The organism is Ruegeria sp. HKCCD7303, from assembly GCF_013111185.1.
Lineage (GTDB): Bacteria > Pseudomonadota > Alphaproteobacteria > Rhodobacterales > Rhodobacteraceae > Ruegeria.
The window spans coordinates 115,344-294,683 of the sequence record NZ_WVRE01000006.1 but is presented as its reverse complement, the minus strand read 5'-3'; the positions used below and the strand labels follow the sequence as shown (position 1 = coordinate 294,683).

General features: G+C 57.1%; 183 protein-coding genes, 1 tRNA gene and 1 pseudogene (1 of these 185 cut by a window edge). 104 read left to right on the top strand and 81 right to left on the bottom strand.

Going from position 1 to position 179,340, the window contains the following annotated elements; genetic code table 11:
* Window positions 1-598 precede the first annotated feature (598 nt).
* Window positions 599-3,343 (top strand): AsmA family protein, encoded by a 2,745-nt coding sequence (locus GS630_RS16725; RefSeq protein ID WP_171620999.1) that lies wholly within the window; start codon window positions 599-601, stop codon window positions 3,341-3,343.
* Window positions 3,344-3,354: 11 nt separating this feature from the next.
* Here GS630_RS16725 and GS630_RS16720 read toward each other — a convergent pair whose 3' ends face one another.
* Window positions 3,355-3,855 (bottom strand): hypothetical protein, encoded by a 501-nt coding sequence (locus tag GS630_RS16720; protein ID WP_171235035.1) that lies wholly within the window; start codon window positions 3,853-3,855, stop codon window positions 3,355-3,357.
* A gap of 183 nt (window positions 3,856-4,038) precedes the next feature.
* Between GS630_RS16720 and GS630_RS16715 the strand changes: the two genes are divergently transcribed.
* The 5 genes from GS630_RS16715 (at window position 4,039) to GS630_RS16695 (ending at window position 11,592) form a co-directional block, all read left to right on the top strand.
* Entirely contained in the window at window positions 4,039-4,326 is a 288-nt protein-coding gene (locus tag GS630_RS16715) for a hypothetical protein (protein ID WP_216599819.1), read from the top strand.
* Window positions 4,311-7,892, top strand: a complete 3,582-nt coding sequence (locus GS630_RS16710; RefSeq protein WP_171620998.1) for an adenylate/guanylate cyclase domain-containing protein — start codon at window positions 4,311-4,313, stop codon at window positions 7,890-7,892. The genes GS630_RS16715 and GS630_RS16710 overlap by 16 nt, the downstream gene beginning before the upstream one ends.
* Window positions 7,893-7,919: 27 nt before the next feature.
* On the top strand, window positions 7,920-8,177 hold the full coding sequence (locus GS630_RS16705; RefSeq protein WP_171092613.1) for a DUF4242 domain-containing protein: 258 nt from the start codon (window positions 7,920-7,922) through the stop codon (window positions 8,175-8,177).
* Between the two features lie 115 nt (window positions 8,178-8,292).
* Window positions 8,293-9,708 (top strand): FAD-binding oxidoreductase, encoded by a 1,416-nt coding sequence (locus GS630_RS16700; RefSeq protein ID WP_171238520.1) that lies wholly within the window; start codon window positions 8,293-8,295, stop codon window positions 9,706-9,708.
* 447 nt (window positions 9,709-10,155) lie between these two features.
* Window positions 10,156-11,592 carry an arylsulfatase gene (locus GS630_RS16695; RefSeq protein WP_171620997.1) on the top strand — a complete coding sequence of 479 codons (1,437 nt, stop codon included), beginning with the start codon at window positions 10,156-10,158 and terminating at the stop codon, window positions 11,590-11,592.
* 235 nt (window positions 11,593-11,827) lie between these two features.
* Here the strand turns inward: GS630_RS16695 and GS630_RS16690 are convergent, their stop codons facing one another.
* On the bottom strand, window positions 11,828-12,397 hold the full coding sequence (locus tag GS630_RS16690) for a TetR/AcrR family transcriptional regulator (protein WP_171178925.1): 570 nt from the start codon (window positions 12,395-12,397) through the stop codon (window positions 11,828-11,830).
* Between the two features lie 124 nt (window positions 12,398-12,521).
* Between GS630_RS16690 and gntH the strand changes: the two genes are divergently transcribed.
* The 3 genes from gntH to GS630_RS16675 all read left to right on the top strand — a co-directional run bounded on the left by gntH (window position 12,522) and on the right by GS630_RS16675 (window position 17,028).
* Window positions 12,522-13,715, top strand: a complete 1,194-nt coding sequence (gntH, locus tag GS630_RS16685; RefSeq protein WP_171620996.1) for a guanitoxin biosynthesis MBL fold metallo-hydrolase GntH — start codon at window positions 12,522-12,524, stop codon at window positions 13,713-13,715.
* Window positions 13,716-14,042: 327 nt separating this feature from the next.
* On the top strand, window positions 14,043-15,761 hold the full coding sequence (locus tag GS630_RS16680) for a hypothetical protein (protein ID WP_171712125.1): 1,719 nt from the start codon (window positions 14,043-14,045) through the stop codon (window positions 15,759-15,761).
* 46 nt (window positions 15,762-15,807) lie between these two features.
* Window positions 15,808-17,028 (top strand): HupE/UreJ family protein, encoded by a 1,221-nt coding sequence (locus GS630_RS16675; RefSeq protein WP_171238515.1) that lies wholly within the window; start codon window positions 15,808-15,810, stop codon window positions 17,026-17,028.
* Window positions 17,029-17,132: 104 nt separating this feature from the next.
* On the opposite strand, the gene GS630_RS16670 is transcribed toward GS630_RS16675, so the two are convergent.
* Window positions 17,133-17,222, bottom strand: a tRNA-Ser gene (locus GS630_RS16670).
* 264 nt (window positions 17,223-17,486) lie between these two features.
* Window positions 17,487-18,374: a MurR/RpiR family transcriptional regulator gene (locus GS630_RS16665; protein ID WP_171178948.1), complete on the bottom strand. Its 888-nt coding sequence runs from the start codon at window positions 18,372-18,374 to the stop codon at window positions 17,487-17,489.
* Window positions 18,375-18,666: 292 nt separating this feature from the next.
* Here GS630_RS16665 and GS630_RS16660 point away from each other — a divergent pair, with 292 nt between their 5' ends.
* Genes GS630_RS16660 through GS630_RS16640 form a run of 5 tightly spaced genes read left to right on the top strand, consistent with a single transcriptional unit; the run spans window position 18,667 to window position 23,836 of the window.
* Window positions 18,667-19,749, top strand: coding sequence for an alcohol dehydrogenase family protein (locus GS630_RS16660; RefSeq protein ID WP_245223239.1), 1,083 nt, complete (start codon window positions 18,667-18,669; stop codon window positions 19,747-19,749).
* The gene (locus GS630_RS16655) at window positions 19,746-20,324 is read left to right on the top strand and encodes a dimethylsulfonioproprionate lyase family protein (protein WP_171178950.1); all 579 of its coding nucleotides are present in this window, start codon (window positions 19,746-19,748) and stop codon (window positions 20,322-20,324) included. The genes GS630_RS16660 and GS630_RS16655 overlap by 4 nt, the downstream gene beginning before the upstream one ends.
* Window positions 20,321-21,427 carry a mandelate racemase/muconate lactonizing enzyme family protein gene (locus GS630_RS16650; protein WP_171178952.1) on the top strand — a complete coding sequence of 369 codons (1,107 nt, stop codon included), beginning with the start codon at window positions 20,321-20,323 and terminating at the stop codon, window positions 21,425-21,427. Before GS630_RS16655 ends, GS630_RS16650 begins: the two co-directional genes overlap by 4 nt.
* The gene (locus tag GS630_RS16645; RefSeq protein WP_171620994.1) at window positions 21,424-22,530 is read left to right on the top strand and encodes a mandelate racemase/muconate lactonizing enzyme family protein; all 1,107 of its coding nucleotides are present in this window, start codon (window positions 21,424-21,426) and stop codon (window positions 22,528-22,530) included. Before GS630_RS16650 ends, GS630_RS16645 begins: the two co-directional genes overlap by 4 nt.
* 34 nt (window positions 22,531-22,564) lie before the next feature.
* On the top strand, window positions 22,565-23,836 hold the full coding sequence (locus GS630_RS16640; protein ID WP_171178956.1) for an aspartate aminotransferase family protein: 1,272 nt from the start codon (window positions 22,565-22,567) through the stop codon (window positions 23,834-23,836).
* A 213-nt stretch (window positions 23,837-24,049) separates the two neighbouring features.
* On the opposite strand, the gene hemC is transcribed toward GS630_RS16640, so the two are convergent.
* A complete protein-coding gene (gene hemC / locus GS630_RS16635; RefSeq protein ID WP_171620993.1) occupies window positions 24,050-25,015 on the bottom strand; it encodes a hydroxymethylbilane synthase in 966 nt (321 codons plus the stop codon).
* 106 nt (window positions 25,016-25,121) lie between these two features.
* On the opposite strand from hemC, the gene hemE reads away from it, so the two are divergent.
* A complete protein-coding gene (hemE, locus tag GS630_RS16630) occupies window positions 25,122-26,156 on the top strand; it encodes a uroporphyrinogen decarboxylase (RefSeq protein WP_171178961.1) in 1,035 nt (344 codons plus the stop codon).
* An 81-nt stretch (window positions 26,157-26,237) separates the two neighbouring features.
* Here hemE and GS630_RS16625 read toward each other — a convergent pair whose 3' ends face one another.
* On the bottom strand, window positions 26,238-27,326 hold the full coding sequence (locus GS630_RS16625) for a CaiB/BaiF CoA-transferase family protein (RefSeq protein WP_171178963.1): 1,089 nt from the start codon (window positions 27,324-27,326) through the stop codon (window positions 26,238-26,240).
* 168 nt (window positions 27,327-27,494) lie between these two features.
* Here GS630_RS16625 and GS630_RS16620 point away from each other — a divergent pair, with 168 nt between their 5' ends.
* From GS630_RS16620 to uvrC, 7 genes are all read left to right on the top strand, one after another.
* Window positions 27,495-28,424, top strand: coding sequence for an ABC transporter ATP-binding protein (locus tag GS630_RS16620; protein ID WP_171620992.1), 930 nt, complete (start codon window positions 27,495-27,497; stop codon window positions 28,422-28,424).
* Complete coding sequence (locus GS630_RS16615) at window positions 28,421-29,182, top strand: ABC transporter permease (RefSeq protein WP_171183797.1); 762 nt, start codon at window positions 28,421-28,423, stop codon at window positions 29,180-29,182. Before GS630_RS16620 ends, GS630_RS16615 begins: the two co-directional genes overlap by 4 nt.
* Window positions 29,183-29,295: 113 nt before the next feature.
* Window positions 29,296-30,093, top strand: coding sequence for a S49 family peptidase (locus tag GS630_RS16610; RefSeq protein ID WP_171178969.1), 798 nt, complete (start codon window positions 29,296-29,298; stop codon window positions 30,091-30,093).
* Window position 30,094: 1 nt separating this feature from the next.
* Window positions 30,095-30,265, top strand: a complete 171-nt coding sequence (locus GS630_RS16605; protein ID WP_171178971.1) for a hypothetical protein — start codon at window positions 30,095-30,097, stop codon at window positions 30,263-30,265.
* Window positions 30,265-31,224, top strand: coding sequence for a calcium/sodium antiporter (locus GS630_RS16600; protein ID WP_171179426.1), 960 nt, complete (start codon window positions 30,265-30,267; stop codon window positions 31,222-31,224). Before GS630_RS16605 ends, GS630_RS16600 begins: the two co-directional genes overlap by 1 nt.
* 21 nt (window positions 31,225-31,245) lie before the next feature.
* Entirely contained in the window at window positions 31,246-32,025 is a 780-nt protein-coding gene (locus GS630_RS16595; protein WP_171178973.1) for an SDR family oxidoreductase, read from the top strand.
* 290 nt (window positions 32,026-32,315) lie between these two features.
* Window positions 32,316-34,178 carry an excinuclease ABC subunit UvrC gene (uvrC, locus tag GS630_RS16590; RefSeq protein WP_171712123.1) on the top strand — a complete coding sequence of 621 codons (1,863 nt, stop codon included), beginning with the start codon at window positions 32,316-32,318 and terminating at the stop codon, window positions 34,176-34,178.
* Here the strand turns inward: uvrC and GS630_RS16585 are convergent.
* Window positions 34,175-35,059, bottom strand: a complete 885-nt coding sequence (locus tag GS630_RS16585; RefSeq protein WP_171178977.1) for a DMT family transporter — start codon at window positions 35,057-35,059, stop codon at window positions 34,175-34,177. The genes uvrC and GS630_RS16585 overlap by 4 nt on opposite strands.
* Before the next feature lie 167 nt (window positions 35,060-35,226).
* On the opposite strand from GS630_RS16585, the gene pgsA reads away from it, so the two are divergent.
* Genes pgsA through GS630_RS16570 form a run of 3 tightly spaced genes read left to right on the top strand, consistent with a single transcriptional unit; the run spans window position 35,227 to window position 36,591 of the window.
* Window positions 35,227-35,895, top strand: coding sequence for a CDP-diacylglycerol--glycerol-3-phosphate 3-phosphatidyltransferase (pgsA, locus tag GS630_RS16580; RefSeq protein WP_171093855.1), 669 nt, complete (start codon window positions 35,227-35,229; stop codon window positions 35,893-35,895).
* A gap of 3 nt (window positions 35,896-35,898) precedes the next feature.
* Window positions 35,899-36,144 carry a molybdopterin converting factor subunit 1 gene (gene moaD / locus GS630_RS16575; protein ID WP_171178980.1) on the top strand — a complete coding sequence of 82 codons (246 nt, stop codon included), beginning with the start codon at window positions 35,899-35,901 and terminating at the stop codon, window positions 36,142-36,144.
* Between the two features lie 3 nt (window positions 36,145-36,147).
* Window positions 36,148-36,591, top strand: coding sequence for a molybdenum cofactor biosynthesis protein MoaE (locus GS630_RS16570; RefSeq protein WP_171620990.1), 444 nt, complete (start codon window positions 36,148-36,150; stop codon window positions 36,589-36,591).
* A 46-nt stretch (window positions 36,592-36,637) separates the two neighbouring features.
* On the opposite strand, the gene GS630_RS16565 is transcribed toward GS630_RS16570, so the two are convergent.
* Entirely contained in the window at window positions 36,638-37,168 is a 531-nt protein-coding gene (locus tag GS630_RS16565) for a hypothetical protein (RefSeq protein WP_171620989.1), read from the bottom strand.
* Between the two features lie 362 nt (window positions 37,169-37,530).
* On the opposite strand from GS630_RS16565, the gene GS630_RS16560 reads away from it, so the two are divergent.
* Window positions 37,531-38,739: a PLP-dependent aspartate aminotransferase family protein gene (locus GS630_RS16560; RefSeq protein ID WP_171178986.1), complete on the top strand. Its 1,209-nt coding sequence runs from the start codon at window positions 37,531-37,533 to the stop codon at window positions 38,737-38,739.
* 21 nt (window positions 38,740-38,760) lie between these two features.
* On the opposite strand, the gene GS630_RS16555 is transcribed toward GS630_RS16560, so the two are convergent.
* From GS630_RS16555 to ubiA, 3 genes are all read right to left on the bottom strand, one after another.
* On the bottom strand, window positions 38,761-39,081 hold the full coding sequence (locus tag GS630_RS16555; protein WP_050603973.1) for a hypothetical protein: 321 nt from the start codon (window positions 39,079-39,081) through the stop codon (window positions 38,761-38,763).
* 1 nt (window position 39,082) lies between these two features.
* Complete coding sequence (locus tag GS630_RS16550; RefSeq protein WP_171620988.1) at window positions 39,083-41,008, bottom strand: OmpA family protein; 1,926 nt, start codon at window positions 41,006-41,008, stop codon at window positions 39,083-39,085.
* 64 nt (window positions 41,009-41,072) lie between these two features.
* The gene (gene ubiA / locus GS630_RS16545; RefSeq protein WP_171620987.1) at window positions 41,073-42,035 is read right to left on the bottom strand and encodes a 4-hydroxybenzoate octaprenyltransferase; all 963 of its coding nucleotides are present in this window, start codon (window positions 42,033-42,035) and stop codon (window positions 41,073-41,075) included.
* Between the two features lie 12 nt (window positions 42,036-42,047).
* Between ubiA and GS630_RS16540 the strand changes: the two genes are divergently transcribed.
* The 9 genes from GS630_RS16540 (at window position 42,048) to GS630_RS16500 (ending at window position 51,185) form a co-directional block, all read left to right on the top strand.
* A complete protein-coding gene (locus tag GS630_RS16540; protein WP_171178992.1) occupies window positions 42,048-42,773 on the top strand; it encodes a 16S rRNA (uracil(1498)-N(3))-methyltransferase in 726 nt (241 codons plus the stop codon).
* A complete protein-coding gene (locus GS630_RS16535; RefSeq protein ID WP_171178994.1) occupies window positions 42,770-43,579 on the top strand; it encodes a hypothetical protein in 810 nt (269 codons plus the stop codon). Before GS630_RS16540 ends, GS630_RS16535 begins: the two co-directional genes overlap by 4 nt.
* Window positions 43,576-44,103, top strand: a complete 528-nt coding sequence (locus tag GS630_RS16530) for a hypothetical protein (protein WP_171178996.1) — start codon at window positions 43,576-43,578, stop codon at window positions 44,101-44,103. Before GS630_RS16535 ends, GS630_RS16530 begins: the two co-directional genes overlap by 4 nt.
* Window positions 44,104-44,168: 65 nt before the next feature.
* Entirely contained in the window at window positions 44,169-45,539 is a 1,371-nt protein-coding gene (locus tag GS630_RS16525; protein ID WP_171178998.1) for a glutamate--cysteine ligase, read from the top strand.
* Between the two features lie 71 nt (window positions 45,540-45,610).
* Entirely contained in the window at window positions 45,611-46,684 is a 1,074-nt protein-coding gene (gene pheS, locus GS630_RS16520; RefSeq protein WP_171179000.1) for a phenylalanine--tRNA ligase subunit alpha, read from the top strand.
* Window positions 46,681-47,088: a hypothetical protein gene (locus GS630_RS16515; protein ID WP_171179002.1), complete on the top strand. Its 408-nt coding sequence runs from the start codon at window positions 46,681-46,683 to the stop codon at window positions 47,086-47,088. The genes pheS and GS630_RS16515 overlap by 4 nt, the downstream gene beginning before the upstream one ends.
* Before the next feature lie 286 nt (window positions 47,089-47,374).
* Window positions 47,375-48,181 carry a PHB depolymerase family esterase gene (locus GS630_RS16510; protein ID WP_171238509.1) on the top strand — a complete coding sequence of 269 codons (807 nt, stop codon included), beginning with the start codon at window positions 47,375-47,377 and terminating at the stop codon, window positions 48,179-48,181.
* A gap of 78 nt (window positions 48,182-48,259) precedes the next feature.
* A complete protein-coding gene (gene pheT / locus GS630_RS16505; RefSeq protein ID WP_171179005.1) occupies window positions 48,260-50,656 on the top strand; it encodes a phenylalanine--tRNA ligase subunit beta in 2,397 nt (798 codons plus the stop codon).
* Between the two features lie 82 nt (window positions 50,657-50,738).
* Complete coding sequence (locus tag GS630_RS16500; RefSeq protein ID WP_171235001.1) at window positions 50,739-51,185, top strand: YtoQ family protein; 447 nt, start codon at window positions 50,739-50,741, stop codon at window positions 51,183-51,185.
* A 50-nt stretch (window positions 51,186-51,235) separates the two neighbouring features.
* On the opposite strand, the gene GS630_RS16495 is transcribed toward GS630_RS16500, so the two are convergent.
* Entirely contained in the window at window positions 51,236-51,934 is a 699-nt protein-coding gene (locus GS630_RS16495) for a glutathione S-transferase family protein (RefSeq protein WP_171620986.1), read from the bottom strand.
* A 216-nt stretch (window positions 51,935-52,150) separates the two neighbouring features.
* Between GS630_RS16495 and GS630_RS16490 the strand changes: the two genes are divergently transcribed.
* On the top strand, window positions 52,151-52,957 hold the full coding sequence (locus GS630_RS16490; RefSeq protein ID WP_171179011.1) for a mechanosensitive ion channel domain-containing protein: 807 nt from the start codon (window positions 52,151-52,153) through the stop codon (window positions 52,955-52,957).
* Between the two features lie 186 nt (window positions 52,958-53,143).
* On the opposite strand, the gene ald is transcribed toward GS630_RS16490, so the two are convergent.
* Entirely contained in the window at window positions 53,144-54,259 is a 1,116-nt protein-coding gene (gene ald / locus GS630_RS16485) for an alanine dehydrogenase (protein WP_171179013.1), read from the bottom strand.
* Window positions 54,260-54,394: 135 nt separating this feature from the next.
* Here ald and GS630_RS16480 point away from each other — a divergent pair, with 135 nt between their 5' ends.
* A complete protein-coding gene (locus GS630_RS16480) occupies window positions 54,395-54,853 on the top strand; it encodes an Lrp/AsnC family transcriptional regulator (RefSeq protein ID WP_171179015.1) in 459 nt (152 codons plus the stop codon).
* 3 nt (window positions 54,854-54,856) lie between these two features.
* On the opposite strand, the gene GS630_RS22650 is transcribed toward GS630_RS16480, so the two are convergent.
* Entirely contained in the window at window positions 54,857-55,696 is an 840-nt protein-coding gene (locus tag GS630_RS22650) for a CPBP family intramembrane glutamic endopeptidase (protein WP_171238507.1), read from the bottom strand.
* A gap of 290 nt (window positions 55,697-55,986) precedes the next feature.
* On the opposite strand from GS630_RS22650, the gene ppk2 reads away from it, so the two are divergent.
* Window positions 55,987-56,904, top strand: coding sequence for a polyphosphate kinase 2 (gene ppk2 / locus GS630_RS16470; RefSeq protein ID WP_171620985.1), 918 nt, complete (start codon window positions 55,987-55,989; stop codon window positions 56,902-56,904).
* A 46-nt stretch (window positions 56,905-56,950) separates the two neighbouring features.
* Here the strand turns inward: ppk2 and GS630_RS16465 are convergent, their stop codons facing one another.
* Together GS630_RS16465 and rpsU are read right to left on the bottom strand one after the other, a co-directional pair.
* Window positions 56,951-57,907: a CAP domain-containing protein gene (locus tag GS630_RS16465; RefSeq protein ID WP_171620984.1), complete on the bottom strand. Its 957-nt coding sequence runs from the start codon at window positions 57,905-57,907 to the stop codon at window positions 56,951-56,953.
* Window positions 57,908-58,200: 293 nt separating this feature from the next.
* Window positions 58,201-58,407 (bottom strand): 30S ribosomal protein S21, encoded by a 207-nt coding sequence (gene rpsU / locus GS630_RS16460; protein WP_005614280.1) that lies wholly within the window; start codon window positions 58,405-58,407, stop codon window positions 58,201-58,203.
* Between the two features lie 111 nt (window positions 58,408-58,518).
* Here rpsU and GS630_RS16455 point away from each other — a divergent pair, with 111 nt between their 5' ends.
* On the top strand, window positions 58,519-59,211 hold the full coding sequence (locus GS630_RS16455) for a COQ9 family protein (protein WP_171179028.1): 693 nt from the start codon (window positions 58,519-58,521) through the stop codon (window positions 59,209-59,211).
* A gap of 61 nt (window positions 59,212-59,272) precedes the next feature.
* Window positions 59,273-60,259, top strand: a complete 987-nt coding sequence (locus GS630_RS16450; protein WP_171179030.1) for an NAD(P)H-quinone oxidoreductase — start codon at window positions 59,273-59,275, stop codon at window positions 60,257-60,259.
* 30 nt (window positions 60,260-60,289) lie between these two features.
* On the opposite strand, the gene GS630_RS16445 is transcribed toward GS630_RS16450, so the two are convergent.
* Window positions 60,290-61,147: a DUF2189 domain-containing protein gene (locus GS630_RS16445; protein ID WP_171620983.1), complete on the bottom strand. Its 858-nt coding sequence runs from the start codon at window positions 61,145-61,147 to the stop codon at window positions 60,290-60,292.
* A 193-nt stretch (window positions 61,148-61,340) separates the two neighbouring features.
* Here GS630_RS16445 and GS630_RS16440 point away from each other — a divergent pair, with 193 nt between their 5' ends.
* Window positions 61,341-62,324 (top strand): quinone oxidoreductase, encoded by a 984-nt coding sequence (locus tag GS630_RS16440; RefSeq protein WP_171179034.1) that lies wholly within the window; start codon window positions 61,341-61,343, stop codon window positions 62,322-62,324.
* A 51-nt stretch (window positions 62,325-62,375) separates the two neighbouring features.
* Here GS630_RS16440 and GS630_RS16435 read toward each other — a convergent pair whose 3' ends face one another.
* The 8 genes from GS630_RS16435 to GS630_RS16400 form a co-directional block, all read right to left on the bottom strand.
* Entirely contained in the window at window positions 62,376-62,915 is a 540-nt protein-coding gene (locus tag GS630_RS16435; protein WP_171179036.1) for an outer membrane protein, read from the bottom strand.
* A 274-nt stretch (window positions 62,916-63,189) separates the two neighbouring features.
* The gene (locus GS630_RS16430) at window positions 63,190-63,666 is read right to left on the bottom strand and encodes a YHS domain-containing (seleno)protein (RefSeq protein WP_171179037.1); all 477 of its coding nucleotides are present in this window, start codon (window positions 63,664-63,666) and stop codon (window positions 63,190-63,192) included.
* 175 nt (window positions 63,667-63,841) lie between these two features.
* On the bottom strand, window positions 63,842-64,117 hold the full coding sequence (locus GS630_RS16425) for a hypothetical protein (protein ID WP_171620982.1): 276 nt from the start codon (window positions 64,115-64,117) through the stop codon (window positions 63,842-63,844).
* The gene (plsY, locus tag GS630_RS16420; protein WP_171179041.1) at window positions 64,114-64,719 is read right to left on the bottom strand and encodes a glycerol-3-phosphate 1-O-acyltransferase PlsY; all 606 of its coding nucleotides are present in this window, start codon (window positions 64,717-64,719) and stop codon (window positions 64,114-64,116) included. Before plsY ends, GS630_RS16425 begins: the two co-directional genes overlap by 4 nt.
* Complete coding sequence (gene pyrC, locus GS630_RS16415; protein ID WP_171234994.1) at window positions 64,719-65,999, bottom strand: dihydroorotase; 1,281 nt, start codon at window positions 65,997-65,999, stop codon at window positions 64,719-64,721. Before pyrC ends, plsY begins: the two co-directional genes overlap by 1 nt.
* Window positions 65,996-66,382, bottom strand: a complete 387-nt coding sequence (locus tag GS630_RS16410; RefSeq protein ID WP_171234993.1) for a hypothetical protein — start codon at window positions 66,380-66,382, stop codon at window positions 65,996-65,998. The genes pyrC and GS630_RS16410 overlap by 4 nt, the downstream gene beginning before the upstream one ends.
* Window positions 66,367-66,885 carry a hypothetical protein gene (locus GS630_RS16405; protein WP_171234992.1) on the bottom strand — a complete coding sequence of 173 codons (519 nt, stop codon included), beginning with the start codon at window positions 66,883-66,885 and terminating at the stop codon, window positions 66,367-66,369. The genes GS630_RS16410 and GS630_RS16405 overlap by 16 nt, the downstream gene beginning before the upstream one ends.
* Entirely contained in the window at window positions 66,882-67,817 is a 936-nt protein-coding gene (locus GS630_RS16400; RefSeq protein WP_171179051.1) for an aspartate carbamoyltransferase catalytic subunit, read from the bottom strand. The genes GS630_RS16405 and GS630_RS16400 overlap by 4 nt, the downstream gene beginning before the upstream one ends.
* A 176-nt stretch (window positions 67,818-67,993) precedes the next feature.
* Between GS630_RS16400 and GS630_RS16395 the strand changes: the two genes are divergently transcribed.
* From GS630_RS16395 to GS630_RS16365, 7 genes are all read left to right on the top strand, one after another.
* Window positions 67,994-68,557 (top strand): hypothetical protein, encoded by a 564-nt coding sequence (locus GS630_RS16395; protein WP_171620981.1) that lies wholly within the window; start codon window positions 67,994-67,996, stop codon window positions 68,555-68,557.
* Window positions 68,558-68,574: 17 nt separating this feature from the next.
* A complete protein-coding gene (locus GS630_RS16390) occupies window positions 68,575-69,342 on the top strand; it encodes a uracil-DNA glycosylase family protein (RefSeq protein ID WP_171179054.1) in 768 nt (255 codons plus the stop codon).
* The gene (locus GS630_RS16385; RefSeq protein ID WP_171179055.1) at window positions 69,339-69,938 is read left to right on the top strand and encodes a metallophosphoesterase; all 600 of its coding nucleotides are present in this window, start codon (window positions 69,339-69,341) and stop codon (window positions 69,936-69,938) included. The genes GS630_RS16390 and GS630_RS16385 overlap by 4 nt, the downstream gene beginning before the upstream one ends.
* On the top strand, window positions 69,935-70,555 hold the full coding sequence (locus GS630_RS16380; RefSeq protein WP_171620980.1) for a LysE family transporter: 621 nt from the start codon (window positions 69,935-69,937) through the stop codon (window positions 70,553-70,555). Before GS630_RS16385 ends, GS630_RS16380 begins: the two co-directional genes overlap by 4 nt.
* Window positions 70,556-70,561: 6 nt before the next feature.
* Window positions 70,562-71,104 carry a molybdenum cofactor biosynthesis protein B gene (moaB, locus tag GS630_RS16375; RefSeq protein WP_171620979.1) on the top strand — a complete coding sequence of 181 codons (543 nt, stop codon included), beginning with the start codon at window positions 70,562-70,564 and terminating at the stop codon, window positions 71,102-71,104.
* A 106-nt stretch (window positions 71,105-71,210) separates the two neighbouring features.
* Entirely contained in the window at window positions 71,211-72,659 is a 1,449-nt protein-coding gene (locus GS630_RS16370) for an efflux RND transporter periplasmic adaptor subunit (protein WP_171179428.1), read from the top strand.
* Between the two features lie 5 nt (window positions 72,660-72,664).
* Window positions 72,665-76,066: an efflux RND transporter permease subunit gene (locus GS630_RS16365; protein WP_171620978.1), complete on the top strand. Its 3,402-nt coding sequence runs from the start codon at window positions 72,665-72,667 to the stop codon at window positions 76,064-76,066.
* On the opposite strand, the gene GS630_RS16360 is transcribed toward GS630_RS16365, so the two are convergent.
* Both GS630_RS16360 and GS630_RS16355 read right to left on the bottom strand, forming a co-directional pair.
* Entirely contained in the window at window positions 76,063-76,482 is a 420-nt protein-coding gene (locus GS630_RS16360; RefSeq protein WP_171234983.1) for an NUDIX hydrolase, read from the bottom strand. The genes GS630_RS16365 and GS630_RS16360 overlap by 4 nt on opposite strands.
* Before the next feature lie 4 nt (window positions 76,483-76,486).
* Complete coding sequence (locus tag GS630_RS16355) at window positions 76,487-77,299, bottom strand: protein-disulfide reductase DsbD domain-containing protein (RefSeq protein WP_171179060.1); 813 nt, start codon at window positions 77,297-77,299, stop codon at window positions 76,487-76,489.
* A gap of 144 nt (window positions 77,300-77,443) precedes the next feature.
* Here GS630_RS16355 and GS630_RS16350 point away from each other — a divergent pair, with 144 nt between their 5' ends.
* The gene (locus tag GS630_RS16350) at window positions 77,444-77,998 is read left to right on the top strand and encodes a YqgE/AlgH family protein (protein WP_171179061.1); all 555 of its coding nucleotides are present in this window, start codon (window positions 77,444-77,446) and stop codon (window positions 77,996-77,998) included.
* Here GS630_RS16350 and GS630_RS16345 read toward each other — a convergent pair whose 3' ends face one another.
* The gene (locus GS630_RS16345; RefSeq protein ID WP_171179430.1) at window positions 77,999-78,949 is read right to left on the bottom strand and encodes an L-threonylcarbamoyladenylate synthase; all 951 of its coding nucleotides are present in this window, start codon (window positions 78,947-78,949) and stop codon (window positions 77,999-78,001) included.
* A 139-nt stretch (window positions 78,950-79,088) separates the two neighbouring features.
* Between GS630_RS16345 and GS630_RS16340 the strand changes: the two genes are divergently transcribed.
* The 7 genes from GS630_RS16340 to GS630_RS16310 all read left to right on the top strand — a co-directional run bounded on the left by GS630_RS16340 (window position 79,089) and on the right by GS630_RS16310 (window position 85,595).
* Window positions 79,089-80,792, top strand: coding sequence for an acyl-CoA dehydrogenase (locus tag GS630_RS16340; RefSeq protein WP_171179062.1), 1,704 nt, complete (start codon window positions 79,089-79,091; stop codon window positions 80,790-80,792).
* Window positions 80,792-81,838 carry an MBL fold metallo-hydrolase gene (locus GS630_RS16335; protein ID WP_171179063.1) on the top strand — a complete coding sequence of 349 codons (1,047 nt, stop codon included), beginning with the start codon at window positions 80,792-80,794 and terminating at the stop codon, window positions 81,836-81,838. Before GS630_RS16340 ends, GS630_RS16335 begins: the two co-directional genes overlap by 1 nt.
* Window positions 81,839-81,844: 6 nt before the next feature.
* Window positions 81,845-82,297 (top strand): DUF6173 family protein, encoded by a 453-nt coding sequence (locus GS630_RS16330; protein ID WP_171179064.1) that lies wholly within the window; start codon window positions 81,845-81,847, stop codon window positions 82,295-82,297.
* A gap of 56 nt (window positions 82,298-82,353) precedes the next feature.
* A complete protein-coding gene (locus GS630_RS16325) occupies window positions 82,354-84,195 on the top strand; it encodes a glycerophosphodiester phosphodiesterase family protein (RefSeq protein ID WP_371809112.1) in 1,842 nt (613 codons plus the stop codon).
* Window positions 84,182-84,721, top strand: coding sequence for a hypothetical protein (locus tag GS630_RS16320; protein ID WP_171179066.1), 540 nt, complete (start codon window positions 84,182-84,184; stop codon window positions 84,719-84,721). The genes GS630_RS16325 and GS630_RS16320 overlap by 14 nt, the downstream gene beginning before the upstream one ends.
* Before the next feature lie 89 nt (window positions 84,722-84,810).
* Window positions 84,811-84,945 carry an aa3-type cytochrome c oxidase subunit IV gene (locus tag GS630_RS16315; protein WP_050604020.1) on the top strand — a complete coding sequence of 45 codons (135 nt, stop codon included), beginning with the start codon at window positions 84,811-84,813 and terminating at the stop codon, window positions 84,943-84,945.
* Between the two features lie 17 nt (window positions 84,946-84,962).
* Entirely contained in the window at window positions 84,963-85,595 is a 633-nt protein-coding gene (locus tag GS630_RS16310; protein ID WP_171179067.1) for a hypothetical protein, read from the top strand.
* Here GS630_RS16310 and GS630_RS16305 read toward each other — a convergent pair.
* Both GS630_RS16305 and GS630_RS16300 read right to left on the bottom strand, forming a co-directional pair.
* Window positions 85,584-85,916, bottom strand: coding sequence for an AzlD domain-containing protein (locus GS630_RS16305; RefSeq protein ID WP_171620976.1), 333 nt, complete (start codon window positions 85,914-85,916; stop codon window positions 85,584-85,586). The two genes, GS630_RS16310 and GS630_RS16305, sit on opposite strands and share 12 nt — an antisense overlap.
* Window positions 85,913-86,626, bottom strand: a complete 714-nt coding sequence (locus GS630_RS16300) for an AzlC family ABC transporter permease (RefSeq protein ID WP_171620975.1) — start codon at window positions 86,624-86,626, stop codon at window positions 85,913-85,915. Before GS630_RS16300 ends, GS630_RS16305 begins: the two co-directional genes overlap by 4 nt.
* On the opposite strand from GS630_RS16300, the gene GS630_RS16295 reads away from it, so the two are divergent.
* Genes GS630_RS16295 through GS630_RS16275 form a run of 5 tightly spaced genes read left to right on the top strand, consistent with a single transcriptional unit; the run spans window position 86,625 to window position 91,359 of the window.
* Window positions 86,625-87,566, top strand: coding sequence for a formate dehydrogenase accessory sulfurtransferase FdhD (locus GS630_RS16295; RefSeq protein WP_253285922.1), 942 nt, complete (start codon window positions 86,625-86,627; stop codon window positions 87,564-87,566). The genes GS630_RS16300 and GS630_RS16295 overlap by 2 nt on opposite strands.
* A complete protein-coding gene (mobA, locus tag GS630_RS16290) occupies window positions 87,559-88,215 on the top strand; it encodes a molybdenum cofactor guanylyltransferase MobA (protein WP_171179070.1) in 657 nt (218 codons plus the stop codon). The genes GS630_RS16295 and mobA overlap by 8 nt, the downstream gene beginning before the upstream one ends.
* A complete protein-coding gene (mobB, locus tag GS630_RS16285) occupies window positions 88,212-88,703 on the top strand; it encodes a molybdopterin-guanine dinucleotide biosynthesis protein B (protein WP_171179071.1) in 492 nt (163 codons plus the stop codon). Before mobA ends, mobB begins: the two co-directional genes overlap by 4 nt.
* 20 nt (window positions 88,704-88,723) lie before the next feature.
* Complete coding sequence (gene glp / locus GS630_RS16280) at window positions 88,724-90,769, top strand: gephyrin-like molybdotransferase Glp (protein ID WP_171621003.1); 2,046 nt, start codon at window positions 88,724-88,726, stop codon at window positions 90,767-90,769.
* Window positions 90,766-91,359 (top strand): GNAT family N-acetyltransferase, encoded by a 594-nt coding sequence (locus tag GS630_RS16275; RefSeq protein WP_253285921.1) that lies wholly within the window; start codon window positions 90,766-90,768, stop codon window positions 91,357-91,359. Before glp ends, GS630_RS16275 begins: the two co-directional genes overlap by 4 nt.
* On the opposite strand, the gene GS630_RS16270 is transcribed toward GS630_RS16275, so the two are convergent.
* From GS630_RS16270 to GS630_RS16260, 3 genes are all read right to left on the bottom strand, one after another.
* Window positions 91,356-92,351 carry a hypothetical protein gene (locus GS630_RS16270; protein ID WP_171620974.1) on the bottom strand — a complete coding sequence of 332 codons (996 nt, stop codon included), beginning with the start codon at window positions 92,349-92,351 and terminating at the stop codon, window positions 91,356-91,358. The two genes, GS630_RS16275 and GS630_RS16270, sit on opposite strands and share 4 nt — an antisense overlap.
* Before the next feature lie 14 nt (window positions 92,352-92,365).
* Window positions 92,366-92,836, bottom strand: a complete 471-nt coding sequence (gene greA / locus GS630_RS16265; RefSeq protein WP_171179075.1) for a transcription elongation factor GreA — start codon at window positions 92,834-92,836, stop codon at window positions 92,366-92,368.
* Between the two features lie 234 nt (window positions 92,837-93,070).
* Window positions 93,071-93,451, bottom strand: coding sequence for a VOC family protein (locus tag GS630_RS16260; RefSeq protein WP_171620973.1), 381 nt, complete (start codon window positions 93,449-93,451; stop codon window positions 93,071-93,073).
* An 82-nt stretch (window positions 93,452-93,533) separates the two neighbouring features.
* Between GS630_RS16260 and soxR the strand changes: the two genes are divergently transcribed.
* The 4 genes from soxR (at window position 93,534) to GS630_RS16240 (ending at window position 98,403) form a co-directional block, all read left to right on the top strand.
* Window positions 93,534-93,989, top strand: coding sequence for a redox-sensitive transcriptional activator SoxR (soxR, locus tag GS630_RS16255; RefSeq protein ID WP_171179080.1), 456 nt, complete (start codon window positions 93,534-93,536; stop codon window positions 93,987-93,989).
* Window positions 93,990-94,125: 136 nt separating this feature from the next.
* On the top strand, window positions 94,126-95,775 hold the full coding sequence (locus GS630_RS16250) for an electron transfer flavoprotein-ubiquinone oxidoreductase (protein ID WP_171234973.1): 1,650 nt from the start codon (window positions 94,126-94,128) through the stop codon (window positions 95,773-95,775).
* A gap of 104 nt (window positions 95,776-95,879) precedes the next feature.
* Window positions 95,880-97,592, top strand: a complete 1,713-nt coding sequence (locus tag GS630_RS16245) for a tetratricopeptide repeat protein (protein ID WP_371809111.1) — start codon at window positions 95,880-95,882, stop codon at window positions 97,590-97,592.
* Entirely contained in the window at window positions 97,582-98,403 is an 822-nt protein-coding gene (locus tag GS630_RS16240) for a 4-(cytidine 5'-diphospho)-2-C-methyl-D-erythritol kinase (protein ID WP_171179083.1), read from the top strand. Before GS630_RS16245 ends, GS630_RS16240 begins: the two co-directional genes overlap by 11 nt.
* On the opposite strand, the gene GS630_RS16235 is transcribed toward GS630_RS16240, so the two are convergent.
* Window positions 98,396-99,394, bottom strand: a complete 999-nt coding sequence (locus GS630_RS16235; RefSeq protein ID WP_171234971.1) for a polyprenyl synthetase family protein — start codon at window positions 99,392-99,394, stop codon at window positions 98,396-98,398. The genes GS630_RS16240 and GS630_RS16235 overlap by 8 nt on opposite strands.
* 56 nt (window positions 99,395-99,450) lie before the next feature.
* Between GS630_RS16235 and GS630_RS16230 the strand changes: the two genes are divergently transcribed.
* The 3 genes from GS630_RS16230 (at window position 99,451) to GS630_RS16220 (ending at window position 100,724) form a co-directional block, all read left to right on the top strand.
* Entirely contained in the window at window positions 99,451-99,666 is a 216-nt protein-coding gene (locus GS630_RS16230; protein ID WP_050604033.1) for a DUF2007 domain-containing protein, read from the top strand.
* Window positions 99,663-100,427 carry a tRNA1(Val) (adenine(37)-N6)-methyltransferase gene (locus tag GS630_RS16225; RefSeq protein ID WP_171620972.1) on the top strand — a complete coding sequence of 255 codons (765 nt, stop codon included), beginning with the start codon at window positions 99,663-99,665 and terminating at the stop codon, window positions 100,425-100,427. Before GS630_RS16230 ends, GS630_RS16225 begins: the two co-directional genes overlap by 4 nt.
* A 132-nt stretch (window positions 100,428-100,559) precedes the next feature.
* On the top strand, window positions 100,560-100,724 hold the full coding sequence (locus GS630_RS16220; RefSeq protein ID WP_083445267.1) for a YdcH family protein: 165 nt from the start codon (window positions 100,560-100,562) through the stop codon (window positions 100,722-100,724).
* Here the strand turns inward: GS630_RS16220 and GS630_RS22425 are convergent.
* From GS630_RS22425 to GS630_RS16175, 10 genes and pseudogenes are all read right to left on the bottom strand, one after another.
* Window positions 100,721-100,933, bottom strand: a pseudogene (locus GS630_RS22425) (EamA family transporter); the annotation flags it as partial. The gene GS630_RS16220 and the pseudogene GS630_RS22425 sit on opposite strands and share 4 nt — an antisense overlap.
* A 140-nt stretch (window positions 100,934-101,073) precedes the next feature.
* A complete protein-coding gene (locus tag GS630_RS16215) occupies window positions 101,074-102,021 on the bottom strand; it encodes a transcriptional regulator GcvA (RefSeq protein WP_171179089.1) in 948 nt (315 codons plus the stop codon).
* 298 nt (window positions 102,022-102,319) lie between these two features.
* Complete coding sequence (phbB, locus tag GS630_RS16210; protein WP_171093728.1) at window positions 102,320-103,042, bottom strand: acetoacetyl-CoA reductase; 723 nt, start codon at window positions 103,040-103,042, stop codon at window positions 102,320-102,322.
* A gap of 187 nt (window positions 103,043-103,229) precedes the next feature.
* On the bottom strand, window positions 103,230-104,405 hold the full coding sequence (locus tag GS630_RS16205; RefSeq protein WP_171093726.1) for an acetyl-CoA C-acetyltransferase: 1,176 nt from the start codon (window positions 104,403-104,405) through the stop codon (window positions 103,230-103,232).
* 190 nt (window positions 104,406-104,595) lie between these two features.
* Window positions 104,596-105,429, bottom strand: coding sequence for an EAL domain-containing protein (locus tag GS630_RS16200; protein WP_171179090.1), 834 nt, complete (start codon window positions 105,427-105,429; stop codon window positions 104,596-104,598).
* A 111-nt stretch (window positions 105,430-105,540) separates the two neighbouring features.
* Window positions 105,541-105,729, bottom strand: a complete 189-nt coding sequence (locus tag GS630_RS16195; RefSeq protein WP_171179092.1) for a hypothetical protein — start codon at window positions 105,727-105,729, stop codon at window positions 105,541-105,543.
* Window positions 105,730-105,820: 91 nt separating this feature from the next.
* A complete protein-coding gene (locus GS630_RS16190) occupies window positions 105,821-106,792 on the bottom strand; it encodes a sterol desaturase family protein (RefSeq protein WP_171620971.1) in 972 nt (323 codons plus the stop codon).
* On the bottom strand, window positions 106,789-107,175 hold the full coding sequence (locus GS630_RS16185; RefSeq protein ID WP_171179095.1) for a hypothetical protein: 387 nt from the start codon (window positions 107,173-107,175) through the stop codon (window positions 106,789-106,791). The genes GS630_RS16190 and GS630_RS16185 overlap by 4 nt, the downstream gene beginning before the upstream one ends.
* A gap of 59 nt (window positions 107,176-107,234) precedes the next feature.
* Window positions 107,235-107,564, bottom strand: a complete 330-nt coding sequence (locus tag GS630_RS16180; protein WP_171234964.1) for a hypothetical protein — start codon at window positions 107,562-107,564, stop codon at window positions 107,235-107,237.
* Between the two features lie 91 nt (window positions 107,565-107,655).
* Window positions 107,656-108,222 (bottom strand): TlpA disulfide reductase family protein, encoded by a 567-nt coding sequence (locus tag GS630_RS16175; RefSeq protein ID WP_171179099.1) that lies wholly within the window; start codon window positions 108,220-108,222, stop codon window positions 107,656-107,658.
* A 21-nt stretch (window positions 108,223-108,243) separates the two neighbouring features.
* Between GS630_RS16175 and argH the strand changes: the two genes are divergently transcribed.
* From argH to GS630_RS16155, 4 genes are all read left to right on the top strand, one after another.
* On the top strand, window positions 108,244-109,632 hold the full coding sequence (argH, locus tag GS630_RS16170; RefSeq protein ID WP_171620970.1) for an argininosuccinate lyase: 1,389 nt from the start codon (window positions 108,244-108,246) through the stop codon (window positions 109,630-109,632).
* On the top strand, window positions 109,632-109,829 hold the full coding sequence (locus GS630_RS16165; RefSeq protein ID WP_171093711.1) for an argininosuccinate lyase: 198 nt from the start codon (window positions 109,632-109,634) through the stop codon (window positions 109,827-109,829). The genes argH and GS630_RS16165 overlap by 1 nt, the downstream gene beginning before the upstream one ends.
* 304 nt (window positions 109,830-110,133) lie before the next feature.
* The gene (lysA, locus tag GS630_RS16160; protein WP_171238495.1) at window positions 110,134-111,399 is read left to right on the top strand and encodes a diaminopimelate decarboxylase; all 1,266 of its coding nucleotides are present in this window, start codon (window positions 110,134-110,136) and stop codon (window positions 111,397-111,399) included.
* A gap of 90 nt (window positions 111,400-111,489) precedes the next feature.
* On the top strand, window positions 111,490-113,982 hold the full coding sequence (locus GS630_RS16155) for a TIGR02302 family protein (RefSeq protein WP_171712134.1): 2,493 nt from the start codon (window positions 111,490-111,492) through the stop codon (window positions 113,980-113,982).
* Between the two features lie 3 nt (window positions 113,983-113,985).
* Here the strand turns inward: GS630_RS16155 and GS630_RS16150 are convergent, their stop codons facing one another.
* On the bottom strand, window positions 113,986-114,699 hold the full coding sequence (locus GS630_RS16150) for a zinc-ribbon domain-containing protein (RefSeq protein ID WP_171179106.1): 714 nt from the start codon (window positions 114,697-114,699) through the stop codon (window positions 113,986-113,988).
* Between the two features lie 181 nt (window positions 114,700-114,880).
* Between GS630_RS16150 and GS630_RS16145 the strand changes: the two genes are divergently transcribed.
* Genes GS630_RS16145 through GS630_RS16130 form a run of 4 tightly spaced genes read left to right on the top strand, consistent with a single transcriptional unit; the run spans window position 114,881 to window position 117,786 of the window.
* A complete protein-coding gene (locus tag GS630_RS16145) occupies window positions 114,881-115,558 on the top strand; it encodes an ATP-binding cassette domain-containing protein (RefSeq protein WP_171179442.1) in 678 nt (225 codons plus the stop codon).
* A complete protein-coding gene (locus GS630_RS16140) occupies window positions 115,555-116,454 on the top strand; it encodes an ABC transporter permease (protein WP_171620969.1) in 900 nt (299 codons plus the stop codon). The genes GS630_RS16145 and GS630_RS16140 overlap by 4 nt, the downstream gene beginning before the upstream one ends.
* The gene (locus tag GS630_RS16135; RefSeq protein WP_171620968.1) at window positions 116,454-117,194 is read left to right on the top strand and encodes a 1-acyl-sn-glycerol-3-phosphate acyltransferase; all 741 of its coding nucleotides are present in this window, start codon (window positions 116,454-116,456) and stop codon (window positions 117,192-117,194) included. The genes GS630_RS16140 and GS630_RS16135 overlap by 1 nt, the downstream gene beginning before the upstream one ends.
* Window positions 117,181-117,786: a pyridoxamine 5'-phosphate oxidase family protein gene (locus GS630_RS16130; RefSeq protein WP_171620967.1), complete on the top strand. Its 606-nt coding sequence runs from the start codon at window positions 117,181-117,183 to the stop codon at window positions 117,784-117,786. The genes GS630_RS16135 and GS630_RS16130 overlap by 14 nt, the downstream gene beginning before the upstream one ends.
* Window positions 117,787-117,807: 21 nt before the next feature.
* Here the strand turns inward: GS630_RS16130 and GS630_RS16125 are convergent, their stop codons facing one another.
* Entirely contained in the window at window positions 117,808-118,401 is a 594-nt protein-coding gene (locus GS630_RS16125; protein WP_171179115.1) for an NAD(P)H-dependent oxidoreductase, read from the bottom strand.
* Between the two features lie 101 nt (window positions 118,402-118,502).
* On the opposite strand from GS630_RS16125, the gene GS630_RS16120 reads away from it, so the two are divergent.
* Window positions 118,503-119,081, top strand: coding sequence for a TetR/AcrR family transcriptional regulator (locus GS630_RS16120; RefSeq protein WP_171179117.1), 579 nt, complete (start codon window positions 118,503-118,505; stop codon window positions 119,079-119,081).
* 21 nt (window positions 119,082-119,102) lie between these two features.
* On the opposite strand, the gene lpdA is transcribed toward GS630_RS16120, so the two are convergent.
* The 11 genes from lpdA to mdh form a co-directional block, all read right to left on the bottom strand.
* Complete coding sequence (gene lpdA, locus GS630_RS16115; protein WP_171179119.1) at window positions 119,103-120,491, bottom strand: dihydrolipoyl dehydrogenase; 1,389 nt, start codon at window positions 120,489-120,491, stop codon at window positions 119,103-119,105.
* A gap of 69 nt (window positions 120,492-120,560) precedes the next feature.
* Window positions 120,561-120,971: an MAPEG family protein gene (locus GS630_RS16110; RefSeq protein WP_171179444.1), complete on the bottom strand. Its 411-nt coding sequence runs from the start codon at window positions 120,969-120,971 to the stop codon at window positions 120,561-120,563.
* Between the two features lie 84 nt (window positions 120,972-121,055).
* Window positions 121,056-121,325 carry a hypothetical protein gene (locus tag GS630_RS16105; RefSeq protein ID WP_171179122.1) on the bottom strand — a complete coding sequence of 90 codons (270 nt, stop codon included), beginning with the start codon at window positions 121,323-121,325 and terminating at the stop codon, window positions 121,056-121,058.
* Window positions 121,326-121,327: 2 nt separating this feature from the next.
* Window positions 121,328-122,833, bottom strand: coding sequence for a 2-oxoglutarate dehydrogenase complex dihydrolipoyllysine-residue succinyltransferase (gene odhB / locus GS630_RS16100; protein WP_171620966.1), 1,506 nt, complete (start codon window positions 122,831-122,833; stop codon window positions 121,328-121,330).
* Between the two features lie 3 nt (window positions 122,834-122,836).
* Window positions 122,837-125,794: a 2-oxoglutarate dehydrogenase E1 component gene (locus GS630_RS16095; protein ID WP_171620965.1), complete on the bottom strand. Its 2,958-nt coding sequence runs from the start codon at window positions 125,792-125,794 to the stop codon at window positions 122,837-122,839.
* Window positions 125,791-126,330: a DUF805 domain-containing protein gene (locus GS630_RS16090; RefSeq protein ID WP_171179128.1), complete on the bottom strand. Its 540-nt coding sequence runs from the start codon at window positions 126,328-126,330 to the stop codon at window positions 125,791-125,793. Before GS630_RS16090 ends, GS630_RS16095 begins: the two co-directional genes overlap by 4 nt.
* Before the next feature lie 41 nt (window positions 126,331-126,371).
* Entirely contained in the window at window positions 126,372-127,253 is an 882-nt protein-coding gene (sucD, locus tag GS630_RS16085; protein ID WP_171093685.1) for a succinate--CoA ligase subunit alpha, read from the bottom strand.
* 13 nt (window positions 127,254-127,266) lie between these two features.
* Window positions 127,267-128,094, bottom strand: a complete 828-nt coding sequence (locus GS630_RS16080; protein ID WP_171179130.1) for a glycosyltransferase family 25 protein — start codon at window positions 128,092-128,094, stop codon at window positions 127,267-127,269.
* Window positions 128,095-128,246: 152 nt separating this feature from the next.
* Window positions 128,247-128,957, bottom strand: coding sequence for a sulfotransferase family 2 domain-containing protein (locus GS630_RS16075; RefSeq protein ID WP_171712121.1), 711 nt, complete (start codon window positions 128,955-128,957; stop codon window positions 128,247-128,249).
* A 10-nt stretch (window positions 128,958-128,967) separates the two neighbouring features.
* Window positions 128,968-130,161, bottom strand: a complete 1,194-nt coding sequence (sucC, locus tag GS630_RS16070) for an ADP-forming succinate--CoA ligase subunit beta (RefSeq protein WP_171179135.1) — start codon at window positions 130,159-130,161, stop codon at window positions 128,968-128,970.
* 308 nt (window positions 130,162-130,469) lie between these two features.
* Window positions 130,470-131,432: a malate dehydrogenase gene (gene mdh / locus GS630_RS16065; RefSeq protein ID WP_171093679.1), complete on the bottom strand. Its 963-nt coding sequence runs from the start codon at window positions 131,430-131,432 to the stop codon at window positions 130,470-130,472.
* 161 nt (window positions 131,433-131,593) lie between these two features.
* On the opposite strand from mdh, the gene GS630_RS16060 reads away from it, so the two are divergent.
* Window positions 131,594-132,349 (top strand): sulfite exporter TauE/SafE family protein, encoded by a 756-nt coding sequence (locus tag GS630_RS16060; RefSeq protein ID WP_171179137.1) that lies wholly within the window; start codon window positions 131,594-131,596, stop codon window positions 132,347-132,349.
* Here GS630_RS16060 and GS630_RS16055 read toward each other — a convergent pair whose 3' ends face one another.
* Window positions 132,350-132,655 (bottom strand): hypothetical protein, encoded by a 306-nt coding sequence (locus tag GS630_RS16055; RefSeq protein WP_171179140.1) that lies wholly within the window; start codon window positions 132,653-132,655, stop codon window positions 132,350-132,352. It abuts the gene before it with no gap.
* A 170-nt stretch (window positions 132,656-132,825) separates the two neighbouring features.
* Here GS630_RS16055 and GS630_RS16050 point away from each other — a divergent pair, with 170 nt between their 5' ends.
* The 12 genes from GS630_RS16050 (at window position 132,826) to GS630_RS15995 (ending at window position 141,966) form a co-directional block, all read left to right on the top strand.
* Complete coding sequence (locus GS630_RS16050; RefSeq protein ID WP_171179142.1) at window positions 132,826-133,683, top strand: CoA ester lyase; 858 nt, start codon at window positions 132,826-132,828, stop codon at window positions 133,681-133,683.
* Between the two features lie 6 nt (window positions 133,684-133,689).
* Window positions 133,690-134,244 (top strand): NnrU family protein, encoded by a 555-nt coding sequence (locus GS630_RS16045; RefSeq protein ID WP_171620962.1) that lies wholly within the window; start codon window positions 133,690-133,692, stop codon window positions 134,242-134,244.
* A 12-nt stretch (window positions 134,245-134,256) separates the two neighbouring features.
* The gene (locus GS630_RS16040) at window positions 134,257-134,463 is read left to right on the top strand and encodes a DUF1737 domain-containing protein (RefSeq protein WP_171620961.1); all 207 of its coding nucleotides are present in this window, start codon (window positions 134,257-134,259) and stop codon (window positions 134,461-134,463) included.
* Window positions 134,463-135,491 (top strand): MaoC family dehydratase, encoded by a 1,029-nt coding sequence (locus GS630_RS16035; protein WP_171620960.1) that lies wholly within the window; start codon window positions 134,463-134,465, stop codon window positions 135,489-135,491. The genes GS630_RS16040 and GS630_RS16035 overlap by 1 nt, the downstream gene beginning before the upstream one ends.
* Before the next feature lie 54 nt (window positions 135,492-135,545).
* Window positions 135,546-136,208 carry a DUF1194 domain-containing protein gene (locus GS630_RS16030; RefSeq protein ID WP_171620959.1) on the top strand — a complete coding sequence of 221 codons (663 nt, stop codon included), beginning with the start codon at window positions 135,546-135,548 and terminating at the stop codon, window positions 136,206-136,208.
* A 215-nt stretch (window positions 136,209-136,423) separates the two neighbouring features.
* Window positions 136,424-136,810, top strand: coding sequence for a succinate dehydrogenase, cytochrome b556 subunit (sdhC, locus tag GS630_RS16025; protein WP_170346368.1), 387 nt, complete (start codon window positions 136,424-136,426; stop codon window positions 136,808-136,810).
* Window positions 136,811-136,823: 13 nt separating this feature from the next.
* Entirely contained in the window at window positions 136,824-137,195 is a 372-nt protein-coding gene (sdhD, locus tag GS630_RS16020) for a succinate dehydrogenase, hydrophobic membrane anchor protein (protein WP_050604070.1), read from the top strand.
* An 18-nt stretch (window positions 137,196-137,213) separates the two neighbouring features.
* The gene (gene sdhA / locus GS630_RS16015) at window positions 137,214-139,019 is read left to right on the top strand and encodes a succinate dehydrogenase flavoprotein subunit (RefSeq protein ID WP_171620958.1); all 1,806 of its coding nucleotides are present in this window, start codon (window positions 137,214-137,216) and stop codon (window positions 139,017-139,019) included.
* A 95-nt stretch (window positions 139,020-139,114) separates the two neighbouring features.
* Window positions 139,115-139,741 carry a sulfotransferase gene (locus GS630_RS16010; RefSeq protein WP_171179154.1) on the top strand — a complete coding sequence of 209 codons (627 nt, stop codon included), beginning with the start codon at window positions 139,115-139,117 and terminating at the stop codon, window positions 139,739-139,741.
* Window positions 139,742-139,772: 31 nt separating this feature from the next.
* Window positions 139,773-140,552 carry a succinate dehydrogenase iron-sulfur subunit gene (locus GS630_RS16005; protein ID WP_171620957.1) on the top strand — a complete coding sequence of 260 codons (780 nt, stop codon included), beginning with the start codon at window positions 139,773-139,775 and terminating at the stop codon, window positions 140,550-140,552.
* A 121-nt stretch (window positions 140,553-140,673) separates the two neighbouring features.
* Entirely contained in the window at window positions 140,674-140,814 is a 141-nt protein-coding gene (locus GS630_RS16000) for a hypothetical protein (RefSeq protein WP_171179156.1), read from the top strand.
* Between the two features lie 288 nt (window positions 140,815-141,102).
* A complete protein-coding gene (locus GS630_RS15995; RefSeq protein WP_171234938.1) occupies window positions 141,103-141,966 on the top strand; it encodes a DUF1989 domain-containing protein in 864 nt (287 codons plus the stop codon).
* Window positions 141,967-141,999: 33 nt separating this feature from the next.
* Here GS630_RS15995 and deoD read toward each other — a convergent pair whose 3' ends face one another.
* From deoD to GS630_RS15980, 3 genes are all read right to left on the bottom strand, one after another.
* A complete protein-coding gene (gene deoD, locus GS630_RS15990) occupies window positions 142,000-142,710 on the bottom strand; it encodes a purine-nucleoside phosphorylase (protein WP_171620956.1) in 711 nt (236 codons plus the stop codon).
* An 18-nt stretch (window positions 142,711-142,728) separates the two neighbouring features.
* Complete coding sequence (locus GS630_RS15985; protein WP_171179162.1) at window positions 142,729-143,046, bottom strand: H-NS family nucleoid-associated regulatory protein; 318 nt, start codon at window positions 143,044-143,046, stop codon at window positions 142,729-142,731.
* A 124-nt stretch (window positions 143,047-143,170) separates the two neighbouring features.
* On the bottom strand, window positions 143,171-145,138 hold the full coding sequence (locus GS630_RS15980; RefSeq protein ID WP_171620955.1) for a protein meaA: 1,968 nt from the start codon (window positions 145,136-145,138) through the stop codon (window positions 143,171-143,173).
* A 143-nt stretch (window positions 145,139-145,281) separates the two neighbouring features.
* Here GS630_RS15980 and GS630_RS15975 point away from each other — a divergent pair, with 143 nt between their 5' ends.
* The 6 genes from GS630_RS15975 to GS630_RS15950 all read left to right on the top strand — a co-directional run bounded on the left by GS630_RS15975 (window position 145,282) and on the right by GS630_RS15950 (window position 152,195).
* The gene (locus GS630_RS15975; RefSeq protein WP_171179167.1) at window positions 145,282-146,646 is read left to right on the top strand and encodes a 1-acyl-sn-glycerol-3-phosphate acyltransferase; all 1,365 of its coding nucleotides are present in this window, start codon (window positions 145,282-145,284) and stop codon (window positions 146,644-146,646) included.
* Window positions 146,647-146,783: 137 nt separating this feature from the next.
* The gene (ccrA, locus tag GS630_RS15970) at window positions 146,784-148,067 is read left to right on the top strand and encodes a crotonyl-CoA carboxylase/reductase (RefSeq protein ID WP_171179175.1); all 1,284 of its coding nucleotides are present in this window, start codon (window positions 146,784-146,786) and stop codon (window positions 148,065-148,067) included.
* Window positions 148,068-148,435: 368 nt separating this feature from the next.
* Window positions 148,436-149,155, top strand: coding sequence for a LuxR family transcriptional regulator (locus GS630_RS15965; protein ID WP_171234934.1), 720 nt, complete (start codon window positions 148,436-148,438; stop codon window positions 149,153-149,155).
* 83 nt (window positions 149,156-149,238) lie between these two features.
* A complete protein-coding gene (locus tag GS630_RS15960) occupies window positions 149,239-149,877 on the top strand; it encodes an acyl-homoserine-lactone synthase (protein ID WP_171179179.1) in 639 nt (212 codons plus the stop codon).
* Window positions 149,878-149,937: 60 nt separating this feature from the next.
* Window positions 149,938-151,470: an ATP-dependent RecD-like DNA helicase gene (locus GS630_RS15955; RefSeq protein ID WP_171620954.1), complete on the top strand. Its 1,533-nt coding sequence runs from the start codon at window positions 149,938-149,940 to the stop codon at window positions 151,468-151,470.
* Window positions 151,467-152,195 (top strand): SDR family oxidoreductase, encoded by a 729-nt coding sequence (locus tag GS630_RS15950; protein ID WP_171620953.1) that lies wholly within the window; start codon window positions 151,467-151,469, stop codon window positions 152,193-152,195. Before GS630_RS15955 ends, GS630_RS15950 begins: the two co-directional genes overlap by 4 nt.
* Before the next feature lie 3 nt (window positions 152,196-152,198).
* Here GS630_RS15950 and GS630_RS15945 read toward each other — a convergent pair whose 3' ends face one another.
* The 13 genes from GS630_RS15945 to trpS form a co-directional block, all read right to left on the bottom strand.
* Entirely contained in the window at window positions 152,199-152,966 is a 768-nt protein-coding gene (locus GS630_RS15945) for a TIGR02186 family protein (protein ID WP_171234930.1), read from the bottom strand.
* A 2-nt stretch (window positions 152,967-152,968) separates the two neighbouring features.
* On the bottom strand, window positions 152,969-153,889 hold the full coding sequence (locus tag GS630_RS15940) for a sulfite exporter TauE/SafE family protein (RefSeq protein WP_171179188.1): 921 nt from the start codon (window positions 153,887-153,889) through the stop codon (window positions 152,969-152,971).
* A gap of 315 nt (window positions 153,890-154,204) precedes the next feature.
* Window positions 154,205-155,173: an ABC transporter permease gene (locus GS630_RS15935; protein WP_171179190.1), complete on the bottom strand. Its 969-nt coding sequence runs from the start codon at window positions 155,171-155,173 to the stop codon at window positions 154,205-154,207.
* Window positions 155,173-156,267, bottom strand: coding sequence for an ABC transporter permease (locus GS630_RS15930; protein ID WP_171179192.1), 1,095 nt, complete (start codon window positions 156,265-156,267; stop codon window positions 155,173-155,175). The genes GS630_RS15935 and GS630_RS15930 overlap by 1 nt, the downstream gene beginning before the upstream one ends.
* A gap of 1 nt (window position 156,268) precedes the next feature.
* Window positions 156,269-157,798 (bottom strand): ABC transporter ATP-binding protein, encoded by a 1,530-nt coding sequence (locus GS630_RS15925; protein WP_171179194.1) that lies wholly within the window; start codon window positions 157,796-157,798, stop codon window positions 156,269-156,271.
* Window positions 157,799-157,885: 87 nt separating this feature from the next.
* Window positions 157,886-158,884: a BMP family protein gene (locus GS630_RS15920; RefSeq protein ID WP_171234928.1), complete on the bottom strand. Its 999-nt coding sequence runs from the start codon at window positions 158,882-158,884 to the stop codon at window positions 157,886-157,888.
* A gap of 158 nt (window positions 158,885-159,042) precedes the next feature.
* Window positions 159,043-159,441 (bottom strand): GNAT family N-acetyltransferase, encoded by a 399-nt coding sequence (locus GS630_RS15915; RefSeq protein WP_253740687.1) that lies wholly within the window; start codon window positions 159,439-159,441, stop codon window positions 159,043-159,045.
* A gap of 11 nt (window positions 159,442-159,452) precedes the next feature.
* Window positions 159,453-160,043 carry a tRNA (adenosine(37)-N6)-threonylcarbamoyltransferase complex dimerization subunit type 1 TsaB gene (tsaB, locus tag GS630_RS15910; RefSeq protein ID WP_171179200.1) on the bottom strand — a complete coding sequence of 197 codons (591 nt, stop codon included), beginning with the start codon at window positions 160,041-160,043 and terminating at the stop codon, window positions 159,453-159,455.
* A complete protein-coding gene (locus GS630_RS15905; RefSeq protein WP_171179202.1) occupies window positions 160,033-160,596 on the bottom strand; it encodes a NifU family protein in 564 nt (187 codons plus the stop codon). The genes tsaB and GS630_RS15905 overlap by 11 nt, the downstream gene beginning before the upstream one ends.
* Window positions 160,597-160,665: 69 nt before the next feature.
* Window positions 160,666-161,259, bottom strand: coding sequence for a 2-hydroxychromene-2-carboxylate isomerase (locus GS630_RS15900; protein ID WP_171620952.1), 594 nt, complete (start codon window positions 161,257-161,259; stop codon window positions 160,666-160,668).
* Between the two features lie 9 nt (window positions 161,260-161,268).
* Window positions 161,269-161,724, bottom strand: a complete 456-nt coding sequence (locus tag GS630_RS15895) for a universal stress protein (RefSeq protein WP_171179206.1) — start codon at window positions 161,722-161,724, stop codon at window positions 161,269-161,271.
* Between the two features lie 77 nt (window positions 161,725-161,801).
* Entirely contained in the window at window positions 161,802-162,665 is an 864-nt protein-coding gene (locus tag GS630_RS15890; protein ID WP_171620951.1) for a branched-chain amino acid aminotransferase, read from the bottom strand.
* 59 nt (window positions 162,666-162,724) lie between these two features.
* A complete protein-coding gene (trpS, locus tag GS630_RS15885; protein WP_171179210.1) occupies window positions 162,725-163,753 on the bottom strand; it encodes a tryptophan--tRNA ligase in 1,029 nt (342 codons plus the stop codon).
* A gap of 86 nt (window positions 163,754-163,839) precedes the next feature.
* On the opposite strand from trpS, the gene GS630_RS15880 reads away from it, so the two are divergent.
* Window positions 163,840-164,526, top strand: a complete 687-nt coding sequence (locus tag GS630_RS15880) for a rhomboid family intramembrane serine protease (protein ID WP_171620950.1) — start codon at window positions 163,840-163,842, stop codon at window positions 164,524-164,526.
* On the opposite strand, the gene murJ is transcribed toward GS630_RS15880, so the two are convergent.
* The 3 genes from murJ to GS630_RS15865 are packed head-to-tail and all read right to left on the bottom strand — an operon-like array spanning window position 164,527 to window position 170,016.
* The gene (gene murJ, locus GS630_RS15875; protein ID WP_171238486.1) at window positions 164,527-166,068 is read right to left on the bottom strand and encodes a murein biosynthesis integral membrane protein MurJ; all 1,542 of its coding nucleotides are present in this window, start codon (window positions 166,066-166,068) and stop codon (window positions 164,527-164,529) included.
* Window positions 166,065-168,884 (bottom strand): [protein-PII] uridylyltransferase, encoded by a 2,820-nt coding sequence (locus tag GS630_RS15870; RefSeq protein WP_171179214.1) that lies wholly within the window; start codon window positions 168,882-168,884, stop codon window positions 166,065-166,067. The genes murJ and GS630_RS15870 overlap by 4 nt, the downstream gene beginning before the upstream one ends.
* Window positions 168,844-170,016 (bottom strand): penicillin-binding protein activator, encoded by a 1,173-nt coding sequence (locus tag GS630_RS15865; protein ID WP_171179216.1) that lies wholly within the window; start codon window positions 170,014-170,016, stop codon window positions 168,844-168,846. Before GS630_RS15865 ends, GS630_RS15870 begins: the two co-directional genes overlap by 41 nt.
* A gap of 88 nt (window positions 170,017-170,104) precedes the next feature.
* Here GS630_RS15865 and rsmI point away from each other — a divergent pair, with 88 nt between their 5' ends.
* The 3 genes from rsmI to gshB all read left to right on the top strand — a co-directional run bounded on the left by rsmI (window position 170,105) and on the right by gshB (window position 172,329).
* Window positions 170,105-170,959 carry a 16S rRNA (cytidine(1402)-2'-O)-methyltransferase gene (gene rsmI / locus GS630_RS15860; protein WP_171179218.1) on the top strand — a complete coding sequence of 285 codons (855 nt, stop codon included), beginning with the start codon at window positions 170,105-170,107 and terminating at the stop codon, window positions 170,957-170,959.
* Window positions 170,960-170,963: 4 nt separating this feature from the next.
* Window positions 170,964-171,335 carry a YraN family protein gene (locus GS630_RS15855; protein ID WP_171179221.1) on the top strand — a complete coding sequence of 124 codons (372 nt, stop codon included), beginning with the start codon at window positions 170,964-170,966 and terminating at the stop codon, window positions 171,333-171,335.
* A gap of 61 nt (window positions 171,336-171,396) precedes the next feature.
* The gene (gene gshB / locus GS630_RS15850; RefSeq protein WP_171179223.1) at window positions 171,397-172,329 is read left to right on the top strand and encodes a glutathione synthase; all 933 of its coding nucleotides are present in this window, start codon (window positions 171,397-171,399) and stop codon (window positions 172,327-172,329) included.
* Here gshB and GS630_RS15845 read toward each other — a convergent pair.
* The 4 genes from GS630_RS15845 to cobU are packed head-to-tail and all read right to left on the bottom strand — an operon-like array spanning window position 172,326 to window position 175,927.
* The gene (locus GS630_RS15845; RefSeq protein WP_171620949.1) at window positions 172,326-173,840 is read right to left on the bottom strand and encodes a YifB family Mg chelatase-like AAA ATPase; all 1,515 of its coding nucleotides are present in this window, start codon (window positions 173,838-173,840) and stop codon (window positions 172,326-172,328) included. The two genes, gshB and GS630_RS15845, sit on opposite strands and share 4 nt — an antisense overlap.
* Before the next feature lie 47 nt (window positions 173,841-173,887).
* Window positions 173,888-174,772 carry a glutathione S-transferase gene (locus GS630_RS15840; RefSeq protein WP_171620948.1) on the bottom strand — a complete coding sequence of 295 codons (885 nt, stop codon included), beginning with the start codon at window positions 174,770-174,772 and terminating at the stop codon, window positions 173,888-173,890.
* 58 nt (window positions 174,773-174,830) lie between these two features.
* The gene (locus GS630_RS15835) at window positions 174,831-175,409 is read right to left on the bottom strand and encodes a histidine phosphatase family protein (RefSeq protein ID WP_171179229.1); all 579 of its coding nucleotides are present in this window, start codon (window positions 175,407-175,409) and stop codon (window positions 174,831-174,833) included.
* Window positions 175,406-175,927 carry a bifunctional adenosylcobinamide kinase/adenosylcobinamide-phosphate guanylyltransferase gene (gene cobU / locus GS630_RS15830; RefSeq protein ID WP_171179231.1) on the bottom strand — a complete coding sequence of 174 codons (522 nt, stop codon included), beginning with the start codon at window positions 175,925-175,927 and terminating at the stop codon, window positions 175,406-175,408. The genes GS630_RS15835 and cobU overlap by 4 nt, the downstream gene beginning before the upstream one ends.
* 100 nt (window positions 175,928-176,027) lie before the next feature.
* Between cobU and GS630_RS15825 the strand changes: the two genes are divergently transcribed.
* The 4 genes from GS630_RS15825 to dut form a co-directional block, all read left to right on the top strand.
* Window positions 176,028-176,906 (top strand): RNA polymerase factor sigma-32, encoded by an 879-nt coding sequence (locus GS630_RS15825; protein ID WP_171179233.1) that lies wholly within the window; start codon window positions 176,028-176,030, stop codon window positions 176,904-176,906.
* On the top strand, window positions 176,903-177,727 hold the full coding sequence (locus GS630_RS15820) for a ChaN family lipoprotein (RefSeq protein ID WP_171620947.1): 825 nt from the start codon (window positions 176,903-176,905) through the stop codon (window positions 177,725-177,727). Before GS630_RS15825 ends, GS630_RS15820 begins: the two co-directional genes overlap by 4 nt.
* 63 nt (window positions 177,728-177,790) lie before the next feature.
* On the top strand, window positions 177,791-178,987 hold the full coding sequence (gene coaBC / locus GS630_RS15815) for a bifunctional phosphopantothenoylcysteine decarboxylase/phosphopantothenate--cysteine ligase CoaBC (RefSeq protein WP_171179237.1): 1,197 nt from the start codon (window positions 177,791-177,793) through the stop codon (window positions 178,985-178,987).
* A gap of 15 nt (window positions 178,988-179,002) precedes the next feature.
* A protein-coding gene (gene dut / locus GS630_RS15810) for a dUTP diphosphatase (RefSeq protein WP_171179239.1) crosses the window boundary here: on the top strand, window positions 179,003-179,340 show its 5' portion. The gene runs 118 nt beyond the window's last position; 338 of the gene's 456 nt are visible here — the first part of the coding sequence; it begins with the start codon at window positions 179,003-179,005; its stop codon lies beyond the right edge, outside the window.

Sequence of the window (179,340 nt, the reverse complement as noted above, 5' to 3'; positions counted from 1 at the left end):
GCTCGTCAGGCTCATAACCTGAAGGTCAGAGGTTCAAATCCTCTCCCCGCAACCAAAATCCAAACAGCCCGGTCGATCTACAAAAAATCCACCGGATCAATTGCTTAACGTCTTAACACCGTCAGCCTCGTAACCCGAAGCTCAGAGGTGCAAACCCTAATCACGTAAACAAATCTAGCGAATTGTCGTCGTTAAGAATGCCCGTCTCATCGACGGGCTTTGCTTTTTTTTAACCATGGCGATCAAATTGCCCCGTATTTCCGGGACATAAACGCAGATAACTTCTCTGCAACAGAAGAAATGTAACGTTCAGCAGCAATCTGGGGTTCCTGCCAAATCGCTGACTTGATCGATCTGTGAGTGACTACCCGAGCCAACACTGGTCCTTTTGACCTATTGGACAGCGTGGGTCGAAGACGGGGTGTTTCATTTCCGTGAGGACCCAAACGAACGGGATGCTCGAATCCTTACAGCTTTGGATCTCTGGGCATGAAATGCCTAGAGCGTTACCTTCATATTTGTGAACCAACCTGCCAGCAGGCTTGGCGATCTCAAAATTGCAGATAGACTGAACAATGTAACGACGACAGGGAAGCGAATGAGGACCTGGTTATTTAGAATAATAGGCACAGTCGCATTTCTGGCATTCGCAGCAGTCGCTTTTGTTTGGCTGTTGCTTGCGGCTCCAATGTTCTCGGATATGCGGCGTGAACTTGTAGAACAGGTTCTTTCGGAACAAATCAACCGACCACTATTGGTCAACGACGATGTGCGCATCGCGGCGGGCCGCATTACCCACATTTATGTCGGCGGCGTGGTGATCCCAAGCCTTTCAATGGAAGATACCTCACTTGCAGAGTTAAATCGGCTGGAATTGGAGTTGGATATTGCCGCTTTGGCCAATGGGCGCCTTCACTTTGACAATCTGGTTGTAGATGGCCTGCAAGCAAATTTTCTAACTGCGGCTGATGGCACGACAAGCTGGCTCAAGGGCCATTCAGCACCAAATTCTGAACCCGAAAGCATCGCGGCAGAAGAAACTCTGGAAACGTCGATAGAGGTTCGCGAGTCCGATGACGAAGGCGCGGAAAACAAAGGCATCCTTACGTTTTTGAGCGACAAGAACGTGAGCTTTACGTCCATCGGATTGAACATAGATGACCAGGCTTCGGGGTTTGCCTTTGTTTTCGACCTCCAATCTCTTGCCCTGGAACAATTGTATGGCGGGCAGAACACAAGGGTTTCGGGGACGGGCTCTGTCAACGGTCAGGGTTTCGAAATCGAAGGCGACTACCCTCGCGGCGCGCCGTTTACGACGCACGCCAGTTTTGGGGAAATGACGGTAAGCTACGATGGTCAGCCATTGGCGGAAGACGAAGGTGGCGGTTATCGCGCGGTCTTGGAGATGGACACCGGTGAATTTGGCGATTTTCTCGAAGTCGTTGGGTTAGATCGTGTTCTGGAAGGCAACGGCCAGTTTCAGGCAGAGCTTGTGTCCCAGGATGCGCTCAAGATCGAAAGCTTTGCGACCACCATAAATCTTGAGGATGGACAGAAACTCGAAGCTGAGGGTTCGATAGATGACCTTTACACCGCTCAGGGCGTCGATCTGATCTTTGATGCCCGCCTTCACCCTGAGGGACAGCCGCCGAGCGCGGCAAAGAGCTTCCAGGACCTGAAGTTCTCGGGGTTTGAGATGCACATGGTGGGATCTCTGGCGTCTTTCGAGTTCGAGAAACTACTGTTTAAAACCAACGCATTCGACCAGGGGCTGGACGTGATTGGGCCAGCATCCATCGAAAGCATACGTCGCATGCCCGACGGTCGCCTGGCCATGCTGGGCATTGCGCTACAAGCCGGACCGATCGAGGAGCCGGTCCTGAAAGCCGAAGGTGAAATCCTCGATCTGCTCCAACTTCAGGACGTAACTTTTGATGGTATGCTCGACGGGCCCGCTAAACTGATATTACCGAACCTAGATGAAGGCTTTGTCGACCAGTTCGGCGGCATCAAGGCCGATTTCAACATATCCAATGCGGGCGGGCCGGTTTCACTCAATAGGTTTAATGCTACCAACTATGGCACCGATCTCTGGGCGCTTGATCTCGCACTATCCGTCAACGAGCTAAAAGGGCTGGCCGGTCTCGATTTCGACGTGAAACTGGACGTCGACGACAGCGCCCAGTTTCTCACCGCACTCAACCTGCAACCCATCGAGATTGGCGCAATGGCTATCGATGCTGAAACCTCCAGGCAGGGTGAGGACTTTGATGCCGCAATCAAGTTCGAAGCCGGGTCTTCCGATCTTCTTGCGGCTTTGGATGCGCGGTTTCCCGAAGGTGCATCCGTCGTCCGTGGCAACATTACGAGCGAGAGGCTCGATCTCAACGACCTGAAGAACCTGACCGCCGTGCTGGACCAACTGAAAGGCCTGGTAGGCGAGGCCTCACAAGAACCTGAACCCGAAGTTCAGCCTCTGGTTTTGCCCAAGGAGACAGACGTTCAGCCCTTGGTGTTGCCAAAGGAGAAAGGGAAACCTGCCGATCTTTTGGATGTACAACGTGTACTGAAAGAGGCTGATGTTGAGGTGCAGATCGATTTCAAAGAGATTGTAGGCCAGCAAGGCGTAACATCTGTTTCAAGCCAATTGTCTGCCAAAGACGGAACCGTGGATTTCGGACCTCTTCAGATGGCTTATGGTGGCGGAAACTTCAGCCTGCGGGCGGTGATGGATCTGATTGACTCACCTGATTGGCTTTCGTTGTCAGGATCAACCTCGGGATGGGAATTCGGTGAAATCCTTGATGAACTGGGGATTGGTATTGATGCCTACGGGCGTTTGAGTGGTGAGTTCAACGTTTCTGGCAGCCCCGCCTCGGGCAAGGCCTTCGTCAACTCGATGCGCGGCAATGCGTCTTTGTCGATGTCGCAAGGTTACATTAGTACCAGTCTACTGGAGTTAGCCGGGCTGGGCATATTCCCGTGGCTGTTTTCAGAGGAGTTCAGACAAGGCTACACCGACATCACTTGTGTGGTAGCCCCGGTTGATATTCAGGCCGGGCGGGTCAGTTCAAACTCCATCGTCATTGAAACGGGATCGGTTCAATTGGTGGCCAGGGGACAAGTGGACTGGCTGAACGATAGCATAGCGATCAGAGCAGAGCCCCGTCGCGTTGGCAAACCGCTATCCCGAAGCGCGTGGCCCTTTGATGTGACTGGCCAGCTTTCGTCGCCAAAGTTCAAACTGGACGTGGGTGGGTCAAGGAACAAGGCCCCGGAAGGCGCTGATGCTATGCCTGTCGACAGGCAACCCTGTGTGCCGGACATCAATCAATTGCAATAGCAGGACGCGACCTAGTTCTTTAATGGTTCAGGCTGCTCGGCCTGACATGTCAGAACCGCCTCGATGGCTTTTGCAGACCCGCTGAGATCAAGCTCTATCTCGGTCCCGCTTTCGCCAATAATCGTGACGCTTTGACGCTTTCCGAATTCAGTTACAAACGCCGGGTTGTCGAAAAAGGCGTAGCCACCGGGCACACCATTCTTGAAGACACCCACCGCTTCGCCTTCGAATCTCGCATCACCAAAATCGAACTGTACGATCCCGGTCGCCCCGTCCTCGATTTGAACCCAGGCGGGATTGTAGGCCGCAAAGAACCCGCCAGCCTGATTGGGCGCTGCGCCAATTTCAACGGTCATGTCACCTTCAAACGGTTTCCACGCAAGGCAGCCGTTGCCCTTTTCGGGATCAATCAGGATTGTCCAATCGCCGGATTCACCCCAGCGTTCCATACCAGCAGCTTGAAGTAAGCTTGCATAACACAAAGCCAATGTTGTCAACACATACCTGTACATTCTGAACCCCAAACAGTTTTGAAGGTTAATCCATCCTACCGATACGGGAAGATCAATCAAACGATATGGAAGAGGCTTCAGAAGACAAGCCAACGAACCGAAACCGTTGTGTTGTAAACACGCTCGCCCCCAATTGCTAGGATGACCTTCAATGTTGGCTCCGTGAACGTACAAGGTCAGGAAATGTTGACTGACCACAATAGCGTCGCCATGCGGCTAGAACGGGACAGCGAAGCCAAGGTCACAGTCTTTCAATGCGCCAATCCGGAACCTTTCGTCTGCACCTACGACACCGAGCTTCTCAAAGACATATCGACCGAGGTAGTATCACGCGAAGACGCTCAGCTATTGGACCTTAAATTGGTTTGCGAGCGGATCAACAAGGTGCCGATGGCCGCCATCGCAAAACAGGAAGAGTTCTTGATTAGCGCAGCGTATCTCAGCATGATCCTAAGATGTCGGCTGAAATAGACCAGTGGTTAAATGATCTCGACCTGAGTCAGTACGCAGATGTTTTTGCGGAAAACGATATTGATGCGCGTGTTTTACCACTACTGTCTGGCGACGATTTAAAAGAGCTCGGGGTGAGCCTTGGTCATCGCAAGATCATCCTCGCTGCAATCCACGAACGCGCCGATCAACAGCACGTAACCTCGTCATCACAAGCAGCTCGTGAACAAGCGCCCACCTCAGATAATGCGCAAAGTGATGATCTGCTTAAACGGAAGCATAGTGAACCGGTCACTGCAGAGAGGCGTCACGTAACGGTTTTGTTTGCCGATCTGGTCGGTTCGACGGAACTCACCAATCGGCTTGATCCCGAAGACATGCGGGGCTTGCTGCAGAACTACCAAGACGCCGTTGCCGGAGCCGTCAGTCGGTATGGCGGCTACGTTGCAAAATATCTGGGAGACGGTCTTCTTGTGTTTTTTGGCTGGCCGAGGGCTTACGAAGATCACGCAATTCGGGCGATAAAAGCCGGTCTTGAATCTGTTCGACGCGTCGGGGAACTCAATACACCGGACGGAGAGCGCTTGTCGGTGAGGCTAGGTGTTGCAAGCGGCGATGTCGTGGTCGGCGATACCATCGGCGAAAACACATATGAAGAAGGGGCTATGACTGGCCCGGTCGTCAATCTTGCGGCGCGGATTCAGGAACATGCAGAACCAAACTCGGTCGTATTGTCCGTGGAGGAAACCGAGACAGCCTTGCATCGGATATTTGAATTTCAACCCCTTGGGAAGACAGAGCTAAAGGGTTTTGCTGAACCACGTACTCTGTTGAAAGTGGTGTCTGAGCGCAGTGCGGAAAGCCGGTTTCGAGCTTCACATCGCGATGATGCCGCCAGCGCGATGATTGGCCGCGACTACGAAAAAGGGATACTACTGCAATCATGGCAACGTGCTCAGAATGGTCACGGAGAGGTTGTTCTGCTGTCTGGTGAACCCGGGATTGGAAAATCGCGACTTACAGAAGAATTTCTTGCTGACATCGCCGCAAGCGACCAAGCCGATGTCATAAGACTGAACTGTTCCCCTTATCTCAGCAGTAGCCCCTTTCATCCGGTTGCCCAACGAATTTCTCAGGACGCTGGGGTCGAACCGGGGTTCGACGACAATCTGATCCTTGAACATGTTCGGAATATGCTTGAAGGGCGGCGCGGGCTGGACTGGGAACAAGTTCTGCCTGTCTTTGCAGCGTTGGTCGCACCTCGTAGTGCGCTCGCCCAAAAGGTGCTCGAGATGTCACCGCAGGAGCAGCGCGACATAACAATCCAAACTTTGATCCACACCGTGCAAGTGCGATCAAGCGTGCGCCCGGTTATTCTGTGCGTCGAAGATGCTCATTGGATCGATCCTTCCACCCAAGCCTTGTTGGAGCGGTTTAAATCGATCTGCACCGATCTTCCTCTGATGATCCTGATAACCCACAGACCCGGGTGGGAACTGGCTCGAGACGACGGGGACACGCACGTTCAGTCTCTGGTATTGCGCCGGTTCGATTCTGCGCATGTCTCAAACCTTGTCGAAAACATTACAGGCAAGAAACCGGATGATGCCCTGATTGCTACGATCATTGAAAAGACCGATGGTGTACCTTTGTTCGTGGAAGAGCTGACCCGAGCGATTGTCGAGGCGGGAGAGCACGGGCAAATCCATATACCGTCGTCTTTGAAAGGCGCGTTGATGGCGCGTCTCGACGCGGTTTCGCCCGAGGCAAAACAAGTCGCACTTACAGGTTCTGTAATGGGCCGAGAATTTGAGCCGAGCATATTGAATGCGGCGATGCGCATTGCGGATTCTGATATCAACAAATGCCTCGAAGAGCTTTCTCGAACCGGCATAATCTTCGAAAGCGGTCACAATCGTGGGCATTTTGTATTCCGTCATGCCCTTATTCGCGATACCGCCTATCAGTCCATGCTGAGCTCGACCCGAAAACAGCAACATGCAGACGTGGCGCGTGCGTTGATACGAACACGGTCCGCTGAGATCGAGCGACGTCCCGAACTGGTCGCCCGCCACCTTTCAGAAGCTGAGGATTGGGGGGCTGCGTTCGAAAAATGGCAGATTGCGACAGAAATGGCGTTGGCGCGATCTGCCAGCCAGGAAGCGATGACCAACGCTAAGGAAACTCTACGAGCTGCTGAAAACCTAGACTCAGACTCTGATTCAGAATTGATCAAAAGCAAGATCCTGGTTGGTCGCAGCCATGACAGCCTGGGCCAATTGCCCGAAGGTATAGCGGTTCTGAAGGACGCTTCCAACGCAGCCCGTGCCTTGCATAACGTAGAGCTGGCCGCTGACGCGGCCAACCACTTCGCTGACTCATGTATGATGTCCAGCGAAAGGCACGGTGAGGCAATTGATCTCTGCGATAGTGCACTGAGGGATTTGCCCGAGAATGACAAAGTCCGTCGGTGTAGATTGATGAGCCAGCTTGCACGCGCCCACATGTTCGTCGGTCAATTTTCCGAAGGGGCGCGCTACGGCCAGCAATCCATGGAACTGGCTGCAAAACTGGGTGATTATAAATCTCAGTTCTCGGTAATGATGATGCATTTCGGGGCCCCATTTGTTGCGCGGAAGGGAAGAGACGCCCACCATTGGCGCGAAAACCTGGAGGCTATGCATGGTGTGGCCGAGCATCTTGGCAGCATCGATCAAGGGCGAGATCGCACTCTCAGCCTGTTTGTGGGTGCCGAGATGGCAGACCGCGCGTTGATGGACCATTCACTGGAATTGCTCACTGAGATTTCGGAAAAGGACAATCATCTGCAACTCTATTGGGTTCAGAAACACGCACGCGCCATGGTTGCAATAATGGACGGCGATTTTGAGCAAGCTGAGAAACATGCCACCGAGGCGGTCAAGATCGGTCGGAAGACCCATGGGGAACATGTAGAGGGCGTCTTCGGGGTTCAGATGTTCACCATTCGCCGCGAGCAAAACCGACTGCACGAGGTTGCGCCTGTGATTAAGCAACTGATGACAGACAGCCCCGAAGACATTTCATGGAAGCCCGGTTTTGGTCTTATCGCTGCTGAGCTTGGATACAAAGAACCGGCCGAACGAATACTGAATGAAATGGCTGCCAATGGCTTCGATCTTCCACCAGACGCCATGTATTCAACGACTTTGTCCTATCTGGCCGACATATGTGTCGCCATTCAGCATCAAGAACACGCCAAGACGCTCTATAAAATGCTTGCTCCTTACGAAGAACTGACGATCACCGCTGGGGCCACGACAGTATGCACTGGCGCAGCTGCGCGACGCCTCGGAAGTCTGGGTACGGTTCTGAAGGACTGGGATGTGGCTGAGACGATGTTCCAGAAGGCAATAGAAATTGACACGCGCATGAAATGCCCTCCTTGGGTCGCGCACAGCAAGACGGCATATGCTACTGCACTAAGACAACGCGGCCGCCCGGCTGATGTGGAACAGGCGTTTCAACTGGAAGGGGAAGCGTTGGCAATTTCACAGAAATTGAGTATGGTTTCCCTAAGGTCAAAGCTCGAAGGAGTAGCGAGTTAAGGTAAAAAATCTGGTCTGGGGGACTTCATGCCAAGGTACATAATTGAAAGAAATTTTGCCGAGCAACTAAACGTTACAGACGATGACAAAATTCACATCAAAGAGATCAATGACGAAGTCGGCGTCGAGTGGATTTTTTCGTTTCTCAGTGCAGATAAGCGCAAAACCTACTGCTTGTATGAAGCCCCGGATGAGGAAAGCCTGAGAAAGGCGGCCGAACGCCTGAACATTCCCGCCGACGTGATAACACCTGTGGATCGCATCGACCCGGGAATTTTTGCCTGACCTGCAACATTATTTTCCCAATTCAGTGAAACGCCTTCGCGGGACCACGCGACGGAAAAAAATCGACTGAGGCAGCGCTGCAAGAAGCCCGACCTGACAATAGGGAGGCTTACGCATGTTTGATCTGAAAACACTCGACGGTGGTACGGCAACAGTGGAGCAAGACGCGTTGGGCGCTCTTGATGCAGCGCTTCGTGGCGGGGTTTATCAGAAGGGCTCCCCTGAATATGAGGATGCAAGAACAACGTGGAACAGCATGTTCGAACGTTACCCAGGCTTCGTAATCCGCGCGCTGGGGGCCAGTGACGTGCAGAAGGCCGTGAACTTTGTTCGGGACGCCGGCCTCGTTATGTCTGTTCGCTCTGGTGGACATCAGATTGCTGGTCACGCTGTTGCAGATGAAACTGTAATGCTCGATCTGTCCCAGATGCGGTCCGTGCACGTCGACCCCGTCACCAAGACTGCTCGGGTTGCGCCTGGAGCGCTGCTAGGAGACGTAGATCGCGAAACTCAGGCACATGCACTTGCCGTTCCCGTTGGCATCAATTCGACTACGGGTATCGCAGGCCTCACGCTTGGCGGCGGCTTTGGATGGACCACTCGGAAATTTGGCATGACGATCGATAACCTGCTCTCAGCGGAGGTCGTGACTGCGGACGGTGCCATTGTAACCGCCTCGCCCGCAAGCCACCCTGAACTTTTCTGGGCCATCCGCGGCGGGGGTGGGAACTTCGGTGTTGTGACCTCATTCGAGTTCCAGCTGCATGAACTCGGACCCGATGTTTTGTCTGGCCTCATTGTTCATCCGATAGAAAATGCGTCAGAGCTCCTCGCAGAATTTGCTAAGATTGCTGACACTTCCCCGGATGAGCTGACCGTCTGGAGCGTGATGCGAAAAGCGCCCCCTCTACCGTTCTTGCCAGCTGAGTGGCATGGGCGAGAGGTGCTGATCTTTGCAGCCTGCTACAGCGGACCGATGGACGAAGGTGAAAAAGCCATGACGGCATTGCGCGCGCTTGGTGAACCTATTGTCGATGTGATCTCGCCCCATAAGTTCGTAGATTGGCAGGCCGCCTTCGACCCGTTGTTGACACCAGGTGCCAGGAATTACTGGAAAAGCCACGATTTCGATGCACTTTCTTCGGACGCAATCTCAGGACTTCTGAAAGCGATTTCCAGTCTTCCAGACCCGGCGTGTGAAGTCTTTATTGCCCATGTGGGTGGCGCAATGGCACGTGTTCAGGCCGGTTCGACCGCCTATCCCCAAAGATCCGCCCATTTCATCATGAATGTTCACACGCGTTGGGAAGACCCCGGCAAGGATGCCGAATGTATTGATTGGGCGCGAGAGCTTTACGACCAGATGCAACCGCACGCGAGCGGAAGTGCATATGTCAACTTCATGCCCGAAGACGAAGCGGACCACATGGCCGGAGCATATGGTGAAAACGGTGAGAAGCTTTCCAAGATCAAGGGTAACTATGACCCCGACAACTTGTTCAGGGTCAACCACAATATCTTGCCTACGTGATGGAATTCAGAACTACTTAAACTGATCCAGATTGATGTTGGGCATCTTGCCTTACTGCCTGCGGCTTTTCTTGTTGCTTAATTGTCAATCCAAGTGGGTTCTCCAGCCGGTGATCGCACCGGTGGTGATGCACATGCATCGTCGCAGTTTCAGTAAGCAAAGCTAAGAAACTCAACATGTGGATGTGTCAGACTTGGTACGGAGCGGTCGGTCAGTCCGATTTGTGTGAACGACTACTGTGGGGCAAGAATGTCGACACATTGGGTCAAGGTGTTGAACAGCCGGGAGCATCGCAAATCTGGCGATGGCTGCTATCGGGAGCAGAACCAAATTTGGTCAGCTTCATCGCCGCAAGGCCGTTGCGAGCCCACAAGGGGCGCCAGTCTTGACCCTTGGTCCATTTTTTCGCCAATGTCGACGAAGTTGTATTTTTGGGGGAGCTTCTGCATGACTCTGTTTTATCCAATAATCCTGCTGTTGCTGTCTTTTCTGGTCGGCACTACCGCCTCAGCTCAGGACAAGCCGAATATCGTTTTCATATTTCTTGATAACTTCGGTTGGGGTGAACCGGGATTTAACGGTGGCGGCATAATCCGTGGAACGGCCACTCCTGAAATGGACGCGCTGGCCGCTGAGGGATTGAGGCTTACAAACTTCAATGTTGAAAGTCAGTGCACTCCCTCTCGCGCAGCAACCATGACGGGGCGCTATGGCATCAGAAGCGGTAACCATACAGTCCCTCTGGGCGGCGGTGTCTACGGTCTGACTCAATGGGAGATCACTATGGCCGAGATGCTCAAGGACGCAGGATATAACACGGCCATGTATGGAAAATGGCACCTCGGCTGGACTGAAGGGCGCTATCCCACGAACCAGGGTTTCGATGTGTTTTACGGTGTTGAGACTACTGATGTAACCGTTTGGCGCTCGCTCCCGGGCTTTGCCGACGCAAACATGGAAGAACCTGTTGTCATGCAGGGTGTTGCGGGCAAACCTGCGACTGTGGCGCGGGACTACGACCTGGACTATCGCGGCGAGATAGACGGTGACCTGACAAAGAAGGCTATCCGTTTCATCGAAGACAAGAGCAAGGAAGAGGCGCCGTTTTTCGTTTATCTTGCCTACACTCAAACACACTATCCAAATATCGTGTCCAAAGAGTTTGACGGAGCCACTGGGAAAGGCGTTTGGGCGGACATATTGCGGCAGACAGACACCTACATCGGTCGGATAGTCGATGCGCTTGAAAGTGCGGGCATTTCGGACAACACGGTGGTGATCTTTACTGCTGACAACGGCCCTGAAGCTCTGCCGGTTGGAAACGCCAACGTGTCACCGGTCCCGGCGGTGCATGGTACGGCCGGGCCATGGCGGGGCACTCTCTTCACCAGCCTTGAAGGCAGCATGCGCGTGCCATTCGCGATTAAGTGGCCGGGAAAGATTCCCGCAGGTTCAGAAAGCAACGATATCGTCCACTCGATGGACCTCTACCCAACACTTGCAGCGTTTGCAGGTGGCAAGGTGCCTGAAGACAGAGCCTTTGATGGCATCGATCAATCCGGGTTCTTTCTGGGTGCCCAGCCAAACTCGAACCGAGAAGGCGTGATCGTTTACATGGGGGAACAGATTTTTGGCGTCAAATGGAAGGATTGGAAGGTTCTTTTCAAAGAGAATACGACGGCCTTCGGAGCGACAGAGTCCTTCGACACGCCAAGGGTCTACAATCTTTTGAACGATCCACATGAGCGTGAAAGCGTACTTTTTCCGCACACATGGGCGGCCGAAAAGGCGCTGCCTCAATTGCAGGAACACATCGCTACGTTCGAAAAATACCCACCAATCCCTCCAGGGGCGCCAGACCCTTATGAACCGCATGAAAACTGAACGGTAGCTTTGCTCGGTGGGCTCAATGGATCCACGCAACACCTCAACTTGTGACCAAGAATGGAGTGTTTGGAAGGGTTTTAGCACTCGCAGTGCTCGTCGTTTACAGGCTATGAGTCCCGAACCTAAATCAGACCACCAATAGCCCCAAAATAACATGGCGACGGACACTAACTGCACTGATTGCCAGACTTGAAATTGGCCAGTATTTCGCCGTTCTGGAAATTTTGATCGTCTATTTCCCGATCAGGATAGCGTGTTCCCGTTCTATTACCTCTTCCCAATTGCCTTGTTCTTTCAGGCCAGTCGAAGAGTCACCCATTAGTGATGTAACCATAAGCCGTCCGCGTGATTTCGCGTCTTCAACTGAAAACCCGGCTTGTTCAAACATCCATGCGGCGAATCGGAAGCGTTTGCCGATGGTTCTTTGATACGTTGCTTTCACTTTTTGATCAGTGTTCGCCCAGACTGAAACGGCGTGATCAGGCACGGCTGCATTTTCTTCAATGACCTTCTTCATGAGTAGGAGAATGCGGTCTTCAGGTGAGCCTTCAAACGCTTTTGCTTTTTCGATCACATTGTCCGTCAACTCTTGCTCCCAATATCTGAGCACTTCGTCCAGAAGCTCCCGGACATTTTTGAAATGCCAGTAGAAGCTGCCGCTGGTCAGGTTAAGTCGCTTTGCCATAGGCACGATCTTTATGGCGGAGACTCCGCCCTCGTTGAGCAACTTGTATGCCAGCAAAATCCAATCTTCTTTGGTTGCAGCGTTTCTAGGTGACGCTCGGGTAACAGTTTCGGACATTCAGATTTTAGCATTCTTTGTTTGACATAGAGCAGTCTATGGGAGTACCGTAGATAAGTCTATGGTGAACCAGGAGTTCACGACATCGTGTTCTCCGAAGCGCCTAGCAAAGTAGGGGGGATCAATGAATAGCATCACAAAATCCGCAACCTATACGTTTCTCGCGTTAAGTCTCATTTTGGCTGGCTCCGCTTTGGCGCAAAACGCATTGCCGACCGGTCGAAGCGCCTCTGAAATCGAAAACGGTGTCTATCCCGCATCGTACTTCCCAAACACCGAAGTCCTTGCTGAGGATGAGATGCGTATCACGGCATTGGGGACCGGGATGCCAAACCAAACCAAGGCGGCCGTTTCGATTTCGTTTTATGTCGAACTTGGGAACGGCGAAGTTTTTCTGTTTGATGTTGGAACTGGTGCCACCGGAAACTTATTCTCGCTGCGACCGGATTTTGCCAAGATCGATAAGGTTTTCTTCAGCCATTTGCATGTCGACCATGTTGGAGACTTCATGGGTTTGCATGTTGGGGGGTGGCTGTCGGGAAGATACACTCCGCTCCGCATCTTCGGCCCGTCCGGATCAGAAGATGAACTGGGCACCAAAGCCTATGTTGAGGGCATGTCAAAAGCCTATGCTTGGGATCTGGCCACACGTACGGGAGCGCTGCCGGATGATGGCGCCAAGCTTGAAGTCACTGAATTCGATTACATGCAGGAAAACGAGATCGTTTATCAGGAGAACGACGTCACGATCCGTTCCTGGCCTGCGATCCACAGCTTAGATGGCTCGGTGAGTTATTCTTTGGAATGGAATGGACTGAAATACGTCTTCGGCGGAGATACTTACCCGAACAAATGGTATGTCGAATATGCCAAAGGAGCGGACATCGCTTCTCATGAGGCGTTTCTTCCACCTGATGCACTGGCCCCGTACTTTGGCTGGGATATGAAACAGGCGACCTATGTTGCCACCCGCGTTCATACCGAACCCGCGGCCTTTGGCAAAGTGATGTCCGCGGTCGAACCGCGTATGGCGCTGGGCTATCACTCTGTTCTTTCGCCCGAAAACTACCAGGCGATTTTGGAAGGCGTCCGATCGACGTACGATGGACCACTCACGCTCGCACGGGATCTTCAGGTGATCAACGTGACCAAAGACCAGATCGTTGTTCGGGAAGCGAGTGTTGACGACTATGTGCTACCACCATCTGTGAGCGACGAGTACATCAATGCCCCGCGTTCAAAAGAAAAAGAACCGTCAGACAAAGTCAAAGCGGGCAAATGGGAGGGTTACACGCCACCGCCAATGCCGGATCAATAACAAGGTAGGCGATGCGGTCTTGCCCGGCTGTATGTGAAACTGGGAAATCTTATAAAGCCACGGGTTGCGTCCGGTTCAAGTTGCGCGGGTGCTATTGTCGCCAAGGCTTGTGAAACCAGCCCAGAGACTGCGGAGCCTATGTCCATTTTCAGTCATTGCGGTATGTCGTCGGCCCAAATCGGTTTGCTCGGAAGGGCACTAAGGTAGGATCGCGCGTAGAACTGTGGGCATTGTTGAATTTCGAGGGTGAATAACATTCAAGTTTGGCGGTATCTGAATCGACAACTGCTGGTGCTCGGTTTTTTTGCCGCTAGCACGCAGACTGTTTTGGCAGATGTAGTTCTATTCAACGGGTCCGAGGTCGCACCCAACATCGCCATCTTTCATGTCAAAGAGGATGGCGTTTATTTGGATCTTGAAATCTACGTCGACGATGTCTCGCTTTTTGCAGGTTTGTTACCCCAGCGATGGGTGCCAGATCATGGGGGAAATGGGCGTCGTCTGAAGCAAAGTCCTGAACACGATGAAAGCCTGGGTCTGTCAGTTATTATAGGTGATGGGCCGGCGCTTTCGCCTGAGATCAGAAAAGTGGAATACAGAAAGCGTATAGACCGTGCGTCGCCGCTTGCGGGTCAGCGTGATCCGTTCTCTGGCCAAATTGTTCCCAGTCCGCCAACCGATCCACGCGTCTTGTTCGTCAACGTGTTCTACCCGTTTCTGTCCCCAAACCCCAAAACGCTGACTATTCTGCCACCGTCGCGGGAAGGTGAACCGCTTGCGACCATCGGTATGCAGGTCTTTGATCGGGACGTTCCGGTCACGGATTTCAAGTTCCTTTCAAAACCGGCAGAATTGAAAATTCACTGGGCTGATCCTTGGTATTCCCGGTTCTCCGCTAAAAACCTGAATCGAAAAAACCAGGATGGGACATCGACCTTTCTATATATTGAGCCGCGGGAAGTTCGGCATGAAACCCTGATCCGATTGCACGAATTGGCACCTTGGATTGATGAAACAGTCGGGGTGGGCGATAAGCTTTCGCCACAACACGGCGCAAAGATTACAAAAAGGGCCGCAAAACTTTTGTCGTCGCGTAATGCGGTGTCCATCGATGGAAAACCCGCTCAGCCGGCAATAGCAACGGCAGAGCTTTTGACGCTAACGTCAAAGGGTTTTCAGGTTGTCGAACCCGGAAAGGAAGTGTCCTCGAACAATGCATTTGTTGGAGCGATCCTATCTTTTCCTTTGGCGGACCTTCCTGAACACGTGACGGTCACATGGGACATGTTTGATGAAAAGATTTCCCGTGTTGCAACGATTTCCAACGACGTTGCCGGACCATTTTTCGGGGCGGTGACCCCTGTGGACCCGAAATTCCACTGGCAAAACCACCTACTGAAATATGAAAGAAAATCGGTCTCGCAAATACCCGTAGTACGGCCAGAAGAGTCAAGGCCCGGGCTAGCTTGGGCTACAGGGATCATTAGCGCCGTATCGCTGCTTTTGGTGCTGGCAGGCACAGGAAAAGTCCTAAAACGCGTCAGTCTTGCAGTCTTGATTTTCGCTGTCCCGGCAACCGTCTATTTCTCTGGATCTTTTACGGCATTGGCCTGGCGGAACGCGTCGCCTCCCGATCCGCAGACTGCGGCAGGCATTTTGCGTTCGATGATCGAGAATTTGAACACAGTGAATTTGGAAACGACGCCGACCGCGAGAAAGGCAGAACTGACGCCAATTGTAACTGCGGCGTCTTTGGACGACATCGCAGCAGAGATTGAACGGGGCCTCACGATCCGCACGCCGGGGGGCAGCCTCGCCGCAGCAACTGATATTGGCAGTCCAGAATTGGAGCGTCTCGATCCGATCTCTGAACCGGGCGGCTTTCAGACGTTGGTTAAATGGTCGGTGCAGGCAGAAGGGGGCCATTGGGGGCACGCCCACATACGTGCTGTAACGTTTCGGGCGCTGATCGAGATCGTGCCGGAAGCCGGTCAATGGAAACTGAATGGACTAACTGTAATCGAGGCTCGCGATCCAAATGCGTAAGTGTCTAAGACAAAAACACTGTGCTTTAGGCATCTTGGTTGTCACCTTGCTTTTGTCTCTGGCTCTATCTGCCTCGGCGCATTTTCTACTGAACCTCAACGTTCGAATTTCGCATATCGAGCATACCGAGGACGGCTTGCGAATCTACATGCGTACGCCCATGCCCTATTTGGTTGCGGATAAGCTTGGCAACACCGACGGCGATGCCCTGCCGGAAGCTGCACCATTTACGACAAATGCCATGCGTGATGGTCTATTGGTCCACTTTGTCGACTTGCAGGCTTTTATGAACGATCCCAAAGGATTGGGGCAATTGGCCGAGGACGGCTTGCATCTGTCGATCGATCATCAGCGTCTCAGGGGAATGGTTGAGGCAATTCGCTTGCATCGGGTAGGAAATGAGCCCGGATTTGCGACTTTGGACGAAGCTCAAAGAGCCGTTGAATTTGAAACAGACCTTGCGCCACCGCTCTACGTCGGTGACACGATTGTCGATCTTGTCCTGAACTACAAGAGTGACCGCCCAGTCCAATCATACAGCATTGCCAATGTGCTGGACCCCGGCCTGCCGGGTCAGGATCAAACGGCCAACCTCATTCTCGACTACGCATCTGAAACACCACAGATTTTCCGCTCTCGGGGCCTGATGATCGAGCCTTTGGAGATCAAGCAAGCAGGGTACGGAGGTTTTCTGAGTTTTGTCTGGGAAGGTATCCGTCATATCCTGGAAGGGTTGGATCATGTTCTGTTTGTTGTGTGTCTGGTCATCGGCGCTCAGACACTCAGAGCGTTATTGTTGCGCGCAACCGGATTTACTGTCGGGCATAGCATCACGTTGTCTCTTGGCTTTTTCGGGTTTGTACCATCAGGCGCGTGGTTTGTTCCCGCCGTCGAAACCGGAATCGCGATTTCAATCGTTATTGCGGCCGCCGCTGCGTTCATGAGCAACGCGAAGTCTGAGGCCAAAATGGTCCTGCTGACCTCGCTTATTGGTCTGTTGCACGGGCTGGGTTTCAGCTTTGTGCTGCACAAGATTTTGCAAGTTACATCACCAGACATCTGGCAGAGCCTGCTTGCTTTCAATCTTGGCGTTGAGATTGGCCAGGTCGCCATCATTCTAGCGTTATGGCCCGCGCTAGTAATTTGCCACCGCATGAATGCCAGTTTGTGGATGTCGACACGTGTGGGCTTGGCAGTGGGATGCGCAGCCATCGCCTGCTATTGGACCGTCCAGCGAATTGCCGAGGTATATTCTGCGATAACCTGAATTCTATGCGATGATCCGTGCAGTGCTGATTGGCTGACGCAAAAAAGCGAGCGTTTAGCTGCGCCCCTGCACAGACCGAAATGGCGGGATACATTTGTGGTGGATGGCGGAGACGAAGGGATTCGAACCCTCGAGACGGTTTCCCGCCTACTCCCTTAGCAGGGGAGCGCCTTCGACCACTCGGCCACGTCTCCGCCGACGGGTATATCCTTGCAAACGCTGGAAATACAAGGCCATTTGTCGACGGTTTGACAGTTTTCTTCAAATTCCCGGAAATCCTTGAAATAGAACAGGTTCAAGGCGGTACGCGTTGAAATTGGACACGTATCACTCCCAGAATTTCAACATCTGAGAAGCACAGGCATGTCAGGATTCGCGTTTAAGGCACCGGAAGTGAGGTTTGGGCCAGGCGAAACCTGCGGGTCAAAGGTTTTGCCGAAAACGCCAGTTAGAGGGGATCAATCCGGTTCAAAGGCGTAAAGGCCAAGTTGATGCCGCCGGCGATGGAAACGTTCGACCCGTTCAACAATCTCGTCGCTGGAAACGGCGATCACAAATGACAGCAGAGTTTCAAGCAATGCTATGGTCGAAACGGAGGAAGGGAAGAATTGGGGCGTGTCTGCGGACACAACAAAACCGTGATGCGCGTTCAGTATCACAGGGCTTGCCGGGCTGTCCGAGATCCCCACAACGGTCAGTCCCTGTTGCCGCGCCAGTTTGATCGCCTCAATCACTTCCGTGCGGTAAGGATGGCAGGTGATGGCGATCAATACGTCCTGTTCATCAGCCCAAGCCAAATCGTCAACCGGTGTTGATCCCGGGCGTGGAATAGCGTGGAATTGCTTCATCCCTGTGGACGCCAGGTAGGTGAAATTGCGTGCGTTCGAATTGTTGACGCCCACCCCCAAAGTGAAAATCTGCCGGCAGTTCCAAATGTCTTCTGCCGCTTTCTTCAGGCGGTCGGCATCAATTCCGGCAAAGGTTTCTTCAATGTTGCGGATCGCTGCGCCAACCATGTCAGCATAAAGCGTGCCCAGTTCCCCAGATTTGCCGATGTCCTGCAACCAGCGGGCACGGTCAGGAAAAGAGGCTTGCCCCTTGCGAATAGCGTCGCGAAAGGGTTCCCGGAAATCGTCATACCCGTCAAAGCCGACCTGCCGCGCCATCCGCACAAATGTGTTGGGTTTAACTTTGGCGGCCTCTGCTATTTCACGGACGGTCGAAACCCCCACATCTGTTGGGTTTTCCAACACATAACGCGCGGCTTTTTGCGCCTCTGGCGTTAGGGCGTTCCATTCTTCAGTCAGGCGGTTCAGAACGGTTTGTGATATGTTTGTGTCATTCATGATTGACGATGGTACAAATGTGAAATTAGCGTGTCGAGCAGAAACGCGACTCGGAATGAGGAACGACCATGCCCGCGCACAAAACGCCACCTCCAGTGTCTGCGATGGCTGCAGCTTGTCGGTGCTTTGATCAGAACATGACGTGGGTTGAAGGCGGATACAATGGTGCTTGCGCGTTGCTCCTAGGGGAGGGCCAAGCGCGTTGTGAGGCGCGCGTTGACCGGACATTTCTGAAAGCGGGCAAGACACTGACAGTGTTGTCCTGTCCTAACGCATTGGTGGAGAACGCTAAATGAGCTTGCCTGAAACAATGAAGGCTATGGTTACGATGGGCCATGGCGGGCTGGAACAGATGGTCCTGCACGAAAATTGGCCGCGTCCTGAACCGGCGACTGGAGAAGTGTTGATCAAGGTTGGGGCCTGCGGCTTGAACAACACCGACGTTAACACGCGATCTGGCTGGTACTCCAAGACTGTGACCGATGCCACAACCGGCGGCGCCTTTGAAGAGGTTGGCGAAGAAGACCCTACTTGGGGTGGCAACCCAATAACTTTCCCACGAATTCAGGGGGCTGACATTTGCGGGCACATTGTAGCTGTTGGCGAAGGGGTCGACCCCCGGCGCGTGGGTGAGCGTGTGATTACCGACGGTTGGCTGCGTGATTCCGCTGATCCCGGCAACATGGACAAGGCCGGTTATTTTGGTTCGGAACGCGATGGTGGGTTCGCTGAATACGCGACGACCCTTGCGGTCAATGCTGTGCCGATTTCCTCGGATCTGTCGGATGCAGAGCTGGCAACGTTCTCTTGTTCCTACTCTACCGCCGAAGGAATGTTGACCCGAGCCAATGTGAACGACAAAGACACCGTGCTGGTGCCCGGAGCATCGGGCGGTGTGGGCGGCGCGTTGGTGCAATTGGCCAAGCGGCGCGGTGCGCGGGTCATCGCGATGGCATCTGAAGCGAAGCATCCCGCTGTGGCGGCGCTTGGTCCCGATAAGGTTCTACCTCGGGCGCCTGAAAACCTGCGCACGGCGTTGGGTGACGAAAAGATCACCGTGGTCGCCGATGTGGTCGGTGGTCCCTATTGGGCGCACTTGATCGATATTTTAGAACGCGGCGGACGTTACACCTGCTCAGGTGCAATTGCTGGACCGATGGTCGAGTTTGACCTGCGCACCTTTTATCTGCGCGACCTGACTTTTACGGGTTCGACCGTGATTGACCCGCAGGTGATGACGAACCTTGTGAGTTACATTGAGGCCGGTGAAATCAAACCGGCTTTGGCAGCGACATATCCGTTGGAGGAGTTGCGTGAGGCACAAGCTGCCTTCATCGCCAAAGAGCACACCGGAAACATAGTGGTGATTCCATGACACTGGACAGCGTTTTGGAGGCCGCGCGGCATGTACATCAGGCACATCCTGACCTGTCGGCCTTTGGCGCATGGCCTTCTGATCTGTCTGTTGCGATGTCAGAGCCAAGTCATGTTCCTGCGGCGGATCTGGTGCGGGACTGCGACTTTCGGGGGAGCGATCTGACTCAGCCGTTGATCGACGCAGTCAAGGCAACCACTCATCTGGCCCATTGGAAACAGACATACACAGAGGAAGAGGTCGGCGCGGATTTTCTCAGCCGGTATGGCTATTACGAGCTGTTTGGCCCAACCGGCCATTTTCATTCAACTCAGCTGCGTGGCTATATCGGGTATTGGGGGGCTGGGCTGATCTATGACTGGCACAGCCATCAAGCCGAAGAAATCTATCTGACGCTGGCTGGTGGCGCGGTGTTCAAGGTTGAGAGTGATGCGGCTTTTGTTGGTCCCAACCAGACACGTCTGCATTCCAGTTGGCAAAGCCATGCCATGGTCACAACGGATCAACCGATCCTGACCTTTGTGCTGTGGCGCGGTGAGGGCATGGGAGATCTACCCAGAATGGATGCGCAATGAAGATCACACGAATTCGGGTTTATCAGACAGGGCTGCCCTATGTCGGTGGTGCTTATGTCTGGGGCGCCGGAAACGCTATCAAAACGGCCATCGCCTCGGTCGTGGTTATGGATACTGACGCGGGTTTTCAGGGCTGTGGCGAGTTCACGCCGTGTGGCGAAAACTATATGGTCGCGCATTCCGAGGGCGTAACAGCCCTGGCGCGGCTTGTTGCCCCGAAACTGTTGGGTGAAGACCCGCGTCAGGTCGGACGGATCGAACAGTTGATGGATCAACTGGTTCAGGGCCATGGGTATGCCAAGTCTCCTTTCGATGCAGCCTGCTGGGACATTTTGGGTAAGGCGTGTGATCAGCCGCTTTGGATGTTGCTGGGCGGCAAGCTGACCGACGGTGCGCCGATGTACCGGGTGGCCCCGCAGAAAGCGGTGGATGAAACGGTAGCCGAGATGAATGTCTATCGCGATCAGGGCTACCGCCAGTTTCAGGTCAAGGTCGGGGGTGACTGGGCCACGGACATCGATCGGATACGGACGACTGTTCCGCTGTTGGAGCCGGACGAAAAAGCGATGGCCGATGCCAATCAGGGGTGGCGTGTTGACAATGCAATTCGGGTGGCGCGCGCGACGCGCGACCTGGATTTCATCCTCGAACAACCCTGTCGTACCTACGAGGAATGCCAACAGGTGCGCCGTGTGGCCGAGCAACCAATGAAACTGGATGAATGTGTAACAGGCATCCAAATGGCGCAGCGGATTGTTGCGGATCGTGGGGCCGAGATCTGTTGTCTGAAGATCTCGAATCTTGGCGGCATCAGCAAAGCGCGGCGTGTGCGGGATTATCTGATAGACAACCGCATCCCCGTTGTCAGCGAAGACACGTGGGGGGGCGAAATCACGACGTCTGTGGTGGCACATTTTGCTGCCTCAACCCCGCCCGAATATCTGCAGAACACAACTGATCTGATGAACTACAACACTCGATCAACCGGCATCGGTGGACCGACGGCCCGAGACGGGAAGCTTTATGCAACCGACACGCCGGGTTTGGGCGTGGCACCTGACTTTGAAAGCCTCGGTGCGCCGGTGGCGGAGTACACACTATGAAGATCAAGTCCATTACCGTCTATCAGGTGGACCTGCCGTTGGAGCACCCCTATTGGCTGTCTGGCGGGCGGCTGAAGTTCGAAACGCTCGATGCGACGATTGTGAAGATCGAAACCGCCTCCGGTCTGGTCGGCTGGGGCGAAGGCACCCCTTGGGGGCACACCTATGTTCCTGCCCACGGGCCAGGCATTCGCGCTGGTATCGAAACGATGGCACCTTTCATTCTGGGTCTCGATCCGCGCAAGGTGCTGGACGTGGAACGGGCGATGGATCTGGCATTGCCCGGGCATCTTTACGCCAAAAGCCCGATCGATATGGCTTGTTGGGATATTGCAGGTCAGGCCGCAGGTCTGCCCATTGCCGATCTTATGGGCGGTGGGTCGCGCACACCGCGCCCGATTGCCTCGTCGGTAGGAGCGAAGACTGTCGAAGAAACCCGCGAAGTGATGGAACGCTATCGCAGCCGGGGTTACATTGCGCATTCGGTCAAAATTGGTGGTAACGTGGAACGCGATATCGCTCGGGTCCGCGATGTGGAAAGCATCCGGCGACCGGGCGAGATTGTCCTCTATGACGTCAATCGGGGTTGGTCTCGTCAGCAAGCCCTGCGGGTGATGAGCGCTTGCGAAGATCTGAACGTGATGTTCGAACAGCCCGGCGAGACGCTGGACGATATTGCGGCAATCTCGGGGCTGCATGCCTCGCCTGTGTCCGTGGATGAAACTCTGGTGACTTTGCAGGATGCAGCCCGGATCGCCCGCGATGGTATTGCCGAAATTTTCGGGATCAAGCTGAACCGCGTTGGTGGACTGACCAAGGCGGCTCGGATGCGGGATATCGCGCTGGCCCATGGTATCGATATGTTTGTGATGGCCACCGGCGGCACGGTTCTGGCCGATACCGAGGCGCTGCATCTGGCGGCCACCATCCCGGATGACAATTTCCACGCAGTCTGGGCGTGTCAGGATATGATTACGGTCGATATTGCGGGCGGTCGTGGCCCGCGCAATATTGATGGTCACCTGCACCTGCCCGAAACCCCGGGACTGGGTGTGCATCCGGACGAAAATGCGCTTGGCACCCCGGTCGCAGTTTATCGATAAACACTCAACACATTGAAGTTGGAGATCGGGTCACATGTTGAAGATCAAAACTCAATCCGAATGGATCGCCCGCGCAAAGTCTGTGTTACCCGCAGGCGGGTTTGGCAATTTTGATCCGGGTATCATAATCGCCCGTGGCGAAGGCAGCCGTGTCTGGGACGAGGACGGGAACGAATATGTCGATTATCTGATCGGCTCAGGCCCGATGCTGCTCGGTCATGGTCACCCCGAGGTGATGGAGGCTGTTCTGGAACAGTTGCCGCAAGGCATGACCTTCTTTGCCAATAACAGAAAGGGTATCGAACTGGCCGAAGCCATCATCGAGGCCGTTCCCTGCTGTGATCAGGTGCGGTTTGTTGCGTCAGGTGGCGAAGCTGACATGTATGCCATTCGGCTGGCACGGGCCTATACGGGTCGCAACAAGATCCTCAAGTTCGAAGGTGGCTATCACGGGATGAGCGCCGAAGCGCAGATGAGTCTGGCGCCCAGTCGTCGGGTCAATTTCCCTCAGGCCGTGCCCGACAGTGCCGGAATTCCCGAAAGCGTGGCCGAACAGATGCTGATCGCGCCGTTCAATGATCTTGAGGCTGTCGCGGCCCTGCTGGACGAGCATGACGATGTGGCGGCGATCATGGTCGAACCGTTGCAGCGGATCATTCCGCCCTTGCCCGGGTACCTGCAAGGGCTGAGGGATTTGTGCGACAAACACGATGTGCTGCTGATCTTCGATGAGATCGTCACCGGGTTCCGTCTGGCGTATGGCGGGGCGCAGGAACGTTATGGCGTGACCCCGGATATCTGCACCTTGGGCAAAATCACCGGCGGCGGGTTTCCTTTGGCGGCTTTAGGCGCCAGCGCCGAGATCATGAAGCATTTCGACAAATCGAAAGTCGGTGAAGACGGCTGGCTGATGCAATTGGGCACTTTGTCGGGCAATCCGGTGGCTTCGGTTGCGGGATTGAAAACAATGGAAATCCTGCGGCGTGATGGGGCCTATGAACACTTGCGCGGTATCGGGCGGCAGTTGCAAGACATGCAGAAGGACGCGCTGAACGAAGCCGGCATTCCGCATCGGATTTGCGGAGACGAGACTTTGTTCGATATCTATTTTACCAAAGCCGAATGCAGGGACTACCGCAGCGCCAGTCACGACGACCCTGCACGCAACGCAACGTATAATGGCGCTTTGCGGTCGCATGGGATTTTCAAAGCTCCGGGCAAGCTGTACCCGTCATTAGCGGTGACCGAGGCCGATCTGGATCAGACCAGAGAAGCCGTACGCCACGCCGTGGCTGCAATTTCCTGATCATTGTAAAAAAACGGGTCGCTGTTGATAACAACTGCGACCCGTCACCTCTGGAAGTCAGGGGCCAGCCTCGCCCCCTCGAATACTGATTAAATCACCGCAATCTGAAAACTTTTCGATACTTTCGAGACTGACCTGACTTCCTGGTTGGTATGTCACTTTAATGCCTGAAGAAATCGCCTTTTACAGTGACCCAGTTCACACTCGAAGAATTTATTTTGAATTTTTCCAATCAAATAAATCCGGTCCAGCCTGCGCAAGCAATTCGGCAGCCATCACGCGGGCCATTTCCGGCCCGTCTGTGATTGCGCCCGTCATATCCCGACTGGCGGTTTCCGTTCCATCTGGTCGCAGAACTTCGCCACGCAACCTGAGGGCGCCATTGTTGATTTCGGCCAGACCCGCGATCGGCGTTTCACACGACCCGTCCAGAGCATCCAGCAACGTACGTTCGGCCGCCAGCCGTTGGCCTGTTTCCGCGTGGTGAATCGCCTCAAGCATTTCTGCCGCACGCATATCGTCGCTGCGCCGTTCAATGCCGATGGTGCCTTGCGCGATGGCGGGCAGCATATCGTCAGGGGAAATGGCGCTTGCCGGGACATCATCCATACCCAGACGTCGAATTCCCGCCATCGCCAGGAAGGTGCAATCTGCCACGCCATCTTCCAGCTTTTTCAGTCGCGTCTGAACGTTTCCACGAAATTCGACCACCTTCAGATCAGGACGCCGGTTCAGCAATTGAGCACGGCGACGCAGCGAGGAGGTGCCAACAACGGCACCCTCGGGCAGTTCGTGGATGGAACCCAAGCGCGGGGAGATAAACGCATCTCGCACGTCCTCACGCGGCAGGAAAGTATCCAGCACAAGGCCGTCGGGCTGTGCGACCGGCATGTCTTTGGTCGAATGCACGGCGATGTCGATTTCAGCGCGCAGCATCGCTTCTTCGATTTCTTTGGTGAACAGACCCTTGTTGCCGATCTCTTTCAGCGGTCGATCAGCATCGATCATGGCGCGATTGTCGCCCGTTGTTTTGATTACCACGATATCGAATGCATCTTCGGGCAGGTCGAAGGCATCACTCAGGCGTTGGCGTGTTTCATGGGCCTGCGCCAAAGCAAGCGGCGAGCCACGGGTGCCGATTCTGAGGGGCGATGCGGGTGTGGGCAAATTCACAGTCATGCTCACAGCTTTAGTCGCGTCACATTGCCCTGACAATGGGGGCTGCGCTTGACAAATTGCCGCCGAAGGACGACCCGTTGCGAAAACCGGATGACTGGGGGCGAATATGGCCGAGACAAAGAAACTGCTGCGGGCGCTGGCGGGTGAGGTGCAGGATGTGCCGCCGATCTGGATGATGCGTCAGGCGGGCCGGTATTTGCCCGAGTATCGCGCCACCCGCGCACAGGCCGGCGATTTCCTGTCCTTGTGCTATAACCCTGAGCTTGCGGCCGAAGTCACATTGCAACCGATCCGTCGTTACGGGTTTGATGCCGCGATCCTGTTTGCCGATATCCTGTTGGTGCCGCAGGCGCTGGGCGCTGATCTGTGGTTTGTGACCGGTGAAGGCCCGCGCCTGTCGACGATCACGCAGCAATCCGAGTTTGACGCGCTAAAACCGGTTGACGCGATTCATGAAACACTGTCGCCCGTTTATGAAACGGTACGAATTCTGTCGCGCGAATTGCCGTCGGAAACCACTCTGATCGGTTTTGCCGGCGCGCCGTGGACGGTCGCAACTTACATGATCGCAGGGCGCGGCACGCCTGATCAGGGCCCCGCGCACGCGTTGCGGGAAGGGAACACCGCGCTGTTTGAGGCCTTGTTGGAACGTATCACTGCCGCAACGATCGAATACCTGTCCGCGCAAATCGAAGCCGGGGCCGAGGTGGTCAAGATCTTTGACAGTTGGGCGGGGTCCTTGAAAGGTGAGGCGTTCCATAAATACGCGGTCGAACCGTGCCGGGTGATTACTCAGGCCATCAAGGAACGCCATCCAGGCATACCGGTCATCGGATTCCCGCGTGAGGCGGGCGAAGGGTATATCGGGTTTGCCAAAACAACAGGTGTAGATTGCGTCGCGCTGGACAACTCGGTGTCGCCGGAATGGGCGGCCGAGCATGTACAGGTTGATGGCTGTGTGCAGGGCAATCTGGCCTCGTCCCATATGGTGACGGGCGGGCAGGCGTTGGTGGATGAAACGCGGCGCATTGTTGAGGCGTTCTCGAAGGGGCCACATATCTTCAACCTGGGCCACGGGATCACGCCAGATGCGGATCCTGAGAATGTGCAGTTGATGATCGACACGGTGCGCGCACGGTAAGCTGGTGAAAGGGGGCCAGCCCCCTTCTTGGTCTGCGACCAATTCATCCCCCGAGGTATTTAGGGCCAGATGAAGCGCGGATCAGCGTGGGTCGTTGAGCTGCGCGAGGATGTCCTTTGTGTGCTCTCCGCGTGTTGGGCTGGGTCTGTGGTTCCATTGATGATTTGAAAACCGAGGCGCGGCGGCGGCTTGGAGAGTGCCGTCGATGTCTTGCCAAGTGTTGCGATGAGTGTTCATCGGGTGGTCCTGCGCCTCTTGCGGGTTGAGCACCGGGGCGACACAGGCATCTGTGCCGCGAAACACGGCGTCCCAGTGATCGCGCGGTTGGCTGGCGAAGATTTCGGCAAGGCGTTGGGTCAGATCAGGCCAGAGTGTGCGATCATATTGGTTCTGGAATTCGGCGTCACGGGCCAGGCCGAGGGTCTGCAAAAACTGAGCATAAAATTTGGGCTCGAGGCATTGGACTGTAATGAAGCCACCATCGGCGCAGGTATATGTGCGGCTCCAGTGTGGGCCGTCCAAAAGGCTTTCACCGCGCGTATCGGATAGATTGCCCGTTTGGCGCATGGTCATCAGAAGGTTCATCATATGGGCTGAACCGTCATATATTGCAGCATCGACAACTGTGCCTTCACCAGTGCGTTGCGCGTTAATAAGACCGGCCAGCAGACCCGCGACGAGATACATGGCTCCGCCGCCAATATCGCCCACCAGAGTTGCGGGTGTCTGCGGGGGCTGGTTGGGATGAGAGGCATACCAGAGCGCTCCGGATAGGGCGATATAGTTGAGATCATGCCCGGCTGTGTCAGCCAGCGGACTATCCTGGCCCCAGCCCGTCATGCGTCCATAGACAAGCTTCGGGTTACGGGCCAGGCAGGGTTTGGGGCCAAGGCCCAGCTTTTCCATCACACCGGGGCGGAAGCCTTCGATCAAGGCATCTGCGGTGCCGATCAGACACAGGGCGGTTTCCAGGTCATCAGGGTCTTTCAGGTCAAGCGCGATGGACCGCTTTCCGCGATCCAGAAGTGAGCGTTCTGGCATTCCGGGTGTGACAGCACCGCTTTTGCGATGAATGGTTATCACATCAGCGCCCAAATCGGCCAGTTGCATGGCGGCAAACGGGCCGGGGCCCAAACCTTCGATTTCGACGACACGAATTCCCTTTAGCATCTGCACCCTCCGTTTCGGGCAGAGTTTGCGAGCAGGCTGCGGATTGCAAGGCGGATGTTAGTGGCGCAGATCGTCGCCTGTAAGGCAGATGTGTGTCAAACGATGTTGAATTGACCTGTTATACCCAGGTTTGGCGCGATAGGGTCCACGCCATAACGGGGAACGGATATGACGACAATTTTGTCCATCAGAGATCTGCGCAAGTCTTACGCCGATGGGTTTGAGGCGCTGAAAGGTGTGTCCTTGGACATTGAAGAGGGTGAGATTCTTGCCCTGTTGGGGCCAAACGGTGCCGGAAAGACAACCTTGATCTCGACCATCTGCGGGATCACCACCCCAAGTTCCGGTGAGGTCACGGTGGGAGGGCATGATATTCAGGCCGATTACCGCGCTGCGCGTAGGATGATCGGGCTTGTGCCGCAGGAAATTGCGCTGGAACCGTTTGAGAAGGTTTGGAACACCGTACGCCTGTCGCGGGGGCTGTTCGGGCTTGGCAAAAACAATGCGCGGATCGAAGAGATTCTGCGGAAACTGTCCCTTTGGGGCAAGCGCAACAATGCGATCAAGGAATTGTCTGGCGGTATGAAACGTCGGGTGCTTATCGCCAAAGCACTGGCTCATGAGCCCCGCGTTCTGTTTCTGGATGAACCCACTGCCGGTGTGGATGTCGAGCTGCGTAAAGACATGTGGGAAATCGTGGCCGAGCTTAAAAGGGACGGGGTCACAATCATTCTGACCACCCATTATATCGAAGAGGCCGAAGCCATTGCAGATCGTGTCGGGGTCATCGACAAGGGTGAGCTGCTTTTGGTGCAGGACAAGGACTCACTGATGGCACAGATGGGTAAAAAGCAGATTGAGGTCATGCTGACAGAGCCCATCGCGCAGATTCCAGACAGTCTTGCGCTGCACAACCTGACACTGAATGGTGCGGGGGATGTCTTGATTTACACCTATGACACCCACGCGGACCGCACGGGTATCACGACACTGCTGAATGACGTCTCACAAGCCGGGTTGATCCTGCGGGACGTACAGACACGGCAATCGAGTCTGGAAGAGATATTCGTCAATCTTGTATCCGGAGAAATGGCATGAACTGGACTGCAATTGCCGCCATCTACCGGTTCGAAATGACCCGGTTCTTCCGCACTCTCGCGCAAAGCTTTTTCTCACCGGTTCTGTCCACGTCGTTGTACTTCGTGGTATTTGGCACGGCTATCGGCAGCCGCATTCAGGAAGTCGAAGGCGTCTCATATGGTGCGTTCATCGTGCCGGGGTTGATCATGTTGTCGGTGGTGATGCTGTCGATTTCGAACGCGTCTTTCGGGATATATTTCCCGAAGTTTCTTGGCACTATCTATGAACTGCTGTCCGCGCCGGTCAATTTCATCGAGATCGTGATCGGATATGTTGGTGCCGCAGCCACCAAGGCGTTGTTTGTCGGTTTGGTGATATTGGCAACCGCTACTTTTTTTGTGGATATTCGGATTGAACATCCCTTTGCCATGGCTGCGTTTCTGATCCTTTCCTGCCTCAGCTTTTCGTTGCTGGGTTTTATCATTGGAATCTGGGCCAGCAATTTCGAACAGATGTCACTGGTGCCGCAACTTGTGGTGACGCCGCTGATCTTTCTGGGCGGCACATTTTATTCGATCTCGATGCTGCCACCGTTGTGGCAGACGATCACGTTGTTCAATCCGGTAGTTTATCTGATTTCGGGCTTTCGCTGGTCTTTTTATGGGCTAGCGGACGTACCAATTGTCTTTAGTCTTCTGGCCATTCTCGCTTTTACTGGGGTCTGTTTGGCGGTCATCGGCTGGATTTTCAAAACGGGTTGGCGGATACGCAGCTGACTTTCGTCAGGCGTTGCATTTTTGCCCGTTGAGTGTGGGAATTTGGTTCACGTCGCGTTTAAGGCCGAATGAGTCCCTTGTTTACGGGTTGGCGGCACTCTACATCGGCACCCATGAAACTCAGCCTGCCGTTTGTCAAAAAACACCCCTGCGTGGCCGTTGTCCGCCTGTCCGGCGCCATTGGAATGGCGGGCCGTGGTGCGTTGAATGACACGACCTTGGCTCCTTTTCTGGAAAAAGCGTTTCGCAAGGGAAAACCCGCTGCCGTGGCGCTTGAGCTTAATTCCCCAGGCGGGTCCCCTGTGCAAAGTTCGCTGATCGGTGCCCGTATCCGACGTTTGTCGGAAGAGCTGGACGTGCCTGTGATTGCCTTTGTCGAGGATGTTGCTGCCTCGGGCGGGTACTGGCTGGCCGCCGCCGCGGACGAGATCTGGGCAGATGACAGTTCGGTTCTGGGCTCGATCGGAGTGATTTCGGCCGGGTTTGGCGCGCATGTCTTTCTGGCGCGTCAGGGGCTTGAGCGGCGCGTGCACACGGCTGGAGAATCGAAGTCGATGCTGGATCCGTTTGCTCCGGAAAAGAAAGAGGACGTGGCCCGTCTGCAGGGGTTGTTGGGGGACATCCACGAAAACTTCATTGATCATGTCAAAGCGCGACGTGGGGACAAGTTGGATCAAAGTGCCGATCTTTTCACGGGTGAAGTCTGGCTGGCGCGGCGTGCGCAAGAGTTGGGCCTGATTGATGGCATTGCCCACCTCAAACCCAAGATGCAGGAACGCTTCGGCGAAAAGGTCAAATTCCGCCGTTACGGCGTGCGCAAACCGATCTGGACACGCTTTGGGGCCAGCCTGGCACAGGATGCCATCGCCGGATTAGAGGAGCGTGCTGCCTTCGCGCGTTTCGGTTTGTAGCGTGATCATCAAGGCCGTCACCCTTTTCCTGATTGCCATGGGCGTATTGGCGATGTTCGGCAAGCTGCGCTTTCCCGGGCAAAAGAAATTGAGCTCTGCGAAATGCCGGCGCTGCGGGCGGTATCGTATCGGCAAAGGCCCCTGCGCCTGTGAAAAAGGAGGCCGGACTTGATTACCACTTGGCTGCTGTCCGGTCTTGGCCTGTTGATTCTATTGCTGGCGGGCGACGCCCTTGTGCGTGGTGCCGTGAACCTGAGCTTGCGCCTAGGTGTTCCGGCGTTGATCGTCAGCCTGACGATCGTGGCATTTGGCACATCCGCGCCAGAGCTTTTGATTGCGATCAGCGCTTTGCAAGAGAATGCCCCGGGCATTGCGCTGGGCAATGTTGTCGGATCCAACACGGCGAATATTTTGTTGGTTCTGGGCCTTCCCGCGCTGCTTGCGACCTTGCACACCAGCGAATGTAACAGCCGCCGGAACTATGTCTTCATGCTGGTGGCCACAGTTCTGTTCATCGGTTTGGCCTTCTGCGGAACTTTTACCTTTTTCAGCGGCCTGATCCTGCTGGCGGCTTTGGGCCTGGTCTTGTTGAACGCCTTTCGCGAGGCAAAGGCCCATCGCAAAGCTTGCGGTGAAGCCTGCGTAGATGAAGAGCTTGAGGGACTGGAAGAAGCTGATCCCGACATGCCCTATTGGAAGGTGTCGATTTACTTGATACTGGGGCTGGTTGGCTTGCCAATGGGGGCGCACCTGCTGGTGGACAACGCGACCATTATCGCACGGACTTATGGGGTCAGTGAAACGGTCATTGGTTTGACTCTGATCGCGGTCGGAACGTCTTTACCCGAGCTGGCGACGACAGTTATGGCTGCATTGCGCAGACAGGCTGATGTGGCGTTGGGTAACGTGATCGGTTCGAACATGTTCAACCTTTTGGCCATCATCGGGATTGCAACGTGGTTCGGCCGCATACCGGTTGATCCCGAGTTCCTGCGGTTCGACTTGTGGGTTATGTTGGGCGCATCGCTGCTGCTGATCCCGTTTGTGTTCCTCAAACAGGATATCTCGCGCGTATGGGGGTTGGTGTTGACTTTCCTTTATGTGCTTTATGTCACCGTATTGCTGGTGTGATCTGACAAAATGAGGTGAAGCATGACCCGAGCTTTAGTGACCGGTGCCGGTATCCGTCTGGGCCGGGCTATGGCGCTGTATCTGGCGGGTCGTGGTTACGATGTAGCGGTTCACTACGCTACATCCGAACAGCCCGCGCAGGAAACGGTCGTCAAGATACAGGCCCTTGGGCGTCATGCAGTGGCATTGCAGGCCGATCTGCTGGACGAAGCTCAGGTTCAGGCGTTGTTGCCGAACGCGGCTGAGGCGCTGGGCGGCCCGATCACATGTCTGGTGAACAACGCCTCGATCTTTGAATATGACAATATCCATACCGCAACGCGCCAAAGCTGGGACCGCCATCTCGACAGCAATCTGCGTGCGCCATTCGTACTGACACAGGCTATGGCGGAACAGGGACTGGCCGCTGGCATGGACGAAAACGAAGAGCCTTTGGCCGCGGGCTTGATCGTCAACATGGTGGACATGAGGGTGCGAAAACTGACGCCAGAGTTCATGTCTTACACCATCGCGAAAATGGGGCTGTGGGCCCTGACCCGAACGGCCGCTCAGGCCCTGTCACCTGACATTCGGGTCAACGCGATTGGTCCGGGTCCGACGGTTCAGGGGCATCGCCAAAGCGAACAGCATTTTCAGGCGCAACGATCCAACACGGTTCTGGAACGCGGATCGAACCCCTCGGATATCACCGCTGCGCTGGGGTATTTTCTGGACGCGCACGCGGTCACTGGGCAACTTCTATGCGTTGATGGGGGGCAGCATCTGGGTTGGAAAACACCCGACGTGCTCGGCGTAGAATAAGCAATTTCGCTGCAAGTTTTGCACTGCTCTCATTCGTGTTACCTGCGCGTTACAAAAATGTCTTTTTTTTCATACACTTGCTAAGTGATTGAAAAAATATCATTTAGAATCAATGCGTTAATTTATTGCCCATTTTTTGTGCAAATCAAGGAAGAGGCAATGAAACAAGGGGATTTCCGATCCAGCAGAAACTTATCTTCACACTTATCCACAGAAGTCGTGGATTTGTTTCCTCTTGATTTGAGAGGCCTGAGATTGCAGCCAGTCCAAGAGAATCATATCAAAAGCCTATGACCACCCACAGCGACTCTTCTCCGACCGGTTATGCCTGCATTCAGCGCTATGCAAAAACGCTGGACAGTTCGCCCGGTGTGTATCGGATGCTGGATGCGGATAGTCGGGTACTGTATGTGGGTAAGGCACGCAACCTGAAGGCGCGGGTGTTGAATTACACACGCCCGGGGCATTCTGGCCGGATCGAGAAGATGATCGCTTCGACCGCCTCGATGATGTTCCTGACAACCCGGACCGAGACCGAGGCGTTGCTGCTGGAGCAGAACTTGATCAAGCAGCTCAAGCCCAAGTACAACGTGCTGCTGCGCGACGATAAGAGCTTTCCTAACATTCTGGTCGCCAAGAACCACGCCTTTCCCCAGATCAAAAAGCATCGCGGGGCGAAGAAGGAAAAGGGTGCTTACTTTGGGCCCTTCGCCAGTGCAGGGGCGGTGAACCGCACGTTGAACCAGTTGCAAAAGGCGTTCCTGCTGCGCAACTGCTCGGATTCCATGTTTGACAGTCGAACGCGGCCTTGTCTGCTCTATCAGATCAAACGCTGTTCAGGGCCGTGCGTCGGGTTGATCTCGGAAGAGGCATACCGCGAAAGCGTCAAGGACGCCGAGCGTTTCCTGTCAGGCCGATCCACCAAGGTGCAGGAGGATCTGGCCGAGCAGATGATGGCCGCGTCCGAGGCAATGGAGTTTGAACGCGCCGCCGGTCTGCGTGATCGTATCCGGGCACTTACGCAAGTTCAGACGTCCCAGGGTATCAACCCGCGCGGCGTGGCCGAGGCGGATGTGATCGGCCTGTATATGGATAGCGGCCAGGCTTGTGTGCAGGTGTTCTTCATCCGCGCCAATCAAAACTGGGGCAACAAGGATTTCTATCCGCGTGTCGGCCCCGATGTTTCGCCCGCTGAGGTGATGGAGGCGTTCCTTGGTCAGTTCTACGACAACAAGGAACTGCCCCGGCAGCTGATCCTATCGGACGGGATCGAAAACGCCGATCTGATGCAGGAGGCCCTGACCGAGAAGGCAGGCCGCAAGGTGGAGATCCTTGTTCCGCAGCGCGGTGAGAAACAGGAACTGGTGGCGGGCGCCTTGCGAAATGCGCGCGAGTCATTGGCTCGCCGCATGTCCGAAAGCGCAACGCAGGCCAAACTGTTGCGCGGGGTGGCCGAAGCGTTTGATCTGGACGCGCCACCGGAACGGATCGAGGTTTACGACAACTCGCACATTCAGGGCACCAACGCGGTCGGTGGAATGATTGTTGCGGGGCCCGAGGGCTTCATGAAGAACGCCTATCGCAAATTCAACATTCGTGGTGACGATCTGACGCCGGGCGATGATTTCGGCATGATGAAAGAGGTTCTGAACCGCCGCTTTACCCGTTTGCAAAAAGAAGACCCGGATCGGGAAAAAGGGCTCTGGCCCGATCTTTTGCTGATTGACGGCGGTGCAGGGCAGGTGAGTGCGGTGCATGAGATCATGCAGGCCCATGGGGTCGCAGACATTCCAATGGTCGGGGTTGCGAAAGGGGTCGATCGCGATCACGGCAAGGAAGAGTTTCATCGGACCGGTCAGCGCCCCTTTGCCCTGAAGCGCAACGACCCTGTGCTGTATTTTATTCAACGTTTGAGGGACGAAGCACATAGGTTTGCCATCGGTACTCACCGCGCAAAGCGTGCAAAGGCCGTAGGCGCCACGCCGTTGGACGAAATTCCCGGCGTAGGGGCGGCGCGCAAACGTGCCTTGTTAACTCATTTCGGCAGCGCCAAGGCGGTCAGTCGAGCCAATCTGGTGGACCTAAAAGCAGTCGAGGGGATCTCGGCCGGGTTGGCGCAGAAGGTCTATGATTTCTTTCACGACAAGGGTTAGGCGCGCCGTCCACGCCACAGGATGTATAGCCCCGAAGCCACGATCAACGCGCTGCCGATCCACATTACGGGATCGAGGCTTTCGCCGAACATGAGCACGCCCAAGCCGATGCCGAACAATAGTCGCGTATAGCGGAATGGGGTCACAGCGGAAACTTCGCCTGTGCGCATGGCCTTCATCAGCGAAGAATAAGCCAAAACGCCCATCAGCACCGCTCCGGTCAGATGCAGGCTGGTATGTAGATCAAGCGAAACCATCGGCACGCCTTCCCAAAACCGATAGGCGAGCCCCGCAACGATGATGCTGAGAAACCCGTAGAATCCCAAGACTTCGGTTCCCAGCGTGGCAGGTGCTGCGCGACTGGCCAAATCACGCCCCGCAAATCCCAGCATGCCTAGAACGGCCAGAATCGACAGCAATGAAAAGCTGTCGCCGGTGGGCTGCAGGATCACGACAACACCAAGCATACCCACGAAAATAGCGCTCCACCGCCGCCAACCTACCGCTTCACCAAAGAACAACGCTGCACCTGCGACCACGACAAGCGGTGTGGCCTGCAAAATCACCGTGGCCGAGGACAATGGCGTGAGCGCTATGGCCAGAACATAGAACAACCGCCCCAGAACTTCGAACAGGACCCGAACCTTCATCGGCCGAGACAGCACGTCAGGATGCATCAAGCGCGTTCCGCGCATCAATGCTACCGCAGCAAAAACAAGTGATCCACCAGCGCCAAACACAACAAGGACTTGCCAGATCGGCACCACGGCCGAGGACGCTTTGAGCAGCGCGTCCTCAAGCGCAAAACCCGCCATTGCGGCAATCATCCATAGGCTGCCAATCATGTTCGCGCGGGCATCGGTTTGAATATGGGCTGTCATCTGACACTTCCGATCTGGGCTTTCGCCGCAATCTGACGGCAAAGCCCGGAAAGGCCAAGAGATACAGGACCAAAGGCCTGCGGCGCTTTGACCAAGCTTCTGTGATCCGCGCAGTTTTTTGTCTGATTGGCTTTTCTGTCCCGCAGCGTCGATATAGGGTCCCAGCCATGAAGTGGAACTTGCCCAATATTCTGACCGTCCTGCGCCTGTTGGCGGCGCCCGGTCTGGCCGTCATGTTTTTGTATTTCACCCGGCCATATGCGGATTGGTTCGCTTTGATCCTGTTTCTGTCGGCGGCTATTACCGATTGGTTCGATGGGTATCTGGCCCGCGCTTGGAAGCAGGAAACCAAGATCGGCGCGATGCTGGACCCGATTGCCGATAAGGCGATGGTAGTGATCGCATTGATGATCCTGGTGGGCTATTCGACAGAACACTGGACGCCGTGGCTGGTGCTGCCCGCGACGGTGATCCTGTTTCGCGAGGTTTTTGTCTCGGGTCTGCGCGAGTATCTGGGTGATGTAGCGGGGACACTCAAGGTTACGAAACTGGCCAAGTGGAAGACCACTGCGCAGATGATCGCCATCGCGGTTCTGTTTTCGCAAGGTATCTTTGAACACTATGCCGTGATGGCAAGTTTCGGCATGGATGCCGATCTGGTCGAGCAGATCATTGCGGGGCAGGTTGAAGACGTAAACCACCTGCGCTGGAATATTGAAGGCATGTACTGGGCTGGCCAAATCGGGCTGTGGCTTTTGTGGATCGCCGCAACACTGACATTGATCACCGGCTATGACTACCTACGTAAAGCCATGCCGCATCTTAAGGAGAGCTAAGCGATGGATGTGCTGTACTTTGCATGGGTGCGCGAACGCATCGGTTTGCCAAAAGAAAAAGTTGAGACAAGCGCTGCAACGGTCAGCGATCTGGTCTCGGAACTGTGCGCAAGGGAAGAGCGTTATGCGGCGGCCTTTGCCGATTTATCGGCCCTGCGGGTGGCACTGGACCAAGAGTTGTCGGATTTTGATGCCTCGCTGACCGGTGTGCGTGAGGTTGCGTTTTTCCCACCGATGACCGGCGGTTAAGCGATGCGGATCGCTGTTCAGGAAGAGCCATTCGATCTGGGGGCCGAGGCCAACGCCTTTGCTGCAGGGGATGACGCCAACGGTGCCATCGTCACGTTCACCGGTGTTGTGCGCGATCTTGCAAGCGGTGATCTGGATGTGATGGAGATCGAACACTATCCGGGTATGACCGAACGAGCTCTGACCAAGATTGCCCAGGAAGCAAAGGATCGTTGGTCACTGGGCGATGTGTTGGTGATCCACCGCCACGGTCGCCTGGCCCCAGGCGACCGGATCATGATGGTGGCCACGGCCGCGCCGCATCGCAAAGATGCATTCGAGGCGGCTGAATACCTGATGGATTACCTGAAATCCCGCGCCCCGTTCTGGAAGAAAGAAATCACCAGAACCGGTGCAGATTGGGTTGCCGCCAAGGACGAAGACGAAGACGCGTTAACCCGGTGGTAGGAAAGTCCGGCACCCAAGTTCAGGTGCCGGAGTTGAACACAAGACTTTAGCTGCTCTGTTCGGAATTACATGTGCGAGCGGCTTCAATGGCCTTCAGCGTTCCGTCCAGGCTTACAGTGAACGCGAACTCTTTTTCGGGGAACACCGTCATTTCGTATTTTTTCATAACGTCATCAACGAATTGCGCGTTGTTCGCCAGGATATAGCCTCCGGTATATCCTTCAGCCAAATGCTTGGTTTTCTTGCGTGCTTCGGCCTCATAAACGTTTCCGTCAAGTGACAAGAAGATTTTTTCCTTCTTACCTTTCAAGCCGATGTTGTTTTGCGTGAAGACACCAAGATAGCCCATTTCCTGATCTTTAGTCAGGCCCATTTGAACGACATTGTTGTTCTCATCCACGCGCTCAATCAAGCATGATCCACGTGTTTCATCGACAAAGATAGTCCAACCAGATTCTTCGCCCCATTTTGTAAAGGTGTCGTTCTCGGACGGTATCACATCGCTAGAGGCAAAAGCGGATGTCGCGGCAAGTGCTGTTAATGTTGCGGCAGTCTTCAATATTGGCTTGAGATACATAGTTCACTCCAGTTTTGTTGGATAGCGGACTTACGTATGTGCAGGCAAAATCGCACCAATTCATATTATTGAATTTATTAATGAAGTTGAAGTCGAACTGGTCGTGTAGGCCAAAACACGCCGATCAATTCGTCTCTCACCTATCGTTTGTTCAGAACTGCAAATTAGCCTGTTCCGCTGATCCTTCCTCCAGTGTTGTAGTCTTCATGTTGGCAGACGCACTGAACCGCTATTGATGCAAAGCATAAAATGCGGGGTGAACGTTGTGGTCGTTTTTAAACTATACTTGGCACATTTCCCCTCTAGACGTTGGCGTTTGGGCTCGCGCTTAATCCGAACATACGGATCAAGAGGGCAACCCCATGAACAACGGATTGAGAAACAAGGGCCTTGCGACGCGGGCGATTCATGTGGGCGAAGAACCGGACCCGACCAACGGTGCATCTGCACCGGCTTTGCATATGTCCTCGACTTTTGTCACCGGCCAGGTGGCTGGGTTTTCCGCCCATGATCTCGAGGAAGAGGCCCCATACCTCTATGGGCGTTGGGCCAACCCCAACGTGCGGACGCTTGAAGCCAAAATAAGCGCGTTTGAAAGCACCGAGGATTGTATCTGTCTGGCGTCAGGCATGGCGGCTGCAACTGCGATTTTCCTGACGTTCCTGTCAGCCGGAGATCACGTGATCGTCTCTGACGTATCTTATGCGGGCGTGGCCGAGCTGGCGCGGGATACGCTGCCGCGCTTGGGGATCGAGGTCAGCACGGTCAACATGTCTGATCTGGCGGCGGTATCAGCGGCAATCAGGCCAAACACACGGCTGATTCATACGGAAACACCGGTTAACCCAATCGGGCGACTGACCGATCTGGCGGCGGTTTCCTCCATTGCACAAGATGCCGGGGCATTGTTGTCCTGTGATGCCACCTTTGCCTCTCCGCTGGGTCAACCCAGCAAAGATTTGGGCGTCGATCTGATCATGCACTCCGTGACCAAGTTCATAGGCGGTCATGGTGATGCCATTGGCGGAGCGGTGGCGGGCCGCAAAGAGTTGATTGAGAAGATTCGTAACGAGTCCGCCATTCATCACGGCAGCATCATGTCACCTTTCAACGCGTGGATGATTGCCCGGGGTATGGCCACTTTGCCGCTTCGAATGCAGGCACATCAGGCGGGTGCCATGGAGGTTGCCGAATGGCTTGAAACACGTGGGGCCGTCACCAAAGTCGTGTATCCGGGTCTGAAATCACACCCGCAATACGAATTGGCGCAACGGCAGATGCGAAACACATCCGGCATGATCACCTTTCAGGTGGGCGACAACGCGACCGGAGAAGCACTGGCCCAGCAGATGATCGATAAACTGAAAATCATTCACTATGCCGTGTCGCTGGGCCACCATCGCAGTCTGATTTTCTGGATGGGCACGGACGCGTTGATGCAGACCTCTTTCCGTCTGGAAGGGGCGCAGCTGGAAAGCTATCGGGACTATGCAGGGGACGGCGTGTTCAGGTTGTCGGTTGGCCTTGAAGACCCAGAGGACCTGATCGCCGATCTTGCGCAGGTTTTGTAATCCGCCCACGTGAGAGGCGCGTCAGTCGGCGTTGTTAATCCGCCCGCGTAATTCTTCGGCCTCTTGCCGCGCGGCACGCAGGCCGTCCATCGCGGCGGCCAGCTCAGCTTCGGTCTGCGTCAGTTGGTTGGTCAACTCGGCTTCGCGCTGTTGCAGATAAGTGATGGCCTGATCACGGGTTTCTTCGGCCTCGTGCAACTCCTGGCTCATCCGGTCCAGATCAGCAACGTCGCTTTGGCGTACGCGGGACAGGCGGTGAGCCAACCAGTTGGCAAACCATCCCATGCAGAAGGCCGCAAACAGAATGATGGCCGTGGCGATGATGAATTCGGTTCTGTTCAACTTACTGGTCCTCCGCATCCGCATCTGATGCGGTTGTGTCAGTCTGGTCTGTCTCGGGCGTGTCGGATTCTGTCTCAGTCTCAAGCGCTTCGAGACCTGTTTCGCCGGTTTCAACAGGTTCGGGACGGATCAGACGAAATTCAATTCGGCGGTTTTCTTCCCGACCTTCCTCGGTGTCGTTATCAGCGATGGGCTGCGTTTCGCCATATCCCACGGCGGTGTAGCTGCTGGTGGGAATGCGCCGTCCGCGCAACTCGTTCAGAATCGACTGCGCGCGTGCCTGGCTGAGCTGCTGGTTCATCTCTTCGCGGCCCTGGCTGTCGGTGTGGCCCTGAATCTCAAGGCGGATCGGTCCGCAGTCCCGCAAGATATCGGCAATCTGGTTCACCGTGTCGCGCGAATCTGAAGCAATCGTGGTTGATCCGGGTTCGAACGCGATTTTGCGAGAAGCCTGAACTTCAGCAATCTGTTGTTCGCAGACTTCCGGGTCGGGCAGGGCATCTTCAGGCTCTGGTGGAGGCTGATAAGTGATCATCAGGGTGAATTCCTGCCCCTCACCCAGCTTGTCCGACAACTGCCTTGCGATGCGGGCCTTGGCGTCTTCTTCGTGGCTGATCCCGCTCAGTTCGACCATTTCAGGTGTCACGGTCAATGCCCCGTTATGCAGCTGCGCCAACGCTTCGAGCCCGGCCAGAACACGCACAGGCCAATCTGCGGGAAGATCGGACACAATGCGTGTGGCGGTATAAACTTGATTAGAGCCAAATGCGGCACGGGCATAGCTGTCGACCATGTCCCGCAGGGTCTCATCGCCCAGGCGTCCCCGCAGTTGTACCAAGCCCTCAGGGCTGCGGGTTGCGGAAAACTCAACCGGGCCTGAAGCATCCGTAGTCTCGGGTTCCGGCAACACGGCGTGCAGTGCAAAGACCGGCGGCAAGGCAGTTTCAAGCTCACCCACCACCCGATCAAAAAGGGCAGGGTTTGTGCCTTGCGCCGCGACCAGCGTGATGTCCGCGTCAGACAGCGTCACGGTGCCCTTGCCGATTTCGGACAGAGCCTGAATGCTCTGTTCGGCGGCTTCGGGCCAGCGGGGTGAGGGTTCTCCCAGACCGATGGTGCAAGAATAGGTGCCTTGCAAGCCCGCCTCGCGCGCGGCGGCCACGATGCGGTCGCGCGCCTTTTCATCCTGGGCGGAACAGGCGTCAAACTGCCCGCCTTCATCATTTATCAGGTAGCGCAGTGTGAAGGGTGTGATGACGGGGCGAGGGGCCGAGATTGCCAAGCCGATGCGCAAACTGGGCGGCGCGGCGCGCGTCAGATCCTGTTCAAGCCGTTGTTTTTCCTCTTGGCTGTCCGCAATCGCGGTGATCTTGACCAAGCCAGAGCTGGCGGAAACTTTTGCACGAGGCAACCGCGCCAATGCTTCGATGGCGTAAGATATTGCGGCATCCCAGCCATCGGGCTTGGGATAATCTGCCGTTTCCATCAGATCCGACACTGCAACGCTCCGATCCAGGTTGCGCAGCCGGTCAATCAGGCTCGCCCTGTCCTCACTGGCGGGGATCAGACCGATGATCGAGATGCCGCCGTCATTGCGCAGGATTTCCGCCGAGAAGCGGGGTGGGGCCAGCGCCGAGGTGGCCTCGACCTCCATTTCGTCGATCACGCGGGATGTGTCGACTTCGGTCCCGGCCACAGTCAACGCGTTGAACCGTGTGGCCTCATCTGGTGCGGTGCCGGTCAGGATAACGCGCAAACCGTCGGATTCAACCTCGGCCCAGTCATGACCTTTGAGGTCCAGTGACCGCCTTACGGCGAATTCAGATGTCTCTTCGATTTTTGTGACGGCATAGCTGGCCGCCAACAGAGACAGCCCGGCTGAGACCAGAAAGATCAGTGAAACAGCGATAAAATACGGCAGACGCATGCTTGGGTTTGGCACTCCTCAGGCGTTTGGGCCGATCTTTACAGCCCTCATTCGACAGGTGCAATCAGAGCAGCAAGGCGACGCAAAGGAAGATCAGCGGAATCAAGCCGGTGTCGCGGTTGACCCGGAACAATTGCAGCAGCTTGGCGTTATCTTCCAGATCCAGACCGCGCAGCTGCCACATCATATGCCAGCCCATTGCCCAGGGACCGCAAAGCGCAACAACCAGCACCAGAATCGAAGCATCCGGCACGCCTGCATCGATGATGGCCAATCCCATAAATGAAACGGTTGCCACCAGAAAGTACTTCAGCCACTTCGCCGTGTCTTCGCCAAACAGGCGTGCTGTGGATTTGATCCCCACCAACTCGTCATCCTCGGCGTCTTGATGGGCGTAGATCGTATCATAGAACAGAGTCCACGCGATCCCCGCCAGATATAGCGAAATTGCAGGCCACCCGACTGAGCCGCTATGCGCCGCCCAGGCCAGAAGCGCGCCCCAGTTGAAGGCCAGGCCCAGAAACACTTGCGGCCACCATGTGAACCGTTTGGCGTAAGGGTAAATTGTCACCGGCAGCAAGGACAGTACGCCCATCGCTATGGCCGCTTGATTGAAGCTGAGCAGAATGCCAAGTGCCAGCAGGCATTGCAGGATCATCCAGGCCGCTGCCTGTCGGACGCTGACCTGACCCGAGGGAATCGGGCGTGAACGTGTGCGTTCAACCTGCCCGTCGAAGTCCCGGTCTGTGATGTCGTTCCAGGTGCACCCCGCCCCCCGCATCAGAAAAGCGCCAAATGCGCAGCCAATGGCGATCCACAGATCTTCCCATCGGGGCTGGCCGTCATGCAGGATGGCCAAGGCCAAGCCCCACCAGCATGGAATCAGCAACAGCCATGTTCCAATGGGCCGGTCCGCGCGGCTGAGGCGCAGATAAGGGCGGGTGAAGGCTGGCGCATAGGTATCGACCCAGTTGCCGGTGACAGCATCGGCGACTTGACCGTCTGGTGTTGGGGCATTGCCTTGCATATGTAAGGTCTCATGAGTGCGAAGATCAGACTGTATGTAGAGCAGCCCTTGGGTCAGGGGCAATCGGTTCCTTTGACGCGCGACCAGGCGCATTATCTGTTTGGTGTGATGCGACTGACGGTTGGTGGGGCCGTAGCCTTGTTCAATGGCAAGGATGGCGAATGGCTGGCTGAAGTGGTCGAAGCCGGGAAACGTGGCGGCGTACTGAGCTGCACCACGCAGACCAAACCTTTGCAATTGCCGCCCGATTTGTGGTTTCTGTTTGCACCTATCAAAAAAGCCCGCACCGATTTTATCGTTGAAAAAGCTGCCGAAATGGGCGCGGCTCGCATCCTGCCGGTACAGACCGAGTTTACCAATTCCGAACGCATCCGTCAGGATCGCTTGCAGGCCCATGCGGTCGAGGCCGCGGAACAATGCGGCGGCACCTTCGTGCCCGAAGTTACCGATCTGCAGCGGCTGGATCGTGTCTTGGACAGTTGGCCCAAAGACCGTCAGCTGATGTTCTGCAACGAGGCCGAGGTCGGCTCAGCCCTGCGATTGGCCGCCAATGAAAAAGGACGGCCATGGGCGATTCTCGTCGGCCCCGAAGGTGGCTTTTCTGAGAAAGAACGCGCCCGACTGTCAGCTCTGCCATATGCGCATGTGGTCAGCCTTGGCCCGCGCATCCTGCGGGCGGATACGGCGGCTGTGGCGGCGTTGACGATGTGGCAGCAGGCACTGGGGGATTGGGCGTGACACCACCGCCCCGGCTGCACGTTTTAACGGCTTTGGGGTCAGATCAAGCAATTGTTTTGCGTCGAGGTCCGACCGACCAAGTTGCTGTATTGATGTGGGACCGCAGCGTCGGCACTGTAAGGCTTGGGCAATGGCTTGGGGCCCGAATCCACGAACACAGATGCGATCTTTCCCCGTCAGGCCGACATCTGGTCTATTTCGCGTGCAAAGGTGGTCGCTGCTGGACGGCCGTTTCCAAAGCGCCCTGGCTTACGGCGATCGCGTACTGGCCCCAATCCGACAGCTGGTTCGGCGGTGGCGCTTTCACTGCGGACGGCAGGCTTTGGCTGAACGGCGCAACGCCTCCTGAAGACCTGCCCGACGGCCTGAGAGCAGCCGAGGCCGACAGCTTCCCAAATTCGACCGACGGTTTTCACATGGGAGATCTCGTCTCATCTCGCCTGCAGCAAAGGGGTTGGGTCCGTGCGGGCGGCGAAAAGTATGAAATAGAACTGAGGCTGGACCTGGTCGAAAACTGGAGTCTGAGGCAAACATTCACGATTGGAGAAAATAACCGCGCACATATTTCCAGTCAGTATGCCTTGTTGCCACCTCACGACGGGCCGGCAATATGTTGCTCAGGATGGGAATGGGCGGACCGTTTTGGCGACTTGTTGCAATGGGCGGAAAACGGAAAGTTGTGGCAGACGCAGTTGGCCGATGCGGGTGGGATTGAAAATCGTCAACTGGTGCACGATTTCACGTCCATGCAGTTTGAAGCAATACAGGCACCGTATTCGGGCGTTTCTGTTGGAGAGTACAGATGAGTTTCATCCGACCCGAGGCAAAACTGGCGCTGTGGCGCTGGCGCGAAGTTTTGGTTGCTTTCTTTGTCCTAATCCTCGGCCTCAGCTGGGTCAGCGGGCCGGGTGGGTTGTTGGCATGGTTGGGCTGGTTCCTGATCTTGGTGTCTGTGGCATTGGCGGTCATTGGCATACAACGCGCCCGATTCAGAACCGGCGCAGGTGGGCAGGGTGTGGTGACCGTGGATGAAGGTCAGATCACCTATCTGGGTCCTTTGGATGGCGGCATCGTGGCGACTCGCGAGATTGAACGGCTTGCGCTCGACCCGACCTCAAGCCCGGCGCATTGGGTTTTGGATCAGTCGGGACAACCGGCGCTTCACATTCCTGTGAATGCAGAAGGGGCAGAGGCTTTGTTTGATGTGTTCTCTAGCCTGCCTGGGTTGAAAACCGAACAGATGCTGTCGGAACTCAACGGTAAATCACGACATCCCGTCGTCATCTGGGAACGCACCCCATCGCGCCCGGCACATTTGCGGTTGCATTGACACTGGCGTCATTTACGACCACGACTGACCTTCAAGACAGACACATCAGGATCGGAGCACGGTTCATGTCCATCCCTCAGTCCGGCGGCGGTCCGATCGAACGCCATGAGCAACTGGCCGAGTATCTGGAATCAGGCTGCAAGCCCAAAGAAGACTGGCGCATCGGCACCGAGCATGAAAAGTTCGGCTATTGCAAAGACACGCTGAAGCCGCTGCCGTTTGAAGGCAAACGCTCGATTGTGGCCGTGCTGGAAGGTCTGCGGGATCGCCATGGCTGGGGCGAAGTGCGCGAAGGCGACAAGCTGATCGGTCTTGAAAAAGACGGTGCAAATGTCAGCCTGGAACCCGGTGGCGCGCTGGAGCTTTCCGGTGCCCCGCTTGAGACGATCCACGAGACCTGCGATGAGGTAAACACCCACCTGCGTGAGGTGAAGGACATCGCCGACGAGATCGGCGTTGGTTTCATTGGTCTGGGCGCGGCCCCGATATGGACCCACGAGGAAATGCCGTTGATGCCGAAAGGGCGTTATCGGTTGATGAACGACTATATGGAAAAGGTCGGCACCATGGGCCGCGCCATGATGCGGCGCACTTGCACGGTTCAGGTCAATATCGACTTCGGGTCCGAGGCCGACATGGTGCAGAAACTGCGCGTTGCACTTGCGCTGCAACCTGTGGCGACCGCCTTGTTTGCCAATTCGCCTTTCTTTGAAGGCAAGCCCAATGGCCAGAAAAGCTGGCGCAGCCATATCTGGCGGCATCTGGACGACGCCCGGACGGGTATGCTGCCTTTTGTGTTCGAAGACGGCTTTGGGTTCGAACGGTACGTACAATATGCGCTGGATGTACCGATGTATTTTGTCTATCGCGACGGCCAGTATATCAACGCGCTAGGTATGTCGTTCCGCGACTTCCTCAAAGGGGAATTGCCTGCTCTGCCGGGTGAAACACCGACCCTCAGCGATTGGGCCGATCACCTGACCACGGCCTTCCCCGAAGCACGGATCAAGAAATACATGGAGATGCGCGGGGCGGATGGTGGCCCGTGGCGTCGCTTGTGTGCGCTGCCCGCCTTCTGGGTTGGTTTGACTTACGATCAGGGCGCGCTGGACGCGGCGTGGGATTTGGTCAAGGGCTGGGATGCGGAAACGCGCGAGGAACTGCGCGTGCAAGCTGCAGTCAATGGCCTTCAGGCGCAGGTCGGTGACATCAAAATGCACGATCTGGCGCGCGAGGTTGTTGCGATCTCTGAGGCCGGGTTGAAGGCCCGCGCGCGCGCCGGTGCTGGGGGGCTGGTCCCGGATGAGACACATTTCCTGAACGCGCTCAAGGAAAGCATCGACACTGGTAAGGTTCCGGCAGATGAGTTGCTGGATCACTACAATGGCGACTGGAATGGCGACCTGACCCGGATTTTCCCGGAATACAGCTATTGATCCGCACCGTCCCGCTTGCATTCGCGGGGCGGGGCCGATAGCAGGTTCTCGACAAAATTCAGAGGGCCGTCATGGACGATCTTAAGGCAAAATATCTGGGCCAAATCGCCGAAGCAGGCGACGAAAACGCGCTTGAGGCGATCCGCGTCGCGGCTGTCGGTAAAAAAGGCGAGGTCGCGTTGAAGATGCGCGAGCTGGGCAAGATGACGCCCGAGGAACGTCAGGTTGCAGGCCCCGCGCTGAACGCCCTGAAGGATGAGATCAACTCGGCGCTCTCTGCAAAAAAGGCCGCGTTGGCCGATGCCGCGCTGGATGAACGTCTGCGCACCGAATGGCTGGACGTCACCCTGCCGACCCGCGCGCGCCGTCAGGGCTCGATCCACCCGATCAGCCAGGCGACCGAGGAACTGACCGCGATCTTTGCCGAACTGGGCTTCTCGGTGGCCGAAGGGCCGCGGATCGAAACCGACTGGTACAATTTCGACGCCCTGAACATTCCCGGCCATCACCCCGCGCGGGCCGAGATGGATACGTTCTACATGCACCGCGCCGAGGGCGACAATCGCCCGCCGCATGTGCTGCGCACCCATACGTCTCCGGTGCAGATCCGGTCGATGGAGAAACAGGGCGCGCCGATCCGCGTGATCTGTCCGGGCGGCGTCTACCGCGCCGACTATGACCAGACCCACACGCCGATGTTCCATCAGGTCGAGGGGTTGGCGATTGATAAAGACATCTCGATGGCGAACCTGAAATGGGTTCTGGAAGAGTTCGTGAAAGCGTTTTTCGAGGTCGACGACGTCGAGCTGCGCTTCCGCGCCTCGCACTTCCCCTTCACCGAGCCGTCGGCCGAGGTCGATATCCGCTGTTCCTGGGATAACGGTCAGCTGAAGATCGGCGAGGGCGACGACTGGATGGAGATCCTCGGCTCCGGCATGGTCCACCCCAAGGTGATCGCCGCCGGTGGGATTGATCCTGAGGTCTATCAAGGCTTTGCCTTTGGTATCGGGATCGACCGCCTGGCGATGCTGAAATACGGTATTCCGGACCTGCGGGCGTTCTTTGATTCCGACCTGCGTTGGCTGCGGCACTATGGGTTTGCGGCGTTGGATATGCCGAACCTGCATGGTGGTTTGTCGCGGTGAGCAAAGACCGACGTGTTCGGAAGGCGATACTACAGCGATTTGAACAATCGCCAAACCAGTGGCTCCGACTAAAGCGAGCTTGGTCAGATGAGCATGGAAACCCCTTTGAGGATTCTCCTGACTGGTCTCGCGATGAGCTTTTTCAGATTTCGTTCTTAATGGACGAAGGTCTCTTCGAAGAAAAATATGAATCGAGTGCGACGTCGTCTTATCTCACTCCGGATGAGCCTGATGAATTTCGCTTGCGTTTGAATAGTAAGGGTTTTGATGAGCTTGAGAGACTGTCTCAGCCATTGTGGAAAAAATGGTTCGGTAACATTTTGTGCAACATCCCCACGGTTCTTGTTTCCGTTGTTACAGCGGTGTTGGTTGCGTGGGTGCTTAAAATTCTTGAACTTAGCTAAGTAGTTGAGGTTCTGCCTCGCGCGGAGCAAAGGCCGATAGGCCGCCGCGCTATCGGTCGTTCATTGCGGCGCCATTGGTTCAAGCCCAATGGGCGACACCGCCCGCACGGGCTGGCGATTTGTCTCCGCCAGCGCGACGTTCGAACAGCGCGCGGATTTGGCCTCCATAAACTACCCACCACCAATCAAGGATCGCCATCCCGCGGTCTGGCGACACCACTGCTTGTTACAGGTTCCCACGGGGTTGTGACGTGACTTGGCGCTCTGGCTGGCTAGGGTCAGGCGCATGATTTATCGACTGCTTTGCCTTCTGTTGCTGACCGCCTCACCCGCCTTCGCCATGGGACCATGGAACACCGACTGCCACGGCGACACGGCCTGTGAGGTCGGCGACCGCTCGTACCATGTGCTGGAACCCGAAGGATGGGACGGCGAAACGCCTCTGCCTGTGTTGCTGCATTTCCACGGCTGGGCGCGGCAGGGGACGGTGGTCGTGAACCATGAGCGCATTGCCGGAGCGACCAAGCTGCGGGGCGTGCTGCTGGTGGCCCCGAACGGGCTGGGCAAAAGCTGGAATTTCTGGACCTCGGACACTGGCGATGTGCCTTTTGCCGACCGGGTGCTGGAGGACGTGGCCAAGCGCTATCCGATTGACCCCGACCGCATCTATGTCTCGGGCTATTCCTTCGGCGGCGCGATGGCGTGGCGCTATGTGTGCCAGTCAGGCAACGACATCGCCGCTTTGCTGGCCGTTGCGGGCAGCATTCGCCAGACAGAAAACTGCCCCGAAGGCCCGCGTGAGGCGCGGCATGTGCATGGCCTCAGCGATACGGTGATGGATTTTCCTTATGGCGCGAATGGCGACACGACCTATCCGGTCTCGCTGTGGCGTGAAAAGTACAATTGCAACGGAGCAACCCCGCGCGGTGATTGGAGCGTAGTGCCGATCCTGACGCTCAGCCGCGTGGAATGGACCGATTGCGCACAGGGGCAGGTGGTGCTGGACACCCATCCGGGCGGGCATTTCATCCCGCATGGCTGGATCGGGCGTCAATTGGACGAGCTTTTGGGCCGCACCCCAACCTATCCATGACGCACAGCGCTTGCACCTTGGTCCATTCTTTGCCATTGCCTGTGCCGACTGGATATCTGCCAAAAAAGGCCCCGTGCAATGAAATTCACTCTGTCCTGGCTGAAAGACCACCTCGACACTGACGCTTCGGTTGATGAGATCGCCGAGGCGCTGACCGACCTTGGCCTCGAGGTCGAAGAGATCGTGAACCCGGCGGACCGGTTGGCAGGCTTTACGCTGGGCCATGTCAAACATGCCGAGAAACACCCGGACGCTGACAAGCTGCGGGTCTGCACGGTTGAAACAGATGAGGGTGATCTGCAAATCATCTGCGGGGCCCCGAACGCGCGTGAAGGCATCACCGTCGTGGTTTGCAAGCCGGGCATGTACATCCCCGGTCTGGATATCACCATCAGCGTCGGCAAGATCCGGGGCGTCGAAAGCTTTGGCATGATGGCCTCGGAACGTGAGCTGGAGCTGTCGGAGGAGCATGACGGCATCATTGAGCTACCCTCGGGTGAAGTTGGCGACAAATTTGTCGACTGGCTGGCCGAGAACGATCCGTCGAAGGTCGACCCGATGATCGAGATTGCGATTACGCCGAACCGGCCCGATGCGCTGGGCGTTGAGGGGATCGCGCGTGATCTGGCCGCGCGCGGTATCGGTACGCTGAAACAGCGTGACTATGCGCCGGTTCCCGGGGATTTCGAGTGCCCGATCAAGGTGAGCATTGACGAAGACACTTTGGACGGCGCACCGCATTTCACCGGGCGTTTGATCCGCGGTGTCAAGAACGGCCCCAGCCCACAGTGGCTGCAGGATCAGTTGAAAGCCATCGGTCTGCGCCCAATCTCGGCCTTGGTGGACATCACCAACTATATGACCTTCGACCACAACCGCCCGCTGCACGTGTTTGATGCGGATAAAGTGCAAGGCAACCTGCGGGTGCATCGCGCCAAAGGTGGCGAGACACTGGTGGCGCTGGATGAGAAAGAATACACCCTACAGCCAGGCATGATGGTGATTTCGGACGACAAAGGCCCGGAATCGATTGCCGGGATCATGGGGGGCGAGGAAACAGGCTGCACCGAAGAGACGGTTAACGTCTTCCTCGAAAGCGCGTTTTGGGATCATGTGCAGATTGCCCTTACGGGTCGCGCGCTCAAGATCAATTCGGACGCGCGGTACCGGTTCGAGCGCGGTGTTGATCCAGATTACACCCGTGAAGGGTTGGAACACGCAACCCAGATGATCCTGGATATCTGCGGCGGCGAAGCCTCCAACGTGGTCGAAGCGGGCAAGGCCCCGAACCACGGGCGGGCTTACAAGTTGGACGCGGCACGGGTGCAGTCTCTGGTCGGTATGGATATTCCGGAAAGCGAACAGCGTCAGACCCTGACCCGCCTGGGTTTCCGCCTTGAGGGTGAGATGGCTCATGTGCCAAGCTGGCGACCAGACGTTCTGGGCGAGGCCGATCTGGTGGAAGAGGTCGCGCGGATTGCGTCGCTGACCAAGTTGCAGGGCAAACCGCTGCCACGTGTGACGGATGGAATCCCGAAGGCGGTTATGACACCGACGCAGCGCCGCCAGTCCATGGCGCGCCGCACCTGCGCGGCGCTGGGCTACAATGAATGCGTGTCTTACACCTTCATCGATCAGGCGTCCGCAGCGCTGTTCGGTGGTGGCGACGATGCAACCCAACTGGAAAACCCAATCTCTTCCGAGATGAGCCACATGCGCCCGGATTTGCTGCCGGGTCTGTTGCAGGCCGCTGCCCGCAATCAGGCACGCGGCTATGCAGACGTGGCTCTGTTCGAGGTTGGCCCGGTGTTCCATGACGGTGAACCCGGCGACCAGAAAACCCAGATCACCGGCTTGCTGGTTGGGCGCTCCGGCCCCAAGGATGTGCACGGTGCTTCGCGGCCGGTGGACGTGTTTGACGCCAAGGCAGATGCTGAGGCTATACTGGCTGCCATCGGTGCACCGGCGAAGGTACAGATCCTGCGCGACGGGGATGCCTGGTGGCATCCGGGGCGTCACGGCAAGATTTGTTTGGGTCCGAAAAAGGTGCTGGGTGTGTTCGGTGAATTGCACCCGCGTGTGTTGCAGGCGATGGACATCAAGGGCCCAGCGATGGCGTTTACCATCTGGCCTGACGAGGTGCCTCTGCCCCGCAAATCAGGTGCCACCCGTGCCGCTTTGGAGCTGCGAGATCTGCAAGCGGTCGAACGTGACTTTGCCTTTGTCGTCGATGAAGGCGTCGAGGCGCTGACGTTGGTGAATGCTGCAGCGGGTGCTGACAAGGCGCTGATCGAGGATGTACGTGTCTTTGACGAATTCATCGGTGGCAGCTTGGGTGAAGGTAAGAAATCTCTGGCCATCACTGTGCGGTTGCAACCGACGGACACGACGCTGAAAGAAAAAGACATCGAAGCGGTGGCCGAAAAGATCATCGCCAAAGTCACGAAGGCGACCGGTGGCGTCCTGCGCGGGTAACTCAGGATCGCCATCGGCGATAGTATTTTTAAAAAGATGAAGGGGCCGACGACGCCTTTTCTGCGTTTGCGGAGGACTAAAGATGCTGAACGTTTACCTCTCGGGCGAAATTCACACCGACTGGCGGGAACAGATCATTGAGGGCGCGCAAGGGTTGGATATGACATTCAATAGCCCTGTGACCGATCATGCCGCCAGCGACGATTGCGGTGTGGCCATTCTAGGGGCCGAGCCGAACAAGTATTGGCATGACCACAAGGGCGCGATGGTCAATGCGATCCGCACACGCAAGGGGATTGCGGATGCGGACGTGGTGGTTGTCCGCTTCGGCGACAAGTACAAACAGTGGAACGCCGCCTTTGACGCAGGTTATGCGGCGGCGCTTGGCAAGTCGATCATCGTGCTGCACGGCCCTGATCATCAACACGCGCTGAAAGAAGTTGATGCTGCCGCGCTGGCCGTTGCTGAAGAACCTGCTCAGGTCGTTGAAATCCTGCGCTATGTTCTCACCGGCGCTTTGCCGGGCTGAGCAATGCGAGAAGGGTGCCGGCCAAGGCACCCTTTCATCTGCCAAGCCATTTAACCGCGCGCAGGTATGTTTTTGCCGCGTTGCACTGCCGGGCGCTGCATAAATCGGTCGACATAGGCGACGACATTGACGTGGTCGTCCCAGCCGACAACGTCTTTTGCGCCGTAGAAATCCAACGCATTCAGCCACGGGGCAAGGGCGATGTCTGCGACGGAAAACTCGCCAGCGATCCAGTCCTGCCCCTCCAACTGGGTGTTAACAACGTTTAAAAGGCGCTTGGCTTCGTTGATATAGCGTTCGCGTGGGCGTGGATCTTCGATCTCGCTGCCTGCGAATTTGTAAAAAAAGCCAAGCTGACCGAACATTGGCCCAACGCCGCCCATCTGAAACATCAGCCATTGGGTGATACGGTGCTTGTCAGAGGCGCTTTGTCCCAGCAACTTTCCTGACTTCTCAGCTAGATACAGCAGGATCGCACCGCTTTCGAACAGGGCAAGCGGTTCACCGTCCGGGCCGTTGGGGTCAATAATGGCAGGGATTTTGTTGTTCGGATTCAGCGATAGAAACTCGGGGCTTTTGACATCTGCATCCGCGAGCGTTACCAGATGAGCCTCATAAGGCAGGCCGGTTTCCTCAAGCATGATCGATGCTTTGACGCCGTTTGGTGTCGGATAGGAGTAGAGTTGGATCTTGTCCGGGGATTGGGCAGGCCAGCGGGCCATAATCGGATGAGCTGTGTTGTCCGCCATTGGGGGCTCCTGTTTGAATATCTGTTAAAAGCTAGGGGCCAATCCGCCGTCATGTAAGCCCTTTGCCCTGTGCATCTCCGGTCAGGCCGTGTTTTTTGACGAACAACGGGGAAATCCGGCGAAACTCGCACCTAGACCGAAACGCAATCTTAGCTCACAATCCGGTGACCCCCCGCGAAAACCTCGCGGGTTTCTTGCTGTTGAAAGGAGATGCGCGTGGATGAGGTCGTAACACAGGTGGGCGAGTACGCCCCGCTGATCATGAATGCGGTCAAGGCGCTTGTCGTTCTGGTTCTGGGCTGGATTGTGGCTGGGGCAGTCGGAGGCATGGTGCGGCGTCGGATCAATTCCACTCCACATATCGATCCCACACTCGGGAACTTTATGGCGAGCCTTGTCAAATGGGCCATTCTGGCCATGGTTCTGGTTGCCGTCTTGGGCATATTCGGAATTCAGGCCACCAGTATCGTCGCCATTCTGGGTGCTGCGTCGCTGGCCATCGGTCTGGCGCTGCAAGGGACGCTCAGCGATTTGGCGGCTGGCGTTATGCTGGTGGTGTTCCGACCCTACAAGCTGGGCCAGTATGTGGATATCGGTGGCACGGCGGGGACGGTGAAGGACCTGAACCTCTTTACCACCGAGCTGGTGACACCAGACAATGTGCAGATCATCGTACCGAACGGTCAGTCCTGGGGTTCGATCATCACCAATTACTCTGCCCATGACACACGGCGTGTCGATCTGGTGTTCGGTATCGACTATGGCGACAGCGCTGACAAAGCGATGCAGATCATTCTGGATGTGGCCAAAGCTGACAGCCGTATTCACAGTGATCCTGAACCATGGGTCAAAGTCACGAACCTGGGCGACAGTTCGGTCGATCTGACGGCACGCCTTTGGTGCGATGCCGCCGACTATTGGGATGCGAAATTCGAGCTGACCAAAGCGATCAAGGAAGCCTTTGACGACAAAGGCATCTCGATTCCCTATCCCCACGCGGTGGAGATCCAGAAACAAGGCTGAGGGCTTCCGCCCGTCGATTGGGCGCTGGGATACTTTCGTTCCTTTGAGGCAGGCACCGCGCATTGGCGCGGTGCTTTTTTTGTGAGTTGCGGTGAATCAAAAAAGCGCCGCGCATATGGCGCGACGCTTTGCTATCGTCTGAAAGGCGCCCTGGGAGAAGAGGCGCGGTCAGAGGCAGGAGCGTTCTTAGTTGAGCAGCGTTGTCGGGTCGACAACGTCAAGGTTTAGGGCAGTGCCAACCGCTTCGTAAGTCAGCTTGCCGGCGTGAACGTTCAGACCAGCCAACAGGTGCGCGTCGTCTTTGCAAGCCTGCTTCCAGCCCTTGCTTGCCAGCGACAGCATGAACGGCATGGTCGCGTTGCCCAGTGCAATGGTGGATGTGCGAGCGACCGCACCGGGCATGTTGGCGACGCAGTAGTGCATGATGCCGTCAACTTCGTACACCGGATCGGCATGCGTGGTGGCTTTGGACGTTTCGAAACAGCCGCCCTGGTCAATTGCGACGTCTACCAGAGCCGCGCCGGGCTTCATGGTTGACAACTGTTCGCGCGAGATCAGTTTCGGAGCTGCTGCGCCGGGGATCAGAACCGCACCGATCACCATGTCGGCTTCCTGAATCAACTCGGCGGTGGCACCGGCGGTCGAATACTGATTCTTGAAATGTCCGCCAAACACGTCGTCCAGATAACGCAAGCGCGGCAGCGAGCGGTCCAGGACGGTGACGTCAGCACCCATGCCGGCTGCGATCTTGGCTGCGTGCGTACCAACAACGCCGCCACCGATCACGATGACTTTGGCAGGGCCCACACCGGGTACGCCGCCCATCAGGACGCCGCGGCCGCCATTGGCCTTCTGCAGGGTCCACGAACCGACCTGAGGTGCCAGACGGCCCGCAACTTCGGACATTGGTGCCAGCAGAGGCAGGCCACCATTTGCATCGGTTACGGTCTCATACGCGATTGCGGTACAGCCCGACTCCAACAGGTCATGGGTCTGAGCCGGGTCGGGAGCCAGGTGCAGGTAAGTGAACAGCAACTGGCCTTCGCGCAGCATCTTGCGTTCAACGGCCTGAGGTTCCTTAACCTTTACGATCATGTCAGCCGTGGCAAACACTTCCTCTGCGGTGTCGATGATGCGCGCTCCTGCGGCAATGTAGGCGTCGTTGTCAAAACCGGCGCCAATACCTGCACCGCTTTCGATCAGTACTTCGTGACCGCGTGCGACCGCTTCCTGAGCAGCGTTGGGGGTCATGCCGACGCGAAATTCCTGGGGTTTGATTTCCTTGGGGCAACCGATTTTCATTGGGGTCTCCGTTCATAAGCTGCCTAAATTATGGGCAGTTTGGCTTGCAATTTCTGTGAAAGAAAACCTGCCATGGGAATTTTCTTTGGGAGAATTTCCTGTATATAGTAAAATTGCTGCAAAGGAATTGCGCGAATGGGCTTAGACACGACTGATAGAAAGATTCTGGCTGCTCTGCAGAAAAATGGCCGGATGTCGAACTCGGAGCTGTCTGACCAGGTCAACCTGTCCCCCTCCGCATGCCACCGGCGCGTTCAGCGTCTCGAGGTCGAAGGGTTCATTCGCAACTATGTGGCGTTGCTGGACGCCCGCAAGATGAACGTACCGACGACCGTCTTTGTCGAGATTACCCTGCAAGGCCAGGCCGAAGAGGTTCTGGATTCGTTTGAAAAGGCTGTAGCGCGTATTCCTGATGTATTGGAATGCCACCTGATGGCGGGAACTGCCGACTATATCCTGAAGGTGGTGGCAGAAAACACCGAGGATTTTGCGCGTATTCACCGGCAATACCTGTCGCGGTTGCCCGGGGTGGCACAGATGCAAAGCTCTTTCGCTTTGCGCACCGTGTTCAAAACCACTGCTCTGCCAGTCTGATCTTCAAGCTGGACCAGGGTAGGTGAACATTATCAGATGCAACAGATTGAACCCGAAATGCATCGCAACCGGCACCCAAAGCCTCTGGGTTGCATAATACCCCAGCCCGCAAGCCAGCCCCAGGATGGAGGCAAAGATCACCAGCGCCGGACCTCCACCGAAATGAGCCAACCCGAACAGCACGCTGGCCGCGAGCATTCCGCCAGTGGCGCCCAGACGTGACGTGATCGCGGATTGCAGGTAGCCGCGAAAAAAGGCTTCCTCGGTCAGGCAGGTCAGAAACAGATTGGTTAGGGCAAAGATCAGCCACCAGGGCGGGATCGAAAATTCTGGTTGTATCGCATCCAAGGCCAAGCCCAAAACAAACAGTCCGGGCAAAAGCAACAGCCCTGCCATCAAAGCGCCAGTTTTGGTCGGAATCGCGTTGTGGAGAATGGCGGGCCAAGCCAGAAGAACGGCGAAGAAGACCATCGGCTTGTCCAGATTCAGATACATTGTGAAGCTCGCGCTGCCGGCGCCAGCCTGCACCTGATCCAGCACTTTCAGGTTCTGAAAACCGGGCAGAAGGTGCGCCCCCATGGCCAGACACCACAGGATTAAAAGCGCGTGTCCGGCGACCGCGATCCGGCCTTTCAGGTGCGGTAGAAAGGCGGCTCCGGCCAGTCCAAGGACCACTGCGGCAATCACCAAAGGTGACATCAGGTCAGTGGTCGATGCAATACTCACAAATAGAGCCAGCAGGGAGAGCGCAATAGCAGCGCGGCCTGCAAGCGCCATCACTTGTGCTGCGATCAGGATGAACCACGGCCAAATTACCGATAAAATAGAAAGAAAGAACGTCACGTGCTTTAGACCCTGTAAATCCAGACCGTCTTGCCGCACAAAATCGTGGCAATGCAAGCGTTCAAAGGAAGGCGCACTCTGCCATACCGCCTTGCGTCAATTCTTACGCTTGTATCCTTTGGTCCGGGCGTTCACATTCAGAGGAAAGACCATATACCCGCGCCCGTCTGAAATTTCAGAGGCTTCGGCAGATTTGGGCGTTGGTGCCTCTGTATCAATTTTTCTGATGACATCAGGCGTTTACACAGGCCCGATATGGTTCGAACCCGATAACAAAAAAGGAGCTGACCTTGGCTTACGAAAACAACGGTGGCACCAAAGACTGGCTTGAAGCCGAACTGGAAGACACGCTGGACGAAGATTTTGAGATCGAGTTCAGCGAGCCGATGTTGTCGATGGAAGTGCGGAAGATTTATCGGGAACAACACCCCGACATGCTGGACCGCAAGGTCTATTTCCGTAACCTGCTGCGTCTGCAGGCCGAACTGATCAAAGTGCAGGATTGGGTTCAGCACACCGGTGCCAAGGTTTGTATATTGTTCGAAGGTCGTGACAGCGCGGGCAAGGGGGGCGTTATCAAACGGATCACCCAGCGTCTGAACCCACGTGTCGCGCGTGTGGTCGCTCTGCCCGCGCCCAGCCGTCGCGAGCAGAGCCAGTGGTATTTCCAGCGTTACGTGCCGCATTTGCCTGCTGCGGGTGAGATCGTGTTGTTCGACCGGTCATGGTACAACCGCGCAGGCGTCGAACGGGTGATGGGTTTCGCGTCCGAGGATCAGGTTGAGCAGTTCTTTCAGGACGTTCCCGAATTCGAACGAATGCTGGTTCGCTCAGGGATTATCCTGCTGAAATATTGGTTCTCGATCACGGATGAAGAACAGCAATTGCGATTCCTAATGCGCATTCACGACCCGATGAAACAATGGAAACTGTCGCCAATGGATCTTGAATCCCGCATACGCTGGGAATCCTACACCAAGGCCAAAGAGGATATGTTCTTCCGCACCAACATACCCGAAGCGCCTTGGTACATAGTCGAGGGCAACGACAAGAAACGGGAGCGGCTGAACTGTATCGAGCACCTGTTGACCAAGATCCCCTATACGGATGTGCCGCAGGAAAAAGTCAACCTGCCGGACCGCAGATACAATCCAGATTACGAACGCCGCGTCCTGCCAGACGAGCTGTACGTTCCAAAAATCTATTAAGTACGGGCATGCGGGGCGAGCCAGCCGCCCCGCATTTCAGGAACTATCAGGCTGCTTCCATCATGCAGCCTGTGCCATAAAAATTGAGCACATAGATATCGGCGTCATCGTTGCCGTCCAACCCGAAGCAGGAGTCATCAGGCGCATCGATCGGGGCCGTGTCATCGACTTCAACGATGTCCACCTCGTCGGTGTCTGAAACCTGGATGTTATTCTCGGCCATGTCCGGCGGCGTCATGTCGTCCGTTTCCAAGTGGAACTGATCAATCTGCGCCAGAACTTTATCCAGGAAAACTTCCAGTTCGGCCAAGAAGGCTGCCACGTCGAAACATCCGTCGGGTTCTTCTCCGACAGGTGTCTCGGGGGTTGGCTCTGCGACGTCAGCGCCGGGTGATTCAGTGTCCGGTTCTTCGGGCTCAGTCACGTCAGTATCAGGCGTTTCGGTATCTGGATCCTCGGGCTCGGCTACATCGGTGTCAGGCGTCTCGGCGTCCGGGTCTTGGGGGTCCGCCACATCGTCGACCGGCGGGACAGGTGTGCTGTCATCGTCCAGCATCACAGCGCTGTCAGTGGCAGCGAAATTCTGAGTGACCATTACCGCGTCGAACCCTTGCATGTCACCTGTTTCAATGCCGACGCCAATATATTCGAAATCAGGGTTCAGGATGTTTGCTCGATGTCCCGGGCTGTTCATCAGGTTTTCGTGCAACTGCGCGACGTCATCACTGATGCCGGGCTCGCCGCGTTCTGATTGCCAGGCGATGTTCTCGCCCGTACGCCAGCTGCCGGACAGATCAAAACCTGCATCCTGCATACGCTGTGTCGCGCTGGAGCCGCCCTGGCCTGTATGGCTGAACGTGTCCGTATCCAGCATCCAGCTGCTGTGATCTTCGGATGAGTCGTTCAGCTGTGTTTCCAGTTGCAGCGGGGTAAGCCCGCGTGATGTGCGCTCGGCGTTGATCAGCACCAGCATTTCTTGCTCGATTTGACTTGCAGTCGACATGGTAGCCTCCGTTTGTAAGTGTCGTCCGATTGGACGTCGCCAGTTACAAGCGGCTTGCTGAGGTCAGATAGGGGCGCAGAAATATTAGGCGAATTCGGGCAGGGCAATGCTACCAGAGCGGGATTCTCTGCGCTGCAAAATGCCGGGCAAAATGTTGCTGGTGAGGAAATGGCGGCTTGTCGCACACCTAGTACCACGAGTCGGCGAAAAAAACCGCCCCTGAAACGACAAACCCCCGGGCGGGGCCTCGGGGGTCGTCAAATAGTGTCATCCAAAACTGGATGAGGAAAGTCTTAGAGCAGACCTTCGCGCTGGGCTTTCTTGCGTGCCAGTTTACGGGCACGACGAATCGCTTCAGCTTTCTCACGCGCTTTTTTCTCGGACGGTTTCTCGAAATGTTGCTTCAGCTTCATTTCACGGAACACGCCTTCGCGCTGCAGCTTTTTCTTCAGGGCACGAAGCGCCTGATCGACGTTATTGTCGCGAACACTAACCTGCATGTGGTTGTCACCACCTTTCTAGATAGAGTTGCAAGGAAATTGCAGGAAGTGGCCGTATAGCAAAGCCGCCCTAACTTGTCTAGTACTGGTCCCGACAACCGGAGAACTGCCATGACGACCACTTATGAAGATGCAAAACAGCAGCTTTTGGATGCGATGCTGATCCATGTTCCCTTCGACGGCTGGTCGGAAACCAGTTTTCGCGCCACTATTTCCGATTGTGACCTGGATGATGGTCTGGCCCGTGCGATTTGTCCACGCGGGGCGGTTGATCTGGCGCTGGCCTATCATGCACGCGGCGATCAGGCGATGCTGAATCGCATCAAATCCGAAGATCTGAGCGACTTGAAATTCCGCGACAAGATTGCTGCGGCGGTTCGGTTCCGGTTGCAGGCTGTCGAAGACAAAGAGTTAGTGCGCCGTGGCATGACCCTGTTTTCCCTGCCGACCCATGCGGCGGATGGGGCCAAGGCGGTTTGGCAAACCTGCGACCTGATCTGGGATGCGCTGGGCGATACCTCGGACGATGTGAACTGGTATACCAAACGGGCCACTCTTTCGGGGGTTTACTCGTCGACGTTGCTGTTTTGGCTGGGCGATGACAGCCCCGATCACCAGCGCACCTGGGAATTCCTGGACCGCCGGATCGCAAATGTCATGGAGTTTGAAAAGCTCAAGGCGCAGGTACGCGACAATCCGGTGTTGAAACCGTTCTTGGCCGTTCCAAACTGGTTGGCCGGTCAAGTGAAGGCACCCATGAAAATGCGGGCTGACCTTCCGGGGATGCTGAACCCTCGAAAGTAGCGCATCTTGGCGCTAGGCCCCGGCCCGTATGCCTGCTAGGCATTGCGCAAAGGAGGTGCCTATGACCCAGATGATGCGCGCTGTTGAGATCACCAAACCGGGTGGTCCTGATGTTTTACAACTGACTGAACGTCCTGTTCCCGAGCCGGGTAACGGACAAGTTGTGCTGAAAGTAGCTTATGCCGGTGTGAACCGTCCTGATGCGTTGCAGCGCGCAGGGGCCTATGATCCGCCTCCGGGTGCCAGCGACCTGCCAGGGCTTGAGGCGTCGGGCGAAGTGGTCTCGGTTGGTGCGGGGGTCGAGGGGTTGTCGGTCGGCGACAAGGTTTGCGCGTTGTTGCCGGGTGGGGGTTATGCCGAATACGTGGCAACGCCCGCCGCGCATTGCCTACCGATCCCTGCAGGGATGGGAATGAAAGAGGCTGCTTGCCTGCCGGAAACCTTTTTCACCGTCTGGTCCAACGTGTTCACACGTGGTGGTCTGAAAGCGGGTGAGCGGTTTCTGGTCCATGGCGGCTCCAGCGGGATCGGGACAACGGCAATCCAACTGGCCAATGCTTTTGGTGCACGTGTCTTTGCGACCGCTGGGTCCGATGAGAAATGTGAGGCTTGCGTCAAGCTGGGTGCGGAAAAGGCAATCAACTATCGCGATGAAGATTTTGTGGCCACCATGCGGGCCGAGGGCGGGGCGAACCTGATCCTTGATATGGTGGGTGGGGATTACATCCCACGCAACGTCAAAGCTCTGGCCGAGGATGGGCGTCTGGTACAGATCGCTTTCCTGCAAGGTCCGAAGGTCGAGCTGAACTTTGCGATGATGATGGTCAAACGTTTGACCCTGACTGGCAGTACCCTGCGCCCGCAGAGCGATTTGGCCAAGGCACAAATTGCGCAGGATCTGCGCGAAGCCGTTTGGCCTCTGCTCGACGCTGGCAAAGTTGCCCCAGTTATGGACAGTGAATTTGAACTGGCCGAGGCGGCGGCAGCCCATGCGCGCATGGAAAGCTCTGGCCACATCGGCAAGATCGTCCTCAAGGTTGCGGACTAAGTGTCAAATGCGCGGGCTTGTCCCGCGCCTTCACGCAACCGCGCGGCGGTATAGATGCCATGTGGCGTGGCCCAGAACGGGTACTACCACGATCAGACCCAATAGCATCGGCAAGGCGCCCAGAAACAGCAGCGCCGCCACGGTGAAGCCCCATGTCAGGATGACGCCGGGGTTCTCACGCAAGACACGAAACGATGTCACAACCGCCACTGGCAGCCCCACCTTGCGGTCCAGCAGCAATGGAAAGCTGACAACGCTGACTGCCAATGCGCACAAGGCGAACACAAAACCAACAGCGGTTCCCGCGACAATCATCGTCCATCCCGCAGAAGTGGTGAGAACCTGTGTGGCAAATGCACTAAGGGATGCGGGTACTTCAGGGCCCATTGTATTAGTATGAATGGCTTGTGCGACCATCAGCCAGACCAAAAGCAGCATGACGAGGTAGACGCCAAGTACCAGAATTGCACCGAAGGACGGTGATCTGAAGACACCGAACGCATCCAACCAATGCACTGCGCTGCCCTGTTCACGCTTGCGGCTAATCTCATAAAGCCCCACGGCGGCGACTGGCCCGATCAAGGCAAAGCCGGCGACAAGTGGAGCCAGAAGCGGCACCAGATTCATGTTCAAAGCAAAGCCGAACATCAAGAGCCCTGCGATCGGGTAGATCAACACGATGAACACGGCATCCGCCCGTGTTTCGAGAAAGTCGTCATAGCCCGCGCGCAGACAGGCGCGCAGGTCTTGCAGCGTCAAGGTTTGCACCATTGGCAGCTCTTTGGTGTCCGCGCTGCCCAGGCGCGAGACGCTTTCCGAGACATGATCACCTGCCGCCCCGAGATTTCGGGCGGTCCAGCTGATCGGGTTTCCGATTGTTTTGGCCATTTTCCTCCCCTTCCCTGGCGAAAACTGCGCCGCGGGGCGGATCCGGCATCACGTTGCCCGTGGCCGGACCAGCCGGCAACGCCTGACCCTAGTATAGCACAGATTTTCCAATTCCCGATCAATAGTCTGGCATCGGACGGATTGCCCTGCTTCGAAGTCATGTTAGCTTGAAATCCGGCAAGAGGAGGTCAGTATGCAGCAAACAGCAAAGACGGTCATGATTCACGAGTTTGGCGGCCCCGAAGTTTTGCGGATCGAAGACAGGGCAGTAGGTGAGCCTGGACCGGGGGAAATCCGCATTCGCCACGAAGCCTGTGGTTTGAACTTTATCGATGTTTATCAACGTACTGGCCTGTACCCCCTTGAGCTTCCTCATGCACTGGGCATGGAGGCGGCAGGTGTCGTTGAAGCTATTGGCGAAGGTGTAACGCACCTGCAGCCCGGACAACGGGCTGCGTATGCTTCAGCCCCGTCCGGTGCGTATTGCGAGGCCCGAGTGATGCCGGCAGCACAGGTTTGTCCCCTGCCGGATGGCATTTCCTTCGACGCCGCCGCTGCGATGATGTTGAAGGGATTGACGGTGGAATATCTGTTCCACCGAACCACTCCGCTGAAACGGGGGGATACGGTGCTGTTTCACGCAGCAGCCGGTGGGGTAGGGTTGATCGCCTGCCAATGGGCGAAATCCGAAGGGATCACACTGATCGGGACGGCAGGAACGGATGAAAAATGCAGTCTGGCCCGGTTCAACGGGGCTGCGCATTGCATCAACTACCGAACCGAGAATTTTGCTGAGCGGGTAGCCGAGATTACCAAGGGCCAGGGTGTGGATGTGGTCATGGACTCGGTCGGGGCGGACACATTCGAAGGCTCGCTGGATTGTTTGAAACCGCTTGGCATGATGATTTCGTTCGGCAATGCTTCAGGCCCTGTGCCCCCCTTTAATATCGGTGTTCTGGGCCAGAAAGGATCACTGAAGATCACGCGCCCCACCTTGTTCACGCATATCGCGGATCATACGGTGTGTCAGGCAATGGCCCGCAGGCTATTCGGAAAGGTCGAAGGCGGAGAGGTCAAAATCCACGTGGATCAACGCTTTGGGTTGGATCAGGTGGCAGACGCGCATCGTGCGCTTGAAGCGCGACAGACAACCGGCAGCACGATATTGGACATCTAAAGAGCGACCCGGCTTAAAAAAGCCGGGTCCAACTTGCTTATTTGATATGCGTCAGAACCGATAGGAAGCCCGGATTTGCAGAGTCGTTGCATCAACATCGACGCCGCTTCCGTTGAAGTTGCTGAACTCGTGGTAAAGCAGTTCTCCACCGATGCTCACATTGGGTGCCACGATCTGCTCGTAGCCAGCACCAATAAACCAACCATCATCGCTTCCGAGGTTGTCTGTTCCCGCTTCGGCATAGCCCGCAATTCCGTATAGCAGGCCCTGCGGATTCACTTTGTAGCCCGCCCGCGCTTTCAAACGCCATACATCTTCCACGGTAACTGGAACGTTGGACAAATCCACGTCCGTCCAGTCATAGTCAAACCCGCCACCGACGACCCAGTCGCCCAAATCATAGTCGTAACCTAGGATAATACCGCCGATCACGCCATCTCCGTCGACCCCGGACACGCTGGTGTCCACATCGACATAGCCCAGTTGCAGACCGCCGTAGAACCCTGTCCAGTTGCCCGAGGATTGCGCCATGGCTGATCCTGCAACAACGGTCGCTGCGGTAGTGATGAGAGCCAGTTTCTTCAATGTCATCTCATTTCCTTTCGCTTGTCACTCTGCTCCAGTGAGGCATTGCCCACTTATGAGGGTGGATACGATCCGGACGGGAAGCCGGATCATTCATATATATACATTCGGAAAGTGGAATACAAATTTGTATCCCAACGTCTCAACTTGGGCGAAACGTTGACGCTCTTAAAAGACCGAGCGCGTTTGGTGCTAAAAAGATAGGAAGAGATGAGGGATATTCAAACGACATGCGGCGGCGGAACGCTCCGCCGCCGACACGCCTGACATTTTCAGCGGATTATTGCTCTTGCAGTTCCGCGGGGGTCTTGTCTGAGATGTTTTCCCAGTTCGCGCTTGCGCTTTCAATGAAACCCGGGATGTCGCCTTCCCAGCGCTCTTGGATGTCTTGCGACAGGTTCAGGTACAGTTTGTTGTCGACGATTTTCCAGTGGTTCGGGTCGCCGTCGAACTTGAAGCCCATGGCTGCGCCGAAGGCACAGTAGCCGCCGTATGCGGGCAGGTAGGCTTCGGGGTTGGCTTCAAAGGCAGCTTTGTTTTCTTCCGACGAGAAGCGGTACATCGCGTCGTTGTGCAAGGTGGTGATGCGGTAGTCGCCTTTGGTTGCTTCACCGGCGGTAAAGTAGGCAACCGGGTCATAGCCCTGCATCGCCAGACCAGTCGAGCTTGCGTTGATTTCCACACCTGCGGCCAGCGTCGAAGTTGCCAGCGCGACGGACAGTGCGACGCCGCCGATCAGAGATTTAAAAGTGTTCATTGCTTCACCTTTCGTGAATGGAGCCTCGTCAAAGCGAGAGCGAGGGCCCCGGTTGTTGTCCTGTGCGGACCGTAATTGACCGTCACGACAGCGATCTGGGAAGCGGGGCGATCACGTTCAAAACAATGAATTGTGAATGTGCAGCAGCAAAGATGTTCTGTTCAAAATTGCAGGGTTAGCTGTTTGCGTCGGGCACAAGATCCAGAACAAAAGCGATGACTTTGCTGGCGGGCATTTCGCAGGGCCGCAACAAAGCGCCGCTGTTGCGGGTCTGGTACAGGTTCAGGCTGATGTAATCGGAACCGCTACGTTCATGGGCCACCAGCTTGTGTGATCTGCCGCCTGCCATGCGTTGACGCACGACACCATAGCTTCGACCGTGCGACGTGCCGGTGAAACTGCCCTCTGGCAGAGCATGAAACGCAGACAAAAATGCGTCGGTGACGGTCACGGTTTCCCGATTTTCGGTTCCGTTCCGGCCTTGATCCGCGCCACGTTCGAACTGTGCCGCCAGTAGATCATAAGCGTCAGGATGATCCCCAGTATAAAGGTCGAACCGTTTGTTAGCACCAACACCCAGGTGGTCGACAGCGCCGCTGCCGCAAGTGCGCCGACGGAAGAAATCCGCCAGATTGCCGCCGCAACCAGCCAGCTCAGGCAGCAGGCCACGCCAACGCGCCAATCCAGCGCCAGCCAAAGCCCCAGAAAGGTAGCCACACCTTTGCCGCCCTTGAAGCCCAGCCACATCGGGAAGCAATGCCCCAAAAACGCCATCAGCGCCGCGATCTGGGCCGCGTCTTCTCCGGCATAGGCGCGTGCGATCAGAACGGCAGCCGCCCCCTTGGCAGCATCAAATAGCAGCGTCAGGGCCGCAGCGGCCTTGTTGCCGGTGCGCAGAACATTTGTGGCCCCAATATTGCCCGACCCAATTTCGCGCAGGTTGCCCAGCCCCATGACTTTGGCCAGGATCAGCCCAAACGGAATGGACCCAAACAGGTATCCAATCACTGCCCAAAAGAACAAGTCTTCTGCCGTATTTACGATAATGGGCATCAGGGTCTCCGAAACACTGCTTGGCCAGCTACATAAGTCGCAAGGACCTTACCTTGCATCCGCTGGCCGTCAAATGGCGTGTTTTGCGATTTGGATTTTAGGGCGAACCGATCAAGCACAAAAGGCACATCCGGGTCGAACAGAACCAAATCTGCCGGGGTGCCATTGGACAGGCGACCACTGTCCAATCCCAACCGCTTTGCAGGTTTGAGCGCCAAGGCCTTAAACAGTGTCGGCAAGTCCAGTTGATCTGCGTGATACAAGCGAAGTGCTGCGGGCAGCAGCGTTTCCAATGCCACTGCGCCCGAGGCCGCTTCTTCAAATGGCAGGCGCTTGCTTTCTTCGTCCTGTGGGGTGTGCATCGAACTGATGATGTCGATCAGCCCTGTTCGCACTGCCTCGATTACCGCTTGCCTGTCGTCCTCGGAGCGCAGCGGCGGCTTGACCTTGAAGAAGGTGCGATAGTCTGCCACGTCCAATTCGTTCAGGGTCAGATGGTGGATGGACGTGCCGGCAGTAATGTCCAGCCCATTGCGCTTGGCCCGTTCCAGCGCAGGCAGGGCGCGTGCGGTGGTGATCTGATCAGCATGGTAAGCGGCCCCGGTCATTTCCAGCAGGGCGATGTCGCGATCCAGACCCATACGTTCGGCCATTGGCGGCACGGCGGGCAAGCCGCGGAGGGCCGCGAACTTGCCGCTGGTCGCAGCCGCCCCTGCGCTGAGCCCCGGTTCCTGCGGGTGGGCAATAACCAAAGCGCCGCAGGACTTCGCATAAGTCAGCGCGCGAGATAACACCTTGGTATTGGTGATGACGTGATCGCAATCGGTAAAGGCCACGGCGCCCGCATCCTGAAGGAACCCGATCTCGGTCATCTCGCGCCCCTCGCGCCCCTTGGTCAGGGCGGCCATCGGCAGCATATTGACCGGAGTATCGGCTTGCGCCCGGCGGGTGATGAATTCCAGCGTTTCCGGCGTATCTATCGCAGGGCTGGTGTCTGGCCGGGTGACAATGGTGGTCACCCCTCCGGCCGCAGCGGCCAGGCCAGCGGATTTATAGCTTTCCTTATGGCGTTCACCGGGTTCGCAGACTTTCACACCGATATCTATGATGCCCGGCGCCAGACACTTGCCGTTGCAATCGATGATCTGCCCGTCTGAACCCGGCGCGTTTCCTTCCCCTCGGGCAACAATCCGGCCATCGGCCACTTGAAGCCAGCCCGTCGAGGTCGTACCGGCCTCAGGGTCGATCAGGCGAGCGTTGGTGAAGAGAACGGTGCTCATGGTATGGCCCTTTCGATGGCGGCTTTGGTGGCGGCAGGGTCGGCCTGATATTTGATCAGGTGCTTATCGCCGCTTTTGGTGACGACCTGAACAAAGCTGCCCATGGTGTTGACCGCTTGGATCTGATTCAGAGGCACCTTGCGTGGACCAGGTCCGGTCAGGGTCGTGTCCGACATTTCCCAATTGGCGACCAGCTCTTCCGAGGCCAGATACCAGGCGCGGATGCCAATGGCGGCCAGACCTGCGGGTACTCCGGTCCAGATATAAGGATTTCCGATCAGCCACAGAACGAGCATGGCACCGGCCATGCCAAAAGCGGCCAGCCATGCGTTGGTACGGAAATAGGCCCCTTTATCCGGGGCGAAGATCACAGAATCAGCCATAAGATGCCTCCGATGGCCACAAGCGCGGCCAATGCCAGGATAGCTGACCCGATACGGCGGGGCTGGTCATCCGTTGGAGCGGCTTGCGGTGCCGAAAAAGGCTTGGCGCTTTCGGTTTCGATGACCCCTCCGGTCCAGTTTGTGGTCTCTTCTGTGAACAGGCCGATCAGCCGCAGACGAGGGTCTGGCTTCAACATCGCCGGGCGTCCTTGGAACGCAGCGCTGCGCAAGACCATAACCCAGCCGTCTATCGCGGACAGAGCGTCCTGATCCAACTGATCTGCGGACACGCCGCAGCCTTCGGTCAGATAGCCATACAGCCCGAGGTCTTCGAGGTCGGACAACGGGAAAATATCGATCTGTGCGGGGTCCAGCCCGTCCACCCCAAGCACCTGATCGGCGGCACCCGATTCGCGCAGGAACTTTGCCTCTTCCGGGCGCATGTCCAGCCTGAACAGGCGCAAGACGCCGCGTTCGTGGGGGGCGACGATCAGATCGCTCATGCGGCCTCGCGCAGGTTGCGTGCCAGCAGATCCATCGCGGCCATACGAACGGCGACGCCCATTTCCACCTGTTCCTGAATGACGGACCGGTTGATGTCATCGGCCAGCGTGCCGTCGATCTCAACGCCTCGGTTCATCGGGCCGGGGTGCATGACAATGGCATCAGGCTTGGCTTGCGCCAGCTTTGCGGCATCCAGACCATAGCGGTGATAATATTCGCGTTCCGAGGGGATGAACCCGCCATCCATCCGCTCTTTCTGAAGACGCAGCATCATGACGACATCGACGTCCTTTAGACCCTCGTTCATGTCGCCATAGATCTCGGCCCCGAACTCGGCAAACTGGTTGGGCACCAGTGTCGGCGGGCCAATCAGGCGAATACGGTTTTCCATTTTGCCCAGCAGGATCAGGTTTGATCGCGCGACGCGGGAATGGGCCACGTCGCCGCAAATCGCAATATTCAGCCGGTGCAGTCGGCCCTTGGCGCGTCGGATGGTCAAGGCGTCTAGCAGGGCCTGCGTAGGGTGTTCATGCTTGCCGTCGCCCGCGTTCAGAACAGCGCAATTGACCTTTTGCGCCAGCAGATCGACCGCGCCGGAATGCGGATGCCGTACCACCAGCAGATCAGGATGCATCGCGTTCAATGTCATCGCGGTGTCGATCAGGGTTTCGCCCTTTTTGATCGAACTGGCCTGCATTGCCATGTTCATCACATCTGCACCCAGACGCTTGCCTGCCAGTTCGAAACTGGCTTGCGTGCGGGTCGAGTTTTCAAAGAACATGTTGATCTGGGTCAGCCCCGACAGAACGTCCGAATGCTTGGTCGACTGGCGGTTCATGTCGACATAGGTCTCGGCCAGATCCAGAATTTCGGTGATATCGGATTGCGACAGATGCTCGATGCCAAGAAGGTGACGATGGGCGAAACGCATGGGCGGGCTCCTGTCTGACAATCGGGCCGCTTATAGGAAGCTGTGCGGCCCAAGGCAACCTAAGGTTCCGTGCCCTCTGGCAGTTTTTCGCAGCCGCCCTCGGGCAGGCATTGTTCACCCGGCTTGCACCATTTGCCATAACCGCAGTCGATGGCCTTGATCGGCACGCAGCCCTGATGGGCCGAACATTTGAAGCCGGGGCGGCATTGCGAACCGGTTTCTTCGCACAAGAACCACCCCGGGCGGGAACAGCCCCCGCCGGGCAGGCAGGACGAGCCACGCGCGCAGGTGCGGCCATCGTCGCAAGTTTTAGGCGGTGTTGTGTCCAGGTCGGGTTTGATCCGCTCGCATTCGCCGCGCCCGTTGCAAAAGCTGTTGCCGGGGCAATCCAGACGAGATGTGCATTTGTCTGCACCAGCGGGCGCGCATCTGGTTCCGCCCGCCACGCAGCGCTCGAACGGGCCACAGCTGCGCCCACCACCGCAATAGGTTCCGCCCAGTGGAATGCAGTGACCATCAAAGCTGCATCTTTGCCCGCCCGAACAGCAGGTGCTGCCGCATTTGAACTGACCGGCACGGCACTGCCCATGTGTGTCGTGAAACGTCGCCAAAGCCGGATCGCCGGTAAGGGCCACCACAAACCCGAGCAGGAGGAATCGCAGAATTCTGAGCATCGCGCGCTGATGGTCGGCGCGACAGAGCGACCGATCAAGCCCTATTCGCTTTCCCTCAGCGTTTAGGCAGGTAAATTATCCGTATGGAATCGGGCTTGGACTATTACTCTGCACGGGCGCTGCTGGAATGGCAGATCGAAATGGGCGCGACCGAGGCAATCGGGGATGCGCCCGTGGATCGGTATGCCTTGCCCGACACCACGCCCAAACCCAAGAAAGCAGAAGCAGCTTCTGTGGCCCCGGCAAAACCTAAACAGGTTGATCCGGTTGCTGTTGCGCAGGCTGCCGCGCAAGGGGCAGGGTCTCTGGATCAGTTGCGGATAGTGATGGAGGCTTTTGATCACTGCGAACTTAAACGCGGGGCACGACAATTGGTTTTTGCCGACGGTACCCCCGGCGCAAAGGTGATGATCATCGGCGAAGCCCCTGGCCGCGATGAAGATCGTGAAGGCAAGCCCTTTGTCGGTCGCGCCGGTCAATTGCTGGATCGGATGCTGGCAGCGATCGATCTGGACCGTCGCGAGAACGTCTACATCACCAACGTACTGCCATGGCGGCCTCCGCAGAACCGCGATCCCAAGCCCGAGGAAATCGGGATGATGAAGCCTTTCCTTGAGCGCCATGTGGCGTTGGCCAAGCCCGAAGTTCTGGTGGTGATGGGCAATATTAGCTGTCAGGCGGTGCTGGGAAAACGAGGTATCACCCGTTTGCGCGGCAATTGGGATCAGGCGATGGATCTGCCTGTGATCCCAATGTTCCACCCGGCCTTCCTGTTGCGTCAGCCGCAGATGAAACGGCAGGCTTGGGCTGATCTGCTGGACCTCAAGGCGCGGCTTGGAGGTGGCGCATGAAGGTTCTGGCTTTTTCCGATCTTCACATGGCGCGCAACCGCGCCGCAGATTTGGTGGCCGCCAGTGCGGAGGCTGATCTGGTCATTGGCGCAGGCGACTATTGCAACATGAGGCAGGGTCTGAATTCGGCGATGCAGATGCTTTCGGGGATCGCAGCGCCCTTGGTCCTGATCCCCGGAAATGCCGAAAGCTCAGAAGAACTGAGTGACGCTGCCCCAGAAGGTGTCCATGTCCTGCACGGGTCCGGTATGACACTCGACGGGCTTCGCCTGTTTGGATTGGGTTACGGCGTGCCGCCCACGCCGTTTGGCGACTGGTCCTGTGACCTGACCGAAGGCGCGGCGACCGAGATGCTCGACCGATGCGACGCGGCTGACGTCCTGATCGTGCATTCTCCGCCCAAAGGCTACGGGGATCAGACCTCGCAAGGTCTGTCGGTAGGGTCGACCGCTGTGCGCGACGCAATAGAGAGGCTTCAGCCAGGTCATGCTGTCTTTGGACACGTACACGAAAGTTGGGGCTATCGCGGAACGCTAGGCCGAACGCAATTGGCCAATCTTGGGCCGAAACCGAATTGGTTTGAGGTGTCTGCGTGATCGAACTTCAGACTTTACTGGTTTTCATTCCAGCCGCCTTGGCACTGAACCTGACGCCCGGTGCCGATATGATGTTCTGCTTCGGCCAGGGTCTTCGGTCGGGCGCATGGCCTTCAGTCTCGGCAAGTGCCGGGGTGTCTGCAGGAACCATGATTCATGTCCTGTTTGCTGGTCTGGGACTTGGGGCTGCGGTATCGGCGCTGCCCTGGCTGTTTGAAGTGATCCGCTGGATCGGCGCGGCATATCTGCTTTATTTGGCGTGGGGGGCTGTTAGAAACGGCGCATATGTGGGTGACACGCCTGTGCGATCCACCCGCATGGCGTTTCGAGACGGAATGTTGGTCAACTTGACCAACCCCAAGGTCATTCTGTTTGTCCTGGCCTTTATCCCTCAATTCGTCGACCCGACTGCAGGCTCGGTCCTGCTGCAGTTCCTGATCTTTGGGTTGATCATCGCGTTTGGCGGGTTTTTGGTGAATGGTTTGGCGGGTGTCTTCGCCGGAAGCGCTGGCAGAGTTCTGATCGGCAACCCGCGCGCCTCAGGTATTATCGGCTGGATCACGGGTGGGATTTTTACCGCCCTCGCGGTTCGGCTTGTCATCATGGAAAGGGCCTGACGCAAGATGTCACGCATTGACGAAAGCAAAAAGTTCATCGCGGTTAAAATTGCCGTGTTGACAGTCTCGGATACCAGATCACTGGACGAAGATCGCTCGGGCCAAACTCTGGTGGACCGGATTGAAAAGGCGGGGCATGTGGTCGCTGATCGCAAGATTGTTCGCGACGAACGCGATCAGATTGCCGATCAACTGCGCGCCTGGGTGGCGGACGATCAGATTGATGTCGTGATCTCGACCGGGGGCACAGGTCTGACTGGGCGCGATGTGACCGTCGAGGCCCATCGGGACGTCTATGAAAAAGAGATCGACGCTTTCGGCACCGTGTTTACACTTATCTCGATGGAGAAAATCGGCACCTCGGCGGTGCAGTCACGTGCGACGGGGGGTGTTGCCGGTGGTACATACCTGTTCGCACTGCCCGGCAGCCCGGGCGCCTGCAAGGATGCGTGGGACGGGATACTCGAAAAACAGTTCGATTATCGCCATCGCCCCTGCAATTTTGTGGAAATAATGCCCAGATTGGACGAACACCTGCGACGGAAGTAGACTGGTCGTACGTTCAAATCCGTGTAACCGCTTTGTGGCTTGGCATAATTCGTGATCCAGCTACATGTTAGGAACGGCAGCTTGATGCAACCGGGGTAACTGATTGATGCGATTTTTGCGGCAAAGTCTGGTCGGTATTTTTCTGGCGTTTCTAACGCTGGCTTTGCTGTTTGTTGCGACACAAATCATCGTGGGCGCGGTGCAGGACGCTCTGACGCGTGACGACGCAGCGCCACCCGCGCGCGAAAGGGTTTTTGCAGTGTCGGTTATTCAAGCTGAAGCGGAAACCGTCACCCCCTATCTTGAAGCGTTTGGAGAAGTCCAAAGTCGTCGCAGATTGGAATTGCGTGCGGCGCTGGGCGGGCGCGTGGTTGCGCTGGCCGAAGACTTTGAGGATGGCGGTACCGTCTCGGTGGGTGAGGTGCTGGTTGAACTGGACCCGGCGGATGCGCAATCCGCGTTGGATCGGGCTAAATCCGATCTTTTGGATGCTCAGTTTGAAGAACGCGATGCCGAACGCTCGTTGCTACTGGCGCAAGACGAGTTGAAATCAGCCGAGGCGCAGGCGGACCTGCGTGAACGGGCGTTGCAACGCCAACGTGACTTGCAATCCCGCGGGGTTGGTGCCGCTGCCAGCGTGGAAGAAGCTGAGCTGGCAGCGACTTCAGCGCAGCAGGCAGTTCTGGCCCGCCGCATCGCGCTGGCGCAAGCGGAATCGCGTGTTGATCAGGCTACGACTTTGCAGGCTCGTGCGGTCATCACATTGGAAGCGGCGGAACGCGATCTTGAAGATATGACAATTCGGGCTGGGTTTAGCGGCACTTTGACCGATGTTACCTTGGTGGAAGGGCGTTTGGTATCTGCCAATGAAAAGCTGGCCGAACTGGTCGACCCCAACGCGCTTGAGGTGGCTTTCAGGGTATCGACGGCGCAATATGTTCGACTGTTGGGTGAAAATGATCTTCTGATCAACGCACCCGTGACAGTGTCGTTGGAAGTCACCGGCGCTGATCTGAGCGCAGCCGGTCAAATCAGTCGCGACAGCGGCTCTGCCGGAGAAGGGCAAACCGGGCGGTTGATCTATGCCCGCCTGCAAGCGGCTTCGGGCTTCAAGCCGGGCGATTTTGTTACTGTTTCGGTGCAAGAGCAGCCGGTTGAAAACGTCTATCGCCTGCCATCGTCTGCACTGGATGCGTCGGGCACGGTTCTGATCTTGGGCGCGGATGACCGGCTGGAAAGCCTGCCGGTGCAGTTGGTCCGCAGGCAAGGGGATGAAGTTTTGCTGCGGGGTGACGGGCTTGAGGGGCGCGAAGTTGTCATTGGACGCACGCCTCTGCTGGGGTCCGGCGTGCGCGTAAGACCGTTGCGCGTAGAAGCCGGGGCGGATCCAGACATGGTTGAGTTAAGCCCATCGAAGCGGGCCGCACTGGTGGCCCAGATCGAGGCCAGCGAGACAATGCCGCAGGACGAGAAATCACAGCTTCTGGGCCAATTGCAGGAAGCGCGCGTGCCGGCCTCGTTGGTGCGTCGCCTTGAAACCAAGGCCGGGGGCTAGGCGCCATGATGCGCGAGATACCCGGCGCGGCGGGCGGCATTCTCAGTTACTTCACGCGCCATCGGACCGTTGCCAATCTACTGTTGTTGGTCATGCTGGTTCTGGGCGCGGCGGCCATTCCCAACATGCGGGCGCAGTTCTTTCCCGATGTGGTCTTGGAGCGCGTGGATGTCACCGTTTCGTGGGACGGTGCCGGGCCGGAGGACATGGATGCCGGCATTGTACAGTTGCTGGAGCCTGCACTGCTGGCCGTTGAAGGGGTGACCAGTACCGAGGCTAGCTCCCATCCGGGTTGGACCCGTGTCAGGCTGGAGTTCGAGCCAAACTGGGACATGTCCCGCGCGGTCGAGGAAGTCAGAACCGCCGTAGACGGTGTGTCGGACCTGCCGGAAGGGTCAGAAGAGCCCGAAATCAAACGCGGTGCCTGGCGTGACCGCGTAACGGATCTTGTCGTCAGCGGTCCCATTGATACCAATCAATTGGCGAAGATGACGGACGAGTTGATCAATCGTCTTTTCGCTGCAGGTGTAACCCGTACGACCATCCGGGGCATTGCGGCACCACAGATCATCGTTGAAGTCACGACCGCGCAGTTGATTATCAATGACATCTCCATGGCAGATATCGCCGCGGCGATTGAGTCCGAAGTAAATACCGATCCTGCCGGAGCAGTGGAGGGCGCCGGTGCGCGTATACGGGCGGGAACAGAAAAACGCACACCCGAGCAAATCGAAGGTATTGCGCTAAGGACAAATACAGATGGATCGAAACTGAAGGTCGGCGATATCGCGACGATTCGGGTCGAAGGGGTTACACGGCAACGAAGCTATTTTGTTGGCGATGATCCAGCTATGTCGATCCAAGTTGACCGGTCAAACCAGGGCGATGCTATCGAAATCCAGCACACGGTTGAAGATGTCGCCCGCGAGATGCAGGCCAGCGTACCCGAAGGTGTGAAGATCGAGTTGATCCGTACCCGGGCCCAGGCCATCACCGACCGGCTGAACATTCTTGTCGACAATGGGCTGATGGGATTGGGCCTCGTGGTCTGCCTGCTGTTCCTGTTCCTGAATGCCCGCATTGCCTTCTGGGTTGCTGCGGGTATTCCCGTGGCCATGTCGGCTGCCATTGCGCTGATGTATCTTGGTGGGTTGTCGTTGAACATGGTCTCGCTGTTTGGCCTGATCATTACCCTCGGTATCGTGGTGGATGACGCCATTGTGGTGGGCGAACACGCCGATTTCCGCGCCCGTCGTCTGGGCGAGCCGCCTGTGGTGGCGGCTGAACGTGCGGCCAGGCGCATGGCGATGCCGGTTCTTGCAGCGACCGTCACGACAGTGATTGCGTTCTTTGGTCTGACTCTGGTGGGTGGTCGGTTCGGAGAGCTTATCCGCGATATTCCTTTCACGGTGATTGCGGTTCTTATTGCGTCGCTGGTTGAATGCTTTCTTATTCTGCCCAACCATATGGCGCACGCGATTGCGCATTCCGCCAAGGAACACTGGTACGATCTACCGAACCGTGTCGTAAACCGGGGCTTCCGCTGGGTGCGGGACCACTTGTTCCGTCCGTTGATCGCCTGGGTAATCTGGGCGCGATACGTTGTTGTGGCTTTGATGATCGCTATTCTGGCCAGTCAGGTTGCGTTGTTCATCCGTGGCGATGTGAACTGGCGATTTTTCAACGCGCCTGAACGTAGCTCAGTCAGTGGCGGGTTCATCATGCGCGAAGGCTCGACTCGGTCGGATACGCTGGAAATGATGCGCATTTTGCAGGACGCCACCGACGAGCTGGGCCAGATTTATGAAGAACGCTATGGCCAGAATCCGATTGAATTTGTTCTGGCCGAGGTCGGGGGCACCGCGGGCCGTGGATTGGCGGCGGCAGACGGCAAAGACGGCAGCGTGCTGGGCGGGATTTCGATCGAATTGATTGATGCCGACCTGCGGCCCTATTCCAGTTTTGAGTTTGTGGGCGAATTGCAGGACTTCGTTCCACGGCACCCGAGTGTCGAAGTGTTGACTTTCCGGGGCTGGCGGTCCGGCCCCGGCGGCGACGCCATTGACGTACAATTCTATGGTTCTGACGTGAATGTCCTGAAGGCGGCGTCAGAAGATCTGAAGACCGCATTGTCGAAATTCCCCGAGGTTTCGGCGCTGGAAGACACTCTGGCCTATGACAAGGAAGAGTTCATTCTGGATCTTACGGCACAGGGGCAGGCCCTGGGCTTTCGGATCGAAACGCTGGGCCGCGCGTTGCGCAACCGCCTGAACGGGATCGAGGCCGCCACCTTCCCCGATGGCCCGCGCAGCACTGAAATTCGGGTTGAATTGCCCGAGGGCGAGCTGACGGCAGATTTCCTTGAACGTACTCTGATGCGTTCACCGGATGGGGTTTATGTGCCGCTGGCCGACATCGTTTCCGTCGAACGCAAAACCGGGTTTTCCATCGTCCGGCGCGAGAATGGCCTCAGGGTGGTTTCGGTCACAGGTGATATTTCCGAGGACAACCCGGCGCGTGCAGCTGAAATCGAACGTGTGATGCAGGACGAGATTCTACCCAACCTTGCTGCCGAACGTCAGGTCGAATGGCGTATGTCGGGTCTGAGCGAGCAGGAGAACGAATTCTTGGCCGAAGCGCGCACCGGGCTGATCCTGTGTCTGACCGGAATCTACCTTGTGCTGGCCTGGGTGTTTGCAAGTTGGTCGAGGCCCTTGGTGGTCATGGCGATCATCCCCTTTGGCCTCGTTGGGGCGATCTGGGGTCATTACATCTGGGATGTGCCGCTTAGCATGTTCACGGTGGTTGGATTGCTTGGAATGACCGGTATCATAATCAACGACTCGATTGTTCTGGTGACAACGATAGATGGGTATCAGCAGGACCGGGGTCTGGTGCCGTCAATTGTCGAGGGCACAGCCGACAGGTTGCGGCCCGTTATGCTGACCACGCTGACCACGGTTCTTGGACTTGCGCCGCTGCTTTATGAGGGATCGCAGCAGGCGCAGTTCCTTAAGCCGACCGTGATCACTCTGGTCTATGGGCTAGGATTTGGGATGTTGCTGGTCCTGATCCTCGTGCCTGCCCTGCTGGCCATTCTAAACGATTTTGCGCGTCCAATGACCGCCATGCGCCGCGCCGCGCGCGCGCCAGATCGGGTGGTTCGGGTGGCATTGATAAGCACAGGCGCCGTATTGGCGATTTGGTTTGGTTTGACGATGGTCTGGCCCGCTGTCACCGGCGCGCCGCTTGGATTGTTGCAGGGTCTTTACCCCGGTGCAGAAGGAATTGCAGCTTTGCAGTTGGGGCTGGGCGCATTTCTGGCCGGGGCCGTGCCAATTCTGGGACTAAGTGTTCTGTTGTCCGGATTGCTCTATGGGCGGCTCAGCAGGTCAGCAGGTGTTTAACCCGCGCACAAAGCATATTCCATTAGATCGACAACTCGTGCGCTCATCGGCAGGTCGCCCTTGCGTATCTGGTCAATCGGAAACCAACGTGCATCCAGCGCATCATCACCGGCCTTGGGCGTGCCAGAGAGATACTGGCAGGCAACACTGACCAGAAGATAATGAGACAAGACCTGACCTTGCGGATCGCTTCGCAGCAGATCCAGATTTTTCAGGTAGTGCAACGGCTCTGCGATCACCGAGGTTTCCTCCTGCAACTCACGTTGCGCGGCTTTCAGAACGGTTTCACCCCATTCCACATGGCCGCCCGGAAAGCCCCACAAACCGGCATCTGGCTGTTTGCTGCGTTGCACCAGAAGAACCTGATCCTGATGCAGAACAACTGCCAAGGCACCGATCTTAGGAGTTCGGGTCACAAGCTCAGCCCGCGCTGCAGCCCAGAATATCGACCGCGTGATTGGCACCCAGAACGGTGATCCGAATCTCGGACCGGTCCAACGCAAACGGCGCGCCTGATGCGTTTACGATTTCGGATTGTGCCACCAACGTATCGCCTTCGCGCTGTGAGACCGGCTGCGAGGCCCAGAGAACAGGATTTCCCGGCTCGATCACAGCGACTTCGCGCCCCCCTGCAGAGGGCATCGTCACCCGAGCCTCGATCTGTATTCCGTCCTGCGTCGGAGTTAGGTTACAGGTGGCTTTGCTCACCCGGGCTTCTTGTGCTGAGTACGGGCGTTGCGCCATAGCCGCAGCAATTGCGGGGTTGCGACCGGCATCACCGTCCAGCGTGTGGTCAAAATCCAGACGTTCGGGGATGCACACGTCCTTGCAAACGCCCAGGTCCATCTCACCTTGCAGGCGGACGGGTTTCGCAGGGTTTCGCGGTGTAATTTCAATCGGCAGGATCAGCTGGTTTTCATAGCCGATCGACTGCAAGCCATTCTGGTCAAAAATCTCGGGCGCGGGCCAGGTGATGTCCACATGTCCAACGTTGCTTGAGCGTTTCCAATCGAACTGGGGTGGGATGCCCGCATCACCGGGCGCCCGCCAATAGGTTTTCCAGCCGTCCTTCAGGGTCAGCTTCAACGCGCTCAGATAGGTGCCGTTTGCGGTTCGACCGCCATCCAGAACATCCAGTTGCACCACTCCATCCAAACTCTGCGCGGTGGCAGGAGAGGATAGGGTCAGGCAAGCAAACGCAACGGCGGCTGTGGATTTGATCGACATCTTCATACACCATACATGCGCGGGCTGGGGCCGGATTCCAAGTCACGATCCGGTCACTGCAATGAAATCTGTCGAATTACCCGTTGTTCTCTTGCAAACACAGGGGTGGCGGGGCCATTGTTGACGTAATTGAGAAAGAGATGGCGGCCCATGGATCTGACCGGAAAACTGTTGATTGCGATGCCCGGTATGGGCGATCCGCGGTTCGACCATTCGGTGGTTTATATGTGCAGCTATGGCGATGACGGCGCGATGGGGCTGATCATCAACAAACCCTCGGACCTGCGAATAAAGACTTTGCTTAGCCAATTGGACATCGCGTGTCGTATTCCGGTTGTTGGCGAGCGATTGGTTCATTTTGGGGGTCCCGTCGAAATGTCGCGCGGCTTTGTTCTGCACAGCGCCGACTATGAAGCTAACCTTCATTCGATGCAGATTTCGGAAGAATTCAGCATGACTGCCACACTGGATGTTCTGGAAGACCTTGCTTCGGGGACAGGGCCACTGAATTCGATGTTGGCGCTGGGCTATTCCGGCTGGGGTCCGGGGCAGCTGGAAGATGAAATCGCCATGAATGGCTGGCTGACCACCGAAGCAACATCAAAGCTGGTCTTTGACGTGCCCGATGATGAGAAATGGGAAGCCGCTTTGGCCACTTTGGGCGTGGACCCTTTGACTTTGTCCGCCAGTGCAGGTCGCGCCTGATCAGCTGTCACGTGGCGCTGCAGCGCGGCGCAATCGGTCGTTGATGGCCGCACCAAGCCCGGCATCTGGAATCGGAGAAACCGCAATCGGTCGCCCGGACTTGTTCAGCTCATGCAGGGATGCAAAGAGGTTTGCAGCGGCCTCGGTCAGGTTGGCGTTCACGGACAGGTTCAGATCACAATCCACCGGTCCAAAGCCCAGCAAGACCTCCTCGCCGTGACGCGACGCGGCATTCAGGCGGACCGGCGCATCCGGCGCGTAATGCGATTGAAGCTGACCCGGAGCAGTCAGAAGATCACCGGACTGATGCACGTGCAGATGCACCCCCAGTTCCTGTTCGATCTGTTCCAGAGCGACCCCGCCGGGACGCAGCAAGGTAGGTTCTCCGGCCAGTCCGACGATGGTGGATTCCAGCCCGACGCCGCACGGTCCGGCATCTAAAACTGCAGCGATCTTGCCACCCAGGCCCGCCCATACATGATCGGCTGTTGTGGGGCTGATCAGACCTGACGGATTTGCCGAAGGCGCAGCGACCGGCCCATCAAACGCAGCCAACAAAGCTCGTGCGGTGGGATGCGCGGGTACGCGAACCGCCAACGTGTCCAACCCCGCCGTTACAAGCGCGGATATTCCGTGCCCTTCGCGTAGTGGCAGAACAAGTGTTAGTGGACCGGGCCAGAAAGCTTGAGCCAATTGCTCGGCCTGATCTGACCATTGCACAAACCTTTGCGCTGCACTGACCGAGGCGACATGGGCGATCAGCGGGTTGAAGCTGGGCCGACCCTTGGCCTCGTAAATCGACGCGACCGCCTGGCCATTGCGCGCATCGCCGCCCAGTCCATAGACTGTCTCGGTCGGCAGGGCGACCAGAAGGCCCTGACGCAGCAAGTCCGCCGCCCGTTCGATTCCGTCGGGATTCGCCGTCAATTCCTGAGTGCCGGATGAGATCATATCTGGTGACGCCGCGTTTTGGTTGCCTGAAATATTTGGAAGAGTACGTAATCGGTTCAGACCAACACGCTTACCGGCGCTTGCGTTTGATTCCAAGCCCGCCGATGTATTCTGATCCTCTAGACGTTCGAGAGTTGTCATGCCCTACCGCGCCCCAATCTCTGATTATCAATTTCTGCTGGACCATGTGGTCGGGTTCGATCAGGTCGCCGCCACAAAAACATTCGCGGATGCCAGCGCGGATGTGGTGAGCGCCATACTGTCTGAGGCTGGCAGGATGTGCGAAGAGGTACTGGCCCCGTTGCAACGCGCCGGTGATCTGGAGCCTGCGCGGCTTGAGAATGGTGTGCTGCGCAGCTCTCCGGGATACGCTGGTGGTTGGAAAGCGATTGCCGAAGGTGGCTGGGTCGGGATCAGCGCCGATCCTCAACATGGCGGTATGGGCCTGCCGATGACTGTCACCACTGCTGTGAACGAGATGATGAGCGCCTCGTGCCTGTCGTTGCAACTGGCACCGCTGATGGCACAGGGCCAGATTGAAGCGTTGGAGCATCACGCCAGCGACGAATTGAAGGCGCTGTATCTGCCTAAGATGATCTCTGGCGAATGGTCGGCCACCATGAACCTGACCGAGGCTCAGGCCGGATCGGATGTGGGTGCGCTGACGTCGAAGGCTGAACCGAACGGGGACGGCACATATTCGGTAACCGGGCAGAAGATTTTCATTTCCTGGGGCGACAACGACTTTGCCGAGAATATTTGCCATCTGGTTCTGGCGCGATTGCCCGATGGGGTACCCGGCACAAAGGGTATTTCGTTGTTCCTGGTGCCGAAATACATCCCGGATGCGGATGGCAATCCGGGCGTGGCCAATGATCTGAAAGTGGTTTCGGTTGAGCATAAAATGGGGCTGCACGGCTCACCCACCTGTGTGATGCAATATGACGGGGCCAAAGGCTGGCTCGTCGGCGCGGAACACGGTGGCATGGCTGCGATGTTTACCATGATGAACAATGCGCGTCTGGGTGTTGGCGGTCAGGGTGTTGGCGTTGCGGAAGGCGCTTATCAGCACGCATTGGCCTATGCGATGGACCGCAAACAGGGCAGGACGCCCTCGGGTACGATCATAGATCACGCCGACGTGCGCCGCATGATCATGGATATGCGGGCTGACATATTTGCGGCGCGCGCGATATTGCTGGCCAACGCAACCGCAATTGATATGGCGAAAGCAACTGACGACGCCGATTGGGCTGCGCGTGCGGCGTTGCTGACGCCAATCGCCAAGTCCTTCGGCGCGCGCACCGGTATTCGTGTGGCAGAAACCGGGGTGCAGGTGCATGGCGGCATGGGGTTCATTGAAGAAACCGGCGCGGCCCAGTATTCGCGCGATGTACGCGTCACGGCGATTTATGAAGGCACCGACGGCATTCAGGCCATGGACCTTGTTGCACGCAAGATGATGGACGGGGGCGAGGCCGCATCGAACCTTCTGGACGAGATCGAAGATCAGGCCGAGCGCGCCCGGGCAACAATGCCCGATTTGGCCGGTCCGGTCTGGGAAGCCAGCGAGACCCTGCGCGAAGCGACCGAGTGGCTGGTGGCGCAGAGTGATATGAATGACCGCTTTGCAGGCGCAACAGCTTATTTGCAGGCGTTTGCCCGGGTGTTGGGCGGGCATTACCACCTGACCGCAGCTCTGGCCGATCCGGATGGACCACGGGCCAAGTTGGCGCGATACTATATCTACGCCTTGTTGCCGGAACATTCGGGTCTTCTGGCGCGGGTGCAAAGCGGGGCGGATAGTCTGTTCGCGCTCAGCCTGGATGAGTTGGCCGCCTGATGGACGGGGATCGCGTTTTGGGAATCAGATATCCGTGGGACGAACCTCCCGCGACAGGCGAAGCCATCCAGATTGCCGAGGGGGTTTTGTGGATGCGTCTATCCCTGCCGATGGCTCTGGATCACGTCAATATCTACGCTCTGGATGACGGCGACAGTTGGACGGTGATCGACACCGGCCTGTCTTCGAACAAGACGCGGCGCATCTGGGAAACCCTGATGGGTGGCCCTTTGGCAGGCAAGCCAATCAGACGGGTGATCGTGACCCACCACCATCCCGATCATGTCGGCAATGCCGGATGGTTTCAGTCGGAACACGGGGCGGAGCTGGTCACAAGTCGCACTTCGTGGCTGTTTGCCCGGATGCTTACGCTGGATGTTCAGGAAACCTGGCCGCAGGAGACCTTGGATTTCTATCTCAGCGCGGGTATGGCGCCCGAGGTGCTGACCGCACGGATGAACGATCGCCCCTTCAATTTTGCCGATACGGTCTATCCCATGCCGCTGGGCTTTACGCGCATACAGCAGGGCGACGTGATCCGCATGGGCGGGCGGGACTGGGATGTGCATATGGGCAATGGCCACGCCCCGGAACACGCCACTTTCTGGAGCCGCGACGACAATCTGGTCCTTAGTGGCGATCAGATCCTCAGCTCGATCAGCCCTAATTTGGGTGTCTATGCAACCGAGCCCATGGCCGATCCGGTTTCGGCCTGGATGGAGGCGTGCGAGCGACTTCAGACACTGGCCCGGCCTGATCATCTGGTACTGGGTGGGCATAAGCTGCCCTTTACCGGACTGCCGCTGCGCATGAAGCAGTTGATCGAGAATCACCATAGCGCGTTGGAGCGTCTGCTGGACCATCTGGACGAACCCAAAGCTGCGGCCGACTGTTTCCTTCCACTGTTCAAGCGCACGATCCGCGAGGGCGAATACGGCCTCGCACTGGTCGAGGCGGTTGCACATATGAATCATCTCTACCACATTGACGCTGTGATCCGGACGCAGCGCGCGGACGGGGCTTGGCTGTATCAGCGCAAAGGGTAGAAAAGAATGCAGGACCAGATTGAAACCTCGGCCGAGGCCGCCGAAGCCGCCGCCTTGCCACGATGCCATGAGGTTCATGCCGATCCAAATGCTGAATCCGGCACTAAAACCCTGCCTGAGCCATTGAACAAGCCGGTTGAAACCAAAAGCCCCGCCCAATGGGCTTATGAGCGACTGATCATGTACATCCAGAACTTTGAAAAGACGCTGGATGGCGACCACGAGGTCGCAATGGGCTTTACCGGTGGGGATGCCGGCGTGATGCGGATCGAAGGCATGGGATATTTCGACCCCGATATGATCACGTTCTATGGTTCGGACGGGGCAGGGGCCCGCACGCAATTGGTGCAACATGTCAGCCAGTTGAACGTGATGCTGCGCGCATTGCCCAAATCGGTTGAAGACAAACCCGCCAACCGTATCGGGTTCCGTTTGGCGGCCGATCTGGAAGACAGCTGACTTGCAATTCACGCTTGCGCGCCTTTGAATGAATGCACCATTTCGGAGGCCACAGCGTGAGCAGATTTTTTCAAGCCGTTTCACATGCCTATGCCGGGGCATGGGCCCGGCGTACAGTCTTTGTCCCGATCTTTATTGCGGTGCGCCTGCTGCTGATGGCGTTGATTGCGCCGGGTGTCGCAGTGGCGGTCAACCTGGCTGTGTCTTTGTCGGATCAGACGGCGCTGACGGATCAGGACATTGCAATGTTCCTGCTGTCTCCGGCCGGGTTCATCGCGGGTATCGCAGTGCTCAGCCTGTTTTTGCTGGCTGAGGTCTTTGTGTTCTCGGTTATGGCCGGGTCCTTGCGCATGGGCGAAAGCGACCCTTGGCGCGCTGGAAGCGCGGCGCTCGCATTGAACCTGTCCCGCTTTCCGGCGCTGTTTGGGTTTGCGGTGCGGTTTATTCTACGCGTCTTGCTGCTTGCCCTGCCATTTGTGGCCGTTGCAGGGCTGATCGCTTGGTGGACGTTGACGGAATATGACATCAACTACTACCTGACCTTCCATCCGCCCGCCTTTCAGGTGGCGGTGGTCCTCATCGGATTGGTGGTTCTGGCGTTGGCTTGGGTTTTGATCCGGCGTCTGTCCGGTTGGGCGCTGGCGCTGCATCTGGTGCTGTTTGAAGGTGCGTCGCCTCGAGTGGCTTTCTCGCAAAGCGAGCAGAGGATGGAAGGTCAGCGTGGGCGATTGAAGGTCGAACTTGCCCTGTGGCTGGCGACGCGGCTTGTTATTGCGGCTTTGATCGCAGGGGTGGCCAGTCTTTTGTTTGCGCTGGTACCGATACAGGAAGGCGGCAGCCTAAAGCTTGCCTTGATCTTTAGCCTAATCATCGCAGGGCTTTGGTCTTTGGCGGGGTTGGTTCTGGCGGCGACTGCGTTGGGCGCACTTGCCGTTTTGCTGGATGGGTTTTTTGATTCAGACGCCAAGGAAGTTGCTCACCCTGAACCCAGGAAAATCCGCGCGCCCGTGTTTGTAACTGTCGCAGCGGCTCTGGCCGCATTGGGTATTGGCCTTTGGTTCGGGCAGGGCCTGCTGGAACGTGTGCAGGCGCCGGATCATGCCGAGGTGATCGGCCACCGGGGCGCTGCGGCCATACGGCCGGAAAACACCATGGCCGCAGTTCTGAAAGCCATTGAGGATGGCGCGGATTGGGTCGAGATCGACGTGCAGGAAACGGCAGATGATGTGGTCATCGTGGCCCATGACAGCGACTTCATGAAGCTGGCTGGCGTCAACCTGAAGGTCTGGGACGCCACCATGGAGGACGTGGCTGACATCGATATTGGCAGCTGGTTCGGGCCGGAATATGCCTCGGAACGCACACCGACCCTGCGCGAGGTGCTGGAAGCGGCCAAAGGCAAATCCAAGGTTCTGATTGAACTGAAATATTATGGTCACGATGTCGATCTGGAAAATCGGGTGATCAACCTGGTGGAAGAGCTGGGGATGCAGGATGAAATTGCCACAATGTCGCTGAAATACCCAGCCGTGCAAAAGATGAAGAAGCTGCGCCCCGACTGGCGGTCTGGCGTGTTGGCGGCCACTGCCGTTGGGGACCTGTCGGGCCTGGAAGGTGAATTCGTCGCGGTCAATGCAGGGATGGTGACACCGGGGCTGATCCGAAAGGTGCAGGACGCGGACAAGGATATCTATGTCTGGACGGTGAATGATCCGTTGCAGATGTCCAAAATGGCCTCGATGGGTGTAGACGGGTTGATCACCGACCGCCCGGCCATGGCCAACGAGGTTCTGCGCGTGCGTGCTGAAATGGGGCCAGGTGAGCGATTGTTGCTGTGGCTGGCAACAACGTTTGGATTGCAGGTCGATACCGAGGCAATGCGTGATGAAAGCCCTTAATTTAGCATTATTCGTATCATTGCTGCCGCTGCCTGCCTTGTCTCAGGATCTGATGCGCAGTTTTGAGTTGCCGTCGCACCGTGCCCTTGTGGACCAAAGTCTAAGCGCCGAATTGACCGCGTTTGAAACCGACGGCTGTTCGGGCGGACTTTCGGCCAGTTGGCGCTGGGTCGCCAAGCAGTTCCCCCAAGTCGGCGAGCTGTATGAAGAGCACCCGCCATGGGAATATTGTTGCGTGACCCATGACCAAGCCTATCACAACGCGGGCGGCGCGGTGACGGCAGAGGAAAGCTATGACGCGCGTCTTGCAGCGGATGATGCCCTGCATGCTTGTGTGGTGGAACACGGAAATCGTTACGCTGAAGATTATGCCGAGCGTTACGAGATGACACCCAAGCAAATCCGTGACGTGCACGCGATCACTGCGGATGCGATGTATGGCGCCGTTCGATTCGGCGGTGGGCCATGCAGCGGCTTGCCGTGGCGGTGGGGGTTTGGGTATCCGGGGTGCTCGATCCTCAGGTAAGTATACCCTGCGCGCGAATGACGTGGTGACAGGCGTCTGGTTTTCTATTATCCAACAGATCAAACACGCGAACTGGGATTCTGAGACTCATGGCTGAACACAAGCACGGCGAAATGGACATCACCGTCCAAACCAAAACTTTCAACGGTTTCATCAAAGCCACCACATGGTGCGTGGTTGCGATTGCCTTTTTGTGCCTGTTCCTGGCGGTCTTCGCCTCCTAAACAAATCGGGGGCAACTTTGCTCAGGATTTTGATCGCCTGCCTTTTGGTAGCAACCGTTGCGGGCTGTGCGGGCTCTAATCGCCCGCAAGCCGATCAGGCGGAGATTGTCTCGAGGTCTTATAGCGATCCCGGGCCGTCCACGCTGACGCTGTACACAATGATCAATACGCGCACCGGTTCTGGCGCGCACACCTCTTTGATGATTGGCGCAAGCGAACGTGTGATCTTTGATCCGGCGGGGTCGTTTCGAGCTGATGTCGTCCCTTTGAGGAACGATGTTCTTTACGGAATAACACCGGCTGTTGAACGCGCGTATCGAAGTTCACATGCTCGCGAGAGCCATTATGCACGCATCCAGACGCTGATTGTCACGCCGCAGCAGGCAGAGATAGCGTATCAACTTGCCAAGCAGAGCGGTCCGGTTTCCAGCGCGTTTTGCGCGAATTCAACGGCCCGTCTGTTGCAGCAAGTTCCCGGATTTGAACAGATCGATGTCACTTTCAGCCCGGTAAAACTTTCCGATCAATTTGGGCAGATTCCAGGTGTCGTAACGCAGGAATATCGCGAAAATGACGATGCCGATCTGCAAAAAGGGTTAGCTGCAAACAACGCGCTTCTCAATCAGTTGGACGCAGGTTCAAGTCAGTAGATAGAGCAGTCCGTAAAGCGTGGCGGCACCTGAAAAGATAGCCGCCAGGACGTTCTTGCTGATCAGACCCACAAGCAACGCAACCGCCGCCGCCGACATTCGGGGGATATCCGGTTGCCCGCCGGTCGCAGAGGGCCACACCACCAACGGTGTGATCAGTGCGGGTAGAATCGCAACAGCCGTATAACGCAGATGCCGCAGCAGCCAGAGCGGCATGGGGCGATCACCCACAAGCCCGATGAAGGTAAAGCGCAGTGCATAGCTGCCTATCGCCAAACCCACGATGATGATCCACATGGTGGTCGGGTCGATCTGGGTCATGACGGCGACCTCCGTTCCAGCATCAGTTCGGCTTGTGCACCGGCCATCATCCCGGCCATCCCGGCAATCAAAAGACCCAGATTGTACGGCACACCCACCGTCAGAAGCGCGACGACTATGGCGACGAGGGCCGCAATCACATGCGCCAGGGTGCGCATCATCGGCCCGACCATGGCCAGGAAAGTGATCGGAAGAGCAAAATCCAGCGCCCAACTTTCCGGGATTTGCGCGCCAAGGACAGCGCCGATGATGGTCGCCAAGATCCAAAGCGGCGTGATCGGTGTAACCGAGCCGAAAAAATATGCCATGCGCTGGGCGATCGTCAGATCAGGCTCTTTCTCGAACCGCACGATCGAACAGGCATAAGACTGATCGACGATCAAATAGGCCGCACAGGCACGCTGCCACAGGGGGGCCGATCCAAGATAAGGCGTGAGCGACGCGGAATACATCGCCACGCGCAGATTCACCGCCAGCGCCGAGATCAGCACAATAACTGTGGGTGTTTGATCCTGTAAAAGTTGCAGCGCCGCAAACTGGGCTGCTCCGGCGAACACGGTGGCCGAAAAGGCGATGGTTTGAACGATATCCAAGCCGGCCTCGGTTGCGAAAACACCGAACAACAGGCCAAAAGGGACGGCGACAAAGACAAAGGGCGTTCCGTCCCGAAAACCTTTCCAGAAGTAAGACTTGGATGTGGCAGCGGCCATGGCTAAATCCTATGGTGACGCCAGCAGCAGTAACTGTCTTGAGAAGGGGTTGCAATTGGCCACGGAATTCGACCTGTCGGACTATCTTATCGCGCCTGATCCGAGGGCGACCCGCCTGACCAGAGCGGTTGAAGGTGTGGACCAGAACGGCGAGGTCAGCCAGATCTCGGTGGTCGAGGAGCGCCCGTTGACGATTTTCCTCAATTCCCAGGAAATCGTGACGGCGATGACAATTGGCGACTATCCAGAATACCTGGCGCTGGGCTTTCTGCGCAACCAGGGGATGCTGTTGGCGGATGATGAGATTACCCGCGCGGACTATGACGACGATCTTGAGACCGTTGTTGTGCGAACAGCGCGTGAGACATCGTATGAGGACAAGCTGAAGAAAAAGACACGCACCAGTGGGTGCGCCGTTGGAACGGTGTTCGGCGACATGATGGAGGGGCTTGAGGACGTGCAATTGCCGCAGGTTCAGGTGCGGACCTCATGGCTCTACGATCTGGCATCCAAGATCAATCGCACTCCATCGTTATATCTTGAGGCTGGCGCAATTCACGGCACGGTCCTATGTCGCGAAAACCGCCCGCTGGTCTATATGGAGGATGTGGGCCGCCACAACGCCGTTGACAAGATCGCAGGTTGGATGTTGTCCGAAGGCGAAGGTGCGGCGGACAAGATCCTTTACACCACCGGTCGCCTGACATCCGAGATGGTGATCAAAACGGCTATGATGGGTATCCCTGTATTAGCGTCTCGTTCGGGTTTCACCGCTTGGGGCGTCGAGATCGCGCGCGAGGTTGGCCTGACCCTAATCGGCCGGATGCGCGGACAGCGCTTTGTCTGCTTGTCGGGCGAGGACCGCCTGCTGCGCGACGTGGACCCGTCAACCGTAGCGGTCGAGGAAAAAAAACATCGTCGGAAGAGTGCCAATGAGTGATAAGATAAAAAAACCTCTGGGCATCATCCTCGCAGGAGGACAGGCGACCCGGATGGGCGGCGGTGACAAGGGCCTGTTGCAGATCGATGGGCAAAGCTTGATCTCTCATGTGATCGAACGCCTGTCCCCACAGGTCAGTGGGCTGGCTCTGAATGCCAATGGCGACCCCGAGCGGTTTTCCGACCTGAACCTGACTGTGCTTCCTGACACAATCGAAGGGTTCGCGGGGCCTTTGGCCGGGGTGCTGGCCGGGCTCGATTGGGCGGCAGAACAAGGCGCGGGCAGCATTGTGACCGCTGCTGCTGACACGCCGTTCTTCCCACGCGATTTAGTGGTGCGATTGCAAGATGCGGCAGAGGGGCAGGTGCACCCTCTGGTTTTGGCGACGACTCCGCGCACCGGCGACGAGGCGCTGAAATCTGGCGGCGGCAAACGGGTCAACCGGCATCCGACCTTTGGCCTCTGGCCAGTCGCGCTGCGCGATGATCTGCGAGCGGCGCTGACGGATGGGCTGCGCAAGGTAGTGCTGTGGACCGATAAACATGATGGGCGAGAGGCTTTGTTCGATGCCGACCCGTTTGACCCGTTCTTCAACGTCAATACGCCCGAAGATCTGGATCGCGCCCGAACATTGTTGGAGCAGGCATGAGGGTCTTTGGCGTCACTGGCTGGAAGAATGCTGGCAAAACCGGACTGATGGAACGGCTGGTGGCCGAGATCACAGGCCGGGGCTTTACGGTGTCGACTGTCAAACATGCGCATCACAGTGTCGATGTGGATCAACCCGGCACCGACAGTCATCGCCACCGCATGGCTGGGGCCAGCGAAGTGCTGCTTGCCTCAGGTCAGCGAATTGCCGTGATGCAAGAGCTGCGCGGCACGCCAGAGCCACCTTTGGCCGATCTTTTGGCCCGGCTTTCACCGGTTGATCTGGTGCTTATTGAAGGTTTCAAGCGCGAAGATCACCCAAAGGTCGAAGCTTTCCGCGCTGTGGCGGGCCATGCGCTTATGGCCCCCGAGAACGCGACCATTAGGGCAGTGGCCAGTGACATTCCGCTGGACTTGGATCGCCCGGTTCTTGATCTGAATGACACGGCAGCGATCGCGGACTTCATCCTGAAAGAGGTCGGTTTGTGAGCTTGTTCCAGACCTTTGCCATGGTGGATTGGTCTGGTGGAAACGACACCGGGCCGACCCCGCGCAAAGATGCAATTTGGGCCTGTACTGCGCGCGAAGGGCACGTTTTGCAGCCTGAATACCAGCGCAACAGGATGGTCGCCGAAAAGTGGCTTGAGGCTCTGATCCGTACCGAGCTTGAGGTCGGTCGTCGCCTGTTTTTGGGGTTTGATTTCCCGTTTGGCTATCCGGCAGGGTTTGCCCGGGCGATGACGAGTGCAGACGATCCACTGGCTTTGTGGGATTGGTTCGAAGGGCATGTCGAGGACACACCCAAGGCGAACAACCGTTTTGATCTGGCAGGCCGGATTAACCTGAAGTTTGGCGGAAAAGGCCCGTTCTGGATGAACGGTTTGCGTCGTGACATCAATGGTCTGCCGCGCAGGAAAACCGACTATTCCAACCCTTTCCCGGACCGTCGCGTTGTAGAAACCCTGGCCAAGGGCAGCTTCACCTGCTGGCAGATGGCAGGTGCGGGGGCTGTTGGCGGGCAGGTGATGATGGGGCTGCCGGTTCTGAACCGCCTCCGCCGTCGGTTTGCGGGGAAGATCGCGGTCTGGCCGTTTGAGCCATTGGACAAACCGGTTGCCTTTGTAGAGATCTGGCCGTCTCTGACCCTTGGAGCGTCGCCAGCGGGGCAGATCAAGGATGCCTGGCAGGTCGAACAGGTCGCCTTGACTCTGTCACGTTTGACAGAGCAGGAGTTGGATGCGCAATTGAATGTCTCAGCGGCAGAGGAAGGTTGGATATTGGGTGTAGCTCAGGACAAGCCGAACATAGCCCCGCCGCCATTGCGAAACGATTGTTTCGCGTTGCCTGCCGGGGTGGAGTGGACACCTGTAGACGAGGCATTGGCCTATCTGCGCGACCGATTGCACCCGATTACATCAGTTGAAACGCTTGCATTGACCAAGGCGAGCGGCCGCATTCTGGCTGAGCATGTGATCGCCCAACGTTCGAACCCGCCACAGCCCAACACGGCGGTGGACGGGTTCGGATTCGCAGGTCCCGTCCAGGAAGGATCGCTGGTCATGCCGCTGGTGGAGGGGCGCGCAGCGGCGGGGGTTCCGTTTAACGGTCACGTCTCCGAAGGTCTGGCCTTGCGTGTCCTGACAGGTGCGGCTCTGCCTGACGGAGTGGATACGGTTATTCTGGAAGAGGATGTCACGGTTAAAGACGGGCATATTGCTTTCCATGGCCCGTTGAAAAAAGGGGCCAATACGCGGCGCGCAGGCGAGGATGTCACGGCAGGCGATTTGGCTATGCCCGCAGGGCGTCGGTTGACACCTGCCGATCTTGCGTTGCTGTCTGCGGTGGGTATCGCCGAGGTAAAAGTGCATCAGCCGTTGCGAGTGGCGGTTGTCTCGACCGGTGATGAACTGGTCGAACCTGGAGACAGCGCAGGTCCGGGGCAGATATTCGACGCTAACCGGCCGATGTTGCTGTCCTTGATTGAACGCATGGGGTTTGTGCCCGTAGACATGGGGCGTGTCGCGGATGATAGGGAAGCGTTGCGGGACCGGTTGGATCAGGCCGCAAGGCAGGCAGATGTGATTCTGACCAGCGGAGGCGCGTCCGCCGGCGACGAAGATCATATGTCCGCTCTGTTGCAAGAGGCGGGAGCGATACAGCACTGGCGGATCGCCTTAAAACCGGGGCGCCCGCTGGCCTTGGGTTTGTGGTCGGGTGTGCCGGTTTTTGGCCTGCCGGGCAACCCGGTGGCTGCCATGGTCTGCACCCTGATCTTTGCACGCCCCGCTCTGGGCCTGATGTCGGGCGAAGGCTGGGCGGAACCGCAAGGGTTCGAGGTGCCGGCCGCGTTCGAGAAACGCAAGAAACCTGGCCGCCGTGAATACCTGCGTGCAAGGGTGCGAAATGGGAGGGTCGAAGTGTTTCATTCGGAAGGCTCGGGCCGGATCAGTGGCCTCAGCTGGGCCGAAGGACTGGTTGAAATCGAAGATGGCGCGCGGCACATCAAACCGGGCGATACCGTGCGTTTCATTCCGTATGGGAGCTTTGGTATTTGACCATTGCGATTTCATCAGGCTTTGCTGATCACGAACGCGCGCAGGCAGCGACGCTGTTCTGGCAAGCGTTTTCAGCCAAGCTGAACAAGGTCATGGGCCCAGACGAAAAGGGTCGGGCCTTTTTTGAAACAGCATTGAACCCGGGCTTTGCACTCGTCGCGCGAGATGAAACAGGCCGTATGTTGGGGCTGGCGGGGTTCAAAACGCGCGATGGCGGTTTGGCCGGTGGCAGTATGTCTGATCTTGCGGGAACCTATGGCTGGTTCGGGGCAGTGTGGCGCGCCTGCATATTAAGCCTGCTGGAACGTGAACTGAAACCGGGGGTATTTCAGATGGATGGCATATTTGTCGCTGCTGATGCCCGTGGCAAAGGTGTGGGTACGGCCCTTTTGAATGCTATCAAACAAGAGGCCAGAGGCCAGGGCATGTCAGAGGTTCAGCTGGATGTGATCGATACAAACCCGCGTGCACGCGCTTTGTACGAGCGCGAAGGATTCCGGCCAGTGGGTGAGGAAAAAACCGGGCCGCTCAAATACCTCTTCGGCTTTAGCAGCGCGACAAAGATGTCCTGGCCTGTGGAAACGTCCTAGTCGAAGGTTCCGGCCACACGGCCCAGCAACATAAAGGCCCTTGCAGTACGCGTTTCACCCAGCGCGCTCAGTTCTGCATCGCTTGCGCTGGGTTCGAACTCGGCCATCATCTTGTCGAAGCGACGCAAGAAGTGATGGGCTGCATCGCGGAAAATCGGGTCCTGTTTCATCCGTGCTGCGGTCAGCGCCAGCGAGGATCTGTCGCGCACGCCCCCCAACGCGGCAACCGCGCGGCCACGTGTACCTTGGGCAAATTGGCGCCAGACTTCTGGCCGGGCCATATCGGGGCGCAGGTCATCCATATAGATGCCTTCCTGGCTGAGCAGTGTCAGAACATCCTGTGAGGCTTGTACAATTTGCGCTGTCTTTCGATCTTTTAGCGCCACACGCAGTGCATTGAACCCTTCGGTGTCATCCTGTGTTTCTGGAAAGTTCAGTGCGCGTAGAAAGACCGGGGTGCTGAGCGGTGGTGCGATCTCTTCCGCAGGCGTTCCCAGTTCCAGTGAGGTCTGATCGCCCGGAACGGGCGCTTGCCCCGATCTTGCAGTCGGAGCAGCGCGCTTGGTCGAGAACGTCGCCAGCGCATTTTCGGTTTTCCGGGTGGCTGCCGCGATCTCGTCCAGCTTTTTCGTCACCGCTGGCTCATAGGTACTAGAGGCGCGCTGTTGCTGCGCGACATACGCCTGCCGAATGGCATCAATCGCTGTTTGCAGCCGTGCGCTTTCTTCACGCATGACCCGGCTGGCACGCATTGCCGTGGCCGCAACCCAGATCATGGCCACGGGCATGAACACCGCCAGGAAGGTAACAATAAAGCCACCGTTTTGGCCCTGTTCCGGAAGCACCAGAAAAACGACCGACACCACCAGCCAGATCAGGCTGAGCACCAGTGCGGCAATCTCAATTTCAGTGACGGCCGACGCTTTCGGGCGATCATAAATGCCCAGCGAGGTCGGTTTTTCGGTTTCCGGGTCAGGATTGGGCGCGGACATTTCATGCGCTCCGGTTAGGTGTACTCGATACTCAGGATTTCATAAGAACGCACGCCACCGGGGGTACGCACTTCGACACTGTCCCCTTCCTCTTTACCAATCAGGGCACGGGCGATGGGGGATTTGATGTTCAGCAGGCCAGCTTCGATATTGGCTTCGTATTCGCCAACGATCTGCCAGGTCTTTTCCTCATCGGTGTCTTCGTCGACCAGAGTCACCTTTGCGCCAAACTTAACAGAACCGGACAGCTTTGCCGGGTCAATGACATCGGCCAGCGACAGGATACCTTCCAATTCCTTGATGCGGCCTTCGATGAAACCCTGCTTTTCACGTGCCGAGTGATATTCAGCGTTTTCCTTCAGGTCGCCCAGCTCGCGTGCCGAGGCAATCGCCTCGATGATCGCCGGGCGTTCAACGGATTTGAGGTTCTTCAGCTCAGCCGCAAGCGCGGCATTGCCCGCAGGCGTCATCGGGATCTTTTCCATACTCTCTACGTCCACGCATAAATTGAGTCGCCCCGCCGCACAGAAGCGTCGGGGCGAATATTAGGTTGGCAATTACCTGACCCAAATACCACGTGAATTGCAAGAGGTGACAGTGGTTACAGCGATCAATTCGCGACTTCGCGCCGTCGTGCGGATTTTGGGTGCGGTCTGTGGCGATGATCAGGGTGCCGAGACCTGTGCCATCGCTGGGAAGGGGCGTAAAGCCACATCATCTCAATCATATTGCACAACCTCGAATTCGATGCCGTTGTCGTCGCGGAAATAGAACCGACGCCCTGGTTCATAATCCGCGTGGTTGTGCGGCTCGAACCCAGCAGTTCGAACCTTGGCTTCGGTCGCATCGATATCTTCAACCAGAACGCCCACATGATTGAGGCCGCCAATGACATCATAGCTGCTTTCGCCCGAAGGTTTCGGTTCATCCGGTTTGTACAGCGCCAGGTAAGTATAGGCCGATCCGACATGAACCGTGTAACCACCTGCAATTGCGGGGCCTTCCCATCGGGTTTTCCAATCAAAGACCTGCTCCATCCAAGCGGCTGAAGCCTGCGGATCGCGGACTGTGAAATTTGTATGCTCAAGCGTTGCCATCATGGGATCTCCTGTTTTTAGGCTTGTCCCGACTCAAGCTAATTTCTAAACCTAACTTTAGGTCAAGGTATTTTTTGAGGATGTGATGGCTGTTTCAGAAGGGCTGGCAATCGGCGCATTGGCCCAGCGTACCGGGTTGGCAGTATCGGCTATCCGGTATTATGAGGCGCAGGGTTTGATATCGCCCTGGCGCAACTCGGGCGGGCAGCGGCGCTATCAGCGAGCCGACATTCGGCGGTTGAGCTTTGTGATGATTGCGCAGCAGTTCGGTTTGACCCTGCCGGAAATCCGCGAAGTGTTGTCGGTCCTGCCGGGAAACCGTACGCCGACACCGCAGGATTGGAAAGCCATCGGCGTTCAGCTTCGTGCCCATCTGGATCAACGAATCGATACGTTGACGCGGTTGCGCGACAATCTGGATGGGTGCATCGGATGCGGGTGTCTTAGCCTGCCGAAATGTGCGCTTTACAACCCCGATGACCGGGTAAAATCCAATGGTAGCGGTCCCAGGTATCTGATGGGGGACACACCAGAAGCTTGAAGTGTCGAATAGCGGCATTGTTACGCCGTGTTTCGATTGACCAAGGTCTTTGCAACCATGTAATCAGCCGTGAAACAAAATTGCGCCGACCACATGTAGAAAGCGCCAATTCGGAAAGTTAGCTAAGGAGCCCGCGATGGCCGAGATTGAACGCGAAGCGATGGAATACGATGTGGTGATCGTGGGTGCAGGCCCCGCGGGCCTGTCGGCGGCCATCCGTCTGAAACAGCTGGATGCCGACCTGAACGTCGTGGTTCTGGAAAAGGGCTCGGAAGTTGGCGCGCATATCCTGTCGGGTGCGGTGCTTGACCCCTGTGGTCTGGACGCGCTGATCCCGGACTGGAAGGAAAAAGGCGCTCCGCTGAACGTGCCCGTGCACGAAGACAACTTCTTCATGTTGGGTGAAGCGGGCAAACTGCGCATCCCCAACTTCCCGATGCCGCCGCTGATGAATAACCACGGCAACTACATCGTTTCGATGGGCAATGTCTGTCGCTGGATGGCAGAGCAGGCCGAAGAGCTTGGCGTTGAAATCTTCCCGGGAATGGCGTGTTCGGAACTGGTCTATGGCGAAAACGGCGAAGTCAAAGGCGTTGTCGCCGGTGTCTTTGGCCTGGAAGCTGACGGCTCGTACGGGCCTAACACCGAGCCGGGGATGGAGCTGCATGGTAAATATGTCTTCCTGTCGGAAGGCGTGCGCGGCTCGCTGTCCAAAGAAGTTATCGCCAAATATGACCTGCAAGCCGGTAAGGACGTGCAGAAATACGGCGTTGGCATGAAAGAGATCTGGGAGATCGACCCGGCCAAGCACAAGGAAGGTTCTGTCACGCACACGATGGGCTGGCCGCTGGGCAGCAACGCGGGTGGCGGATCGTTCATCTATCATCTTGAAAACAATCAGGTCTATGTCGGTTTCGTGGTTCACCTGAACTACAAGAACCCGCATCTGTATCCCTACATGGAATTCCAGCGCTTCAAGCACCATCCGATGGTTGCCGATCTGCTGAAGGGCGGCAAGCGCGTGGCCTACGGTGCGCGTGCTATTACCGAGGGCGGATATCAGTCGATGCCGAAGCTGGTCGCACCCGGTGTGGCACTGCTGGGCTGTTCAGCTGGGATGGTCAACGTGCCTCGCATCAAGGGCAACCACAATGCGATGCTGTCGGGCAAGGCAGCGGCAGAGGCTGCCTATGACGCGATCAAGGCTGACCGTTCGGGTGACGAGTTGACCGCATACGAGACAGATGTGCGCGACGGTCCGATCGGCAGCGATCTGAAAAAAGTGCGCAACGTCAAGCCGATCTGGTCGAAATGGGGTCTGACCGCATCGCTGATGTTGGGTGGTCTGGACATGTGGACCAATACCATGGGCTTCTCGATGTTCGGGACGGTCGGACACGGAAAGAACGACGCAGACTCGACCGAAGATGCCAGTAAGCACGCGCCCATCGACTATCCCAAACCCGATGGTGTGCTGTCATTTGATCGCCTGACCAACGTGTCTTTCGCGGCGACCAATCACGAGGAAAGCCAGCCCTGCCACCTGCGTTTGGCCGACCCCGAGGTGCCGGTCAAAGTCAACCTGCCCAAGTTTGACGAACCAGCGCAGCGCTATTGCCCCGCTGGCGTATATGAGGTTGTCGAGGACGAAACTGCGGGCCCGCGATTCGTCATCAACTTTCAGAACTGCGTGCACTGCAAAACCTGCGACATCAAGGATCCCAGCCAGAACATCACCTGGACAACGCCGCAGGGTGGGGATGGCCCGAACTACCCCAACATGTAAGCAAAAAAGCGGGCACTGGCAGGGTCGTGAAGGCTCTGCCATTGCCTCTTGCCAGCCGAAGCCCTAGCTTGATGGTCAGTCAATGATAGCAAGGCAGGATTTCGGTGGTTTCCCTGGTTCGTCGCGCGGCGCTGTCCGTGCTTCTCATGTCGTCGGTCGCAGTTCCGGCGTTCTCTGACTCGGGCGCAGGGTCGTATCTGGCCGGGCGACAGGCGATCTACGAAAGTGATTATGCCGCAGCCGAGCGCTATTATGCCCAAGCCCTGAAGTTCGATTCCCAAAATCCGCTGCTGTTGGAAAGCGTTGTCGTGGCGCGTTTGGCGTTGGGCGAAGTTGATCGTGCCTTGCCGGTTGCCGAGCAGATCGAACAGGCAAATCTGCCCAGTCAGGCCGCGCGTATGGCAATTGCGGCAAATCTGATTGTAGATGGCAAATACGACGTCCTTTTAGCGCGGAACCCCGAAACTCAGGGTGTCGGGCCGTTGGTGGATGGGTTGATGACCGCCTGGGCTCATTTGGCGCAGGGCGAAATGACAAAGGCGATGGAACAGTTCGAAACCGTTGCCACGCAAGACGGACTGAAAGAGTTTGCGTTGTACCACAAGGCAATGGCATTGGCCTCGATCGGCGACTTTGAAGGCGCCGAGGTGATCTTTGCGGACAATGAAGGTGCGGTGGCGCGTTTCACGCGTCGTGCGGCTTTGGCGCGAACCGAGGTGCTGTCTCAGCTGGATCGGAACGAAGACGCCTTACAGTTCCTCGAAGACGTCTTTGTGGCGGGTAGCGACCCGACAATAGAAACCTATACCAGCCAACTTGAGGCAGGTGAAACGCTGCCCTTCACGCATGTCCGTTCTGCGCAGGACGGTATGGCCGAAATTTTCTTTTCCGTTGGGGCCGCGCTGAACGCTGAGGCGTCGCCGGACTACGTTCTTCTTTACACACGGTTGGCCAGTTTTCTGCGCCCCGATCATGTGGACGCCATTTTGCTGAGTGCAGATCTTCTGGATCAACTGGAGCAGTATGATCTGGCAGTTGCCGCCTATCGCATGGTTCCGGCAGACAGCAATGATCACCACGCGGCCGAGCTGGGCCGGGCCGAGGTTCTGGACCGCTCAGGTAAAACCGATGCTGCCGTGGAAGTGCTGCAAAATCTGGCGGCGCAGGATCCTGACCTTCCGGGTGTGCATGTGGCCTTGGCTGACCTGCAGCGGCGTCAGGAAAACTATCAGGCGGCAGTAACGTCCTATGATACGGCGATTGCGCTGACCGATAACGCGGCGGGGGGTAACTGGTTCCTGCATTATGCCCGTGGCATCAGCCATGAGCGGTTGAAGCAGTGGGACCAGGCCGAAGCTGATTTCCGGCGCGCGCTTGAGCTGAACCCGGATCAGCCGCAGGTGTTGAATTATCTGGGCTATTCCCTTGTTGAGCGCAAAGAGAAGCTGGATGAAGCGCTGGACATGATTCAACGCGCTGTGGCAGCCCGCCCGGACAGTGGCTACATCGTCGACAGCTTGGGCTGGGTCCTGTTCCGTCTGGGTCGTTATGACGAGGCTGTTGAACAGATGGAACGCGCCGTTGAGCTGATGCCGGTCGATCCGGTGGTGAATGATCATCTGGGCGATGTCTACTGGGCCGTGGGACGGTCGCGTGAGGCCGAATTCCAATGGAAGCGGGCCCTGTCTTTCATTGATCCCGAAGATACGGATGGAGAAGCCGACCCTGAGCGCATTCGCCGCAAGATCGAGGTTGGGCTCGATGCCGTTCTGGCCGAAGAAGGTTCGGAACCTTTGAAGGTCGCAAATGGCAACTAAGGCGTTTGCGCCCGCCAAGATCAATCTGACCCTGCATGTCACTGGCCGTCGAGATGACGGCTATCACCTGTTGGATTCTCTGGTAGTTTTTGCGGACTTGGGTGATCAGCTGACATTCAACTCCGGCCCTGTGCTTTCCATGGAGGTGGGCGGAGAATTCGCCGATGGGGTGCCCAAGGACAAACGCAATCTGGTGTGGAAAGCAGCCGAGGGCGTCGGGTGGACCGGGCAAATCGAGCTGCGCAAATCTCTGCCCCACGGGGCGGGGATCGGTGGCGGTTCGTCGGACGCCGCCGCAACGCTTTGTGCTTTGGCGCAGCAAGGCCATGCCGTTCCACCGGATTTACCCTTGTCACTGGGGGCAGATGTGCCCGTCTGTCAAAAGGGCCGAGCGATCAGAATGCAAGGCATTGGTGATCAACTGGTTGCTGTAAACCTTCCGCACTTGCCTGCGTTGTTGGTCAACCCGAATGTGCATGTGCCAACGGGGGCCGTGTTCAACGCTCTGGCGAGCAGAGACAATCCGGCTATGCCTGAGAACATCCCCGAGTTTCAAAACGCCAACGACTGTGCCTTGTGGCTAAGCGATCAGCGAAACGATCTGGAAGTGCCTGCCATGGGCGCTGCGCGCGAGATAGAACAGGTTCTGGACGAGCTGCAATCGACCAACCGCGCCCTTATCACGCGCATGTCGGGGTCGGGGTCAACCTGCTTTGCGCTGTATCCGACGATGAAAGACGCGCATTTCGCTGCTTATGAGATTGGCGCAGCCCACCCTGATTGGTGGTGCCGCGCCACTCAGCTTAATTGAGGCGTGAAACCACGTAATCTGCCAGTTCACGCAGCAGGCTGCGAATCTCATGATCCGGCAGAACCTCAAGCGATGCCTTGGCTTTGTTGGCCCAGCCCAAGGCGTCTTGCCGGGTTTGTTCCAGCGTGGCATATTTGCCCATTAGCCCCAGCGCGTGATCAAGATCGCCGTCCTGTTGGCGGCCTTTTTCAATCGTGCGCTCCCAGAAAGCGCGTTCTTCGGGCGTCGCTTGGGCCACGGCTTTGATCACCGGAAGAGTCAGCTTACGCTCGCGGAAATCATCACCCACGTTCTTGCCGGTTGCCTTGCTGTCGCCCTGATAGTCCAGCAGATCATCCGCAATCTGGAATGCAATGCCCAGTGAGTCGCCATAGTCGAACAATGCTTTGACCTGTTCTTCCGACGCGCCAGCGATCACACCACCGACCTCAGTCGCGGCGGAAAAAAGTGCGGCTGTCTTGCCACGTACGACCTGCAGATAAACATCTTCGTCCGTACGCAGATCAGTTGCAGCGGTCATTTGCAGCACTTCACCTTCGGCAATCGTGGCCGAAGCGTTGGCAAGAATGTCCAAAACGCGCAGCGACCCAGTCTCGACCATCAGCTGGAAGCTGCGAGAAAATAGGTAATCGCCGACCAGAACGCTGGATTTGTTGTCCCACAGCAGATTTGCGGTCGGGCGACCGCGCCGCTGGGCGCTTTCGTCAACAACGTCGTCATGCAGCAGTGTCGCGGTGTGAATAAACTCGACCGTGGCGGCCAGGCGCACGTGGTGATCGCCGGTATAGCCAAACAACTGCGCGGCGGCCAATGTCAGCATTGGACGCAGACGCTTCCCACCTGCTTCCACCAGATGCCGGGTAACTTCCGGAATACGCGGCGCGTGGTCCGACGCCATTCGCGTACGGATCAAGCCATTCACGGCCTCCATCTCACCCGCCAAAAGTTCAGCGAGGCGCTCATGCGGTTTTGAGATCACGTCGACGGTCATCAAACTCCTGATACAAGGCTCGACTTCCGCCTCGCCTTGCCCTTACATCCATCCCCATGAAAGAACTACTGCGCAGTACCGATCCGACAATCCTGGCCTTTGCATCCGCTCTCCTTGAAGGCGAGGATATAGACTGCTTTCAGATGGACGTAAATATGAGCATCCTCGAAGGCGGTATCGGAATCTTCCCCCGGCGCCTCATGGTGCGGGCCGAGGATCTGACCCGCGCTGAACGTGTTATGCGCGATAATGAGATTCCGCTGGGCCGATGACCCGCTTTGATGACAATGATTTGACCTGCAACGATTTCCTGGGTGGCCGGATTCGACTGCTGCAACCCGCCTCAGGTTATCGCGCCGGAATAGACCCGGTTTTACTGGCAGCATCAGTACCGGCCAGTGCCGATCAGTCGGTTTTGGAGCTGGGATGTGGCGCGGGTGCTGCCATTCTGTGCCTGTCTGCGCGGGTGCCGGACTTGCACCTGACAGGAATTGAATTGCAGCCTGCGTATGCCGATTTGGCGCGCCGGAATGCGGAAATGAACAGCGTGAAGCTGGATTTGGTTGAGGCTGATCTGACCGCTTTGCCTGTCGAGGTTCGACAGTGTCAGTTTGACCACGTCATTGCCAACCCCCCGTATTACCGCGCCGGAGCGCATAGCCGGGCCAGCGATGCAGGACGAAGCATTGCTTTGGGCGAGGACACCCCTCTGAGCGACTGGATATCAGTGGCGGCCAAGCGTCTGGCCCCGCAAGGGTATCTGCACATGATTCAAAAGGCAGACCGCTTGCCGGATATGATAGTGGCCTGCGCGGATAAACTGGGCTCAGTTGAAGTGTTGCCGCTCTGCGCGCGCGCAGGTCGACAGGCGGAATTGGTCATTTTGCGGGCCCGCAAAGGGGGGCGTGCGGCATTTCGCCTCCATGCGCCATTGATTCTGCACGCGGGCGAGCGCCATGAAATGGACGGCGAAAGCTATACAGACCAGATCGTGGCAGTCCTGAGACACGCCGCGCCGTTGCCCCGGTTCTGACGGCGATCGGCAATGACCAGCCGATTTTGTCGGATTTATTACAGATTCTGTGCTTGTGCAGCGTGACAGGGTGGAAACGATGTGGTCAACTTCTTACGTGAACTACAGACACGTAAACCAAGGAGGATCGCAATGAGCGTGAGCGCACATCTGACGGAACTGAAGAAAAAGCACGAATCTCTCGGTCTCGAAGTGGAACAAGCCCAACGCTCGCCGGGCATTGATGATCTTCATATTGCTCAGTTGAAAAAACAGAAACTTAAGCTGAAAGAAGAGATCGAACGCCTGTCTGCCTAAGATTTCAGGCTGGAGCGGGCCGCGATCAAGGCCCCGCCAGTGATCAACAAGGTCGCGATCGCAAGCCCTCAGGATGAGGCGGCGGTCCCGGCCACAACTAAAGCCAGCGTTGACAACAAAGAGGCCGCGTAAGACGAGGCTCCAAGAATTTGAATGTCGCCTTGCATGACCTCGACGTCCCGCACATAGAACGCTAGCCCGACAGGCCCAGCGCACTCCAATCGTTCCGTCAATCGCGAAGCAGGTCGTGTTCCATAGTAGGGTTGGCGCAGGTTCGGATTCGAATGTGAATTTGTCAAATAATGCCCATAATAAAGCGGCCAAAAATCCGATTTCCGCTGCATTTTAGTTACGAGGTGGAAACCTCTTTAATCGGTATGATTTCAAACTCATCTGATATATGCGCGGTTTTTTCGATCTCGGTCAGGAACCAATCTCGGAAGGCCGCGATCTGAGGCTTTTTCTCGGCTCCAGGCAGGCATAAAAACCGGAATCGGCCTTGTGTTTCCAAGGCCACTTTGAAGGGTGCGACCAAGCGGCCTTCGGTCAGATCTTTGAGAATCATGGCGCGTCGTCCAAGCGCCACTCCGACACCGGCGACAGCGGCGTCAATTGCGTGATCGGCATTTGAAAAATGCGCGCCATGAGTCGGGGTGAAATCGACCCCCATGGCGCGGAACCAAGCGGGCCAGTCGCAGGGCGGGGTCAGAAAACTGATCGAATCGTCATGGATCAATGGGGCGTGTCGCAGGCTTTCCGGGGTGTCGAATTGTTCCGCCAGTTCTGGTGTCATGACCGGGGTTAGCCATTCTTTTCTGACCGGTACGGAATAAAGCCCTTCATCTGCAGAATTGCCAAAGCGGATGGCGACATCCACATCGTCCCGCTCAAGGTCCATGTTGCGCAGCGTGGCCGAGAATTTCAGATCGATCTCAGGATGGGCGCGGGCAAACTCGTAGAGCCGTGGTGCCAGCCATTTGGCCGTCAATGCAGGACCGGCTGTGACGGTCAAGCTGGTGTCGTTCTCTTGCCTGCGCACGGCGCGCCACGCAGCTTGCAATGCGGCAAAGCCTTCCGCTGTACCGGGTGCCAGGGTTCGACCGGCCTCAGTCAGCTCTACGGCGCGGTTCAGTCGGTGAAACAGCGGTCGGCCCAGATGTTCTTCAAGCGATTTGATCTGAAAAGACAGGGCCGCTGGCGTCACATGCAGCTCTGCCGCCGCCTTCGCGAAAGACATATGCCGGGCTGCGGCGTCAAACGCACGGAGCGCGGTCAGCGGGGGAAGATAGTCGCTCATAGTGAAGTAAAACTTAACTGAAGGTCCAAGAAAGCTCGTTTGTAGCTTTGCAGCGTAACCTTCATATTCATCTTGGGTCAAATAAAACTGATTTGAATAGGAGACAGCCATGATCGAGATGACGACAAATCCCGCCGCGCAGATGGCGATCCTGCGCGCCCATCAAGAACGCAGCCGTGTCATTTGGCAATTCTGGAAGCGCATTTTCGGTTCCCGCTGATCGCAGCGCGCGCGATCTTACGGGATAGAAAAGGGCCGGTCCAAAAGGACCGGCCCGTTTTGTCTTCTGACAAATGAATCAGACGAAGAACTGCGCACCGTTGGCCGAGATGGTCGAGCCATTGATGAATTGGGAATCGTCCGAGGCCAGGAACGCCACGCAGCGTGCGATTTCCTCAGGTTCACCCAAACGACCTGCCGGAATCTGACCGATGATGGATTCGCGGACCTTTTCCGGTACGGCCATAACCATCTCGGTTGCGATGTAGCCGGGGCAGATTGCATTGGCTGTAATACCCGCGCGCGCACCTTCCTGCGCCAGGGACTTTACGATGCCCAGGTCGCCAGCTTTGGTCGCGGCATAGTTCACCTGAGCAAACTGACCTTTCTGACCGTTGATCGAGCTGATGACGATGACGCGGCCAAATTTACGCTCGCGCATGCCGGGCCAGACGGGGTGTACGGTGTTGAAGACACCGGTCAGGTTGGTGTCAATCACGTCTTTCCACTGATCGGGCGTCATTTTGTGGAATGGCGCATCGCGCGTAATGCCTGCGTTGGCAACAACGATGTCGATGGGGCCAACCTCGGCTTCGACTTTCTCGATACCCGCTTTGGATTCGTCATAATCGGCGACGTTCCACTTGTAGGTCTTGATGCCGGTTTCTTCGGTGAATTTCGCGGCGGCTTCGTCATTGCCTGCATAGGTAGCGGCAACATTGTATCCTTCGGCTTTGAGCGCCTTGGAAATTGCTGCGCCAATGCCGCGGGAACCGCCGGTGACGAGTGCTGTACGTGCCATTTATGACTCCTTCAATTTTAGTCGTCTTGGTAATGCTGTTACTCTGAGAGGTGATCGTGCGCAATATTGTTTCGTTGTGGATTTGACCTTTTTAGGTAGCAATATCGTCGCATCCAACGGGTAAGACCCTGTTGTAACAAAAAAGGGCGCCCAAGGGACGCCCTTTGTTATTCAGGTGTCAACGCACTTAGTCGCGCTCCACACACAGGGCGACACCCATGCCGCCACCGATGCAAAGGGTCGCCAGACCCTTCTTGGCATCGCGGCGCTTCATTTCGAACAGAAGCGTGTTCAGGACACGGCAGCCCGACGCGCCGATCGGATGCCCGATGGCGATTGCGCCGCCGTTGACGTTAACGATCGACGGATCCCAGCCCATGTCCTTGTTTACGGCGCAGGCCTGCGCGGCAAAGGCTTCGTTGGCTTCAACCAGATCCAAATCGTCAACCGACCAGCCTGCCTTTTCCAGCGCCTTGCGCGAGGCATAGATCGGGCCAACACCCATGATCGACGGGTCCAGACCGGCGGTTGCGTAAGAGGCGATGCGGGCGAGGGGCTCGATCCCACGCTTTTCGGCGTTTTCTGCTGACATCAGCAGGGTCGCTGCCGCGCCGTCATTCAGGCCGGAAGCGTTCGCCGCAGTAACCGAGCCATCCTTTGTGAAGGCCGGGCGCAGCTTTGCCATGGCTTCCATGGTTGCGCCGTGGCGGATGTATTCGTCCTTGTCCATCACGATATCGCCCTTGCGGGTCTTGATGGTGAAGGGCACGATTTCATCTGCGAATTTGCCAGCCTTTTGGGCGGCTTCGGCCTTGTTCTGCGAAGCAACAGCAAATTCATCCTGCATGTCGCGGCTGATCTGCCATTTTTCGGCAACGTTCTCGGCAGTCTGACCCATGTGATAGCCGTTGAAGGCATCCCACAAACCGTCGCGGATCATCGTGTCGATATACTTCATGTCGCCCATCTTGTGACCGGCGCGCAGGGCAGCGGCATGGGGCGACAGTGTCATGTTTTCCTGACCACCGGCGGCAACGATCTCGGCGTCACCCAGCTGGATGTGCTGGGCACCCAGCGCGACAGCGCGCAGGCCCGAACCACACACCTGGTTGATGCCCCAGGCTGCGCTTTCCTGCGGCAAACCGGCATTGATATGCGCCTGGCGTGCAGGGTTCTGGCCTTGGGCGGCAGTCAGAACCTGACCCATGATTGTTTCGCTAACCTCGCCTTTGTCCACACCGGCGCGTTCGACAACTGCTTCCAGGACGGCAGCGCCCAGATCATGTGCAGGGGTGTTCGCAAACGAACCACTGAAGCTGCCGACACCTGTGCGTGCGGCGGATGCGATTACTACGTTGGTCATATGATCAGTCCTTTACCGTCATGGGCCAGCGGAATTTCTGACGGCGCAGGCCGAGAGGAGCCCCCCTCGAAACAAGAGCGCCCCGTGATCCCCGCTCAAGTACTCATGCAATAGCCTAATGCTGCACATGCAGCAACGGTCAGCTTGTCTCAGCGTTGTAAAAGCACGATTTTTTCTGACTGACCCATGGTCAACTTCCTGTTTTTGAAACGCTTTCCTGCTTCCAGGGGGCAGCGACACTTGGCGCGCCAAACAAGTACCCTTGCAGGCAATCCACGCCGCTGGCTGTCAAAAACGCAGCGTCTTCGCGTGTTTCAACCGATTCGGCGGTGACCAAAATTTCAAACTCGCGAGCCACTGCGATCAGTGCGCGCACAAGTGTCTGATTGTCGGGGTTGTTGCTGATACCCCTGACAAACTGCCCATCAATTTTGGCGGCATCGAACAAGAATTCACGAAAGTGGCGAAAGCAAAAATTACTGGCACCGAAGTCATCCAGGGCAAAGGCAATGCCGCGATCCTGTAAACGGTCCATAAAGTCGATCACCAATTCCGGTACTTGCATGGCCGAGCCTTCCGAAATTTCAAGGATCAGCCGCTCGCCCAGTGCGGCGTCACGCTTGAGGAACCGATCCAGGGTTGCCGACCACCTAGAATACCCGATCGAGCGGGCGGACATATTGATCGATAGCCTAATCTCAGGGTTTCTCACCAGTGTTCGCAACCCAAACTCCAGCGCAACGCAATCCAGATCCCGGCCAATCGGGGTGTTTTCGAGTTGCGGCATGAACTCGCGCGCAGGAATAACCCTCCCTGTTTCGTCCAGCACACGAATGAACCCTTCATAAAACGCAACGCCATTAGGAGCGTTTGCCTGCATGACCGGTTGAAAAGCCAACTTGCACTGTTTGTGCTTCACCGCATCGGTTGCCATCTGCACAATCGAACGATCGCGAGTCGACACCGCAGCGTTCAGCGGGCTTTCTGACCCATCGGGCACATTAAGTTGTTTCTTGTTTCCCATAGCGCCGATTCCCATCAGCCCGTGACAGACGGTATGTCCGGGGCAGGTGTTTCGACACAGTTTCGGGGTAAACAGATGAATCTGCGGTTAAGGAGCCAGAAGATTCAGGATTTATCGAGAGATGCTCCAAGCGCGGGCAAGGGACGAAGCCGCACTCAGCACCGCTCCTACTACGCCTGTAACCATCAAAGCAAAGCCCAAGGCGATCCATGCCGGTGCAGTGCTGTTCAACGCTGTAATCATCGCGAGCAAAAGGCCGGACAACCCGACATAGGTTGAAATGACTGCCAAACGGTTCATGCCGACCCTCCTTCACTCTTGACCACAGATGAGTAGCGATATGGCCTGCGAAGCCTGAATTTCAAGGGCGGCGGGTGCGCGTTCGCCGGTGTCAGACCCGCTCTGCCTGTCCAGTGGGCAGTTTTTTGTCGAAATGTTCAAACCCGGGCGTTCCGCAATCTTCTGGATGACGGGCCAGATGTTTGGCCTTGATCTGTTCCGAGCTGTCGCGGCTGCCATCGTGGCTGTATCCCGGCGGGGCAAAGCAATAAGCCAGCCGTTGGCGCAGTGTCAGACCGGGCTGGGTCGCGTCACGCCAGATGCCGACCCATTCGTGAAAGGCCACGCGCAGCGGGTTGAATGTGCCGATATTGTGAACCAGTCCGAAATCGACACGGTCGTTTTCCTGCTCTGGGACAAAGGTTCCGAACATCTTGTCCCAGATGATGAAGACGCCTGCATAGTTGCAATCCAGATAGCGTGCATTCCGGCCGTGATGGGCGCGGTGGTGACTAGGGGTGTTCATAATGGCCTCGAACCAACGGGGCATCTTTCCGATGGCCTCGGTGTGAATCCAGAACTGATAGATCAGGTTCAATCCACCGACAAACAGGACCATGGCCGGATGGAACCCGATCAGGATCAATGGCGCGCGCACGACCATCATCAGTGTAAAGGTATAGGTCCAGGGCTGCCGCAAAGCGGTGGTCAGGTTGTAGTGCTGTGAGCTGTGGTGATTGACGTGGTTTGCCCAAACCCAGCGGATGCGGTGGCCAAAACGGTGCACCCAGTAGTAACGGAAATCGTCCAGCACAAAGCACAGAATGATCACCGGGATCGACGTGCCGAGATCCAGCGGTGTGATCTGCCACAGCCACATGAAAAAGCCATAAGCAATGAAGCCCAGCAGAAACCCGGACGCGATATTGCCTGCGCCCATGATCAACGAAGTTACGGCATCACGCGTTTCGTATCTCCCGCCTTTGCCTTTGACGGCGATCCATAAAAATTCCGCCAAGATCGCGGCCACAAAAAAGGGAACCGCCCACTGAACGGCATCGGGGAAACTGATCTGGTCGGTCATTCGGGCTCCATCAGGTGACGCCAGTGGGCGCGCTCTATTTCGTCCAGGTGGATAAGAGTGCCGGGGGTGTCGAAGTCGTGAAACTGGATTTCAAAGCCTTCGGGGCGTTCGATCCAATCGAAATCCAGCAAATGCCGGGCCACAGTGTCGGCACCGAAGGACCACAGCAGTCCTGCGCCGGTTTCGGTACGCACCAGTGCCGCGTGACGGTCATTCGAGATCGTGACATCAATGATGGTGTCGTCCGGTGCATGCCGCAGCCATTGTGCGCGTGCGGTTTCGGGTGTCAGCACAAAAGGCTCCGAATGGCCCGTCAGATGCAAAAGCAATGTGATTCCGGCGATTCCTCCGACCACCAGAACCAATAGTATTTCCAACGGCATCCCATCCTCCTGCGGACACCCTGCAAAGACACGTTGGGGCTGTCAAAGGTGGCGTTGCGTCAGGTACGTTCCAGACGTTCCAGAATTTCGTACTGAACAACACGTTGGACAAAAGGCACCAGCCCATCAGGACCTGATGCCCGATCCTTGAGGTGGATGCAGATATCCGGACGACGGGCGGCAATGATGCCAACCATCTCTCCGCGAATCGTATCATCCAGGCCTGCCCCCAAAATGGCGCAGGTGATCCGAGGCTCGGCATCCAACTGCTTACGGACTTCGTCAAGGTCGTGCGCACCCAGCCACTGAATAGGCAGGTGATCCAGTTGCCTGGCCACATCGCCGATCACATTTGGCAGCTTTCCGATCAAAAGAACCACCGGTTTCATCGCAGCCTCCTTCCCATAAGGGCACAAACGAAAACCGGCCCATTTGGGCCGGTTCGAGTGTAGCACAAACAGGTGGTAACCGCGCTATTCGTCAGCTATTTGCTTCTACAAGTGTCGAGATGATCGTTTTGGCGCTGTCCGAGTTCCATTCGGCATCCCCGATCAGGCGGGCGATTTCCTGGCCTTCGGGATCCAGTATGACCGTGATCGGAAGCGCGATCACGCCAAACTCGCGCGCGGCCGCCGAGCTTGGGTCCTGATGGCGGGGCAAATTGGCAATGCCGTTCTCTTCAAAGAACTTTTCGATCCCGGCGGGCGAGTTTCGGCCGGTCGCCAAAGTCAGGACCTGAAACTTGTCGCCTCCGAACTCTTCCTGCAGTTCCGCGATCTGAGGCATTTCCTTGCGGCAAGGCGCACACCAGGTGGCCCAGAAATTCAGCAGTACGTATTTGCCTTCGTAATCTGCAAGCGTACCGACGCCACCCTCATCTTCCAGCTGGAATTCGATGGATTTGGCAGGCTTGGGCTCTTTATGCAGGATCAAGCGCTTCAGGCTGTCTTCCCGCAGCGGTGCCAGCGTCTCGGCATCGGTGGCCAAAGCGGCGTTTGCACCCAGCGCAAGGGCCATATAAAGGGGGATCAGACGAAATAGGCGCATATCAACTCCGGGTTTTCTTACATGACCGATCAATCCTCGAACCAGATGTGGGGCGGCCGCTTTGCCGCCGGTCCAGACGCGATCATGGAGGCGATCAACGCCTCGATCGGTTTCGATCAGCGGATGGCAGCCCAGGACATCGCAGGCTCGCGCGCCCATGCCGCCATGCTGGCTGCCACAGGCGTTATAAGTGATAGTGACGCCGAAGCTATTCGGGAAGGGCTGCTCACCGTTTTGTCAGAAATCCAGAACGGGGAATTTCAATTCTCGACCGCATTGGAAGACATCCACATGAATGTCGAAGCGCGGTTGAAAGAGGTGATTGGTGAGCCCGCAGGCCGTCTGCACACAGGACGTTCGCGCAATGACCAGGTGGCGACTGATTTCAAACTCTGGGTCCGGGATCAGTTGGACGCAGCCGAAACCGGCCTGCTGGCACTCATCCGCGCGCTTTTGGCGCAGGCTCAGGCTGGGGCCGATTGGGTCATGCCCGGTTTCACGCACCTGCAAACAGCGCAGCCGGTGACATGGGGCCACCATATGATGGCCTATGTCGAGATGTTTGGCCGCGACCTGTCCCGCGTTCGTGATGCGCGCGCGCGCATGAACGAATCTCCGCTGGGGGCTGCAGCACTGGCCGGAACATCGTTCCCCATCGACCGCCACATGACGGCCGAGGCACTGGGCTTCGACCGTCCTGCTGCAAACTCGCTGGATGCGGTCAGTGATCGCGACTTTGCGTTGGAATTCCTGTCGACCGCGTCTATCTGCGCCGTCCACCTGTCTCGTTTTGCCGAGGAACTTGTGATTTGGTCCTCGGCTCAGTTCCGGTTTGTGACCCTATCCGACCGCTTCTCGACCGGCTCGTCGATCATGCCGCAGAAGAAGAACCCCGACGCGGCCGAGCTGATCCGCGCCAAGGTGGGGCGTATCTTTGGGGCCAACGCGGCGCTGATGATGGTGATGAAGGGTCTGCCGCTGGCCTATTCCAAAGACATGCAGGAAGACAAAGAACAGGTCTTTGACGCTGCCGATAACTGGATGCTGGCGCTGGCGGCGATGGAGGGCATGGTCAAGGATATGACCGCCAATCAAGATAGCCTGGCTGCTGCTGCGGGGTCCGGTTTTTCGACCGCCACCGATCTGGCTGACTGGTTGGTGCGGGTTTTGGGCCTGCCGTTCCGCGATGCACACCATGTTACCGGGTCGCTGGTGGCCATGGCCGAAAGCAAAGGCTGCGACCTGCCTGATCTGACGCTGGAGGATATGCAATCGGTTCACGCGGAAATCACCGATGACGTCTATTCTGTTCTTACCGTGCAAAACTCGGTAAACTCGCGCCAATCTTACGGCGGCACGGCCCCTGATCAGGTGCGTGCCCAGATCGAACGATGGAAGGCAATGGTGTGATGACAGCTGTTCGTGTGGTGGCGATCGTGGTGTCCGGCCTGATACTAGCCGGATGCGGGGCCGATGGTGAACCGTCGCAGCCCACTGCGGTACAGCCTACGGCCAGCGCCACGATTGGGGTCGGTACCAGCGGGACCTATGTTGCAGGGGGCGTTGGTCTTAGCCGCGGGCCGCTGGGTATCTATCTGGGGTTCTGAACCTTTTGATATTGCACACCTAGGCCCGTTACCCCACTTAGGACGCGTGCAACAACGTGTAGATCCTCTCAACGAAAAGACACTGACATGAGAACAGTTGGACTGATTTTGGCATTTGCGGCGCTGGCGGCATGTGAACCCTCGTCCGCGCGACGCCCCGAGCCTGCGGCAGAGCCGAAGCAATCTGGCAGCGGTATTTCAATCTCCGGCTATGGTCGGGTTGGAGTTTCCACCACAAATTAACGGGACTTCTGAGTGCGGAATCCATTGATCCGCAGTCGCCTTCTGGTCTAAGCGCGCGGGTATGGATCATTTTCTCTACCGCGACGGCGCGCTTTTCGCCGAGGATGTCCCTGTTTCCGAAATCGCTGCAGCGGTCGGAACCCCTTTTTACGTCTATTCGACGGCGACACTGCTGCGACATTTCAAGCTGTTTGATGATGCGCTGGACGGCACTGATCATCTGGTTTGCTACGCGATGAAAGCGGCCAGCAACCAGGCCATATTGAAGACTCTGGCGCAGGCGGGGGCAGGAATGGATGTGGTCTCGGGCGGGGAGTATTTGCGGGCCAAAGCCGCAGGCGTTCCAGGCGACAAGATCGTCTTTTCGGGGGTTGGCAAAACGGCGGACGAGATTCGTACCGCGCTGACAGGTGGAATCCGCCAGTTCAACGTTGAGTCCGAGCCAGAGATGGACGTGATCAACGCGGTCGCACTGGAGCTGGGCGTTGTGGCGCCGATCACTGTTCGGGTGAACCCGGACGTGGATGCCAAGACCCACGCCAAGATTGCAACCGGCAAGTCCGAAAACAAGTTCGGCATTCCGATTGCACGCGCGTCCGAGGTTTATGCCCATGCTGCCAACCTGCCGGGGCTGGAGGTGATCGGGATCGACGTCCATATCGGTTCGCAATTGACCGAGCTTGAGCCGTTCGAGCTTGCTTATACCAAGGTTGCTGAACTGACCGAACAGTTGCGGGCTGAAGGTCACAATATTCGCCGCCTCGATCTTGGGGGCGGGTTGGGCATCCCCTACACCCGTTCGAATGACGCGCCGCCGCTTCCGTTGGAATACGGCGCACTGATCAAGAAGACACTCGGACATCTAGATTGTGAGATCGAGATTGAACCGGGCCGCCTTATCGCGGGCAATGCCGGGTTGATGGTTAGCAAGGTGATTTACGTGAAGTCAGGCGAAGGTCGCGATTTTCTTATCCTCGATGGGGCCATGAACGACCTGATCCGCCCGGCAATGTACGAGGCGCATCACGACATCGTTGCGGTGCAGGAACCAGCGGCCGGGGTTGAACAGCAACCCTATGACATAGTGGGCCCCGTGTGCGAATCGGGGGATACCTTTGCCAAGCAGCGCAATATGCCGCCTTTGAAATCAGGGGATCTGATCGCCTTCCGCAGCGCAGGCGCGTACGGAGCGGTTATGGCCAGCGAATACAACACCCGCCCCCTGATCCCCGAAGTTTTGGTCAATGGTGATCAATTTGCAGTCATTCGTGAACGGCCAAGCTTTGACGAAATCATAAACCGCGATACCATACCTTCGTGGCTCTGATGCGATAACCGTGCGGGCCCAACCCGGAGGCCCGTCTTGACCAACAGATCGAACCTGCCCATCCCGCGCCTGTCCTTGTGGTTGACCCACATGGGTATGGTGGCTGAACAGGTATTGCGTGCGTTCTGGCCGCTGTTCTCGATCCTGATGGTCCTGCTTGCAGCGCTGATGCTGGGTCTGCAAGACCAATTCGCCGTTGAGGTCGTTTGGGGCGCGGGCGCGCTTTCGTTGATTTCGATTGTTGTGGCGGGTGTTTGGGGGCTGAAAAGAGTTAGCCTACCGTCTCGTGCGGATGCGCTCATGCGGTTGGATGAGACGCTGCCCGGTCGTCCGATCCAGGCCCTTTTGGACGATCAGGCGATTGGGTCCACAGATCAGGATTCGGTCGCACTGTGGCAGGCCCACAAAGACCGGATGGCTCAGCGCGCCGCTGCTGCTGCTCCAGCCAAACCTGACCTGCGGCTGGCGTCGCGTGATCCTTACGCGCTGCGCTATGCAGCGCTGTTGGCTTTTGTGGTGGCGGTTCTCTTCGGCTCTTTGTGGCGCGTGGGGTCGGTGGCCGATATGGCGCCCGGAAGCGCAAATGCGGGGCAAGGCCCGACATGGGAAGGATGGGTTGAACCCCCAAGATATACGGGTTTACCGACGCTTTACTTGGCCGATCAAGCAGACGGCCAGTTGTCAGTTCCAAAAGGCAGCCGCATAACTTTGAGGATGTATGGTGAGGTCGGCGCACATAGCCTGACCGAAAACAGCTCGGTCGTGGGCACTCAGGCCGCAACCAATCCCGAACAGGAATTTGTGGCTGAACGTTCTGGCCAGATGCGTATCGATGGCCCTGCAGGTCGCGAATGGGCCGTACAGGTCATTGACGATGCGACCCCGAAGATCGCGGTTGCCGGATCTGCCGAAGCAGAGGCAGGCGGGCAAATGAAACTGCCCTTTGTTGCCAGTGACGATTATGGCGTGGTGTCGGGCTCGGCCCGGATCGAACTGGATCTGGCATCGGTGGATCGCCGCCATGGGTTGGCGACCAAGCCCGAGCCGCGAGAGGTGATTGAGATCGAACTGCCAATGCCGATCACCGGTGACCGTGCCGATTTCAGCGAAGATCTGATCGAAGACTTTTCACAGCATCCCTGGGCTCACCTGCCGGTGAAGATCACGTTGTTGGCCGTGGATGCGGCTGATCAGCAGTCGGCGTCCGAGCCATTTTTGACTGCCTTGCCAGCCCGTCGATTCTTTGACCCTTTAGCGGCAGCGGTGATCGAACAGCGGCGTGATCTGCTCTGGTCGCGGTCCAACGCGCCGCGCGTGGCGCAGCTGTTGCGGGCTGTCTCTCATCTGCCAGAGGATCTGTTTCGGTCGGACACCGCTTACTTGCGCTTGCGTGTGGTTTTGCGGCGGCTGGAAGCCTTCCAGACATACGGAGCGCTGAACCCAGAGCAGCAGGAAGAGATCGCGCAAGCCCTGTGGGACCTGGCTGTGTTGATCGAGGATGGCACCTTGGCGGACGCTCTGGAGCGGATGCGTCGCGCGCAGGAGCGTTTGACCGAAGCGATGCAAAACGGGGCCAGCGACGAAGAAATCGCCGAGCTTATGCAAGAGCTTCGCGAAGCGACGCAGGATTATCTGCAGCAGCTACAACGTCTTGCTCAGCAGAATGGTCAGGAAGGTGAAATCCAGCCTGGTCAGAGTGGCGAGACCCTTCAAATGTCGCAGGATGACCTGCAGCGCATGATGGACCGCATTCAGGAACTGATGGAACAGGGCCGTATGGCCGAAGCCCAGCAGGCGCTGGAAGAGTTCCAGCAGATGATGGAAAACATGCGCGTGACCCAAGGCCAAGGCCAAGGACAACAGCCTGAAGGGCAGCAGGCTATGGAAGGTCTGGCTGAAACTCTGCGCGAACAGCAAGGTCTCAGCGATCAGGCGTTCCGCGACTTGCAAGAACAGTTCAACCCCGGTGCGCAATCCGGTGAAAGCCAAGGCAACGAAGGCCGCAATGGCGGGCTTGGCCGGGGGCAAAGCCACGAAGGCCAGGGTGGTCAGGGTCAAGGCTCGGATCAGGCCGGAGAGGGCGAGCAGGGGCAGGGATCACTGGCGGACCGTCAGCAGGCCCTGCGCAATGAACTGAATCGCCAGCAACAGAATTTGCCAGGCGCGGGGACGCCTGAAGGAGACGCCGCGCGTGATGCGCTTGGCCGCGCCGGGCGCGCCATGGACGAGGCGGAACAGGCCTTACGAGGAGACGATCTGGCCGAAGCCATCGACCGCCAGTCTGAGGCCATGGAAGCCCTGCGTGAAGGGATGCGTTCATTAGGCGAGGCTATGGCCCAGAACCAGCAGAACCAGCCGGGTCAGGGCACGCAGGAAGGCGAAGCGCAAGCCAATAGCCGCGATCCCTTGGGTCGAAACCCTGGGGCCGGTGGTTCAATCTCAACCGACGAAAACCTGCTGCAGGGCGAAGATGTCTATCGCCGGGCGCGCGAGTTGTTGGATGAAATCCGTCGCCGGACCGGAGAAACGGACCGCCCCGAGATCGAGTTGGAATACCTCAAACGTCTGTTGGAGCGGTTCTGAACCTCAGTTCGGAGCTCCGGCCTGAGCTTCAAGCCAGATCCGCGCCTGATCCACCAGAGACACGTAAGAGCTGAGCAGTGGGTCGGCCTGTGGCACGGCCTCTCCGATCTGCTGTGCGTTGCCATAGATCAGATACAGAACCACGCCGATGATCAGCATCAGCGCAAAACCGCGCAGGAACCCGCCTGATTTGCGGGGCGGCGGAGGGGTCTCTTCCGCTTCGGTCGCGCGCATACTGGAATTGATTGCTTCGACATCGGGCAGTGCATCTTTTTGACCAGCGTCAACAGCGGTTTCCGAAGCGGCAGGCCGCTTGGGCTTGACCTTGGGTTCCGGCGGTTGGTCCAAACCCAGATCAGGCTGGCTTTCCAGGTTGCTGCCTTCTTTTGCGCGCAATTCGGCTTCGCGGGCCGCTTCTGCTTTTAGAATGTCGGCGACGGACGGATCGACATTGCCCGCAGGCGCAGCAGTGTCTTCCGCCGCAGGGGTCGCGTCTTCCGCAGTTACAGCCTCTTTTGCGGGCTCTGCCTGGGTTGTGGCCTCCTCCTCAGCAGGGGGATGTGCGTCTTCAGCCGGTGCGGCTGCAGGTTCTTCCTGGTGCTTGGGCTGAAACCAGGTCTTATCACAGTTGGAACACTGCACGTCACGACCTTCCTCGGGAATAACCTCGTCAGGAACCTCGTACTGCGCACCGCAATTCGGACATGTAAGACGCATGCTGCCTCCCCGGCCGGGCGATGGGCCGATAATAGTTTTTTCAGGGATGATATTCCGTTAAGACCCATCAGCAAAGGGCGTTTTCGGTTTCATGGGCCAAGTGTCACCAATTGGACTCGGTAGAGCCATTGAATCCGCCACCCTGCTCGGGCAAGAAGAGCAGCAAATAATGGGGGCACGTGTGATCGAGCTGGAAAATGTCAGCTACACCTACGGTGGCGGCGAGTTGCTGAGCGATGTCTCGGTGCAATTGCAGCCGGGATCGTTTCACTTTCTGACCGGCCCCTCGGGGGCGGGCAAAACAACGCTGCTCAAACTGTGCTATGGGGCCCTGCTGCCAACCTCGGGGCGGCTGAGTGTTTTCGATCAGGACATCTCGTCCCTTGATCGGGATCAGTTGGCCGTGCTGCGCCGACGTGTTGGTGTGGTACATCAGGATTGCCAGTTTCTGGACCACATGACGCTGGCCGAAAACGTCGCCTTGCCATTGATGGTCTCAGGGCGCTCGGAATCTTCGGAACAGGACAATCTGACCGAACTGCTAAGCTGGGTGGGTTTAGGCGCGCGGCTTGAAGCGCATCCGCCTGAGTTGTCCGGTGGCGAACGTCAACGTGCTGCCTTGGCCCGCGCTGTCATCCTGTCGCCGGATGTTGTGTTGGCGGACGAGCCCACTGGCAATGTGGATTGGGAAATGTCCCAACGTCTGCTGCGTCTGTTGATCGAGTTGAACAGAATGGGCAAGACAGTATTGATCGCGACCCATGACATGAGCCTGATCCGAGCCGCCAAAAGTCAGGTTCAGGCACGCGTATTGCGCATTTCTCAGCGCAAGCTGCATCTGGCGGGGGCTGACCTATGACCAGAGCCGAAGTAAGTACTCTGCTGCGCGGCGATACGCGGGCGAACCGCGTTGTTCCCCCAACCGGATACACCGCTCATCTAACATTGTTTGTTGCCGGAGCGATGGCATTTCTGGTGGTGTTTGCACTTGCGTTGGCGCTCGCGTCCGGCCGGATTGCCGACCGTTGGGCTTCGGAACTGGCGGGGGCCGCAACCCTGAGGATCAATGCCCCGGCTGAACAGCTTGCCGCGCAGACCGAAGCCGCGCTGACAGTTCTGGGCCAAACGCCCGGCGTTGCATCGGCGCGCGCACTAAGTGCCGAGGAACAGGTCGCATTGCTGTCACCGTGGTTCGGACCGGACCTGCCCCTAGACACTTTGCCCATCCCACAGCTTATCGAAATCACCGAAGGCGAACCGGGAATGGATGTGATGGGCCTGCGTCTTCGCCTGGGTGCCGAAGTGCCGGGCGCGGTACTGGATGATCATACGCGATGGCGCGAACCTCTTGTCGAAGCCGCAATGTCACTCCGGCGATTGGGGTGGATTTCGATCCTGCTGATCGGGGGGGCGACGGCGGCAATGATCACGCTTGCGGCAAACGCATCTCTGGCGGCCAATGCGCAGATCATCGAAGTATTGCGTCTGGTCGGCGCGCGCGACGGGTTTATCGCCGGGGCTTTTGTCCGGCGCTTTACCTATCGCGCATTTTTTGGGGCCTTGGTCGGGACTTTGCTGGGTATGACAGGCGTTTTGCTTTTGCCCGAGGCCTCGGATGCAGGCGGATTTCTGACGGGGGTTGGCTTTCAGGGCGCGGACTGGTTGCTGCCGATCGTCATCCCAATACTCGGCGCGGCTGTTGCCTTTTTCGCCACCTGGGCTGCGGCCCGTCGCAAATTGAAGGAGCTTTCCTGATGTTCTCAGCCTTACAGTGGGTGCGCTCTTTGGTCTTTATGATCGTTATCTATGCCTGGATGCTGATCCTTGGCATTGTGTTTCTACCCTATGCCTTGTTTTCGAAGCGGGGGGCCCTGATGGCGTGTAAAACCTATGCGCGCAATACCATGTGGCTGGCCCGTTGGATGGTGGGTATTCGTTGTGAGGTTCGGGGAACCGCGCCTTCGAATGAAGTGGTCGTGGGTGCCAAGCACCAGTCGTTCCTTGATATCATCATGATCTTCAATGCCATCCCGCATGGGAAGTTCATCATGAAGCGTGAATTGCTGTTTACACCTGTTATCGGAATGTATGCCCGTCGCCTTGGTTGTATTCCGGTCAATCGTGGGAAACGCGGCGCCGCGGTGGCTAAGATGGTCAAGGATGTGGCGAAAGAGTTTTCAGAGCCCGGGCAACTGGTGATCTACCCTCAAGGCACGCGTGTCGCGCCGGGCGCCAAGAAACCCTACAAGGTTGGGACGGCGGTTCTTTACGAAGGTCTGGGATTTCCCTGCGTTCCGGTGGCTACAAATGCCGGGGTGTTCTGGCCCCGAACCGGTGTCATGCGCAAACCGGGTCTTGCGATTGTGGATTTTCTTGAGCCAATCGAACCCGGCGTTGAGCGGGACGATTTTCTTGGTCGATTGGAAGACGTGATTGAAACACGCTCGAATGAGCTGATGCGCGAAGTGGGGTTTGATCCGGATGGAGTACATTGACGACGTTGCAGCGCTGGAAGCATTGTATGGCAAACCCGGCGCGCCATCCTTGCGAAAGGTCGTTCACCGACTGACGCCCCTGTATCGCAAGTGGATTATGGCCTCGCGCCTATGCGTCCTCAGCACTGTTGGCCCGGAAGGTGTGGATGGCAGCCCCCGAGGCGACGACGGCCCTGTTGTACTGGAATTGGATGAGCGACGGCTGGTTTTGCCGGATTGGCGTGGCAACAACCGGCTGGATTCACTGCGGAATATCGTGCGCGACCCGCGTGTTGCGCTTATGTTTTTTGTTCCGGGTTCCGACAACGTTGTTCGCGTGAATGGGATCGCTCGCGTTACTGCGGATGAAGGTTTGCGACAGCATTTCGCAAAGGGCGGCAAGCGCCCGGCGGCTGTCGTCGTTGTTGAGATCGCCGAGATTTACAGCCAATGCGCGCGTGCTTTGATGCGTTCAGCTATCTGGACCAGCGGGGACGAGAGTGCTGTCCTTCCAACGATTGGGCAGCTTTTGTCCGAGGCGTCGGAAGGCGAAGAAGGCGGCGCGCAATATGATAGTGAATGGGCTGCACGCGCCGCGAAAACAATGTGGTAGGCGAAACATGTGGCTGCGGGTTCAAACCGCAGCTGCTCCGATCCTCGAGACTTTTTCGATCCAGCGATCTACGTGTCCGGGTTTTGGGTAACTTGCACCTGCGAAATAGGTGAAGCGGGTTGGTTTGAAGCCTACAAAGCCAAGGATCTGATCACGAACCTGACGGATAAGCGCTTGCCGATAGATCAGCCGCATAAACCAGCCCGGTGTATCTGAGGTCAGTATGACGCGTGCGGTGCGTCCCGTCAGCATGGGGGCCGGAAAGCCGATCTTTGTCGTGTTCCGAGTGTCGAACGTTCGCCCGGGGATGAATGTCCGGTCGATCAGTCCCTTGAGTTTCGCGGGTAGACCGCCCCACCACATCGGGGTGGTCAGAACCAGATGATCACTCCACTCAAAGTCTTGCAGCACGTGTTCCAGAACCGGTTCAAGCGGTTTGAAGTCGTGGTAATTGCCCTGACCGAAATCAAAATCGAACTGCAGATCGCTCAGATGAACCATTCGGACGTCATGGCCGTTTTTGAGGGCAGCGTCCCGATATGTTTCGGCAAAGGTCCGGGACAGACTGCTTTCTGCCGGGTGTCCGTCGAGGATGAGGATTTTCTTGGGTTGCATCGTGATTCTCCTAAAAATGACCACGGTCAATTTGTAGAATCAAAAATGACCACGGTCAATATTAAATTTGACCACGGTCAAAAACTGTGCGATTGAGCGGTATGCAAAAGGCGATTCAGAAACGTACGATCAAAACCCGCGCCAAGCTTCTCTCGGCTGCTGAGGCGGTTGTCCGAAGTGATGGCTACCAAGCTTTGCGGGTGGAAGACGTGGTAAAAGCGGCAGGCGTCGCCAAGGGCACTTTCTTTGCGCATTTCAACGACAAGGATGCGCTAATGGAAATCCTGATCGGCGAAAGATTGAATGCGTGTCTGGACCAGGCCGAAGCCGGAACACCACCCAAGACAGTTGATGAGATCATCGTGGCGCTCGAACCGGTGCACAGTTTCATGACGTCCGAGCGATACGTTTTCGATCTGTTGATCAGATATTCCGGTGCAACGGCCATCGAAGATATAGGCCCGATAGCCTATTGTTTTGAAAGGTACTTTCGGGTCGTGATGTTGTGGCTTGAAGCTGCAGATATGCGTAAGGACGTGCCACCCGAGCTTTTGGCCGAAGGTGTTCAGGCCTTTGCCATTCAGGCCATGTCGTTGCGGTTTTGTGCTCTGCATTCCGCAACGACATTCACAGACAGGCTCGAGACCTATCTGGATGCTTGGTTGACCCCGACAAGCTGATTTCTGCCGGGGTCAAAACTCTTAGCTGTGGATCGGGCCGTCGCCGCAAGCCAAGGCGGCCTCACGCACGGCTTCCGAATAGGTCGGGTGCGCATGACAGGTCAGGGCCAGATCTTCTGCCGAAGCACCAAACTCCATCGCGACACAGACCTCGTGAATCAGATCACCCGCGGCAGGCCCGATGATATGAGCGCCCAGAATGCGGTCAGTTTCCTTGTCGGCGAGGATTTTGACGAACCCGTCCGAGGCAAAGTTCGCCTTGGCGCGCCCATTGCCCATGAACATGAACTTGCCAACCTTATAGGCGCGGCCTTGTTCTTTAAGCGTTGCTTCGGTTTCACCCACATTGGCAACCTCAGGCCAAGTATAGATCACCCCCGGAATAACGCCGTAGTTCACATGGCCATGCTTACCCGCAACCTGTTCGGCGGCGGCCATGCCCTCGTCTTCGGCCTTATGCGCCAGCATCGGACCTTCGGTGACGTCGCCAATGGCATAGATGCCCGGCACATTGGTTTGCCAGTCGGAACCCACCTTGATTTGGCCGCGTTGGGTCATCTCGACACCCAAGGCGTCAAGCCCAAGACCATCGGAGTACGGCTTGCGCCCGGTGGCGACCAGCACGGTATCGGCATCGATCACGTGTTCGCTGTCGTCCTTGAGCAGTTTGTAGGTGACCTTTGCCTTGGTCTTGGTCGCTTCGGTCTTTTGCACCGCAGCACCCATGACAAAGTTCAGGCCCTGCTTCTTGAGGATACGCTGGAACGTCTTTTGTACCTCTGGGTCCATGCCTGGTGTGATTTCCTTGAGGAACTCGATCACCGTTACTTCCGCCCCCAGTCGGCTGTAGACCGAGCCCAGTTCCAGGCCGATCACGCCTGCGCCGATGACGACCATTTTCTTCGGAATCTTGCCCAGCGACAGCGCGCCGGTTGAGGTCACGACAACCTTCTCGTCCACTTCTACACCCGGCAGAGAGGAAGGCTCGGACCCAGACGCAATGATGATGTTCTTTGTTTCATGCACTTCATCCCCGACCTTGACCTGACCGGCGGCAGGGATCGATCCCCAGCCTTTCAGCCAGTCGATCTTGTTCTTTTTGAACAGGAATTCGATGCCCTTGGTGTTGCCCTCAATCACCTCGTCCTTATAGGCCTGCATCTGTTTCCAGTCGACCGAAGGGCTTTTGCCCTTCAGGCCCATCTTGGCAAAGTTATGCTCGGCCTCGTGCAGTTGATGGCTGGCATGCAGCAGCGCCTTGGACGGAATGCAACCTACGTTCAAGCAGGTTCCACCCAGCGTGTCGCGCCCTTCGACCACGGCGGTTTTCAAACCCAGCTGGGCGCAGCGGATGGCGCAAACATAGCCGCCGGGGCCGGCGCCGATTACGATAACGTCATAATTTGCCATGGAAGATCTCCTTGAGAATTCGGGTTGTTGCAGGGCAGGAACCTCTGAACAAGATATGGGTTGGCGGTCTCATAGCAAAACCACCAAAAGCATGAGGGTCGTGGCCAGAAACCCGAAGAACCAAATGACGCTGCGCCATGGTTTCCAACCGAAATAGTATGCGGGAACATACAGCACGCGCGCGGCCAGATAGGTCCAGGCGCAGGTGGCCGTTAGTGCGTTTTCCTTGCCTGAAACGGTGACAACAACACAGGCAATGGCAAACAGGATCAACCCCTCGAAATGGTTGTTGAGGGCACGGTAGAGCCGGGCTGTTCCATCTGAGAGCTGATCTTCTAGCGTCCCGCCCAATCTGGCCCTGTCACGGGGTGACATGGTTTTGCCCGGACCCAACTCCAGATTTGCAGGAACTGCCATAAGTACAAACTGCACAACCTGTAAAAGGGCTGCCAAAGTCAGTGCTGTCAGTTCTGCGTTCATTGCAAGACGCCGCATTGGAGTTTGATGTGTATGACGGCAGAGCGCAGAAGCAGATGTGTTGCCGCTTGCGCTCTGCCATCGGATTTAGACTGGTGTCAGAATTTTAGTGTGAATATGCGCCACGCCACCACGTTCGTGATGCATGGCGAGTTCCTCAGATTCGATAAAGTTCTGCGCGCGCTCCAGATCGGTGATTTCGAACAACGCCACCGCATGGTCCTTCTGGTCCGGGTCTCGCCAGATGTGGAGGTCGCGGATACCCGCGGCCTCACGCATCTTGCGATCTTCCTTGAACACTTTCAGCCAGGCGTCGAAATCGGCCACATCGGCCTGCCAGAGTACATGTGTTGCCATGATTACAGGTCCATCAGCAGGCGGCGCGGATCTTCCAGCGCCTCTTTCACGCGAACAAGGAAAGTCACAGCACCTTTGCCATCAACGATCCGGTGGTCATAGGACAGCGCCAGATACATCATCGGGCGGATCTTGATCTCACCATTGATGACCATTGGACGATCCTGAATCTTGTGCATCCCCAGAATGCCCGACTGCGGGGGGTTCAGGATCGGCGATGACATCAGCGAGCCATAGACGCCACCGTTCGAAATGGTGAACGTGCCGCCCTGCATTTCGGCCATGGACAGCTTACCGTCGCGGGCGCGCTTGCCTTTCTCGGCGATGGCTTTTTCAATCGCGGCAAAGGACATGCTGTCCGCATCGCGGATCACCGGAACCACCAGACCTTGCGGAGTACCAGCGGCGACGCCCATGTGTACGAAGTTCTTGTAGACGATGTCGTTGCCGTCAATCTCGGCATTCACCTCAGGCACTTCTTTCAGCGCATGGCAGCACGCCTTGGTAAAGAAGGACATGAAACCAAGGCGTACGCCGTGCTTCTTCTCGAACTGGTCCTTGTACTGGTTGCGCAGGGCCATCACCTCGGTCATGTCCACCTCGTTATAGGTGGTCAGGATTGCAGCAGTATTCTGTGCATCCTTCAGGCGTTTGGCGATGGTTTGACGCAGACGGGTCATGCGCACGCGTTCCTCGCGGGCTTCGTCTTCGGCCGCAACCGGTGCGCGCGGAGCCTGTGCAGCTGGGGCTGGTGCCGCCGGTGCTGGTGCCGGAGCCGAAGAGACAGCCTTTGCCACGTCTTCTTTCATGATGCGGCCATCGCGACCGGTGCCAGTGACCTGATCAGCTGACAATCCGGCCTCGGCCATCGCTTTTTCGGCAGAGGGTGCGTTTGCCACATCCTTACCGGTGCTTGCCGCAGCGGGGGCCGCTGCTGCTGCCGGGACCGACGCGGGCGCGGTACCTGCTGCAGAGCCAGAGATCACTGCCAGCTTGGCTGCTGCATCCACAGTTGCGCCTTCCGGAGCAACGATTTCTGCCAGAACTCCCGCAGCCGGGGACGGAACTTCGACCGAGACTTTGTCGGTTTCCAATTCACACAACATTTCGTCCTGCGCGACGCTGTCGCCAACCTGTTTGAACCAGGTCGAAACGGTAGCCTCTGTAACAGATTCACCAAGAGTGGGAACCATGACATCAACCGACCCGCCTGCTTGGGCGGGCGCGGCTGCCGGTGTTGCAGTTGCCGCAGGGGCAGGGGCCGCGCCTTCGCCTGCTGTAATGGTCGCCAGCAGAGCATCTACGCCAACGGTATCACCTTCGGCGGCTACAATCTCGGCCATCACCCCGGCAGAGGGAGAAGGCACTTCAACTGTAACCTTGTCGGTTTCAAGCTCACACAGCATCTCATCCACGGCGACTGCATCGCCGGGCTTCTTGAACCATGTGGCAACAGTGGCTTCGGTGACCGACTCGCCAAGCGTGGGAACACGAACTTCAATCGTCATCGCTTACTTTCCTTTGGTGCTCAGCGCTTCGTTAACCAGCGCTTCTTGTTGTGCTTTGTGTTGGCTGGCCAGACCCGTCGCAGGCGAGGCCGAGGTTGCGCGACCGGCATAAACCGGACGTTTGTGTTTCGCTCCGATCCGGGTCAGAACCCATTCGATATTGGGCTCGATAAAGGACCAGGCTCCCTGGTTTTTGGGCTCTTCCTGACACCAGACCATCTCGGCCTCTTTGAACCGCTCAAGCTCGTTGATTAGCGAATGGGCCGGGAAGGGGTAATACTGCTCGATCCGCAGCAGATAAACGTCGTCGATCCCGCGCGCGTCACGTTCTTCCAGCAGGTCGTAATAGACCTTGCCCGAACACAGCACGACACGTTTGATCTTGTCATCCGCCACCAGTTCGGTGTCCGAGTTCCCCTGTTGGGCGTCGTCCCACAACACCCGGTGGAAGCTGGAGCCGGTGGTAAATTCTTCGGCTCTGCTGACCGCGAGTTTGTGGCGCAGCAGCGATTTGGGTGTCACCAGGATCAGCGGTTTGCGGAAAGTGCGGTGCAGCTGTCGGCGCAGGATGTGGAAATAGTTCGCGGGTGTCGTGCAGTTCGCCACGATCCAGTTGTCCTGACCACACATTTGCAGGAACCGCTCCAGACGCGCCGAGGAGTGTTCGGGGCCTTGCCCTTCGAACCCATGCGGCAGCAGTGTGACCAAACCGGACATCCGCAGCCATTTGGATTCACCAGAACTGATGAACTGGTCAAACATGATCTGCGCGCCGTTGGCGAAGTCACCAAACTGAGCTTCCCAAAGGACCAGCGCATTGGGTTCGGCCAGCGAATAGCCGTATTCAAACCCAAGCACCGCATATTCGGACAGCATCGAGTCAATCACTTCGTAATGCGACTGGCCTGGGCGGATGTTGTTCAGCGGGTAGTAACGCTCTTCTGTTTCCTGATGGATGAATCCCGAATGGCGCTGGCTGAACGTGCCACGGGTGGCGTCTTGCCCGGCCAGACGCACCGGGTACCCTTCGGTCAATAGTGATCCGAAGGCCAGCGCCTCACCGGTGGCCCAATCAAAACCAGTGCCGGATTCAAACATCTGCTTTTTGTGGTCCAGAAGACGCCCAACGGTTTTGTGCAAGGCAAATCCGGCCGGGGCGCGGGTCAGAGCGCCACCAACCTCGGCCAGAGTCTCGGGCGTGATCGCGGTCTCGCCTCGCATGTATTCGTCTTTGTTCTTGTCCAGATGCGACCAGCGCCCGTCCAGCCAGTCGGCTTTGTTCGGCTTATAATCTTTTCCGGCCTCGAACTCGTCGTTCAGATGTGCCTGGAAGGCGGCCTTCATGTCCTCGATCTCACCCTCGGGGATCAGGCCGTCTTTGACTAAACGCTCGGTGTACAGAGACAGCGTGGTTTTGTGCGTTTTGATCCTCTTGTACATGATCGGGTTGGTGAACATGGGCTCATCGCCCTCGTTGTGACCAAACCGGCGGTAGCAGAAGATGTCCAGAACCACATCCTTGTGGAACTTCTGGCGGAACTCGGTCGCCACTTTGGCCGCGTGCACCACGGCCTCGGGGTCATCCCCGTTCACGTGGAAAATCGGCGCTTCAACCATCAACGCGATATCCGTCGGATAGGGACTCGAGCGCGAGAAGTGCGGCGCAGTGGTAAAGCCGATCTGGTTGTTTACTACGATATGCATGGTGCCGCCGGTCTTGTGACCGCGCAGACCAGACAGACCAAACCCTTCGGCCACGACACCCTGGCCGGCAAAGGCTGCGTCGCCATGCAGCAGGATGGCCATGACCTTGGTGCGATCCGTGTCGCCAAGCTGATCCTGTTTGGCGCGAACCTTGCCCAGAACCACCGGGTTCACCGCCTCAAGGTGTGAGGGGTTGGCGGTCAGTGACAGGTGCACAGAATTGCCGTCAAACTCACGGTCGCTGGAGGCCCCGAGGTGGTACTTCACATCACCCGAACCATCCACGTCCTCGGGCTTGAAGCTGCCGCCCTGGAATTCGTTGAAGATGGCGCGGTACGGTTTGCCCATCACGTTGGCCAGAATGTTCAGGCGACCCCGGTGCGGCATCCCGATGACGATGTCGCTGAGGCCAAGTGCGCCACCGCGCTTGATGATCTGCTCCATCGCTGGGATCAGCGCTTCACCGCCGTCCAGACCAAAGCGCTTGGTGCCCATGTATTTGACGTGCAGGAATTTCTCAAAGCCCTCGGCTTCGACCATCTTGTTCAGGATCGCCTTGCGGCCTTCCTTGGTGAACGCGATTTCCTTGCCGTACCCTTCGATCCGCTCTTTCAGCCAAGCGGCTTCTTCGGGGTTCGAGATATGCATGTATTGCAGCGCAAAGGTGCCGCAATAGGTCCGCTTTACGATTTCGACGATCTGCCGCATCGAGGCAACCTGAAGCCCCAGAACGTTGTCGATAAAGATCGGCCGGTCCATGTCGGCGTCGGTGAAGCCGTAGGTTTTCGGATCCAGCTCAGGGTGATTGGTTGCAGCGCGCATCCCCAACGGATCCAGATCAGCGGCCAGATGGCCCCGGATCCGATAGGCTCGGATCAGCATCAGGGCGCGCAGGCTGTCCAGAACGGCGCGTTTGATCTGGTCGTCGCTGACCTCAACGCCCTTGTCAGCCGCCTTGTCCTTGATCTTCTTACCCGCCGCTTTGGCGTCAATCTCGGCCCATTCCCCGGTCAGTGCACCGGTCAGATCATCGGCAGGCATGGGCGGCCAGTCGGTCCGCGCCCAAGACGGCCCTTCGGCCTCTTTCTGAACGTCCGGCGCGGCGTCACCCATAGCCTTGAAGAACTCAACCCAGGCCGCGTCTACGGCACCGGGGTTTTTGGTGTACTGGGCGTAAAGTTGTTCCAGATATTCGGCATTATGCCCCTGCATGAAGCTTGAAGCATGAAAGGCAGAGTTGGGCGAGTGTTCGGTCATTGGGCTACCTCATGTGGGTTGGGACCGTATTGGTTGGTGCCTGGCTGGCTGGGGCGGGTCAGCCACCACAGCACCAGAAGGGGCGACACCACCAGAACGATAAGTGTCGGAATGACGATCAGCAATGTTGCGCGGGTAAACAAAATGTCGAGCGTTCCGCCGTGGAACTGGCTGGCAAGGCCAATGCCAAAGATCAGAACTGCAAAGGCCCCAAGGATCAAAAGGATCGGCAGTAAGGCGTAAAGCCCGCTGCGCCCGGTGTCATGCATCCGCCGCCATGCAACGGCCAGATGGGGGAAAAAGACGATCAGGCCGACAATGCTTTGGACCGGTTGGCTGGACGTGGCGGTGACGGATTTCACCTCATCGCTTTCAGTGACCGAGACCTGCGTGAAGAACTGCCAGTCGATGATCCCGGCGATCAAGTTCCAGATCACGACGAACAGAAAAAAGAACCAATATTCGGGCCGCGATGCACGGCCCGAAAAAGTGAAGAATTTGGAGAAACACGTTCTTACAGCCTCACTAAAGGTCATGTGTTTCGTTCCTCCCGGATTAGACAGCCGAAGCTGCCATATCAGCCAATCGCTTCCAGCACAGCCTCGCCCAGCTGCGCGGGGCTTTCGGCCACGACGATGCCGGCCGAGCGCATGGCTTCGATCTTGTCCTCGGCACCGCCCTTGCCACCGGCGACAATCGCGCCCGCGTGGCCCATGCGGCGGCCCGGAGGGGCCGTGCGGCCTGCGATGAAACCAGCGGTTGGCTTTTTGCGGCCCTTCTTGGCCTCATCCGCCAGGAACTGCGCAGCTTCTTCCTCGGCTGAGCCACCGATCTCACCGATCATGATGATCGATGTGGTCTCGTCGTCGGCCAGGAACCATTCCAGCACGTCGATATGCTCGGTCCCTTTGATCGGGTCGCCGCCGATGCCTACACAGGTGGACTGACCCAGACCTACATCGGTGGTCTGTTTGACGGCCTCATAGGTCAGGGTGCCCGAACGCGACACAACGCCGACCGAGCCGCGCTTATGGATGTGGCCGGGCATGATGCCGATCTTGCAGGCATCGGGCGTGATGACACCGGGGCAGTTCGGGCCGATCAGGCGCGACTTGCTGCCTTCCAGCGCACGCTTCACCTTCATCATGTCCAGAACCGGTATGCCTTCGGTGATGCAGACGATCACCTCCATCTCGGCATCAATCGCTTCGAGGATCGAGTCAGCCGCGAAGGGCGGAGGCACGTAGATTACCGAGGCGTTGGCTTCGGTCACATGCTTGGCCTCGTGGACCGAGTTGAACACGGGCAGGCCCAGATGCTCCATCCCGCCTTTGCCGGGGGTCACGCCGCCGACCATCTTGGTGCCATAGGCAATGGCCTGTTCGCTGTGGAATGTACCTTGCGAGCCGGTAAAGCCCTGACAGATCACTTTGGTGTTTTCGTCGATGAGGACTGCCATTTTGTCCCTTTCTCTAGGCGGTGTTGGATTGATTAGGTTCAGTCGCCGGCAGAACATGCGGCGCATAGGATATTTTCTCGAGCGTGGCACGGCCCAGGGCCAGATTGGCCGTGGTACGCAGCCCGCTGCTGATTTCAGCAATGCCACGCCGGATCTTTTGCCGGACCAATGGCCAGCCTGTGGGCCGACTGCGGGGTGCCCCCATATTGTATTCGCCGGGGGCTTCGTTGCCCTGTTCGACCATGGCCGGGATCACCTGATAGATGTTGGTCTGACGCGCCGCAGCCGAAGCTGATGGATTGAACAAAAGCCCGTCCAACGTGATGTCATAGGGTTTCTGCGCCAGAAAATGCTGCGCCGCTTGTCGCGTCAGCGCGTACGCCGCGCCCCCGGGATGACGCGATCGCATCAGGCGCAGTTCGCGCCCCAGATGGATCAAGCGCTTGCGCCCAAGCGCGACATAAAGCTTGGTGCTGCGCCAGCGTTCAAACCGGACGATATCAGCATCCGCGGGCCACCAAGATGGGTCATTCAGCCAATCGGCCAATTCCGGGCTCAGGAACACGTCATCCTCAAGGATCAACGCTTGTTCAGCGCCCGAGGCGATCAATGCCTCCCACGCTTTGGCATGGCTGAGGGTGCAGGCCATGTCCTTGGTGTGGAAATAGCCCCACGGCCCCTCGGCCTTGCACTCGCGCAGGAAATCCTCGCGGGTGGCGGCGTCGCAATCAACAGCATTAACGCGCGTCGCTGACAGGCCTGCCTTTTGCAGCTCCTGCTCCATCAAACGCGCCCGCCCTGTGGCGCGTTCAAGACCTATGAGGAAGATGGGGATGGTCATGCGTTTAAGTTTTTCAGGCAGATCAGACAGCCCACACCAAAGGCGATCTGGTCGTCAGGCTGATAGCGCTCCGACGGATCGTTTTGATGTTTTGGTCGATTAGGACTGCCATTCCTTCGTGCTCCTGTTTGGGTTAACTCGCCTGCGTGGCGCTATTCATAAGTGTTGATAAGGTTTTGCCCGGTGGGGAAAAACGCCCCAAGCAGTTCGTAGTCTGCTTGTGTATGTCGCACCAAAAAATCTTTGGATTCCTTGGATAAATCCTCGAAACGTGGCGGCGTAGTGCTGCTGGAATTTCTGCGACCAATGTGAACGGTAGTGTTCAGCCTTTCAGACAAATCAGCAGCCAGCCTGTCTAATTCGGACGTCGTATAAACAGCGTCGAAGAAGCCAATATCTTGCCCCAGAAAAACATCAATGGGACAAGTATGGAGATACATTACACGGCTTACGTCACAATATTTGTCATAGTCTCGTATGAACTCTTCTATCGTCGGGTTGGTCTTGAAGCCTTTGAACGGTTGCTGATTTCGCGTTCCGAACAATTTGCCAATCAGCTTGTTCTGATGCTCCGAACCGACAGGTACTTTTTTTAGGTCCTCAAAATCGTGCACACGATTTTGGTAACCAGACAGAAACCGTTTTATTGGATCGCGAACAACTGCAAAACTCCAATAATCGCGGGCTTTCTCAAAATCGCTCTGTCGGACTGGCCTGGTCGGATAGCGGGGATGGAGTTCCGTGATCTTTCCATCCCACTCATTACCAGTCTCGATTTTATAAAGGACATGCTTAATGGATGTTCCAGCAGCTTTGTGGACACCAAAATAAGCAATGTTGTATTTGTCGAGAAAAGCAACCATTCGAGACTTACTATCCCTTAACCGCTTTCACGATCTTCTCGGCGCCGTCTTTCAGGTTGTCTGCCGCGATCACGTCGAGGCCAGAGGTGTTGATGATCTCTTTGCCTTTCTCGACATTGGTGCCTTCCAGACGCACGACCAGCGGAACCTGCAGGCCGACCTCTTTCACCGCGGCGACAACGCCCTCAGCAATCACATCACAGCGCATGATGCCGCCGAAGATGTTGACCAGAATGCCTTTGACGTTCTCGTCCGAGGTGATGATCTTGAACGCCTCGGTGACTTTCTCTTTGGTCGCACCGCCGCCCACGTCGAGGAAGTTTGCAGGCTCTGCACCATAGAGCTTGATGATGTCCATGGTGGCCATCGCCAGACCCGCGCCGTTCACCATACAGCCGATCTCGCCGTCCAGCGCGATGTAGTTCAGGTCATATTTGCTGGCTTCCAGTTCCTTGGGGTCTTCCTCGGTCGTGTCGCGCAACTCGGCGATGTCGGGGTGGCGGTAGACCGCGTTGCCGTCGAAACCGACCTTGGCATCCAGCACTTTCAGGTCGCCGCTGTCCGAAACGATCAGCGGGTTGATCTCCAGCATTTCCATGTCCTTCTCGACGAAGGCGTTGTAGAGCTGGTTCATCAGTTTGACGCATTGCTTGACCTGTGCGCCTTCCAGACCCAACGAGAAGGCGATGCGGCGGCCGTGATAAGGTTGGTATCCGGTGGCCGGGTCGACCGAGAATGACAGGATTTTCTCGGGCGTCGCAGCGGCGACTTCTTCGATGTCCATGCCGCCTTCGGTCGAGCAGACAAACGAAATGCGGCTGGTCTGGCGGTCTACCAGAAGGGCTAGGTACAGTTCACGTTCGATGCCCGAACCAGCTTCGATGTAGATGCGGTTGACTTGCTTGCCTGCGGGGCCGGTCTGATGTGTGACCAGAGTACGGCCCAGCATCTTCTTGGCTTCCTCAGCCGCTTCCTCAACCGATTTGGTCAGACGGACACCGCCTTTTTCACCGGCGTCGGCCTCTTTGAAAGAACCTTTGCCGCGCCCGCCTGCGTGGATCTGCGCCTTGACCACCCACAGGGGGCCGTCCAGTTCACCGGCTGCGGTTTTGGCTTCTTCGGCGCGCAGCACGGCGCGACCATCGGAAACCGGAGCACCATAGCTGCGAAGAAGAGCCTTGGCCTGATATTCGTGAATGTTCATCGAAATTGTCCCGTCTGACTGCGTTTAACCGTTATAGGGGTGTCTAGCGGGCAAGTTTAAAGGGTTTTTTGACGGCAAAGAGGATTTTAGTGAAGATTTTCGCCATTTGTGATCACGGCTTTTTAGGGTGTGATCACAAAATTTGCCGCGTGATCGATTGATTCGAAAATACAGTGCAGGCACCGGAAATCACATTCAAAAAAAAGGATTTGCGACGTTTGCGCCAACATTCGCGACCCTGATTGATCTGGGCAAAAGAAAACCGGCCCAGAAATGGGCCGGCTTTTAGCCTGAGAATTTGTGCTGGTTTAAGCCAGCGAGCTGTCGATGCCTTTGCAAGCGTCGATCAGGCCCTTAACGGCGTTGACAGAGTTGTCGAAACCGGCTTGTTCGTCTTCGTTCAGTTTGATGTCGACGATACGTTCTACGCCACCTGCACCGATTACGGTCGGGACGCCAACGTACAGACCGTCAACACCCAACTCACCACTGCAGTAGGCAGCGCAAGGCAGAACGCGTTTTTGGTCTTTCAGATAAGCTTCGGCCATTTCGATTGCCGAAGTGGCAGGCGCGTAATAAGCGGAACCTGTTTTCAGCAGGCCAACGATTTCTGCACCACCGTCACGGGTGCGCTGAACGATGGCGTCCAGCTTCTCTTGCGTGGTCCAACCCATCTCAACCAGATCGGGCAGTGGTATACCGGCTACGGTCGAATAGCGCACCGAAGGCACCATGGTGTCGCCGTGACCACCCAGAACGAAAGCGGTGACGTCGCGCATCGAAACATTGAATTCTTCCGATAAGAAATGCGCAAAGCGCGCCGAGTCCAATACGCCTGCCATGCCGCAAACCTTGTTGTGCGGCAGGCCCGAGAATTCGCGCAGCGCCCAAACCATTGCGTCCAGCGGGTTGGTGATGCAGATCACGAAGGCATCGGGTGCGTGAGCGGCGATGCCTTCACCGACCGACTTCATGACTTTCAGGTTGATGCCCAGCAGGTCATCGCGGCTCATGCCTGGCTTGCGGGCCACACCAGCGGTCACGATGCACACATCCGCGCCAGCAATATCGGCATAGTCGCTTGTGCCCTTCATCGAGGCGTCAAAGCCTTCGGATGGGCCGGATTCTGCGATGTCGAGCGCCTTGCCCTGCGGCAGCCCGTCAGCGATGTCAAACAGGACTACGTCACCCAGTTCTTTGACAGCTGCAAGATGCGCAAGCGTGCCGCCGATGTTCCCCGCGCCGATCAGCGCAATCTTGGGTCTGGCCATTTGGAATATCTCCGGTCGGTTTTGAAATCGCGGTCGTGCTAGTCGCTAAAACGGCAATAGGCAAGGGTTCTGCGACGTGGCATACAACCGCATACCGTTTGCAGAGCCCGGTGTGGTTGCGCTAAAGGGCCTTTGAGACAAGCCAAAACCGGAACCGGCGCATGTTCGAATTAAACCTGATGTTTTTTGCAGTGGCGATCCCTGCGGTGGTTTTTGCGGGCATATCAAAGGGAGGTTTCGGCTCGGGTGTGGCCTTTGCGTCTTCGTCGATTCTGGCGCTGATCCTGGAACCCGGGCAGGCCCTGGCTCTGATGCTGCCGATCCTGATGGTGATCGACGTGGCCACGCTGGGCCCCTATTGGAAGCGGTGGAGTTGGCCGGATTCCCGCCTGCTGATTTTGGGCGCAGTACCGGGCGTCGCGCTGGGTGCTTGGCTGTATAAGGCAACGGATAATGATCTGTTGCGACTACTGATCGGTGGCATTTCGGTCGGTTTCGTTATTTGGCACATTGCACAGACCAGAGGCTGGGTGCGTGGATTTGCCAATCGCCTGCCACCGTCGGCCGGGCTTTTTGCCGGATTGGTCGCCGGTTTCACCAGTTTTGTCAGTCATGCAGGAGGTCCGCCCGCCGCGGTATACCTGTTGTCCCAAAAACTGTCGAAGACCGAGTTTCAGGCCAGCACTGTGCTGGTTTTTTGGGTTATCAACATCACAAAGTTTGTGCCTTACGCGTTTTTGGGTTTGTTCACATGGCACACGGCGCTGGCCGACATGTTGTTGACACCCTTTGCCATTCTAGGCGCGTGGCTTGGCGTTCGAGCGCATTTCATGATGTCTGAGCGCCTTTTCTTTGGAATTGCCTACGTGTTGCTGACCTTGACGGGCAGCAAACTGATCTGGGACGCGCTTACGTAATCAGGCGTTCGGCGGCAGGGCGTCCGCGACTTCCTCATAGGCCTGACCGGAGGCCACCAAGCACGTGATTCCGTTTGGCAAGGTCACCGTGATCGTCCAACTGCCGCTTTCGCCCGAAGCGAAGAGCTCCATAACCGCGCCTTGCCGGGCCAGCCCAAAGCCCCTGCGTTCTTCGCCATAGATTTCATGCAATCGCTTCAGTACATCCTCTCGCGGCGCACAATTCTGGCCCTGAGCCTGCACCTGCTGTGCCGCCAGAACCATGATCCCCAGACCCATTGTCATCTTAAGCAGTGTCTTTTCCATCCCGTAGCCCTTTCGATTCCATCTGTTGCTCAGGCTGGGGCGGAGGCGACGAAATTCGGTTAAGGCAAAGCACGTTGCGTCGCTTTTGCTGCGCTGCGGCAAATTTCTTCTTGAACTTTCCGGCAAAAAATGCCCCATTCCGCGCAACTTTATTTCAATGGGAGTGGTCCATGGATCCTCGTCAGCGCCCCTATCGTTCGGTTCTTTACATCCCGGGTTCGAGAGACCGGGCACTGGACAAGGCCCGCACTCTGCCTGTGGATGCGATTATCTTTGATCTGGAAGATGCGGTCGCGGCGGACGAGAAGGAAAATGCACGCGAAACGCTCAAGGCGGCTTTGGCGGCTGGTGGTTATGGCGCGCGGGTCAAGATCGTGCGGATCAACGGGTTGGACACCGAATGGGGTCGTGCTGATGCAGAGGCGGTGCGCGGCATGGATGCCGACGTTGTCCTTCTGCCCAAAGTAAACTCGGCAGCCGACGTCGATGCTCTGGCTGCAATTACCGGAGATATGCCGATCTGGGCCATGATGGAAACGCCGCGCGGGATGCTCAACGCGCCTGAAATCGCAGCCCATCCCCTGATGGCCGGGTTCGTGATGGGCACCAATGATCTGGCGAAGGAACTGCAAACTCGTTTTCGCCCTGACCGTCTGCCACTTATGACCTCGCTGGGCCTCTGCCTGCTGGCTGCCAAGGCCGAAGGTCTGATCATCGTTGATGGCGTTTATAACGCGTTCAAGGATGGCGAAGGTCTGGCCGCAGAATGCGCGCAGGGTCGTGACATGGGTTTTGATGGCAAAACACTGATCCACCCCGCACAGGTCGAGATCACAAATGCCGCCTATGCGCCGTCTGACGCCGAGATCGATCTGGCCCGACGCCAGATCACGGCGTTTGAAGAAGTTGAAGCGCAAGGGCAGGGTGTTGCTGTCGTCGATGGCAAAATTGTTGAGAACCTGCACGTTGCAACAGCCCGCGAAATTCTGGCAAAAGCAGAGGCAATTTCAGCTTTGCAAGCGGGGTAAGCCAGCATGGGCTTTGTTCTTCTGATCCTTGGCGTGGCGCTGTGGTGGGCGGCACATCTGTTCAAACGCGTCGCACCTGAACGTCGAGCCGCGATGGGCGACGGGGGTAAAGGCGCCGTCGCTTTGGCCCTGGTCGCGTCGATCCTGCTGATGGTCTTCGGCTATCGTATGACCGATTTCATCTTTGTCTGGGCGCCGCCGACATTCCTGATCCACGTCAACAACCTGTTGGTGCTGATCGCGATCTACATGATGAGTCCTGCCGGTACAAAAGGCCGATTGCTGAACAAGCTGCGCCATCCGATGCTGGGCGGTTTCAAGCTGTGGGCCTTTGCGCATTTGCTGGTGAACGGCGATTTGGCGTCGATCATCCTGTTTGGTGGACTCCTGGCCTGGGCCGTGGTCGAAGTGATCGTGATCAACAAGTCCGAGCCCGAATGGACACCGGCTGAGCCTGGCACTTACGGCAAAGACGCGATGTTCTTTGTGGCGTCGATCGTCCTGTTGGGGATTATCGGCTATATCCATGGGCTGGTCGGTCCGTCTCCTTTCGGCTCATAGGGACCTCAGGCAATGGCAAAACTCTATCGTTTGTTGACCGAGGAAGACACATCGGCCTTCTGCCACAAAGTGTCTGACGCACTGGCCAAAGGGTGGGAGCTGTATGGCGACCCGTCCTATGCCTTTGACACAGCAAACAGCGTTATGCGTTGTGCGCAGGCCGTGACCAAAGAGGTCGAGGCGGACTATTCCCCTGAAATGAAACTGGGACAGCAGTAATGGCAAAAACAAATCCGGGACGTTTTTTCGAGGATTATTCCGTCGGGCAGGTGTTGCAACATGCGGTACCGCGTACAGTGACCGAGGGAGAGCGCGGCTTGTATCACGCGCTCTATCCTGCGCGTCATGCGCTGTATTCGTCGGACGAATTTGCCCGGGATTGTGGTTTGCCGGAAAGCCCGATTGATGATCTGGTCGCCTTCCATCTGGTTTTCGGCAAAACCGTGCCGGATGTTTCGTTGAACGCGGTTGCCAATCTTGGCTACGCCGAGGGCCGCTGGCTGAAACCTGTGTACGCTGGAGATACCCTGCGCTCTGTGTCCGAGGTGATCGGGGTCAAGCAGAACTCCAACGGAAAAACTGGCGTCGTATGGGTGCGCACACGCGGGCTGAACCAGTTGGACGAGGTTGTGCTGGAATATGTTCGTTGGGTTATGGTGCGCAAAGCAAATGTCGACGCGCCGGCGCCCGAAACAGTTGTTCCCGAGTTGAAAAAGGTTCTTGATCCGCAGGATCTAATCGTGCCCGAGGGTCTTGATTTCTCGAACTACAATTTTGCTTTGGCGGGTGAGCCGCACGGCTGGGGCGACTACGACATCGGTGAGACCATCGACCATGTGGACGGTGTCACCGTGGAAGAGGCAGAGCACATGCTGGCCACACGCCTGTGGCAAAACACGGCCAAAGTGCATTTCGACCTGACGTTCCGGCCCGAAGGCAGGCTGATCTATGGAGGTCATGTTATTTCGATGGCGCGGACCCTGTCGTTCAATGGCTTGGCAAATGCGCAGATGATCGTTGGCCTGAACGGCGGCGCACATGCAAACCCTTGTTTTGCAGGAGATACCATCAAGGCGTGGTCCGAAGTTCTGGACAAAGCGGAAACCGGCGTACCAGGCGTGGGTGCGATTCGGCTGCGATTGGTGGCAACCAAAGGGGGCGCTCCGTTTGCATTGAAGAACGACGAGGGACGGTATTTGCCCGATGTTCTTCTGGATCTCGATTATTGGGCGCTTATGCCGCAATAAGAGTTCTGACGGTTATGTGAACCACTTGCGTGTTAGCCGTGCTAGGTTTGCACCATGCACTTTCTGCGCGCGATATTGGCCGGCGTCTGCCTGGCCCCGGCGGCTCTGGCCTGTGATCTGGCTTTGGCCTTGGCTGTGGATGTGTCCGGCTCGGTCGATAGCAGCGAATATCGGATCCAGATGGACGGGCTAGCTACCGGACTGCGCGACCCGATTGTATCCGAAGCTTTGGTGCAGGGGCAGGCACAGTTGATGCTGGTACAATGGACGGGGTCGTCGCGTCAGCAGATAACGATCCCTTGGACCCGTATCGACAGTTTCGCAGCTTTGGATCGGTTTGCGGATCAAGTTTCTGCTGATCCGCGTATCTGGCGGAATTTTTCAACCGCGATTGGGGAAGCGCTTCAAACAACGCTCGATTCATTCGAGCCGGTTTCCCACTGCGCCCGGCATCTGATCGATTTGTCAGGTGACGGGGTATCCAATGAAGGGGTCGAGCCGACGCAAGTTCACGCGGCCTTGCGAGATCGAGGCGTTGTGGTCAATGCCTTGGCCATAGAGGAAAGCGAACCGGATCTGACGGCCTATTTCTTTGAGAATGTCATCGTGGGTGAGGGTGCTTTTGTCGTTTCGGCAGCAGGGTTCGCGGACTATCCGGAACGAATTCGCAGAAAACTGCTGCGCGAAGTGACGCAGCAAACCGCAGAGCTGAAGTGACATGACAAAAGATTCGTGATCACATCCGTTTGCCTTTGAAAACGCTAACATTGATAATGAGGAATATAATATGTGATCACGACATTATTTTGTGTGATCACATATGGGGAATATCAACTGATTTGACGTGAATTTGCTGTTTTTTGCAACCGCAGCACGTGACAGTGTCGCAAAAAACAGTAAAACGTTCGGTAGCCAACCGAAAAGGAGCCGCCATGGCCGATGTAAATCGGGGCAACCGCCCACTTTCGCCGCATCTGTCGATCTATCGTCCTCAGCTGACGTCGGTCACTTCCATCCTGACACGCATCACTGGTAACGCACTCCTACTGGCGGCGTTGTTGATTGTTTGGTGGTTTCTGGCCGCAGCAACCTCGCCCGAGGCGTTCGCCGTGGCGAATGGCGTGATTACCTCGGTGCTTGGGGATCTGGTTATGGCTTTGTCCGTTTGGGGCCTGTGGTATCACACGCTGGCGGGCGTGCGGCATCTGATCTGGGACAACGCGGTTGGCTTGGACCTTCCCACAGCGACCAAGCTGGGTTGGGCCGTCGTCATCGGATCGGTTGTGTTGACCCTTCTGACCCTTGTCATCGTCGCGTGATTGGAGGCCTGACATGCGTTATCTGACCGACCGCAAACGCGCCGCTGGCCTTGGCTCGGCAAAATCCGGCACAGCCCATTTCTGGGCGATGAAAGTCAGCTCGGTGGCGTTGCTGATCCTTGTGCCTTTGTTTGTTTTTACATTTGGCCCGGTTCTGGGTCAGCCGTTTGATGTGGTTCTGGACTACTATTCACGTCCCTTCCCCGCGATTGTTGCAGCGTTGACGCTGGCAGTTGGCTTCAAGCACTTCGCAGACGGTGCGCAGGTGATGCTTGAGGACTACGTTCACGGCACGCTCGAAAAGGTCCTGATTATTCTGGTGACTTGCCTGTCTTATGGCGCGGCAGCGGCTGGCATTTTCGCCATCGCGCGCATTGCCCTTTAACTCCCGGAGCTGAAAGAAATGGCTGCATACGAATACGAAACGCATGACTATGACGTGGTCGTTGTCGGTGCCGGTGGGGCCGGTCTGCGGGCGACCTTGGGCATGGCGGAACAGGGATTGCGCACCGCGTGTGTAACAAAGGTTTTCCCAACCCGTTCGCACACAGTGGCGGCTCAGGGTGGTATCGCGGCGTCCTTGTCGAATATGGGCCCGGATCACTGGCAGTGGCACATGTATGACACGGTCAAAGGGTCGGACTGGTTGGGTGACACCGACGCGATGGAGTACCTCGCGCGCGAAGCGCCCAAAGCCGTGTACGAATTGGAGCATTACGGCGTGCCCTTCAGCCGCACCGAAGAAGGCAAGATCTATCAGCGCCCATTCGGTGGTCATACGACTGAGTTTGGCGAAGGCCCCGCTGTACAGCGCACCTGTGCTGCCGCCGACCGGACCGGTCATGCGATCCTGCACACGCTGTATGGTCAATCGCTGAAAAACAACGCCGAGTTCTACATCGAATATTTCGCCATCGACCTGATCATGTCCGAGGATGGGCAATGTCAGGGTGTCGTCTGCTGGAAGCTGGACGACGGCACGATGCATGTCTTCAACGCCAAGATGGTTGTTCTGGCGACAGGCGGCTATGGCCGGGCATATTTCAGCGCGACTTCGGCCCATACCTGTACCGGTGACGGTGGCGGTATGGTGGCCCGCGCAGGTCTGGCCCTGCAGGATATGGAGTTCGTGCAGTTCCACCCGACCGGCATCTACGGCTCGGGCTGTCTGATCACCGAAGGTGCTCGGGGCGAGGGTGGATACCTCACCAACTCGGAAGGCGAGCGGTTCATGGAGCGTTATGCGCCCCAGTACAAAGACCTCGCGCCCCGTGACTATGTCTCGCGCTCGATGACGATGGAGATTCGCGAAGGCCGCGGTGTCGGCGCGGAAGGGGATCACATCCACCTGAACCTGTCGCATTTGCCTGCTGAAGCTCTGGCAGAGCGTTTGCCGGGTATCTCGGAAAGTGCAAAGATTTTTGCGGGTGTCGACGTGACCAAGGAACCAATCCCGGTTCTGCCGACCGTTCACTACAACATGGGTGGCATTCCGACCAACTATTGGGGTGAGGTTCTGAACCCCACCGCCGACGACCCAACGGCTGTTGTCCCCGGCTTGATGGCCGTGGGTGAAGCGGGTTGTGCCTCGGTCCACGGTGCGAACCGTCTGGGGTCTAACTCGCTGATCGACCTCGTGGTGTTTGGCCGCGCCGCCGCGATCCGCGCTGGCAAAGTCGTGGATGCCGAAGCGCCGAACCCGGTTCTGAATCAGGCGTCGGTCGACAAAGCCTTTGATCGGTTCGATGCGGTCCGCAATGCCAGCGGCTCGGTCCCGACGGCAGAATTGCGGCTTGAGATGCAGAAAACCATGCAAGCCGATGCCGCTGTGTTCCGTACGGCCAAAACTATGGCCGAGGGCGTTGAAAAGATGACGGCGATTGCCGCTAAGATGGACGATCTGCAAGTCACTGACCGGTCTCTGGTATGGAACAGCGATCTGATGGAAACGTTGGAACTGGCCAACCTGATGCCCAACGCGTTGGCGACCATCGTCGGTGCTGAGGCCCGTAAGGAATCCCGTGGTGCCCACGCGCACGAGGACTTCAGCGAGCGTGACGATGAAAACTGGCGCGTTCACACGGTCAGCCGGGTTGAGGGCAACGCAGTTGAGCTGAGCTATCGCCCGGTCATCGTTGATCCGCTGACGACCGAGGACCAAGGCGGTATTAGCCTGCAGAAAATCGCGCCCAAAGCGCGGACGTTCTAAGGGCAGGGAAAGCAGGCAATGACGCACAAGCGCCAAATACCCGTGATCCTGATGCAGGCAATCAGCCTGCGGATGGCGCGTGCGTGGTGCTTGTCATGACGGTCGAAGTTTTGAAGTCGGGGTCAAGCGATCCAAAGATAATCCTGATCGGGTTGAATCGCTGTGCGACGACCTCGTTTCACAAGCTGTTCCATAACAGCGGAATCCCATCCGTGCATTGGGAAGATGAGCAAGGCCAAAACCTTGCGCATCGCATGATGACCAATATTGCCATGGGGCGCAGGCCCTTGGATGGGTTCGGCGCGGTAAGGGCCTTCACCGACATTGCCTTTGTCAATTCGCGCTTCATGCTGGACGGTTCGCGTTTCTTTCGCGAGCTGCACGCGGCTTATCCAAGCGCATACTTTTTGCTGAACACGCGCAATCGCGAGGATTGGATCAACTCAAGGGCCAGCCATTCCGGTGGTGGCTATCTGGAGCGATGCTGCAAGGCCAACGGACAGACAGCTAATGAGGTGAAACAGGGTTGGGCGCATATGTACGATGTGCACCACACCGAGGTCGAAACCTATTTCGACGGAAATCCTCGCTTCCTGCGCTATGATATCGACAAAGATGACCCACAACGCGTTGCGGACTGGCTCTCGCCGGATTTCGACGTGAACATTGCCCACTGGGGGCATTATAATCGAGGGGCGTCTGATCGCGCCCGGACAGGCTGAAAGGCGGCCTTGTGCTGAATGGAGAATTGACATGGTTCAACTGACCCTGCCCAAGAATTCCCGGATTACCACCGGCAAGACCTGGCTCAAGCCGGACGGTGCCACCAATGTGCGCAAGTTCCAGATCTATCGCTGGAACCCCGATGACGGTCAGAACCCGCGTGTTGATACCTATTTCGTCGACATGGATACATGCGGCCCGATGGTTCTGGACGCGCTGATCAAGATCAAGAACGAGATCGACCCAACGTTGACCTTCCGCCGGTCTTGCCGCGAAGGCATCTGTGGCTCTTGTGCGATGAATATCGACGGGATCAACACGTTGGCCTGCATTTACGGCATGGACGAGATCAAGGGCGACGTGAAAATTTATCCGCTGCCGCATATGCCGGTGGTCAAGGACCTGATCCCTGATCTGACCCATTTCTATGCGCAGCATGCTTCGATCATGCCTTGGCTGGAAACCAAGACCAACCGTCCCGCGAAGGAATGGAAGCAGTCGATTGAGGACCGCAAGAAACTGGATGGTCTCTATGAATGCGTGATGTGCGCCAGCTGCTCAACCTCGTGCCCCAGCTATTGGTGGAACGGTGACCGGTATCTTGGCCCCGCCGCGTTGCTGCATGCGTATCGCTGGATTATCGACAGCCGCGATGAGGCCACAGGCGAACGTCTGGATGAGCTGGAAGATCCGTTCAAGCTGTATCGCTGTCACACCATCATGAATTGCGCCAAGACCTGCCCCAAAGGTCTGAACCCGGCCAAGGCGATTGCTGAAATCAAAAAGATGATGGTCGAACGCGCTGTTTAAGCGCCACTGCGTTTTGCGATAAACGCATGCCCAACTTGCAAAATTAGGCGATGCGGCCTTGGCTGCGTTGCCTTATTTTTGGGGCAGGGAGGAGTGATGAGATTAAGCCAGGATCACTCCAATGAGCAAAGACACTTCCAAACAAAAAACCGACGCCCAAGAAGCGTTGGAACTGCTTGAGCAGGCATGGGCGTATTACGTGCCAGAACCCGTGAAAGCTGACAAAGAACCTGAGTTGTTCGAATACGCAAACGCAGCCTGATACGGGCCGTAAGACTTGAACTACGACTGCTAATCGGCAAAGCAAGGCAATGCCTGTTCTTCTGCTTCTGTTGGCGGCCGGTGTATTAGGCTATTTTGTCTGGCGCGCCCGTCATTCTACGCTGACGCGTAATTGTCGGTGGCGCCAAGACAAAAGCCATGGTGTCTGGCGGTGTAGCTTCTGCGGCGCTGAAATCACTTCTCAGGAACAGCCTTTGCGGTGTTCGAGGGCGCGCGACAACTAATTATCTGCTTTTCGCAGGCAGAGTTATGCGCCAGTCTGCATCGCATGACACGTTCTGAACGCCCTGTCCCCGTTCCCGAAGATGCTGAGGCGCGTCGCGCGCTGGCCCCCGTAATCTGCTACCCGAACGACGCATTACCGCGACCTGATGTGTCGTGGATGCGAACCCTGCGCCAAGGCGCAATCAAAACCGGTGAGGTTCTGGTTCCCCCGCGCGATGCGCGCTGTTTTGAGGTGCCGGCAGGGCATTTCTTTCGAATTACGTCCGTCGAAGGCCCACAGGTCGGTGATTTGAACATATGGAACCGCAATGACCTGTCCGAACGGTTCTATTCAGGTAAAACCCGCGCCTTGCATGGAACGCATCTGACCACCGGAGAACAGATGTGGTCCAGTTTTCCCCATCTGCGCCCTATGGCCACGATCATTGAAGACACACTGGAATGGTACGGAATCGACGTCTTTGGCGGGTCGGTCCATGACGTTATTGGTACGCGGTGTGATCCGTATACGGGCAACCTGTTGTCGGGTACGCAATACCACCACTGCTGCCATTCAAACCTGACCCGCGCGCTTGCGGATCATTTGGATCTTCCGCTGACCGAAGCTGAACTTGCAGTGCATGACGTGCTGAATGTCTTTATGTGCACCGGGTTTACCCGCGATACGGGTCAATATTTTATGAAGGCCTCACCTGTGCGCCCCGGTGATTATCTTGAATTCTTTGCCGAAATTGATCTGCTTGGCAATCTGAGCGCCTGCCCAGGCGGGGATTGTTCGTCCGAGCATTCCTCGGACACGGCGGCCTGTTTCCCGCTGCTGGTCGAAACATTCGCACCCGCTGAAGGTGATTTGAAAGGTTGGGAAAGCCCGGCGCGCAATGGTTATGATCGCACGCATGGGCGATAAATCCGACAGGCACCTGGTGGTGCCTGCCATTTGTCAGGTGTTCGGGAAAGCCGCCTGAAGGGCGATTTCCACCATGTCACCAAAGCTGCGCTCGCGTTCAGACGACGGAAGAGCTTCTCCGGTCAGCAGGTGATCGGAAACAGTGAGTACGGCCAAAGCCCTGCACTTGTGGCGTGCCGCCAAGATGTACAGTTCTGCGGCTTCCATCTCGACGCCCAGAATGCCGTGACGCACCATCTGTTCGTTCAGATCGGGGCGCTCGTCATAAAAGACATCGGAGGAGTAGATTCCACCAACATGCGTTGGCGTCCCCTTTGCCGCTGCTGCCGCTGCCGCAGAATGCAACAACTCCCAATCAGCGCAGGGGGCAAAGTTCAACTCTTTCATGATGCCGCGCGACGGAGTGCTGAGCGTGGTAGATGTCATCGCCAGAATAACGTCGCGTAGTTTCACACTGTCCTGCATGCCGCCACATGAACCGATACGGATCAGGGTTTTTGCACCGTAATCACGGATCAATTCATTCACGTAAATGGAAAGAGAGGGCATCCCCATGCCGCTGCCCTGAATCGTTACAGGATGTCCTTTCCAATTTCCGGTAAAGCCAAGCATTCCCCGAACGTTATTGACCTGATTTACATCGGTCAAAAACGTCTCTGCAGCCCATTTTGCCCGATAAGGGTCTCCGGGCAAAAGAACGGTTTCTGCGATTTCGCCTTTTTCGGCACCAATGTGAATGGTCATTTGTTCAACTTATCCTGATCAAATTTCCAATTCAGAAATATCGGATCCCGCATTTAAGGCGTCATGCACCCATTGGGGTTTGCGCCCACGACCTGACCACGTCTGGTCCGGGTTCGACGGATTGCGATATTTCGCTTTCGTTTTAGGCGCTTTTCCGCCACGAGGCGCGTCGCTGGACAATTCAGACAGCGAAAAACCAAACTCTGCCGCTGCTTTTTCAGCAGCCTTCAAAGCCGCACTCCGCTCGCGTTTTTCGGCGCTTACAAGCGCTTTGTCTATATCGTCACGTAAAGCCAACAGCTCTTTTCGCGACATTTGTTCGAGATTGATCCCCATCAGTCTTCTCCGATTGAATTAAAATACGGTGCGTAGTGGCGCGCACCGTATTTCCAAAAACAGGATTATTCCATCCCAAAGATTTCAAGGACAGAAACGGGGAAAAAAGAAAGAAAAGGCTCAGTTATTCAGCAGCAAGTGTTTTGTGGTCTGCCAAAACAACGATATCGCCCATAATTGCGTTCAATTCAAAGTTCTTAGGGGTGTAAACCTTGGCCACCCCCATGGCTTTCAATTTTTCGGCATCTTCATCAGGGATAATCCCGCCGACAACAACCGGTATATGGGACAGCCCTTCTTTTTGCAGACGCGCCAATACATCTTCGACCAGTGGCAGGTGGCTGCCGGATAGAATAGATAAGCCGATTACATGCGCGTCGTCTTCGCGTGCAGCATCCACGATTTCCTCTGGCGTTAGGCGGATGCCTTCATAGCTGATGTCCATGCCGCAATCACGGGCGCGGAAGGCGATCTGTTCAGCGCCGTTGGAATGGCCATCCAATCCCGGTTTGCCGACCAGAAACTTGAGGCGGCGGCCCAGTTTGTCACTGACCGCGTCGACCGCAGCGCGCAGATCGTCCAACCCTTCGGTTTTGTTCGAAACCGAGCCTGAAACACCGGTTGGGCCACGATAAGTACCGTAGACTTTGCGCATCTCTTCCGCCCATTCGCCTGTGGTGACGCCCGCCTTGGCGGCGGCAATGGACGGCTCCATCACGTTTGCTCCGGTTTTCGCGGCCTCCCGCAACGCGGCCAGGGCATTTGCAACAGCCGAGTCGTCCCGTTCAGCGCGCCAGGAGTTCAGGCGGTCGATCTGTTCCTGTTCCACCGCCGGATCGACAACCATGATGCCGCCATCTTCGGTCTGCAAAGGTGAAGCTTCACCTTCGATCCATTTGTTCACACCAACAACGACGGTTTCGTTTCGTTCAATACGGTTCAGCCGATCTGCGTTTGAGTCCACCAGGCGGGATTTCATGTACTCAATCGAGGCCACCGCGCCACCCATCGAATCAAGGTTCGCCAACTCGGCCCGCGCGCCTGTCTTCAACTCTTCGACCTTGGCATCGACGGCGGGGTTGCCATCGAACAGGTCGTCGAATTCCAGCAGGTCGGTCTCATAGGCCAGGATTTGCTGCATCCGCATCGACCATTGCTGATCCCAGGGGCGCGGCAGCCCAAGCGCCTCGTTCCAGGCAGGCAATTGCACCGCACGCGCACGCGCGTTTTTCGACAGCGTCACGGCCAGCATTTCGATCAGGATGCGATAGACGTTGTTTTCAGGCTGTTGTTCGGTCAGACCCAACGAGTTAACCTGCACCCCATAGCGGAATCGGCGGAATTTCGGATTCTCGACACCATAGCGTTGTTGCAGAATCTCATCCCAAAGATCGACAAATGCGCGCATCTTGCACATTTCGGTGACAAAGCGGATGCCCGCGTTCACGAAAAACGAAATACGGCCACACAGGGCTGGGAAATCCTCTGCCGGAACGCGCGGGCGCAATTCGTCCAACACCGCGATGGCGGTGGCCAAGGCATAGGCCAGTTCCTGTTCTGGTGTCGCGCCCGCTTCCTGCAGGTGGTACGAACACACATTCATCGGGTTCCACTTGGGAACGTTGGTATAGCAATACTCGGCCACGTCCGCGATCATCTTAAGCGACGGTTTGGGCGGGCAAACATAGGTGCCGCGGCTCAGATATTCCTTGATCAGGTCATTTTGCACCGTGCCCTGCAATTTCGACACATCTGCGCCTTGCTCTTCCGCGACAGCGATATACAGCGCCAATAACCATGGGGCAGTGGCGTTGATCGTCATCGAGGTGTTCATCTGCTCAAGCGGGATCTGGTCGAACAGAACCCGCATGTCGCCCAGATGACAAACGGGAACGCCCACTTTGCCGACTTCACCGCGTGCCAATGTGTGGTCGCTGTCATAGCCCGTTTGCGTGGGCAGATCGAAAGCCACGGACAGGCCGGTTTGCCCTTTCGCCAGGTTCCCCCGATAAAGTGCGTTCGAGGCTTTGGCCGTGGAATGACCGGCATAGGTTCGGATGAGCCAAGGGCGATCTTTCTGCGTCTGCGTCATAGGGGGCCTCGTGTTTCAGTGGGCAATAAAATTACGTCTTGAGGTTCTAAAGCGCAATTTTCGGGATATGTCAATTCGCTGCGTTGCGGCATCCTTCAATTGTTCAGATTGTGGGCAGTTGCGATTGGTGGCAATGTGCCGCCATGACGCAAACCGTGGAACTTCCGCTTTGGCTTTTCCTGCTGATCGTGGTCTTTGCCATGGTCACTTTTGCTTCGCATTTTCTGTTTCCTTCAGTGCGATGGTTTTTTCGCCGTAGATTGGAACGCGCCGTTTCGCGCCTGAATCAAAGGCTTCAACGTCCCATTCAACCGTTCAAGCTGGCGCGGCGTCATGACATGATCCAGCGGCTGATTTACGACCCTCAGGTCGGGCAGGCGGTTCAACAACACGCGCAGGACGAAGGCATTCCCGAGGCAGTCGCCTTTGAAAAAGCGCGCCGCTACGCGCGCGAGATTGTCCCGTCGTTTTCTGCCTTTGCCTATTTCAGCTTTGCCATTCGGCTCGCCCGTCTGCTGAGCAATACGTTTTACGAGGTCCGACTCGGGTACAAGGACGAGGCTGCGATCAAGAACATCGACCCGGATGCGACCGTGGTTTTTGTGATGAACCATCGCAGCAATATGGACTATGTGCTGGTGACCTATCTGGCGGCACAGCAGTCGGCCTTGTCTTATGCTGTCGGAGAATGGGCGCGCGTTTGGCCGCTAAGCCGTTTGATCCGCGCAATGGGGGCGTACTTCATTCGACGCAAATCAGGCAGTGAGCTCTATAGGCAGGTGTTGTCCTGCTATGTGCGCCACGCGACCGAAGCGGGTGTGACGCAAGCCATGTTCCCGGAAGGCGGTTTAAGCCTGACTGGCGCACTGGGTCGCCCAAAACTGGGTTTGCTGAAATACATTATGGACGGAACTTCGCCTGAAGGCCGCGACGTCGTATTCGTTCCTGTGGCGTTGAATTATGATCGAGTGCTTGAAGATACCATCCTGACTCGCGCGGCTTTGGGGTCTGAGCGTCGGTTTCGCGCTCGGATTGGCGTAATCTCGCGCTGGATCCTCAAGCAGATCTGGCGGCGCTTGATCGGGCGGTACAAGCGGTTTGGCGTTGCCTCTGTGCGATATGGGGTGCCCATTTCGCTAAAGGAATTTCGCGTCGTGAATGATGACGATGTCATGACGGATCTGGCCCGGGAATTGATGCAACGCATCGGGCAAGCGATCCCGCTGGTTCCGGCCCCTGCGGCGTGCCTGTTGTTGCAACAGAAAGGTTCTTCATCTGAAAAGGTCGTTCGTTCCCAAATACTTTCTATGCTGGCCGAAGACGGCCATGCGTCAGACCAAGACGAAGCGGCGGTTGAAAATGCCCTGAATCAGTTGGTCGAGCGCAGGATCTTAAGCCGCCAGGGGGACAATCTGGCCCTTTCAGGTCAAAGAGAGGATTTGCTGGAGTACTATGCAGCCTCAGCCCCAAACCACAGGGATTCTGAGAATACTGCGCTTGCGAAATAACTTTCTGCATCTGCTGGGTCATAAAATTACAAATATGAACCAAAAACGGTTGCATTATTACTCAGTGGTCAATATTCACAGTCTGTGAAGCACGCGATTCTGCGTTGCGGCAATGATATTGAGAATAGGAGGCCAGCATGGCTTTGGACACCGAAAGCGGTATCGCGTCGTACGAGGCACCCGAAAAGGACCTCTATGAAATGGGTGAGATCCCTCCGATGGGATTTGTCCCCAAGCAAATGTATGCTTGGGCCATCCGCAAGGAACGCCACGGCGAGCCGAACACTGCAATGCAACAAGAAGTGGTCGACGTACCCGAACTGGACAGCAACGAGGTGCTGGTTCTGGTGATGGCAGCTGGCGTAAACTATAACGGTGTCTGGGCCGCCCTGGGTCAGCCAATCAGCCCGTTTGATGGCCACAAAGCCCCCTATCACATTGCCGGTTCGGATGCGTCAGGCATTGTCTGGGCCGTTGGCGATAAGGTGAAGCGCTGGAAAGTCGGCGACGAAGTTGTCATCCACTGCAACCAGGACGATGGCGATGATGAAGAGTGCAACGGCGGCGATCCGATGTACTCGACCAGCCAACGGATTTGGGGTTATGAGACACCAGACGGCTCTTTCAGCCAGTTCACCCGCGTTCAGGCACAACAACTTATGCCGCGCCCCAAGCACCTGACCTGGGAAGAAGCTGCGTGCTACACACTGACGTTGGCGACCGCTTATAGGATGCTGTTTGGCCACGAGCCGCATGATCTGAAGCCGGGCCAGAACGTTCTGGTTTGGGGTGCGTCTGGCGGTCTTGGTTCTTATGCGATCCAGCTGATCAACACGGCCGGTGCGAATGCGATTGGTGTAATCTCGGACGAAAGCAAGCGCGATTTCGTTATGGGATTAGGTGCCAAGGGCGTGCTGAACCGTAAAGACTTCAACTGTTGGGGCCAATTGCCCACGGTAAACACGCCGGAATATGCTGAATGGTTCAAAGAAGCCCGCAAGTTCGGCAAGGCGATTTGGGACATCACCGGCAAGGGCAACAACGTGGATATGGTGTTTGAACACCCCGGTGAAAGCACGTTCCCGGTCTCGACCTTTGTTGTCAAAAAAGGTGGTATGGTCGTGATCTGCGCCGGTACAACAGGTTTCAACTGTACCTTTGATGTGCGCTACATGTGGATGCATCAAAAGCGCCTGCAAGGATCGCACTTTGCGCACCTCAAACAAGCGGCTGCTGCAAACAAGCTGATGGTTGAACGTCGCTTGGACCCCTGCATGTCGGAAGTGTTCACTTGGAACGATCTGCCAGAGGCGCACATGAAGATGCTCCGGAACGAACATAAGCCGGGGAACATGTCTGTCCTTGTTCAAGCGCCCCGCACTGGCCTGCGAACCCTGGAAGAAGTTCTCGACGCAGGTTGATCCCCATTTGGGTTGTAGACAAAAAAACACCCGCGAATCGCCTTACCGGTTCGCGGGTGTTTTGCGTTTTGACAAAGCCTTTCGGACTTTCAAACACTTACATTTTCCTCCCCCGCCATTTTTGGGGAGTAGAAACCGGTGAATAGGTCGAAAAAGATTATACATGTTATGGTTGTGTTAACGCTTCGTTAACTGTTTCAGAGAGACCCTAATGGCGCAGAATGAGTGGATATTGGACGTATTGTCGGATCTCAATGCTTTCGCCGTTGCGAACGGGTTGAGCGCGCTTGCCGAGCAGCTGGATGACACAAGGCTGATCGCGGCGGCCGAGATCGCGTCCCTGAAGAACGAGGCACGAGCGCCCGCGGATGGGAACAGAAGTCGAATTGGGTCAAATCCTTCAGGATTTGGAAAACACCAACACGCTTGAAGAGCTCAGCAATGTTGCAGAGCAATTACGTGGTATTCTTCAGGTCGAACATCTGACCTATCACTGGGTCGATGGTGCTGGCGATCAGTACGGTTACACCACATATTCAGATGCTTGGGACGAACGCTATCGGGACAAGAATTACCATCGTATTGATCCGGTTATTCTTGGGTGTTTCCAAAGATTTCATCCGGTTGACTGGAAATCTCTGGACTGGTCGAGCAGGATTGCAAAGTCCTTTCTTGAAGATGCCAGAAACCACGGTGTTGGCAATCAGGGCTATTCCATTCCGATCCGGGGCCCGAACGGGCAGTTTGCCCTATTCACAGTAAACCACAGTTGCGATGATCGGACCTGGCAGCGCTTTATTTCCACCTTCGGGCGAGACTTGATCCTTGTTGCGCATTTTATCAATCGCAAAGCGCTTGAGTTCGAAGAGGACAGGCAGCCGGATTCCAAGCGTAATCTGTCTCCACGGGAAATTGACGCGATCACCCTTTTGGCTTTGGGATACAGCAGGGCTCAAGTGGCGCATTCTCTGTCGATATCAGAGCATACGCTGCGGGTTTATATCGAAAGCGCCCGATCCAAGTTGGGCGCTCATAACACAACTCATGCAATCGCAACCGCACTTAGCCGAGGCTTAATAGTGGTTTAAGGCCAGCGCGCACCCCACACGTAATATTAACCACAACTCTGTACCCCTTTCGTTCCTGCACAGGACGACAAGGGGAACAAGTCATGTTGCGTTATTTATATGCCGATGAGTTGCACAGATTTCCAACTCTGGCAGAGGGGATGTTCAAGGATCGAGCGGATCAGTTCAAAACCCGGCTGGGGTGGGATGTCCACGTCAACGAACAAGGTGAAGAGCGGGATGAGTATGATGCGCTCAACCCGCTCTATGTCATCTGGGAAGAGCCGGACGGCCGTCATGGCGGGTCGATGCGGGTGTTGCCGACAACGGGTCGGGTGATGATCAACGAGGTGTTTGGGCATCTTAACGGTGGCAAACCCATTTGCAGCCCGCTGATCTGGGAAGTTACACGGTTTTGCCTGTCACGCGACGCAGGCCCGCATACGGCTGGGGCCATTATGCTGAGCGGGGGTGAAATGATGGAGGGTTTTGGCCTGACACACATCGCCGGTGTGTTTGATGCGCGTATGATCCGTATCTATCGCCTGATCGGCTCATCGCCCGAGGTTCTGGGCACCCAGGGCAGCGGGCGGGATCAGATCTCGGTCGGGTTGTGGCCTTACTCTGCAGATGACTGCAACCGCGTGGCGGAGCGCGCGGGCATCCCACGCGAACTGTCACGCCTTTGGTTCAACACGGCTTTTGGGCCCAAAAAGCAGCACCGATTTGCACTGTCCGCCTGAGCGGCTGAAATCGCCATTCCGCATCTGGTGATGGTCGGCGCGGCCCTGTAGGGTCGCGCCATGTCTTTGCAAAATGTAACCTTCTCGGATGATCAGGCCGCCGCATTTGACAGCATCGCCGAGATGCTGCGATCAGCAGGTGTCGATCTTGAAGATGATGCCCTTCTTAAGCTGCCGGGGGCAGGAAAATCCGGTGTAATGGCCGTGATCGGCAAGGCTGGTTCGGGTAAAACCCTGCTGTTGGCTGAACTTTATAAAGCGCTGGCAGAGACCGGAGTGCAGATCGTGTCCGGCGACTATGAAAGTCGCAAGTCAAGGGACAAGCGCAGCTTGGCCATCCTGGCCCCCACCAACAAGGCCGCAAGCGTTCTGCGCCTGCGTGGTGTGCCTGCCACGACAATTCACCGCATTCTCTACACGCCGGTGTACGACCCGGAATACGAGCGCATCGCTGAATGGCTGGCGGGCAACGATGAACGCCCCGAGATTGAAGGACTGACAGAAGAAGCCCTGGATCGGGCTGCGGCGTTTTACGAAAACAACAAGTCCATGCCCGGGGCATTGGCCGCAGCCGGTTTGAGGGGATCAGATTTCATCACTGGGTGGAAGCGACGCGACGAACCTTTGGACATCGGATTTGTCGACGAAGCGTCGATGCTGGATGATCGGCAATTCGAGGATCTGAAAGAGATTTTTCCAACCCTTCTGTTATTCGGTGATCCGGCGCAGCTGGCACCGGTGAACCAGTCGGGCAGCATGGTTTTTGAAGCCTTGCCCGAGCCCCGGAAGCTGACGCTTCAACGGGTTCACAGGCAGGATGCGGACAACCCGATTCTCGATCTGGCCCATGCTCTGGCAGACCCCGAAATGGGGTTTGAGGACTTCGAGCGTTTGGTCGAAGAGACAGCTCGCCGTGACGACAGGGTGGTCTGGGGCCAGCGGGTCGAGGTCGACCTGATGGCGCGCAGCCCGGTTTTGGTTTGGCGCAACGCAACACGCATTCGACTTATTCAGGCGTTCAGGAACGTCCATGGCGCACCAGAGACCGAGCTGTTGGAGGGGGAACCGCTAATTTGCGACGGGATCGAACTGCCTTTGAAACATCGCAAGAAACGGTTGGATCTTGAGGCGCGCGGGCTGATCAAGGGGGCTCAGGTTGTGTATCTGGGGCCGGGGCGAAAACCGGGGTTTTCGCGATTGCACGTTATGGGGGCCGAAGACCCTCAGGTCAGCGCTGCGTCGATTGTACAAATCGAAAAACCGAACGAGGAAGAGCCATTCATTCCTTTTGCCGCGCGTATGGGCGCAACGTTCCTGCACGGTGCGGCGGTTACGATCCACAAGGCGCAGGGCTCGCAATGGGATACGGTTCAAGTTTTTGCGCCTGACATCTACGCTGCGGCCCGAATGGGTCGGACCGAGGCCGGACAACCCTTGTGGAAACGTTTGGCCTATGTGGCGATCACTCGGGCGCAAGAGCGGTTGATTTGGGTGGTTCGCAACCGTTTATCAAAGCCAACATACCCGCTGCGGGTGGATGACTTGCGGGCTTTACCAGCGGCGTCGCTGACATTGGAGGCGGAAGAGACATGACATCCATAATCGTGACAGGCGCAAGCTCTGGCATTGGTCTGGCCACCGCCGAATTGTTTCTGGCCCAAGGGTGGACGGTTGGCATGCTGGCACGCAGTGCGGACAAGTTGAATGCCCTGGCACAGAAACATGCCAACGCAGTTTCGTTGCCTGCTGATGTCACCGATCCTGAAGCTGTGAAGACCGTGTTCCGCAAGTTCGCGAACAAGGTTGGGCGTCTGGACGTCTTGTTCAACAACGCAGGAATCTTTGCTCCGGGTGGCACGATTGACGAGATCGCGCTTGAGGATTGGTACCAAAGCGTCAACGTCAACCTGAACGGTATGTTCCTGTGCGCACGCGAAGCCTTTGGCATCATGCGGCATCAGGACTCTCAGGGTGGACGGATCATCAATAACGGCTCCATTGCCGCCCATGTTCCGCGTCCGAACTCTGTGCACTATTCAGCGACAAAACACGCAATTACCGGACTGACCCGCAGCCTGTCTCTGGACGGGCGGTCCTTTGGAATTGCCTGTGGCCAGATCGACATCGGGAACGCCCGCACACAGATGGTTCAGGGTCTTGTCGACGCCGCGCAGGCGGCAGGGGACACGCCTGACCCGACTATGGCTGTTGAGGACGCAGCACGGTCAGTTCTGCATATGGCAACCTTGCCGCCCGAGGCGAACGTTCAGTTCATGACCATCATGGCCACGACCATGCCTTACATCGGCAGGGGATGAAGGTTACTTTTCGCGCAGCAAACGGAAAGCTGTCGAGGCACCCCAGCCTGCCGCAATCGCAATAACCAGCGACATCAAGCCATACCAGACAGGTTGCTGGCGCGACATGTTGTACAGAAACCGTTCCAGGCCGACTTTGCGGACATCAATGGTTGTTTCGTAGTGCGAAACTACCTCTCCACCGCGCGTCAGGAAGATACGGGCGACATAGTCCCCCTCTGTCAGGTCTGCAGGCATGTCGATTGAGGTGCGGAACAGGGTTTGTTCGTCTACAGCCACCGTGTCTTCGCGGATGGAATACAGCTTTTCTTCCTCGCGGATGCGAACCACTGCATCTGCAAAATCCTGCGCTCCGCGGATATGCATTGCGGCACCAACAGAGCGGATCGCACGCTCGATCGATACACGATAGCGCAGGTCATCGGTGTCGCTCAGAATCTCGTTTAATGGTCCGCTGGTTGCGACAGCGTAGAAACTGGGCGCAAGATCGACGAGGACGCTGTCGGTGTTCACCCAAATCCCCAGCTTTCGATCCTTACGGCGCACGGTGACAGGTTCGGATGGGCCGGCGACAGCAACGATGACCTCGACCGGTGGGCCGGACGGAATCGGGGTTTCCCGTTTGATGGCCCCGAAAATGAGAATCTCGGAGCCGTCAAAGGTCGCCGTGATTGCAACGCGATCCTGGCTAAGACCCAGGACAACTTGTTCTTCCGCTGCGGACACCGGCAGGCAGAACAGACAAAATGCGGCAATAAGTGAACGCAGCATCTTCAGTGTCCTCCACCTGTTCCGAGCGAATAAAGCTCGGCAGGCTCCAGAAGCAGATCAAGCGCCAGCTTGCCGCAAACTGCCAGAACCAAAGCTGCCAGCAAAACGCGCAATTGTTCCGCTGGCATGCGCGCGCCAATAACAGTACCGATCTGCGCGCCGATCACACCGCCAACAAGCAGCAGTACTGCCAGAACGACGTCGACAGTGTAGTTGGTTGTGGCGTGAAGCATCGTGGTAAAGGCTGTCACGAAGATGATTTGAAACAGCGATGTGCCAACAACAACCTTTGTTGGCATACCCAGCAGATAAATCATGGCGGGCACCATGATAAAGCCACCGCCAACACCCATGATTGCAGACAAAATGCCGACGAAAAGCCCAACTAGAACGGGTGGAATGACCGAAATATAAAGGCCTGATGTGCGAAACCGCATCTTGAAGGGCAGGGCGTGGATCCAGCCCCGCTGACGGCGTTTGGCGGGGGCGGCCCCACCCATTTTGGCCTTGCGCAGGGCCCTTAGACTTTCCACGAACATCAGGCTACCGATGACGCCAAGGAAAACCACGTAACACAGCTTAACCAGCAGATCGACCTGACCCAGACTCTTGAGATAGTTGAAAACAACCACACCCAAAGCAGCGCCTATAAGACCTCCGATCAGCAACACAGTTCCCATCCTGAGGTCCACGGTTTTTCGTCGGAAATGCGCCAGTACACCGGAAAAGGACGATGCCACAATCTGATTGGCTTCGGTCGCAACAGCGACAGCTGGCGGAATGCCAATGAAGAACAGCAGCGGCGTCATAAGAAAGCCCCCACCGACCCCGAACATTCCGGACAAGACGCCAACCATTCCGCCCAAACCAAGCAGGAGGAATGCGTTCACCGATACTTCGGCTATGGGCAGGTAGATGTACATATTACCGTCACTTTGTATTTTGCGTTTCCGCGCTGCCGCATGCGGCCAAATGATAAGCCATTGATGCAGTCTGTTGCATGTAGATCATTGTCACATGCCTCCAGGCTCGATGAGCCAAAAGAAGTCTTCTGGATGCAAGGTTAGATCAATTCCGATCCTGCCGGCACCGCCCAACATAAATGAAGGGCTGACAGAATCTTTGGTTATGGACAGGTAGACTTGCATACCCCCTTAGAGCGGGTGCGGCATGCAAAATCAACTCTGCATGCCGCTCTGCAGCGAACAGGACCCAGAATTGTTCCTGAACTGGACTTATCAGCGTTCCTTTACATAGGGTTCGCCACCTGCACGCGGGGGCACAGCTTTGCCAACGAATCCAGCCAGAATCACAACTGTCAGGATATAGGGCAGGGCATCCATGACCTGCACCGGGATCACGATCCCGCCCAGATCGATGTTCTGGAACCGCAGTGCGATGGCTTGCAAAAGGCCAAACAACAGGCAAGCCCACATGGCGTGCCAAGGGCGCCATTTCGCAAAGATGAGCGCCGCCAGCGCGATGAACCCGCGACCGGCGGTCATTTCTTTGACGAACCCAGCTTGCAAGGCAGTGGCCAGATAGGCACCCGCGATACCGCACAAGACGCCGCAGATGGCCACCGCCGCGAAACGCAGGCCAACCACGGACACGCCTGCTGTATCCACCGCTGCCGGGTTTTCGCCCACTGCCCGCAAGCGTAGGCCGAACCGTGTGCGATAAAGGACCCACCACGTCGCTGGAACCATCAGAAATGCCACATAGACCAGAATCGAATGACCCGAGAGCAATTCGGAATAAACCGGACCAACAATCGGTACACTGCTGAGCGATTCTGCAAACGGGAAATTGATGGGCTCGAACCGTCCTCCGCCAAAAAGGGACGGTGTACGCCCACCTTGCTGAAACCAGCTTTGGGCGATTAAAACGGTCAGCCCAGAGGCGAGAAAGTTGATGGCCACACCCGAGATGAGCTGATTGCCTCGGAAGGTGATCGACGCCAACCCGTGCAGCCCGGACAGTAACAACGAGGATGCGATACCAGCAAGCAAACCCAGCCAGACAGATCCCGTGACGGCTGCTATAGCTGCGGAAAAGAACGCCGCCATCAACATTTTGCCTTCGAGGCCAATGTCAAAAATACCTGCACGTTCCGAAAAAAGACCAGCCAGACACGCAAGAAGCAGGGGCGTGGACAGGCGGATCGTCGAATCCAGTACCTGGATGAGGGTAACGAAGAATTCCATCACTCAGCTCTCTTCCGCATGCCAAGGAAAAGTTTCTCAAGCGGCATGCGTACCATGTTGTCCAGCGCACCGGTGAACAAAATGACCAAGGCTTGAATAACCACGATCAGTTCACGCGGGATTTGTGTCCAAAGCGCCAGCTCCGCGCCGCCCTGATAAAGAAACCCGAACAACAGCGCCGCCAGGAAAACCCCAAATGGGTGTGACCGGCCCATCAGCGCGACGGCGATACCGATAAAACCAGCGCCTTCGGTTGGGTTCAGCACCAGACGTTCAGCCTCACCCATGACGTTGTTGATGGCCATCATGCCTGCCAATCCACCCGAAATCAGCATCGCAATGATAGTGATCCGCACAGGCGAAATGCCGGCGTAAACAGCACCCGTTTCAGAATGACCATAGGCTCGAATCTCATAGCCCAGCCGTGTCCGCCAGATCAGTGCCCAGACTACAAAACAGGCCAGAACTGCCACAAAGAACGAGATGTTGGCAGGCGCCCCCCGGAACACAACATTGTCTGCTGTCGAGAACATCGACTGGAAGCTCGGCAAGTGCGTGGCTTCGGGGAAGCGCGCCGTTGCAGGGTCCTGTGACCCGGCCGGTTTCATGACATTCACCAGCATATAGTTCAGGACGGCGGCAGCGATGAAGTTGAACATGATCGTGGTGATCACGATATGGCTGCCACGCTTGGCTTGCAGATAGGCCGGTATTGCAGCCCAGGCAGCACCAAATAGGGCCGAAGCGGCGCAGGCAGCGAGCAAAGCAATGCTCCAGTGCGGCCACGGAATCGTAAGACAAATGATTGCGACACCAAGCCCGCCCAGCATGGCCTGACCCTCACCGCCGATATTGAACAGCCGGGCGTGAAAGGCGACGGCTACCGCAAGGCCGGTGAACATGAAGTTGGTCGCGTAATAGAGCGTGTAGCCCCAACCATAGGTCGACCCCAGCGCACCAGTTACCATTAGCTTCACAGCGTCAATCGGGTTCTCGCCGATGGCCAGAATCACAAGCGCCGACAGGATCGCGGCCAGAAGCAAACTGATCAGTGGGATCAGGATCACATCGGCCCATTTGGGCATTTTTTCCATGTTACGCGGCCTCCCCCGCAACACCGGCCATCAACAGGCCCAGTTCTTTTTCATCTGTTTCGTGAGGCAGGCGTTCGCCCATGATGTGACCATCAAACATCACCGCAATCCGGTCGGATAGCGAAAATATCTCTTCCAGTTCGACCGAAACCAGCAGGATTGCCTTGCCCTGATCGCGCAGCGCAACGATCTGCTTGTGAATGAACTCGATCGCGCCGATATCTACGCCGCGCGTTGGTTGTCCGACCAGCAGAAGGTCTGGGTTCCGCTCAATCTCGCGCGCGACGACAATTTTTTGTTGGTTGCCGCCTGAAAAACTTTTGGCAGCCAGCCATGCGTCGGGCGGCCGGACATCGAATTTCTCGATCTTGGCCTCGGTATCGGCACGCAGGGCGGCATTGTCCATAAAGATACCGCGTTTATAAGCAGGGTCGCGGTGATAGCCGAAGGCGACGTTCTCCCACGCGTGGAAGTCCATAATCAAACCTTCACGCTGCCGGTCTTCCGGCACGTGCGCGATATGCTGGGCGCGGCGGGCCTGACCGTCCGAACCTGCGCCACTCAGCGCCAGAGGCTGACCGTTCAGTCTGATCGTGCCCTGACCCGGGCGCATACCGCCCAGAACTTCAAGCAACTCTGATTGACCGTTGCCAGCCACCCCGGCGATGCCGACGATTTCACCAGCGCGCACTGTGAGGTCGATCCCCTTGACCCTTTCCACACCAGCCGAGTCGAAAACGCTCAGCTTTTCAATTTCCAGGATGGGTTTGCCGGGTTTCGCAGGGACCTTGTCGACCTGCAACAGAACCTTGCGGCCTACCATCAGCTCGGCCAGCTCTTCAGGGCTGGTTTCGGACGTTTTGACAGTCGCAGTCATCTGCCCGCGTCGCATAACCGACACGGTGTCAGTGTTTTCCATGATCTCGCGCAGTTTATGCGTGATCACGATGATCGTTTTCCCCTCGGCCCGCAGGCGGTCGAGAATGCGGAACAACTGATCTGCTTCAGCCGGAGTCAGCACGCCGGTTGGTTCGTCCAAAATCAGTATCTCGGCCTTGCGATACAGTGCTTTCAGGATCTCGACACGCTGTTGCATGCCCACGCCAATTTCATCGATGCGCTTGTCAGGATCAACGAACAGCTCGTATTCTTCTTCCAGCTCTTTCAGCTCTTTACGGGCTTTGGCCAAAGACGGGGCCAGCAACCCGCCATCTTCGGCACCCAGAACGATGTTCTCCAGAACGGTGAAGTTTTCCACCAGCTTGAAATGCTGGAACACCATCCCGATGCCCGAGGCGATGGCTGCCTGGCTGTCCGGGATATCAGTCTTGGTACCGTTGATCCAAATCTCACCTTTGTCGGCTTTGTAGAAGCCGAAAAGGATGCTCATCAACGTGGATTTGCCCGCACCGTTTTCTCCGATGATTCCATGGATCGTACCGGGGGCGACGCTGATGGAAATGTCTTTATTGGCCTGAACCGGCCCAAAGGCTTTGGAAATCCCTTTGAGCTCAATGGCGGGGACGGTCATGTCTTGTCCTCAATTGCCGAAGGGGCCGCACAGACGGCGCGGCAGAGTGGGAAGCGAGGCGGAGGAGACCCCCGCCCCGCATGTGTCTTAGAACTGCAGCGCGGGGCAGCTGTCGTTCTCGTAATAGCTGACAACGCTGATATCGCCGTTGATGATGCCTTTACGGGCTTCATCCACAGCGTCGCTCATACGAACCGAAACAAGCTCTTTGTTGTTTTCGTCCATAGCCACGCCAACACCGTCTTCGGCCAGACCCATGACGAACACACCAGTTTCGACCTTGTCGCCTGCTTTCATCGCTTCATAAACAGCAACGTCCACACGTTTCAGCATCGAGGTCAGAACTTTTCCGGGATGCAGGTGGTTCTGGTTGCTGTCCACGCCAATCGACAGAATGCCTTCGTCGGCTGCGGTCTGCAGAACGCCAACACCGGTTCCGCCCGCCGCGGCATAAATCACGTCAGCGCCTTGGCTGATTTGTGCTTTGGTCAGCTCGGACCCTTTTACCGGGTCGTTCCATGCAGCTGGGGTTGTTCCTGTCATGTTGGCAATGACGTTGATCTCGGGGTTAACGGCTTTGGCGCCCTGTGCATAGCCACACCCAAAGTGTCGGATAAGTGGAACATCCATACCACCGATGAAGCCAACCGTGCCGGACTCAGACGCCATGGCCGCCATCATTCCAACAAGGTACGAGCCCTCGTGTTCGGCAAAGCCGACCTGACGAAGGTTCGGTGCGTCCAGCCAGGTTACATCAACAACAACAAATTTGGTGTCAGGATAGTCAGGTGCGACCGTGCTGAGAGGGTCTGCCATGGCAAATCCCATGGTGATGATCGGGTTCGCGCCTGCTTCGGCAAAGCGGCGGAGGGCCTGCTCGCGCTGAGCTTCCGATTGCAATTCGATTTCGCGGTACTTGCCGCCGGTTTCGTTTGCCCAACGCTGTGCGCCGTTATGTGCCGCTTCGTTGAACGATTTGTCGAACTTGCCGCCCAGATCAAAGATCAGCGCCGGTTCGGCCAGAGCGGCACCCGCAGTCAGTGCAACCGCAGCGGCAGCACCCATCAAGGATTTCATCAGGGTCATTTCGGTCTCCCAGTTTTTATGTTGGCACAGGATTAGATTAGTCCCGTTTACCCACGTTTAGCGAGCATAACTGTTGTGATGGCGGGTATTAAGAGGGTTTGCAACCGTCGTGGTCAATTGATTCCTGACCAAATGGTCCAAAAAATGTCCCCTTGCCCTCAGGGCAGGCGGCATTCCATCACCAGAGCGTCGGCTTTTAGGCCCGTTTCGCGCGAATAATAGTTCGGTCGCATCCCGCAACGATGGTAACCACAACGTTTGTATAGCGCGATTGCAGGCTCATTATCCGCAGCCACATCCAGAAAGGCCCGGCTTGCATGCAACGCAGCGGCCCGTTTGTGCCAGTTGCGCATTGTTTGCAGTGCTAGGCCCTGTCGTTGCACCGTGGGGTGAGTCGCAATTGTCAGCAGTTCGGCCTCGCCCGCGATAACTTGATACAAGGCAAAACAGCGAGCGTCTCCAACATAGTGGGTAAAGGCGTTCTCCAGCAGGCTTTCAAATTCACTGGCGGACCAAGGGCGCGACTGCGTGAACGCAGCAACATGAGTCGATGCCATCTCGTCCGGCGTCATTCGTCCAACAAGACCGGTGACACATCACGCGAGGGCGCTGCGTCCGCAGGTCTGACGTATAGTGGCGCAGGTGGTTCGCTGACATCGTGCCACCGTTCAGCGGTCAGGCGGGCAATGGCCTGGACCTGTTTCTCTGGGTCCTGGCAGGAAAACAAAGGCCCAAGCGCCTCGGCCTCGCTCTTTGGCATCAGGCTTGGTTTGCTGCCGGGGACTTGAACATAAACCTGATCGCGCGGCGCAGCGATACAGGGGAGTTGGTTTGCATCGCTCAGTTTCGTCAAAGCATCAAACCCTGAAACGCCGACGACCGGAGCATCAAGACCCAGGGCAAGCCCACGCGCGGCAGAGACCGAGATTCGAATGCCGGTGAAATTGCCGGGGCCGATCCCTACACCGATGGCGTCAAGATCGGACCATGTGCACCCAGCCTGGGCAAGTAGCTCTTCAAGCAAAGGCATTAGGCGTTCGGCTTGCCCGCGTGACATTGCTTCGGCCCGAGAGGCAACGATTTCACCGCCACGCAGCAAAGCGGCCGCGCAATGCGCGGCCGATGTATCAAATGCCAGAATCGTCGGGTCAGACGGCAACAGGACGGACCTCGGTCACTTCGGGGATGTAGTGACGCAGCAGGTTTTCGATACCCATCTTCAACGTCAGCGTCGAAGACGGGCAGCCTGCGCAGGCACCTTGCATGTGCAGGTAAACGATACCGCGATCAAAGCCGTGGAAAGTAATGTCACCACCGTCCTGAGCCACTGCCGGACGCACGCGGCTGTCCAGCAGGTCTTTGATCTGATTGACGATTTCAGCGTCTTCGCCAGTGTGTTCTGCATGACCAGATGCAGCAGTCGCATCCGCGCCCATCACAGGTTGGCCCGATTGGTAATGTTCCATCACCGCACCCAGAATGGCGGGTTTGATGTGATCCCATTGAATGTCGTCAGACTTGGTTACAGTAACAAAATCGTTACCGAAGAACACACCCGTTACGCCGTTGACGGCAAAGATGCGTTTGGCCAAAGGGGATTTCTCGCCCGCTTCCGCTGTTGGGAAGTCCGCAGTTCCAGCCTCAAGCACCGTTTGGCCGGGCAGAAATTTCAACGTGGCCGGGTTTGGGGTGGATTCGGTCTGGATGAACATGAGGCAGCTCCGTCTGATGTGCCTCTGATATGCGCGCAGGGGCGCGGGAAGTCAAGATTTGGAACGGTTCTAAATTGAGGCCGCATGATCCAAAGCCGCGTCCAGACGATCGTCGCCCCAGTACAACTCGTCTCCGACTAAAAAACTGGGTGCTCCGAACAGGTCAAGCTCTTCGGCGCGGGTGGATTGCGCAAAAAGGGCCGCCTTGACGTCGGGGTCCTGCGCACGACTCAGTATGGCAGATGGCAGGTCGGCCGTTTTCAGACAATCCTTCAGTATGTTTGGGTCCGAGATATTGCGGCCGGCCCCAAATTCGGCAGTATAGACCGCCTTGACAAATTCAGCCCTCTTCGCGTGATCCTCAATGGCAAGCGTCAGGCGCGCTGCAGCCACAGAATTCTGCGGAAAGGGATCGGGTTGCACTAACGGCAATTGCCGTGCAGCACAGAGGCGTTCCATGTCGCGCCACATATAACGCCCCTTTGCCGGGTAGAGGTTGAAAGGAGAGGTCCGCCAGCCCTGATCGGCAAAAATCGGGCCCAGCAGAAAAGGGTGCCATTCAATCGAAACGCCCTTGGCTTGCGCCGCGGTTTCGATCCGCATTGCGCTGAGATAGGAATAGGTTGAGGCGAATTCGAACCAGAACTGTATCGTTTTCGCCATCTCTGAACCTCAGGTGATCTCTTCCAGTTTTTCTTTGCTCAGATCGCCTGGGACAATAGTGATCGGAAGCGGCATGCTGCCCGAATTCTTCGTCAACTGTGTCACCAGCGGACCGGGGCCCTTCTTGTCGGTGCCTGCGCCAAGCACAAGCACGCCGATTTCGGGGTCTGATTGGACATGTTCAATGATTTCCGACACCGGATCGCCTTCGCGAATGGCCAACTCAGGTTCGATGTTTTGTTTGTCACGCATCCATTTTGCGAAGACCTCGAAATGTGCATGGATACGTTCGCGCGCTTCCTCACGCATGGTTTCGGCAACACCGATCCAGTGATTGAATTCGTCCGGTGGGATCACCGACAGGATCGTCACTCCGCCGCCGGTATGTGCAGCCCGCATTGCGGCGAATCGCATCGCATTCAAGCATTCGCTGCTGTCATCCAGAACAACTAGAAACTTACGCATGGGTGTCCTCTTCAAGTTTCAGGGATCATGCCCCAGAGGTTGCGCGCTGGCAACTTGGAGACGTCCGCAACGCTGAGCTAGCGTTGGCTTGCAGCCCAATCCCAGTAAAGTCCACGAGCGCGACGGGCAATAGGGCCAACCTGAAATTGTGTATCGTCCAGAGCGGTAACCGGCGTGACCTTATTCATATTGCCGGACATGAACACTTCGTCCGCCTCGTGAAAATCCTCAAAGCTCAGAACAGCCTCGTGAACCGTCACACCATCCTCGCGCAGATTCTTGATGTGCCGCGCCCGCGTGATCCCCGCCAGAAATGTGCCATTCGGGGCGGGCGTAAACACTTCGCCATCTCTGACCATGAATATGTTGGCCGTAGCGGTTTCGGCCACGTTCCCCATCGCATCAGCAACCAGAGCGTTCGAGAACCCTTTGGATCGTGCCTCTTGCAGCATGCGTGCGTTGTTGGGGTACAGGCAACCGGCCTTGGCATTTACGACCGCACTTTCCAGCACAGGACGGCGGAAGCGTGTCGTTGTCAGTGTGACCGAGGCGGTCTCTGGTGCCATTGGTATCTCTTCCAGGCAAATGGCAAAACCGGTGCTGTTTTCCTGAGGGACGATCGCGGTTTGGTCCCCGTCGATCCCCCAGTACATTGGGCGGATATAGACAGCTGTGTCCGGGCCGTAAGCCTGCAATCCTTCGTGTACCAGTTCGACCATCTGTTCGGCTGTGAGGGTCGGGGTCAGCATCAAGGCCTCGGCGGACCGGTTCACCCGTGCGCAATGCGCATGCAAGTCGGGCGCAAGGCCGTCAAAATACCGTGCGCCGTCAAAGACGGACGAACCCAGCCAGGCACCGTGATCGGCTGCGCGCATGATGGGCGCATCGCCCTCGTGCCATTGCCCTTCAAAATAGGTCCGGATGTTCTTGCCGGTTGCCATGACGCCCTCCTGTTATTCAGGCAAACCCTAGGAGCGCGTCAGGCGAAGGTCCAGCCCAATCAGCGCGTTCCTGATCCAACCATACCCACGATTTTGTAGGTCTTTTGCAGGATCGGAGCTGCGATCTCACGCGCGCGTTCGGCCCCACGGGCCAGAATCCGGTCAATCTCGGCCTGATCTGCCATCAAACGAGACATTTCGGTCGAAATCGGCGCCAGTTTCGCCACCGCCAGATCGGCCAGCATCGGTTTGAAGTCACCAAACTGCTTGCCACCTACATCTGCCAGAACCCGTTCCACGCTTTGGTCGTTCAGGGCCGCGTAAATATTGACCAGATTGCGTGCTTCGGGGCGATCCCCCAGCCCGTCAACATCCGACGGCAGCGCGTCCGGGTCGGTCTTGGCCTTGCGGATTTTCTTGGCAATCGCGTCAGCATCGTCGGTCAGGTTGATCCGGCTCATGTCCGACGGATCGGATTTTGACATTTTCTTGGACCCGTCCCGCAAGCTCATGACGCGGGTGGCCGCGCCTTCGATTACCGGCTCGGTAACGGGAAAGAAATCGACGCCAAAGTCGTTGTTGAATTTAATCGCAATATCACGGGTCAACTCAAGGTGCTGTTTCTGATCCTCACCGACCGGCACATGGGTCGCGTGATAGATCAGAATGTCAGCCGCCATCAGCGACGGGTAGGCAAAAAGCCCCAGCGAAGCGTTCTGCTGGTTCTTGCCTGCCTTGTCCTTCCACTGGGTCATCCGTTGCATCCACCCCATCCGGGCAACGCAGTTAAAGATCCAGCCCAGTTGCGCATGTTCGGGCACCTGGCTTTGGTTGAACAGGATCGACTGTTCAGGGTCGATGCCCGCCGCGATAAAACCTGCGCACAGTTCACGGGTGTTGTGGGACAGCGCTGCGGGGTCCTGCCATGTGGTGATCGCGTGCAGATCGACCATGCAATAGATGGTTTCGAAATCTGCACCCTGCATATCCACAAAGCGCTTCATCGCGCCCAGATAGTTGCCCAGGGTCAGTCCGCCAGAAGGCTGGATGCCGGAAAACACGCGCGGCGTGAACTGGGTCTCGGTCATCGAAGGGAACTCCCGTCTGGAAAAATCAGCCCCCGTCGCTTACCCATGAGGCACAGGGACGTCAACCGCCGCGAAAGGCCCGCCCAATGAGCAGTGAGCATTACACACCCGCCGTGAACCCTTTGCCGCCTGTTGTTGTGGCCTTGGTCCTGTTCATCATCGGGATCGAACTGGCCTTCACCTTGGGGTCGCGCGGCCTGATCGGAGGGCCCGAAGCGGTGGGCTGGCGATTGGATGCCATACAAAATTATGCTTTCTCGGCGGACATTTTCGACTGGATGGTGCTGAACGGGCGCTGGCCATTTGAGCATGTGATCCGGTTCGTGACCTACCCGTTTGTCTCAGCCAATTTCACGCAGGCGGTATTTGTCTGCGTCTTTGTTCTGGCCATGGGCAAGATGGTCGGCGAAGTGTTTGGCGGCTTCCCCATGCTGCTGATCTTTGTCGTCTCTGGTATCGGGGGCGCGTTGGCCTATGCCGTTCTGTTGGATCCCCGCTATCCTCTGATCGGAGGGTTTCCACCAGTTTACGGCCTGATCGGCGCATTTACCTGGTTGTTGTGGCGCAAACTATCCTTGGTTGGCGCAAATCAGGCGCGGGCTTTTCAACTCATTGCCGTCCTGATGGGCATTCAATTCCTGTTTGGTCTGATCTTCGGCGGCAACTGGGAGTGGGTCGCCGATCTGGGCGGGTTTGCCACCGGTTTCGGAGTATCTTTCCTTGTCGCACCCGGCGCCTGGGATCGTATCGTTGGGCGCATACGCCGCGACTGATCAGGATCGACGCAGGGCGCGTTTGAACTCGGACAGTTTGAATGCGCCCAAGAGGTGGCCCAGACTGAAATAAGAGGCCGCTGCGACACAAATCAGGACAAGCAGCGCCAGATAGCGCCAACCGGGAACGCCCAGCGTCCACCCAAACGCCTGAAGCGCCATGTACAAAACCGCGCCCATTCCGATAGAGGCAAGCACGATCCGGCCCGCGCGCTGTTTGAACCGGTCATCGAACCGGGCTTCGTCTCCCATGTTGCGCGCCCCGATGGCCAACAAAACGACCATGGCCCAACCCGCTGTGGAGGCGGCAATGGCGGGTGCGATCCAGCCCACAAACGGGAAGAGGCCAAACGCCAAAGCCGCATTCACGATCATTGCCACAACAGCATAGTGAAACGGAGAACGCGTATTCTCGCGCGCGAAATACAATGGCTGCAACAGTTTTTGCAGCATGAATGCAGGTAGTCCGATGCCATAGATGGCAACGGCCAACGCTGTGGCTGTGGTATCCTCGGTGGTGAATTGCCCCCGCTCGAATAGGACTGAGACCAGCGGGTTCGGGATGACCAGAAACGCCACCGTCGAAGGCAGGGTCAGCAGCAGCATGAACTCTCCGGCACGGGAAAACGCGTTGCGCGCGCCTTCTTTGTCTTCGGCGCGCAGACGGCGCGACAGGTCGGGCAGCAGAACAATACCGATGGCGATACCGACCACGCCGAGTGGCAGTTGATAAAGCCGATCTGCCGCAAACAACCAGCTCACGGCCTTTTCTGTTTTCGACGCCACCAATTGCCCTACAACCAGATTGACCTGCGTGACCCCCATCGCCAGAGCTGCGGGGACCGCGATGCGGACCATACGGCGCATCTCGGGCGTCAGTTTAGGCAGACCGGGCCGGATACGAATGCCGGCACGTTCGGTTGCGACCCAAACCAGCGCCAATTGAGCGACGCCCGCAACCGGAATCACTGAGATCAGCCACCGAATGACCTCGCCGCCTGATAGGGCTCCGGCGATCAGCGCCGTGCAGGCAAAGATGTTCAACAAAACTGGTGCGGCAGCTGCGGCCGCGAACCGCCCCGTTGCGTTCAGGACGCCAGAAAAGAGCGCGGCCAGAGACATGAACAGGATGTAAGGAAAGACAACATACCCATAATCCACCGCCAAATCGAACCGTTCGTCGCCATAGAAACCTTCGGCTGTCAGCCAAACCAGACCGGGCATGAAAATCAGCGCAAGTCCGACCAGTGCCAGAACGGCAAGCGCCAAAAGATTGAACGCATCCTGCGCAAAGCCCTGCGGATTCTCGTCCGCTTCCAGCCGCTTCGAGAACATGGGCACAAAGGCCGCGTTAAAGGCACCTTCGGCAAAAAAGCGGCGGAACATGTTCGGCAGGCGGAAGGCTGCAACAAACGCGTCCATAACCGGCCCAGGGCCAATGAGGGCGGTCAGCAGAATTTCCCGCAAAAACCCCAGTATGCGGCTGGCGAGTGTCCAGAAGCCAACTGTGAAAAAGCCCGAAATCAACCGGATTTGCTTCATGAGGCCGCACGCTCAGCGCCTTCGGTGATCGCCTTGCGCAGCTTAGCCTCCAGCCCGCGTTGCTTGCTCTCCGAATGGTATTTCAGTCCGAACATGTCCTTGACATAAAAGGCGTCAACCACCTGTTCTCCATACGTCGCGATCACGGCGTTTGCGATATAGACATTCGCCGCCGCCAGCGTCCGGGTCAGGTCATACAGCAAGCCGGGGCGGTCGCGCGTATCAACTTCGATGATCGTGTAGATTTCGGACCCATCATTGTCGAAAGTGATATGGGTCGGCACGTTAAAAGCCCGTTCACGTTTCTTGATCTTGTCGCGTGATTTCAGGGCTTCCTTGGCAACCACTTCCCCGCGCAGCGTCTTGTGGATCATCTGTGTCAGACGGGGCAGGCGCGCGGCTTCGAAGGGGCGTCCTTCGGCGTCCTGAATCCAGAACGCGTCTGTGACGTATCCGTCCTTGGTTGTGTAACTGCGGGCATCCACGACGTTTGCGCCGACAAGAGCCAGAGCCCCGGCAATACGTGCAAAGATGCCAGGGTGATCGCCCATCGCAAAACAGGCTCGCGTTGCGTCACGATCTTCGTCTGGTTCAAGCCTGATTTCCATCGCGCCCGGATCGCCGCCGTGTTCCAGTGCGCGCAGCATCTCAGCGAATTCGACATGCGTCGCCAAGTTGAGACCCTGCCAATAGGGATCATAGTGGCGCGCTGTTTCCGTTTTTAGGTCCGCCTTGGTCCATCCCGCCAGTTCCGCACGTAGGGCTTTCTTTGCCTCAGCCCCGCGATTGGCGCGGTTGAGATCTTCCATACCGGTTTCCAGCGCGCGCTTGGTTTCCGCATGAAGGGCGCGTAGCAATGTGGCTTTCCAATTGTTCCAAGTGTTGGGGCCCACGCCGCGGATGTCGCAAACGGTGAGAACCGTCAGCAGGTCCAGCCGTTTGACCGTCTGAACAGCCTTGGCAAAGTCCCGAACGGTTCGTGGGTCTGAAATGTCGCGTTTTTGCGCCATGTCTGACATCAGCAGGTGATACCGCACCAGCCACTCAACGGTTTCGGATTCCGATTTGCTCAGCCCCAGCCGCGGGGCCACCTTGCGTGCGATCTGCGCGCCCAGAATCGAGTGATCCTCGGGGCGACCTTTGGCGATGTCATGCAACAGCAACGCGACGTACAACACCTTTCGGTTGACACCACGTTTAAGGATCGAAGAGGCAAGAGGCAGGGATTCCACCAGTTCTTCGCGTTCGATCTGGGCCAGATTGACGATGCACTGGATGGTATGCTCGTCCACCGTATAACTGTGATACATGTTGAACTGCATCATCGCTACGATGTGTTCGAACTCGGGCAAGAAGGCTGATAGGACGCCCAGTTCGTTCATCCGGCGCAAGGCACGTTCCGGGTTGCCATGTTTCAGCATCAGATCCAGAAAAATGCGTTTGGCTTCTTTGTCGTTGCGCATTTCATCGTCGATCAGATGCAGGTTGGCGCTAACCAGCCGCATCGCGTCGGGATGGATCAACATGCCGGTGCGCAGCCCTTCTTCGAACAGACGCAGTAGGTTTACCTTGTCCAGCAGGAATGTTTCCGGGTCCGCCACGTCCAGACGTCCGTGGATCACTTTGTACCCGGCCTTTACTCTTGGGCTTCTGCGGAAAATACGCTCAAGCAACGGTGCGCTTTTCATGTGGAGCGCTTCGAGCTTGGTCAGGAAAATCCGAGTCAGTTCGCCCACACGGGTGGCCTCGCGGAAATAGCGCTGCATGAACACCTCGACTGCGCGGCGACCGGCGCGGTCTTCATAGCCCATGCGTGCGGCCACCTCGACCTGCATGTCGAAAGTCAGCTGTTCGGTGGCGCGGCCCGTCACCAAATGCAGATGAGACCGGACGGCCCACAGGAACTCTTCGGCCTGAACAAAGGTCTCAAACTCTTCTGGGGTGAACAGACCTAATGGAACCAATTCGGCCACGTCCTGCACGCCATAGACATATTTTGCGATCCAATAGAGCGATTGAAGGTCACGCAAACCGCCTTTGCCTTCTTTCACATTCGGTTCGACCATGTAGCGCTCACCTTGTTTCAGGTGCCGCTCGTCCCGTTCCTTCAGCTTGGCTTCGATGAATTCACGTTCGGTCCCTTTGAACAACTCGTTTTTCAGGCGTTGATCCAAATCGTCCGCCAGCGCCTTGTCGCCTGCCAGATAGCGTTGTTCCAACATGGCGGTGCGGATCGTGAAATCCTCGGAGCCCAGCCGCAAGCAGTCTTTGATCGTACGCGACGAATGCCCGACCTTTAGCCGCAGGTCCCACAAAATGTATAGCATCGATTCAATGACGCTTTCGGCCCAGGCTGTGATTTTATAGGGGGTCAGGAACAGCAGGTCGACATCCGACGATGGCGCCATTTCCCCACGCCCGTAACCGCCGACCGCCAGAACCGCGATCTTTTCACCTTGGGTGGGTGTCGCAAGCGGATGCAGGCGTGTGCTGGACACCTGCATTGCCGTTCCGACCAACTGATCCGTCAGATAGGTGTAGGACCGTGTCAGTGCGCGGGCCTCGAAAGGCTGTTTGCCAAAGGCTTCGGCAATCGCCGCGCGCCCGGCTTTTTGCGCATCGCGCAGGATACGCACCGTTTCGGCCCGTACTTTGCTGTTGTCTGTGCATGATTCAAACGCCAGCGCCAGCGCGTCGTTGACGTTGGCACTGTCGAAGATGTCTTCGGCGGGGCAGATTAATGAGCTCTTAGGCAAAGGGCTGACGCCCGGCTGATCAGAAGCCGGCGCCAGAGAAGCTTTGTGGGGCAGGGTCAATAACAACCACCTGTTTGTTCTGGATCGTGGCGACCGCCAGGCCGCGTTCGTTGGTGCCGTTCGGACGCAGACGGAAGATGCCGCCGACGCCCTGGAAGCCGGCGTTCTGAGTCAGGGCCGCAGAGGTCAGAGCGTCGGATTTGCCTTGGCTGACCAGAGCCCCGATGGCAGCAATACCATCATAGGCCAAACCGCTGATCGGGTGGGGCGCTTCGCCATATGTCGCGTTGTAACGTTGGCGATATGCCTGTGCCTTGGACGGATCGGGCAGCGCAAACCAGCCGCCTTGTACACCCGGCAGTTCCAATGTTTGCGGAGGAATATCCCAGCGTGTCAGACCGATGAATTGCGTCGTGGCCTGAGAAACTCCGGCCTCGGGCAACAATTGCGAGAACAATGGCAGGGCACCCGCCGTCGTAGCAGTTAGGAAAATCGAATCGGCTCCGGTCGAATCAACTGTTGCTTTGATTGTGGGCACCGAGTTGATAACGCCCTGCTGCGAGCGGTCGTAGCCAACAGTGCCGGCGTTGTTGACCGGGCTGCTGGCCAGCGCGTTGGCAATCGCAGCTTGGCCCAATTGGCCTGCGGCGTCGTTGCTGTGCACGATCACCGTGTTGACCTTGCCCTGACTGCCCGCAAAGCTCGCCAGCCGGTTGGCCGTATTGTCGAATGTTGGGCCCAGGACAAAGACGTTGCCGCCTGCGATGCTGGTGTTGTTCGAAAACGAAAGAACGTTGACGTTGTTACTCAACACCGCCAACCCGGCGGCATTTGCGGCCTGCGCATAGACCGGGCCGATAATGATCTTGGCACCATCCGCAACGGCTTGCTGGGCCACGGCCGTTGCCGTGTTCGGGTTTCCGGCAGTGTCGTAAACGCGCAGGTCAATTGTCACATTGGGCAGATCAGACATTGCCAGACGCGCGGCATTTTCCAGACTTTGCGCCAATGCCGCATCGCCTGACTGGCCAGACCCGCTGGGGACAAGCAGGGCCACCGGAACCGGAGCAGAAGTATTGATCGAAGGTCCACCCCCAAGGCCGCCGGGTTCACAGGCGGCCAGAAACGCCGCGGTTGTCAGGGCAGCGGCGGCTTTCGCCAACTTGCTAACGGGCTTGCAAACGGTGAACATCTAAATGAAAACTCCCTGATCCGACGGCTATGAATGCTTCTGTTCTGTCGAGCCGCGATAATAAACGTCACGCTGTGAGGGTCCAGCTTTGAATTTCCAAAAGATCAGATTGACTGCGGGCCTGTATTTTGTTGCCACTCCGATCGGAACCGCGCGCGACATTACGCTCAGGGCCTTGGATGTTCTGGCATCTGCCGACGTGATCGCAGCGGAGGACACCCGAAGCCTGCGCCGATTGATGGAAATCCACGGCATCCCGCTCGAGGGGCGCCGGATTCAAGCCTATCACGACCACAGCGGTGCAGGCGCGCGCGGCAAAATCATGGAGGCGCTGGCTCAAGGGCAATCGGTTGCCTATGCGTCCGAGGCCGGAATGCCGCTTATTGCGGATCCGGGTTATGATCTGGGCAAGCAGGCGGCTGAGGCCGGGCACACGGTGACCTGCGCCCCCGGCGCGTCGGCTGCCTTGACAGCGCTGACATTGGCGGGTCTTCCGACAGATGCCTTCTTTTTTACAGGATTTCTGCCCAATGCAGCCGGCGCACGCCGCGCCCGGATTGAGGCATTGAAGGACATTCCGGGCACGCTTGTGATTTATGAGTCCCCAAAACGTGTATCCGCCAGCTTGTCAGATCTGGCCTTGGTGCTGGGGGCAGACCGTCAGGCGGCGTTGTGCCGCGAATTGACCAAAAAATTCGAAGAGATTCGCCGAGCAACCCTGGCCGATTTGGCCGAGGAGTACCAAGGCAAGTCAGTCAAAGGTGAAATCGTTGTGCTTGTGGATCGTAGCCATTCGCAAAGCGTTAATGAATCTGACGTAGAAGAGGCTTTGAAGCGAGCGTTGGAAAGCCACTCGGTTCGGGATGCGGCAGATCTTGTTTCAAAAATGTATGACCTGCCGCGCCGACCGATTTACCAGAAAGCTCTGAAACTGGGAAAATGATGACATGGGTCGGCGGACAAATCAGGGCTCTGTTTCCTACCACGCCGGGCAGGCGGCAGAGCTTCGGGTTGCTGAGGATTATGAGCGCCGCGGCTTGACCATTCTGCATAGACGCTGGCGCGGCCCGGGCGGTGAAATCGATCTGATCGCGCGCAACGGGGCTGGGCTTGTGTTCATCGAAGTCAAGAAAAGCAGTAGTTTTGAAAAGGCGGCGGCCCGGATCAGCGCCAGACAGATTGATCGAATCTACGCTTCGGCTGCTCAGTTTCTAGAAAAAGAACCAAACGGGCAACTCACCGAAGCGCGCTTTGACGCGGCTCTGGTGGATGGGTCTGGCGCAGTTCAAATCATCGAAAACGCCTTTGGTCACGCCTAAGCCCCATTGAACCCCAGGGCCTGCTGGGCCATGTATCTGGCGTGAAACTGAGGGACACGCCATGAAAATCGCCTTTCAAATGGACCCGATCGGGGCCGTGGACATCAACGCCGACAGCTCATTCCGACTGGCGGAAGAGGCGCAGGCGCGCGGGCATTCGCTGTTTTTCTACGGGCCGGATCAACTGGTCTATCAGGAAGGCCGCATCACAGCGCGTGGCCACGACATGACAGTGCAGCGGGTCGCAGGTGATCCGGCCGTCTTGGGACCCGAACGCGAGGTTGATCTGGCTGATTTCGATGTGGTCTGGTTGCGACAGGACCCTCCGTTTGACATGCACTACATCACGTCCACGCATTTGCTGGATCGTCTCAAGGGTCAGACGCTTGTGGTCAACGACCCTTTCTGGGTGCGTAACTATCCGGAAAAGCTGCTGGTGCTGGATTTCCCTGACCTGACACCGCCGACAACGATCGCGCGTGATCTGCAAACGATCAAAGCGTTCAAGGAAAAGCATGGCGATATCATCCTCAAACCGCTTTATGGCAATGGCGGCGCAGGCGTGTTCCGTTTGGATGCCAATGATCGAAACCTGACGTCTCTGCACGAGTTGTTCACGGGCTTCTCGCGTGAGCCTCTGATCGTGCAGAAATTTCTGCCGGACGTCAGCAATGGCGACAAGCGGGTGATTTTGGTCGACGGCGAAGTTGTTGGTGCGATCAACCGGGTTCCTGCCGCAGGTGAAACGCGATCCAACATGCATGTAGGCGGGCGTCCGGAAAAGATTGGCTTGTCAGAGCGTGATCTTGAGATCTGCGCGGCCATCGGCCCCCTGCTTAAAGAAAAAGGTCAGATCTTTGTCGGTATCGACGTGATTGGCGACTATCTGACCGAGATCAACGTGACCTCACCCACCGGCATTCAAGAGCTTGAGCGCTTTGACGGCGTCAACATTGCCGAAAAAATCTGGCAGGCCATCGAAGCCAAAATCTAAGCCATGACCCGGGCGCTGATGCGAAAGCTCAGCGCCTCGGCTACGTGCGATCTGTGGACGTTTGCGGATCCTTCCAAATCGGCAATTGTGCGCGCCACGCGCAGAATGCGATGAAACGCGCGGGCGGACAGGCCAAACCGGTCTGCCGCTTTCAGCAACAGCTCTTTACCTTCTGCATCGGGTGTTGCGATCTCTTCCAGAACCTTCCCTTCTGCATCCGCGTTTTGGCGCATATGTGGGGTGTCTTGAAATCGGTTCGCCTGAATGGCGCGGGCGTTTTCGACCCGTTCAGCAACCGTAGCAGAGCTGTCGCCGGATGGCGGCAAGTCAAGATCAGTGAATTCCACCGGCGGTACTTCAATCCTCAGGTCGAACCTGTCCATCAACGGCCCTGATATGCGGTTCAGATAGTCCTCGCCACAGCCCGGCGCGCGTGAGCAGGCACGAGAGGGGTCTGTCAGATAACCGCATTTGCAAGGGTTGGCAGCGGCCACTAGCATGAACCGGCAAGGATACTTCACATGCGCATTGGCGCGCGCCACCATAACTTCACCGGTTTCGATGGGTTGGCGCAACGTTTCCAGAACGGTGCGTGGAAACTCAGGAAATTCATCCATGAACAGCACGCCGTTATGAGCCAGCGAAATCTCACCGGGTTTCGCGCCTTTGCCGCCCCCAACGATTGCGGCCATCGAGGCCGTATGGTGGGGCTCGCGAAACGGGCGCGTGCGATTGATGCCGCCTTCGTCCAGCAAACCGCACAAAGACTGGATCATCGAGGTCTCTAAAGCTTCGACTGCGGTCAGGGGCGGCAGGATGCCGGGAAGCCGCGCGGCCAGCATGGATTTACCCGATCCCGGCGTTCCGATCATGATCAGATGGTGACGACCTGCGGCAGCGATCTCCAGGGCGCGTTTGGCGCGCTCCTGCCCTTTTACATCACGCAGATCCCGTGCACTGGGCGTCAGGTTTACTTCGCCAGGCTGCGCGGCTGGTAGGGGGGATTGGCCCGAGAAGTGGCGCACGACATCGCCGAGAGACTCCGCGCCGATCACCTGCGTTGCGTCAACCCAGGCCGCCTCGGCGCTGGAGGCGCGGGGGCAAAGCAACATCCGGTCATCAGATGCCGCCGTCATCGCCGCAGGCAGGGCGCCAACCACCGGGACCAAAGATCCGTCAAGTGAAAGCTCTCCCAAAGCTACGGTGCTTTCTGCGGCATCGGCTGGAATGATCTCTAAGGCCGACAACAGCGCGACGGCTATGGGCAGGTCAAAATGGCTGCCTTCCTTGGGTAGGTCGGCGGGGGACAGGTTGATGGTGATCCGCTTTGAGGGCAAGGCGATTGCCATCGCGCTCAGCGCGCTGCGCACGCGGTCACGGGCTTCGGATACCGCCTTGTCTGGCAGGCCCACGACGGAAAAGGCCGGCAGGCCGGGGGATACGGCGCATTGCACTTCGACCGGGCGGGCATCGACCCCTTGGAAGGCAACGGTATGTGCACGGGCGACCATGGCAGTCCTGTTCTTGGTTAACAGGACGTTGCTGCCATGGGTGTGGTTTAAGAGTCGTTAACGGACACGCGCAAGGTGGTGAATTTGGGCCATGCGCCGGGGTCAGCCACGGTTTTGTCGCGGCAGAACGGATTGCAGAACCCCCAGCATTGGCCATCCAATTCCATAAAATCCGCAACCGGTTTGCCGGAGTACGGACAAGCCTCGTTGAGGGAAGGGCCGCCTGATACCGGTTTGGCGTTCGAGTCCCCTCCGACCGGCCAGGGCATCGATGACAACTCCTGCGGATAGGGGAATGGATTGTATTGAACTGTCATACCCATTGCGCGCCATTGTCTCACGGCTGGGTCCGACAGGAGGTCTAAACAATAGACCCGGTTCACCTCGGACACTGGCAGCCCATAGCCCATGATCCGTGCTGCGACGGGCGTGTAGAACACATCTGCCAGCGAATAGGTGCCGAACAACGGACCGTCTTGCGCACCCGAGATACGCCGCGCGTGTGCCCAGAGTGTCTCAATCCGTTGAAGATCGGCTAAAGTCTGGGAGGATGGGACAAATCCTTGCCACACATGCTGTAATTGCATCGGGCATTGGCCACGAAGGGCGCTGAACCCTGCAACCATCTCAGCGCAAAGCCAGCGGGCGGTTGCCCGCGCTGCGGGATCTGCAGGCCACAGCCCAGCTTCAGGGTGACGCTCGGCCAGCGTCTCGGCCATGGCCAGGCTTTCGCCCACAACCGTCCCTTCGGGCAGACGCAGCGCGGGAACCAGACGGGCCGGGGTCAGCGGTTCCATGTCTTGTTTCATGCTGCCCGAATAAAGGCCGATCATGTGGCTGCGATAAGGGAGATTGAACTTCTCCAGCATCAACCAGCCGCGCATCGACCAGCTGGAGAAGAGGCGGTCACCGATATACAAATCATAAGTCATGCTTGAACGATGCCGCAGGCCGGTGGCACAGTAAAACAGTGATTTGTGCGGGGTCAGTTCACGGAAGGTGATTGATCTTGCCGACCGACCATGTGTTGTCTTCCAAGCCGATGTCCGTGACAGACAGATTGTCGATCCGGTGCGAAAAGGTCTGCTGCCCGTCCAGATCCAAAGCGCGTTGCACTTGCGTGAGGATCACGCCGAAATGCGCGACGATCACCAGATCGCGCCCCGTGTACTCGGCTAAAAGCATGTCGATTGCGGCATCGACCCGGGATCGGACATCGTTCCAGCTTTCGCCCTGCGGAGGGCGGACATCCCCAGGATTATCCCAATAAGCGAAAGCCAGCTCCGGATCTTCTGCTTCGATATCGGCGAAACCACGCAGTTCCCAGCTGCCAAAATGAATCTCACGAAGGTCAGGGTTATGAGGCAAGCGCCGGCGCGGGCCCTGAATGGCTGAGGCAGTGTCCACGGCACGAGACAAGTCGGAAGAGATCACAAGTGCCTCGGACGGCAGATGATCATGCAGGCGTCTCAAGGCTGCTGTGTCGCTCAGGTCCGCAGGCAGATCTGACCAACCGACCATGGTTTTTGCATGTGTCGGCCCATGGCGGACAAGATGCAGGCGTGTCATGGCAATTGGCCTTTAAGAACAGATGGTAATCCGGCTGTCACCTGTACGACCAGATCCGCCTGCGCCGCCAAGGCGATGTTCAGCCGCCCCTGCGCCTCGCGGAATTGACGAGCGAGGGCGTTGTCCGGGACGATCCCGTAACCTACCTCGTTCGAGACAATCACAACCTGGGCTGGGCAGTCGTTCAGGGCATCCAGCAGGTTGGTCTGTGCCGTTTCCAGATCCGTGTCCGCCAGCAGATGATTGCTCAGCCACATTGTAGCGCAATCAATCAGGCAAATCTGATCTTGGGACAAGCGGGCCAGAACCGGCCCCAGATCAAGGGGTTCTTCAACCGTGCTCCAGCCGTCGCCGCGTTGCACGAGATGGCGATCAACCTTCTGGCGCATCTCGTTATCAAACACTTGTGATGTCGCGAGGTAAACGCGGCTTTTCCCAGCGGAAACAACTAGTTCCTCAGCGAAAACCGACTTGCCCGAGGAGGCTCCACCCAGAACCAAGGTTAAATCTGGAGACACAATTCTTACCTTTAGTTGATCCGATTGGTGCTGTTTTGCGTAAAGGTCATAGGTCGGCAAAGCAAGTCCGGCCAGCGCCTGCAAAACAGGGGAGAGGTTTATGGCACTGGATAATGCGACAGACTTTTCGATGTCCCGGCAAGCGATGAAGGCCGAGCTGCTGGATGCGGAAACAGAACTCAAACTGGCGTACGCCTGGCGGGATGACCGTGATGAACAGGCTTTGCACCGTCTAATTACCGCTTATATGCGTCTGGCCATTTCGATGGCAGCCAAATTCAAACGCTATGGCGCGCCGATGAACGATCTTATTCAAGAGGCCGGGTTGGGCCTGATGAAAGCGGCAGACAAGTTCGACCCGGACCGTGGTGTGCGTTTTTCGACTTATGCCGTGTGGTGGATCAAGGCGAGCATCCAGGATTATGTGATGCGGAACTGGTCCATGGTGCGGACTGGGTCCACCTCATCCCAAAAGTCCTTGTTTTTCAACATGCGGCGGGTGCAGGCACGGCTAGAGCGTGAGGCGGCGACCGAAGGCTTGGAGTTGGATCGACACCAGCTGCATCAGATGATTGCTACCGAGATTGGCGTTCCTCTGCGCGACGTGGAAATGATGGAAGGGCGTTTGTCCGGTTCGGATTTTTCGCTGAACGCGGTTCAGTCTGCGGACGAAGACGGGCGCGAGTGGATCGATGCGTTAGAGGATGATCGCGAACAGGCTGCGGATTCTGTTGAGCACAGCCATGACACAGCTCAACTGCGCGAGTGGTTGCTGACCGCGATGAATGCGCTGAACGACCGCGAACGTTTCATCGTGCGCGAACGCAAGTTGCGCGAACCCGCCAGAACGTTGGAGAGCTTGGGCGATGAACTGGGATTGTCCAAGGAGCGCGTGCGCCAACTAGAAGCCGCGGCGTTTTCAAAAATGCGTAAGAACCTTGAAGCCCAGTCGCGCGAGGTGCAACACTTCATCGCATGAAACATGTTGCGATTCTTGTGTGTGTTCTTGGCCTTACGGTTTTCGCCGCGCGTTCAGGCGCGGCGAAGGATTTGATCCCTGATGACGTTCTGACAGCGATGCGGGGCGTCGATGTGGTGATTTTGGGCGAAGTACATGACAACCCCAGGCACCACCACATACAGGCCGAAGCACTTGAAGCGCTGTCACCCTCGGCCGTTGTATGGGAGATGGTGACAGAAGAGGGTGCTCAGCGGCTGTCGCAAAAGGCAGTGTCTGACCCTGATGAACTGGGGCGCATCCTTAAATGGACCGAAAGCGGGTGGCCTCCGCTCAGTATGTACTACCCGGTTTTCCAAGCCTCAAGTGCGCCCGTCTATGGGGCAATGGTGCCCCGCACAGCTGCGCACGCAGCGATGGAACGCGGTGCGGCGACGGCTTTGGGCGCAGACGCGGCACGGTATGGTCTGACCGTGCCGCTGTCGCCCGAGGAACAATCCGCGCGGGAGGCGGATCAACTGGCCGCTCATTGCGATGCTTTGCCAGTTGAAATGCTGCCGCAGATGGTTGCGATCCAACGCTTGCGCGATGCGGTTTTGGCCCGTGCGGTGGTGCGCGCCATGGAGGAAACCGGAGGGCCGGTTGCGGTGATCACAGGCAATGGCCACGCGCGGACAGATCGGGGTATCCCGACTTATCTTGCGCGCCTTCAACCAGGATGGAAAGTGGTTGCGGTAGGGCAATCCGAAGATGGCATTATCGATGGCGACTTCGACTTGGTAATCGACAGCCCGTCGATAGAGCGTGAAGACCCCTGTGCGGCGTTTCAGGTGCAGAATTAATCGCTGGAACTACCTGCTGGCCTTGCCTAATGTCAGGGCCGACCGGCACAGGAAGGGCTGAACATGCTGTCATCCAAACGTATTCTGCTGATAATCGGCGGCGGGATTGCGGCCTATAAGTCGCTGGATCTGATCCGCAGGCTGCGAGAGCGTGGGGCTGCTGTGACACCGGTTCTGACCCGTGCAGCGGAAGAATTTGTGACGCCTTTGTCAGTGTCTGCGTTGGCCGGAGAGAAAGTCTATCGCGATCTGTTCGATCTTACCGATGAGGCCGAGATGGGGCATATTCAATTGTCGCGCTCGGCCGATCTGATCGTTGTCGCCCCCGCAACGGCAGATCTTATGGGCAAGATGGCCTCTGGGCTGGCCAACGATATGGCGTCGACCCTTTTGATGGCGACGGACACGCCCGTTCTTTGCGCGCCCGCGATGAATGTACGGATGTGGGACCACCCGGCCACGCAACGCAACCTCAAGCAGCTTCAAGCCGATGGGGTACGCTTTGTCGGGCCAAATGAGGGTGACATGGCCTGCGGCGAATTCGGCCCGGGACGCATGTCTGAACCGCTGGAAATTGTCGCGGCGATTGAGGCACAGCTGACTGCGGGACCTTTGGCTGGCAAACGCGTGCTGGTGACGTCTGGCCCGACGCATGAACCGATTGATCCGGTGCGCTATATCGCGAACCGGTCGTCCGGTGCGCAGGGTGCTGCTGTGGCGCGGGCACTGGCGCATTTGGGGGCCGAGGTGATTTTTGTCACTGGCCCTGCCGACGTGCCCCCTCCGGCAGGTGTACAGGTCGTACCCGTTGAGACGGCGCAACAGATGTCTGACGCGGTCGATACCGCTCTGCCCGTCGATGCGGGTGTATTCGCGGCGGCGGTCGCGGATTGGCGTGTGGCAAGCGCATCGGACAAGAAACTGAAGAAAAGCCGAGATGGCCTGCCGGTTCTGGAATTTGCCGAAAACCCGGACATTTTGAAACGTGTATCCCAGTTGGCAGTGGGCCGCCCGCCGCTGGTGGTTGGTTTTGCGGCTGAAACAGACGATGTGGTTGAACACGCCACCGCCAAGCGCCTTCGCAAAGGCTGCGATTGGATCGTTGCGAACGATGTCAGCCCGGCAACCGGCATCATGGGTGGGTCCGAGAATGCGGTCATTCTGATCTCGGGCAGTGGCACCGAAGAATGGCCGCGCTTGGGCAAGGACGAAGTTGCCCGGCGTCTGGCGGCAAAGATCGCGGACGCATTGGCAGGCTGAAGGAAAGGCATGGGCATGGTTGCAATTCGAGTGATCCGCGAAGACGGTGCAGACCCCGCTGTCGCGCTTCCGTCTTACGAAACGGCTGGTGCTGCCGGGGCGGATGTGCGCGCCAACTTGCCAGGTGGCACCCCTATCGTGTTGGAACCTGGCCAACGCACGCTCGTGCCAACTGGCCTGCGTATCGAAATTCCCAAGGGGTACGAGGTTCAGGTCCGTCCCCGCTCGGGCCTTGCGCTGAAACACGGGATTACACTGCCCAACACGCCAGGCACCATCGACAGTGATTATCGCGGACCTTTGGGCGTGATCGTGATGAACGCAGGTCAGGACCGCTTCGAAATTGCCCATGG

Coding starts and splice junctions, on each gene's coding strand:
- GS630_RS16060 (WP_171179137.1), top strand. CDS start 131,594: ATGTTCGAATTAAACCTGATGTTTTTTGCAGTGGCGATCCCTGCGGTG.
- GS630_RS16155 (WP_171712134.1), top strand. CDS start 111,490: ATGGGTATGGTGGCTGAACAGGTATTGCGTGCGTTCTGGCCGCTGTTC.
- moaB (WP_171620979.1), top strand. CDS start 70,562: ATGTCACGCATTGACGAAAGCAAAAAGTTCATCGCGGTTAAAATTGCC.
- GS630_RS15820 (WP_171620947.1), top strand. CDS start 176,903: ATGAAACATGTTGCGATTCTTGTGTGTGTTCTTGGCCTTACGGTTTTC.
- GS630_RS16335 (WP_171179063.1), top strand. CDS start 80,792: ATGGACGGGGATCGCGTTTTGGGAATCAGATATCCGTGGGACGAACCT.
- GS630_RS16010 (WP_171179154.1), top strand. CDS start 139,115: ATGACGGTCGAAGTTTTGAAGTCGGGGTCAAGCGATCCAAAGATAATC.
- moaD (WP_171178980.1), top strand. CDS start 35,899: ATGGATGTGCTGTACTTTGCATGGGTGCGCGAACGCATCGGTTTGCCA.
- GS630_RS16715 (WP_216599819.1), top strand. CDS start 4,039: ATGTTGACTGACCACAATAGCGTCGCCATGCGGCTAGAACGGGACAGC.
- sdhC (WP_170346368.1), top strand. CDS start 136,424: ATGGCCGATGTAAATCGGGGCAACCGCCCACTTTCGCCGCATCTGTCG.
- pheT (WP_171179005.1), top strand. CDS start 48,260: ATGAAATTCACTCTGTCCTGGCTGAAAGACCACCTCGACACTGACGCT.
- sucC (WP_171179135.1), bottom strand. CDS start 130,161: ATGAACATTCACGAATATCAGGCCAAGGCTCTTCTTCGCAGCTATGGT.
- GS630_RS16370 (WP_171179428.1), top strand. CDS start 71,211: ATGCGATTTTTGCGGCAAAGTCTGGTCGGTATTTTTCTGGCGTTTCTA.
- GS630_RS16695 (WP_171620997.1), top strand. CDS start 10,156: ATGACTCTGTTTTATCCAATAATCCTGCTGTTGCTGTCTTTTCTGGTC.
- GS630_RS16005 (WP_171620957.1), top strand. CDS start 139,773: ATGGTTCAACTGACCCTGCCCAAGAATTCCCGGATTACCACCGGCAAG.
- trpS (WP_171179210.1), bottom strand. CDS start 163,753: ATGACCGAGACCCAGTTCACGCCGCGCGTGTTTTCCGGCATCCAGCCT.
- GS630_RS16220 (WP_083445267.1), top strand. CDS start 100,560: ATGAGCGTGAGCGCACATCTGACGGAACTGAAGAAAAAGCACGAATCT.
- GS630_RS15825 (WP_171179233.1), top strand. CDS start 176,028: ATGGCACTGGATAATGCGACAGACTTTTCGATGTCCCGGCAAGCGATG.
- GS630_RS15865 (WP_171179216.1), bottom strand. CDS start 170,016: ATGTTCACCGTTTGCAAGCCCGTTAGCAAGTTGGCGAAAGCCGCCGCT.
- murJ (WP_171238486.1), bottom strand. CDS start 166,068: ATGAAGCAAATCCGGTTGATTTCGGGCTTTTTCACAGTTGGCTTCTGG.
- GS630_RS15880 (WP_171620950.1), top strand. CDS start 163,840: ATGAGCAGTGAGCATTACACACCCGCCGTGAACCCTTTGCCGCCTGTT.
- GS630_RS16700 (WP_171238520.1), top strand. CDS start 8,293: ATGTTTGATCTGAAAACACTCGACGGTGGTACGGCAACAGTGGAGCAA.
- GS630_RS15855 (WP_171179221.1), top strand. CDS start 170,964: ATGGGTCGGCGGACAAATCAGGGCTCTGTTTCCTACCACGCCGGGCAG.
- GS630_RS15900 (WP_171620952.1), bottom strand. CDS start 161,259: ATGGCGAAAACGATACAGTTCTGGTTCGAATTCGCCTCAACCTATTCC.
- GS630_RS16540 (WP_171178992.1), top strand. CDS start 42,048: ATGAGTGCGAAGATCAGACTGTATGTAGAGCAGCCCTTGGGTCAGGGG.
- mobB (WP_171179071.1), top strand. CDS start 88,212: ATGAGGGTCTTTGGCGTCACTGGCTGGAAGAATGCTGGCAAAACCGGA.
- rpsU (WP_005614280.1), bottom strand. CDS start 58,407: ATGCAGGTTAGTGTTCGCGACAATAACGTCGATCAGGCGCTTCGTGCC.
- GS630_RS16350 (WP_171179061.1), top strand. CDS start 77,444: ATGGATCTGACCGGAAAACTGTTGATTGCGATGCCCGGTATGGGCGAT.
- GS630_RS16095 (WP_171620965.1), bottom strand. CDS start 125,794: ATGACCGAACACTCGCCCAACTCTGCCTTTCATGCTTCAAGCTTCATG.
- GS630_RS15840 (WP_171620948.1), bottom strand. CDS start 174,772: ATGACTTATGATTTGTATATCGGTGACCGCCTCTTCTCCAGCTGGTCG.
- GS630_RS16480 (WP_171179015.1), top strand. CDS start 54,395: ATGGGCTTAGACACGACTGATAGAAAGATTCTGGCTGCTCTGCAGAAA.
- ubiA (WP_171620987.1), bottom strand. CDS start 42,035: ATGCAAGGCAATGCCCCAACACCAGACGGTCAAGTCGCCGATGCTGTC.
- GS630_RS16175 (WP_171179099.1), bottom strand. CDS start 108,222: ATGCGCCTATTTCGTCTGATCCCCCTTTATATGGCCCTTGCGCTGGGT.
- GS630_RS16705 (WP_171092613.1), top strand. CDS start 7,920: ATGCCAAGGTACATAATTGAAAGAAATTTTGCCGAGCAACTAAACGTT.
- hemE (WP_171178961.1), top strand. CDS start 25,122: ATGGCCGAGACAAAGAAACTGCTGCGGGCGCTGGCGGGTGAGGTGCAG.
- GS630_RS16550 (WP_171620988.1), bottom strand. CDS start 41,008: ATGCGTCTGCCGTATTTTATCGCTGTTTCACTGATCTTTCTGGTCTCA.
- GS630_RS16625 (WP_171178963.1), bottom strand. CDS start 27,326: ATGCTAAAGGGAATTCGTGTCGTCGAAATCGAAGGTTTGGGCCCCGGC.
- glp (WP_171621003.1), top strand. CDS start 88,724: ATGGTGGATTGGTCTGGTGGAAACGACACCGGGCCGACCCCGCGCAAA.
- GS630_RS16050 (WP_171179142.1), top strand. CDS start 132,826: ATGGATCCTCGTCAGCGCCCCTATCGTTCGGTTCTTTACATCCCGGGT.
- GS630_RS16525 (WP_171178998.1), top strand. CDS start 44,169: ATGTCCATCCCTCAGTCCGGCGGCGGTCCGATCGAACGCCATGAGCAA.
- GS630_RS16260 (WP_171620973.1), bottom strand. CDS start 93,451: ATGATGGCAACGCTTGAGCATACAAATTTCACAGTCCGCGATCCGCAG.
- GS630_RS16410 (WP_171234993.1), bottom strand. CDS start 66,382: ATGGCTGATTCTGTGATCTTCGCCCCGGATAAAGGGGCCTATTTCCGT.
- GS630_RS15905 (WP_171179202.1), bottom strand. CDS start 160,596: ATGTTCATCCAGACCGAATCCACCCCAAACCCGGCCACGTTGAAATTT.
- GS630_RS16250 (WP_171234973.1), top strand. CDS start 94,126: ATGGCCGAGATTGAACGCGAAGCGATGGAATACGATGTGGTGATCGTG.
- GS630_RS16075 (WP_171712121.1), bottom strand. CDS start 128,957: ATGGTTGCTTTTCTCGACAAATACAACATTGCTTATTTTGGTGTCCAC.
- pgsA (WP_171093855.1), top strand. CDS start 35,227: ATGAAGTGGAACTTGCCCAATATTCTGACCGTCCTGCGCCTGTTGGCG.
- lpdA (WP_171179119.1), bottom strand. CDS start 120,491: ATGGCAAATTATGACGTTATCGTAATCGGCGCCGGCCCCGGCGGCTAT.
- GS630_RS16445 (WP_171620983.1), bottom strand. CDS start 61,147: ATGGCCAAAACAATCGGAAACCCGATCAGCTGGACCGCCCGAAATCTC.
- GS630_RS16560 (WP_171178986.1), top strand. CDS start 37,531: ATGAACAACGGATTGAGAAACAAGGGCCTTGCGACGCGGGCGATTCAT.
- GS630_RS16090 (WP_171179128.1), bottom strand. CDS start 126,330: ATGACCTTTAGTGAGGCTGTAAGAACGTGTTTCTCCAAATTCTTCACT.
- GS630_RS15980 (WP_171620955.1), bottom strand. CDS start 145,138: ATGACGCAGACGCAGAAAGATCGCCCTTGGCTCATCCGAACCTATGCC.
- GS630_RS16185 (WP_171179095.1), bottom strand. CDS start 107,175: ATGCCGTTGGAAATACTATTGGTTCTGGTGGTCGGAGGAATCGCCGGA.
- GS630_RS16610 (WP_171178969.1), top strand. CDS start 29,296: ATGAAACTCAGCCTGCCGTTTGTCAAAAAACACCCCTGCGTGGCCGTT.
- odhB (WP_171620966.1), bottom strand. CDS start 122,833: ATGACGATTGAAGTTCGTGTTCCCACGCTTGGCGAGTCGGTCACCGAA.
- GS630_RS16585 (WP_171178977.1), bottom strand. CDS start 35,059: ATGACAGCCCATATTCAAACCGATGCCCGCGCGAACATGATTGGCAGC.
- GS630_RS15965 (WP_171234934.1), top strand. CDS start 148,436: ATGGGAACAGAAGTCGAATTGGGTCAAATCCTTCAGGATTTGGAAAAC.
- sdhA (WP_171620958.1), top strand. CDS start 137,214: ATGGCTGCATACGAATACGAAACGCATGACTATGACGTGGTCGTTGTC.
- hemC (WP_171620993.1), bottom strand. CDS start 25,015: ATGACTGTGAATTTGCCCACACCCGCATCGCCCCTCAGAATCGGCACC.
- pyrC (WP_171234994.1), bottom strand. CDS start 65,999: ATGAGCACCGTTCTCTTCACCAACGCTCGCCTGATCGACCCTGAGGCC.
- GS630_RS16190 (WP_171620971.1), bottom strand. CDS start 106,792: ATGACCGACCAGATCAGTTTCCCCGATGCCGTTCAGTGGGCGGTTCCC.
- GS630_RS16330 (WP_171179064.1), top strand. CDS start 81,845: ATGCAGGACCAGATTGAAACCTCGGCCGAGGCCGCCGAAGCCGCCGCC.
- GS630_RS16225 (WP_171620972.1), top strand. CDS start 99,663: ATGACCCGCTTTGATGACAATGATTTGACCTGCAACGATTTCCTGGGT.
- GS630_RS16140 (WP_171620969.1), top strand. CDS start 115,555: ATGACCAGAGCCGAAGTAAGTACTCTGCTGCGCGGCGATACGCGGGCG.
- GS630_RS16055 (WP_171179140.1), bottom strand. CDS start 132,655: ATGGAAAAGACACTGCTTAAGATGACAATGGGTCTGGGGATCATGGTT.
- GS630_RS16650 (WP_171178952.1), top strand. CDS start 20,321: ATGAAGATCACACGAATTCGGGTTTATCAGACAGGGCTGCCCTATGTC.
- GS630_RS15950 (WP_171620953.1), top strand. CDS start 151,467: ATGACATCCATAATCGTGACAGGCGCAAGCTCTGGCATTGGTCTGGCC.
- GS630_RS16230 (WP_050604033.1), top strand. CDS start 99,451: ATGAAAGAACTACTGCGCAGTACCGATCCGACAATCCTGGCCTTTGCA.
- GS630_RS16645 (WP_171620994.1), top strand. CDS start 21,424: ATGAAGATCAAGTCCATTACCGTCTATCAGGTGGACCTGCCGTTGGAG.
- uvrC (WP_171712123.1), top strand. CDS start 32,316: ATGACCACCCACAGCGACTCTTCTCCGACCGGTTATGCCTGCATTCAG.
- gshB (WP_171179223.1), top strand. CDS start 171,397: ATGAAAATCGCCTTTCAAATGGACCCGATCGGGGCCGTGGACATCAAC.
- GS630_RS16725 (WP_171620999.1), top strand. CDS start 599: ATGAGGACCTGGTTATTTAGAATAATAGGCACAGTCGCATTTCTGGCA.
- sucD (WP_171093685.1), bottom strand. CDS start 127,253: ATGGCAGTCCTCATCGACGAAAACACCAAAGTGATCTGTCAGGGCTTT.
- GS630_RS16615 (WP_171183797.1), top strand. CDS start 28,421: ATGAACTGGACTGCAATTGCCGCCATCTACCGGTTCGAAATGACCCGG.
- GS630_RS16195 (WP_171179092.1), bottom strand. CDS start 105,729: ATGAACCGTTTGGCAGTCATTTCAACCTATGTCGGGTTGTCCGGCCTT.
- GS630_RS16565 (WP_171620989.1), bottom strand. CDS start 37,168: ATGTATCTCAAGCCAATATTGAAGACTGCCGCAACATTAACAGCACTT.
- GS630_RS16660 (WP_245223239.1), top strand. CDS start 18,667: ATGAGCTTGCCTGAAACAATGAAGGCTATGGTTACGATGGGCCATGGC.
- GS630_RS15960 (WP_171179179.1), top strand. CDS start 149,239: ATGTTGCGTTATTTATATGCCGATGAGTTGCACAGATTTCCAACTCTG.
- GS630_RS16365 (WP_171620978.1), top strand. CDS start 72,665: ATGATGCGCGAGATACCCGGCGCGGCGGGCGGCATTCTCAGTTACTTC.
- mdh (WP_171093679.1), bottom strand. CDS start 131,432: ATGGCCAGACCCAAGATTGCGCTGATCGGCGCGGGGAACATCGGCGGC.
- GS630_RS16105 (WP_171179122.1), bottom strand. CDS start 121,325: ATGGCAACACATGTACTCTGGCAGGCCGATGTGGCCGATTTCGACGCC.
- GS630_RS16135 (WP_171620968.1), top strand. CDS start 116,454: ATGTTCTCAGCCTTACAGTGGGTGCGCTCTTTGGTCTTTATGATCGTT.
- GS630_RS16270 (WP_171620974.1), bottom strand. CDS start 92,351: ATGTCCGCGCCCAATCCTGACCCGGAAACCGAAAAACCGACCTCGCTG.
- ccrA (WP_171179175.1), top strand. CDS start 146,784: ATGGCTTTGGACACCGAAAGCGGTATCGCGTCGTACGAGGCACCCGAA.
- GS630_RS16165 (WP_171093711.1), top strand. CDS start 109,632: ATGACAGCTGTTCGTGTGGTGGCGATCGTGGTGTCCGGCCTGATACTA.
- lysA (WP_171238495.1), top strand. CDS start 110,134: ATGGATCATTTTCTCTACCGCGACGGCGCGCTTTTCGCCGAGGATGTC.
- GS630_RS16710 (WP_171620998.1), top strand. CDS start 4,311: ATGTCGGCTGAAATAGACCAGTGGTTAAATGATCTCGACCTGAGTCAG.
- GS630_RS15975 (WP_171179167.1), top strand. CDS start 145,282: ATGACGCAAACCGTGGAACTTCCGCTTTGGCTTTTCCTGCTGATCGTG.
- GS630_RS16435 (WP_171179036.1), bottom strand. CDS start 62,915: ATGACATTGAAGAAACTGGCTCTCATCACTACCGCAGCGACCGTTGTT.
- GS630_RS16595 (WP_171178973.1), top strand. CDS start 31,246: ATGACCCGAGCTTTAGTGACCGGTGCCGGTATCCGTCTGGGCCGGGCT.
- GS630_RS16355 (WP_171179060.1), bottom strand. CDS start 77,299: ATGAAGATGTCGATCAAATCCACAGCCGCCGTTGCGTTTGCTTGCCTG.
- GS630_RS15890 (WP_171620951.1), bottom strand. CDS start 162,665: ATGGCAACCGGCAAGAACATCCGGACCTATTTTGAAGGGCAATGGCAC.
- GS630_RS16040 (WP_171620961.1), top strand. CDS start 134,257: ATGGCAAAACTCTATCGTTTGTTGACCGAGGAAGACACATCGGCCTTC.
- GS630_RS16665 (WP_171178948.1), bottom strand. CDS start 18,374: ATGAATGACACAAACATATCACAAACCGTTCTGAACCGCCTGACTGAA.
- GS630_RS15835 (WP_171179229.1), bottom strand. CDS start 175,409: ATGACACGCCTGCATCTTGTCCGCCATGGGCCGACACATGCAAAAACC.
- GS630_RS16030 (WP_171620959.1), top strand. CDS start 135,546: ATGCACTTTCTGCGCGCGATATTGGCCGGCGTCTGCCTGGCCCCGGCG.
- sdhD (WP_050604070.1), top strand. CDS start 136,824: ATGCGTTATCTGACCGACCGCAAACGCGCCGCTGGCCTTGGCTCGGCA.
- phbB (WP_171093728.1), bottom strand. CDS start 103,042: ATGGCACGTACAGCACTCGTCACCGGCGGTTCCCGCGGCATTGGCGCA.
- GS630_RS16455 (WP_171179028.1), top strand. CDS start 58,519: ATGACGACCACTTATGAAGATGCAAAACAGCAGCTTTTGGATGCGATG.
- coaBC (WP_171179237.1), top strand. CDS start 177,791: ATGCTGTCATCCAAACGTATTCTGCTGATAATCGGCGGCGGGATTGCG.
- GS630_RS16510 (WP_171238509.1), top strand. CDS start 47,375: ATGATTTATCGACTGCTTTGCCTTCTGTTGCTGACCGCCTCACCCGCC.
- GS630_RS16320 (WP_171179066.1), top strand. CDS start 84,182: ATGAAAGCCCTTAATTTAGCATTATTCGTATCATTGCTGCCGCTGCCT.
- GS630_RS15895 (WP_171179206.1), bottom strand. CDS start 161,724: ATGCGTAAGTTTCTAGTTGTTCTGGATGACAGCAGCGAATGCTTGAAT.
- GS630_RS16200 (WP_171179090.1), bottom strand. CDS start 105,429: ATGGGAAACAAGAAACAACTTAATGTGCCCGATGGGTCAGAAAGCCCG.
- GS630_RS16640 (WP_171178956.1), top strand. CDS start 22,565: ATGTTGAAGATCAAAACTCAATCCGAATGGATCGCCCGCGCAAAGTCT.
- GS630_RS16305 (WP_171620976.1), bottom strand. CDS start 85,916: ATGACCCAGATCGACCCGACCACCATGTGGATCATCATCGTGGGTTTG.
- GS630_RS16395 (WP_171620981.1), top strand. CDS start 67,994: ATGGGCCGAACATTTGAAGCCGGGGCGGCATTGCGAACCGGTTTCTTC.
- GS630_RS15930 (WP_171179192.1), bottom strand. CDS start 156,267: ATGGAAAAAATGCCCAAATGGGCCGATGTGATCCTGATCCCACTGATC.
- GS630_RS15915 (WP_253740687.1), bottom strand. CDS start 159,441: ATGGCATCGACTCATGTTGCTGCGTTCACGCAGTCGCGCCCTTGGTCC.
- GS630_RS16495 (WP_171620986.1), bottom strand. CDS start 51,934: ATGGCGGACAACACAGCTCATCCGATTATGGCCCGCTGGCCTGCCCAA.
- pheS (WP_171179000.1), top strand. CDS start 45,611: ATGGACGATCTTAAGGCAAAATATCTGGGCCAAATCGCCGAAGCAGGC.
- GS630_RS15985 (WP_171179162.1), bottom strand. CDS start 143,046: ATGGGGATCAATCTCGAACAAATGTCGCGAAAAGAGCTGTTGGCTTTA.
- gntH (WP_171620996.1), top strand. CDS start 12,522: ATGAATAGCATCACAAAATCCGCAACCTATACGTTTCTCGCGTTAAGT.
- GS630_RS16240 (WP_171179083.1), top strand. CDS start 97,582: ATGGCAACTAAGGCGTTTGCGCCCGCCAAGATCAATCTGACCCTGCAT.
- GS630_RS16345 (WP_171179430.1), bottom strand. CDS start 78,949: ATGATCTCATCCGGCACTCAGGAATTGACGGCGAATCCCGACGGAATC.
- deoD (WP_171620956.1), bottom strand. CDS start 142,710: ATGACCATTCACATTGGTGCCGAAAAAGGCGAAATCGCAGAAACCGTT.
- GS630_RS16400 (WP_171179051.1), bottom strand. CDS start 67,817: ATGCGTTTCGCCCATCGTCACCTTCTTGGCATCGAGCATCTGTCGCAA.
- GS630_RS15945 (WP_171234930.1), bottom strand. CDS start 152,966: ATGCTGCGTTCACTTATTGCCGCATTTTGTCTGTTCTGCCTGCCGGTG.
- GS630_RS16390 (WP_171179054.1), top strand. CDS start 68,575: ATGGAATCGGGCTTGGACTATTACTCTGCACGGGCGCTGCTGGAATGG.
- GS630_RS16110 (WP_171179444.1), bottom strand. CDS start 120,971: ATGAACGCAGAACTGACAGCACTGACTTTGGCAGCCCTTTTACAGGTT.
- GS630_RS16530 (WP_171178996.1), top strand. CDS start 43,576: ATGAGTTTCATCCGACCCGAGGCAAAACTGGCGCTGTGGCGCTGGCGC.
- GS630_RS16690 (WP_171178925.1), bottom strand. CDS start 12,397: ATGTCCGAAACTGTTACCCGAGCGTCACCTAGAAACGCTGCAACCAAA.
- GS630_RS15845 (WP_171620949.1), bottom strand. CDS start 173,840: ATGGTCGCCCGTGCACATACCGTTGCCTTCCAAGGGGTCGATGCCCGC.
- GS630_RS15925 (WP_171179194.1), bottom strand. CDS start 157,798: ATGACCGTCCCCGCCATTGAGCTCAAAGGGATTTCCAAAGCCTTTGGG.
- GS630_RS15955 (WP_171620954.1), top strand. CDS start 149,938: ATGTCTTTGCAAAATGTAACCTTCTCGGATGATCAGGCCGCCGCATTT.
- soxR (WP_171179080.1), top strand. CDS start 93,534: ATGGCTGTTTCAGAAGGGCTGGCAATCGGCGCATTGGCCCAGCGTACC.
- GS630_RS16300 (WP_171620975.1), bottom strand. CDS start 86,626: ATGGCCGCTGCCACATCCAAGTCTTACTTCTGGAAAGGTTTTCGGGAC.
- GS630_RS16655 (WP_171178950.1), top strand. CDS start 19,746: ATGACACTGGACAGCGTTTTGGAGGCCGCGCGGCATGTACATCAGGCA.
- GS630_RS16500 (WP_171235001.1), top strand. CDS start 50,739: ATGCTGAACGTTTACCTCTCGGGCGAAATTCACACCGACTGGCGGGAA.
- GS630_RS15940 (WP_171179188.1), bottom strand. CDS start 153,889: ATGTACATCTACCTGCCCATAGCCGAAGTATCGGTGAACGCATTCCTC.
- GS630_RS16340 (WP_171179062.1), top strand. CDS start 79,089: ATGCCCTACCGCGCCCCAATCTCTGATTATCAATTTCTGCTGGACCAT.
- argH (WP_171620970.1), top strand. CDS start 108,244: ATGACCGATCAATCCTCGAACCAGATGTGGGGCGGCCGCTTTGCCGCC.
- ald (WP_171179013.1), bottom strand. CDS start 54,259: ATGAAAATCGGTTGCCCCAAGGAAATCAAACCCCAGGAATTTCGCGTC.
- GS630_RS16440 (WP_171179034.1), top strand. CDS start 61,341: ATGCAGCAAACAGCAAAGACGGTCATGATTCACGAGTTTGGCGGCCCC.
- GS630_RS16235 (WP_171234971.1), bottom strand. CDS start 99,394: ATGACCGTCGACGTGATCTCAAAACCGCATGAGCGCCTCGCTGAACTT.
- GS630_RS16120 (WP_171179117.1), top strand. CDS start 118,503: ATGCAAAAGGCGATTCAGAAACGTACGATCAAAACCCGCGCCAAGCTT.
- GS630_RS16405 (WP_171234992.1), bottom strand. CDS start 66,885: ATGAGCGATCTGATCGTCGCCCCCCACGAACGCGGCGTCTTGCGCCTG.
- GS630_RS16045 (WP_171620962.1), top strand. CDS start 133,690: ATGGGCTTTGTTCTTCTGATCCTTGGCGTGGCGCTGTGGTGGGCGGCA.
- GS630_RS16000 (WP_171179156.1), top strand. CDS start 140,674: ATGAGCAAAGACACTTCCAAACAAAAAACCGACGCCCAAGAAGCGTTG.
- GS630_RS16450 (WP_171179030.1), top strand. CDS start 59,273: ATGACCCAGATGATGCGCGCTGTTGAGATCACCAAACCGGGTGGTCCT.
- GS630_RS15920 (WP_171234928.1), bottom strand. CDS start 158,884: ATGACCCTGATGAAATCCTTGATGGGTGCTGCCGCTGCGGTTGCACTG.
- GS630_RS16180 (WP_171234964.1), bottom strand. CDS start 107,564: ATGAAACCGGTGGTTCTTTTGATCGGAAAGCTGCCAAATGTGATCGGC.
- GS630_RS16465 (WP_171620984.1), bottom strand. CDS start 57,907: ATGTCGACTGCAAGTCAAATCGAGCAAGAAATGCTGGTGCTGATCAAC.
- GS630_RS16080 (WP_171179130.1), bottom strand. CDS start 128,094: ATGACCATCCCCATCTTCCTCATAGGTCTTGAACGCGCCACAGGGCGG.
- GS630_RS16125 (WP_171179115.1), bottom strand. CDS start 118,401: ATGCAACCCAAGAAAATCCTCATCCTCGACGGACACCCGGCAGAAAGC.
- GS630_RS16035 (WP_171620960.1), top strand. CDS start 134,463: ATGGCAAAAACAAATCCGGGACGTTTTTTCGAGGATTATTCCGTCGGG.
- GS630_RS16295 (WP_253285922.1), top strand. CDS start 86,625: ATGGCTAAATCCTATGGTGACGCCAGCAGCAGTAACTGTCTTGAGAAG.
- GS630_RS15935 (WP_171179190.1), bottom strand. CDS start 155,173: ATGGAATTCTTCGTTACCCTCATCCAGGTACTGGATTCGACGATCCGC.
- GS630_RS16130 (WP_171620967.1), top strand. CDS start 117,181: ATGGAGTACATTGACGACGTTGCAGCGCTGGAAGCATTGTATGGCAAA.
- GS630_RS16720 (WP_171235035.1), bottom strand. CDS start 3,855: ATGTACAGGTATGTGTTGACAACATTGGCTTTGTGTTATGCAAGCTTA.
- greA (WP_171179075.1), bottom strand. CDS start 92,836: ATGGAAAAGATCCCGATGACGCCTGCGGGCAATGCCGCGCTTGCGGCT.
- GS630_RS16205 (WP_171093726.1), bottom strand. CDS start 104,405: ATGACCAACGTAGTAATCGCATCCGCCGCACGCACAGGTGTCGGCAGC.
- mobA (WP_171179070.1), top strand. CDS start 87,559: ATGAGTGATAAGATAAAAAAACCTCTGGGCATCATCCTCGCAGGAGGA.
- GS630_RS16385 (WP_171179055.1), top strand. CDS start 69,339: ATGAAGGTTCTGGCTTTTTCCGATCTTCACATGGCGCGCAACCGCGCC.
- plsY (WP_171179041.1), bottom strand. CDS start 64,719: ATGCCCATTATCGTAAATACGGCAGAAGACTTGTTCTTTTGGGCAGTG.
- GS630_RS16570 (WP_171620990.1), top strand. CDS start 36,148: ATGCGGATCGCTGTTCAGGAAGAGCCATTCGATCTGGGGGCCGAGGCC.
- GS630_RS16215 (WP_171179089.1), bottom strand. CDS start 102,021: ATGAGCGACTATCTTCCCCCGCTGACCGCGCTCCGTGCGTTTGACGCC.
- GS630_RS15995 (WP_171234938.1), top strand. CDS start 141,103: ATGACACGTTCTGAACGCCCTGTCCCCGTTCCCGAAGATGCTGAGGCG.
- GS630_RS16620 (WP_171620992.1), top strand. CDS start 27,495: ATGACGACAATTTTGTCCATCAGAGATCTGCGCAAGTCTTACGCCGAT.
- GS630_RS16315 (WP_050604020.1), top strand. CDS start 84,811: ATGGCTGAACACAAGCACGGCGAAATGGACATCACCGTCCAAACCAAA.
- GS630_RS16430 (WP_171179037.1), bottom strand. CDS start 63,666: ATGAACACTTTTAAATCTCTGATCGGCGGCGTCGCACTGTCCGTCGCG.
- GS630_RS16150 (WP_171179106.1), bottom strand. CDS start 114,699: ATGCGTCTTACATGTCCGAATTGCGGTGCGCAGTACGAGGTTCCTGAC.